This window comes from Pseudomonas putida, assembly GCA_041879295.1.
GTDB lineage: Bacteria > Pseudomonadota > Gammaproteobacteria > Pseudomonadales > Pseudomonadaceae > Aquipseudomonas > Aquipseudomonas putida_Y.
Genome location: CP047152.1, coordinates 1,890,311 through 2,120,996 on the forward strand (window position 1 = coordinate 1,890,311; position 230,686 = coordinate 2,120,996).

At 62.2% G+C, this 230,686-nt stretch carries 192 protein-coding genes, 3 tRNA genes and 5 pseudogenes (1 of these 200 only partly in view); 86 read left to right on the top strand and 114 right to left on the bottom strand.

Features of this window, described 5'->3' with window-relative positions:
- The 6 genes from GST84_08540 to GST84_08565 all read right to left on the bottom strand — a co-directional run.
- A protein-coding gene (locus GST84_08540; protein ID XGB12410.1) for a cyclic peptide export ABC transporter crosses the window boundary here: on the bottom strand, nt 1–243 show its start. It extends 1,407 nt beyond the left edge of the window; 243 of the gene's 1,650 nt are visible here — the first part of the coding sequence; it begins with the start codon at nt 241–243; the stop codon falls past the left edge of the window.
- A gap of 22 nt (nt 244–265) precedes the next feature.
- Nucleotides 266–1,285, bottom strand: a complete 1,020-nt coding sequence (locus tag GST84_08545; protein XGB12411.1) for a GNAT family N-acetyltransferase — start codon at nt 1,283–1,285, stop codon at nt 266–268.
- A 76-nt stretch (nt 1,286–1,361) separates the two neighbouring features.
- Nucleotides 1,362–2,801, bottom strand: coding sequence for an efflux transporter outer membrane subunit (locus GST84_08550; protein XGB12412.1), 1,440 nt, complete (start codon nt 2,799–2,801; stop codon nt 1,362–1,364).
- Entirely contained in the window at nt 2,798–4,768 is a 1,971-nt protein-coding gene (gene macB / locus GST84_08555; protein XGB12413.1) for a MacB family efflux pump subunit, read from the bottom strand. Before macB ends, GST84_08550 begins: the two co-directional genes overlap by 4 nt.
- Entirely contained in the window at nt 4,769–5,932 is a 1,164-nt protein-coding gene (locus GST84_08560) for an efflux RND transporter periplasmic adaptor subunit (GenBank protein ID XGB12414.1), read from the bottom strand.
- Between the two features lie 205 nt (nt 5,933–6,137).
- Nucleotides 6,138–6,449: a hypothetical protein gene (locus tag GST84_08565; GenBank protein XGB12415.1), complete on the bottom strand. Its 312-nt coding sequence runs from the start codon at nt 6,447–6,449 to the stop codon at nt 6,138–6,140.
- Nucleotides 6,450–6,603: 154 nt separating this feature from the next.
- Here GST84_08565 and GST84_08570 point away from each other — a divergent pair, with 154 nt between their 5' ends.
- From GST84_08570 to GST84_08585, 4 genes are all read left to right on the top strand, one after another.
- Complete coding sequence (locus GST84_08570; GenBank protein ID XGB12416.1) at nt 6,604–7,080, top strand: hotdog fold thioesterase; 477 nt, start codon at nt 6,604–6,606, stop codon at nt 7,078–7,080.
- A complete protein-coding gene (locus tag GST84_08575) occupies nt 7,077–7,559 on the top strand; it encodes a PaaI family thioesterase (protein ID XGB12417.1) in 483 nt (160 codons plus the stop codon). Before GST84_08570 ends, GST84_08575 begins: the two co-directional genes overlap by 4 nt.
- A 69-nt stretch (nt 7,560–7,628) precedes the next feature.
- On the top strand, nt 7,629–9,533 hold the full coding sequence (htpG, locus tag GST84_08580) for a molecular chaperone HtpG (protein XGB12418.1): 1,905 nt from the start codon (nt 7,629–7,631) through the stop codon (nt 9,531–9,533).
- Between the two features lie 78 nt (nt 9,534–9,611).
- The gene (locus GST84_08585) at nt 9,612–10,337 is read left to right on the top strand and encodes a dienelactone hydrolase family protein (protein ID XGB12419.1); all 726 of its coding nucleotides are present in this window, start codon (nt 9,612–9,614) and stop codon (nt 10,335–10,337) included.
- Between the two features lie 29 nt (nt 10,338–10,366).
- Here GST84_08585 and GST84_08590 read toward each other — a convergent pair whose 3' ends face one another.
- Nucleotides 10,367–11,230 (bottom strand): pirin family protein, encoded by an 864-nt coding sequence (locus GST84_08590; protein XGB12420.1) that lies wholly within the window; start codon nt 11,228–11,230, stop codon nt 10,367–10,369.
- Nucleotides 11,231–11,346: 116 nt separating this feature from the next.
- Here GST84_08590 and GST84_08595 point away from each other — a divergent pair, with 116 nt between their 5' ends.
- Nucleotides 11,347–12,354, top strand: coding sequence for an amidohydrolase family protein (locus tag GST84_08595; protein ID XGB12421.1), 1,008 nt, complete (start codon nt 11,347–11,349; stop codon nt 12,352–12,354).
- A gap of 81 nt (nt 12,355–12,435) precedes the next feature.
- Here the strand turns inward: GST84_08595 and fabB are convergent, their stop codons facing one another.
- The 5 genes from fabB to GST84_08620 all read right to left on the bottom strand — a co-directional run bounded on the left by fabB (nt 12,436) and on the right by GST84_08620 (nt 19,323).
- Entirely contained in the window at nt 12,436–13,656 is a 1,221-nt protein-coding gene (fabB, locus tag GST84_08600) for a beta-ketoacyl-ACP synthase I (protein XGB12422.1), read from the bottom strand.
- Nucleotides 13,657–13,667: 11 nt separating this feature from the next.
- The gene (fabA, locus tag GST84_08605; GenBank protein ID XGB12423.1) at nt 13,668–14,183 is read right to left on the bottom strand and encodes a 3-hydroxyacyl-[acyl-carrier-protein] dehydratase FabA; all 516 of its coding nucleotides are present in this window, start codon (nt 14,181–14,183) and stop codon (nt 13,668–13,670) included.
- A 207-nt stretch (nt 14,184–14,390) separates the two neighbouring features.
- A complete protein-coding gene (locus GST84_08610) occupies nt 14,391–16,322 on the bottom strand; it encodes a response regulator (GenBank protein ID XGB12424.1) in 1,932 nt (643 codons plus the stop codon).
- Entirely contained in the window at nt 16,319–17,209 is an 891-nt protein-coding gene (locus GST84_08615) for an ABC transporter substrate-binding protein (protein XGB12425.1), read from the bottom strand. Before GST84_08615 ends, GST84_08610 begins: the two co-directional genes overlap by 4 nt.
- Nucleotides 17,209–19,323, bottom strand: a complete 2,115-nt coding sequence (locus GST84_08620) for a TonB-dependent receptor (GenBank protein ID XGB12426.1) — start codon at nt 19,321–19,323, stop codon at nt 17,209–17,211. Before GST84_08620 ends, GST84_08615 begins: the two co-directional genes overlap by 1 nt.
- A 275-nt stretch (nt 19,324–19,598) precedes the next feature.
- On the opposite strand from GST84_08620, the gene GST84_08625 reads away from it, so the two are divergent.
- The 14 genes from GST84_08625 (at nt 19,599) to GST84_08690 (ending at nt 33,861) form a co-directional block, all read left to right on the top strand.
- Nucleotides 19,599–20,624 carry an NAD(P)H-dependent glycerol-3-phosphate dehydrogenase gene (locus GST84_08625; GenBank protein ID XGB12427.1) on the top strand — a complete coding sequence of 342 codons (1,026 nt, stop codon included), beginning with the start codon at nt 19,599–19,601 and terminating at the stop codon, nt 20,622–20,624.
- A 35-nt stretch (nt 20,625–20,659) separates the two neighbouring features.
- Nucleotides 20,660–21,007, top strand: a complete 348-nt coding sequence (locus GST84_08630) for a DUF4389 domain-containing protein (GenBank protein XGB12428.1) — start codon at nt 20,660–20,662, stop codon at nt 21,005–21,007.
- Complete coding sequence (sixA, locus tag GST84_08635; GenBank protein XGB12429.1) at nt 21,004–21,462, top strand: phosphohistidine phosphatase SixA; 459 nt, start codon at nt 21,004–21,006, stop codon at nt 21,460–21,462. Before GST84_08630 ends, sixA begins: the two co-directional genes overlap by 4 nt.
- 162 nt (nt 21,463–21,624) lie before the next feature.
- Nucleotides 21,625–21,999 (top strand): hypothetical protein, encoded by a 375-nt coding sequence (locus GST84_08640; GenBank protein XGB15732.1) that lies wholly within the window; start codon nt 21,625–21,627, stop codon nt 21,997–21,999.
- Nucleotides 22,000–22,091: 92 nt separating this feature from the next.
- Nucleotides 22,092–22,880 carry an alpha/beta fold hydrolase gene (locus tag GST84_08645; GenBank protein XGB15733.1) on the top strand — a complete coding sequence of 263 codons (789 nt, stop codon included), beginning with the start codon at nt 22,092–22,094 and terminating at the stop codon, nt 22,878–22,880.
- Nucleotides 22,877–23,731, top strand: a complete 855-nt coding sequence (locus GST84_08650; protein ID XGB12430.1) for an alpha/beta fold hydrolase — start codon at nt 22,877–22,879, stop codon at nt 23,729–23,731. The genes GST84_08645 and GST84_08650 overlap by 4 nt, the downstream gene beginning before the upstream one ends.
- Nucleotides 23,732–23,840: 109 nt before the next feature.
- Nucleotides 23,841–24,635 (top strand): DUF4892 domain-containing protein, encoded by a 795-nt coding sequence (locus GST84_08655; protein XGB12431.1) that lies wholly within the window; start codon nt 23,841–23,843, stop codon nt 24,633–24,635.
- Between the two features lie 12 nt (nt 24,636–24,647).
- Nucleotides 24,648–25,700: an AI-2E family transporter gene (locus GST84_08660; protein XGB12432.1), complete on the top strand. Its 1,053-nt coding sequence runs from the start codon at nt 24,648–24,650 to the stop codon at nt 25,698–25,700.
- A gap of 239 nt (nt 25,701–25,939) precedes the next feature.
- Nucleotides 25,940–26,029, top strand: coding sequence for a K(+)-transporting ATPase subunit F (gene kdpF, locus GST84_08665; protein ID XGB12433.1), 90 nt, complete (start codon nt 25,940–25,942; stop codon nt 26,027–26,029).
- A 9-nt stretch (nt 26,030–26,038) separates the two neighbouring features.
- Complete coding sequence (gene kdpA, locus GST84_08670) at nt 26,039–27,733, top strand: potassium-transporting ATPase subunit KdpA (GenBank protein ID XGB12434.1); 1,695 nt, start codon at nt 26,039–26,041, stop codon at nt 27,731–27,733.
- 9 nt (nt 27,734–27,742) lie between these two features.
- Nucleotides 27,743–29,797, top strand: coding sequence for a potassium-transporting ATPase subunit KdpB (kdpB, locus tag GST84_08675; protein XGB12435.1), 2,055 nt, complete (start codon nt 27,743–27,745; stop codon nt 29,795–29,797).
- 10 nt (nt 29,798–29,807) lie between these two features.
- Nucleotides 29,808–30,359 (top strand): potassium-transporting ATPase subunit KdpC, encoded by a 552-nt coding sequence (gene kdpC, locus GST84_08680; GenBank protein ID XGB12436.1) that lies wholly within the window; start codon nt 29,808–29,810, stop codon nt 30,357–30,359.
- A 155-nt stretch (nt 30,360–30,514) separates the two neighbouring features.
- Nucleotides 30,515–33,169, top strand: coding sequence for a DUF4118 domain-containing protein (locus tag GST84_08685; protein ID XGB12437.1), 2,655 nt, complete (start codon nt 30,515–30,517; stop codon nt 33,167–33,169).
- On the top strand, nt 33,166–33,861 hold the full coding sequence (locus GST84_08690; protein XGB12438.1) for a response regulator: 696 nt from the start codon (nt 33,166–33,168) through the stop codon (nt 33,859–33,861). Before GST84_08685 ends, GST84_08690 begins: the two co-directional genes overlap by 4 nt.
- 63 nt (nt 33,862–33,924) lie before the next feature.
- On the opposite strand, the gene GST84_08695 is transcribed toward GST84_08690, so the two are convergent.
- Both GST84_08695 and GST84_08700 read right to left on the bottom strand, forming a co-directional pair.
- A complete protein-coding gene (locus tag GST84_08695; protein ID XGB12439.1) occupies nt 33,925–34,830 on the bottom strand; it encodes a LysR family transcriptional regulator in 906 nt (301 codons plus the stop codon).
- 580 nt (nt 34,831–35,410) lie between these two features.
- Complete coding sequence (locus GST84_08700) at nt 35,411–38,341, bottom strand: aminotransferase (protein ID XGB12440.1); 2,931 nt, start codon at nt 38,339–38,341, stop codon at nt 35,411–35,413.
- Nucleotides 38,342–38,382: 41 nt separating this feature from the next.
- Here GST84_08700 and GST84_08705 point away from each other — a divergent pair, with 41 nt between their 5' ends.
- Nucleotides 38,383–38,667 carry a hypothetical protein gene (locus GST84_08705; protein ID XGB12441.1) on the top strand — a complete coding sequence of 95 codons (285 nt, stop codon included), beginning with the start codon at nt 38,383–38,385 and terminating at the stop codon, nt 38,665–38,667.
- Nucleotides 38,668–38,752: 85 nt separating this feature from the next.
- Here the strand turns inward: GST84_08705 and GST84_08710 are convergent, their stop codons facing one another.
- From GST84_08710 to gloB, 7 genes are all read right to left on the bottom strand, one after another.
- On the bottom strand, nt 38,753–40,360 hold the full coding sequence (locus GST84_08710; GenBank protein ID XGB12442.1) for a dipeptide ABC transporter ATP-binding protein: 1,608 nt from the start codon (nt 40,358–40,360) through the stop codon (nt 38,753–38,755).
- A gap of 1 nt (nt 40,361) precedes the next feature.
- Nucleotides 40,362–41,381, bottom strand: a complete 1,020-nt coding sequence (locus GST84_08715; GenBank protein ID XGB12443.1) for an ABC transporter permease subunit — start codon at nt 41,379–41,381, stop codon at nt 40,362–40,364.
- A gap of 1 nt (nt 41,382) precedes the next feature.
- Nucleotides 41,383–42,456, bottom strand: coding sequence for a microcin C ABC transporter permease YejB (gene yejB / locus GST84_08720; GenBank protein XGB12444.1), 1,074 nt, complete (start codon nt 42,454–42,456; stop codon nt 41,383–41,385).
- A gap of 1 nt (nt 42,457) precedes the next feature.
- Nucleotides 42,458–44,293, bottom strand: a complete 1,836-nt coding sequence (locus tag GST84_08725; GenBank protein ID XGB12445.1) for an ABC transporter substrate-binding protein — start codon at nt 44,291–44,293, stop codon at nt 42,458–42,460.
- The gene (locus GST84_08730) at nt 44,290–46,062 is read right to left on the bottom strand and encodes an ABC transporter substrate-binding protein (protein ID XGB15734.1); all 1,773 of its coding nucleotides are present in this window, start codon (nt 46,060–46,062) and stop codon (nt 44,290–44,292) included. The genes GST84_08725 and GST84_08730 overlap by 4 nt, the downstream gene beginning before the upstream one ends.
- A gap of 276 nt (nt 46,063–46,338) precedes the next feature.
- Complete coding sequence (locus GST84_08735) at nt 46,339–47,769, bottom strand: transglycosylase SLT domain-containing protein (protein XGB12446.1); 1,431 nt, start codon at nt 47,767–47,769, stop codon at nt 46,339–46,341.
- Nucleotides 47,770–47,869: 100 nt separating this feature from the next.
- Complete coding sequence (gene gloB / locus GST84_08740) at nt 47,870–48,649, bottom strand: hydroxyacylglutathione hydrolase (protein ID XGB12447.1); 780 nt, start codon at nt 48,647–48,649, stop codon at nt 47,870–47,872.
- A gap of 85 nt (nt 48,650–48,734) precedes the next feature.
- On the opposite strand from gloB, the gene GST84_08745 reads away from it, so the two are divergent.
- From GST84_08745 to GST84_08760, 4 genes are all read left to right on the top strand, one after another.
- Nucleotides 48,735–49,508 carry a methyltransferase domain-containing protein gene (locus GST84_08745; GenBank protein XGB12448.1) on the top strand — a complete coding sequence of 258 codons (774 nt, stop codon included), beginning with the start codon at nt 48,735–48,737 and terminating at the stop codon, nt 49,506–49,508.
- A gap of 15 nt (nt 49,509–49,523) precedes the next feature.
- Nucleotides 49,524–49,970, top strand: a complete 447-nt coding sequence (gene rnhA / locus GST84_08750; protein ID XGB12449.1) for a ribonuclease HI — start codon at nt 49,524–49,526, stop codon at nt 49,968–49,970.
- Nucleotides 49,971–50,020: 50 nt separating this feature from the next.
- Nucleotides 50,021–50,779, top strand: coding sequence for a DNA polymerase III subunit epsilon (dnaQ, locus tag GST84_08755; protein ID XGB12450.1), 759 nt, complete (start codon nt 50,021–50,023; stop codon nt 50,777–50,779).
- Nucleotides 50,780–51,425: 646 nt separating this feature from the next.
- Nucleotides 51,426–53,675 carry a lysine decarboxylase gene (locus GST84_08760; protein ID XGB15735.1) on the top strand — a complete coding sequence of 750 codons (2,250 nt, stop codon included), beginning with the start codon at nt 51,426–51,428 and terminating at the stop codon, nt 53,673–53,675.
- On the opposite strand, the gene GST84_08765 is transcribed toward GST84_08760, so the two are convergent.
- Nucleotides 53,659–53,877 carry a hypothetical protein gene (locus GST84_08765; GenBank protein ID XGB12451.1) on the bottom strand — a complete coding sequence of 73 codons (219 nt, stop codon included), beginning with the start codon at nt 53,875–53,877 and terminating at the stop codon, nt 53,659–53,661. The two genes, GST84_08760 and GST84_08765, sit on opposite strands and share 17 nt — an antisense overlap.
- A gap of 155 nt (nt 53,878–54,032) precedes the next feature.
- On the opposite strand from GST84_08765, the gene chrR reads away from it, so the two are divergent.
- Nucleotides 54,033–54,593 (top strand): class I chromate reductase ChrR, encoded by a 561-nt coding sequence (gene chrR / locus GST84_08770; protein ID XGB12452.1) that lies wholly within the window; start codon nt 54,033–54,035, stop codon nt 54,591–54,593.
- 103 nt (nt 54,594–54,696) lie between these two features.
- On the opposite strand, the gene GST84_08775 is transcribed toward chrR, so the two are convergent.
- Nucleotides 54,697–56,760, bottom strand: a complete 2,064-nt coding sequence (locus GST84_08775; GenBank protein XGB12453.1) for a TonB-dependent receptor — start codon at nt 56,758–56,760, stop codon at nt 54,697–54,699.
- 220 nt (nt 56,761–56,980) lie between these two features.
- Here GST84_08775 and GST84_08780 point away from each other — a divergent pair, with 220 nt between their 5' ends.
- Genes GST84_08780 through GST84_08790 form a run of 3 tightly spaced genes read left to right on the top strand, consistent with a single transcriptional unit; the run spans nt 56,981 to nt 57,943 of the window.
- Nucleotides 56,981–57,229 (top strand): helix-turn-helix transcriptional regulator, encoded by a 249-nt coding sequence (locus GST84_08780; protein ID XGB12454.1) that lies wholly within the window; start codon nt 56,981–56,983, stop codon nt 57,227–57,229.
- 11 nt (nt 57,230–57,240) lie between these two features.
- Nucleotides 57,241–57,588 carry a head completion/stabilization protein gene (locus GST84_08785; GenBank protein XGB12455.1) on the top strand — a complete coding sequence of 116 codons (348 nt, stop codon included), beginning with the start codon at nt 57,241–57,243 and terminating at the stop codon, nt 57,586–57,588.
- On the top strand, nt 57,581–57,943 hold the full coding sequence (locus GST84_08790) for a hypothetical protein (GenBank protein XGB12456.1): 363 nt from the start codon (nt 57,581–57,583) through the stop codon (nt 57,941–57,943). The genes GST84_08785 and GST84_08790 overlap by 8 nt, the downstream gene beginning before the upstream one ends.
- Here GST84_08790 and GST84_08795 read toward each other — a convergent pair.
- Nucleotides 57,940–58,320 carry a transcriptional regulator gene (locus GST84_08795; protein XGB12457.1) on the bottom strand — a complete coding sequence of 127 codons (381 nt, stop codon included), beginning with the start codon at nt 58,318–58,320 and terminating at the stop codon, nt 57,940–57,942. The two genes, GST84_08790 and GST84_08795, sit on opposite strands and share 4 nt — an antisense overlap.
- Before the next feature lie 179 nt (nt 58,321–58,499).
- On the opposite strand from GST84_08795, the gene GST84_08800 reads away from it, so the two are divergent.
- Nucleotides 58,500–58,763 (top strand): transcriptional regulator, encoded by a 264-nt coding sequence (locus GST84_08800; GenBank protein ID XGB12458.1) that lies wholly within the window; start codon nt 58,500–58,502, stop codon nt 58,761–58,763.
- A gap of 90 nt (nt 58,764–58,853) precedes the next feature.
- Here the strand turns inward: GST84_08800 and nuoN are convergent, their stop codons facing one another.
- From nuoN to GST84_08880, 16 genes are all read right to left on the bottom strand, one after another.
- Nucleotides 58,854–60,323: an NADH-quinone oxidoreductase subunit NuoN gene (gene nuoN, locus GST84_08805; protein XGB12459.1), complete on the bottom strand. Its 1,470-nt coding sequence runs from the start codon at nt 60,321–60,323 to the stop codon at nt 58,854–58,856.
- A gap of 7 nt (nt 60,324–60,330) precedes the next feature.
- A complete protein-coding gene (gene nuoM / locus GST84_08810; GenBank protein ID XGB12460.1) occupies nt 60,331–61,863 on the bottom strand; it encodes an NADH-quinone oxidoreductase subunit M in 1,533 nt (510 codons plus the stop codon).
- 40 nt (nt 61,864–61,903) lie between these two features.
- Nucleotides 61,904–63,757, bottom strand: a complete 1,854-nt coding sequence (nuoL, locus tag GST84_08815) for an NADH-quinone oxidoreductase subunit L (protein ID XGB12461.1) — start codon at nt 63,755–63,757, stop codon at nt 61,904–61,906.
- Complete coding sequence (gene nuoK, locus GST84_08820) at nt 63,754–64,062, bottom strand: NADH-quinone oxidoreductase subunit NuoK (protein XGB12462.1); 309 nt, start codon at nt 64,060–64,062, stop codon at nt 63,754–63,756. The genes nuoL and nuoK overlap by 4 nt, the downstream gene beginning before the upstream one ends.
- Nucleotides 64,063–64,065: 3 nt before the next feature.
- A complete protein-coding gene (gene nuoJ, locus GST84_08825) occupies nt 64,066–64,566 on the bottom strand; it encodes an NADH-quinone oxidoreductase subunit J (protein ID XGB12463.1) in 501 nt (166 codons plus the stop codon).
- Between the two features lie 10 nt (nt 64,567–64,576).
- The gene (nuoI, locus tag GST84_08830) at nt 64,577–65,125 is read right to left on the bottom strand and encodes an NADH-quinone oxidoreductase subunit NuoI (GenBank protein ID XGB12464.1); all 549 of its coding nucleotides are present in this window, start codon (nt 65,123–65,125) and stop codon (nt 64,577–64,579) included.
- Nucleotides 65,126–65,136: 11 nt separating this feature from the next.
- Nucleotides 65,137–66,144: an NADH-quinone oxidoreductase subunit NuoH gene (gene nuoH / locus GST84_08835; GenBank protein XGB12465.1), complete on the bottom strand. Its 1,008-nt coding sequence runs from the start codon at nt 66,142–66,144 to the stop codon at nt 65,137–65,139.
- Nucleotides 66,141–68,855, bottom strand: coding sequence for an NADH-quinone oxidoreductase subunit NuoG (nuoG, locus tag GST84_08840; protein ID XGB12466.1), 2,715 nt, complete (start codon nt 68,853–68,855; stop codon nt 66,141–66,143). Before nuoG ends, nuoH begins: the two co-directional genes overlap by 4 nt.
- A gap of 132 nt (nt 68,856–68,987) precedes the next feature.
- Nucleotides 68,988–70,349, bottom strand: a complete 1,362-nt coding sequence (gene nuoF / locus GST84_08845) for an NADH-quinone oxidoreductase subunit NuoF (GenBank protein ID XGB12467.1) — start codon at nt 70,347–70,349, stop codon at nt 68,988–68,990.
- Nucleotides 70,346–70,843, bottom strand: a complete 498-nt coding sequence (gene nuoE / locus GST84_08850; protein ID XGB12468.1) for an NADH-quinone oxidoreductase subunit NuoE — start codon at nt 70,841–70,843, stop codon at nt 70,346–70,348. The genes nuoF and nuoE overlap by 4 nt, the downstream gene beginning before the upstream one ends.
- A gap of 2 nt (nt 70,844–70,845) precedes the next feature.
- Nucleotides 70,846–72,627 carry an NADH-quinone oxidoreductase subunit C/D gene (nuoC, locus tag GST84_08855; protein XGB12469.1) on the bottom strand — a complete coding sequence of 594 codons (1,782 nt, stop codon included), beginning with the start codon at nt 72,625–72,627 and terminating at the stop codon, nt 70,846–70,848.
- 79 nt (nt 72,628–72,706) lie between these two features.
- Nucleotides 72,707–73,384 (bottom strand): NADH-quinone oxidoreductase subunit B, encoded by a 678-nt coding sequence (locus GST84_08860; protein ID XGB12470.1) that lies wholly within the window; start codon nt 73,382–73,384, stop codon nt 72,707–72,709.
- Nucleotides 73,385–73,393: 9 nt separating this feature from the next.
- Nucleotides 73,394–73,807 carry an NAD(P)H-quinone oxidoreductase subunit 3 gene (gene ndhC, locus GST84_08865; protein ID XGB12471.1) on the bottom strand — a complete coding sequence of 138 codons (414 nt, stop codon included), beginning with the start codon at nt 73,805–73,807 and terminating at the stop codon, nt 73,394–73,396.
- Between the two features lie 383 nt (nt 73,808–74,190).
- Nucleotides 74,191–74,886 (bottom strand): lysoplasmalogenase, encoded by a 696-nt coding sequence (locus tag GST84_08870; protein XGB12472.1) that lies wholly within the window; start codon nt 74,884–74,886, stop codon nt 74,191–74,193.
- 668 nt (nt 74,887–75,554) lie between these two features.
- On the bottom strand, nt 75,555–76,880 hold the full coding sequence (gene aceA / locus GST84_08875) for an isocitrate lyase (protein ID XGB12473.1): 1,326 nt from the start codon (nt 76,878–76,880) through the stop codon (nt 75,555–75,557).
- A 490-nt stretch (nt 76,881–77,370) separates the two neighbouring features.
- The gene (locus GST84_08880) at nt 77,371–78,105 is read right to left on the bottom strand and encodes a secretin (GenBank protein XGB12474.1); all 735 of its coding nucleotides are present in this window, start codon (nt 78,103–78,105) and stop codon (nt 77,371–77,373) included.
- A 155-nt stretch (nt 78,106–78,260) separates the two neighbouring features.
- On the opposite strand from GST84_08880, the gene GST84_08885 reads away from it, so the two are divergent.
- The 3 genes from GST84_08885 to GST84_08895 all read left to right on the top strand — a co-directional run bounded on the left by GST84_08885 (nt 78,261) and on the right by GST84_08895 (nt 82,724).
- Nucleotides 78,261–79,436: a hypothetical protein gene (locus GST84_08885; GenBank protein XGB12475.1), complete on the top strand. Its 1,176-nt coding sequence runs from the start codon at nt 78,261–78,263 to the stop codon at nt 79,434–79,436.
- 53 nt (nt 79,437–79,489) lie between these two features.
- Nucleotides 79,490–81,199 (top strand): S8 family serine peptidase, encoded by a 1,710-nt coding sequence (locus GST84_08890; protein ID XGB12476.1) that lies wholly within the window; start codon nt 79,490–79,492, stop codon nt 81,197–81,199.
- A gap of 82 nt (nt 81,200–81,281) precedes the next feature.
- The gene (locus GST84_08895; protein ID XGB12477.1) at nt 81,282–82,724 is read left to right on the top strand and encodes an STAS domain-containing protein; all 1,443 of its coding nucleotides are present in this window, start codon (nt 81,282–81,284) and stop codon (nt 82,722–82,724) included.
- A gap of 129 nt (nt 82,725–82,853) precedes the next feature.
- On the opposite strand, the gene fusA is transcribed toward GST84_08895, so the two are convergent.
- Nucleotides 82,854–84,965 (bottom strand): elongation factor G, encoded by a 2,112-nt coding sequence (gene fusA / locus GST84_08900; protein XGB12478.1) that lies wholly within the window; start codon nt 84,963–84,965, stop codon nt 82,854–82,856.
- 73 nt (nt 84,966–85,038) lie between these two features.
- The gene (locus GST84_08905; protein ID XGB12479.1) at nt 85,039–85,464 is read right to left on the bottom strand and encodes a hypothetical protein; all 426 of its coding nucleotides are present in this window, start codon (nt 85,462–85,464) and stop codon (nt 85,039–85,041) included.
- Nucleotides 85,465–85,675: 211 nt separating this feature from the next.
- On the opposite strand from GST84_08905, the gene GST84_08910 reads away from it, so the two are divergent.
- Nucleotides 85,676–85,978, top strand: coding sequence for a hypothetical protein (locus tag GST84_08910; protein XGB12480.1), 303 nt, complete (start codon nt 85,676–85,678; stop codon nt 85,976–85,978).
- 3 nt (nt 85,979–85,981) lie between these two features.
- Here the strand turns inward: GST84_08910 and GST84_08915 are convergent, their stop codons facing one another.
- Together GST84_08915 and gcvA are read right to left on the bottom strand one after the other, a co-directional pair.
- Entirely contained in the window at nt 85,982–87,232 is a 1,251-nt protein-coding gene (locus tag GST84_08915) for an aminotransferase class III-fold pyridoxal phosphate-dependent enzyme (GenBank protein ID XGB12481.1), read from the bottom strand.
- A 178-nt stretch (nt 87,233–87,410) separates the two neighbouring features.
- Nucleotides 87,411–88,307 (bottom strand): transcriptional regulator GcvA, encoded by an 897-nt coding sequence (gcvA, locus tag GST84_08920; GenBank protein XGB12482.1) that lies wholly within the window; start codon nt 88,305–88,307, stop codon nt 87,411–87,413.
- Between the two features lie 255 nt (nt 88,308–88,562).
- Between gcvA and GST84_08925 the strand changes: the two genes are divergently transcribed.
- The 3 genes from GST84_08925 to GST84_08935 all read left to right on the top strand — a co-directional run bounded on the left by GST84_08925 (nt 88,563) and on the right by GST84_08935 (nt 91,283).
- Nucleotides 88,563–89,945, top strand: a complete 1,383-nt coding sequence (locus GST84_08925; protein XGB12483.1) for an amino acid permease — start codon at nt 88,563–88,565, stop codon at nt 89,943–89,945.
- 57 nt (nt 89,946–90,002) lie between these two features.
- Entirely contained in the window at nt 90,003–90,500 is a 498-nt protein-coding gene (locus tag GST84_08930; GenBank protein ID XGB12484.1) for a PaaI family thioesterase, read from the top strand.
- An 87-nt stretch (nt 90,501–90,587) separates the two neighbouring features.
- On the top strand, nt 90,588–91,283 hold the full coding sequence (locus GST84_08935; protein ID XGB12485.1) for a glutathione S-transferase: 696 nt from the start codon (nt 90,588–90,590) through the stop codon (nt 91,281–91,283).
- Nucleotides 91,284–91,459: 176 nt separating this feature from the next.
- Here GST84_08935 and GST84_08940 read toward each other — a convergent pair whose 3' ends face one another.
- A complete protein-coding gene (locus GST84_08940; protein ID XGB12486.1) occupies nt 91,460–93,076 on the bottom strand; it encodes an inorganic phosphate transporter in 1,617 nt (538 codons plus the stop codon).
- A 128-nt stretch (nt 93,077–93,204) separates the two neighbouring features.
- On the opposite strand from GST84_08940, the gene GST84_08945 reads away from it, so the two are divergent.
- The 7 genes from GST84_08945 (at nt 93,205) to GST84_08975 (ending at nt 97,801) form a co-directional block, all read left to right on the top strand.
- Nucleotides 93,205–93,591 (top strand): DUF488 family protein, encoded by a 387-nt coding sequence (locus GST84_08945; GenBank protein ID XGB12487.1) that lies wholly within the window; start codon nt 93,205–93,207, stop codon nt 93,589–93,591.
- 5 nt (nt 93,592–93,596) lie between these two features.
- Complete coding sequence (locus GST84_08950; protein XGB12488.1) at nt 93,597–94,040, top strand: GNAT family N-acetyltransferase; 444 nt, start codon at nt 93,597–93,599, stop codon at nt 94,038–94,040.
- 106 nt (nt 94,041–94,146) lie between these two features.
- Nucleotides 94,147–94,536 carry a helix-turn-helix domain-containing protein gene (locus GST84_08955; protein XGB12489.1) on the top strand — a complete coding sequence of 130 codons (390 nt, stop codon included), beginning with the start codon at nt 94,147–94,149 and terminating at the stop codon, nt 94,534–94,536.
- Between the two features lie 63 nt (nt 94,537–94,599).
- The gene (gene uvrY / locus GST84_08960) at nt 94,600–95,238 is read left to right on the top strand and encodes a UvrY/SirA/GacA family response regulator transcription factor (protein XGB12490.1); all 639 of its coding nucleotides are present in this window, start codon (nt 94,600–94,602) and stop codon (nt 95,236–95,238) included.
- A gap of 6 nt (nt 95,239–95,244) precedes the next feature.
- Nucleotides 95,245–97,068 carry an excinuclease ABC subunit UvrC gene (uvrC, locus tag GST84_08965; GenBank protein ID XGB12491.1) on the top strand — a complete coding sequence of 608 codons (1,824 nt, stop codon included), beginning with the start codon at nt 95,245–95,247 and terminating at the stop codon, nt 97,066–97,068.
- 33 nt (nt 97,069–97,101) lie between these two features.
- Nucleotides 97,102–97,662, top strand: coding sequence for a CDP-diacylglycerol--glycerol-3-phosphate 3-phosphatidyltransferase (gene pgsA, locus GST84_08970; GenBank protein XGB12492.1), 561 nt, complete (start codon nt 97,102–97,104; stop codon nt 97,660–97,662).
- Between the two features lie 63 nt (nt 97,663–97,725).
- Nucleotides 97,726–97,801: transfer RNA gene (locus GST84_08975), tRNA-Gly, on the top strand.
- 189 nt (nt 97,802–97,990) lie between these two features.
- On the opposite strand, the pseudogene GST84_08980 reads toward GST84_08975, so the two are convergent.
- The 3 genes and pseudogenes from GST84_08980 to tssC all read right to left on the bottom strand — a co-directional run bounded on the left by GST84_08980 (nt 97,991) and on the right by tssC (nt 101,283).
- A pseudogene (locus tag GST84_08980) lies at nt 97,991–99,779 on the bottom strand (hypothetical protein).
- A 53-nt stretch (nt 99,780–99,832) separates the two neighbouring features.
- The gene (tssE, locus tag GST84_08985; protein ID XGB12493.1) at nt 99,833–100,561 is read right to left on the bottom strand and encodes a type VI secretion system baseplate subunit TssE; all 729 of its coding nucleotides are present in this window, start codon (nt 100,559–100,561) and stop codon (nt 99,833–99,835) included.
- A pseudogene (gene tssC, locus GST84_08990) lies at nt 100,558–101,283 on the bottom strand (type VI secretion system contractile sheath large subunit). Before tssC ends, tssE begins: the two are co-directional and overlap by 4 nt.
- Between tssC and tssA the strand changes: the two are divergent.
- Both tssA and tssM read left to right on the top strand, forming a co-directional pair.
- Nucleotides 101,271–102,227, top strand: a pseudogene (tssA, locus tag GST84_08995) (type VI secretion system protein TssA). The pseudogenes tssC and tssA sit on opposite strands and share 13 nt — an antisense overlap.
- Nucleotides 102,224–105,850, top strand: a complete 3,627-nt coding sequence (gene tssM / locus GST84_09000; GenBank protein ID XGB12494.1) for a type VI secretion system membrane subunit TssM — start codon at nt 102,224–102,226, stop codon at nt 105,848–105,850. The pseudogene tssA and the gene tssM overlap by 4 nt, the downstream one beginning before the upstream one ends.
- A gap of 133 nt (nt 105,851–105,983) precedes the next feature.
- Here tssM and GST84_09005 read toward each other — a convergent pair whose 3' ends face one another.
- Nucleotides 105,984–106,499 (bottom strand): DUF4880 domain-containing protein, encoded by a 516-nt coding sequence (locus GST84_09005; protein XGB12495.1) that lies wholly within the window; start codon nt 106,497–106,499, stop codon nt 105,984–105,986.
- Between GST84_09005 and GST84_09010 the strand changes: the two genes are divergently transcribed.
- Nucleotides 106,498–106,719 carry a hypothetical protein gene (locus GST84_09010; GenBank protein ID XGB12496.1) on the top strand — a complete coding sequence of 74 codons (222 nt, stop codon included), beginning with the start codon at nt 106,498–106,500 and terminating at the stop codon, nt 106,717–106,719. The two genes, GST84_09005 and GST84_09010, sit on opposite strands and share 2 nt — an antisense overlap.
- A gap of 227 nt (nt 106,720–106,946) precedes the next feature.
- Here the strand turns inward: GST84_09010 and GST84_09015 are convergent, their stop codons facing one another.
- On the bottom strand, nt 106,947–107,246 hold the full coding sequence (locus tag GST84_09015) for a hypothetical protein (GenBank protein XGB12497.1): 300 nt from the start codon (nt 107,244–107,246) through the stop codon (nt 106,947–106,949).
- Nucleotides 107,247–107,376: 130 nt separating this feature from the next.
- Between GST84_09015 and GST84_09020 the strand changes: the two genes are divergently transcribed.
- Nucleotides 107,377–108,030, top strand: coding sequence for a helix-turn-helix domain-containing protein (locus GST84_09020; protein XGB12498.1), 654 nt, complete (start codon nt 107,377–107,379; stop codon nt 108,028–108,030).
- Nucleotides 108,031–108,680: 650 nt separating this feature from the next.
- Here the strand turns inward: GST84_09020 and GST84_09025 are convergent.
- The 4 genes from GST84_09025 to GST84_09040 are packed head-to-tail and all read right to left on the bottom strand — an operon-like array spanning nt 108,681 to nt 114,239.
- Entirely contained in the window at nt 108,681–110,633 is a 1,953-nt protein-coding gene (locus GST84_09025) for an ATP-grasp domain-containing protein (protein ID XGB12499.1), read from the bottom strand.
- Nucleotides 110,630–111,445, bottom strand: coding sequence for a gamma-carboxygeranoyl-CoA hydratase (locus tag GST84_09030; GenBank protein ID XGB12500.1), 816 nt, complete (start codon nt 111,443–111,445; stop codon nt 110,630–110,632). Before GST84_09030 ends, GST84_09025 begins: the two co-directional genes overlap by 4 nt.
- Nucleotides 111,446–111,448: 3 nt before the next feature.
- The gene (locus GST84_09035) at nt 111,449–113,056 is read right to left on the bottom strand and encodes a methylcrotonoyl-CoA carboxylase (protein ID XGB12501.1); all 1,608 of its coding nucleotides are present in this window, start codon (nt 113,054–113,056) and stop codon (nt 111,449–111,451) included.
- 19 nt (nt 113,057–113,075) lie between these two features.
- Entirely contained in the window at nt 113,076–114,239 is a 1,164-nt protein-coding gene (locus tag GST84_09040) for an isovaleryl-CoA dehydrogenase (GenBank protein ID XGB12502.1), read from the bottom strand.
- Nucleotides 114,240–114,563: 324 nt separating this feature from the next.
- Here GST84_09040 and GST84_09045 point away from each other — a divergent pair, with 324 nt between their 5' ends.
- The 4 genes from GST84_09045 (at nt 114,564) to glgB (ending at nt 124,468) form a co-directional block, all read left to right on the top strand.
- Nucleotides 114,564–116,246: an AMP-binding protein gene (locus GST84_09045; GenBank protein ID XGB12503.1), complete on the top strand. Its 1,683-nt coding sequence runs from the start codon at nt 114,564–114,566 to the stop codon at nt 116,244–116,246.
- 518 nt (nt 116,247–116,764) lie between these two features.
- Nucleotides 116,765–118,783 (top strand): DUF3416 domain-containing protein, encoded by a 2,019-nt coding sequence (locus GST84_09050; protein ID XGB12504.1) that lies wholly within the window; start codon nt 116,765–116,767, stop codon nt 118,781–118,783.
- Between the two features lie 157 nt (nt 118,784–118,940).
- A complete protein-coding gene (gene treS / locus GST84_09055) occupies nt 118,941–122,261 on the top strand; it encodes a maltose alpha-D-glucosyltransferase (GenBank protein ID XGB12505.1) in 3,321 nt (1,106 codons plus the stop codon).
- Nucleotides 122,258–124,468, top strand: coding sequence for a 1,4-alpha-glucan branching protein GlgB (gene glgB / locus GST84_09060; protein ID XGB12506.1), 2,211 nt, complete (start codon nt 122,258–122,260; stop codon nt 124,466–124,468). Before treS ends, glgB begins: the two co-directional genes overlap by 4 nt.
- 214 nt (nt 124,469–124,682) lie before the next feature.
- Here the strand turns inward: glgB and GST84_09065 are convergent, their stop codons facing one another.
- The 8 genes from GST84_09065 to glgA all read right to left on the bottom strand — a co-directional run bounded on the left by GST84_09065 (nt 124,683) and on the right by glgA (nt 137,716).
- Nucleotides 124,683–125,759, bottom strand: a complete 1,077-nt coding sequence (locus GST84_09065) for an autotransporter domain-containing protein (GenBank protein XGB12507.1) — start codon at nt 125,757–125,759, stop codon at nt 124,683–124,685.
- A 316-nt stretch (nt 125,760–126,075) separates the two neighbouring features.
- A complete protein-coding gene (locus GST84_09070) occupies nt 126,076–126,870 on the bottom strand; it encodes an EEP domain-containing protein (protein ID XGB12508.1) in 795 nt (264 codons plus the stop codon).
- A gap of 121 nt (nt 126,871–126,991) precedes the next feature.
- Nucleotides 126,992–129,145, bottom strand: coding sequence for a glycogen debranching protein GlgX (glgX, locus tag GST84_09075; protein ID XGB12509.1), 2,154 nt, complete (start codon nt 129,143–129,145; stop codon nt 126,992–126,994).
- Nucleotides 129,146–129,281: 136 nt separating this feature from the next.
- Nucleotides 129,282–129,548 carry a DUF2934 domain-containing protein gene (locus GST84_09080; protein ID XGB12510.1) on the bottom strand — a complete coding sequence of 89 codons (267 nt, stop codon included), beginning with the start codon at nt 129,546–129,548 and terminating at the stop codon, nt 129,282–129,284.
- A 14-nt stretch (nt 129,549–129,562) separates the two neighbouring features.
- Entirely contained in the window at nt 129,563–132,337 is a 2,775-nt protein-coding gene (locus GST84_09085) for a malto-oligosyltrehalose synthase (protein ID XGB12511.1), read from the bottom strand.
- Nucleotides 132,334–134,403: a 4-alpha-glucanotransferase gene (malQ, locus tag GST84_09090; GenBank protein ID XGB12512.1), complete on the bottom strand. Its 2,070-nt coding sequence runs from the start codon at nt 134,401–134,403 to the stop codon at nt 132,334–132,336. The genes GST84_09085 and malQ overlap by 4 nt, the downstream gene beginning before the upstream one ends.
- Nucleotides 134,400–136,142, bottom strand: coding sequence for a malto-oligosyltrehalose trehalohydrolase (gene treZ / locus GST84_09095; GenBank protein XGB12513.1), 1,743 nt, complete (start codon nt 136,140–136,142; stop codon nt 134,400–134,402). The genes malQ and treZ overlap by 4 nt, the downstream gene beginning before the upstream one ends.
- A gap of 14 nt (nt 136,143–136,156) precedes the next feature.
- Complete coding sequence (gene glgA / locus GST84_09100; GenBank protein ID XGB12514.1) at nt 136,157–137,716, bottom strand: glycogen synthase GlgA; 1,560 nt, start codon at nt 137,714–137,716, stop codon at nt 136,157–136,159.
- 1,020 nt (nt 137,717–138,736) lie between these two features.
- Here glgA and gnd point away from each other — a divergent pair.
- The 5 genes from gnd (at nt 138,737) to GST84_09125 (ending at nt 144,128) form a co-directional block, all read left to right on the top strand.
- A complete protein-coding gene (gnd, locus tag GST84_09105; GenBank protein XGB12515.1) occupies nt 138,737–139,720 on the top strand; it encodes a decarboxylating 6-phosphogluconate dehydrogenase in 984 nt (327 codons plus the stop codon).
- Nucleotides 139,717–141,222, top strand: a complete 1,506-nt coding sequence (locus GST84_09110; protein ID XGB12516.1) for a glucose-6-phosphate dehydrogenase — start codon at nt 139,717–139,719, stop codon at nt 141,220–141,222. Before gnd ends, GST84_09110 begins: the two co-directional genes overlap by 4 nt.
- A 65-nt stretch (nt 141,223–141,287) precedes the next feature.
- Nucleotides 141,288–143,084 (top strand): glycoside hydrolase family 15 protein, encoded by a 1,797-nt coding sequence (locus tag GST84_09115; GenBank protein XGB12517.1) that lies wholly within the window; start codon nt 141,288–141,290, stop codon nt 143,082–143,084.
- Nucleotides 143,085–143,151: 67 nt separating this feature from the next.
- Nucleotides 143,152–143,508, top strand: a complete 357-nt coding sequence (locus tag GST84_09120) for a VOC family protein (GenBank protein XGB12518.1) — start codon at nt 143,152–143,154, stop codon at nt 143,506–143,508.
- The gene (locus tag GST84_09125) at nt 143,508–144,128 is read left to right on the top strand and encodes a TetR family transcriptional regulator (GenBank protein ID XGB15736.1); all 621 of its coding nucleotides are present in this window, start codon (nt 143,508–143,510) and stop codon (nt 144,126–144,128) included. Before GST84_09120 ends, GST84_09125 begins: the two co-directional genes overlap by 1 nt.
- A 133-nt stretch (nt 144,129–144,261) precedes the next feature.
- Here the strand turns inward: GST84_09125 and preA are convergent, their stop codons facing one another.
- The 3 genes from preA to hydA form a co-directional block, all read right to left on the bottom strand.
- A complete protein-coding gene (gene preA / locus GST84_09130; protein ID XGB12519.1) occupies nt 144,262–145,536 on the bottom strand; it encodes an NAD-dependent dihydropyrimidine dehydrogenase subunit PreA in 1,275 nt (424 codons plus the stop codon).
- Complete coding sequence (locus tag GST84_09135; GenBank protein ID XGB12520.1) at nt 145,537–146,904, bottom strand: FAD-dependent oxidoreductase; 1,368 nt, start codon at nt 146,902–146,904, stop codon at nt 145,537–145,539.
- Between the two features lie 162 nt (nt 146,905–147,066).
- Nucleotides 147,067–148,506, bottom strand: a complete 1,440-nt coding sequence (gene hydA, locus GST84_09140; GenBank protein XGB12521.1) for a dihydropyrimidinase — start codon at nt 148,504–148,506, stop codon at nt 147,067–147,069.
- A gap of 343 nt (nt 148,507–148,849) precedes the next feature.
- On the opposite strand from hydA, the gene GST84_09145 reads away from it, so the two are divergent.
- Both GST84_09145 and GST84_09150 read left to right on the top strand, forming a co-directional pair.
- Nucleotides 148,850–150,367 carry a nitrate reductase gene (locus GST84_09145; protein ID XGB12522.1) on the top strand — a complete coding sequence of 506 codons (1,518 nt, stop codon included), beginning with the start codon at nt 148,850–148,852 and terminating at the stop codon, nt 150,365–150,367.
- Between the two features lie 11 nt (nt 150,368–150,378).
- A complete protein-coding gene (locus tag GST84_09150; protein ID XGB12523.1) occupies nt 150,379–151,662 on the top strand; it encodes a hydantoinase/carbamoylase family amidase in 1,284 nt (427 codons plus the stop codon).
- Here the strand turns inward: GST84_09150 and GST84_09155 are convergent.
- The 3 genes from GST84_09155 to nhaB form a co-directional block, all read right to left on the bottom strand.
- Nucleotides 151,659–152,618, bottom strand: coding sequence for a ribonuclease Z (locus GST84_09155; protein ID XGB12524.1), 960 nt, complete (start codon nt 152,616–152,618; stop codon nt 151,659–151,661). The genes GST84_09150 and GST84_09155 overlap by 4 nt on opposite strands.
- A gap of 87 nt (nt 152,619–152,705) precedes the next feature.
- The gene (locus tag GST84_09160; protein XGB12525.1) at nt 152,706–153,251 is read right to left on the bottom strand and encodes a lipocalin; all 546 of its coding nucleotides are present in this window, start codon (nt 153,249–153,251) and stop codon (nt 152,706–152,708) included.
- 414 nt (nt 153,252–153,665) lie between these two features.
- A complete protein-coding gene (nhaB, locus tag GST84_09165; protein ID XGB12526.1) occupies nt 153,666–155,168 on the bottom strand; it encodes a sodium/proton antiporter NhaB in 1,503 nt (500 codons plus the stop codon).
- A 150-nt stretch (nt 155,169–155,318) separates the two neighbouring features.
- Here nhaB and GST84_09170 point away from each other — a divergent pair, with 150 nt between their 5' ends.
- Nucleotides 155,319–156,131, top strand: coding sequence for a crotonase/enoyl-CoA hydratase family protein (locus GST84_09170; protein ID XGB12527.1), 813 nt, complete (start codon nt 155,319–155,321; stop codon nt 156,129–156,131).
- 36 nt (nt 156,132–156,167) lie between these two features.
- Entirely contained in the window at nt 156,168–156,998 is an 831-nt protein-coding gene (nudC, locus tag GST84_09175; GenBank protein ID XGB12528.1) for an NAD(+) diphosphatase, read from the top strand.
- 68 nt (nt 156,999–157,066) lie between these two features.
- Here the strand turns inward: nudC and GST84_09180 are convergent, their stop codons facing one another.
- The 11 genes from GST84_09180 to GST84_09230 form a co-directional block, all read right to left on the bottom strand.
- Nucleotides 157,067–157,846 (bottom strand): TSUP family transporter, encoded by a 780-nt coding sequence (locus GST84_09180; GenBank protein ID XGB12529.1) that lies wholly within the window; start codon nt 157,844–157,846, stop codon nt 157,067–157,069.
- 168 nt (nt 157,847–158,014) lie between these two features.
- Nucleotides 158,015–158,845 carry an alpha/beta fold hydrolase gene (locus tag GST84_09185; GenBank protein XGB12530.1) on the bottom strand — a complete coding sequence of 277 codons (831 nt, stop codon included), beginning with the start codon at nt 158,843–158,845 and terminating at the stop codon, nt 158,015–158,017.
- Nucleotides 158,846–159,018: 173 nt separating this feature from the next.
- Nucleotides 159,019–160,308 carry an FAD-dependent oxidoreductase gene (locus tag GST84_09190; protein ID XGB12531.1) on the bottom strand — a complete coding sequence of 430 codons (1,290 nt, stop codon included), beginning with the start codon at nt 160,306–160,308 and terminating at the stop codon, nt 159,019–159,021.
- Between the two features lie 145 nt (nt 160,309–160,453).
- Nucleotides 160,454–162,415: a DNA topoisomerase III gene (topB, locus tag GST84_09195; protein XGB12532.1), complete on the bottom strand. Its 1,962-nt coding sequence runs from the start codon at nt 162,413–162,415 to the stop codon at nt 160,454–160,456.
- A gap of 207 nt (nt 162,416–162,622) precedes the next feature.
- Nucleotides 162,623–163,051 (bottom strand): GNAT family N-acetyltransferase, encoded by a 429-nt coding sequence (locus tag GST84_09200; GenBank protein ID XGB12533.1) that lies wholly within the window; start codon nt 163,049–163,051, stop codon nt 162,623–162,625.
- Nucleotides 163,044–164,210, bottom strand: coding sequence for a cupin domain-containing protein (locus GST84_09205; protein ID XGB12534.1), 1,167 nt, complete (start codon nt 164,208–164,210; stop codon nt 163,044–163,046). The genes GST84_09200 and GST84_09205 overlap by 8 nt, the downstream gene beginning before the upstream one ends.
- A gap of 81 nt (nt 164,211–164,291) precedes the next feature.
- Nucleotides 164,292–165,662 (bottom strand): adenylosuccinate lyase, encoded by a 1,371-nt coding sequence (purB, locus tag GST84_09210; protein XGB12535.1) that lies wholly within the window; start codon nt 165,660–165,662, stop codon nt 164,292–164,294.
- Between the two features lie 216 nt (nt 165,663–165,878).
- Nucleotides 165,879–166,505, bottom strand: coding sequence for a high frequency lysogenization protein HflD (hflD, locus tag GST84_09215; protein XGB12536.1), 627 nt, complete (start codon nt 166,503–166,505; stop codon nt 165,879–165,881).
- Entirely contained in the window at nt 166,502–167,626 is a 1,125-nt protein-coding gene (gene mnmA / locus GST84_09220; protein ID XGB12537.1) for a tRNA 2-thiouridine(34) synthase MnmA, read from the bottom strand. The genes hflD and mnmA overlap by 4 nt, the downstream gene beginning before the upstream one ends.
- 59 nt (nt 167,627–167,685) lie before the next feature.
- Complete coding sequence (locus GST84_09225) at nt 167,686–168,126, bottom strand: NUDIX domain-containing protein (GenBank protein XGB12538.1); 441 nt, start codon at nt 168,124–168,126, stop codon at nt 167,686–167,688.
- 205 nt (nt 168,127–168,331) lie between these two features.
- Nucleotides 168,332–170,557, bottom strand: a complete 2,226-nt coding sequence (locus tag GST84_09230; GenBank protein ID XGB12539.1) for an NADP-dependent isocitrate dehydrogenase — start codon at nt 170,555–170,557, stop codon at nt 168,332–168,334.
- A gap of 414 nt (nt 170,558–170,971) precedes the next feature.
- Here GST84_09230 and GST84_09235 point away from each other — a divergent pair, with 414 nt between their 5' ends.
- Nucleotides 170,972–172,228 carry an NADP-dependent isocitrate dehydrogenase gene (locus tag GST84_09235; protein ID XGB12540.1) on the top strand — a complete coding sequence of 419 codons (1,257 nt, stop codon included), beginning with the start codon at nt 170,972–170,974 and terminating at the stop codon, nt 172,226–172,228.
- Between the two features lie 71 nt (nt 172,229–172,299).
- Here the strand turns inward: GST84_09235 and cspD are convergent, their stop codons facing one another.
- Nucleotides 172,300–172,566 carry a cold shock domain-containing protein CspD gene (gene cspD / locus GST84_09240; GenBank protein ID XGB12541.1) on the bottom strand — a complete coding sequence of 89 codons (267 nt, stop codon included), beginning with the start codon at nt 172,564–172,566 and terminating at the stop codon, nt 172,300–172,302.
- 230 nt (nt 172,567–172,796) lie between these two features.
- Here cspD and clpS point away from each other — a divergent pair, with 230 nt between their 5' ends.
- Together clpS and clpA are read left to right on the top strand one after the other, a co-directional pair.
- Nucleotides 172,797–173,159, top strand: coding sequence for an ATP-dependent Clp protease adapter ClpS (gene clpS / locus GST84_09245; GenBank protein XGB12542.1), 363 nt, complete (start codon nt 172,797–172,799; stop codon nt 173,157–173,159).
- A gap of 30 nt (nt 173,160–173,189) precedes the next feature.
- Nucleotides 173,190–175,460: an ATP-dependent Clp protease ATP-binding subunit ClpA gene (gene clpA / locus GST84_09250; GenBank protein XGB12543.1), complete on the top strand. Its 2,271-nt coding sequence runs from the start codon at nt 173,190–173,192 to the stop codon at nt 175,458–175,460.
- Nucleotides 175,461–175,546: 86 nt separating this feature from the next.
- Here the strand turns inward: clpA and infA are convergent, their stop codons facing one another.
- The 3 genes from infA to GST84_09265 form a co-directional block, all read right to left on the bottom strand.
- Nucleotides 175,547–175,765, bottom strand: a complete 219-nt coding sequence (gene infA / locus GST84_09255) for a translation initiation factor IF-1 (GenBank protein XGB12544.1) — start codon at nt 175,763–175,765, stop codon at nt 175,547–175,549.
- A gap of 101 nt (nt 175,766–175,866) precedes the next feature.
- Complete coding sequence (locus tag GST84_09260; GenBank protein XGB12545.1) at nt 175,867–176,574, bottom strand: arginyltransferase; 708 nt, start codon at nt 176,572–176,574, stop codon at nt 175,867–175,869.
- 56 nt (nt 176,575–176,630) lie between these two features.
- A complete protein-coding gene (locus tag GST84_09265; protein ID XGB12546.1) occupies nt 176,631–177,311 on the bottom strand; it encodes a leucyl/phenylalanyl-tRNA--protein transferase in 681 nt (226 codons plus the stop codon).
- Nucleotides 177,312–177,742: 431 nt separating this feature from the next.
- Here GST84_09265 and GST84_09270 point away from each other — a divergent pair, with 431 nt between their 5' ends.
- From GST84_09270 to cobA, 6 genes are all read left to right on the top strand, one after another.
- Nucleotides 177,743–180,199: a cell division protein FtsK gene (locus GST84_09270; protein ID XGB15737.1), complete on the top strand. Its 2,457-nt coding sequence runs from the start codon at nt 177,743–177,745 to the stop codon at nt 180,197–180,199.
- A 62-nt stretch (nt 180,200–180,261) separates the two neighbouring features.
- Complete coding sequence (gene lolA, locus GST84_09275; GenBank protein XGB12547.1) at nt 180,262–180,885, top strand: outer membrane lipoprotein chaperone LolA; 624 nt, start codon at nt 180,262–180,264, stop codon at nt 180,883–180,885.
- 12 nt (nt 180,886–180,897) lie between these two features.
- A complete protein-coding gene (locus GST84_09280; GenBank protein XGB12548.1) occupies nt 180,898–182,223 on the top strand; it encodes an AAA family ATPase in 1,326 nt (441 codons plus the stop codon).
- A complete protein-coding gene (gene crcB / locus GST84_09285; GenBank protein ID XGB12549.1) occupies nt 182,220–182,594 on the top strand; it encodes a fluoride efflux transporter CrcB in 375 nt (124 codons plus the stop codon). The genes GST84_09280 and crcB overlap by 4 nt, the downstream gene beginning before the upstream one ends.
- Nucleotides 182,595–182,624: 30 nt before the next feature.
- Nucleotides 182,625–183,905 (top strand): serine--tRNA ligase, encoded by a 1,281-nt coding sequence (gene serS / locus GST84_09290; protein ID XGB12550.1) that lies wholly within the window; start codon nt 182,625–182,627, stop codon nt 183,903–183,905.
- A complete protein-coding gene (cobA, locus tag GST84_09295) occupies nt 183,906–185,297 on the top strand; it encodes a uroporphyrinogen-III C-methyltransferase (protein XGB12551.1) in 1,392 nt (463 codons plus the stop codon).
- A 33-nt stretch (nt 185,298–185,330) separates the two neighbouring features.
- On the opposite strand, the gene GST84_09300 is transcribed toward cobA, so the two are convergent.
- The 9 genes from GST84_09300 to GST84_09340 form a co-directional block, all read right to left on the bottom strand.
- Nucleotides 185,331–186,290 carry a glutathione S-transferase family protein gene (locus GST84_09300; protein ID XGB12552.1) on the bottom strand — a complete coding sequence of 320 codons (960 nt, stop codon included), beginning with the start codon at nt 186,288–186,290 and terminating at the stop codon, nt 185,331–185,333.
- Nucleotides 186,291–186,383: 93 nt separating this feature from the next.
- Nucleotides 186,384–187,385 carry a glycosyl transferase family protein gene (locus tag GST84_09305; GenBank protein ID XGB12553.1) on the bottom strand — a complete coding sequence of 334 codons (1,002 nt, stop codon included), beginning with the start codon at nt 187,383–187,385 and terminating at the stop codon, nt 186,384–186,386.
- Complete coding sequence (gene tusE / locus GST84_09310; GenBank protein XGB12554.1) at nt 187,382–187,717, bottom strand: TusE/DsrC/DsvC family sulfur relay protein; 336 nt, start codon at nt 187,715–187,717, stop codon at nt 187,382–187,384. Before tusE ends, GST84_09305 begins: the two co-directional genes overlap by 4 nt.
- On the bottom strand, nt 187,714–188,010 hold the full coding sequence (dsrH, locus tag GST84_09315) for a sulfurtransferase complex subunit TusB (GenBank protein XGB12555.1): 297 nt from the start codon (nt 188,008–188,010) through the stop codon (nt 187,714–187,716). Before dsrH ends, tusE begins: the two co-directional genes overlap by 4 nt.
- Nucleotides 188,010–188,369 carry a sulfurtransferase complex subunit TusC gene (gene tusC, locus GST84_09320; protein ID XGB12556.1) on the bottom strand — a complete coding sequence of 120 codons (360 nt, stop codon included), beginning with the start codon at nt 188,367–188,369 and terminating at the stop codon, nt 188,010–188,012. The genes dsrH and tusC overlap by 1 nt, the downstream gene beginning before the upstream one ends.
- Before the next feature lies 1 nt (nt 188,370).
- Nucleotides 188,371–188,763, bottom strand: coding sequence for a sulfurtransferase complex subunit TusD (gene tusD / locus GST84_09325; GenBank protein XGB12557.1), 393 nt, complete (start codon nt 188,761–188,763; stop codon nt 188,371–188,373).
- Between the two features lie 95 nt (nt 188,764–188,858).
- On the bottom strand, nt 188,859–190,238 hold the full coding sequence (locus GST84_09330) for a xanthine permease XanP (GenBank protein XGB12558.1): 1,380 nt from the start codon (nt 190,236–190,238) through the stop codon (nt 188,859–188,861).
- Nucleotides 190,239–190,542: 304 nt separating this feature from the next.
- On the bottom strand, nt 190,543–190,785 hold the full coding sequence (locus tag GST84_09335; protein XGB12559.1) for a hypothetical protein: 243 nt from the start codon (nt 190,783–190,785) through the stop codon (nt 190,543–190,545).
- Between the two features lie 289 nt (nt 190,786–191,074).
- The gene (locus GST84_09340) at nt 191,075–191,746 is read right to left on the bottom strand and encodes an FtsH protease modulator YccA (protein ID XGB12560.1); all 672 of its coding nucleotides are present in this window, start codon (nt 191,744–191,746) and stop codon (nt 191,075–191,077) included.
- A 133-nt stretch (nt 191,747–191,879) separates the two neighbouring features.
- On the opposite strand from GST84_09340, the gene GST84_09345 reads away from it, so the two are divergent.
- Nucleotides 191,880–191,967: transfer RNA gene (locus GST84_09345), tRNA-Ser, on the top strand.
- Between the two features lie 147 nt (nt 191,968–192,114).
- Here the strand turns inward: GST84_09345 and GST84_09350 are convergent.
- The gene (locus GST84_09350; protein XGB15738.1) at nt 192,115–193,386 is read right to left on the bottom strand and encodes a chloride channel protein; all 1,272 of its coding nucleotides are present in this window, start codon (nt 193,384–193,386) and stop codon (nt 192,115–192,117) included.
- A 228-nt stretch (nt 193,387–193,614) separates the two neighbouring features.
- A complete protein-coding gene (gene nhaA, locus GST84_09355) occupies nt 193,615–194,976 on the bottom strand; it encodes a Na+/H+ antiporter NhaA (protein ID XGB12561.1) in 1,362 nt (453 codons plus the stop codon).
- 303 nt (nt 194,977–195,279) lie between these two features.
- Between nhaA and GST84_09360 the strand changes: the two genes are divergently transcribed.
- Nucleotides 195,280–197,253 carry a BCCT family transporter gene (locus GST84_09360; GenBank protein XGB12562.1) on the top strand — a complete coding sequence of 658 codons (1,974 nt, stop codon included), beginning with the start codon at nt 195,280–195,282 and terminating at the stop codon, nt 197,251–197,253.
- Between the two features lie 27 nt (nt 197,254–197,280).
- Here the strand turns inward: GST84_09360 and GST84_09365 are convergent, their stop codons facing one another.
- The 7 genes from GST84_09365 to GST84_09395 form a co-directional block, all read right to left on the bottom strand.
- Nucleotides 197,281–197,697 (bottom strand): DUF1850 domain-containing protein, encoded by a 417-nt coding sequence (locus GST84_09365; GenBank protein XGB12563.1) that lies wholly within the window; start codon nt 197,695–197,697, stop codon nt 197,281–197,283.
- Nucleotides 197,694–199,721: a TRAP transporter fused permease subunit gene (locus tag GST84_09370; protein XGB12564.1), complete on the bottom strand. Its 2,028-nt coding sequence runs from the start codon at nt 199,719–199,721 to the stop codon at nt 197,694–197,696. Before GST84_09370 ends, GST84_09365 begins: the two co-directional genes overlap by 4 nt.
- Nucleotides 199,722–199,748: 27 nt before the next feature.
- Complete coding sequence (locus GST84_09375; protein ID XGB12565.1) at nt 199,749–200,699, bottom strand: TAXI family TRAP transporter solute-binding subunit; 951 nt, start codon at nt 200,697–200,699, stop codon at nt 199,749–199,751.
- A 104-nt stretch (nt 200,700–200,803) separates the two neighbouring features.
- Nucleotides 200,804–202,258, bottom strand: a complete 1,455-nt coding sequence (locus GST84_09380) for a potassium transporter TrkH (GenBank protein ID XGB12566.1) — start codon at nt 202,256–202,258, stop codon at nt 200,804–200,806.
- A gap of 428 nt (nt 202,259–202,686) precedes the next feature.
- Nucleotides 202,687–203,328, bottom strand: a complete 642-nt coding sequence (locus tag GST84_09385) for a 3-oxoacid CoA-transferase subunit B (protein XGB12567.1) — start codon at nt 203,326–203,328, stop codon at nt 202,687–202,689.
- A gap of 8 nt (nt 203,329–203,336) precedes the next feature.
- Complete coding sequence (locus GST84_09390; GenBank protein XGB12568.1) at nt 203,337–204,032, bottom strand: 3-oxoacid CoA-transferase subunit A; 696 nt, start codon at nt 204,030–204,032, stop codon at nt 203,337–203,339.
- A gap of 481 nt (nt 204,033–204,513) precedes the next feature.
- Nucleotides 204,514–204,699: a hypothetical protein gene (locus tag GST84_09395; protein XGB12569.1), complete on the bottom strand. Its 186-nt coding sequence runs from the start codon at nt 204,697–204,699 to the stop codon at nt 204,514–204,516.
- A 340-nt stretch (nt 204,700–205,039) separates the two neighbouring features.
- Here GST84_09395 and GST84_09400 point away from each other — a divergent pair.
- Nucleotides 205,040–205,233: pseudogene (locus GST84_09400) on the top strand (hypothetical protein).
- Nucleotides 205,234–205,547: 314 nt separating this feature from the next.
- Here the strand turns inward: GST84_09400 and GST84_09405 are convergent.
- A complete protein-coding gene (locus GST84_09405; protein XGB12570.1) occupies nt 205,548–206,453 on the bottom strand; it encodes a LysR family transcriptional regulator in 906 nt (301 codons plus the stop codon).
- 98 nt (nt 206,454–206,551) lie between these two features.
- Between GST84_09405 and GST84_09410 the strand changes: the two genes are divergently transcribed.
- Complete coding sequence (locus tag GST84_09410) at nt 206,552–207,313, top strand: TSUP family transporter (GenBank protein ID XGB12571.1); 762 nt, start codon at nt 206,552–206,554, stop codon at nt 207,311–207,313.
- A gap of 1 nt (nt 207,314) precedes the next feature.
- Here GST84_09410 and GST84_09415 read toward each other — a convergent pair whose 3' ends face one another.
- The 5 genes from GST84_09415 to GST84_09435 form a co-directional block, all read right to left on the bottom strand.
- The gene (locus tag GST84_09415; protein XGB12572.1) at nt 207,315–208,739 is read right to left on the bottom strand and encodes a diguanylate cyclase; all 1,425 of its coding nucleotides are present in this window, start codon (nt 208,737–208,739) and stop codon (nt 207,315–207,317) included.
- A 137-nt stretch (nt 208,740–208,876) separates the two neighbouring features.
- Complete coding sequence (locus GST84_09420; protein XGB12573.1) at nt 208,877–210,706, bottom strand: TRAP transporter large permease subunit; 1,830 nt, start codon at nt 210,704–210,706, stop codon at nt 208,877–208,879.
- 126 nt (nt 210,707–210,832) lie between these two features.
- On the bottom strand, nt 210,833–211,225 hold the full coding sequence (locus tag GST84_09425; GenBank protein ID XGB12574.1) for a bacteriocin: 393 nt from the start codon (nt 211,223–211,225) through the stop codon (nt 210,833–210,835).
- A 73-nt stretch (nt 211,226–211,298) separates the two neighbouring features.
- Nucleotides 211,299–211,484 (bottom strand): hypothetical protein, encoded by a 186-nt coding sequence (locus GST84_09430; protein ID XGB12575.1) that lies wholly within the window; start codon nt 211,482–211,484, stop codon nt 211,299–211,301.
- Nucleotides 211,485–211,727: 243 nt separating this feature from the next.
- Nucleotides 211,728–212,018 carry a hypothetical protein gene (locus tag GST84_09435; GenBank protein XGB12576.1) on the bottom strand — a complete coding sequence of 97 codons (291 nt, stop codon included), beginning with the start codon at nt 212,016–212,018 and terminating at the stop codon, nt 211,728–211,730.
- Nucleotides 212,019–212,135: 117 nt separating this feature from the next.
- On the opposite strand from GST84_09435, the gene GST84_09440 reads away from it, so the two are divergent.
- Both GST84_09440 and GST84_09445 read left to right on the top strand, forming a co-directional pair.
- Nucleotides 212,136–212,486, top strand: coding sequence for a hypothetical protein (locus GST84_09440; GenBank protein XGB12577.1), 351 nt, complete (start codon nt 212,136–212,138; stop codon nt 212,484–212,486).
- 182 nt (nt 212,487–212,668) lie between these two features.
- A complete protein-coding gene (locus GST84_09445; protein ID XGB12578.1) occupies nt 212,669–213,490 on the top strand; it encodes a methyltransferase domain-containing protein in 822 nt (273 codons plus the stop codon).
- Here the strand turns inward: GST84_09445 and GST84_09450 are convergent, their stop codons facing one another.
- The 4 genes from GST84_09450 to GST84_09465 form a co-directional block, all read right to left on the bottom strand.
- On the bottom strand, nt 213,491–214,258 hold the full coding sequence (locus GST84_09450) for an SDR family oxidoreductase (GenBank protein ID XGB12579.1): 768 nt from the start codon (nt 214,256–214,258) through the stop codon (nt 213,491–213,493).
- A gap of 36 nt (nt 214,259–214,294) precedes the next feature.
- Entirely contained in the window at nt 214,295–215,362 is a 1,068-nt protein-coding gene (locus tag GST84_09455) for a phosphotransferase (GenBank protein XGB12580.1), read from the bottom strand.
- Nucleotides 215,363–215,545: 183 nt separating this feature from the next.
- Complete coding sequence (locus GST84_09460) at nt 215,546–215,863, bottom strand: SCP-2 family sterol carrier protein (GenBank protein ID XGB12581.1); 318 nt, start codon at nt 215,861–215,863, stop codon at nt 215,546–215,548.
- A 56-nt stretch (nt 215,864–215,919) separates the two neighbouring features.
- Nucleotides 215,920–216,630 (bottom strand): histidine phosphatase family protein, encoded by a 711-nt coding sequence (locus tag GST84_09465; protein ID XGB12582.1) that lies wholly within the window; start codon nt 216,628–216,630, stop codon nt 215,920–215,922.
- Nucleotides 216,631–217,064: 434 nt separating this feature from the next.
- On the opposite strand from GST84_09465, the gene GST84_09470 reads away from it, so the two are divergent.
- The 8 genes from GST84_09470 (at nt 217,065) to GST84_09505 (ending at nt 224,549) form a co-directional block, all read left to right on the top strand.
- Nucleotides 217,065–218,345, top strand: a complete 1,281-nt coding sequence (locus GST84_09470) for a tyrosine-type recombinase/integrase (GenBank protein XGB12583.1) — start codon at nt 217,065–217,067, stop codon at nt 218,343–218,345.
- A gap of 205 nt (nt 218,346–218,550) precedes the next feature.
- Nucleotides 218,551–218,988 (top strand): hypothetical protein, encoded by a 438-nt coding sequence (locus GST84_09475; GenBank protein XGB12584.1) that lies wholly within the window; start codon nt 218,551–218,553, stop codon nt 218,986–218,988.
- Nucleotides 218,989–219,085: 97 nt separating this feature from the next.
- The gene (locus tag GST84_09480; protein XGB12585.1) at nt 219,086–219,721 is read left to right on the top strand and encodes a hypothetical protein; all 636 of its coding nucleotides are present in this window, start codon (nt 219,086–219,088) and stop codon (nt 219,719–219,721) included.
- Nucleotides 219,722–220,486: 765 nt separating this feature from the next.
- Nucleotides 220,487–220,888: a hypothetical protein gene (locus GST84_09485; GenBank protein ID XGB12586.1), complete on the top strand. Its 402-nt coding sequence runs from the start codon at nt 220,487–220,489 to the stop codon at nt 220,886–220,888.
- Between the two features lie 55 nt (nt 220,889–220,943).
- Nucleotides 220,944–221,945: a hypothetical protein gene (locus tag GST84_09490; protein ID XGB12587.1), complete on the top strand. Its 1,002-nt coding sequence runs from the start codon at nt 220,944–220,946 to the stop codon at nt 221,943–221,945.
- Nucleotides 221,946–222,182: 237 nt separating this feature from the next.
- Entirely contained in the window at nt 222,183–222,656 is a 474-nt protein-coding gene (locus tag GST84_09495) for a hypothetical protein (protein XGB12588.1), read from the top strand.
- A 645-nt stretch (nt 222,657–223,301) separates the two neighbouring features.
- Nucleotides 223,302–224,321 carry a protease SohB gene (gene sohB, locus GST84_09500; GenBank protein ID XGB12589.1) on the top strand — a complete coding sequence of 340 codons (1,020 nt, stop codon included), beginning with the start codon at nt 223,302–223,304 and terminating at the stop codon, nt 224,319–224,321.
- Between the two features lie 154 nt (nt 224,322–224,475).
- A tRNA-Cys gene (locus GST84_09505) sits at nt 224,476–224,549 on the top strand.
- A 516-nt stretch (nt 224,550–225,065) separates the two neighbouring features.
- Here GST84_09505 and GST84_09510 read toward each other — a convergent pair.
- On the bottom strand, nt 225,066–225,863 hold the full coding sequence (locus GST84_09510) for a LuxR family transcriptional regulator (protein ID XGB12590.1): 798 nt from the start codon (nt 225,861–225,863) through the stop codon (nt 225,066–225,068).
- 120 nt (nt 225,864–225,983) lie between these two features.
- Here GST84_09510 and GST84_09515 point away from each other — a divergent pair, with 120 nt between their 5' ends.
- The 3 genes from GST84_09515 to GST84_09525 all read left to right on the top strand — a co-directional run bounded on the left by GST84_09515 (nt 225,984) and on the right by GST84_09525 (nt 229,256).
- On the top strand, nt 225,984–226,799 hold the full coding sequence (locus GST84_09515) for a carbon-nitrogen hydrolase (GenBank protein XGB12591.1): 816 nt from the start codon (nt 225,984–225,986) through the stop codon (nt 226,797–226,799).
- A 140-nt stretch (nt 226,800–226,939) separates the two neighbouring features.
- On the top strand, nt 226,940–228,049 hold the full coding sequence (locus GST84_09520; GenBank protein ID XGB12592.1) for an extracellular solute-binding protein: 1,110 nt from the start codon (nt 226,940–226,942) through the stop codon (nt 228,047–228,049).
- A gap of 85 nt (nt 228,050–228,134) precedes the next feature.
- Nucleotides 228,135–229,256 carry a S58 family peptidase gene (locus GST84_09525; protein XGB15739.1) on the top strand — a complete coding sequence of 374 codons (1,122 nt, stop codon included), beginning with the start codon at nt 228,135–228,137 and terminating at the stop codon, nt 229,254–229,256.
- Nucleotides 229,257–229,963: 707 nt separating this feature from the next.
- On the opposite strand, the gene GST84_09530 is transcribed toward GST84_09525, so the two are convergent.
- Together GST84_09530 and GST84_09535 are read right to left on the bottom strand one after the other, a co-directional pair.
- Nucleotides 229,964–230,200, bottom strand: a complete 237-nt coding sequence (locus GST84_09530; GenBank protein ID XGB12593.1) for a hypothetical protein — start codon at nt 230,198–230,200, stop codon at nt 229,964–229,966.
- Between the two features lie 280 nt (nt 230,201–230,480).
- Nucleotides 230,481–230,684 (bottom strand): annotated as a pseudogene (locus GST84_09535) (hypothetical protein).
- Nucleotides 230,685–230,686 lie beyond the last annotated feature (2 nt).

Sequence of the window (230,686 nt, forward strand, 5' to 3'; positions counted from 1 at the left end):
ATTGGTGCCCATGTCGGAGAAGATGCTGCTGAGCAAGGTCAGCACGCAGAGGCCGGCAAACAACCACAGCACGGCATGGGTCAGCCCTGCTTCGCTGTTGAGGGCGCGGTTGATGGTGGCCAGCAGCGTGGTGACGCTGAAGCCGCCGAGGATGCCCAACAGTATGGACACCAGCACGATGGGCCAGAACGGCTTGAGCAATTGGGCAAGCTCGCGGGGCGCGCTGAGCGGTTTGCGAATCATGGGGAAGTCTTCTCCAGGCGGATCAAAGGACGTGGTCATCAAAGAAGGCTTCACGCTCCAGACGCAGCAGAGCGGCTTTCTTGTGGGCCAGTTGAATGTCCTTCAGGTGGCCGAACCCCTGGGACTTGAGGAAGTCGATCTGGCGCGTATGGTCGATGCGCGGCTCGCCGAGAATCCGCTGGGTGCGTGGGTCATCGAGGAACATGTAATGCATCAGCGAGCGGAACCAGCCGCGCAGTTTGCCGATGCCCTGGTGCTTGGGCTCGCCGATCACCACATGCCAGCCACGGTCGTAATCGGCGACGTCGTAGTAGGGGGCGATGCGGTCTTCCTTGCACCAGTACACCTCGAAGTAGGCGAAGGGTTCGTCATCGAAGCAGCCGATCAGCGGGTGTACGCGCGGGTCGTCGAGCATTTCGCGAATGTATTGCGCATGTTCTTCCGGAGTGCCGGTCTGCTCCCAGAAGAACGCGACTTGCTCCAGGTTCATCCAGCGGTTGAAGGCTGCAAGGTCCTTCACCGGGTCGATGGTGCGCAGTGAAAAGGTGGCGTTCAGCTTCGGCAGATGGCGTCGATAGACTTCGCCCGCCGGTTTGGGCGGGCGTTGTGGGTGGCGTTTCTCGCCTCTGAAGCAATAACGCGGGGCAGTGTGCACGCTGGCCGGCTCACGCAGCCATGGCAGGGGTTGCTGCCAGAAGGTCTGGCGGGTGCAGCGCAGGGCAAGCCTGCCTTGGTCGTCGACCTGCCAATGATCGAAAATGCCTTCACGTACGGCACGCACGGCAAATTCCCGGTCGCCAGGGACCTGCACATTCACCTCGTTGCATTGTTTGCGGTGGCAGAAACGGGTCGCCAGTACCGCCAGCATCGCGCTGGCCGGAAATGCTGGCGGAAGTTGCTCGAAGACGATGCGGTTGTCGACCTCCCGGTAGGGGATGGCGGCGCTGCTGTCGAGGCGCAGGCTGCCGCTCTCTGGCGTTTCATCCTGGGCACTGGCTTTGCGGCCATCGGCCAGGATCAGACTGAAAGAGGGTGCGTTCATAGGGCTTCCTGTGAGGGGGCGAGTGCGACTTGTCGGGTGCTGTCCATGGATAAAGACGAACCGCACCTGCCGATGTTTAAGCGCCGGGTATGGCACCTGCTTCAGCGCCATCGACCTGCCAGCCGCCGCCCAGGGCCTTGTACAGGGCGATGCTGCCCATGACCCGCTTGAGGCGCAGTTGCACACCCTCGTCCTGAGCCTGGTACAGGGTGCGCTGGGTTTGCAGGACGGTCAGCAGGTCCTCGGCCCCTGCCTGGTAGCGGCTTTCGGCGATGTCGAAGGCTTTGCGTGCCTGTTGCAGTTCGATGGCCTGCCAATGCAGTTGCCGGTCGATACCGTCCAGGGTATTGAGGGCCTTTTCCACATCGCCGAAACCAGCCAGGATGGCGCCGCGGTAGTTCTGCAGCAGTTCGTCCTGGGTTGCCACCGCCTTGTCGCGCTCAGCGCGCAGGCGGCCGTTGTCGAACACCGGCGTGATCAGGCCTGCGGCGAGGCTGGTGAAAGGGTTGCGCAAGACGTCCGGGAAATGATCGTTGCCGCTGCCGACGATCACCGTCAGGTTGAGTTTGGGCAGCATCGCCGCACGGGCAACGCGCACATTGGCCTGAGCCGCCGCCAGCTTGGCCTCGGCATTGGCGATGTCCGGCCGTCGGCTGATCAGTTCGCTGGGCAGGCCCGCATTGATCGAGGGCCACTTGAGCTGTTCAAAGCGCGTGTTGCCCAGTTGCAGGTTCTGCACCGGCTGCCCGACCAGGGTCGCCAGGGTAATCAGGGCCTCCCGGGCTTGTTGCTGGTAGAGAGGACGTTGCCGCTGCTGGGTGGCGACCAGGCTTTGTTGCTGGGCCAGTTCCAGTGCCGTCGCCGAGCCTGCATCGAAGCGGGTTTGTACCAGTTGCAGGACATGCTCCGCGTTGATCAGGTTGAGGTCAGCGATATGTCCTTGTTGCTGGAAGGCCAGCGCCTGCATGTAACTGTCGGCAACCTTGCCGAGCAAGGTCAGTTCAACAGTCGCGCGCTCGAACTCACTGGCTTGCAGGCCGTGCAGGGCGCTCTCGCGCGCTGCCGCGTTGCCGCCCCAGAAGTCCACCTCATAGCTGGCCTTCAGGGCCACATCCAGGTAATGAGTGGTGCGCTGGGTCGGGCTGGAATTCAGTTGGCTGTAGCCGTTGCCGTGCTGCAGGCGCTCGCGGTTGGCATTGGCGGCCCCGGTGACTTCGGGCAGCAAGGGGCCGCCGGCAATGACCGCATCGGCCTGTGCCTGGCGAACCCGGGCCATGGCCGCGCCGACTTCAAAACTGTCGGTGCGGGCTTGCTCCACCAGTTGGTTCAGTGCAGGGCTGCCGAACGACTGCCACCAGCCGGTCAAGTGGCGTGGTGGGGCCTCGGGCGTGGCCGCCTGCCAGCGGGCCGGGGCATGCACGCCGTGTTGTGGCGGCGTTGCCGGGGTGGCGCAGGCGCTCAGCAGCAGGCAGGCGCCGAGCAGGGGCAAGGGTTTTATCAACGTTGGGGTACTCATACGCTGGTGAGGGCGGCCACCGGATCGAGCCGGGCGGCCTTGCGGGCGGGCATGAAGCCGAATGCGATACCGGTGACCACGGCGCAGGCGAAGGCACCGATGGCGGCGGGCAGCGAGAAGGCGACGGCGACCTGGGCCAGGCTCAGGGCGCCGCCGATCAGCAATGCCAGGGCGATGCCGCTGACGCCGCCGACCATGGTCAGCATCACGGCTTCGGTGAGGAACTGGCGCAAGATGTCGCGCTGGCGCGCGCCGGTGGCCATGCGGATACCAATTTCCCGAGTGCGCTCGCGTACGGTCATCAGCATGATGTTCATCACCCCGATGCCGCCCACCAGCAGCGAAATGGCGGCAATGGCGCCCAGCATCAGCGACAGCGCGTTCTGCGTCCTGGCTTCGGCCTGGATCATGGCCGCATTGTTGGTCAGTTCGAAGTCGGGTACGCCGTTGTGCAGTTTCAGCAGCAACTGGTCGATGACCTGCTCGGTCTGCTTCACCTGGCGCGCATCTGCAGCGGCGATCACCACGTATTCCGGGGCCTGGTTGCCGAACAGGCGCACGCTGGCCGTGGTGTAGGGCACCATCACTCGGGCGTCGGCATCCTGGTCGCCAGAACTGGCGCCCTTGCCGGCCAGTACCCCGATGACCTGGAACGGTGCGTTCTCGATGAGTATGTACTGGCCCACCGGGTTGCGGTCGGCAAACAGTTTTTCCCGGGTCTTTTCGCCAATCACCGCCACTGCCGCGCCGGCGGCTTCGTCGGCCTCGGTGAAGAAACTGCCCTGTGCCACTGGCCAGTTGAATATCTGCGGGAAGTAGGTGTTGGAGCCTCCTACATAGAGCTTCAGGTCCTGGTTGCCATAGCGCACACCGGCTTTGCCGCCATTGACGGGCATGATCATGCGCACCTGGGGCAGGGTGGCGATGGCGCGGGTGTCGTCCAGGGTGATGATGCCTTCCGGCGCCCTGGGGGCGGGTGGCTTGCCATTGAGGTAGATGATGTTGGAGCCGAAAGCGCCCATCTGCGCCATGACCTGGCGCTTGCTGCCTTCACCCACGGCCAGCATGACCACCACCGACGCCACGCCGATGATGATGCCCAGCAACGTCAGTGCGGTGCGGAAGCGGTTGATCCACATCACCCTCCATGCCGCCTTGACGGCGTCCAGCAGTTCACCTTTCCAGGCGCCGTTGTGCTCGCTGCCGTCGTTCAGGCGCTGGCGCAGGTCGACGGCCTGCAGCACCTCGCTCTTGGGCGGCGAAGCGGGCAGTGGCTCAGGCTGGGCCTGGTCGCTGATGATCTGGCCATCGCGGATTTCGATGATGCGCTTGGCTCGTGCGGCGACTTCCCGGTCGTGGGTGATGAGGATCACCACATGGCCCTGGCTGGCCAGTTCGTCGAGCAGGGCCATGACTTCGGTACCGCTGCGGCTGTCGAGGGCGCCAGTGGGTTCGTCTGCCAGAATGATGTGGCCACCGTTCATCAGCGCGCGGGCTATAGATACGCGTTGCTGCTGGCCGCCGGACAACTGGTGCGGGCGATTACTGGTGCGTTCGGCCAGGCCCAGGCGGGTGAGCAGGGCATGGGCGCGCGCGTGGCGCTCGGCGGCGGGCATACCGGCATAGATTGCCGGCATTTCGACATTCTCCTGGGCGGTGCCGGAGGCAATCAGGTGATAGCCCTGGAACACGAAACCGAAGGCTTCACGCCGCAGCCAGGCGAGTGCGTCACTGTCCAGGCTGGCCACCTGTTCACCCGCGAACAGGTAGTCGCCACTGGAGGGGCGGTCCAGGCAGCCGAGGATGTTCATCAGCGTAGACTTGCCTGAGCCAGAGGTACCGACAATGGCGACGAATTCACCGGCGTGAATGCTCAGGTTGATGCCGCGCAACACCTCGATTCGCGGTGTATCGACGCCGCCATAGCATTTGCGGATATCGCGCAGCTCGATCAGTGGGACTGGCATTTACCCTCCCGCACTGAGCAAGGGGCTGATCAGCAGGTGGTCTCCTTCTTCCAGCCCTTCGAGAATCTGCACGCGCAGCCGGTCACTGATGCCGGTGCGTACTTCGCGATTCTCGATGGCGCCGTGTTTCGTCAGTACCTGTGCCAGCCTGCGATCAGGTTGCTTGCCTGGGTTCAGCGCAGAAATCGGGGCGGTCAGCACATTGTGCGCACGGTCAGCGACGAAGAATACCTGGGTGGTCATTTCCGCCATCAGGGCGCCGTCGGCGTTATCGACGTCCAGCAAGACCGTATACAACACCACGCGGCCATTGCTTTTGCTGGCCGGGCTGCCGCTGCCCTGGTTGGCGTGCTCCAGCGGCTTGGGCGGCACCGGCAGGATCTGCCGTACAGTGCTGTTCCAGCGCCGGGTGCCACCGCTGAGCGTGGTGAAATAGGCGTGCATGCCGGGTTTGACATGACCAATGTCCGCTTCCGACACTTCAGCCCAGACCGTCATCGGTGACAATTTGGCGATGCGCAGGATCAGCGGGGTCTGCTGCTGAGCGTTTAGCGTCTGCCCCTCGCGGGCATCCAGTGCGACCACGGTGCCACTCATGGGGGCATAGATGCGTGTGTAACCCAGTTCGGCCTGGTCGCTGCGCAGGCTGGCCTGGGCCTGGCGAATCTGCGCCTGGATCATGTCGATGCGCGCCTGGGTGGCCTTGAGTTCGGCGCGCGCCGTTTGCACATCCTCTTCGCGCGTGGCACCGCCCGCCGCCAGGCTCTGCTGGCGCCGGGCCTTCTGCCGGGCCAGCTCATGCTGGGCACGTTGTTCTTGCAGCTGTGCCTGCAGGTTCTCGATCGAGTAGCGCCCCGCGTCCAGCTTGGCCTGTTGCGTGGACGGGTCGATCTCGACCAGCAACTGGCCTTCTTGCACCGTGTCGCCGACCTCGACCTTGATGGCACGGATTTGCCCGGATGCCTGGGCGCCGACGTCTACATAGCGGCGTGGCTGCAAGGTGCCGATGGCGGTAACGCTGCTCTCGATATCACCCCGGCTGACAGTGACGGTATTCAGGCCGTTGTGGCTGGGCGGCATGAACTGCCAGGCACTCACGGCCAGCAGTGTTGCCAGACCAAATAAGGTGATCAGGGCCCGACGGGCCAAGAGGGGACGTTTCATGCAGGGTTCCGGCCAAAGTAAATTCCTCCGAGACACGTCGCGGGGTTGTACTTTGAACGAGAAGCAGCCCGCAAAATTTACTGCGCGGCACGGGACGGGGGGTGATAGTTGCCGAAGGCGAGTGAACTATCGGCTTAAACGGTTAAGCTCCAACTTGCGAACACAAAAAAACCCGACAGTTGTCGGGTTTTTTTGTTCGCTCAAGTTACTGCTTGGCAGGTTCTGCCGGAGTAGCTGGAGCTGCTTCTGGCGCCGGAGAAGTCGGAGCTGCTTCTGGTGCCGGAGTAGCCGGAGCGGCTTCTTCGGCAGCCTTCTGCTCGGCTTCGGCCTGATCTTTGGCAGCTTCAGCGTTTTCCTTGGCTGCTTCGTTCATCTTATCCTGAGCTTCACCCATTTTTTCCTGGGCTTGCTCGGCGTGTTGCTGTGCGTCTTGGGCTTTGTCTTCGCTCGCTTTATCGCAAGCAGCCAGGCCCATGGCAGCGGCCAGCATCAGAGCAAAAGCAAAAGGTTTACGCATGGGGATGTTTCTCCTTGGTGGAATAAGTGACTTGTTCCTTCGAGTGCCACTACGCGGAATAAGTTCAACGAAGAATACAGATATATAACGTCCGGTTCTATATAGACTTTTAAACGAATTCATGCCGCTGCCCTGCGGCCGGTGGAAACAGCCAATGAGCGATTCAACCTTGATGGCAATGGCCGAGCGCTTTCTCTCGGCGTTAAAACATTGTCATTTGTTGCAGATGCGCGTGGCGCAGGCCGATGGCGACGGCATGACCTTGGTCCTGCCATGGTCGCCGGCCATTGTCGGCAACCCGCAAACCGGTGCCGTGCACGGCGGTGCACTGACCACGCTGATGGACACCACTTGTGGGATGGCCACGTTGTGTGTGCTGCCGCGCTTCGAAGTGTGCCCGACGTTGGACCTGCGCATCGACTACATGCACCCGGCTGAGGCGGGCAAGGACATTTACGGCCACGCCCAGTGCTACCGTGTAACCCGCGACGTGATCTTCACCCGTGGCACCGCCTACCAGGACGACCCCGACCAGCCCATTTGCCAAGTGGTCGGCACGTTCATGCGCCTGGGCCAGGACATCAAGGGCGGCATCCGTTTCGGCGACAGCCTGAAGGAGGGCGACGCATGATTCCACACGCGGTGCGTCAGCAGCTCAACGCCGCCCATGCGGTAGGCGACTATCGACCATTGCTGGCGCTGATTCCCTATGCCGGGCTGATCGGCATCGAATGCGAGCGTCAGGGCGATGATGTGTTGTTCCGCTTGCCGGCCAGCCCGGACAATATCGGCAACCCGCTGCTACCGGCCATCCATGGCGGCGTGATCGCCGGCTTCATGGAGCTGTCGGCAGCGCTGTACCTGCTGATCTACAGCGAGAGCGCAAGCATTCCGAAGATCATCGACTTTTCCATCGACTACCTGCGCGCCGGGCATTTTCGCGATACCTACGCCCAGTGCCAGCTGTGGCGCCAGGGCCGGCGGGTGACCAACGTGGCCATCACTGCCTGGCAGGGCGACAGACAGTCGCCGATTGCCACGGCCCGTGCGCATTTCAAGATCGAACCGGAAAAGCCCTTGAAATCATCCGGGCAGCCCCCATCTGCATGACATCCGCCGTTAACGCTGGCCGAACCGGCCGCCAGGCGCCACCGCCATCAGATCGGAGTTTCGAAGACCATGACTGTGGAAACACAAAAGGAAACGTTGGGCTTCCAGACCGAGGTGAAGCAACTGCTGCACCTCATGATTCACTCGCTGTACTCGAACAAGGAAATCTTCCTGCGGGAGCTGATTTCCAACGCTTCCGATGCCGCCGACAAGCTGCGTTTCGAAGCCCTGGCCAAGCCAGAACTGTTCGAGGGCGATACTGACCTGAAGATTCGCCTAAGCTTCGACAAGGACGCCGGCACCGTGACCCTCGAGGACAACGGCATCGGCATGAGCCGCGAAGACGTCATTGCCCACCTGGGCACCATCGCCAAGTCCGGCACTGCCGACTTCATGAAGAACCTCACCGGTGACCAGAAGAAAGACTCGCACCTGATCGGTCAGTTCGGCGTGGGCTTCTACTCTGCGTTCATCGTTGCCGACAAGGTCGACGTGTACAGCCGCCGTGCTGGTCAGCCAGCGGCCGAAGGTGTGCACTGGTCGTCGAAAGGCGAGGGCGAATTCGAAGTCGCCACCATCGACAAACCACAGCGCGGTACCCGTATCGTCCTGCACCTGAAGAAGGACGAGCAGGAGTTCGCCGATGGCTGGCGCCTGCGCAACGTGGTCAAGAAGTACTCCGACCACATCGCCCTGCCGATTCAACTGCCGAAAGAGCAGGCCGCCGCCGAAGGTGAAGAACAGCCGGCCGAGGAGTGGGAGACCGTCAACCGCGCCAGCGCCCTGTGGACCCGTTCGCGCACCGAGGTGAAGGACGAGGAGTACCAGGAGTTCTACAAGCACATTGGCCATGACTTCGAAAACCCGCTGGCCTGGAGCCACAACAAGGTCGAAGGCAAGCTCGAATACAACTCGCTGCTGTACGTGCCGGCCCGTGCGCCGTTCGACCTGTACCAGCGCGAAGCACCGCGCGGCCTGAAGCTGTACGTGCAGCGTGTGTTCATCATGGACCAGGCCGAGTCGTTCCTGCCGTTGTACCTGCGCTTCATCAAGGGTGTGGTCGATTCCAACGACCTGTCGCTGAACGTGTCGCGTGAAATCCTGCAGAAAGACCCGATCATCGACTCGATGAAGACCGCGCTGACCAAGCGCGTGCTGGACATGCTGGAGAAGCTGGCGAAGAACGAACCCGAGCAGTACAAGGGCTTCTGGAAAAACTTCGGTCAGGTGCTGAAAGAGGGCCCGGCCGAAGACTTCGCCAACAAGGAGAAAATCGCCGGTCTGCTGCGCTTTGCGTCCACTCAGGACGACAGCGGCGAGCAGAACGTCGCCCTGGCCGACTACCTGGCCCGCGCCAAGGAAGGTCAGGACAAGATCTATTACCTCACCGGCGAGTCGTACGCGCAGGTCAAGAACAGCCCGCACCTGGAAGTCTTCCGCAAGAAAGGCATCGAAGTGCTGCTGCTGACTGACCGCATTGACGAGTGGCTGATGAGCTACCTCAATGAGTTCGACGGCAAAGCCTTTGTCGATATCGCCCGTGGCGACCTGGACCTGGGCAAGCTGGACTCGGAAGAAGACAAGAAAGCCCAGGAAGAAGTCGCCAAGGACAAGGAAGGTTTGGTCGAGCGACTGAAAGGAGCGCTGGGTGACAGCGTGGCCGAAGTGCGCGTATCGCACCGCCTGACCGACTCGCCGGCAATTCTGGCCATCGGTGAGCAGGACCTGGGTCTGCAGATGCGCCAGATTCTGGAAGCCAGCGGGCAGAAAGTGCCGGAGTCCAAGCCGATCTTCGAGTTCAACCCGACTCACCCGCTGATCGAGAAGCTGGACCACGAGCAGAGCGAAGACCGTTTCGCCGAGCTTTCGCACATCCTGTTCGATCAGGCGGCACTGGCGGCCGGTGACAGCCTGAAGGACCCGGCGGCGTACGTTCGTCGCCTGAACAAGCTACTGGTCGAGCTGTCTGCTTGAGTTGATGCATAGGAAAGCCCGCTTCGGCGGGCTTTTTTCATGGCAGCCTTTTTGTGAGAAGTGCCAAAGGAGTGCTAGATGAGCAAAGTTATCGTCGAATCGCTGGTTTATCACCTGTCTGGCAAGGCCTACGAAAGCCGTTTGGTCTATGAGCCAGGGGTGCTGGGCCGTCCGGGCCTGGTGATGGCGCCGAACTGGATGGGCATTGGCGAAGGTGCCGAGCGGATCGCCAAGGAAGTGGCCGAGAAGGGCTACGTGGTGCTGATTGCCGACCTCTACGGGCAATCGGTGCGTCCGTCCAATGCCGATGAGGCAGGCGTGGCGATGATGCCGCTGAAGAATGACCGTGGCGAACTGCGCAAGCGCATGCAGGAAGCCTTGGCGCAATTGCTGGGGCAGTCGAAGGCGCTGCTGGAGCCTGGCAAGGTGGCCACCTTCGGCTTCTGCTTCGGTGGCTGCTGCGCCCTGGAACTGGCCCGTAGCGGCGTCGATCTGCGCGCGGCAGTGTCGTTCCACGGGACCTTGGACACGCCGAACCCTGAAGATGCCAAGCACATCAAGGGCTCGGTGCTGGTGTTGCACGGTGCCTCCGACCCATTGGTGCCTAAAGAGCAACTGCCCGCATTCGAAGACGAGATGAACGCAGCCAAGGTGGACTGGCAGTTGCTCAGTTACGGCGGCGCGGTGCACTCGTTCACCGACCCGAGTGCCAATGTACCGGGCAAGATGCAGTATGACCGGCGGACCTCGGAGCGGGCGTTCCGCTCAATGCATAACCTGCTGACTGAAGTGTTCCAGCGCTGATAGTGCACGGGGCCGCAAAGCGGCCCCAATCACCGAGGCAACTCGATCCTCGAAGTTTCCCCTGGCACCGCAGGCCAATCCCCGGCAGCCCACCTGGCCCTTGCCTGCTCGATCAGTTCCGGGTCGCTGGCCACGAAATTCCAGTTCATCCGCCGCGGCCCATCCAGCGGTGCGCCACCTATCAGCACCAGCTGACACTCACCTTCAGCATACAATGTCACCGCTTCGCCCTCCGCAAGCACCACCAGGCTGCACGGCGCCACGTCCTCGTCATTCATCATCAGCTCACCGTCGAGCAGGTACAGCGCACGCTGCGCAGGCTCTTCTGGCACCAGCAGGGTAGTCGCCGGCTGCATCCGGACATGGGCATACAGGGTGGGGGACAGCACCGGTACCGGGGACGTCAGGCAAAACCCGCTGCCGGCAATCATGCAGATACGCACCCCCAGGCTGTCGCTGACCGGCAGGCTCGCCGCAGGGTGATGGCTGTAGCTCGCCGGCCCTTGTTCATGCTCACGCGGCGACGCCAGCCATACCTGCAGGCCGTGAAGACGTGAGCCATGGGCCAGGGCGTCCGCTGGCGTGCGCTCAACGTGGGCCACGCCGCTGCCAGCCGTCATCCAGCTGACATCGCCGGGCAGCACGTGTTGGTCCGAACCCAGGCTGTCCTTGTGCTGGATTGCCCCTTCGAACAGGTAGGTCAGGGTGGACAGGCCGATATGCGGGTGCTGGCGGATGTCCATGCCATGCCCCGGGGCGTAGTCGGTTTCGAGCATGTGGTCGAAAAACACGAACGGGCCAACGCTGCGGCACTGGGCCGATGGCAGCGGGCGCAGGATCGGCTGGCCCTCGACCGATTCGGCACGGGGGTGAATGACCAGGGGGCTGCTCATGGGACGGCTCCAGGCGAGGTGACAGTGCTTCAAGCATAACGGTTTGCCTGCTGTGGCTGAACCGTCGCGTTGGCCGGCCGGTCTATTGTTTTCATACTCGGAGAAGGAACCTGCCCATGATTGCCAGAGCGCTGGCCTGCGTGATGTTGTCTGCCTGTCTAAGCCAGGCGGCCCAGGCACGCGACTACCGCTACAGCGATGCCCATTTGCATTACGTGGACTTTTTCCAGGAAAGCGAAGGCATGCCGGCCCTGCTTGAGGCCATGGATGCTGCGGGTATCGAGCAGTCGATGATTTCCGGAATACCAGTGGCCAAGAAATGGCACGAAGACGAACCCAAACGCCCGCGCTACTACGCCGGTGATGACGCTGATGCCTACTGGTACAGCGCCACCGACACCTACGTGGCTGCGGCTCTGCAGCAGCTGCCGATCGAGCAGCGCAAACGTTTTCACCCGTTTTTGAGCGGTTTCAACCCGGTGGACAAGAACGCTGTCAGTCATATCGAGCGCATGCTCGATATGTACCCAGGGCTGTGGCAGGGCATCGGCGAGGTGTTCACCCGCCATGATGACCTGACAGCGCTGACCAGTGGCGACACGCCACGTGCCAACAATGAAGCCATGACGCGTATCTACTACCTGGCGGCCGAGCGCGACCTGCCCGTGCTCCTGCATTCCAACCTTACTTCCAAGCGCGAGCGCAACCCGCTGTACCTGGCGGAGATCGAAGAGCCGCTGCGCAATCACCCGCATACGCGATTCATCTGGGCGCACGCGGGCAGCAGCATGGAGATACACCGCCACCAGACGCAGATGGACTTTCTGCTGCCAGTGCTGACGCGATTGCTGGAGGACTATCCGAACCTGTATGTCGATTTGTCGTGGAGTGTGCTGCAGCCTTATCTGCTGAACGAGAAGGGCAAGCCGCGCGAGGAATGGCTGGCATTGGTCGAGCGCTTCCCGGAGCGGTTCATGCTGGGTTCGGATGTGGTAGGGCGGTTTGGCAGCCTGGGGGAGCAGATGCACGGGTTCAAACCGTTTCTGGATGCCTTGCCGGAGGCGGTAGCGCACAAGGTGGCCCGTGAGAACTTTCTGGCGGTGCTGCCCAAGGCGCGCCATTAGCCTGTGACGGCCTCTTCGCGGGCAACACAAACAAAAACGCCCCGAACCAGTCGGGGCGTTTTCATTTACAGCAGCAGCGTCTTACTTGCCTTCCCAGCGCTTGAGCACCAGGGTGGCGTTGGTGCCGCCAAAGCCGAAGCTGTTGCTCATGACCGTGTCGATCTTGGCGTTTTCTTCGGTTTTACGCAGGATTGGCAAGTCGGCGACTTCCGGATCCAGCTCGTCGATGTTGGCAGAGCCGGCGATGAAGTTGTTTTCCATCATCAGCAGGCAGTAGATCGCCTCGTGCACGCCGGCAGCGCCCAGCGAGTGACCCGACAGGCTCTTGGTAGAGCTGATCTTCGGAGCCTTGTCGCCGAACACGGCACGCACGCCCTTGATCTCGGCCACGTCACCGACCGGGGTCGAGGTACCGTGGGTGTTCAGGTAGTCGATCGGGGTGTCGACGGTGGACAGCGCCTGCTGCATGCAGCGGATGGCGCCTTCGCCGCTAGGAGCAACCATGTCATAGCCGTCGGAAGTTGCACCGTAGCCAACGATTTCGGCGTAGATCTTGGCGCCGCGGGCCAGGGCGTGTTCCAGTTCCTCGACCACGACCATGCCGCCACCGCCAGCGATGACGAAGCCATCGCGGTCAGCGTCGTAGGCGCGCGAGGCCAGTTCCGGGGTTTCGTTGCGCTTGGTCGACAGGGCGCCCATGGCATCGAACAGGAACGACTGGCTCCAGTGCTCTTCTTCACCACCGCCGGCGAAGACGATGTCCTGCTTGCCCCACTGGATCTGCTCCAGTGCGGTACCGATGCAGTGAGCCGAGGTGGCGCAGGCCGACGAGATCGAGTAGTTGATGCCCTTGATCTTGAACGGGGTGGCCAGGCATGCCGACACGGTGCTGCCCATGGTACGGGTTACCCGATATGGGCCGACGCGCTTGACGCCCTTCTCACGCAGGGTGTCCAGCGCTTCCATCTGGTTCAGGGTCGAGGCGCCGCCGGAGCCGGCCACCAGGCCGGTACGCGGGTTGGAAACCTGCTCTTCGGTCAGGCCGGAGTCCTTGATCGCGTCCTGCATGGCCAGGTAGGCGTAGGCAGCCGCGTGGCCGACGAAGCGGTAAACCTTGCGGTCGATCAGTTCTTCGAGGTTGAGGTCGATGGACCCGGAAACCTGGCTACGCAGCCCCATTTCCTTGTATTCCGGGTTGAAACGGATACCCGGACGGCTGTTGCGCAGGTTTTCGGTGACGGTAGCTTTGTCATTGCCCAGGCACGATACGATGCCCAGACCAGTGATAACGACGCGGCGCATGCGAATAACCCTTAGAAATTGTCAGTGGAGGTGAACACGCCGACCCGCAGGCCTTCGGCAGTGTAGATCTCGCGGCCGTCGACGCTGACCGAGCCATCGGCGATGGCCATGTTCAGCTTGCCTTTCAGGACGCGCTTGATGTGAATGTTGTACGTGACTTTCTTGGCTTCAGGCAGTACCTGGCCAAAGAATTTCACCTCGCCCGAACCCAGGGCGCGGCCACGGCCCGGCAGGCCCTGCCAGCCGAGGAAGAAGCCAACCAGCTGCCACATGGCGTCGAGGCCCAGGCAGCCCGGCATTACCGGATCGCCTTCGAAATGGCAGGCGAAGAACCACAGGTCCGGGTTGATATCCAGCTCGGCGACCAACTCACCTTTGCCGTACTTGCCGCCTTCTTCGCTGATATGGGTGATGCGATCGACCATCAGCATGTTCGGCGCGGGCAGTTGCGCATTACCTGGGCCGAACAGCTCACCGCGACTGCAGCGCAGCAGGTCTTCCCGAGTAAAGGCGTGTTGTTTGGTCATGCGAGCTCCTCAATAACCCCCTGCGGCAGGGGATGAATCTTCCCGGCCGGCTCGAAAACCAAGCGCTTCGAGGCGGCAGCCTACAGGTAGACTATTGCGTTGTGGTGAAAGTCACAGCGCACCTGGTGAAAGAAGTACAGGTGTGCACTGAAACGTCTATTTTCAGGTCCGATGAAGGTCCTGTCCAGTGTTTAAGACTGCCGCAATTTAGCATTTATCGCCAGTCGCGGTTGTCTGACCGGGTAACCAGTGCTGCAGCACCCGCTGCAATTCGGTGCGGCGCAAGGGTTTGCTGAGATAATCGTCCATACCGGCGGCCATGCAACGTTCACGGTCGCCCTGCAGGGCGTTGGCGGTCAGGGCGATGATCGGTAGCCCCTTGCCGTTGGGCAACTGGCGGATGCGTCGGGTGGCTTCATAGCCGTCCAGGTGCGGCAGGCGGCAATCCATCAGTACGGCAGCAAAGCGCTGGCGGCCGACCAGTTCGACGGCTTCGAGGCCATCCTCGGCCGTGCACACTGGCACCCCCAGACTGCGCAGCATGGCTTCTACGACACTCCGGTTGACCGGATTGTCCTCCACCAGCAGTACCTTATCATTGTCCGGTACCGTCGTTTGTGCAGTTGTTGGCGGCGTCCGCGGAATGGGGGCAGGGATGGCGAGGGCCAGCGGCATCTCCAGGGTGAAGGTCGAACCCAGGCCCTCACGGCTTTCACCGCGTAGCTTGCCGCCCATGCGCTCGGCCAAGGTACGAGCGATCGACAACCCCAGCCCGGTGCCGCCGTAACGACGGGAAATCGAGCTGTCGGCCTGCTGGAAGGCGACGAACATCATTTCCAGGCGATCGCTGTCGATGCCGATGCCGGTGTCGCGCACGCTGCAGGTCAGCCAGATCGGCTGCCGGTCGAGCACCTGCCAGCGTGCCTCGACTTGCACTTGGCCACGTTCGGTGAACTTCAGGGCGTTGCCCACCAGGTTAAGCAGGATCTGGCGGATGCGCGTGGGGTCGCCGTTCACCTGCAACTGCTCGATACCGGCCGGCAGTTGCAGGTGCAGGCCCAGGCCGCGTTGCTGGGCGCTGTGCTGGAACGACTGGACACTGCTGGTGATCAGCTCGCCGAGGTTGAAGTCGATGTGTTCCAGTTGCAATGCGGCGCGTTCGATGCGCGAAAAATCGAGGATGTCGTTGATCACCTTAAGCAAATGCCCGGTGGACTCACTGGCCACTGCCGTGTAATCGGCCTGTTCACTGCTCAGCGGTGTAGTTTCCAGCAGTTGCAGCATGCCCAGCACGCCATTCATCGGCGTGCGCAACTCATGGCTCATCATCGCCAGGAAATCTGATTTGGCGCGGTTGGCTTGTTCGGCCTCCTCGCGCGCCTGGATCAGTTCGGCAATGGCCTGCTTCTGTTCATCACTGGCCTGCTCCAGGGCGCTGGCCAGGTTGTTGATGTGGCGGGCCAAGTGGCCCAGCTCGCTGTCGTCGACTACCGGCAGGGGGGTGTTGTACTCGCCTTGCTGAATAGCCTTGACCGCGTGGCCCATGTCGCTGATCGGCTTGGCCAGGCTCAGGGCCAGGCGGCGTGCCAGCAAAAAGGTGAACAGCAGGGCGAACAGCGCCAGGATCCCGGCCTTGATCACGATTTCCTGCTGGCGCTGACTGAAGGCGTCATCGGACATGCCGACAATCACCCGGCCCAGGTAGTCGTCACCGATGGCCGGGAGGGTGGTTTTGCCCTGTTGCAGGAAGTCGTTGTCCAGGCGGATTTGTTGCAGGCGAATGGGCGCCTGGAACACCTCGACCTGTTGCGCGCGGTTGGCGCTTTCGTCGGACTGCTCGACGTACACCAGGATGTGGTTGCGGCTGTCCTGCACTTCCAGAAAGCGCACGTGCGGGATGCTGAGGGTGGCGCGCATCAGCCCTTCAAGCACTTCGTTGTTGCCCGAAATCACCCCGTACTCCGACGCCGGTGCCAACTGGTTGGCGATCAGTTGCCCGGTGTGGTTGAGTTCCTGGCGCAGGTCCTGGATGCGTACGAAGGTAAAGAAGCTGATCAAGAGCAAGGTCAGTAACAGGGCGGGGCCGAGGCTGATGATCTGCGTGCGGGTATGAATGTCCCAGCTCAAGCGTTTGCTCATGGGGTAGGTTCTCCCTCGGCCAGGGCCTTGGCGGCGGCGTTCTGATCGATCGGTTCCAGACCCAGGGCACGGGCCACCTGCTGGTTGCCACTGACGCCGTAGCGCATGGGGTACAGGCTGCGCGGCCAGCGCGTCGGCGGCTGATCGAGCAACTGGTCAAGCACCCACAACCAGTCGTCCTGGTCGCTGTAGGTACTGGCCAGGGCGCCGGCGCGAACGAAGCCGGCGTTCGGGCCGATCAGCGCCATCTGCCGGCCATAACTGCTCAACAGCAGATTCTTTGCAGTCTTGGAGTTGTACAAGTCAGGGTCGTCCAGGCCCAGTAGGACATCGCTGTTGCCCAGCAGATGCTGCAGGGGGCGGTTATCACGCGGATCGGACCAGTCCTGGGCAATGATCTCCAGGCCTAGCGGCCGTGCAGCATGGCGCAGTTCGTCCAGCAGGAAACTGCTGTGCTCGCCGTACAGCACGCCAATGCGCCTGGCCTGCGGCAACAAGTAGCGTATCAGGCGCAGTTGCCGTCCCAACGGTGCGTCGCTCCACAAAAGTGTGAGGAACGCGGGGCGCGACTTTCCCAGGCGCTGTTCAGCCTGTACCCGGCTGACCCGCATGACCAGTGCCGGCGGGCCGGCGGTTTCCCCCAGGCGCCATTCCAGTGCTGCGCTGTCGAGCAGGATCAGGCGTTGGTCGGCTTTGAGCTTGCCTGGGCGTGGCAGGTTGGCGGTGATCTGAAACTGCACGTGATCTTGCGGTCGGCGGCTTTCCAGTGCGGCGATGAAGCTGCGGATACCGGGCTGGTCCTCAGCCCCCACCAGCAGGATTTCGCTGGCGGACAAAGGCCCCAACGGCCACAGGCACAGCAACAACAAGCGCAGCAGCAGGGCCATCAGAACTCCAGCTCCGCGCTCACGCTCAGGCGGTGACGGCTGTCGTAGCGGTTCTGCACGGCAGTGGTCGGTTCATCGTCCAGGCGCTGCTGCCACAGTGCCGCCAGTTCCAGGTTACTGCCATACACCCGAAAGCGTTTTGCCAGGCGCAGGTCCAGACGCTCGTAGCGGTACTGGTTAAGGGCATCGTCGCCGTAGTAGAACAGCGCGCTCGACCAACCGGCACCCCATTCGCGCATCCACCCGGCCGAGCCGCTGTTGCGGGCGCTGAGGCGGCGGTCGTCGGGGTTGCTGGCCCAGGCATCGACGTAGGCATAGGTCAGGCGCAGGCGGTCGCGCAGGGTGGGACGCCAGTCCATCTGCGCCTCGCTGCCGCTGAAACGGGCCTTGTTGGCGTTGCTGGCGATGTACTGGTTGTTCCTCAGAGGCTCGCTGATCATGCCGGTGATCTCGTCGTAGAACAGCTTCACATCCAGGCTCAGGTCGATGTCGCTGAAGTAGCCGTTGTAGCCTAGCTCGCGCGAGCGCATGCGCTCCTGTTCAAGGTCGCCAGGGCCACGGGTCTTGACGAAGTACTCACCGTTTTGCAGCCCGAATGCATTAGGGGTCAGGTTCTTGACCGTGTAACTCCAGTTGACGTTGTTCTCGAACATGTCGGGCGAGCGCACCGCTTCGGAGTACACCGCACGCAGGCCGTGGCGCGGGGTGATCAGGTAGTTGACCGCGACGCGCGGGGTCAGCGAACTGCCAGACAGGCGCGAGTCTTCGAACATGGCCCCACCTTGCAGTATCCAGTGCTCGTCGGCCCGCCATTCCAGCTGGCCGAACAGACGCCAGGTCTGGTCGTCGATGCTGCCGTTGAAGTAGGTCTGCGAGTCGGCGCGGTCATAGCGGTAGTTCATGCCACTGAGCAGACGCAGACTGTCGGTCAGGCTCAGGGTGTCCTGGATTTCCAGGTCATAGCGGGTTTCACGGGTGCTCTGGTCCACATCGCCGCAGACCGGCTGGCTGCCACCGGCCTTCCATTGCGCCTGCACTTTGTCGGAGAGCGCACTCAGCACCGGGTCGCTGGTCGTGGGCAGGTTGCCCAAGGCAACCCCGCGCGCCACTTTTTCGGCAAAGTCGGGGTTCAACTGCCACAGCTGGGTCAGTTCGGGGCTGAACGACTGCAAGGCATCACAGGCGCGCCACACTTGCTGGCGATCGAAATGCTGGGCTGAGCCCTGGATATAAAGGCTGTGTTCGGCGCTGAAGTCTTTGGTCCAGCGCAACGAGCCCGCATAGTCCTTGGCGTTGACGTCGGCATTGTTCCCGGACTCGTACTTCTGGAACACTGGCTGGTAGGTGTAGGGCCGCTGATTGCTGCCTTCCTTGGCCGCCAGTTGCCACTCCAGGGTCTGGTCGACTGCCAGGTTGTGGTTGGCGCTGAGGTTGAGGCGGGTAAGGCGGCGGCTGTCGCGGTAGTCCTGGCCGAACTGGTTCTCATCGAAGCCGTCGTCCTGTTGGCCTGACAGCGACAGGCGCATGTCGCCGCCGTCCCAGCCGAAGCCGTGGCTGGCATAGAAGTCGTTGATGCCGTCCTGGCCGCGCGTCACTTTCAGCCGCGTACCATGGCTGTCAGCGGGGCGGCGGGTGAGGATGTTGACCACCGCCATCAATGCGTTGGCGCCATAGCTGACTGTGTTCGGCCCGCGGAATACCTCGATGCGCTCGATATCCTCCATGGCCAAAGGGATGTCGCTCCAGTCCACCGTGGCCAGGCCTGCGCGATACACCGAGCGGCCATCGATCAGTACCTGCATGCGCCGTGCGTCGTTGACGTTGCTGCCGTGGTAGTTGACCGTGGGTTGATTACCGGCACCGTAGCCGATCATCATGCCCGGTACCAGACGCAGCAGTTCGGGGATGTCACGGGCACCGCTGGCGCGAATCAGTTCGCTGTCGAGTACGGTCATGCTGCCCGGTACAGCGGCGGGGGATTGTTTCAGGCGTGTGGCGGTCAGAACCTGTGGCAGATCGGTATTGTCGATGAACAGGTCGTCGGCCATGGCCTGACTGCCGAGCAGGGCGGTCAATAACAGCAGGCGCGGGTAAGGGGGCGTGCCAGGGAACACGGGGCTGCCTTTGTTTCAGGATTGAAACAGGCATGGTAACTGACCTTGGCGTATTTTCCAGTGATCTGCAGCGGTTTTGCAGCGTGCCTGTCTTGACGCTTTCACGGGGGCGGAAATCGAACGCCGCCCCGCGCGGCGCATCGCGAGCAAGCTCGCTTCTGCATTTGTTGCAATGTGGCCATGACAGTGTCATCTGCGTTGCTAGCCTTGGCGCATGGCAGGCGAGCCGTATAATGGCGGGGTCGCCACTAACTTTTGGCTTTAATGGATTGGATATGACTGAACAGCAACCTGTTGCGGTTCTGGGCGGCGGCAGCTTCGGCACCGCCGTGGCGAACCTGCTGGCGGAAAACGGTGTGCCGGTGCGCCAATGGATGCGCGATCCGGCGCAGGCCGAGGCCATGCGTGTGAATCGCGAGAATCCGCGCTACCTCAAGGGCATCCGCTTGCACGATGGGGTTGAGCCGGTCAACGACCTGCTGGCCACCCTGCAGGCCAGTGAGCTGATCTTTGTTGCCCTGCCATCGAGTGCCTTGCGCAGCGTATTGGCACCCCATGCCGAACTGCTGCGCGGCAAAGGCCTGGTCAGCCTGACCAAGGGCATCGAAGCGCAAAGCTTCAAGCTGATGAGCCAGATCCTCGAAGAAATCGCCCCCGAGGCGCGCATCGGCGTTTTGTCGGGGCCTAACCTGGCGCGCGAAATCGCCGAACATGCACTGACTGCCACAGTGGTGGCCAGTGAGCACGAAAAACTGTGCCAGCAGGTACAGGCCGTGCTGCATGGGCGCACCTTCCGCGTCTACGCCAGTGCCGACCGTTTCGGCGTCGAACTGGGCGGGGCACTGAAGAACGTCTACGCGATCATCGCCGGCATGGCGGTGGCCTTGGGGATGGGCGAGAACACCAAGAGCATGTTGATTACCCGGGCCTTGGCCGAGATGACCCGCTTCGCCGTCAGCCAGGGCGCCAACCCCATGACCTTCCTCGGCCTGGCCGGTGTCGGTGACCTGATCGTCACCTGCTCCTCGCCCAAGAGCCGCAACTATCAGGTTGGCTACGCACTGGGTCAGGGCCAAAGCCTGGAAGAGGCGGTCAACCGCCTGGGCGAAGTGGCCGAGGGTGTCAACACGCTCAAGGTGCTCAAGACCAAAGCCCAGCAAGTGCAGGTGTACATGCCGCTGGTCGCTGGCCTGCATGCCATCCTGTTCGAAGGCCGCACGTTGAACCAGGTGATCGAGCACCTGATGCGCGCCGAGCCCAAGACCGATGTCGATTTCATTTCCATCAGCGGTTTCAACTGAGCCCTTGCGGCTCTGACACGAGCAAGGAGCAACACATGAACGATACGCCCGAACGCGCCCAGCGCGAGTCGATCATCCTGCGGGTGCTGTGGATGCTGGTGTTCCTGGTGGTATGGCAACTGGCCGAGGTGCTGCTGGGTGGCCTGGTGCTGGTACAGCTGATCTACCGACTGGTGTATGGGGCGCCCAACGCCAGTCTCATGAACTTCGGCGACAGCCTGAGCCAGTACCTGGCACAGATCGGCCGCTTCGGCAGTTTCCACAGCGACCAGAAGCCATGGCCGTTCGCTGACTGGCCTGCCCCGCGTGCGCCGGAAGGCGAAGCCGCGCACGCCGTGGCGCCGGCACCCCACCCGGTGCGTGACGAGGAACCCAAGCTGTGAAGCTGTGGGTACTGCGCCACGGTGAAGCTGAGCCGCGAGCCAATACAGACGCCGAGCGCCGGCTGACGGCCCATGGTCGCGAGCAGGTGCTGCACAGTGCTGCTCGCCTGATCGGGCAGCCATTGCAGGCGATTTTCGCCAGCCCTTACGTACGCGCCCAGCAGACAGCCACGCTGGTACATGACACCCTGGGCTTCGTCGAACCGGTGCGCACCGTGCCCTGGCTGACGCCAGAGGGTGATGTGCAGCAGGTCATCGGTGAAATCGAACGCCTGGGGCTTGAGCATGTACTACTGGTCAGCCATCAGCCGCTGGTGGGTACCCTGGTAGGTGCGCTGGAGCACGGTCACAAGCAACAGCCGGCGGCCATGAGCACTGCCAGCCTGGCGGAGCTGGAAGGTGACTGGCCGCTGGCCGGGCTGATGACGCTTCGGGCCATCCACTCACCCGCTTGAACTTGCGATGGCTTGTGCAGGCCGCTGTCTCGCCCGGGTCTAAATGCTGGCGTGGGTAATGATCGATAAGGCAACTGGCATTTTTGTCAGTTGTCGCGCTTCACCATCGCTTGCTAGCGTTGCCCCACGGCAAATATCAGGGAGCGGCGAATGAGGGGTGAAATGCTGGAGCTGTTGCGCTCCTTGGACCTGCAACCCACCCTGGAACAGGTTGACCAAGGTACTTCGCTGGATTTCGCCCAATACAGCCTGCTGCGCGAATCGGCCGATGCCAGGTTCTACCACCTGATGCGCAAGGTGAGCGACAACCCCAGGCTGGAGTCCACGGCGAGGCAACAATGCGAACAGGACTTGCGTACACTGCAGGACGCCTGCCTGCGGGTCTCGCACCTGCTGCAAACCAGTTGTCTGGCCTTGCGCCGCCTGCAACTGGATTACCAGGACCAGCGTCTGGCCCGCGAGGCGCTGGAGAGCCAAGTGGCCTACATGCAGGCTTGCCTGCGGCGGTCGTTGAGCAGTTTCGACCGTTCGGCATGACCTGATCCCCCTCGCCGATGACCTTTATGGACATTGCCGAACCGCTGCGCGATGCCGACAATGGGTCATCATTCCGCTCCGGACCAGGCGCCATGTCGCAGCAGATCTTCTTCGCTCATGCCAACGGTTTCCCATCGGCCACCTACGGCAAGCTGTTTGCAGCGCTGGCGCCGGACTATCAGGTGCAGCACCTGGCCCAGCATGCGCATGACCCGCGCTTTCCCGTGGACGAAAACTGGCAAAGCCTGGTCGATGAATTGTTGCATCACCTGGCGCAGCAGGACCAGCCAGTCTGGGGCGTTGGTCATTCGCTGGGTGGCGTGTTGCACCTGCACGCAGCATTGCGCTGCCCCGAGTACTACCGGGGGCTGGTAATGCTCGACTCTCCGGTGCTCACCCGCGCTGATCAATGGCTGCTGCGCACAGCCAAGCGCTTTGGTTTCATCGACCGCATCACACCGGCCGGGCGCACCCTGGGGCGTCGCGAAACCTTCAACGACCGCGACAGCGCCCGGGACTATTTCGCGGGCAAATCACTGTTCCGCCATTTCGATCCCGATTGCCTCGACGCTTATTTGGAACATGGCCTGCAGGCGGTGGAGCAGGGGCTACAGTTGCGCTTCGATCCTGCGACCGAAATCAGCATCTACCGCAGCATCCCGCATACCAGCCCCGCCCCCGCGCGCCAGTTGCAGGTGCCGCTGGCCATGGTGCGCGGCAACCGTAGCAACGTCATTCGTCGCCACCACACTTTGGCTGTGCGTGGCATGCCCAAAGGTGAATACCACAGTGTACCGGGTGGGCACATGTTCCCGCTGGAGCGCCCGACCGACACTGCCAGCCTGATCAAGGGCCTGTTCGACCGCTGGAGCCAGGCATGAGCGCGCACGTTGAGGAGATTCGCCTGAGCCTGGGCCATATCGAACTGGCTGCACACCTGTTCGGCCCCGAAGACGGGCTGCCGGTGATTGCCCTGCATGGCTGGCTGGACAACGCCAACAGCTTTGCCCGCCTGGCTCCGCAACTGAAAGGGCTGCGCATCGTCGCCCTGGACCTGGCCGGCCATGGCTATTCGGAGCACCGCCCGCTCGGCGCCGGTTATGCCCTGGCCGACTATGCCCATGACGTGCTGCGAGTGGCCGAGCAACTGGGCTGGCAGCGTTTCGCCCTGCTGGGGCATTCGTTGGGCGCGATCATTTCGGTGCAACTGGCCGGGGCATTGCCCGATCGGGTCAGTCACCTGGCGTTGATCGACGGCGTCATCCCGCCGACCGGCGCCGAGCAGGACGCCGGCGAGCGCTTAGGGATGGCACTGCAAGCCCAGTTGCGGCTGGATGGCAAACGCAAGTCGGTGTACGCGACATTGGAAGCCGGTGTGCAAGCCCGGATGAAAGGCATGGTCGCGGTCAGCCGTGAGGCGGCCGAGCTGCTGGCCCAGCGTGGCCTGATGCCGGTGCCCGGTGGCTACAGCTGGCGCAGCGACAGCCGCTTGACCCTGCCCTCGCCGGGGCGCCTGAGCGAGGCCCAGGCCATGGCCTATGTGCGGCGGGTGAGTTGCCCGGCGCTGTTGGTGGTGGCTGCCGACGGCATGCTGGTACGCCACACGGGGTTGCTGGAGCAGCTACCCTTTGAACAGGTGACGCTGCCCGGCGGCCATCACCTGCACCTGAACGATGCGCAGGGCGCAGTCCTTGTCGCAGACTGTATCAATCGCTTCTTTGGCTTTGCTTGACTTGCACCGGACAAGTGTCGAGGCTTGGCGGGTTGAACAGGGAGACAACCATGCAACTGCCAGACATCCTGGAGCTTCAATTCGGCGCTGAACGCCGCCTGGTTCGCCAATGAGCGCGCCTGTTTCCATTCGCACTGCCCTGGCAGCCTGCCTGGTGCTCGCCAGCCCCGTGCTTTGGGCCGGTAGCCTGCCGGTACCGCAGGACGCCAAGGTGGTCGATCAACGCCCGGCCGTCGAGCAGGAGCGGGTCTACCCGATGGGCCCGTTGCGCAAGATCAGTGGCCGCCTGCGGGTCGATGACAAGGTCGAGAGCCGCGGTCAGGTCAGCTCGGTGACCTACGAATTGCCCGTCGAGCGTACTGCCCGTGAGGCCTTTACCAGTGCCCGCGAAGCACTTGTACGCGACGGTGGCTACCCGTTGTTCTGGTGCCAGGGGCGTGATTGCGGTGAGGCCAGCCTGTGGGCCAATGATGTATTCGCCAATGCCCGCCTCAACGGTGGCGATGAGCAGCAGGCGTTCATTCTGCTACGCCGCTCGGCAGAAGAGGCCGACACCCTGGTCGCGCTGTACAGCGTTACCCGTGGCAACCGCCGTGCCTACCTGCATGTGGAAGAGTTTATCGCAGACAGCCCGCTGGGCGAGCTGCTGCCAACCGCTGCCACGGTGCTGCGCGAAATGCTCGACACCGGCAAGCTTGACTACCCTGACCTTGCCGCGCCGCAAGACACCTGGGTAAACCTGCTGGCCCGCAGCCTGAACCTCGACAGCAGCTTGCGCGTCAGCCTCAGTGGCGCCCAGGCTGAGGCCTGGCGCGAGGCGCTGGTCAAGGCCGGGGTGCGTAGCCGCCGCCTTGAAGTCGGCAGTGCGCCTGCAGACGGCCTGCACCTTGAACTGATCCGTTGAACGAGCACCATCATGATTAACAATGATCGCCTGCTGGTCCAGATTCTGCTGGTGGCGTTGCTCGGTGCTGGCCTGTGGGTGATGGCACCGTTCATATCGGCATTGCTGTGGGGGGCCATCCTGGCCTTTGCCAGCTGGCCGTTGATGCGCTTCCTCACGCGCCTGTTGGGGGGGCGTGAGACGCTGGCAGCGGGCCTGCTGACCACGGCCTGGATCCTGATTGTGGCACTGCCGCTGGTGTGGCTGGGGTTCAACCTGGCCGATCACATTCGCGATGCTACGGCGTTTGTGCGTGATGTGCAGGTCGACGGCCTGCCCGATGCGCCGGCCTGGCTGGGCGGCATACCCTTCGTTGGCGAGCGCCTGGTCAACGGTTGGCAATCGCTTGACCAGCAAGGTGCAGCCTTGCTTGCCTCGATCAAGCCTTACTTTGGGCAGGTGGGTAACTGGTTGCTGGCTCGCAGCGCACAGATTGGCAGCGGCGTGCTGGAACTGACCCTGAGCCTGGTGTTCGTGTTCTTCTTCTACCGCGACGGGCCACGCTTGGCGGCATTCGTGCTGCGCTTGCTGCACCGGCTGATGGGCGAGCGCGCCGAGTATTACCTCGAGCTGGTAGCCGCTACCGTGCAGCGGGTGGTCAACGGGGTGATCGGCACGGCGGCCGCGCAGGCCATCCTGGCGCTGATCGGCTTCCTGATCGCGGGGGTGCCCGGGGCGATCGTGCTGGGGTTGGTGACCTTCATGCTCAGCCTCATCCCCATGGGGCCGCCGCTGGCCTGGATCCCGGCCACCGCTTGGCTGGTGTGGAAGGGCGAATACGGCATGGCAGTGTTCCTGGGCGTCTGGGGCACCTTCGTAATCAGTGGCGTGGACAACGTGCTCAAGCCTTACCTGATCAGCCGTGGCGGCAACCTGCCGCTGGTGATCGTGCTGCTGGGCGTGTTCGGTGGCTTGCTTGCCTTTGGCTTCATTGGCCTGTTCATCGGGCCGACCTTGCTGGCGGTCGGCTACAGCCTGTTGCTGGACTGGAGCCGTAACGCGGCTCAGCAGCCGCCACAACAATAAGCCTGTAACGGCCCTTTCGCGGGCTTGCCCGCTCCCACAGGTACCACACAGGCCTTGAAGGCTGTGCAGTGCCTGTGGGAGAGCGGGCGTGCCCGCGAAGAGGCCGTTACAGGCAGACCACAACGCTGATTTTACGCATTCTTTATACCCACCCCCACACCCCGCTCTCGCCCCTTTACGCCCCTCCCTCGGACAATTTCCCTAAAGCGGCCCAAGCCGTAACACGGGGAGAACCACATATGAACATGCTCGACGGGCTGTCACTGCTGCTGGCAGTGGCATTGGCGTTTTATCTGCTGGTGGCGCTGCTGCGCGCCGATCGCAGCTAGGGAGCGGCCATGCACAGTTACGATTTCGCCTTGCTCCTGGCATTCTTCGCCATTGTGCTGCTACCGGCACCCTGGCTTGGGCGGTTCTTCTTCAAGGTCATGGAGGGCCAGCGTACCTGGCTGACGCCTGTGCTGGGCCCGGTCGAGCAGGGCTGTTACCGGTTGGCAGGTGTGAACGCCAACCAGGAGCAGGACTGGCGGCAATACGCTCTGGCCCTGCTGGCGTTCAACCTGGTCGGCTTCCTGCTGCTGTTCAGCGTGCTGCTGTTGCAGGGCTACCTGCCACTCAACCCACAGCACCTGCCTGGCCAGGAATGGTCACTGGCGTTCAACACCGCCGTCAGTTTCGTTACCAATACCAACTGGCAGGCCTATAGCGGTGAGGCGTCGGTCAGCTACCTGAGCCAGATGCTTGGCCTGACCGTGCAGAACTTTGTCAGCCCTGCCACCGGCCTGGCCGTGCTGGTTGCCCTGTGCCGCGGTATCGCCCGGCGCAGTGCGACGACGCTGGGCAACTTCTGGGTCGACATGACTCGTGCCACCCTCTATGGCCTGTTGCCGCTGTGCGTGCTGCTGGCGCTGCTGCTGGTCTGGCAGGGCGTACCGCAGACCTTTGCCGACTACGCCCACGCGCTGACCTTGCAAGGTGGCGATCAGACCATTCCGTTAGGGCCGGCCGCCAGCCAGATCGCCATCAAGCAGCTGGGTACCAATGGCGGCGGCTTCTTCGGCGTCAACTCGTCGCACCCGTTCGAAAACCCTACGGCCTGGAGCAACCTGTTCGAGGTGGCGTCGATCATCCTCATTCCGGTGGCTTTGGTGTTCACCTTCGGTCACTACGTGAAGGACCTGCGCCAGAGCCGCGCCATCCTCGCCTGCATGCTTGCCCTGTTCCTGATCGGAGGCAGCACGGCATTGTGGTCCGAGCACCAGCCGAACCCAGCGCTGGAAAGCGCCCAGGTGCAGCAGACCGCCCCCCTGGAGGGCAAGGAAAGCCGCTTCGGCACCACTGGTTCGGTGCTGTGGGCGGTCACCACCACCGCTGCCTCCAACGGTTCGGTCAACGCCATGCACGACAGCCTCAACCCGCTGACCGGCATGGTGGCGATGGTCAACATGATGGTCGGCGAGGTGATCTTCGGCGGCGTTGGCGCCGGGCTGTACGGCATGTTGCTGTTCGTGCTGATCGCGGTGTTCCTGGCCGGGCTGATGATTGGTCGCACGCCGGAATACCTGGGCAAGAAACTGCAGGCCCGTGAGGTGCAACTGCTGGTGGCAACGCTGCTGGTGATGCCGGTCGGTGTGCTGGTACTTGGCGCCATCGCCGCCAGCTTGCCCGGCCCGGCCGGGGCGGTCACCAACCCGGGGGCGCATGGTTTCAGCCAGTTGCTGTACGCCTACACCTCGGGCTCGGCCAACAACGGCTCGGCCTTTGCCGGCTTTGGTGCCAACACCGTGTATCACAACCTGATGATCGGCCTGGCCATGCTCATCGGCCGCTTCGGCTACATCCTGCCGATACTGGCGTTGGCCGGCAGCCTGGCGGCGAAAAAAAGCGCGCCGCTGGGGCAGAACAGCTTCCCCACCCACGGCCCGCTGTTCACCGGCTTGCTGCTGGTGACCATCCTGCTGGTCGGTGGCCTGACCTTCCTGCCGTCCCTGGCCCTTGGGCCAATCGCCGAACACCTTAGCCTGGGTTTTTGAGGACCGATCATGAACATGCCCATTCCTGAAGTGAATAGCCGGCACAGCGCCAAGGACCAGACCCGCTTCGCCGCGCTGTGGCGCCCGGCGCTGGTGCAGGCGTTCGTCAAGCTCGACCCGCGTCAGCTCAAGCGCTCACCGGTAATGCTGGTGGTGGCCCTGACCGCAGTACTGACCACCGTGCTGTGCTTTGCGCCCGGCGGCGGTGTGAGCACCGGCGTTGCGGTGCAGATCGCCCTATGGCTGTGGTTCACCGTGTTGTTTGCCAACTTCGCCGAGGCGTTGGCCGAGGGCCGGGGCAAGGCCCGCGCCGACAGCCTCAAGGCCGGCAGCCAGGGCCTGACCGCTCAGCGTCGCCAGCGTGATGGCAGCTACGAGACGGTGGCTGCCAGCGCACTGCGCAAGGATGATGTGGTACGCGTGGTCGCCGGCGAAATGATCCCCGGCGACGGCGAGGTACTTGAAGGCATTGCGGCCGTCAACGAGGCCGCCATTACCGGTGAGTCCGCGCCGGTAATACGCGAATCAGGTGGCGACCGCTCGGCGGTGACCGGCAACACGCGGCTGGTCTCCGACTGGCTGCTTATCCGCATCACCAGCAACCCGGGCGAGTCGACCCTGGACCGCATGATCGCCCTGGTCGAAGGTGCCAAGCGGCAAAAGACCCCGAACGAAATCGCCCTCGACATCCTGCTGATCGGCCTGACCCTGATTTTCCTGATCGTGGTGGTGACCTTGCAGCCGTTCGCCCACTTCGTGGGTGGCAGCCTGCCGCTGATCTTCCTGGCCGCGCTGCTGGTGACGCTGATTCCCACCACCATCGGCGGCCTGCTGTCGGCCATCGGCATCGCCGGCATGGACAGGCTGGTACGGCTGAATGTCATTGCCCGCTCGGGCCGCGCCGTCGAGGCGGCCGGGGACGTGCATACACTGATGCTCGACAAGACCGGCACCATCACCTTCGGCAACCGCCGCTGCAGCGCACTGCATGCGGCACCGGGCATTACCGCCAAGGAACTGGGGGAGGGCGCCTTGCTGGCCTCGCTGGCCGACGACACCGCCGAAGGCAAGTCGATTGTCGAGTACCTGCGCCAGTTGCACGACTTTGTCGAGCCGCCTGCCGGGCAGTTCGAAGCGGTGGCCTTCAGTGCCGAGACACGCCTGTCGGGCATCGACTTCCAGCAGCACCGCTACCGCAAGGGCGCCGTCGATGCGGTGCTGGCATTCGTCGGTATGCAACGCCTGGAAATGCCGGCGGCGCTGGCCCGCGAAGTCGAACGCATTGCGCAGAGTGGCGGCACACCGTTGCTGGTGTGCGTCGACAAGCGCTTGCTGGGCGTGATTCACCTCAAGGATGTGGTCAAGCCTGGCATCCGCGAGCGCTTCGCCGAGCTGCGCAAGCTGGGCATCCGCACGGTGATGGTGACCGGCGACAACCCGCTGACTGCAGCTGCCATCGCCGCCGAAGCGGGGGTAGATGACGTGCTGGCCGAAGCCACGCCCGAGAAGAAGCTGGCGCGTATTCGCCAGGAGCAGAATGACGGCCGCCTGGTTGCCATGTGCGGCGACGGTGCCAACGACGCCCCGGCGCTGGCCCAGGCTGACGTAGGCATGGCCATGAACGATGGCACTCAGGCTGCGCGGGAGGCCGCCAACATGGTCGACCTGGACAGCGACCCTACCAAGCTGCTGGACGTAGTACAGGTCGGCAAGGAGCTGCTGGTCACCCGTGGTGCGCTGACCACATTCTCCATTGCCAACGATGTGGCCAAATACTTCGCCATCCTGCCGGCGCTGTTCGCTGCCATCTACCCGCAACTGGGCGTACTCAACCTGATGCAACTGGCCAGCCCGCAGAGCGCGATCCTGTCGGCCATTGTGTTCAACGCGCTGATCATCATCGTGCTGATCCCGCTGGCGCTACGTGGCGTGCGCGTGCAGGCGGTGAGTGCGGCGCACCTGTTGCGGCGCAATCTGTTGATCTACGGGTTGGGTGGCATTGTGGTGCCGTTTGCCGGGATCAAGCTGATCGACCTGCTGCTCAATGCCCTGAACCTGGTCTGAGGAGGCCACCATGACTGCTTATCTACGCCCGGCATTGAGCCTGGCTTTGTTGATGACCCTGGTGACTGGCGCCCTGTATCCGCTGGCGGTGACCGGTATTGCTCAGGTCGCTTTCCCGAACCAGGCCAACGGTAGCCTGGTGCGCGATGCGCAAGGGCAGGTGCGGGGTTCGGCATTGATCGCCCAGGACTTCCAGGGCGATGGCTGGTTCCACTCGCGGCCCTCGGCAGGTGCCTACGCGACCGTGGCCAGCGGCGCCAGCAACCTGTCGCCGAGCAACCCGGCGCTGGCTGAGCGGGTAAGGAGCGATGCGGCCGCGTTGTATCAGGCACAGCAAGGGCCAGTGCCGCAGGCGCTGCTGACTACCTCGGGCAGCGGCCTGGACCCGCACTTGCCACCGGAGGCATTGGCCTATCAGATCCCGCGGGTGGCGGCGGCACGGCAGTTGCCGGTCGAGCGCTTGCAAGCCTTGCTGGAACAGGCCACCCTCCACCCATTGATCGGCCCGCCGGTGGTCAATGTGCTGGCGTTGAACCAGGCGCTTGAGCAACTGAGCCACTGATACTGGGACCGCTTTGCGGCCCTTCGCGGGCAAGCCCGCTCCCACAGGAACAGCGCTCCTTTCGAAGTGGGCGATTTCCTGCGGGAGCGGGCTTGCCCGCGAAGGCCTGGAAAGCTGGCCATCAGTCGACCGCCGTCCCTTCTGAAGGATGAAACATGAGTGACTCCACCCGCGCCGATGCGCTGTTGGCCAACCTCCCGCGAAATGGCCGGGGCCGGCTAAAGGTGTTCCTCGGCGCCGCCCCTGGCGTCGGCAAGACCTTCGCCATGCTTCAGGCCGCCCACGCCCAGCAACGCCAGGGCGTGAAGGTGCTGGCCGGCGTTGTCGAAACCCACGGCCGCGCTGAAACCGAGGTGCTGCTCGCGGGCCTTCAACAGCAACCTCTACTGCGCAGCCAGTATCGCGGTGTCACCCTCGAGGAGATGGACCTCGACGGCCTGCTGCGGGCCGCGCCGGCCTTGGCCCTGGTGGACGAACTGGCCCACACGAACGCCCCCGGCAGCCGCCACGCCAAGCGTTGGCAGGACGTACAGGAACTGTTGGCCGCTGGCATTGATGTATTCACGACGGTCAACGTCCAGCACCTGGAAAGCCTCAACGACAAGGTCCGCGACATTACCGGCGTGCAGGTGCGCGAGACCCTGCCGGACTGGGTACTGCAGGAAGCCTTCGAGCTGGTGCTGATCGACCTGCCACCGCGAGAGCTGCTCGAACGCCTGCGTGAAGGCAAGGTGTACGTGCCCGAGCAGGCTCGGGCGGCCATTGATGCGTTCTTTTCGCAAACCAACCTCACCGCCCTGCGCGAGCTGGCCATGCAGACCGCCGCTGCTCAGGTCGATGCCGACCTGGCCCACGGCTATCGTCAGCGCGGCCAGGAAGCGCCGGCCTTGCGCGGCCGGTTGCTGGTGGGCATAGACGGTGACGACCAGGCCGAACGCCTGGTGCGCCATGCCAGCCGCGTGGCCCAGCGTCGCCACCTGCCCTGGAGCCTGGTGCATGTGGACAACGGCCGGCTACGTGACGAAACCGCACGGCATCGTTTGCAGGCCGCTCAGCAACTGGCCGAGCGACTGGGCGGGGAAGTGGTGCTGCTGCGTGCTGGTGAAGTGGCCCGCACGCTGATTCAGCATGCTGCCGAGCGGCGGGCCAGCCTGGTGCTGGTCGGGCAGTCCCGTGACCGTCTGCGCAGGCGTTTGTTCGGCACCGGTGTGGCGGCGCGGCTGCTGCGCGAGAGTCATGGCCTGGAAATCAACGTGCTGGACCGTGATGTGCAGCCGCCAGCGCCGCGTTCGGCGGTGCGGCGGGTGTGGGTGTGGCGTCATTACCTGCTGGCGCTGCTGGCCACCGTGATGGCTGCGGGCCTGGCCTGGGCGGTGTCCAGTGTGCTCGCATTGCCCAATATCTCGCTGGTGTTCCTGGCGGCGGTGCTGCTGGTGGCGGTGCGCAGTAGCCTGGGACCTGCGCTGGCCTGCGCTGCGCTGTCGTTCCTGGTCTATGACTTCCTGTTCATACCGCCCAACTTCTCGTTCAGCATTCAGCGCGAAGAAGATGTGCTGACGCTGGTGTTCTTTCTGTTGATGGCTGCGCTCACCGGCAACCTGGCCGCGCGTCAGCGTCGGCAGTTGCAGGCGCTGCGCGAGACCCAGGCGCAGACCAGCCAGTTGCTCGACCTGTCTCGCCGGTTGACGGTAGCCACCGATCGCCAAGCCATATTCAAGGCTGCCGGCCAGCACCTGGGCGGCTGGCAGGACACCCAGGTGTGCTTGCTGGAGCGCAACGCCGAAGGCCAGTTGCAAGTGGCCAGTGGGGAAGCCCACACTTTCAGCGACACCGAACGGGCTGCTGCCGATTGGGCCTGGCAGCACGTGCAGGCCGCTGGCCACGGCAGCGATACCCTGCCCGATGGCCGCTGGTGGTGGTGGCCGTTGGCGGTGGACGAGCAGCCTCTGGCGTTGCTGGGCGTGCGCCCGCGCACCGGGCGGCCGCTCAGCGACCCTCGCAGGCGCCTGCTCACTGCTCTTGGCCAGCCCTTGGCCCAGGCCCTGGCCCGCGCACGCTTGGCTGAACAGTTGGAAGCCGCACGCCTGCACGGCGAAACCGAGCAACTGCGCAGTGCCCTGCTGGCCTCCGTATCCCATGACTTGCGCACGCCGTTGACCGCCATGCGTGGCAGCATCGACAGCCTGCTGGCGTTGGGCGACGCGATTCCGGCTGAAGACCGCCGCGAGTTGCTGGAAGGCACCCGCAACGAGGCCGAGCGTCTTGATCGCTACATCCAGAACCTGCTGGACATGACCCGCCTGGGCCATGGCGGCCTCAAGCTGGCCCGCGACTGGGTGGCCCCGGCGGATATCGTCGGCAGTGCGCTCAACCGCTTGCGGGTGGTGCTGGCGCCGCTGCGTGTGCACACGGACGTGCCGGCCGAGCTGCCATTGCTGTTCGTGCATGCGGCGTTGATCGAGCAGGCGCTGGTCAACGTGCTGGAAAACGCCGCACGCTTTTCGCCGGCCAATGGTCGGCTTGAGCTGCAGGTGGCCGTGCATGACGACCAGTTGCGCCTGACCGTCAGCGACCAGGGCCCCGGCATTCCCGTGGCCGACCGCGAGAAGATCTTCGACATGTTCTATACCGCCGCCCGTGGTGACCGCGGTGGGCAGGGTACCGGGCTGGGCCTGGCTATCTGCCAGGGCATGATCGGTGCCCATGGCGGGCGGATTCTGGTGGGCGAAGGCATTGATGGCCAAGGCACCAGCATCACTTTATGCTTGCCGCTGCCTCCTCAACCTGAAGCCGATAGCGAAACCCCATGAGCCAGTCCGCCACCCTGTTGGTCATCGACGATGAACCGCAGATCCGCAAGTTCCTGCGTATCAGCCTGGCCTCGCAAGGCTACAAGGTGCTGGAGGCAGCCACCGGTGCCGAAGGGTTGGCCCAGGCGGCACTGGGCAAGCCGGATCTGGTGGTGCTCGACCTGGGGCTGCCGGACATGGACGGCCAGCAGGTACTGCGTGAATTGCGTGAATGGAGTGCAGTGCCGGTGATGGTGTTGTCGGTGCGTGCCAGTGAAGTGCAGAAGGTCGATGCGCTGGATGGTGGCGCCAATGACTATGTGACCAAGCCGTTCGGTATCCAGGAGTTTCTCGCGCGCGTGCGGGCTTTGCTGCGCCAGGTGCCACAAGCTGGCGGCTCGGAAGTGGCGGCCTGCTTTGGGCCGCTGACGGTGGATTTTGCCTTCCGGCGGGTGACGCTCGATGGTGTGGAGGTGGCATTGACACGCAAGGAGTATGCGTTGCTGGCGCTGTTGGCCGGGCACCCCGGGCGGGTGATTACCCAGCAGCAACTGCTCAAGGATATCTGGGGGCCTACCCATGCGGAGGATACCCACTACCTGCGGATCGTGGTCGGGCATCTGCGACAGAAACTGGGCGATGACCCCACGGCGCCGCGGTTCATCATTACCGAGGCGGGGGTTGGGTACAGGTTGGTAGCGCCGACAGCATAATCCGCTCCCACAGCCCAAAGGGTTCGTCGGGCGCCTGCTGGGCAGGGTCTCGTACAAGGGATATCAGGCCCTGGGGGGTTCCTTCTCGAACAGCTGGCGCATGACTTCCAGGTAGCGCCGCGCGCCCAGGCCCAACGGGCGCGACTTGATCCAGATAATGTCTACCCACAAGCGCAGTCGGCTGGCCATATTGTCGAAGCGCACCTCGGCGAGTGCGCCCGAGGCAATCAGCGGTTCAACCAATGGCTGCGGCAGGTAGGCCCAGCCCAGCCCGGACTGCACCAGATCCAGCGTGGCCAGGTAGCTGTCGGTCAGCCAGATGCGCCGGGACAGGACCATGCGCGGGTCCGATCCGGTGGCCTTGCCCGAGGCCACGATGATCTGCCGTTGTTCGGCAAAGGCCTCCTCCGGCAGTGGCGTACCGCTGTTCTGCCCGGCCGGATGGCGCGGTGACGCTACGGCCACCAGCAGTTGGCTGCCGGCTTCGAGGAATGACTCGCGCTCGTCGATGCCGGGCCGTTCGAACACCAGGGCCAATTGCACACTGCCGTCATGCAGCAGGCGAATGGCCTCGGTCTGGGTGGCCGAACGTACCTCGACTTCCAGGCTGGGAAATGCCTGGGCGAGGATTTCCAGCGGTTGGTTCCAGGGGCCGGTCTGCAACTCGGGCGCCATGGCGATGGTCAGGCGTTTTTCCAGGCCTTGGTGCAGTTGCAGGGCCTGGGCGTCGAGCAGGTTGAGCTGGCAGATCACCTGCCTGGCCTGGGGTTCAAGGGCCAGGGCCGCGCTGGTGGGCAGGGCCTTGCGCGTGGCCCGGTCGAACAGCGGCAGGTCCAGCTCGGCCTCAAGCTGGGCGATCGCCATGCTCACGGCTGAAGGTACGCGGCCCAGCTTGCGGGCGGCGGCGGAGAACGAGCCGGCGTCCAGCACTGCGAGGAAAATTGCCAGGGAGTCGCTGGAGAAGGCCATGTTCGGTGAACCTGATGTTGGGGCGTTGTGAGCGAATAGTAATGGATGGGATTGCGAAGGGTAGGGTTTGAAGTATTAGGTGTTTGTGAGATCGAGCGCCGCCTGTATGGCGGTAGAGGTGCGTCGCCTGGGAGACCGAGCGCCGCCCGCGCGGCGCATCGCGAGCTGCGCTCGCTCCTACGTTTGTTTCGGGCCAATCATTCCTGTGGGATTTGTGCGCGAACGCCTTGGCGCATGGCTCGATATCGCGTCGTACAAACAAGGCGGTCGCGCGCGCCTGCCACAGGCGTTACTGGCCAGAAACAAACGTAGGAGCGAGCGCAGCTCGCGATGCGCCGCGCGGGCGGCGCTCGATTTCTGCCACCCCCTAAAACCCACGGCAAACACACCCGGCCATTACGCAACGTCATGCCGGGCGGTGTGGCCTTGAGGGTATGGTGGGAGAGGTGCGTCGCCTGGGAGACCGAGCGCCGCCTGTATGGCGGTAGAGGTGCGTCGCCTGGGAGATCGAGCGCCGCCCGCGCGGCGCTCGATCTAACAGGCGCTGAACCTCTAAAGCCCAACACCCCAACCCAAAACCCTACAGCCCTTCACCCAGCACCCGGTCAATACAATCAACAAAGTAATCCACGCTGGCCCGGCTGGTACACATCGGCGGTTTGATCTTGAGGATGTTCAGGTAGTCGCCAGTTGGCTGCATGAAGATACCCAGATCCCGCAACCGGTCGCACAGCAGCATGGTCTCTTCGGTGGCCGGCTCCAGGGTGTCGCGGTCGCGCACCAGCTCCAGCCCCAGATAGAAGCCCGAACCATGCGCCGCACCGGCCAGCGGATGCTTGTCGACCAGCGCCTGCAAGCGTGCCTTGAAGTAGCGCCCGGTGTCGCGGGCGTTGTCCCACAGGCCTTCTTCCTGCATGACATCCAGCACCGCCATGCCGATGCGGCAGCTGACCGGGCTGCCTCCGGCCGAGGAAAAGAAGTAGCCCTCGGCCTCCAGCGCCTCGGCGATTTCGCGACGGGTGATGACCACGCCCAGTGGCTGGCCGTTACCCATGCCCTTGGCCATGGTAATGATGTCCGGAACCACGCCCTGTTCCTCGAAGCCCCAGAAGTACTCGCCCAGGCGGCCATAACCCACCTGCACTTCGTCGGCGATGCACACCCCGCCGCGGGCGCGGACCTTGGCATAGACGTCGCGCAGGTAGCCTGCGGGCAGCGAGATACCGCCGGCATTGCCGTACACCGGCTCGCAGATGATGCCCGCCAGCTGACGGCCACGGGCGTCGAGGTCTGCCAGCTTGGCGTCGACGTCTTGCAGGTAGTCGGCGGCGCTGTCGGCCCCGCGGAAACGACCGCGGAAGGTGTTCGGTGCTTCGACCGGGTGTACCCAGTCCGGGCGGGTTTCCAGGGCTTGCGGGTTGTCGGCGATCGACGTGGAGATGGCATCGGTAGCCACTGACCAGCCGTGGTAGGCCTCCAGCACGCTGAGCAGGTCGCGCCCGCCGCTGTAGGCCCAGGCCAGGCGAATCGCCAGGTCGTTGGCCTCGGTGCCGCTGTTGACCATGAACACTCGGTCGAAACCTTCGGGGGCCAGGTCCAGCAGGCGTTCGGAGAACTCGGTGATCGCCGCGTAATGGAAGCGCGAGTTGGTGTTCAGCAGTGACCACTGCCGCGCCGACTCGGCAACCATGCGTGGGTGGCCATGGCCCAGCACCGCGACGTTGTTGAGCATGTCCAGGTAGGAACGGCCCTGCATGTCGATCAGGTAGTTGCGCCAGCCGCGCTCAATGTGCGGCGGTTGCGCGTAGTAGTGCTTCTGCGAGCGGGCGAAGCTGGCATCGCGGCGGGCCAGCAGGGCTTGCGGATCAGGTAGCGGCTCGGCATCGCAATCGAAACCCAATAATGTGGCTGGCGACGGGCACAGGGCCAGCCACGCAGCAGCCTGTGACGGCGTGGCGAAGAAGGGGGGCTGGATGCTGTTATCCAGGCACAGTTGTACGCTGAGGATACTGCCGCTGCTGCCCAGGGGCTGGCCTTTTTCCACGGCCTGGCCGTCTGCCGGTGCGTCTTCCAGGCCTTGCAGCCACAAAGCCCAGTGCACGGTGCGCAGACAGCCACGGCCGTCGCCATGACGCTGCCAGGTGCCGGCTGCTGGCGCTTGCACAGGGCTGCCGTTGGGCACATGCAGCTCGACGCCAAGGGCGCAGGTGGCTGGCTCTTCGGGGCGGTCGATATGGGTTTGCGACAGGCGATATTGCCCGTGCAGGCTGCAGGCCGGTGCGGCTTGCGAGGTCAGCAGTTGCTGGTCGTAACCGGGTTGTTCCCAGTTACCGGCCTCGAAGTGTTCGCTGAGTACCCCCAGGTCCACCCGTGTGACAGCCTGCCCGGCCAGCTCGGGGAGCAGGGGGGCGCAGCCGTTCAAGTCCGGCGCCGCGGGTTGCAGGCCCGCAGCCTGCAGAATGGCCGCCTCCATCAGGGCGAAAGGCACGGCGGTGGCCGTGTCGAAAATTTCCCATTCGTGGGCAATGTTGTCGCGGGTGTACTGGTTGCCCGGGTCGACGGCTAGCTGTTGTTCGCTGCTCAGCACCAGTACGGCAGCGCGGTTCAGTACCAGCGGCCACAGGGCGCGCAGTTCGGCCTCGGTCAGCGGGTTGAGCGCCTGGTAGGCCTGCACGGCTGGGAGGATGCGCAGCGGGTCGCCCTCGGCGTGGTGCAACAGCGCAGCGCAGGTCACCGACAGGTCGGCGATACGCCAGGTGCGCAGCAGGTCGCCAAAATCGATCACGCCTTGCAGTTGCCACTGACGCTGGGCATCACGGGCCCACACGGTGTTGTCGTCGGTGATGTCCAGGTGCACGGCCTGACTGGGCAGTTGATCGACCAGCGGCATCAAGCGCTCGTTGGCCTGTCGCGTGGCGTGTTCGATGCGGGCGCGTAGCCCGCTGTCCTGCAGCACCGGCAGCAGGTGATCGATCAGTGCCCCGGCATGCTGCGGGTCCCATTGCAAGGTGCGCGCAAGGCCTGGGTGGTCGAAATGGGCAAGCGCCTTGTCCAGCTTTGCACAGAGCCCGCCCAGCTCGGCCATCAGGCGTGGCTCCATGTGCTTGAGGCGGGTCAGCGGTTGGCCTTCGATGTAATCGAGCAGGCGCAGGCGCAGTGGTTGCGCGTCGATGTCCAGTTCCAGCAGCCCCATGCCGTTGTGGGCTGAGCGCACGGCGGGTACCGGCAAGCCTTGATCGCGCAGGAAGGCCAGGGCGGCGTGCTGGGCTTCAAGCTCCAGCTGGGCATAGCTGCCGTGGCAGGCCTTCAGCACATAGCCACCTTGCGGCGTGACCACGCGAAAGTTCAGGTCTTGCTGGCTGCCCAGTAGCGACAGGTTGCCGGCAAGGCCGTAGTGGGCCTGCAGCACAGCGTGTGCCTGGGCTTCGCTCAGCGTTGGGCTGGGCAGGCCGGAGCGCTGGATCAGGGTGGCCAGGGCGGGGGAAGCGGGCTGGGGTTGGGGGCTGGACATGGGCTCTACCGTTGGTACTGGGAGGTGACGGTGGAGAATTTATGCCCGATCCGGCTGATGATGGAAGACGATTATTGTCAGAAAAATTGATCACTGCTGCATTGCGTCAGGGCGGCAAGGCGCCTGCCTTGGTTTTTGTGGTGTTGCGTAGATCGAGCGCCGCCCGCGCGGCGCATCGCGAGCAAGCTCGCTCCTACATTTGTTTCGGGCCAATTATTCCTGGGGCAGACGCGCGCGTCCCCTTGGCGCTCAACTCGACATCGTGGGGAACAAACAAGGCGGTCGCGCGCGCAGGCACAGGCGATACTGGCCCGAAACAAATGTAGGAGCGAGCTTGCTCGCGATGCGCCGCGCGGGCGGCGCTCGATCTCCGCAACACCGCAAGAACCAAGGCGAACACCCACCCATTCCCTACGAACCCTCAACCTCCAAAAACGCCGCCTCCAGCAACTGCCGGGTATACGGATGCTGCGGCGCATGGAAGATCGCCTGCGCATCCCCTTGCTCCACCACCTGCCCATGCTTGATCACCATCAACTGGTGGCTCAGCGCCTTGACCACCGCCAGGTCATGGCTGATGAACAGGTACGTCAGGTTGTACTTTTGCTGCAGGTTACGCAGCAATTCCACTACCTGCCGCTGCACGGTGCGGTCAAGTGCCGACGTGGGTTCATCCAGCAGAATCAGCGCTGGCTTCAACACCAGCGCCCGGGCAATGGCAATGCGCTGGCGCTGCCCACCAGAGAACTCATGGGGGTAGCGATGCCGCGTGCGTGGGTCCAGGCCTACTTCCTCCAGGGCCGCGATAATCGCCGCTTCCTGTTCCTGCGCGGTGCCAATGCCGTGAATGCGCAACCCTTCACCCACAATGTCCGCCACGCACATGCGCGGGCTCAGGCTGCCAAACGGATCCTGGAACACTACCTGCATCTCGCGCCGCAGGGGGCGCACCGCTTTCTGGTTAAGCCCTTCGAGGTTCTGCCCATGAAAGCGAATGCCGCCTTGGCTGGAGATCAGCCGCAAGATGGCCAGGCCCAATGTGGACTTGCCCGACCCGGATTCGCCAACAATGCCCAGCGTCTGGCCCTGGGGCAAGCTGAAGTTGACCCCGTCCACCGCCTTCACATGATCGACCGTGCGCTGCAGAAAGCCCTTCTTGATCGGGAACCAGACCTTGAGCTCATCCACCTCCAGCAACGGCGCGCCCACCGGGTTGTGCGCCGGCAGCCCGCTGGGCTCGGCATTGATGAGCATCTGCGTGTAGTGGTGCTGCGGGGCGCTGAACAGCGTGGCGCATTCGGCCTGCTCCACGATCTGCCCGTGCTGCATCACACACACACGATGGGCGATGCGTCGCACCAGGTTCAGGTCATGGCTGATCAGCAACAGGGCCATGCCCAGCCGCGCCTGCAGTTCCTTGAGCAGTTCGAGAATCTTCAACTGCACGGTCACATCCAGCGCCGTGGTCGGCTCGTCGGCAATCAGCAGCTCGGGCTCGTTGGCCAGCGCCATGGCGATCATTACCCGCTGGCGCTGTCCGCCCGACAACTCGTGGGGCAGGGCCTTGAGGCGCTTGTGCGGCTCGGGAATGCCGACCATATCCAGCAGCTCCAGCGTGCGCGCAGTCGCTTCCTTGCCGGTCAGGCCCTTGTGCAGCAGGAGGATTTCGTTGATCTGCTTCTCGATGCAATGCAGCGGGTTGAGCGAGGTCATCGGCTCCTGGAAGATCATCGCAATGCGGTTACCGCGAATGCGTTGCAGGGTCTTCTCGTTCTGCTGCAGCAAGTCCTTGCCTTCGTAGTGGATGCTGCCGCTGGGGTGGCGGGCCAGGGGGTAGGGCAGCAGGCGCAAAATCGAGTGTGCGGTGACCGATTTACCCGAGCCACTTTCGCCCACCAGAGCCAGTGTCTCGCCTTTGCGGATATCGAAGCTGACGCCGCCCACCACCCGGTTGACCTGGTCCCCGGTCACGAATTCTACGGCCAGGTTCCGCACTTCGATCAGGTTCTGTTCACTCATGTCACTTCCTCGGGTCGAAGGCATCGCGGGCGGATTCGCCGATGAACACCAGCAGGCTCAGCATCAGCGCCAGCACGGCAAAGGCGCTGATACCCAGCCACGGGGCCTGCAGGTTGGACTTGCCCTGCGCCACCAGCTCGCCCAAGGAAGGCGAACCGGCAGGCAGGCCGAAGCCGAGGAAGTCCAGGGCTGTGAGGGTGCCGATGGCGCCGGTGAGAATGAACGGCATGAAGGTCATGGTCGAGATCATGGCATTAGGCAGAATGTGCCGGTACATGATCGCGCCGTTGCGCATGCCCAGCGCGCGGGCGGCGCGCACGTATTCCAGATTGCGTCCGCGCAGGAACTCGGCGCGTACCACGTCCACCAGGCTCATCCACGAGAACAGCAACATGATGCCCAGCAGCCACCAGAAGTTGGGCTGCACGAAGCTGGCCAGGATGATCAGCAGGTACAGCACAGGTAGGCCGGACCAGATTTCCAGAAAGCGTTGCCCGGTCAGGTCGACCCAGCCACCGTAGAACCCCTGCAGGGCGCCGGCGATGACGCCGATAATGGAGCTGGCCACGGTCAAGGTGAGGGCAAACAGAACCGAAATGCGGAAGCCGTAGATCACCCGTGCCAGCACGTCGCGGCCCTGGTCGTCGGTGCCCAGCCAGTTGTCCGCCGAAGGTGGGGCAGGGGCGGGGACACGCAGGTCATAGTTGATGCTCTGGTAGCTGAACGGGATGGGCGCCCACAGCACGAAACTGTCTTTCTTCGCCAGCAGCTCGCGGATGTAGGGGCTCTTGTAGTTGGCTTCCAGCGGGAATTCGCCGCCGAAGGTGGTTTCCGGGTAGCGCTTGAACGCCGGGAAGTACCATTCGCCGTCGTAACGTACGGCGATCGGTTTGTCGTTGGCGATCAGCTCGGCGCCCAGGCTCAGCCCGAACAGAATCAGGAACAGCCACAGTGACCACCAGCCACGGCGGTTGGCCTTGAAACGCTCGAAGCGCCGGCGGTTGAGGGGGGACAAGGCCATTTCAGTGCTCCCGGCTGGCAAAGTCGATGCGTGGATCGACCAGGGTGTAGGTCAGGTCGCCGATCAGTTTCACCACCAGCCCTAGCAGGGTGAAGATGAACAGGGTACCGAAGACCACCGGGTAGTCGCGGTTGATGGCCGCTTCAAAACTCATCAGGCCCAGGCCGTCGAGGCTGAAGATCACCTCGATCAGCAAGGAGCCGGTGAAGAAGATGCCGATGAACGCCGAAGGGAAGCCGGCGATCACCAGCAGCATGGCGTTGCGGAACACGTGGCCGTACAGCACCCGTGATCGGCTCAGGCCCTTGGCCTTGGCGGTGACCACGTACTGTTTGTTGATCTCGTCGAGGAAGCTGTTCTTGGTCAGCAGGGTCATGGTGGCGAAGTTACCGATGACCAGTGCGGTGATCGGCAGTACCAGGTGCCAGAAGTAGTCCAGCACCTTGCCGGTGGTGCTCAGTTCGTCGAAGTTGTTGGAGGTGAGGCCACGCAGCGGGAACCAGTCGAAGTAGCTGCCACCGGCGAACAGCACGATCAGCAGGATGGCGAACAGGAACGCCGGGATGGCGTAGCCGACGATGATCGCCGAGCTGGTCCACACGTCGAAGTGGCTGCCGTGGCGCACGGCCTTGGCGATCCCCAGCGGGATCGACACCAGGTACATGATCAGCGTGCTCCACAGCCCCAGCGAGATCGAAACCGGCATCTTCTCGGCGATCAGGTCGATCACCTTGGCATCGCGGAAGAAACTGTCGCCGAAGTCCAGCCGGGCGTAGTTCTTGATCATGATCCACAAGCGTTCGGGTGGCGACTTGTCGAAGCCGTACATGCGCTCGATTTCAGCGATCAGCGCCGGGTCCAGGCCCTGGGCGCCGCGGTAGTTGGAGCCGGCCACGGAAACCTCGGCGCCGCCACCTGCAATGCGGCTGGTGGCGCCTTCGAAGCCTTCGAGCTTGGCGATCATCTGCTCGACCGGGCCACCGGGGGCGGCCTGGACGATGATGAAGTTGATGATGAGGATGCCGAACAGGGTCGGAATGATCAGCAGCAGGCGGCGCAGGATGTAGGCCAGCATCTCAGTTGGCCTCGTCCACAGGGTCTTCGCTGACCGCCGGAGTTACCTCGGGCTTGATCCACCAGGTGTCGATGCCGATGTCGTACTTGGGCGACACGTTCGGGTGGCCGATGTGGTTCCAGTAGGCCACACGCCAGGTCTTGATGTGCCAGTTGGGGATCACGTAGTAGCCCCACAGCAACACGCGGTCGAGGGCGCGGCAGTGGTCGATCAGGCTCTGGCGCGAGTCGGCGTTGATCAGCTGTTCCACCAACTGGTCAATGGCCGGGTCGCGCAGGCCGATGAAGTTGCGGCTGCCGGGGTTGTCGGCGGCGGCACTGGACCAGAACTCGCGCTGTTCGTTGCCCGGCGAATTGGACTGCGGATAACCGCCGACGATCATGTCGTAGTCCCGAGAACGCAGGCGGGTGATGTATTGCGAAACGTCGACCCGGCGGATGTTCAACTCGATACCGAGGTCGGCAAGGTTGCGTTTGAAGGGCAGCAGGATGCGCTCGAACTCGGTCTGCGCCAGCAGGAATTCGATGCTTACCGGCTTGCCTTGGGCGTCGACCATCTTGTCGTCGACGATTTTCCAGCCCGCGTCTTGCAACAACTTGTAGGCCTGGCGCTGTTGCTCGCGGATCATGCCGCTGCCGTCACTGACCGGGTTGTGGAAGACCTCGGTAAACACTTGCTCGGGCACTTTGCCGCGCAGTGGTTCGAGGATTTTGAGCTCGTTGGGGCTGGGCAGTCCGTGGGCGGCCATTTCCGAGTTGTCGAAGTAGCTGCTGGTGCGGGTATAGGCGCCGTTGAACAGCTGTTTGTTGGTCCACTCGTAGTCCAGCAGCAGGCTCAGTGCCTGGCGCACGCGAACATCCTGGAACACCGGGCGGCGGATGTTGAAGATGAAACCCTGCATGCCGGTGGGGTTGCCGTTGGGCAGCTCCTCCTTGATCAGGCGACCCTCGCGCACGGCAGGCACGTCGTAGGCGGTGGCCCAGTTCTTTGCGCTGACTTCCAGGGCATAGTCGAACGCCCCGGCCTTGAGTGCTTGAAGGGCGACGGTGGTGTCGCGGTAGGAGTCGAAGGTCATGACATCGAAGTTGTAGAAGCCCCGGTTGATCGGCAGGTCCTTGGCCCAGTAGTCCTTGACCCGCTCGTAGCGCACCGAGCGCCCGGCCTTGACCTTGGCGACCTTGTACGGGCCGCTGCCCAGCGGGATCTCCAGGTTGCCGCGGTTGAATTCGCGGTTTTCGTACCAGTGCTTGGGCAATACCGGCAACTGGCCGAGAATCAGCGGCAGTTCGCGGTTGTTGGTGTGCTTGAACTTGAACAGCACCTTCAGCGGGTCTTCGGCGACCACTTCGGCAACGTCGGCGTAGTACTGGCGGTACAGCGGGGCGCCGTCCTTGATCAGGGCGTTGAACGTGAACACCACGTCGTCGGCGCGCATCGGATGGCCGTCATGGAAGCGCGCTTCGGGGCGCAGGTAGAAGCGCACCCAGCTGTTGTCCGGAGCCTTTTCGATCTTGCCGGCCACCAGGCCGTATTCGGTGAACGGTTCATCCTGGCTCTGGCGCATCAGGGTGTCGTAGATAATGCCGATGTTCTCGGCCGCCACGCCTTTGTTGATGAACGGGTTGAGGCTGTCGAAGCCGCCGAAGCTGGACTGGCGGAAGGTGCCCCCCTTGGGCGCATCCGGGTTGACGTAGTCGAAGTGCTTGAAGTCGGCGGGGTACTTGGGTGGCTCATCGTAAAGGGTGAGCGCGTGCTGCGGTGCGGCCAGCGCGGGAAGGCTCAGGCAGGCGAGCAACAGGCTGCCTGCCAGCCGGCGCAGACGGTGCGTTGGCGTCATTGGGCTTTCTCCGAAGTCTTGATCCACCAGCTGTTCAGCCCAAGGGTGTAGGGCGGCGTGGTGACGAAGGCGAACCGGTTGCGGTAGGCCAGGCGATGGTTGTCGAGGTACCAGTTGGGGATCATGTAGTAGTGCCATGAAAGCACGCGGTCCAGGGCGCGGGCAGCGGCGACCTGGTCATCGCGGGTACGGGCGGCGAGCAGGGTGTCGAGCAGGTGGTCGACTACCGGGTCCTTGACCCCAGCATAGTTCTTGCTGCCCTTTGTCGTGGCCTGGCTGGAATGGAAGTACAGCCACTGTTCGAGGCCGGGGCTCAGGGTCTGGTTCAGTGTCATCAGAATCATGTCGAAATCGAACTGGTCCAGGCGTTGTTTGTACTGGGCGCGGTCCACGGTACGCAAGCGCGCATCGATGCCGATGCTGGACAGGTTTTCGACATAAGGTTGCAGGATGCGTTCAAGGTTGGGGTTTACCAGCAGCAGTTCCATGCGTAATTGCTGGCCCTTGCTGTTGACCAGGCGCTGGCCGTGCAGTTTCCAGCCGGCCTCGGCGAGCAGGCCCAGGGCCTGGCGCAGGGTCTGGCGGCTGATACCCCGGCCATCGGTGTGGCTGACCTTGTAGGGTTCGCTGAACAGCTTGGCGGGCAACTGGTCACGGAACGGCGCCAGCAGCAGCCACTCCTTGCCGGTGGGCAGGCCGCTGGCGGCGAACTCGCTGTTGGGGTAGTAGCTGGTCGAGCGGCGGTAGGCGCTGCTGAACAGCGCGCGGTTGGTCCACTCGAAGTCCAGCATCAGCCCCAGTGCCTGGCGTACCCGCGGGTCGCTGAACGCGGCCCGGCGGCTGTTCATGAACAGGCCCTGTGTTTGCGTGGGGATACTGTGCGGGATTTGTGCCTTGATCACTTCACCCCGGCGCACGGCAGGGAAGTTGTAACCGTTGGCCCAGTTTTTTGCCTGGTGCTCGATATAGATGTCGAACTCGCCGGCCTTGAATGCTTCGAAGGCCACCGTGGCGTCGCGATAGAACTCGTATTCCACCCGATTGAAATTGTACTTGCCACGGTTGACCGCCAGGTCTTTGCCCCAGTAGTTCTTCACCCGTTCGAACACCAGTCGTCGCCCGGGTTGTACCTGGGTGATGCGGTAGGGGCCACTGCCCAACGGGGGCTCGAAGGTGGTGGCCTTGAAGTCGCGCTTCTGCCAGTAGTGTTTAGGCAGCACAGGCATTTCGCCCAGACGCAGAATCAGCAGCGGGTTGCCGGCGCGTTTGAACACGAAGCGGATGCGTAGCGGGCCGAGGATATCTACCCGCTGCACTTCCTGCAGGTTGGTGCGGTAGATCGGGTGGCCATCCTTGAGCAGCGTGCGGTAGGAGAAGGCCACGTCAGCCGAGGTGATCGGCTGGCCGTCATGCCAGCGGGCCTCCGGGCGCAGGTTGAACACCACCCAGCTGCGGTCCTCGCTGTATTCCACCGAGCGGGCGATCAGGCCGTAGCTGGAGGTCGGCTCGTCACCAGACGGGTCGTATTGGCCGGTGCCTACCATCAGTGGCTCGTTCAGCTCGCTGATGCCGTACTGCTGGAAGTTGGGCGTGGTAATCGGGCTCGACCCCTTGAAGGTGTAGGGGTTGAGTGTGTCGAAGGTGCCAAAAGCCATGGCCCGCAATGTGCCGCCCTTGGGCGCTTGCGGGTTGACCCAGTCGAAGTGGGTGAAGGTGGCTGGGTACTTGAGCGTGCCGAACTGCGCGTATCCGTGGCTTTCGCTCACCATCGCGGCTGCGGGAAAGCTCAAGGCCAGGCTGAGTGACAGCAGGAGGGGACGTATCAAGTCGGCATCCGATCCAGAGGCGTTGGGCTTTGATCGAGTACAGTAACAGCTTGGTGGGATTGGAAAAAGAGAGGGGCTGGGGTTTTCCAGTGGCTGGGTTTTCAGGCCCATTCGCGGGCACGCCCGCTCCCACAGGTACGGCACTGGCTTTCAAGGCTGTGAAAAACCTGTGGGAGCGGGCGTGCCCGCGAATGGCTGCAAAGCAGCCCCTGTAACGACTCAATGCCCGACGTAGACGGTCAGTGTCTGGCCTGGCTTGAGGGCGTGGCCGCTGCGTGGGTTCCAGCGCTTGAGGTGCTTCATTTCCACATTGAAGCGCTTGGCCACCAGGTACAGGGAGTCGCCCTTGCGCACCTTGTATTTGGTGGAGCGCTTTCCGGATGCTGCGACCCGGTTGCCGGCGGCGCTCGGAGCACTGCCACCACGCAGGGCCAGAACCTGGCCAGCGCGCAGACTGTTGCCGGACAAGCGGTTCCAGCGCTTGATGTCCTTGACCGATACGCGGTTGGCCCTGGCGATGACGCTCAGGTTATCGCCACGCTTGACCCGGTAGCTGCGTGCCGCCACCGGTGCCTTGGCTTCGGCCACAGCCCTGGCAAACGCTGCTTTCGGTGGTTGCAGGCTGACCAGCTGCTCGGGGTTGAGGTTGGACAGGCTGGCACTGAGCAACTGCGCCTTGGCGGTGGGCACCAGCAGCTGTTTCGGGCCATCGACAGTCATGCGCTTCTTGAATGCCGGGTTGAGCTGGATCAGCTCGTCCTCGTCGATGTTGGCGAAGGCCGCGACCCGGGTAAGGTCCAGGCGATCTTTGATCGCCACCGCTTCGAAGTACGGTTCGTTGGCGATCGGGGTGAGATTGATGCCATAGGCTTCTGGCGTGGACACCACCTGCGACAGCGCCAGCAACTTGGGCACGTAATCGCGGGTTTCCTGTGGCAGCGGCAGGTTCCAGTAGTCGGTCGGCAGGCCGAGCTTTTCGTTGCGCTCGATGGCTCGGCTGACGGTGCCTTCGCCGGCATTGTAGGCCGCCAGGGCCAACAGCCAGTCGCCGTTGAACATGTCGTGCAGGCGGGTCAGGTAATCCAGCGCGGCGTTGGTCGACGCGGTGACATCGCGGCGGCCGTCATAGAAATTGGTCTGGCGCAGGTTGAAGTGACGACCGGTAGCCGGCATGAACTGCCACATGCCGGCAGCGCTGGCGCGTGAGTAGGCCATGGGGTTGTAGGCGCTTTCGATGGCGGGCAGCAGTGCCAGCTCCAGCGGCATGTCGCGTTCTTCAAGGCGCTCGACAATGTAGTGCAGGTAGAGGCTGCCACGTTCCCCGGCGCTTTCTATGAAGGACGGGTTGCTGGCGAACCACAAACGCTGCTGCTCGATGCGTGGGTTGACATCGATGCTGTCCTGCAGGGCGAAGCCCTGGCGCATGCGCTCCCAGACATCCTGCGGTGCCTGCTGGGCCGGTTTGACCAGCAGCGGGGAAGGTTTGTGTTTGATCCGCGCCTGGTAGTTGTGCGCGCGAACGCTATCGGATTCGTCGAGCTGACGGGTGCTCTGGCAGCCCACCAGCGTGGCTGCCAAGGCCAGCGCACTGATTTGGGCCAGGCGCGTCAGGGCGACGGAATGAGAGGTTCTGCGGCTACGGGAAGACATCGGCTGACACAGGTATCCGGGCGAAAAATTTCGGCGATTCTAGAAACCGCTCCGGCCCCGGTCAACCTTTGACCCTCACTTGCGATATATCTTGCGGTTATCAGAAGCTGTCCTTCCAAGACCTCAAGGCAGCAAAAACAGCGACATGCGAGGTGTTTGAATGTCCCTTCCATTCGTCTGCTTTTTGTTTAACTAATGTTTCAGAGGTGCGCAGAAAGGGGTTGGTCAGGCGCTCCAGGCCAATCGTTGAGGGCAGGCTGATGCGATTTTCGGCGCGTAAACGGGTAACGTCCTCAAACCGTTGCTGAACGTGCGGATTGCTCGGCTCTACAGCTTTGGCGAAGCGCAGGTTGCTGAGGGTGTATTCGTGGGCGCAGTACACTTCTGTCTGCGCTGGCAGGGCCGCCAGGCGGGCGAGGGCGGGCTGCATCTGTTCGGGTGTACCCTCGAACATGCGTCCGCAACCGGCGGCGAACAGGGTGTCGCCACTGAACAGGACGGGCGTTGCTGGCTGGTCGCTGAAGAAGGCGATATGCCCCAGGGTGTGGCCGGGTACTGCCAGTACCTGGAATGTCACACCCAGCACGTCGACCCTGTCGCCTTCGTCCAGTGCCAGGTCGCGGCCGGGAATGCGCTCGTTGGCCGGGCCACAGACCCGTGCACCGGTCAATTGCCTGAGCCGTTCCACCCCGCCGACGTGGTCATTGTGGTGGTGGGTGACGAGGATGTCGCTCAGCACCCACTCGGGGTTGGCAGCCAGCCAGCGTTCCACCGGGCCGGCATCGCCCGGGTCGACCACCGCACAACGGCGTTTGGCAGTATCCTGTAACAACCAGATGTAGTTGTCGGAGAAAGCGGGGAGAGCATCGATCTGTATCATGGTGCGGATCCGATTCGCCTAGCGTGGCACATGAGGGCATCTTAGCCGCGATGGCGCGGTGGGAGAACCTTCGAGGGAGAGCGCAATGACCGACCAAGCCTTTGCTCAGGCCGACCCGGACTGGGTCGAGCTGATCAGCCTGGCCCGTGAGTGGTTCAATGGCCCACTCGGCCAACTGATGCTCATGGAGGAGGACAAACTGCTGGAAGAAGAGCTCGGGCGCTTCTTTGGCGGTTATCTCGTACATTACGGGCCTTGCGCCGAGCCACCGCCCAGAGCCCCCCAGGTGCAGCGTAACGTGCGCCTTGGTGCGCCGTTGCCGGGGGTGGAGATTGTCTGCGAAGAGCAGGCCTGGCCGTTGAGCGAGCACGCTGCCGATGTGGTGGTGCTGCAGCATGGGCTGGACTTCTGTCTGTCGCCCCATGGCCTGCTGCGCGAGGCCGCCAGTGCCGTGCGCCCGGGCGGGCACCTGCTGATCGTGGGGATCAACCCGTGGAGCAGCTGGGGCATGCGCCATTTCTTCAGTCACGATGCTCTGCGCAAGGCGCGCTGCATCTCGCCGTCACGGGTGGGCGACTGGCTCAACCTGCTGGGCTTCGCGCTGGAGAAACGCCGCTTCGGGTGCTATCGTCCGCCGCTTGCCTCACCGGCCTGGCAGCAACGCCTTGAAGGCTGGGAACGACTGGCCGGCGGCTGGCAGGGCTTCGGTGGCGGGGTGTACCTGCTGGTGGCGCGCAAGATGGTGGTGGGCCTGCGGCCATTGCGGCCGGAACGCCGCGAGCCAATGGGCAAGCTGCTGCCGCTGCCACTGGCGAAAGTCAACCGCACCGCAGCCAACCCCGAAACTGACAAGCACTGAATTCAAGAGTGGTACATGAGCGATAGCGTCGAGATGTTTACTGATGGTGCCTGCAAGGGCAACCCTGGCCCGGGTGGCTGGGGCGTGCTGATGATCTACAAGGGCGTCGAGAAGGAACTATGGGGCGGCGAGCGTGAGACCACCAACAACCGCATGGAGCTGATGGCCGCGATCCAGGGCCTGATGTCGCTCAAGCGTGAATGCGAGGTGGTACTGACCACCGACTCGCAGTACGTGATGAAGGGCATCAACGAGTGGATGGTCAACTGGAAGAAGCGCGGCTGGAAGACGGCGGCCAAAGAGCCGGTGAAGAATGCCGACCTGTGGCAGCAGCTCGATGAGCAGGTCAACCGCCACAAGGTGACCTGGAAGTGGGTGCGCGGCCATATCGGCCACCCCGGCAACGAACGCGCCGACCAGCTGGCCAACCGTGGGGTCGATGAGGTGCGCGCCCAGCGTTGAGCTGGGGTACAATCGCGGCCTTTGTAACGGATGCAAGTTGGAGCGCCCGCGTGGAGCAGCAGCAAGATAAACGGTTCGTCATTCTCGATACCGAAACCACGGGTATGCCGGTTGGCGAAGGCCACCGGATCATCGAGATCGGCTGTGTCGAGGTCATCGGCCGGCGCCTGACCGGGCGGCACTTCCACGTCTACCTGCAGCCCGACCGCGAGAGTGACGAGGGCGCGATCAACGTTCACGGCATCACGGATGCCTTCCTGGTTGGCAAGCCACGCTTTGGCGATGTTGCCGAAGAGTTCTTCGACTTCATCCAGGGCGCCACGCTGGTCATCCACAACGCGGCGTTCGACGTTGGCTTCATCAACAACGAATTCGCCTTGCTGGGCCAGCAGGACCGCGCTGACATTTCGCAGCACTGCACTATTCTGGATACCCTGCTGCTGGCACGTTCGCGCCACCCAGGGCAGCGCAACAGCCTGGATGCGCTGTGCAAACGCTACGACATCGATAACTCGGGCCGTGAGCTGCACGGCGCACTGCTCGACTCGGAACTGCTGGCAGACGTTTACCTGGCCATGACCGGTGGCCAGACCAGTTTGTCGCTGGCAGGCCATGGCGCAGATGCCGATGATGACGGGCAGGGGGCTGGCGGCAGCGAGATTCGCCGGATTGTCGGGCGTACCCCGGGGCGGGTGATCATGGCCAGCGCCGAGGAGCTGGAGGCGCATGCCGAGCGTCTGGCAGCGGTTGCCAAATCGGCAGGTGGGCCTTCGCTGTGGCAGGCCCTGACCGAGATACCTGCGGGTTGAGGCGCTGGGCTTGCCGTGGGTTGTGGGGTGTTGCTGAGATCGAGCGCCGCCCGCGCGGCGCATCGCGAGCTGCGCTCGCTCCTACGTTTGTTTCGGGCCAGTAACGCCTGTGACAGGCGCGCGCGACCGCCTTGCTCGTACGACGCGATATCGAGCCATGCACCAGGGCGTTCGCGCGAATATCCCATAGGAATAATTGGCCAGTAACGCCTGTGCAGGCGCGCGCGACCGCCTTGCTCGTACGACGCGATATCGAGCCATGCACCAGGGCGTTCGCGCGAATATCCCATAGGAATAATTGGCCAGTAACGCCTGTGACAGGCGCGCGCGACCGCCTTGCTCGTACGACGCGATATCGAGCCATGCACCAGGGCGTTCGCGCGAATATCCCATAGGAATAATTGGCCAGTAACGCCTGTGACAGGCGCGCGCGACCGCCTTGCTCGTACGACGCAATACAGAGTCATACACCAAAGCGTTCGCGCGCAAATCCCCCAGGAATAATTGGCCCGAAACAAACGTAGGAGCGAGCGCAGCTCGCGATGCGCCGCGCGGGCGGCGCTCGATCTCAGCAACACCCAACACTCAAGGCAGGCACGTCAACTACCCTGACATGGACGCCATGTCCTTCGGAGGTAGCCGCCTGATGTACAAGGACCTCAAGTTCCCGATCCTCATCGTCCACCGCGCCATCAAGGCCGACAATGTTGCCGGCGAGCGCGTGCGGGGCATCGCCGAGGAACTGCGCCAGGATGGCTTTGCCATTCTCGCCGCAGCTGACCACGCCGAAGCACGCCTGGTCGCCGCCACCCACCACGGCCTGGCCTGCATGCTGATTGCTGCCGAGGGCGTTGGCGAGAACACCCATTTGTTGCAGAACATGGCCGAGCTGATCCGCCTGGCCCGTCTGCGCGCCCCCAACCTGCCGATCTTTGCCCTGGGCGAGCAGGTGACCTTGGAAAATGCCCCCGCCGAAGCCATGAGCGAACTCAACCAGTTGCGTGGCATCCTTTACCTGTTCGAAGACACCGTGCCGTTTCTCGCCCGCCAGGTGGCGCGTGCTGCACACACCTACCTCGATGGCCTGCTACCGCCGTTCTTCAAGGCACTGGTGCAGCACACCGCGCAGTCCAACTATTCCTGGCACACCCCGGGCCATGGTGGCGGTGTGGCCTATCATAAAAGCCCGGTAGGCCAAGCCTTTCACCAGTTCTTCGGGGAAAACACCCTGCGCTCGGACCTGTCCGTTTCCGTACCGGAGCTGGGTTCGCTGCTCGACCACACAGGCCCACTGGCCGAAGCCGAGGCCAGGGCGGCGCGCAACTTCGGTGCCGACCATACCTTCTTCGTCATCAATGGCACCTCCACGGCCAACAAGATTGTCTGGCACGCCATGGTCGGCCGTGACGACCTGGTACTGGTGGATCGCAATTGTCACAAGTCGGTAGTGCACGCGATCATCATGACGGGGGCCATCCCGCTGTACCTGTGCCCGGAGCGCAACGAACTGGGCATCATCGGGCCGATCCCGCTCAGCGAGTTCAGCCCCGAGGCGATCGCTGCGAAGATCCAGGCCAACCCCCTTGCCCGTGATCGTGGGCAGCGCATCAAGCTGGCGGTCGTGACCAACTCCACCTACGACGGGCTGTGTTACCACGCCGGGCTGATCAAGCAGGCCCTGGGTACCAGTGTCGAGGTGCTGCACTTCGACGAGGCCTGGTTTGCCTATGCCGCATTCCACGACTTCTTCACCGGGCGCTACGCCATGGGCACCGCGTGCGCGGCAGACAGCCCGCTGGTGTTCAGCACCCATTCCACCCACAAGCTGCTGGCGGCGTTCAGCCAGGCCTCGATGATTCATGTGCAGGACGGCGCCAGGCGGCAGCTGGACCGGGACCGTTTCAACGAAGCGTTCATGATGCACATCTCTACCTCGCCGCAATACAGCATTCTCGCCTCGCTGGATGTGGCTTCGACCATGATGGAAGGGCCGGCCGGACGCTCGCTGCTGCAGGAGATGTTCGACGAAGCGTTGAGTTTTCGTCGTGCCCTGGCCAACCTGCGTGAGCACATTGCCGCAGAGGACTGGTGGTTCAGCATCTGGCAGCCGCCAAGCGCCGAGGGCATCCCCCGTCTGGCTGCGCAGGACTGGTTGCTGCAGCCCGGCGCGCAATGGCATGGGTTTGCTGAAGTGGCGGCCGATTATGTGCTGCTCGACCCGTTGAAAGTGACCTTGGTAATGCCGGGGCTGAGCGCAGACGGTGTGTTGGGCGCGCGCGGCATCCCGGCGGCGGTAGTCAGCAAGTTTCTCTGGGAACGCGGGCTGGTGGTGGAAAAAACGGGCCTGTACAGTTTCCTGGTACTGTTTTCCATGGGCATCACCAAGGGCAAGTGGAGCACCCTGCTCACCGAGCTGCTGGAGTTCAAGCGCCACTATGACGGCAACACCCCGCTCAGCAGTTGCCTGCCGAGCGTGGGGGCTGCCGACGCCTTACGCTACCAGGGCATGGGCCTGCGCGACCTGTGCGACCAGTTACATGACTGCTATCGCGCCAATGCCACGGCCAAACAGCTGAAGCGGCTGTTCACCCATTTGCCGGAAGTGGCGGTAAGCCCGGCCCAGGCCTATGACAAAATGGTGCGTGGGGAGGTAGAGGCGGTGCCGATCGAGGCACTGCTGGGGCGTGTGGCAGCGGTAATGCTGGTGCCGTACCCGCCTGGCATCCCGCTGATCATGCCGGGTGAGCGGTTCACCGAGGCGACCCGCTCGATCCTTGACTACCTGGCATTCGCCCGAGCATTCAACCAAGGCTTTCCCGGGTTTGTCGCCGATGTGCACGGCCTGCAGCACGAAGGGGGCCGCTACACCGTGGATTGCATCACGGAATGCGCGTGATCTCGACGCCGGAGCGTGCCAGTTCGAAACGGTTATCACCCAGGTGGTTGACCTTGTCGCCGATGGCCAGGCGATAGGTGGTGATGGGGGCGCCCAGCGTGCTGCCGTCGAGTTGCAGGGTGGATTCCTGGAACTCGTGCACGGGGTAGATGCGGCCTTCGGCGTCACGGGCGTGGAATTGGCCGACCATTACTGCTGCCATTTGGGTGGAAACCTCTGAATTACGTAGGAAATGTATGAAGGCATAGACCGTGAAACAGCCTCGGAAGTTTTCGCCCTGCGGAAAAAAACTTAGGCGCCGGAGAACGGTCATCTATAACTACAACGTCTCTTTACCCCGCAAAGGTTGGAATTGCCATGAGCCAAGTGTATTCGGTAGCAGTTGTCGTCGGTAGCTTGCGCAAGGAGTCCTACAACCGCAAGGTCGCCCGCGCACTTTCGGAGCTGGCGCCGTCCAGCCTTGCCCTGAGAATTGTCGAGATTGGCGACTTGCCGCTGTACAACGAAGATATCGAAGCCGAGGCGCCACCGGAGACCTGGAAGCGTTTTCGCGATGAGATCCGCCGCAGTGATGCGGTGCTGTTCGTCACCCCGGAATACAACCGCTCGGTGCCGGGCTGCCTGAAAAATGCCATTGATGTGGGCTCGCGTCCTTACGGGCAAAGTGCCTGGAGCGGCAAGCCGACGGCGGTGGTGAGTGTGTCGCCGGGGGCTATTGGGGGCTTTGGCGCCAACCATGCGGTGCGCCAGTCGTTGGTGTTTCTCGACATGCCCTGCATGCAGATGCCCGAGGCTTACATTGGCGGCGCGGCGAGCCTGTTCGAGGATTCGGGCAAGCTCAACGACAAGACGCGACCGTTCTTGCAGGCGTTTGTCGACAAGTTTGCTTCATGGGTGAAGTTGAACAGGGCGGTCTGAACCCCGAATCATGCTGTGCAGCGCCCCCCCGTAGGAGCGGTTTTACCCGCGAATGCGTCATTGAATTTGCCGACGCATTCGCGGGTAAACCCGCTCCTACCCGTCAGCGGAAGCTGTAGGCAACCCCGGCGTATACGCCAAACCCTTCGCCCGGTGTCGAACGGGCATTGTCCTTGCCTGCGTCGTTGTAGGCCGGCGTCACGGTCGCTGCATAGCGCTGGTTGGTCAGGTTGCGCAGATCCAGCCAGGTCTGCCAGTCCTGTTTCGGTGAGTCCCAGCCAACGCGCGCGCCGAGCAAGGCATATTCATCCGCGTGGTAGCTGTTGGCGTAGTCCACTTGCACCTTCGAGGTCATTTGCGTGTTGACCCCGGCATAGAAGCCGCTCGGCCAGTCATAGCGCAGCTCGGCCTGGTAGTAGTGCATGGGGATACCGGGCAGACGGTTGTCGCCAAACCTGTCGTCATCACGGTAGTGGAAGTCGCTGAAGGTGTAGGCCTGGCGCACGCTCAGCTTGCCAGTGCCCGCGCGCTCCCACAGGGTGCTATCGAGGCCGGCTTCCACGCCTTGGTGCACGGTAGCGCTGGCGTTGAATTCCTTGGCCGGGGCGCCTTGCACGATTTCCACCGCCAGCAATTCATGGCGAACCTGCGAGTAGTACCACGCTAGGTCCCAATGCCCCAATGCCGATTCGCCGCGTGTGCCCAATTCCAGTGTGGTGGCGGTCTGGTTTTGCATTTCGATCGGTTGGTTCGCTGTGGGCGCACTCCAGATCAGGGCCCAGGGATGGGGCGGCTCTACCGAGCGGCTCAGGTTGCCGTACACCTGCAAGTCCGGGCGAATGTCGTAGCGCAGGCCCAGGCGGGGTGCATAGTCCCAGTCATGCATGCTCACCTTGCCGCCTTCGGCGGGGTAGGTCACGTCACTTTCGCGGCGCGTGTAGATCATGGCCAGGCCGGTGCTCAGCCACAGGTTGGGGACCAGTTCCAGGTCGTTGCCGACATGCAGCACGGTGTCCGAGCCCTGGTAGGTGAAGTCACGGGTGCGCTCGCCGAACACATCGCCATTGCGGGTAAATTGCGAAGCGCCGCTGTTGGGCAGGTGCTTGGTGGTACGCCAGCCGACGGTGGTCTTGCTCTCACGGCCGAACAGGGTGTCGCGGCGGAAATAGTTCAGTGTGCCGCTGACATCGGTGTAGGCGACCTTAAGGCGCATGGGGCCCTCGCGCAGGTCCATCGGGTAGTCGTGATAGACCAGGCCGGCTTCCAGGCGCGCCTCGTCGTCGAGGTAGAAGGTGGTCTTGTTACCCACCCAGGTGCTGCCTGGCTGCGGGCGGCTGTCGTCGCGGGCCAGATAAGAGGGGTTGGCCGCGCGCGGGTGGTGCTTGATCTGGTCTTTGGTCAGGCGCCCGGGCAGTTCGTTTTCAGTTTCCCGGTAGCGCAGGTAGAAGCGGGTTTCCAGGTTGGGGTTGAAGCGGTAACCGACATTGGCGGCAATGCCCTTGGCGCTGCCACTGCTGTGCGCCTGGTAGCCGTCGTATTCCGAATCGGTCAGGGCCACGTAATAGTCGAGATCGCCCAGCACCTGGCCCGAACTGATGTGCCGGTGCTGGTAGCCGCGGCTGCCGACCTCGTAGCGCACTTGCAGTGCAGGCGCGTCGTAGCCGGTGTGGGTGACATAGTTGATCGCGCCGCCCAGGGCCAGGGCGCCTTGGTCAAAGCCATTGGCGCCACGCAGCACTTCGGCACGGCTCAGCCACAGCGGTTCGAACAACTCGTAAGGCGTGCCGCCCGGGCCGGTCAGCGGCAGGCCGTCGAACATCGTGTATACGCCAGAACCATGCGCCCCCGGTGCACGGTTGATGCCCGAGCCGCGTATCGACAGCTTGATGCCATCGTTGCCTGCCGATTGGGCGAACACCCCAGGCTGGTAGGCCAGCACGTCCTGGTTGCTGGCCACGCGACCTTGCCCCACGCGCTGCATGTCTACCAGGTTGCTGGCTCCCGGTACTTCACGCAGGCGCTCGCCGGCTGCCGTCAGCTCGTTCTGCTCCTCATCGGTGATCAGCACCCGGCCCAATTCGACCGCGGATGCCCCCAGCGCGGGCTGGGTGGCAGTCAGGGCCGCCAGCAGAGCGAGGCAGGATGAGAGGGGTAAATCGGAACGCATTGTACGACTCCAGGCGAAAGGCGAATGGACAACGGCGTTGAGACGAGCGAAATGCGGCTTGGAGCACGCAGAAAGTCGGCAAATCGTGCACATCCTTCGTCACGCGGTCTTGTATGAAAGTTCTTTACAAACCCCGGCGGTGGAGGCGGGTGGCCTGCGCTTCGTAAGGTGACTGCAGGTAGGCAGTGATGCCCCGCTCAATCACCCGTGGAGTTCAAACATGACTGACAACGCTCGACACTCGCAGCAACCCTTGGCGGACGCCCCGGTTCGTCTAACGCCACGTGAACAGCAAGTGCTGTTGTGGTGTGCTTATGGCAAGAGCTCTTGGGAGATCGGCCAGATCCTTGAATGCAAGGAGTCGACGGTGAATTTTCACGTGTCCAACATCCTGCGCAAATTTGAAGTGCCTACCCGGGTGGCCGCTGTGATCAAGGCCATTCGCTACGGCATGCTGGCCGAGCAGTAAGGGGGTAGCGCATGAGCAACGATCCTCGGCTACCGCGCTTTGCCGATTGCCATGACCCGTTCTGGCCGCGGGTGGATTTGTGCAGGTTGCGGGAGCACCTGCAACTGCCGCGGTCTGTCAGTGAAGCTGCTTTGGAAGTGGCCGCGCGCTGCGCTGCTATCGAGGCAGCACGCGAATTCGCCCGCTGGCGGTCAGTACTGCGAGAGCGGGGTTACAAGCGCCTCGATGATGTAGCCGGGCATGATCATGGGCGTGCCTTGCGGGTGTGCTACATCCGTTTTGTCGAAGCGGCGGTCATGTATAGCCTGGGTTCAACCACCTGCCTGCCTGTTCCGCGCGGAGGGCAGGCCCATGCCTGAGGTATCTGTTTTCGACAGCCTGGCCCCAGCATTGGTGGCGTTCCTGGGTGTGGATGGCGATGTGCTGTTCGCCGCGCTACTGGGAGCATTGTTGGTGAGCGCGGCACGCGATCGATTGATCACGAGTGAGGCCAGGCGCCTGACACTGGCCAAGAAACTGCTGCTGCTATTCGTGACCGTGGGCGTGGGCCATTTGTTCGAGCCACTGGTTTCGTCATTGGTGCCTTTGCTGAGCCGGGGCATGGCGGCATTCGTGGCCGCTGTGGTGGTGATCCCCATCAGCCTCAAGGTCATGGTCTGGCTGGATACACTCGACCCACGCGAACTTATCCAGCGCTGGCGCCGTCGAGGTTAGGCTCTGGCTGCGCCGCCGAGCTCACTCAGTTGCTGTTCCAACTGCTGGATGCGCTGCTTGTCCTTGATAAGCAGCAGGATGGCCTGACGATCGCTGGGCGAGAGCGTGCGTAGCCGTTCGAGCATGTCGCACTCCCAGCCCGCATCACTTGGGGCGGCGGCGTTGTGCTCGGCTTGGCCCAGCAATAGCCAGTCCAGTGAGCATGCATACTTTTTGGCAATGTCTATGCAAAGTGAGTAAGGAATGCTTTCGCGAACCTTCCAGCTGCTCAGCGTTTGCGGGCTGACCGACAGCGCACGTGACAACTCGGCATCAGTTTGTGCATCAGTGAGAAGCTTAAGGCGCGTGAGCACCGCAGCAAGTCCGTGAGTACTCATAACAAATATCCATGACTGGTTTAATGATATTCCATGGGCTTAAACTACTCGTTATGAATACAGCCCTGCGTTTTAAGGAGCACTTCTGCAGTGAGAACCACCAAATTGAAGAATACACCCACAGTTGCAGCCAATACTGACACACAGGCTAGCCTGGGCAATGCTAGCAGGTACTTGCCGTGAGTACTTACAAGCTGGTTTGCCCGCATTGCCACAGCCGGATGCGTATACGTACTAGCGAAGGGCGCCATATTTTCCTGCGAATCGCTTATTTGCAATGCACCACCGAGGCGTGTGGATGGTCAGTACGCGCTGAATTCGAAATGACCCATGAACTTTCTCCCAGCGGCATGCCCAACCCGGAAGTGTACCTGCCTTCGGCCAATGGTGATTTGCGCAAGGCCGCTTTGCCGGGTGCAGGCCAAGGCAGCCCGAGTGAGTGAGGCACCATTGGGAGCAGGTAACAAAAGGTGCAGATAAAAAAACACCCCGCCTAGGCGGGGTGTTTTCTGTTACTGGGGCTGCCGGGGTGATCAACCGATCAGTTGCAGGCCCGCTTGCTGAACCAGGTCCAGCAGGGGCTGCGGGTACACGCCAAGTACGAAAGCGAGAATGGCGATAGCCAGCAGCATGACGCCGCCGGTGCGTTGTTCCCACTTCAGCGGGGCGTCGTGACGGCGCAGGTTCGGCTCGACCAGGTACAGGGTAACCATGACGCGCAGGTAGTAGTAAACGCCGATGGCGCTACCGATCACCAGCGCACCGACCAGCCACCACAGGTGCGATTCGACGCCGGTAGCGATGATGTAGAACTTGCCGATGAAGCCGGCGGTCAGCGGGATACCTGCCAGCGACAGCATCATCACGGTCAGTACCGCAGTCAGGTACGGGCGGCGCCAGAACAGGCCACGGTACTCGTACAGTGCATCGGCGTCACGGCCACCGTATGGCGAGGACATCAGGGTGATGACGCCGAAGGCGCCCAGGCTGGTGATCACGTAGGTGACCAGGTACACGCCCATGGCTTCCAGGGCCAGGCCCTTGCTGGCGACCAACGCGATGACCAGGTAACCGAAGTGGGCGATGGACGAGTAACCCAGCAGACGCTTGAGGTTGCTCTGGGTCAGCGCCAGCAGGTTGCCAATCAGGATCGAGGCTACGGCAATCACCGCCAGTACGGTGCTGAGCACGCCGCTGCTGGCAGCAGGGGAGAGCATGAACAGGCGTACGACAACGGCGAATACTGCCACCTTGCTGGCGGTTGCCAGGAACGCGGCGACCGGCGCCGGAGCGCCTTCGTACACGTCCGGGGTCCACAGATGGAACGGTACCAGCGACAGCTTGAAGGCCAGGCCGACCAGCATCATGCCCAGGCCCAGCTGGGCCACCAGGCTTGGCATGCTGGTGGTAGCCAGGGCCTTGCCGATCTGGTCGAAGCTCAGGCTGCCGGCGTCGGCGTACAGCAGGGCCATGCCGAACAGCAGGAAAGCCGAGCCTGCGGCCGACAGCACCATGTACTTGATACCGGCTTCCAGCGATCGCTTGTTGAAGAAGGCATATGCCACCAGGCCGTAAACCGGTACCGACAGCAGCTCCAGGCCGATGAACAGGCCCGCCAGGTGGTTGGCGCTGACCAGCACCAGGCCACCGAGGGCCGACATCAGCAGCAACAGGTACAGTTCTTCACGGTTGCCCGGGAAACCCTTGGAGCCTTCGCCGAGGTAGGCGTGGGCGAGGGTGACGCAGGCCAGCGTCGCTATAAGGATGATCGCCATGTACAGGCAGGCGAACTTGTCGATGGTGATCAGCGAGGTGACTGCCAGCGGCGCGACCTTCAGCGCCGGCAAGATCGACAGCAGGGCCAGGTTCAGCCCCACGGTGGACAGCAGGAAGGTCTGCGAGTGGTTGCGCTTCCAGGCGATCGCCAGCATCACCACCACCGTGGTGATGGTGGTGATCAGCATCGGCGCCAATGCGATGAAGTGTTGAGTGGTGAATTCCATAGCGCTCTTACCGGGCCGAAGCGAGTTGAGTGAAAGCGGATCCGAGCCACTGCTGCACACCACTCATGGTGGCGGCAGAGGTGTCGAGGAACGGCTGCGGATACACGCCCAGTAGGATCAGCAATACCGCCAGACCCAGAACCATGATCAGTTCGCGACCGTCCATGCCGGCCAGCACGGTGTCGGCCTTGGCCGGGCCAAAGTAGGCGCGGTGGATCATGATCAGCGAGTACACCGAACCGAACACCAGGCCGGTGGTGGCAATCACGGTGATCCATGGTACGTGCACGAAGCTGCCGATCAGGATCAGGAACTCGCCGACGAAGTTGCCGGTGCCTGGCAGGCCCAGCGATGCCGCTGCGAAGAACAGGCTGATGGCCGGCAGGTAAGCGATGCGGTGCCACAGGCCACCCATCTGACGCATGTCACGGGTGTGCAGGCGCTCGTACAGCTGACCGGACAGGATGAACAGCGCCGCAGCCGAAAGGCCGTGGGCCAGCATCTGGATCACTGCACCTTGCAGGGCCTGCTGGCTGCCGGAGTAGATACCGATCAGCACGAAGCCCATGTGCGAGACGCTGGAGAAGGCGATCAGGCGCTTGATGTCGGTTTGTGCGAAGGCCAGGAAGGCACCGTAGAAGATACCGATCAGGCCCAGGGTCATGGCGATCGGCGCGAACTCGGCCGAGGCGTTCGGGAACAGCGGCAGGGCGAAGCGCAGCAGGCCGTAGGCTGCAGTCTTCAGCAAGATACCCGCCAGGTCCACCGAACCTGCGGTCGGTGCCTGGGCGTGAGCGTCAGGCAGCCAGGAGTGGAACGGCACCACCGGCAGCTTCACCGCGAAGGCGATGAAGAAGCCCAGCATCAGCAGGTACTCGATACCGGGTGGCAGCTCGGCCTTGAGCAGGTCGCTGTAGTTGAAGGTGAGCACGCCAGTGGTGTTGTAGTTGACCAGCACCAGGCCCAGGATCGCTACCAGCATGATCAGGCCGCTGGCCTGGGTGAAGATGAAGAACTTGGTCGCCGCGTAGATCCGGGTCTTCTTGCCGTCTGCCGAGCTGTGACCCCAGAGCGCGATGAGGAAGTACATCGGCACCAGCATCATTTCCCAGAAGAAGAAGAACAGGAACAGGTCCAGGGCCAGGAACACACCGACCACGCCGCCGAGGATCCACATCAGGTTGAGGTGGAAGAAGCCGACGTGGCGCTGGATCTCTTTCCAGGAACACAGTACCGACAGCACACCGAGCAGGCCGGTGAGCAGGATCATCAGCAGCGACAGGCCGTCAAGGGCCAGGTGGATGCTGATGCCGAAGCGCTGGATCCACTGGACTTTGTATTCCAGGGCCCAGGCCGGTTCGGCGCCCGGGGCGGGCGCAAGGGTGTAGTCGCCGGTACCCCACAGCCACAGGCCGATGCCAAGCAGCAGGGACATGGTCAGCAGCGCGATCCAGCGCGGCAGGGTGGCGCCGAAGCGCTCACCCAGCCAGCACAGGAAGCCGCCGATGAAGGGGATCAGGATCAGCCAAGGCAAAATCATGACGGGTTGGTTTCCTTTGGCAAAGTCGCAAGATTCATAGTCATACCGCAGCCACTACCACAGCACCGAGCACCAGCACGGCACCCACGGCGATAGAGGCGGTGTACCAGCGCAGTTGGCCAGTCTCGGTCTTGCTCATGGCAACGTGGCCGCCACGGGCCATCCGAGGAATCAGGCCGATGGTGCGGTCAACCGGGTCCTTGCGCAGGATGTGGCTGATCAGCAGGTACGGTTTGACGAAAAGCTTGTCGTAGATCCAGTCGAAGCCCCAGGCAGCGAACCACCAGGCCGACAGGACGCGACCGACGCCACTGTTGGCGACGGCGCTGACGAAGCGGCGCTTGCCCAGGAACAGCAGGGCGGCCAGCAGGATACCGGCGATGGCGATGGCACCCGAGGTGATCTCCAGTGCGTGCTTGGCTTCGCCACCGGCATGGCCGGCGCTTTCCGGCAGCACACCCGCCAGCGGTGGGGTGATCCAGGCGCCAACGAAGGTCGACAGCACGATCAGCACGCCCAGCGGCAGCCAGTGGCTGATGCCGTGGCCCGCGTGGGCTTCGGTCTTGGCTTCGCCGTGGAAGGCGATGAAGATCAGGCGGAAGGTGTACAGCGAGGTCATGAACGCGCCAACCAGGCCGGCATACAGCAGGCCGGTGTTGCCGCTGGCGAAGGCTTCCCAGAGGATCTCGTCCTTGGAGTAGAAGCCCACGGTCACGATCGGCAGGGCCGCCAGGGCAGCGCCACCGACCACGAAGCTGGCGTAGGCCAGCGGCAGTTTCTTCCACAGGCCGCCCATCTTGAAGATGTTCTGCTCGTGGTGGCAGGCAACGATCACCGCGCCGGAGGCAAGGAACAGCAGGGCCTTGAAGAAGGCGTGGGTCATCAGGTGGAAGATTGCCGCGTCCCAGGCACCCACGCCCAGGGCCAGGAACATGTAGCCGATCTGGCTCATGGTCGAGTAGGCGAGGATACGCTTGATGTCGGTCTGTACCAGCGCGGCGAAGCCGGCCAGTACCAGGGTCACGCCACCGACCACACCTACCAGGTGCAGGATGTCTGGCGCCAGCAGGAACAGGCCGTTGGTACGGGCGATCAGGTACACGCCCGCGGTTACCATGGTAGCGGCGTGGATCAGTGCCGAAACCGGGGTCGGGCCCGCCATCGCGTCGGCCAGCCAGGTCTGCAGTGGCAGCTGGGCCGATTTACCCACCGCGCCACCCAGCAGCATCAGTGTTGCCAGAACCATCCAGGTGTCGCCAGCCTGGAACTTCTGCGGTGCCAGCACCAGCAGTTCCTGCACGTTCAGCGTGCCCAGCTGGGCGAACAGGATGAACAGGCCGATGGCCATGAACACGTCGCCGATACGGGTGACGATGAATGCCTTGAGTGCCGCGTTACCGTTGTTGCGGTTGCTGTAGTAGAAACCGATCAACAGGTACGAGCACAGGCCCACGCCTTCCCAGCCGAAGTAGATGAACAGCAGGTTATCGCCGAGGATCAGGAACAGCATGCTGGCGATGAACAGGTTGGTGTACGAGAAGAAGCGCGAGTAGCCGGCTTCGCCACGCATGTACCAGGACGCGAACAGGTGGATCAGGAAACCGACACCGGTCACTACGCCGAGCATGGTGACCGACAGGCCGTCCAGGTACAGGGTGAAGTTCGGCGCGAAGCCATCCACCGACATCCACTGCCACAGCAGCTGGCTGTACGCGCCGCCCTCAGGCGGGGCGACGTTGAACTGCCAGATGACGTAAGCGGCCGTGGCGGCCGACAGGCCTACCGAGCCGACGCCGATCAGGGCGGACAGGTTCTCCGAGAACCGTCCGCGCGAGAACGACAGCAGCAGGAAGCCGATGAGGGGAAAGACGAAAGTCAGGAAGAGAAGGTTCATCCGCGCATCTCACTGGCAGCATCGATGTCGAGAGTGTGGAAGCGGCGATACAGCTGCAGCAGGATGGCCAGGCCAATGCTGGCCTCGGCGGCTGCCAGGCTGATCACCAGAATGAACATCACCTGGCCGTCGGGCTGGACCCAACGGGCACCGGCGACGACGAACGCCAGGGCAGAGGCGTTCATCATGACTTCCAGGCTCATGAGCACGAAGAGGATGTTGCGGCGGACCATCAGGCCAACCAGACCTAAGCAGAACAGGATGCCGGCGACCGCCAGACCATGCTCGAGAGGGATAGCACCCATGATTTACTCCTTCGCCTCGTTGCGGCCCAGGTGGAAGGCGGTGACGGCTGCAGCCAGCAGCAGCATCGACGCCAGTTCGACCACCAGCAGGTAAGGGCCGAACAGGCTGATGCCCACGGCTTTCGGGCCCACGGTGGTACCGCTGATGCCGGCGCCACTCGGGGTGACGAACAGCACGTACAGCAGCTCCGCCAGCAGCAGGGTGCCGAGGATTACCGGCCCGGCCCAGATACCGGGCTTGAGCCAGCCCCGTTCCTGGGCGACCGAAGCCGGCCCGAGGTTGAGCATCATCACCACGAACACGAACAGCACCATGATGGCGCCGGCGTAGGCGATCACTTCCAGGGCGCCGGCAAACGGCGCACCCAGGGCGAAGAAGATCATGGCCACGGAAATCAGCGAAATGATCAGGTAAAGCAAGGCGTGCACGGGGTTGGTGCCAGTAACCACCCGAAGGGTGGAGACCACGGCGATCCCGGCTGCGAAGTAGAAAGCGAATTCCATCTTTCTGTCCTTATGGGAGCAAGCTCTTCACGTTGATCGGCTCGGCTTCGTTCTGTGCAGAGCCCTTCGGCTTGCCAGCGATTGCCATACCCGCAACACGGTAGAAGTTGTAGTCAGGGTTCTTGCCGGGGCCGGAGATCAGCAGATCTTCTTTCTCGTACACCAGGTCCTGACGCTTGAACTCGGCCATTTCGAAATCCGGAGTCAGCTGGATCGCGGTGGTCGGGCACGCTTCTTCACACAGGCCGCAGAAAATGCAACGCGAGAAGTTGATGCGGAAGAACTCCGGGTACCAGCGGCCGTCCTCTGTCTCGGCCTTCTGCAGCGAAATGCAGCCGACCGGGCAGGCCACCGCGCAGAGGTTGCACGCTACGCAGCGCTCCTCGCCATCGGGGTCGCGGGTGAGGACGATGCGGCCGCGGTAACGCGGCGGCAGGTACACGGGTTCTTCGGGGTACTGCAGGGTGTCGCGCTTACGAAACCCGTGGGAGAACACCATTGCCAGGCTGCGCAGCTGGGTGCCGGTGCCCTTAACGATGTCGCCGATATACTTGAACATGGGTCAAATCCTCACTGGGCCGCGACGGCTGGCGTGTTGTAGAGCACGATCGCAGCGGTCACCAGCAAATTGATCAGGGTCAGCGGCAGGCAGAACTTCCAGCTGAAGTCCATCACCTGGTCATAGCGTGGGCGCGGGATCGAGGCGCGCAGCAGGATGAACAGCATGATGAAGAACGCGGTCTTCAGGGCGAACCACAGGAACGACAGTTGCGGCAGGATGCCGAACGGGCCGTGCCAGCCACCGAAGAACAGGGTTACCAGCAGCGCCGAGATGAGGATGATGCCGATGTACTCACCGACGAAGAACATGCCCCACTTCATGCCGGCATACTCGATGTGGTAGCCGTCGGCCAGTTCCTGTTCTGCTTCCGGCTGGTCGAACGGGTGACGGTGAGTCACGGCGACGCCAGCGATGAAGAAGGTGCAGAAGCCGAAGAACTGCGGAATGATGAACCACAGGTTCTGCGCCTGATACTCAACGATGTCGCGCATGTTGAACGAGCCCACCTGCACCACCACGCCCATCAGCGCCAGGCCCAGGAACACTTCGTACGACACGGTCTGTGCCGAAGCACGCAAGCTGCCCAGCAAGGCGTACTTGTTGTTCGACGACCAGCCGGCGAACAGCACCGCGTAGACCGACAGGCCGGCCATGGCGAAGAAGAACAGCAGGCCGATGTTCAGGTCGGCAACGCCCCAGGTCGGGGTGATCGGGATGACCACGAAGGCGATCAGCAGGGCGCTCATGGCCACTACCGGTGCCAGGGTGAAGATCACGCGGTCGACGAAGGGCGGGTTCCAGTCTTCCTTGAAGAACATCTTCAGCATGTCGGCAGCGATCTGGAACATGCCGAACGGGCCAACGCGGTTCGGACCGTAACGGTCCTGCCACCAGCCCAGCAGGCGCCGCTCGACGAAGCTGAGCAGCGCGCCGCAGACCACCACCGCCAGCAGGACCACGATGGCCCGCAGCACGGTGAGGATCACATCGATCACTTCGGGGGTGAACCAGCTCATTGTGCTGCCTCCTGCAGACCTTCGACGGATGCACCGAAGATGGCAGGCGGAATGCCAGCCAGGCCTTTCGGCAACGCGACCAGGCCTGCGCCCAGCTCTTCATTGATACGCAGCGGCAGGCGCAGGGCCACACCGGCGACGTTCAGGCTCAGCAGGGCACCCTCGTTGACGCCCAGGCGGTCGGCTTCGGACTTGGCCAGGGCCACGTAGGCAGCCGGGATGCGTTCTTGAACCGGAGCGGCGCGCGAGGAGCTTTCTTCGCTGCCGAACAGGTGGAAGAACGGCACGGCAGTCCAGGTGCCACGGGCCGGGTTGAAGGCACCCGGAATAGCGTTGAACCAGTTCAGGCGGTCGCCTTGCGATTCGATCAGGCGCACGCCCGGGTCACCGGCACGCAGGTGGCCACCGACCTCGTCCTGGAACTTGTTCCAGGCTTGCGGCGAGTTCCAGCCCGGCGACCAGGCGAACGGCACCTGCTGGCGCGGTTCGGCCGAACCCGAGTAGCCTTCCATGGAGAAGGCGAACGCGGTGTCCTTGTCTTGCGGGGTGCGTGGCTCGTGCACGCTGATGTTGGCGCGCATCGCGGTGCGGCCGGAGTAGCGCAGCGGCTCACGGGCCAGCTTCATGCCCTTGATGCGGAACGCAGCGCTTGGCGCGGCGTTGACGATGCCGGCCAGTTGCGGAGCGGCTTCGGCGCAGGCGCTGGTGACGTGGTCCAGCTGGGTCCAGTCGACCGGCTTGTTCAGCAGGGTGGCACGCAGGGCGTGCATCCAGCGCCAGCCTTCGTGGATCTGGATGCTGCTGTCCAGGTACTGCGGGTCGAACACCTGGAAGAAGCGCTGGGCACGGCCTTCCTGGCTGACCAGGGTACCGTCACCCTCGGCGAACGAGGCGGCCGGCAGCACCAGGTGGGCGCGGTCGACGGTGGCAGTTTTGGAGTGGTCGGCAACGATCACCACCTTGGCCGCAGCCAGGGCTGCATCGACCTTGGCGGCCGGTACGCGGGCGTACAGGTCGTTTTCCAGCACCACGATGGCATCGGCCTTGCCGCTGATGACCGCGTCCAGCGCGGCATCGACCGACTCGCCACCGAGCATGGCCAGGCCAAGGCTGTTGGCCTCAGGTACCACCAGGCTCAGCGAGCCGTTTTTCTCGCGCAGCTTCAGGGCCTTGGCGATGTTAGCGGCGGCTTCGATCAGAGCTGGGTCGGCCAGCGACGTACCGGCAACGACCAGTGGGCGCTTGGCGGCGACCAGGGCGTCGGCGATGCGCTGGGCCAGGGCCTTGGCTTCGTCGTCCAGGCCGGCGACGGCAGGGGCGCTCGGGTCGATGGCGTGGGCCACGGCGAAACCGATGCGGGCCAGGTCGGCCGGCGCAGCGTGGACGCATTCTTCGGCGACGTCGTCCAGCTTGGTTTCAGCCAGGGACGCGATGAACAGTGGGTACAGCGCGTGCTGGCCAATGTTCTTCACAGCAGCGTCGAGCCAAGGCTGCACTTTCATCGCTTCGGCCATGGCCTCGGCCTTGCCTTTGGTGGCCTGGCGTACGGCCAGGGCAACGCGGGCAGCGGTCTGGGTCAGGTCTTCACCGAGCACGAACACGGCGTCGTGGTCTTCGATGTCGCGCAGGGTCGGTACTGGCAGCGGACTGTTGTTCAGCACGTTCAGTGCCAGGCGTACGCGGGCCAGTTCGCCAGCTTCCATGCCCGAGTAGAAGTACTCGGCGCCGACCAGCTCACGCAGGCCGTAGTTGCTTTCGAGGCTGGCGCGTGGCGAGCCGATACCGACGATGGTACGGCCGCGCAGCAGGTCGGCGGCCTTGTCCAGGGCGGCGTCCAGGCCCAGCTTGGTGCCGTCGGCCAGTTGTGGCTGGCGCGGGCGGTCCTTGCGGTTGACGTAGCCGTAGCCGAAGCGGCCGCGGTCGCACAGGAAGTACTGGTTGACCGAACCGTTGAAGCGGTTTTCGATACGGCGCAGTTCGCCGTAGCGCTCACCCGGGCTGATGTTGCAGCCACTGGAGCAGCCATGGCAGATGCTTGGGGCGAACTGCATGTCCCACTTGCGGTTGTAGCGCTCGGAGTGGGTCTTGTCGGTGAATACGCCGGTCGGGCAGACCTCGGTCAGGTTGCCGGAGAACTCGCTTTCCAGCACGCCGTCTTCGACGCGGCCGAAGTACACGTTGTCGTGGGCGCCGTAGACGCCCAGGTCGGTACCACCGGCGTAGTCCTTGTAGTAGCGCACGCAGCGGTAGCAGGCGATGCAGCGGTTCATCTCATGGGCGATGAACGGGCCGAGGTCCTGGTTCTGGTGGGTACGCTTGGTGAAACGGTAGCGGCGCTCGTTGTGGCCGGTCATTACCGTCATGTCCTGCAGGTGGCAGTGACCGCCTTCCTCGCACACCGGGCAGTCGTGCGGGTGGTTGGTCATCAGCCATTCGACGACGCTGGCGCGGAACGCCTTCGACTCTTCATCGTCGATGGAGATCCAGGTGCCGTCGGAAGCAGGGGTCATGCAGGACATGACGATACGACCACGGGTGTCGTTCTCGTCGGTGTACTGCTTGACTGCGCACTGCCGGCAGGCACCAACGCTACCAAGCGCCGGGTGCCAGCAGAAATAAGGGATGTCGAGGCCGAGTGACAGACATGCCTGTAACAGGTTGTCTGCACCGTTGACTTCGAGCGCTTTGCCGTCTACGTGGATAGTGGCCATTGTTCAAAGTTCTTCGTTGGCCCGCGTGAGCGGGCGTGGCTAATGGAAATCGGTGAGCTTGCGACACGCCTCGATTGCTCGGGCCTGCCGGTAAGCTGGCGAGTGGCACGGACCACCCGCCTAATCATCTTGTTATGCGCCGACCACGATCGGCTTCGCCAGGTCCGGGCGCAGGGTTGCAGCGCTTTCTGGCGCCACACCGGCCTCGAACTCCGAGCGGAAGTATTTGATGGCACTGCCCAGCGGCTCGACGGCACCCGGTGCGTGAGCACAGAAGGTACGGCCTGGGCCGAGGAAGTTGACCAGCCCCAGCAGCGTCTCGATGTCTTCGGCGCGGCCCTGGCCTTTTTCCAGTGCGCGCAGCATCTTCACGCTCCACGGCAGGCCGTCACGGCATGGGGTACACCAGCCGCACGATTCGCGGGCGAAGAACTCTTCCATGTTGCGCAGCAGCGACACCATGTTGATGCTGTCGTCGACCGCCATGGCCAGGCCAGTACCCATACGGGTGCCGACCTTGGCGATGCCACCGGCGTACATTTGCGCGTCGAGGTGCTCGGGCAGCAGGAAGCCGGTACCGGCGCCGCCTGGCTGCCAGCACTTGAGCTTGAAGCCATCGCGCATTCCACCGGCGTAGTCTTCGAACAGTTCGCGCGCGGTAACGCCGAATGGCAGCTCCCACAGGCCTGGGTTCTTCACCTTGCCGGAGAAGCCCATCAGCTTGGTGCCATGGTCTTCGCTGCCTTCGCGGGCCAGCGACTTGTACCAGTCGTTGCCGTTGGCGACGATGGCCGGGACGTTGCACAGGGTTTCGACGTTGTTCACGCAGGTCGGCTTGCCCCACACGCCAACGGCGGCAGGGAAGGGCGGCTTGGAGCGCGGGTTGGCGCGGCGGCCTTCCAGCGAGTTGATCAGCGCGGTTTCTTCACCGCAGATGTAGCGGCCGGCACCGGTGTGCACGAACAGCTCGAAATCGAAACCGCTGCCCAGGATGTTCTTGCCCAGCAGGCCGGCGGCCTTGGCTTCATCGATGGCGCGGTTGAGGTTTTTCGCTGCGGTGGTGTATTCGCCACGCAGGAAGATGTAGCCACGATAGGCCTTCAGTGCGCGGGCGCTGATCAGCATGCCCTCGACCAGCAGATGGGGCTGTTGCTCCATCAGCATGCGGTCCTTCCAGGTGTTCGGCTCCATTTCGTCCGCGTTGCACAGCAGGTAGCGGATGTTCATGGATTCGTCTTTGGGCATCAGGCCCCACTTCACACCAGTGGGGAAGCCTGCACCGCCACGGCCCTTGAGGCCGGAGTCCTTGACGCTTTGCACGATATCGTCGGCGGACATCTGCGCCAGCGCCTTGCGGGCTGCAGCGTAGCCGTTCTTCGATTCGTACTCGGCCAGCCAGACCGGCTCGCCGTCGTCACGCAGGCGCCAGGTCAGCGGGTGGGTTTCGGCCGAGCGCGCGATGCGGTTGGCCGGGCCGAAGGAAGTAATGGTCATACGTAACCCTCCAGCAGTTTGGAAACGCCAGCCGGCTGCACATCGCCAAAGGTGTCATCGTCGATCATCAGGGCCGGTGCCTTGTCGCAGTTGCCCAGGCAGCACACGGGCAGCAGGGTGAAGCGACCGTCGGCGGTGGTCTGGCCGAGGCCGATGCCCAGCTCGCTCTGGATCTGGCTGACCACCGACTCATGGCCGCCGATGTAGCAGACCATGCTGTCGCACACGCGGATGATGTGGCGGCCGACCGGCTGGCGGAAAATCTGGCTGTAGAAGGTGGCGACACCCTCGACGTCGCTGGCCGGAATGCCCAGCACTTCGCCGATGGCGTGGATGGCGCCGTCCGGCACCCAGCCACGCTCCTTCTGGACGATCTTCAGGGCTTCGATGGACGCCGCGCGCGGGTCCTCGTAGTGATGCATTTCGTGCTCGATGGCCGAGCGCTCGGTTTCGCTCAGGGCGAAACGGTCTGTCTGGATAAGCGTGCTGTTCATGCTTAGCGGTCCACGTCAGCCATAACGAAGTCGATACTGCCCAGGTACGCAATGAGGTCGGCGACCATGCTGCCTTTGATCACCGATGGGATCTGCTGCAGGTGCGGGTAGCTCGGGGTACGGATCCGGGTGCGGTAGCTCATGGTGCCGCCATCGCTCGTCAGGTAGTAACTGTTGATGCCCTTGGTCGCCTCGATCATCTGGAACGACTCGTTGGCCGGCATGACCGGGCCCCACGAGACTTGCAGGAAGTGCGTGATCAGGGTTTCGATATGCTGCAGGGTGCGCTCTTTCGGAGGCGGCGTGGTCAGCGGGTGATCCGCCTTGTACGGGCCTTCCGGCATGTTGCGCAGGCACTGATCGATGATGCGGATACTCTGACGCATCTCCTCGACACGGACCATGCAGCGATCATAGGCATCGCCGTTGTGGGCCAGCGGTACTTCGAATTCGAAGTTTTCGTAGCCGGAGTAAGGGCGGGCTTTACGCAGGTCGAAGTTGCAACCGGTGGCGCGCAGGCCGGCACCGGTGGTGCCCCATTCCAGCGCTTCCTTGGTGTTGTACGCGGCAACGCCGATGGTACGGCCCTTGAGGATGCTGTTTTGCAGGGCGGCCTTGGTGTATTCGTCGAGGCGCTTGGGCAGCCACTCGACAAAGTCCTTGACCAGCTTGTCCCAGCCACGTGGCAGGTCGTGGGCGACGCCACCGATGCGGTACCAGGCCGGGTGCAGGCGGAAACCGGTGATCGCTTCGATCACGGTGTAGGCGCGCTGGCGGTCGGTGAAGGTGAAGAACACCGGAGTCATGGCGCCGACGTCCTGGATGTAGGTGCCCAGGAACAGCAGGTGGCTGGTGATGCGGAAGAACTCGGCCAGCATGATGCGAATCACGTCGACCTTCTGCGGCACCTGGATGCCGGCCAGCTTCTCGACCGCAAGCACGTACGGCAGGTTGTTCATCACCCCGCCGAGGTAATCGATACGGTCGGTATAGGGGATGAAGCTGTGCCAGGACTGGCGCTCGGCCATTTTCTCGGCGCCACGGTGGTGGTAGCCGATGTCCGGTACGCAGTCGACGATCTCTTCACCGTCCAGCTGCAGGACGATACGGAACGCACCGTGCGCCGAAGGGTGGTTGGGGCCGAGGTTGAGGAACATGTAGTCCTCGTTGGCGCCCTGACGCTTCATGCCCCAGGCTTCCGGGTTGAAACGTGCCGATTCCTCTTCAAGCTGCTGCTTGGCCAGGGTCAGGCTGTAGGGGTCGAACTCGGTCGCACGGGCAGGGTAGTCCTTGCGCAGCGGGTGACCTTCCCAGGTCGGCGGCATCATGATGCGGCTGAGGTGCGGGTGGCCGGCAAAGTCGATGCCGAACATGTCCCAGACTTCGCGCTCGTACCAGTTGGCGTTTGGCCAGATGCCCGTCACGGTCGGCAGGTTCAGGTCGCCTTCGCTGAGCGACACCTTGATCATCACATCGCTGTTACGCTCGATCGACAACAGGTGGTAGAACACGCTGAAATCGGCGGCTGGCAGGCCACGGCGCTGGGTGCGCAGGCGCTCGTCGACGCCATGCAGGTCGTACAGCATGCTGTAAGGCTTGGCGACGCCGCGCAGGAAACTGAGCACCTCTTTGAGCTGGGCGCGTTTTACCCACAGCACGGGCATGCCGGTGCGGGTCTCCTGGGCGACGAATGCTTCGGCGCCAAAACGGTTGTTCAGTTCGACGACCACATCCTGGTCGTCAGCCTTGTAGGGCGGAATAAAAATAGCGTTGTCCGCTGTCATGGTCTCGGTCGCTTTGGGTCAACGTTAAGAATGAAGCCAGGCCGCCGGCTCCTTCGGGAGCGGGCGGCAGGTCGCTGGATCAGACTTCGTCGGGGCTGCGCAGGTTGGTTACTGCAATGCGCTGCTCACGACGCAGGTCTTTCTGGGCTGGCATCTCGGCACGGTAAATACCTTGATCACCAACAACCCAGGAAAGCGGGCGTCGTTCTTGGCCGATCGACTCCTGCAGCAGCATCAAGCCTTGCAGGAAAGCCTCAGGGCGTGGCGGGCAGCCAGGCACATAGACGTCCACGGGGAGGAACTTGTCGACCCCCTGAACGACCGAGTAGATGTCGTACATACCACCGGAGTTGGCGCACGAACCCATGGAAATGACCCACTTCGGCTCGAGCATCTGCTCGTACAGGCGCTGGATGATCGGCGCCATCTTCACGAAGCAGGTACCGGCAATGACCATGAAGTCGGCCTGCCGCGGCGAGGCCCGGATGACTTCGGCGCCGAAGCGGGCGATGTCGTGGGGTGCCGTGAAGGCCGTGGTCATTTCCACGTAGCAGCAGGACAGGCCGAAGTTGTACGGCCAGAGGGAGTTTTTGCGACCCCAATTGACCGCACCACGCAGCACATCTTCAAGTTTACCCATGAAGATGTTCTTGTGGACCTGGTCTTCTAGCAGTTGATCGGTGACGGTTTCCCGTTCACCGACCGGGTACTGCTCGTTGGGCGCATCCGGATCGATTCTGGTGAGATTGTATTGCATGCCAAAGCCTCATTGTTTCAGCTTCGCTTGCCGCTTGCGGCGACCTTCGGGAGCCCAATCAAGTGCCCCGACGCGCCATAGGTAGACAAGACCTGCCAACAGAATTGCTATGAAAACGAGTGCTTCGACGAATCCGGTCCAGCCGCTTTCGCGGACGGACACAGACCATGCAAAGAGAAAGAGGGCTTCGATATCGAAGATCACGAACAGCATCGCGACCAGATAGAATTTGGCGGACAGGCGCAGGCGGGCGCTGCCGACGGGCAGCATGCCGGATTCGAAGGGTTCGTTCTTGGCGCGGCCCCAGGCCTTGCTACCGAGCAGGCTGGACAGGCCGAGCATGAAGGCGCACAGGCCGACGACACCCAGGAGGAAGATGGCAAAGCCCCAGTTGTGGGCGATGAGTCCTGTCGAATCGGACATGCTAGAGATCCTTATACAGAGACCCAGCTCTGCAGTCTGAAATAAGTGTAGAGCGGCGACTTGGCGTCGCACATGCAGTGACCAAATGTCGCAGCCGAATCAATCCCGCTGATTTTATGGGTAAACCTGGTGCAAGTAAAATTTCTGTCGCAAATTTATTCGTAGGATTAAGTACAAAAATCGTTCGTAACTGGCTGAGAGCCTTGAGATTCGGGCATTACGTGCGGTTTTGTTAATTATGTTTCTTGCGGCGGGTAACGAATTGCACGGCCAGTAATGATAATTAATATCATTTGAGCTGCTGCCTTCGAATTTGGCTGTTCTGCGCCTTGTAAAGTTCATCTGGCGATTCCCCCTACTTGCAATTGCAAAAAACCCTTGTTCTAGCAGCTTTCGCTACTGCGCGCACCGCTCTGGGTCAATACTTTATCGGTTGAGCGATGACCGACTGATGAAGCGATGGCCCATTGGCCGAGCCAGTAGGCGAGGATGATCAGGTACGGTGCGGCGGCGAACGGGCTGACGAAGCGGTCGATACCGATCAGGCTGTCGGAGAATACGAACAGGCCGGCACCCAGCGCGGCCGGGCCGCTGCAGGCCAGGGCGCGCCAGAGCATCGCACTGATGGCCAAGATGTACAGCGTGACCGGGATCAGCAGCGGGCCGAGGCCATGGCTGGTCAGCACGCCTAGCAGTGTGATGCCAGCGATGGCGCTGAATGCCAGCGCAGGCAAGGCAGGGCGCAGGGTAATGCCGCAATAGGCGCGCAGGTAGGCCAGGTGGGCGCAGAGGAAGGCGACCAGGCCAAACACGAACAGGTCCGCAGGGATGGCCAGCAGGATGTCGCCGAGTACCGAGAAGCCCAGGCCGATCGAGATCCACTTGCGATAAGGCGAGACCGGGGTGTTGTGCAGCCAGGCAATCAAGGCCAGCACCGGGATGGGTTTGGCCATGAGGGCGAGCAGGGTGTTGTCGCTGGCCAGTGCATATATATAGAGGGTAGCGGCGGCCAGGGCGAAAATCATCAGGTGGCTTGGGCGAGGCATGGGCGGTCCTTGCTGCTGGGCTGCCCCAAGCATAGACCTGATCTGGGGTTTTGCCGGTGATGCCTTGGGTTGTGTTAGGGCTGCTGTGGGCTTGGCGAAAGGAATGCAGAGGCTGTGAGATCGAGCGCCGCCCGCGCGGCGCATCGCGAGCTGCGCTCGCTCCTACGTTTGTTTCGGGCCAGTCACGCCTGTTGCAGGCGCGCGCGACCGCCTTGTTTGTACGACGTGATAATGCGCCATGCGCCAAGGCGTTCGCGCGCAAATGGCACAGGAATAATTGGCCCGAAACAAACGTAGGAGCGAGCGCAGCTCGCGATGCGCCGCGCGGGCGGCGCTCGATCTGCGCATCACCCCAAAATTCAAACCGATCATTGCGCCGCCCTGACGTAATCGCGCTTAAATCACCTGTCTTGCCTCGATGCATGAGCCGGAGGCGCTACGGACATGGCTTGATTCGGCATTGATTCCGGTGCGGATACTCGCTGAACCTCGGCCTTTGCACCAAGGCTTGAGCGATGCATCGCCTGGGTGGGCCTCTTCGCGGGTAAACCCGCTCCTACAAGCGACTGCGCAAGCTATTCAAAACCTGAGCAAGGCAGTTGCTCCTACAGGTTCTGTGCATTTTCGGTCGGGCCGGTGCAGACGAAAACAAAGGCCCAGGGCTTCACAGCCCCGGGCCTTTGTTCAACCGCAAGCCACTATCAGTGGAACTGCTCTTCCTCGGTCGAACCGGTCAGTGCAGTCACCGACGAAGCGCCACCCTGGATCACGGTGGTCATGTCGTCAAAGTAGCCGGTGCCCACTTCCTGCTGGTGCGCCACGAAGGTGTAGCCCTTGCTGGCGTCAGCGAATTCCTGCTCCTGCAGCTTCACGTAGGCGGTCATGTCGTTGCGGGCGTAGTCGTGCGCCAGGTTGAACATGCCGTGCCACATGTTGTGGATGCCGGCCAGGGTGATGAACTGATGCTTGTAGCCCATGGCCGACAGTTCGCGCTGGAACTTGGCGATGGTGGCGTCGTCCAGGTTTTTCTTCCAGTTGAAGGAAGGCGAGCAGTTGTAGGACAGGATCTGGTCCGGGTACTCCTTCTTGATCGCCTCGGCGAAGCGGCGGGCTTCGTCCAGGTCCGGCTTGGCGGTTTCACACCAGATCAGGTCGGCGTACGGGGCGTAGGCCAGGCCGCGGGCAATGGCCTGATCGAGGCCGGCGCGGACCTTGTAGAAGCCTTCACGGGTGCGCTCGCCAACCACGAACGGCTGGTCGTACGGGTCGCAGTCGCTGGTCAGCAGGTCGGCGGCGTTGGCATCGGTACGGGCCAGGATGATGGTCGGTACGCCCGACACGTCAGCGGCCAGGCGAGCAGCCACCAGCTTCTGTACGGCTTCCTGGGTGGGTACCAGTACCTTGCCACCCATGTGGCCGCATTTTTTTACCGAGGCCAGCTGGTCTTCGAAGTGCACGCCGGCGGCGCCTGCTTCGATCATGTTCTTCATCAGCTCGTAGGCGTTCAGCACGCCACCGAAACCGGCTTCGGCGTCAGCCACGATTGGCGCGAAGTAGTCGATGTAGCCTTCGTCGCCCGGGTTCTTGCCGGCTTTCCACTGGATCTGGTCGGCGCGGCGGAACGCGTTGTTGATGCGCTTGACCACGGTCGGTACCGAGTCGACCGGGTACAGCGACTGGTCAGGGTACATCGATTCGGCCGAGTTGTTGTCGGCGGCAACCTGCCAGCCGGACAGGTAGATGGCCTGGATGCCGGCCTTGACCTGTTGTACAGCCTGGCCGCCAGTCAGGGCGCCCATGCAGTTGACGAAATCTTTGTCGGGGCGGAAGGACGGGTGAGCACCTTCGGTAACCAGCTTCCACAGTTTTTCTGCACCCTGACGGGCAAAGGTGTGCTCAGGTTGCACGGAGCCACGCAGGCGAACGACATCAGCGGCGGTGTAGGTACGGGTCACGCCTTTCCAGCGCGGGTTCTCGGCCCAGTCTTTCTCGAGGGCTGCAATTTGCTGTTCGCGTGTCAGTGCCATGGAAATAAACCTCGTCGCATCGATCTTGGGTTAATTGTGCTGATGCTCTGGGCAGATCAGGTGCCTGGCGGCTGTCCTGTTCGCAGGTTGCGGCGGCGAACGCGAAGGCTCGAAGGGGAAGGTTGGGCAGGCCAGGCGAAGGTGTGCTCCGGGCAGGTCGGCTCGTGGTTGCCTTGCTGCGGTGCTACGCGATTGCCAGTACTGCGGTGATGCGCTTCCGTCCCTCGGGACAACTTCTTCGTTGCAGTCGCAATCCCGTCGAACCGCCTTGTGGGCCGTATAGACACGAGGCGCCTCCAAGGGTGGAAGGAGCGCGCCCCGAAGGCCCTTGCCAGGGCCCCTGATTAGCGGGAGCGAGGCCATCATGCCCTTGGGAAAAAGACCCTGTCAAATGTTTTGTAGTGCTTTTTTGTGGTTACTACATCTTTGGTCTAATGCGACTTGGCAGTCAGTTTGAAGGCCTTTGGTCGAAGCCTTGAATTGCCTGAGATCAGTCAACAAGGTCGACTTTGACACGCAATGTCATGTTTTCACCCCGTTGGGTGCTGTACGTATGGCTTGACGCGCTGCGGTCGGCTTGGCTCTGCTGATTGAACCCCGCCAGGGTGATCCACTCGCCGAGCTTGCCAGTGACTGTCGTGTCGGTACTTTGTACTTTCACTACATCTGCACGTTCCTGGCTGATGCGGTCATTATTGCTGCTTATTTGCAGACGAACCGTTTCGCCGCTCAGGCTGGGGGTCACGTAGAAGCCTTGGGTCACGTTGCGATATTCGGTGTTGCTTTGAATGCGCCCATAGCCGTCTGTGCTGGTGCTGGTAATGGGGATGCTCTGGCCCACCTGGATCAGTGCCGGTTGCCCTTCGCTGGCTTGTACCTGCTGCATGCCGCCGTCGCGGTTGCTGGTGCCGTAGTGAATGACGCGAGCGTTGCCGCGGTTGTCCTGGAAGTTGCTGTCATTGTTGTCGACGCTGATCAGCAGGCGTTTGGGCGCGGTATCCAGCTGTTGCAGCAGGGCGCGCAGGTCGTCGATGCGCTCGGGGCTGGCGTTGACGATCAGTTTGTTCTCGAAGGCGCTGACCGTGCCGTCCTTGCCGATGAATGCCTGCAGGGCGGGCAGCAATTCGGCGCTGCTACGATGCTGAAGTGGCACCACCTCGGTGGCAGCATGGGCACTGAGGCTGGCGGCCAGCAACAGGGAGGCGAAAAGGGGGCGTAGCGGCATGTCCATGATCTCCGCAGGTGAAACCAACATGATGGCAAACTTGCTGACTTTTTGCCGGATCTGGATCACGCCGGCACTGTTGCAGAGGGTCGTTTTATCCTGATTTATCTTGTAGGCTATAAATTATAGTAGGCAAGATAATTGAGGTTAATTGCATGTCTCCCGTCCGTCCGCTCCTGCGCCGTAATCAGTTGGCCAACGCACTGGCCCAAGACTTGGCCGGCGAGTCTTTGGTCGATTACAGCTCGGGCATGTTCTTGGCCGCGCCGCGGCGTACGGGCAAGAGCACCTTCCTCAACAACGACTTCATACCAGAATGCATACAGCGCGGCTGGCTACCGGTTTACGTCGACCTGTGGTCGGATCGCGACGCCGCCCCTGCGCAGCTCATCAGTGGCGCCATCGGTACAGCACTGGCCAGATTCGAAGGTGCGCTGGCCAGGACTGCGAAAAAGGCCGGTATCGACAAGATCAACCTGCTGCGCACCCTGAGCTGGGATTTCACCCGCCCGCAACTGCCTGCGGGTACTACCCTGGCCCAGGCGCTTGCCGTGTTGCACCAAGTGTCAGGGCAACTGGTAGTGCTGATCATCGACGAGGCTCAGCACGCCCTTAACAGCGAAGATGGCCTCAATGCAATGTTCGCGCTGAAAGCCGCGCGTGACCACCTTAATCGTGGCGACCGTCCGGACGGCTTGCGGCTGGTGTTCACGGGCTCTAGTCGCGACAAGCTGGCCAACCTGGTACTCAAGAGCAAGCAGCCATTCTTTGGTGCCAGCATCACGCCCTTTCCGTTGCTGGGGCGTGAATATGTCGAATTCATCACCGCCTTGTGGAACCGTCGCCTGGCCGACAGTAACCAGTTCAAGGTAGAGGACCTGGCATACGCGTTCGAATTGGTCGGCCGGCGCCCGGAAATGCTCAACAAACTGTTGGCCGAAGTTAGCGTCGGCCTGGGTGAGGCGGGCAACCTGGGTGAACTGCTGCGCAATGGGGCGCTGAATCATCAAGCCGGGGTGTGGAGTGACTACGAAAGCGCTTGGAACGAACTTACGCCGTTGCAGCAGGCAGTGCTGGAGGTCATGGCCGAGCGCACGCTCGGCCGGCAGCCGTTTTCCCCGTTTACCGAGCAAACCCTGGTTGAGGTCAGCCGCAAGCTGGAGCAGGCCCAGGCGGTAGCCAACGTCAACACGGCAAACGTACAGAAGGCCCTTGATGCCCTGCGCGACAAGGAGCTGGTATGGAAGGCCAATCGTGGCGAGTACGCGTTGGAGGATACTTCCATGGCCGAATGGCTCGCCCGCGACCAGGCAGTTGCCAGCCACAGGTGAACCTTTGAGGTGCCCCGTAAGTCGCACTCACAGGGAGCGCGTGGGGTGATTGCATGAAGGGTGTCCTGATCTTGCTGTTATGGCTTTGCAGTCTTGGTGCACAGGCTGCAGCAGACACGCTGCGCATCAAGCAGCTGCAGCGTTGCGGTGACTTGTTCAGCGATAGCCGGCAAAAATGGTGTCTGCGTGCCGAAGGGCTCCGGGCAAATCTGCCAACGGTATGGCTGGGCGGCACGCGGCTGTCAGAAGCCGATATCGAGCGACAAGGTGACCGGCTAACGCTGAAGCTGGCGAGGCCAGCCCAGCGCAGCGCCCCGCTCTGGCTGGTCGATGGCGGCCGCACGAGCAACCCGGTATGGCTGACCCGCCAACGCAGTCATGTGATCGCCGCAGGGCCCGATGAAGTGGCGAAGAACATGGACGGCCTGACCACCTACGTCGACCTGGTCAGCCTGTTGATCGAAGAAAAACACGACGGCCTCGGCGAGGCCCGGCGCATCGCCGGTAAATACGGCGCCCTGGTTGTCGGTGCCATACCGCCGCTGAATGTCTACCAGCTGCGCTTGCCGGTAGATGATCTGGTGCAGCGCGATGCGATGGTCCTGCGCATGGGCAGTGAAGTCAGCGTGGATGCCGTGATTGTCGAAGAGTCCGGCCCTGAGCGCGGGGAGGAGGGCAATGGGCGCGGCAACCGGGCCATCGACCAGGCGGATGAATGGGCCGCCAACCGCTTCATGGACGCGCTGTATTTCTACCGGCGCCGGATTGCCGCATCTGGCTTGCCGGTGAAGCCCGTGCGGGTCGGGGTAATCGAGCGCGAAGTGGACTTCGACGCCCCAGGGTTCAGCCATTATCAGGGGGGCTGCGAAAAAGGCCAGACATGCCTATACGCTCGCGACGGTGATCGCCCGGCAAGCCACGGCAGCCATGTTGCAGGCATTCTCGCTGCGCAGGGTGAGGGCTTTTTGCCGGGGCTGGGTAAGCACAGCCCTGGCTTCGAGGTGGTGGTAGAGCGCAACTCGGATGCCGGTATCACCGCCAACATCGCTGCATCGGTGAACCTGGTCGAAGATGGCGTGCGGGTGTTGAACTGGAGCTGGGGCATTCACCGGGTCGGGGCACGCAATGTGAAGGGTGATGAGGTCGATTCGCTGGTGCGCTCCGGGCTGGCGATGAGCGGCTACGAGGAGTTACTTGAGGAGTTCTTCCTCTGGCTGCGCAAGGAGCACCCTGACGTGGTGGTGGTAAATTCGGCGGGCAATGGTGCGTCCTGGTCGGGGACCGATGAATATCGCCTGCCTTCGTCGTTCATCACCGAACAATTGCTGGTGGTGGGCGGGCATCAGCGCAGTGACAAGGCTACGGCAGTTGAAGCCCACGATCATGTGCGCAAGCGTCACAGCTCCAATATCGACATGCGTGTGGACGTCAGTGCTGCTGCCTGCATACGCCCAGTGTCGGCCGAGGCTGCGCATTGCGGCACGTCGTACGCAACACCTTTGGTGACTGCCACTGTGGCGACGATGCTGTCGATCAACCCGGCACTTACCCCGGAACAGGTGCGCATGCTGTTGCGGCGCAGTGCCTTGACCCTGGGCGTCGAACAGGATTTTGAAGCGATGGATGCCGAAGACCTGACGGCGCCGATCCTGCCCTCAGAGCGTGGTGGCCGCCTGAACGACCCGGATCTTGGCCGTTCGGCGCGCCTGGACATGCAGCGTGCGCTGGACCTGGCCGTGCAGAGCCTGGAACGTGTGCGTTGAGCGGTGGCCGCTGTCCGACAATTTCCGTAACATCCCGCCCCTCGTTTTTAAATCGTCCTCCGGACTGAACCACAGGAAGCCCATGAAGCCCGCCCGACTACGCGCCGACCTGCTCGCCGGCCTCACCACCTCGTTCGCCTTGGTCCCCGAGTGCATCGCCTTTGCCCTGGTGGCCCACCTCAACCCGCTGATGGGCCTGTATGGCGCGTTCATCATTTGTACCCTGACGGCGCTGTTCGGCGGGCGGCCGGGGATGATCTCCGGCGCTGCTGGCTCGATGGCGGTGGTGATCGTCGCGCTGGTGGTGCAGCACGGTGCGCAGTACCTGCTGGCCACGGTGCTGCTGGGTGGCGTGGTAATGATCCTGTTTGGCGTGCTGCGCTTGGGCAAGCTGGTGCGCCTGGTGCCATACCCGGTCATGCTCGGCTTCGTAAACGGCCTGGCCATCGTCATCGCCATGGCCCAGCTGGAGCATTTCAAGGACGGCGAACACTGGCTCACCGGCACGCCGCTGTACCTGATGGTCGGCCTGGTGGCGCTGACCATGGCGGTGGTTTATGTGCTGCCGAAACTGACCCGCGCGGTGCCGCCGGCTCTGGTGGCGATCCTCGGTGTCGGCCTGTTGGTGTACTTGCTCGGGCTGCCGACCCGCACCCTGGGTGACATGGCGCACATCGCTGGTGGCCTGCCTGGGCTGGCCCTGCCGGATGTGCCCTGGAATCTGGAAACCCTGAAGATCATCGCCCCTTATGCGGTGCTGATGGCCATGGTCGGCCTGCTGGAAACCCTGCTCACCCTCAACCTGACCGATGAAATCACCGAGAGCCGTGGCTTCCCGGATCGCGAGTGTGTGGCACTGGGCGCTGCGAACATGGTGTCGGGCCTGTGCGGCGGCATGGGCGGCTGCGCGATGATCGGGCAGACGGTGATCAACCTCAGTTCCAATGGCCGGGGCCGGTTGTCGGGTGTAGTAGCCGGCGTGATGATTCTGCTGTTCGTGCTGTTCCTGTCGCCGCTGATCGAGCGTATTCCACTGGCGGCGCTGGTTGGTGTGATGTTCGTGGTGGCCCAGCAGACCTTTGCCTGGGCGTCGTTGCGGGTGTTGCACAAGGTGCCGGTGAATGATGTGCTGGCGATCATTGCGGTGACCGTGGTCACGGTGTTCACTGACCTGGCCATGGCGGTGCTGTTCGGTATCATCATCGCGGCGCTCAACTTTGCCTGGCAGCATGCACGCGAGCTGTATGCCGACACCCATGAGGACGCGGGGGGCGGCAAGCGTTATCAGTTACATGGCACGCTGTTCTTCGCCTCGACCACCTCGTTCCTCAACCAGTTCGACACGGCCGGGGACCCGGCCCAGGTCACGCTGGATTGCCAGCATTTGAGCTTTGTCGATTATTCGGCGGTTGCGGCGCTGAAAACCCTGCGTGAGCGCTATGCCAAGGCGGGCAAGCATTTGCGCGTGGTGCATTTGTCGGATCGGTGCAAGAAGCTGTTGAAGCGGGCTGGCGAGCAGCACTGAGCTTGATTGTGGCCTGTACCGGCTTCTTCGCGGGCACGCCCGCTCCCACAGAAAGGCCGCAGGCCCAAACATTGTGCGCCCCCGGTGGGAGCGGGCGTGCCCGCGAAGAGGCCGGTACCGGAGAACCGCTTACTCTCCGCGGCTCTTCTTGACGATGCCGTCGGCAATGCTCGCCGGGGCCTCGGCATAGCGGGTGAACTCCATCGAGAAGCTTGCCCGGCCCTGGGTCATCGAGCGCATCGAGGTGGCGTAGCCGAACATTTCGCCCAGCGGAACTTCGGCACGGATCACCTTGCCAGCCGGCGTTTCATCACCGTCCTGGATCATGCCGCGACGTCGGCTCAAGTCGCCGAGGATGTCGCCCTGATACTCCTCCGGCGTCACCACCTCAACCTTCATCACCGGCTCCAGCAACACTGCGCCACCTTTCTGCGACAACTGCTTGGTGGCCATTGATGCGGCGATCTTGTAGGCCATCTCGTTGGAGTCGACATCGTGGTACGAGCCGTCGAACACGGCGGCCTTGAGGTTGATCAGTGGGTAGCCGGCAAGCACGCCGTTCTTCATTTGCTCCTCGATACCCTTCTGGATGGCCGGGATGTACTCGCGCGGTACTACGCCGCCGACAATCTCGTTGATGAACTCCAGGCCTTCTTTGCCTTCATCGCCGGGAGCAAAACGGATCCAGCAATGGCCGTACTGGCCGCGGCCGCCGGATTGGCGAACGAAGCGGCCCTCGATCTCGCAGGTGTTGCGGATCTTCTCGCGGTAGGCCACCTGTGGCTTGCCGATGTTGGCCTCGACGTTGAACTCGCGGCGCATGCGGTCGACGATGATGTCCAGGTGCAGCTCGCCCATGCCCGAGATGATGGTCTGGCCGGTCTCTTCATCGGTACGCACGCGGAATGAGGGGTCTTCCTGGGCCAGCTTGCCCAGCGCGATCCCCATTTTTTCCTGGTCGGCCTTGGTTTTCGGCTCTACTGCTACGGAAATCACCGGGTCGGGGAAGTCCATGCGTTCGAGAATGATCGGCTTGTCCATGTCGCACAGGGTATCGCCGGTGGTCACGTCCTTCATGCCGATCAGTGCGGCGATATCGCCGGCGCACACGTCCTTGATTTCAGCGCGTTGGTTGGCGTGCATTTGCACCATGCGGCCAATGCGCTCTTTTTTGCCCTTGACGGAGTTGAGCACCGCGTTGCCGGAGCTGAGCACACCGGAATACACCCGGGCGAAGGTGAGGGTGCCGACGAACGGGTCGGTGGCGATCTTGAAGGCCAGTGCCGAGAACGGTTCATTGTCGTCGGCGTGGCGTTCCAGGTGCTTTTCTTCGTCGTCGGGGTCGGTGCCCTTGATTGCCGGAATTTCCGACGGGGCGGGCAGGTAGTCGATCACCGCGTCGAGCATCAGCGGCACGCCCTTGTTCTTGAACGATGAGCCGAGGATGGTGGGCACGATTTCGTTGGCAATGGTGCGCTGGCGCAACCCGGCCTTGATCTCTTCGATGCTCAGCTCCTCGCCATCGAGAAACTTCATGGTCAGCTCGTCATTGGCTTCGGCCGCAGCTTCGATCATGTGCGCGCGCCATTCGTCGGCAAGCTCCTGCAGATCGGCTGGAATATCTTCTTCGCGGTAACTGGTGCCCTGGTCGGCATCGTTCCAGTAGATGGCCTTCATCTTCACCAGGTCGATCTGGCCAATGAAGTTCTCTTCGCTGCCGATGGCCAGCTGGATGGGGACCGGGTGGTGCCCCAGGCGCTGATCGATCTGCTTGACCACGCGCAGGAAGTCGGCCCCCTGGCGGTCCATCTTGTTGATGTAGGCCAGGCGCGGCACGTGATACTTGTTGGCCTGGCGCCAGACGGTCTCGGACTGCGGCTCGACGCCGTCCGCGCCGCTGAATACCACGACCGCGCCATCGAGCACGCGCAATGAGCGCTCCACCTCGATGGTGAAATCGACGTGGCCTGGGGTGTCGATGATGTTGAAACGGTACTTGTGGGCGAACTGCTTGGTCGAACCTTGCCAGAACGCCGTGGTCGCCGCCGAGGTGATGGTGATGCCGCGTTCCTGCTCCTGGGCCATCCAGTCCATGGTCGCCGCGCCATCGTGCACTTCGCCCATCTTGTGGTTGACCCCGGTGTAGAACAGGATTCGCTCGGTGGTCGTGGTCTTGCCGGCATCCACGTGGGCGACGATGCCGATATTGCGGTACAGCTCGATGGGCGTTGTGCGGGCCATGGCGGACTACCTGTGGGTGGGCGGATTCCACCAAGTTAGCAGACCGGTGGAATCCTGCCCTGCCGCCGGGCTGTCAGTCGGTCTGGGCTAGCAGCATCCACTGGCCATCCACTTCGCGGGCCAGGCCGCTGGCCGGCAGCAAGGCCAGCAGGCGCGCGTGCAGGGCGGCCTCGGTAAAGGTCTTGAGGGTGGTCAGGTCCAGCGCACCGACCAGGTTGAGATCAGCCTTGGTGTACGACAGCCAGGCTTTTTTCAACACCTGGGCGACGTCGCTGCCGGCGGTGCTGGCGAACCGGCGGTGCCACTGGCGGCCTTCGAAGGTGAAGTTGTGCGCGTGGCTGTAGGTGCTTTGGTCGGCGCCTTCTACACAGCGGTGGCAGTGGCATGGGCCCTCGCCGAAGGCGTTGCGCAGGTAGCTGTTGAAGTCCACGACGGGCTTGAGGGACAGGCGTTTGTCGACTTCGAACAGGTCGGCGATCAGGGGTTCTTCGGCGCTCACTCGGGATCCTCGTGTGGTGTGGCGTGCATCGGCGGGCACCCTAACAGATCGGGGCATTCAGATCACCTGTTGCAGGTGCCCCGCATACCCCAAGCAACATGCGATCCCTGTGGGAGCGGGCGTGCCCGCGAAGAGGCCAGTAGAGACAACAGAGACTGCCTGCCGTACTCTACGCGCCCCTACGCCTATACACCCACCGAGGTAACCCCGTTTGAGCACCAAGTACCCGTACATCGCCACCGTGACCATCAGCGCTGAAGACCGTGGCGGAGATACCGAGGCTTCGGAAAACCCCAGCATGCGCGTGGGTCTGGAAGCGGTGACCGAAACCCTGAAGAAGGTGCATTTCGTCGGTACGCTCGCGGCCCCTGAGAAACCGGCCACGCATATTTGCGTGACCCTGGAGAATGGCCTGACCTATTACGGCCCGATCGTCAACGGCCATGCTGAACTGGAAGGCGGCTGGATCGCCTTCGAGTCCGACATGCTCACCCCGCAAGAGCTGGGCCTGTAAGCCTCAGCTCAGTTCTGCCAGGCACTGCTCGAGGATATCCAGCCCTTCCTCGAGCACCTCGGCCTCGATGGTCAGCGGTGCCAGCAGGCGAATGATGTGCCGCGCCTTGCCGCTGGGCATCAGCAGCAGGCCCTTGGCTCGGGCCGCTTCCATCACCTGGGCCAGTTGTACCGGTGCCGGGCTGCCATCGGCATTGACGAACTCGATCCCTCGCATGGCGCCCACGCCGGTCAGGCGGCCGATGTATGGGCTCAGGCCCGAGGCCTTCCAGCGCTCATGACGGCTGACGATGGCCTGCTCCTGCCGTTCACCCCAGGTTGCAACGTTTTCGTCGGTCATCTGCGCCAGGCTGGCCAAGGCCGCCGCGCAGGCAATCGGGTTGCCTGAATAGGTGCCACCCAGGCCGCCCTTGGGCAGCGCCGCCATCAATTCCTTGCGCCCGACCACTGCACCCAGCGGCATACCGCCAGCAATGCTCTTGGCCAGCAACAGCAGGTCGGGTTCGATGCCCAGGCGCGAGAACGCGAAGCGCTGGCCGGTACGGCCGAAGCCCGACTGGATCTCGTCGATGATGATCAGGATGCCGCGCTCGTCGCAGAAGCGGCGCAGGGCTTGGGCGAAGGCCGGGTCCAGGGCAAGGAAGCCGCCTTCGCCCTGTACTGGTTCGAAGATGAACGCCGCGACGTCCTCCACCGCCAGCTCGACGCTGAACAGGCGGTCCATGGCCTTGAGCGCCTGCTCGCAGGTAACCCCGGTATCCGCGCTGGGGTAGGGCAGGTGGTACACCGGCCCGGGCAGTTCACCGACCCGCTGCTTGTAGGGGGCGACCTTGCCATTGAGGTTCAGGGTGGCCAGGGTGCGGCCATGGAAGCCGCCGTCGAATGCGATGATGGCGCGTTTGCCGGTGGCGCCACGGGCCACTTTCAGGGCGTTTTCCGCCGCTTCCGCGCCGCTGTTGGTGAGCATGCCGGCCAGTGGGTAGTTGACCGGGACGAACTGGCTCAGTTGCTCCATCAGTGTCAGATACGGGCCGTGAGGGGCCGCGTTGAAGGCGTAGTGGGTCAGGCGGGTGGCCTGAGCCTGGATGGCCTCGACTACAGCGGGGTTGCAGTGGCCCAGGTTGAGCACGCCGATACCGCCGACAAAGTCGATGTAACGTTTGCCGTCAGTGTCCCAGACTTCGGCATTACGGCCATGGGAAAGTGTGATCGGGTGAACGATGGCAATGGATTGGCTGATACTTTCCTGGTTCATGGGGCACGCGGACCTTGTTCGAGTTTCTTATTATCCAAGCGTGTCGGCAGGTTATTCCGCAAACGAATTATTCGATTGCGGTCATTCCATGGATTCGTGATCTGGCTGGTTTTCTGGTTGGCTGTGCCGGCCTCTTCGCGGGCAAGCCCGCTTCTACCAGAGGCCGGGGCAGGTCAAATCAATCCCCCTCTGCCACCCGCTCCCGGATCCACTGCACAAAGGCCCTGATCTTGGGCACTTCGGCCGCATGCTCGGCATGCGCAATGAAGTGCCTACCGTTGCTTGCCACAGGGTGGTCCCAGGCCACCACCAGCTTGCCTTCGCTCAGCTCTTCGGCCACCAGATAGCGGGGAATCAGGGCTATGCCGCAGCCGGAGATGGCAGCGCGGATGCACAGGTAGAACGTGTCGAAGCGCGGCCCGTGGTAGCTGTTCTGGCTATGCAGCCCAAGCCCCAGGAACCACTCATGCCAGGCCTCCGGCCGCGAAACGCATTGCAACAGCCGGTGCTCAGTCAGCGCCTGGGCGCTGTCGAAACGGTGGCTGGCCAGCAGCTGCGGGCTGCACACGGGCACCACTTCTTCGCTGAACAACTCGATGCAGGTTGCCCCGGGCCAGGTGCCCTGGCCGAAGAAAAAGGCGACGTCAGCCTTGGCCTGAACCAGGTCGAATGGCTCCAGCTCGTTGCGCACATCCAGGTGAATGCGTGGGTAGCGGTCACCAAAACCCTTGAGCCTGGGCACCAGCCAGCGGGCGCCGAAGGTCGGCTGGGTGGCGATGCGCAGCACTTCGGTTTCGTCGCCGTAGCTGAGGATGTAGCGGCTGGATATGTCGATCTGGGTGAGGATCTTGTTCACTTCGGTGAGGTACAGCGCGCCGGCCGGGGTCAGGTGCAGGCGCCGGCGAATGCGCTGGAACAGCGAGTGCGAGAGCATGTCCTCAAGCTGCGCGACTTGCTTGCTGACGGCGCTCTGGGTCAGGTGCAGTTCCTGGGCCGCGCGGGTGAAGCTGAGGTGGCGGGCGGCCGCTTCGAAGCACTGAAGGGCGGTGGTCGAAGGCATCAGGCGTTTGGACATGACGGGCGAATACCGAGCAAAAAAGGAAGGAGTTCATTCCATAAAGGAATTATGTGGTTCGAAAAGGTCGTTTGTTGACCCCGGCCTATAGATTAATACTGACCTGGATCAACGATTACAACCGGTCATGCGAAGAGGAGGTCAATACCCGCTTCCGTCATCTGCAAAACAACAACAACACACATCAGAAATTTATAAGAATTCTGCTCAGACCTTCAGCCGCTTTGCTGCGGCCGACCCATTCGAGGGTTCTTCATGGCTTCGCAAGACAACAAGAAACAGCGCTCACTGCAGCACGGCCTGACTTCCCGTCAGGTTTCCATGATCTCCATTGCCGGCATCATCGGCGCCGGGTTGTTCATCGGGTCCTCCAACGCCATTGCCACCGCCGGCCCGGCCATCCTCATCTCCTACGCCATGACTGGCCTGCTGGTCTTGCTGGTGATGCGCATGCTGGGTGAAATGGCCATCGCAAACCCCAACAGCGGCTCATTTTCCACCTACGCCTCGGAAGCCATTGGCCCTTGGGCGGGCTTTACCATCGGCTGGTTGTACTGGTGGTTCTGGGTGTTGATCATTCCGGTGGAAGCCATTGCCGGTGCTGACATCCTGCATGCCTACTTCCCTGGCGTGCCTTCCTGGCTGTTCGCTTTCCTGATCATGCTGGTGCTGTCCTGCACCAACCTGGTCAGCGTGAAGAACTTCGGTGCCTTCGAGTACTGGTTCGCGCTGGTCAAAGTGGTCGCGATCATTGGCTTCATCGTGGTGTGCACCTTGGCGGTGTTCGGCTTCTGGCCGCTGGCGGAAGTGTCCGGGGTCAGCCGGCTGTGGGACAGCGGTGGTTTCATGCCCAATGGCTTCGGGACGGTACTTGGGGGCGTGCTGATCACCATCTTCTCGTTCTTCGGTGCCGAAATCGTCACCATCGCGGCTGACGAAACCGCCAACCCGAAAGACAAGATTCGCCGCGCCACCAACCTGGTGGTGTACCGCATCGCCATCTTCTACCTGGCGTCGATCTTCCTGGTGGTGTCGCTGGTGGCCTGGAACGACCCCGGCCTGAAAGCAGTAGGGTCGTTCCAGCGTGTACTGGAAGTGCTGAACGTGCCGGGCGCCAAGCTGCTGGTTGACCTGGTGGTGCTGGTGGCGGTGACAAGCTGCATGAACTCGGGGCTCTACACCGCGTCGCGCATGCTCTATTCGCTTGGCGCGCGTGGGCAGGCGCTTAGCGTGACCAAGCGCATTTCCGGTTCCGGCGTGCCGACCGTGGCGGTGATCCTCTCCACCCTGGCAGGTTTTGCAGGCTGCTTCGTCAACTACGTGTTCCCGGGCAAGGTGTTTGGCTTCCTGCTGTCGACCACCGGCGCCATCGCCTTGCTGGTGTACCTGGTCATTGCCGTGTCGCAGCTGCGCATGCGTGCCCGTGCCGAGCGTGAAGGGCGCCCGCTGGAGCTGAAGATGTGGCTGTTCCCATGGCTGACCTGGCTGGTGATCGGCACCATCGTCATGGTGCTGGGCTACATGCTGTTCAGCGATGCCTACCGCTACGAAACGCTGATGACCGCAGGTGTGACCGCGTTCATCCTGCTGGTTTCGCTGACCCAGCGGCGTGCCAGGATGGTTGCCCAGACGGCCTGATGTTTCTGCTTTAATGGGGGCGTTGCGCGCCCCCATTCCAACAAGCACAGGAAGCGTATGACTGATCACACACTTTCCCTTCAAGCCCTCGCGGCCCCTGAGGGTACCTGCTACGGCTGCGGCTGTTCCCACCCCAGCGGCCTGCACCTGCAAAGCCACTGGGACGCCGACGGTGTTCACCTGGTGTGCCGGCACTCGCCCGACAGCACCTTCATCGGCTGGCCTGGCCTGGTTTACGGTGGCCTGCTGGCGATGCTGGTCGACTGCCACTCCAACTGGACGGCGATGGCCTACCACTACCGTAACGAAGGCCGCGAGCCGGGCAGCTTGCCGCGTATCGACTGCGTTACCGGCACGCTCAACCTGACCTACCTGAAACCTACGCCGATGGGCGTCGAGCTGTTGCTCAAGGCGCGTGTCGAAGGCGAAGTGGGGCGCAAGAGCCGGGTCATCTGCGAAGTCTGGGCAGAGGATGTACTGACGGTGACCGCCGACTCCGTGTTTGTCCGCGTCGATACCGAAAAGCTCAAGCTCAAGGCCCACGGCCAGGCCTGAGCTGCCAATGCTGATGAGTGGTCGGTGATGGTCAGCGGCTGGGGATGTCTCTAGAGTGACAGGTTCATTCCCTTGGCAAGGTTGATCATGACCGAACTCAGTGCTTTCCCCATTACCCGCAAATGGCCCGCCAAACATCCCGAACGCCTGCAGTTGTACTCGTTGCCGACGCCCAATGGGGTGAAGGTGTCGATCATGCTCGAAGAGATTGGCTTGGCTTACGAGGCGCACAAGGTTAGCTTCGACAATGACGACCAATTGAGCCCCGAATTCATCTCGCTCAGCGCGAACAACAAGATCCCCGCCATCCTCGACCCGAACGGGCCGGGCGGTCAGCCGCTGGCGCTGTTTGAATCGGGGGCGATCTTGCAGTATCTGGCGGAGAAGAGCGGCCAGCTGCTCAGCCAGGACCCCGCTCACCGCTACCAGACCCTGCAGTGGCTGATGTTCCAGATGGGCGGCATCGGGCCGATGTTCGGCCAGGTCGGGTTCTTCCATTTCTTTGCTGGCAAGGAATATGAAGACAAGCGCCCGCGCGACCGCTATGTCAACGAGTCCAAGCGGCTGCTGGGCGTGCTGGATCGGCATTTGAAAGGTCGGCAGTGGATGGCTGAGGAATACAGCATCGCCGACATCGCCATCTTCCCTTGGGTGCGTAACCTGGTGGAGCGCTACAACGCCCGTGACCTGGTGGGCTTCGACCAATTCAAGGAAGTGCAGCGCGTGCTGGCGAATTTCCTGGAACGGCCAGCCGTGCAGCGTGGCCTGAAAATCCCGGGCTGATCAACCTGTGCAGGGACAGCCTTGCGCAAACTTCGAAACGCCTGCCGGTCGCCCGTAGGAGCGGGTTTACCCGCGAAAGGGCCGGGCCTGCAGGCCAATATCCACCCGCCGTTCACGGTTGCCGCCGCTACCGTATTCGCGGGTAAACCCGCTCCTACACCCGACGGCGTACGGGTTCAGAAGATGTGGTTCAGCAGCCAGTACAGGCTGCCAGCCAACAGCATTGCCGCTGGCAAGGTCAGCACCCAGGCCATCAGCAGATTGAACAACGTGCGCTTCTGAATCCCCGACCCATTGGCCACCATGGCCCCGGCCACCCCCGAACTCAGCACATGCGTGGTCGACACCGGCAGCCCGAACATATCTGCTGCGCCAATGGTGCACATCGCCACCACTTCGGCCGATGCGCCTTGGGCATAGCTGAGGTGGGTCTTGCCGATCTTCTCGCCAACGGTGACCACAATACGTCGCCAGCCAACCATGGTCCCCAGCCCCAGCGCAATGGCTACAGCTACCTTCACCCATAGCGGAATATAGCGGGTGGCGTCGTCCAACTGGGTCTTGAAGCGTTGCACATGGCTGTGGGTGTCGGCATCGAAAGTCACCAGGTGGTTTTTCTCCATGAGGCGGATGGCTTCACTGGTCAGGTACATGTCGTTACGCACGTTGGCCATGGCTTCAGCCGGTATGCGCTTGAGCGAGCCATAGCCTTTGACTTCTTCGCCGATCATACCGGTCAGCGCCGCCAGCGCTGGTACCAGGTGCGGGCTGGCCTTGGGTTCGGCAATGAACAGGGTCAGTACCTGGCGCGGGTCAGCCGGGGCCGCTTGCGGGGCGCTGCGTACCAGTGCCTGGCGGGTTACCTCAGCGACAGCGGAAAACTGCAGAGCCTGCTCGTTGGGCATGGTCTTGTTCAGCGCGTAAGCCATTGGCAGGGTGCCGACCAGAATCAGCATGATCAGCCCCATGCCTTTCTGGCCGTCGTTGGAGCCGTGGGCAAACGATACCCCGGTGCAGGTCAGAATCAGTAGGCTGCGGATCCACCACGGTGGCGGTGTCTGGCCTTCCGGTGCCTGGTACAGGGCCTTGCGTTTGACCAGCGCGCGCAGGGCCAGCAGCAACAGGGCTGCGCAAGCAAAACCGATCAGCGGTGAGAACAGCAGGGCATAACCCACCTTGCTGGCTTGGGCCCAATCCACGCCGCTGGTGCCGTCACGCCCATGCATCAGCGCATTGGCTACGCCCACGCCGATGATCGAGCCAATCAGGGTGTGCGAGGACGATGCCGGCAGGCCCAGCCACCAGGTGCCAAGGTTCCAGATGATCGCCGCCAGCAGCAGGGCGAAAACCATGGCAAAGCCGGCCGAAGAGCCGACCTGCAGAATCAGCTCTACCGGTAGCAGGGCGATGATGCCGAACGCCACCGCGCCACTGGAGAAAAGCACGCCCAGGAAGTTGCACAGCCCAGACCACACCACCGCGACCGGGGCCGGCAACGAATGGGTGTATATCACTGTGGCTACCGCGTTGGCGGTGTCGTGGAAGCCGTTGACGAACTCGAAGCCCAGGGCAATCAGCAGCGCCAGGCCCAGCAGAAGGAACGGTGTGGCCGTGGTAATGACCGTACCGCTTGCGGTCACATCCTGCTTGAGGCTCCAGGCGGTGTAGGCGATACCAGCCAGCAGCAGGCTGAAGAACAACGTTAAGGTGGCACGCCCAGGCTTGTGGGAGAGCTGCGGGCGGGCGTCGTGTTGGGCCAGTAGTGGGCTGCTGGCCACTGACGGGGTTGCCATGGGGGCTCCGGTTGGCGTTGGGCGAAAGTGCCGAAGGCCTTGAGCATAGAAACAATTCGTAACCCGGCCGTGACCTCGATCAATGAATTATCTAGGCTCAAGACGGACGGTAATGGCAGGAGACGCCCATGATTCGCTGCAAGCGTGTCTATGATGCGGTTGAGGATGAAGATGGCCAGCGTGTACTGGTCGACCGCCTGTGGCCGCGCAACAAACGCAAGGAAGACCTCCATGGGCAGTGGTTGCGCGAAGTGGCACCTTCGAATGAATTGCGTAAGGCGTTCCACCAGGGTGAAGTGGATTTCGCCGGTTTTACCCAGCGGTACCAGCAAGCGCTGGCAGCCCACCCCGAGCACTGGTATCCGCTGCTGGACATGGCCAGGAAGGGCACGCTGACGTTGCTTTATGCCGGCAAGGACAGCGAGCACAACAATGCCCGGGTGCTGGCCGATTGGTTGGAAACCGAACTGGACAGGTGTGGCCCTGGCAGTTCGCCGGTGTGTTATGCCCAATGAGTGCGATGCCCTTACAGTTGATTCCCGCCAAAGACATCCACTGCACCTTCGCCCGCGACCTCACGCGCCGCGCCATGTTGCCCTACTACCGCGAATACGACCTGCTGTGGATCGAAGAAGCCTTCGACGCAGCCTGGGGCTGGCGCGAGCAGTGGCTGGTGATCGAAGACGACACCCTGTTGGGTTTTTGCAGCCTCAGCCAGGACCGCCAGGCACTGTTCATCCGCGAGTTGCACCTGTTGCCTGAACACCGTGGGCGGGGCGTCGGTAGCTGGGTGCTGGAAGAACTGGCGCTATGGGCCAGTCAGCGGCGCCTTCCCTTGTTGCGGCTGATGGTGTTCCGCAGCAACCCGGCCCGCCTGCTGTACCAGCGTCACGGCTTCGTCGAGATGGGTGAAGACGATTGCTTTGTGCGGATGCAGCGGGATATCAACGTAGTAGCTAAATGATGGCTTGTCGCGACCGCAGCGCATGGGCATAGTGGATCCAAACGTTTACGGCTGCCTGCAGGCGGGTAGACCGTGTTGAGGATATTAGGGAAAAGGAGAAGCCTCTATGAACGGAATCGGTCCGCGGCTGCGGGAAGAGCGTGAGCGGCTAGGTATGACCCAGCGTGTATTTGGCGATATCGGTGGGGTCGAGCCCAACGCTCAGGGCAAGTACGAAAGCGGTGAACGCACACCGCGGGTCGATTACCTGGCGGCATTGGCGGCCAGGGGGGTGGATGCGCAGTACGTACTCAGCGGCCTGCGCACCCCGACAGCGCTCGAAGGTTTGAGCGCGGATGAGTCCGGTTTGCTGGGGGCTTTTCGGGAATTACCGTTGGACGATCAGGCGGCGCTCTTGCACCTTTTGGGGCGGTTGGCCAACGACGCCAAGCCCCGGCAAATCGTGAGGCCTCTCACCGTCGAACGTCAGTTGTTTCTGAAGGATGCAATGCGTTAGGCCCACCGTGAAAAATTTTGTTAAGGTGGCGGGATCCAATCGCCCTGCTGACGAGGTGTGTGCTTGATTAGGGTCTTAGTGGTCGATGATCACGATCTGGTACGAACCGGTATTACACGGATGTTGGCCGACATCGACGGCCTGCAGGTGGTGGGTGAGGGAGACTCGGGCGAGTCGGCACTGAAACTGGCCCGGGAGCTGAAGCCGGACGTTGTGCTGATGGATGTAAAAATGCCCGGCATCGGCGGCTTGGAGGCCACCCGAAAACTGCTGCGCAGCCACCCTGACATCAAGGTAGTGGCGGTGACTGTGTGCGAGGAAGACCCGTTCCCCACACGCTTGTTGCAGGCCGGCGCTGCCGGTTACCTGACCAAGGGTGCGGGCCTTGACGAAATGGTCCAAGCCATTCGTCTGGCCTTTGCCGGCCAGCGCTATATCAGCCCGCAGATCGCCCAGCAGCTGGCGCTGAAACCGTTCCAGCCGCAGGGCTCTCCGTTCGACGCGTTGTCCGAACGGGAAATCCAGATTGCCCTGATGATCGTCGGCTGCCAGAAGGTGCAGATCATCTCCGACAAGTTGTGCCTCTCGCCCAAGACCGTCAATACTTACCGTTATCGGATCTTTGAAAAACTCTCGGTCACCAGTGACGTCGAATTGACCTTGCTGGCCGTTCGCCACGGTATGGTTGACGCAAGCCTGTAAAACCTCATGTCCCAAGTCTTTGATGCCAGCGCATTCCTGGCGACCTGCAGCGGTCGCCCGGGCGTTTACCGGATGTTCGACGGCGAAGCCCGGCTGCTTTACGTGGGCAAGGCCAAGAACCTGAAGAAGCGCCTGGCCAGCTATTTCCGCAAGACTGGCCTTGCCCCCAAGACCGCCGCGCTGGTTGCGCGCATCGCCCAGGTTGAAACCACCATCACCGCCAACGAAACCGAGGCGTTGCTGCTGGAGCAGAACCTGATCAAGGAATGGCGGCCGCCGTACAACATCCTGCTGCGCGACGATAAGTCCTACCCCTACGTGTTTCTGTCCGATGGCGAGTTTCCGCGCCTGGGCATTCACCGGGGGGCAAAAAAGGCCAAGGGCCGTTATTTTGGCCCGTACCCCAGCGCCGGGGCCATTCGCGAAAGCCTCAGCCTGCTGCAAAAGGCTTTTTCAGTGCGTCAGTGCGAAGATAGCTACTACGCCAACCGCACCCGACCATGCCTGCAATACCAGATAAAACGTTGCAAAGGGCCCTGCACCGACCTGGTGACTGCCGAGGAATACGCAGAAGACGTGCGCCATTCGGTGATGTTTCTGGAAGGGCGTAGCCAGCAACTGGGCAATGAGTTGAACGCCGAGATGGAGAAGGCCGCCATGGCCCTCGATTTCGAAAAAGCCGCCGAGCTGCGCGACCAGATCGCCCTGTTGCGCCGCGTGCAGGACCAGCAGTACATCGAGGGCGGCAGCGGTGATGTCGACGTCATCGCCGCCTTCGTCAACCCGGGTGGCGCCTGTGTGCACCTGATCAGCGTGCGCGGCGGGCGAGTACTGGGCAGCAAGAACTTCTTCCCGCAAGTGGGCATCGAGGAGGAGGTGGCCGAGGTCATGGCCGCATTCCTGTCCCAGTACTACTTGGGCAACGCAGAGCGCGAGCTGCCCGGCGAGTTGATCGTCAATGTTGTGCACGAAGACTTCAATGCCATCACCGAAGCACTGCACACGCTGCGTGGCCGCGAACTGACCATTAGCCACCGGGTGCGTGGTACCCGCGCCCGCTGGCAACAACTGGCAGTGACCAATGCCGAGCAGGCGCTGAATGCCCGCCTGGCCAACCGCCAGCACATGGCTGCGCGCTTCGAGGCCCTGGCCGAAGTGCTGGGCCTGGATGAAGTGCCGCAACGCCTGGAATGCTACGACATCAGCCACTCCAGTGGTGAAGCTACCGTGGCCAGTTGCGTGGTGTTCGGCCCTGAAGGGCCGATCAAGTCCGACTACCGCCGCTTCAACATCGAAGGCGTCACCGCAGGTGACGATTACGCGGCCATGCATCAGGCCCTGACCCGCCGCTATGGGCGCATCAAGGACGGTGAGGGCAAGTTGCCCGACGTGCTGCTGGTGGACGGTGGCAAGGGCCAGCTGAACATGGCCCGCGATGTGATGCAGGAGCTGGGCTTCACCGACCTGACCCTGCTCGGTGTGGCCAAGGGCGTCACACGCAAGGCGGGTTTCGAAACCCTGTACCTGAACGATGTGCATCACGAATTCACCCTCAAGGGCGATTCATCGGCCTTGCACCTGATCCAGCAGATCCGCGACGAAGCCCACCGCTTCGCTATCACCGGCCACCGCGCCCGCCGTGGCAAGGCCCGTCGAGTCTCCAGCCTTGAAGATGTGGCCGGGGTAGGGCCCAAGCGCCGCCGCGACCTGCTGAAACATTTCGGCGGCCTGCAGGAGCTCAACCGCGCCAGTATCGATGAAATCGCCAAAGCCCCCGGCATCAGTAAAAAGCTTGCCGAATCAATTTATGCCAGCCTGCATAGCGAGTAGAATGCCGGGCTCAACTTGCGGCCAGTCGTACCGATGAATATTCCAAACCTGCTCACCGTTCTACGCGTCCTGCTCATTCCGTGCTTCATTCTGCTCTTCTATATGCCCTATGAGTGGAGCTACATGGCTGCCAGCAGCGTATTCGCGGTTGCCGCCGCCACCGATTGGCTGGACGGCTACCTGGCGCGTCGACTGCAGCAGAGCACGCCGTTCGGCGCCTTTCTCGACCCGGTGGCTGACAAGCTGATGGTGGCAGTGGCCCTGGTGCTGCTGGTGCAGACCCACGCCAACTTCTGGCTGACCCTGCCGGCGGCGGTCATCATCGGTCGCGAGATCGTGGTGTCTGCGCTGCGCGAATGGATGGCTGAGCTAGGGGCGCGAGCACATGTGGCGGTGTCCAACCTCGGTAAGTGGAAGACTGCGGCGCAGATGCTGGCGCTGGTGATCCTGCTGGGCAACCCGCCAGCGGTAACGTTCTGGGTGATCCTGGGCTACGGGCTGCTGCTGGTGGCAGCGGGGCTGACGCTGTGGTCGATGGTGCACTACCTGTTGGCCGCCTGGCCGCACCTGCGCGAAGGTTCGGAAAAAAAATAAAAGTTTTTTGAATCAAGGGGTTGACGCTGTTTTAGAAATCGCTAGAATGGCACCCATCACGACGCGGGAATAGCTCAGTTGGTAGAGCACGACCTTGCCAAGGTCGGGGTCGCGAGTTCGAGTCTCGTTTCCCGCTCCAAATTCGATCCTCAGTGCGTCGCTGGGATCAAAAAGAAGAGGCCTTTAAGGCCTCTTTTTTTATGCCTGAATTTTATATCTCGGCTATTGCCCCGGTTTCGACCAAACGGTCGCTGGGGGCGTAGCGAAATTGCAGGGTTTTCTGGGCAGGGTCGACGTAGCGCGTCAGTTGACCAGCGACATCAATTTCATAGCGGTCAATGCGACCGCCTGGACGTTCGCTTTCGACCAGATAACCACGTGCGTCGTAGCGGAAGTGGGTGTGTTTACCCCGGGCATTGATGCTTTTGAGGTCGTAGCCGTAACGGTTGTGTCCCGAATAAGTCTTGCCCGTGTGAGGTAGGTCATGAAAGCGGCCGATGATCTGTTCAAGATGCGCGTTTTCGTCATTGGCAGCGTTGGTCATCCCGCGGCGCTGGATCTGGGTCAGTACCTCGGCAATCAGGTTGTCGCTGGCATCGTAGCGATAGGCCTTGTCCAGCAGCGGCAGCACTTCAGCAGGGGCATCGCGGTAGTGAATAGCCTTGCCGGCCAGGCGACCGCTGGTGTCGTAGCGTGTGCGGGTGACCAGTTTGCCTTGGGTGGCCGTACTTGTCATAGAGGGCTTTCAGGCGCCCTTGTTCGTCGTACAGCAGGTCGAGGCAATTGAGATTGCGGTCGCCGAGCCTGATCAGGCGTGAGCGTTTGGGATTCAGTGGATCTGTATCGAAGACCTGATAGAGCCCGTCATGGATATCTTCGACAACGGTCTGGCCTTCCTCCAGCTGGAAGAAGGCCAAGCCGTCCACGGCACTGACGAAGGCATCACCGGCACTGAGGCGTCCCAGTTCCAGTCGGTTACCTTCCTCGTCAATGTAAATCCACAGTTCTCCCCCATGGGGGTGTGGCACACGCATGAGCTCAACCTCATACGGTACGCACCATCCCATGCCTAATAGGCCGTCGGGACGTCTATCATTGCTGTCGTAGCTTCGTGCCCATTCAATACCCACCAAGCCGGGAAGACTGAAGTCAACTTCCTCGGAGCCTACAAGGACCTTGCTACCTGCGGAAACGAGCACGGGGTTACCCTTATATGGGCAACCTTTGGATTTGGGTCTTGGTACCGGTGCGGTTGGGGGGCGTCTACGGGGCAGCCTGATTCTCCGTGAAACAAGCATCCCCGCAATAATCCCGGTAAACATCGCAATCTTGCTCTTGCCGTTGCGAATGTCCCGGACCGTCGCCGTACCGCCACCAATGCGCACATTGGGCGATACGTTTTCATTCACATCAATCGTGGCATCGCAGGTGGTCTTGTCACCTGAACGCGCTGCGGGTTGGCCATTGATGAATACCTTGTCCGAGCCTTGCGCAATGAAGGTGTCGGGCAGGGGCGGGTGGCGCGAACAGCTGATCTTGTCTCCTTTCGCAGGCTCCGAGCCTGGGTCGGCCGGTGTGGTCACGGGCGGGTTGAAGATGTCACGTATGGCCATCCCCAGCCCCACGAACGGGACGAGATAAGGCACCGCAGCCATGGCCATGGAACCAACGTTCTCCAGGATGGACGGTTCCTCTTGTTCAGTATCGGCTGCGCCGCCTCCAGGTGGGCCCGTGGTGCCGGCCGCGCGCGCAGCGGGCTCACTGTTAATGAGCACATTGGTTGACCCGCTCTCGATTTTTCCGTAGGGATCGGGCGAGACCACGCTGTTGCCAAGGCTGTCGCAAAAGCTGGAGATGGCATCGCCGACAGTCTGGTCTTCGCCGACGGAAAGGGTGCTCATTGCGCCGACTGCCACACCCGCGACGGCGGCGATGGCGACGCCAGCCGCACCGCCAGTGGCTACGGTGCCAACCACGGCCAAGCTGATGGCTGCGGCGACGGCCGCGGTGGCCGCTGCATAGATAACGGCCTCGGCAACTGCGCTGATCATTTCAGCGGCAAGCGATGGATGAAGAATTGCGTCGCCCATTCGGGCGGCGTGAACGGTCTGCGCCATTGGCGGTAAGCTCCTAGCAATCCGAAAGTCCTTGTCCTGGGGCGTGGAGAGGCTCAGGCAAATCGGAGCTCGTCTTTAAGCGCGCGCCAGTGGCTGATATCGTCGTCACTCAAAGGCCCAGGCTTGCTGTAGTTGAGCACCAGCATCCGTTGCTGCCCCGGTATCAGGCAGGCCGCCTGAAGCTGGTAGTGGGGCTTGTCGCCGACCATGAACTGGATGGCCATTTCCCGACTGTCGATGGGATGCTCATTGCTTCCAAGGCGGGTCACTTTCGCGGGCGTAATGGTCAGCGCCTTTGACTTCTTCCGTAATACGTTCAGTTGCTCCTCCAAGGCCTCATCCAGGGTCTTGGTGGTTGCAACAGGGCTGCGAGCGATCACCAACGTGGTTTGTCTGTGTCCGTTTACCAGCAGCTCCAGCTGCAACTGCTCTGCCTGGTTGTTGACCTGCACCTGGCAGTCGAGCCTGAAATGCAGTTCCAACGGGGCGTGACAATCCGGTACCGCTTTGAGCGCGCGCACGTGGATGCGCGGTTCAAAGCGCTGGAGGGTACGGCGGATATCGGCGCTCACTTGCTGCAGCAGGTCGCCGCTGCTGACGTCATGCCCGTTGAAGTCGCGCAGGCCCAGGTCGGGGCTGCTTTGGGAGCAACCCTGGCGAGCGTTCAGCAACGTTTCGAGGTGACGCTTGATGGCCGCGAACTTGTGCGAAGCGTTTTCCTGGCGAGACGGCTCCCGGATGGCGGACGGGTCCGCCATCAAGCGATCGAAGAAACCACTCATTGCGTGTCGAGCCGGCCTACCAGGGAAATTTCGAAGTTCGCGCCCATGTACTTGAAGTGCGGGCGCACGGCGAGCGAGACCTGGTACCAGCCCGGATCACCCGCCACGTCCGAGACCTCGACCCTGGCAGCACGCAGCGGCCGACGGCTGCGCACATCGGCCGAAGGGTTTTCCTGGTCGGCGACGTATTGCTTGATCCATTTGTTGAGTTCGGACTCAAGGTCGCGTCGCTCCTTCCAGCTGCCGATCTGCTCGCGCTGCAACACCTTGATGTAGTGAGCCAGGCGATTGACGATGAACAGGTACGGCAGTTGGGTGCCGAGCTTGTAGTTGGTCTGTGCCTGCAGGCCTTCGGGTGTCTTGGGGAAGTTTTTCGGCTTCTGCACCGAGTTGGCTGAGAAGAACGCGGCGTTGTCGCTGTCCTTGCGCATGGTCAGGGCGATAAAGCCCTCTTCGGCCAGCTCGAATTCCTTGCGGTCGGAAATCAGTACCTCGGTAGGGATCTTGGCCTGCAGCTGCCCCAGCGATTCGTACAGATGCACCGGCAGGTCTTCGACGGCACCACCCGATTGTGGGCCGATGATGTTGGGACACCAGCGGTAGCGGGCAAAGCTGTCGTTGATGCAGCTGGCCAACAGGAAGGCTGAGCTGCCCCACAGGTAATTGTCGTGCCGGCCGTTGATGTTCTCATCGTAATTGAAGCTGCTGATCGGCTGTTCTGGGTGAGCTGGAGCGCCTGTTGCACAAACACACGGCGCTTGCCAATGGTATTGGCGAGCGCGATGCGCCCAAGGCGCCGGTGGAGAGCCCGCAACCTGCGCCGCAGGCTGATGTCATCGCCACGCCAAAACCCCGCATGTCGATCGGTAACGAGCGCGAGACGCGCCGAGCCATGTTGAGCATGGCCGAGCTGATCAACCAGCAGGACCCGTACGACCCTACCGGCTATCAACTGCGCCGCTTCGGCCTGTGGGCCCACATTCAGGCCGCACCGCAAACCCGGCAGGGCAGCCGTACAGAGTTGATGGCAGTACCACGGGATATTGCCAGTGACTACGAGGATGCCATCGCCGGCACCGTAATCGACGCGGCGTTGCTCCAGCGAGTTGAAAAAAGTGTGACGGCTTCTCCCTTCTGGATTCGCGGCAGCTTTCTTGCCGCGACCGCCGCGTCGCGGCTGGCGATGGGCGAAGTGGCTGAGGCCATCCGTGCGGCGACCGCTCGTTTCGTGCTGCGCATGCCAGCGCTGCAGCAGCTGTGCTTCAGCGACGGTCAGGTGTTTGTCGACGACCAATGCCTGGCCTGGCTCAAAAGGGCAGACGGGCAGTCCGAGCAAGCGGCAGCCTCCCAAGAGTTCGCCAGCCTTCGCGAAGAACTGGTCAGCCAGCTGGAAAGCGGCGGCGTAGAACCGGTGTTGCTAAGGCTGCAGGGGATGCAGGCAGATTTTCGAGCCCCTCGCGAGCGCTGTCATACCACCGTCATCGCAGCTGATCTGTTGGCCGCACGAGGCGTGTCCTGGTTAGCCCAGGACCTGTGCGCCGGGGTCGCGCGAACGATGCAGCAAACCACCGCCAGCGACTGGGAGCCCGAGGTATTCCAGCGGCTTCAACAATACGCGTCCTCCCACGTGCTGGCCGATCGGAACAAGGAGCAGGAGCCTCGATGAATCAACTCTGGAAGTACCTCAAACGTTGGGGCTGGCCGCTCATGACCCGTATCGGTCTGGCAATGCCGCTGCTACTTGGGCTTGGTGCTGTGCTGATGCTGGTTGCCATCTGGTGGCTCGGCCCGCAATGGACGTGGCGCGATCAGCAGCCGTTGGCCAGTGTGGTGCATCGTAGTGTGGCCAGCCTGGTGCTCTTGTTGATGGTGCTGTTGTGCTGGTTGGTCGTGTTGAGAACGCGCTTTCGCCGCTTGCAAGCAGAGCGTCAGCAGGCAATGGACGCCGAGGCGGACCCGGCGCTACCGTTCGTTCACGCACAAGAGAAGGGGTTGAGCCAAGCGCTCGCACGCTATCTGGACAATGCCGGTGGGCGTCGCGCGCTGTACCGATTGCCGTGGTACCTCGTGCTGGGCGCCAGGCAGGCCGGCAAGAGCAGCTTTATTGACTGCACCGATCAAAGTTTCTCGTTGACCCGCATCGACAAGGCCCAGGCACGAGGCCGGCCTGCGCAGGCGCTCGCCTACCCCGTGGGATGGTGGATCAGCAATGATGCGGTGATCATCGACCCGCCCGGTGCCTTTATCAGCCAGAACGGTCCCGTAGATTCGCTGAGCAGTGGCTCCAGTGACGCTGAGTCCTCGGTACCGCCTGGAACCCAAGCCAACTTGTGGCAGCATCTGCTGGATTGGCTGCAGCGCAATCGAAGCCAGAGAGCCCTCAACGGCCTGGTGCTGGTTGTCGACCTGCCTGCGCTACTGCACGGTACCGTCGAGCAACGCACGGCCCTTGCCCACCTGCTGCGCACACGTCTTTACGAGGTGAGCAGCCAGTTGGGCTCGCGCTTGCCGCTTTATGTCGTGTTGAGCAAATTCGATCTGCTGGACGGCTTCGACCAATTCTACAGCAAGCTTTCGGCCGCCAAGCGCAACAGCCTGTTTGGATTCACGTTCAAGCTGGATGCGGTCGATACCTTCGACGCTTGGCTAGGCGAGTATGGCGAACATTACGATCGGTTGCTGGAGCAGCTGTTCGAGCAGGTGATCGATCAGCTGGACGTGCCGGGTAGCCCTGCGTTGCGTTCACGTCTCTACTCACTGCATAGGCAGTTGCTCGGGTTGCGCCCAGTACTGTTGGGCTTTCTGCGCGAGACCTTGGCAAGTGACCGTTTCACCACCCCGGCGCTGGTGCGCGGTGTGTATTGGTCGTCAGTCGTCCAGCACGGTGACGTGCGCAACGCCTTTGTCCGTGAGGCGGCGCAGCCTTACAAGACCAGCCTCCCCTTGGTTGAGGGCAAGACGCAGGGCAAGGCGTTGGCCTACTTCATTCAACAGGCCTTTGGACGGGTCATCTACAAAGAGGCCGGCCTTGCCGGCGATAACGTCAGGGTGGCTCGGCGCAAGCGCCAACTGCTGTGGGTGGGTTCTTCTGTAGGCGTTCTGGCCTTCTGCGTCGCCATCGCCAGCTGGCATCGTTACTTCGACATCAATGGCGTCAAGGCCGCCAGCGTGCTGGCCAAGAGCCGGGAGTACAGCCATCACGAAGTGGATCAGCGTCTGGACCCGACCGGGCGCAACTTGCTGGAGCCGCTGGACCAGATCCGCGATGCGGTAGCAGTGTTTGGCGACTACCGCGCTGCGTGGCCGGGTGTTGCTGATCTGGGGCTGTACCAGGGCCGTACCATCGGGCCGACCGTGGATGAGGCGTACCTCAGCTTGTTGTCCAGGCGCTTCTTGCCTGCGTTGGCCAGCGGCGTGATCGAGGCCATGGATGCGGCGCCCCCCGGCAGCGAGCAGCAAATGACCGCGCTCCGGGTTTACCGGATGCTTGAGGATCGCCGGAACCGTCGAGCGGAATGGGTCGAGGACTGGATGGCGCAACAATGGCAACAGGCCTTCCCCGGCCAGGGGCAGCTGCAACGAGACCTCATGCGGCACCTGAAGTATGCGCTGGCCTACGCGGATACCGACCTGCCGCAGTATCGCCAGCGTGTCAGCCAAGTGCAGCAGACATTGCGTAAGGTGCCGTTGCCACAACGCGTGTATGCGGGCCTGAAGCAGCAGGCCCAGGAGCAGTTGCATACCGGTCTGGACCTGCGTCATCAGGTGGGGCCTGCGTTCGATGTCGTTTACCAGCTGTCTTCCGGCTCGAGCCAGGGCGACAATGGCGTTTTGCTGGCGCCAATGCTCACCGCCAAAGGCTTCAAGGAGTACTTTGAACCGCGTAGTCAGCGCTTTACGGAAATGGCCATGATCGACCAGTGGGTACTGGGGGAACGTGCTCAACTGGATTACTCCGATGCCGACCAGGCTGCGCTGAACGAGCGCCTGCGCAACCTGTACAGCGCCGACTACATCGACAGCTGGCGCCGCGCCTTGAACGCATTCTCCGTGGCGGATTTTCGAGACCTGGATCATGGCGTCACGATCCTTGAACAGTTGGCCGGGCCAGCGGCGCCGTTGCACCGATTGCTGGAGACGGTTCGCGACAACAGTTCGCTGTTATCACCGGTTAATGTTGGCGTGGCGGATGAGGCCCCTTCGCCTGTTTCGGTCAACAGCAAGCCTGAGCAACAACAGGCGCTGGTCATCCAGCGGGCGTTTGCAGGCTTGAGCGCCATGTTGCACGCTGCAGGCGAAAAACCGAGCTACTACGATGAAACCCACGCAGCCATAGTCGCCGTCCACGACTATGCCAAGGCGGTACAGGGTAGCCCAGACCGAGGCAAGGCTGCGCTGCACGCAGTGCATCAACGCTTTTCAATGACCGGGCACGACCCCATCGGCACCTTGCAACGCGTTGCCACTGGCTTGCCGGAGCCAATCAATCATCACGTTAGAAAGGTGGCAGATCAAACGGCGCAGGTGCTGAACGTTGAAGCGCTGCGCGAGTTGGAGCGGCGATGGGATGCTGAAGTCTACAGCTTCTTCCAGCAGCGCCTGGCAGAGCGCTACCCTTTCGTAGTCAGGGCACCCGACGCTTCGCTGGAAGACTTTGAGGCGTTCTTCGGGCCGAAGGGGCGACTGCAGCAGTTCCAGGATCAATACCTGAAGCTTTTCCTCAAGGACAATCTGGAAGCCTTGCAGGATGGTTTGCAGGGGCGCTCCCTGATCCGTACCGATGTGATCGAGCAGCTGGAACGGGCCGATCGCATCCGCGAAACGTTCTTTGATCAGCGCGGTAACCTCAGCGTGCAGTTCAGTATCGAGCCGTTGGGGCTTAGTGCAAATCAACGCACCAGCCTGTTGGATCTGGATGGCCAGCTGATTTCCTACACCCACGGCCCAAGCCAGATCACCGGTATTGTCTGGCCCAATACCTTGGGGCAACACGTGCGCAGCAACCTGACCCTGCTCAGGCAGAACGGCAATAGCAGCAGCCTGGAGTATCGAGGGCCTTGGTCGATGTTTCGCCTGCTGAGCCGCGGTGCGCTCAATGGGCGTACGGCAACCAGCGTGGACCTGAGCTTCAAAACAGGTGATGGTGTGATGCGCTACAGGCTGAACGCGGAAAAGGCCTTCAACCCAATTACTCAACAACCGTTCAAAGGTTTTCGGTTGCCCCGAGGGTTGTTGCAACAGCCAGTCAGGGTGGCGTTGGCCGAACAGGCGGATGTGCCTGTCATGTAGGCAGGAGGCGGTGCAAAACGAAGAGCGAGCCCAGGCACGGCATGTCTGTACCCAGGCTATCGAGCAACTGAAGTCGGGCATGCGCACGGTGCATGCTCAGGGGCAGGGACGTACAGGCATGCTGAAGCGCTGATCACGCCCAGAACCCAACCAGCACCAACGCCGCCACGCCCAGCCCGACCGCAACCGAGCAGCCGCCCAGCGACAGCGCCGCCCGGCCTTGCCGATACCAGCCGTCATGGCCCAATTGCCGTGCCGGCGCCAGCAGGCTGCGCCACCGCAGTTCCGTATCGTGAAACGCCTGCAAGTTCGCCGTATCGGCATCCAGCCAGCGGCGGAAGTCGATACGCTCGCACGCCGTCACTTGCGGACTCTGCAAGCGCACATACCATTGCCCGGCCACGCTCGTCAGCACATCCCGGCGCGAGCGGCCAGCCTGCAGCGCCTGGCCCATGTTGCGCTCGATACTCGCCAGTGGCAGGTCAAGGCGCACAGCGATGCTGGCGAAGTCCAGCCGATCGAGGCGGTTGAGCAGGAATACTTGCTGTACGCGCCGTGGTAGCCGCTTCAGTGCATGCAGCAGGGCGTCGTCGGCATCATGCTCGGCAGCAGGAGTGGGGTGTTCAAGGGGCAGCAGCAGACGGGTCATGGACAGCTCCTTGCTCTATAAAGGGGAGGAGGGGGCATCTTCCGTGATGCGTGATCAGCGTAGATTAAACGAGATTGATTCTCAAGTGCTGATTCCGCAAAGTTTTGTAACGAGCGTTCACGCCCTGAAACACCTTTGTTATCATGCGCGCCATCATGATCTTCATGAGCCTGAAGAGCCAAAAAAAAGACCCGGCAAAAAGCCGGGTCAAAAACCGTGATTAGCCTGATGAGGAGATAATCTGAGAGCGACCTAAGCTTTCAGGTTATCCAGCAGATCTCGCGATCAGCTGAGTGCAATAATAATCGTTATCATTTACCAGTCAAATGAATTTTCGCTAATCCGGTAAAAAAGTTTTACCGGCGCGCTTCCTTGTCCCGGCAATCGGGGCCTTTGCCGTTACCTGGCTATCACGTTTTCTCCCTTCTCTCTTGTCTGTAAACCCGGTCACTCGGTGCGTTTGTGCTCCAGCAGTGCGCGAGCCATGTCCATCATGTGCATCAACGCGAAGGTCAATTCGCGCTGGCTGCCGTGCTGGTGTGTAGCGGTTTCCTGGGCGGTGGCCGCAGCGCAGCGCAGCAGGGCGATGGCGTGTTCCTGGGCCTGGTCGCCGGTTACGCCCTCGTGCAGGGTCCAGATCCTGTTGTCCAGGGTAGGCCGCGGCGGGTTGGGGTTGAGGTAGTAGTCGAGCGCGCGGCGTGCGGCTTCGCTGTCGAGATCTGTTTCGTCGTTTTTCGATGGTTTCATGGCAATACCTGCTGATTTCCCTTCAAGCACACTGGAATCACAGAATAGGTCAAGCTGTACTATGTAGTGCCAAATAAATAATTCAGATTGTGTATTGCAGCGGTTAATACAGTCCGTATTGTTGCCGCTCATGGAAAACTGGAACGCATTTCTCAAGCGCTACAAGCGCGAACATAACCTCAGTCAGCTCCAACTGGCCGAGCGCCTGGGCATGACGCAGGGGGGCGTGGGGCATTGGCTGCGTGGCACGCGTCGGCCGACGCTGGAAACCATCAATGAAAAGCTGGAGAAGCTTGGGCTGGTGTTTCTGGAAGCCCAGGTCATGGTGGTCGAGCGCGACATCGTGCGTGAGGCGCAAGGGCTCTATACGGCCGAGCAGCCGGTTTCAGCCGAGGCGCTGCTCTATGCCAGCTTCCGCTTCCCGGTGCTGAGTTGGGCTGACCTGCAGGGGCCATTGCCTGAAACGAGCACGTCCCATGAGCAGACGGACTATATGCCCGCTGGCAATGCGTTCTGGCTGGTGGTTGAAAACGACTCGATGAATGCGGCCAGTGGTAAGAGCGTGCCCGAGGGCATGCGCGTGCTGGTGGATACCGGGCTGGAGGCACAGCCCGGCAGGTTGGTCATTGCACGGCAGCCGGGGCGCCCGGCGGTATTGCGGCAGTTGGTCGAAGAGGGTGGAGACAAGATGCTCAGGCCACTGAATACGCGCTATCCGACGGTTTTGTGTGAAGAAGGCTGCGCGTTTCTGGGAGTGGTGGTGCGGGTACATGGGGCCTTTTGAAAGGGTTTGAGTTGTTGGTGGGGCTGGTGGGGGCAAGTCTTGGTTTTTAGGGCACCCGCGCGATCGAGCGCCGCCCGCGCGGCGCATCGCGAGCTGCGCTCGCTCCTACGTTTGTTTTTGGCCAGTAACGCCTGTTGCAGGCGCGCGCGACCGCTTTGTTTGTACGACGCGATATCGAGCCATGCGCCAAGGCGTACGCGCGCAGATCCCACAGGAATGACTGGCCCGAAACAAACGTAGGAGCGAGCGCAGCTCGCGATGCGCCGCGCGGGCGGCGCTCGGTCTCCCAGGCGACGCACCTCTACCGCCATACCCTCAAGGCCACACCGCCTGGCATGACGTTGCGCAATGGCCGGGTGTGTTTGCCGTGGGTTTTAGGGGGTGGCAGAAATCGAGCGCCGCCCGCGCGGCGCATCGCGAGCTGCGCTCGCTCCTACGTTTGTTTCGGGCCAGTAACGCCTGTGGCAGACGCGCGCGACCGTTTTGTTTGTACGACGCGATATCAAGCCATGCGCCAAGGCGTACGCGCGCAAATCCCACAGGAATGACTGGCCCGAAACAAACGTAGGAGCGAGCGCAGCTCGCGATGCGCCGCGCGGGCGGCGCTCGATCTCGAAGGCACCCCAGAACTCAAGCCAAGCGCCCCCGCCTCACTCACCCAGCTCGACCAGCACAGTCCCTTCGCTGACCATGTCCCCCTCCAGGCAGAACAGCGCCTTCACCGTGCCGGCATGCGGCGCACGAATGCTGTGCTCCATCTTCATGGCCTCCAGTACCACCAGCGCAGTACCGGCTTCCACCACCTGCCCAGGTTCGACCAGCACCCGCACGATACTGCCGTTCATGGGCGCACCCAGCCCACCCTGATGGCTGTGGCTGGCTTCGGCCTCGGCAATCGGGTCGAAGGCTTCGATGGCATGCATTTCGCCATCCCAGTGCAGGTACAGCGTGCCACCCCGACGGGTTGCCAGATGCTGGCGACGCACGCCGTTCTGGTCATGCACCAACTGCTCACCTTGCAGCTGCCAGGTAGAAGCAGCGCTACGTTCCAAGGCCACTGCCTGATCTTGTCCGGCGCTTACCAGATGCAAGCTACTGCGTGCCGGCAGGCCCAAGCGCAGGCCGTTACGCCCGCTCCAAGGCGAATGGCAATCGTCATCGCGCTGATGCCCCGCCTGGCCCTGCAGCCAGGCTTCGGCTGCCGCCTCCCAAAAGCCAGCAGGCAGCGCACGTGGCGCCGGTAGCAGCACATCCTGGTGGCGGGGAATGAAGCCGGTGTCCAGCTCTGCCGCCGCGAACGCAGGGTGCGCGAGAATGCGGCGCAGGAAGGCGATGTTGGTCTTCAGCCCGCCAATGGCAAACTCGTCGAGCATGGCCAGCAAGCGCAGGCGTGCCTGTTCGCGGTTTTCACCCCAGGCAATCAGCTTGCCCAGCATCGGGTCGTAGAACGGCGACACCACATCGCCTTCGCTGACCCCGCTGTCCACCCGGCGGCCTTCGCCAGGCGCCGATTCACGGTACAGCGCCAATTTACCGGTCGCGGGTAAAAAATCGTTGGCCGGGTCTTCGGCATACAGGCGCACTTCGATGGCATGGCCGATCAGCGGCACCTGTTCCTGTGTGATCGGCAGGGCTTCGCCGCAGGCCACGCGAATTTGCCAGGCAACAAGGTCCAGGCCGGTGATGGCCTCGGTGACCGGGTGTTCCACCTGCAGGCGGGTGTTCATCTCCATGAAGAAGAACTCGCCACGTGCATCAAGCAGAAACTCCACGGTGCCAGCACCCACGTAACCGATAGCCTGGGCGGCACGCACCGCCGCTTCGCCCATGGCCTGGCGCAGTTCGGGCGACAGGCCGGGCGCAGGGGCCTCTTCCACCACCTTCTGATGGCGGCGCTGAATGGAACAGTCGCGTTCGTTAAGGTACAGGCAGTTGCCGTGCTGGTCGGCAAACACCTGGATTTCGACATGACGTGGCTTGAGCACGTACTTTTCCACCAGCATGCGCGCATCGCCGAACGACGACTGTGCCTCACGCTGGGCCGACGCCAGGGCGTCGGCCAGTTGGCTTTCTTCCTCGACCACTTTCATGCCCTTGCCACCGCCGCCAGCGCTGGCCTTGAGCAGCACCGGGTAGCCGATGCGTTCGGCCGCGGCGCGGAAGGTGTCCAGGTCTTGGGCCTCGCCATGGTAGCCCGGTACCAACGGCACGCCGGCGGCCTCCATCAGCGCCTTGGCTGCCGATTTGCTGCCCATGGCGTCGATGGCGCTGGCCGGTGGGCCGAGGAATATCAGCCCGGCCTGCTCGATGGCGCGGGCGAAACCTGCGTTCTCGGACAGAAAGCCATAGCCGGGGTGGATAGCCTGGGCGCCGCTGGCCTTGGCTGCGGCCAGCAGCTTGTCGACCAGCAGGTAGCTTTCGGCAGCCTTGGTGCCGCCCAGGTCGACGCGGATGTCGGCTTCGCGGCTGTGACGGGCGTCACGGTCGGTGGCGCTGTGCACGGCGACAGTGGTCAGGCCCATGGCCTTGGCGGTGCGCATCACCCGGCAAGCGATTTCGCCGCGGTTGGCGACCAGCAGGGTGGTCAAAGCGGGGCGGCTCATGGGCGCGGCTCCTTCTTGTCAACGGTTTGCCAGGCAGGGCGGCGTTTTTCCAGGAAAGCGCGCAGGCCCTCCTGGCCTTCGGCGCTGACGCGGATGCGGGCGATGGTGTTTTCGCAGTAACGGCGCAGGGCCGGGCTGAGTTCGCCGTCGTCCACTTCGCGCAGCAAGTCCTTGGTGGCGCGCAATGCTTGTGGGCTGTTCTGCAGCAGGTTGCCTACCCAGGCTTCGACGTGGTCGTCCAGTTCGCTGGCCGGGTATACCTCGGCCAGCAGGCCCAGTTCGCGGGCCCGTACGCCGCTGAAGCGCTCGGCGGTGAGGGCGTAGCGGCGCGCGGCGCGTTCGCCAATGGCCTTGACCACGAACGGGCTGATGACCGCCGGGGCCAGACCGATGCGTACTTCCGACAGGCACAGCTGGGCGTCTTCGGCGCCGATAGCCATGTCGCAGCAGCTGATCAGGCCCAGCGCGCCACCGAAGGCGGCGCCTTGCACCACGGCCAGGGTCGGGGCCTTGAGGCGGTGCAGGGCGTACATCAGCTCGCCCAGCTCGTGGGCATCATCCAGGTTGGTGTTGAAGTCCAGTTGTGCCGACTGCTGCATCCAGGCCAGGTCGGCACCGGCGCTGAAGTGCCGGCCACGGCCGCGCAGCAGCACAAAGCGCAGGCTGGTGTCTTCGGCCAACTGGTCGATGGCCACGATCAGCTCGCGGATCATCTGCGCGTTGAAGGCGTTGTTCTTGTCCTCGCGGCTTAGCCACAGGGTGGCAAAGCCGCGCGGGTCGCGGATCACTTCAAGGGTGCTGAAATCGCTCATGGGTCACATCCGGAAAATGCCGAAGCGGCTCTGTTCGATCGGCGCGTTCAGCGCGGCAGACAACGCCAGGCCGAGGACGTCGCGGGTCTGTGCCGGGTCGATGACGCCGTCGTCCCACAGGCGGGCGCTGGAATAATAGGGGTGGCCCTGACGCTCGTACTGGTCGAGGATCGGCTGCTTGAGCCTGGCTTCGTCTTCGGCACTGAATGGCTGGCCGCTGCGTTCGCTTTGCTCACGCTTGACCTGGGCCAGCACACCGGCGGCCTGTTCGGCGCCCATTACGCCAATCCGCGCGTTAGGCCACATCCACAGGAAGCGCGGGTCGTAGGCGCGGCCGCACATGCCGTAGTTGCCGGCACCAAAGCTGCCGCCGATGATCACCGTGAACTTCGGCACCTGGGCGCAGGCCACAGCGGTGACCAGCTTGGCGCCGTGCTTGGCGATGCCGCCTTCTTCGTACTTCTTGCCCACCATGAACCCGGTGATGTTCTGCAGGAACAGCAGCGGGATGCCGCGCTGGCAGGCCAGTTCGATGAAGTGCGCACCTTTTTGCGCGGCTTCGGCAAAGAGGATGCCGTTGTTGGCCAGGATGGCCACCGGGTAGCCGTGCAGATGGGCGAAGCCGCACACCAGGGTGGTGCCGAACAGCGCCTTGAATTCATCGAACACCGAGCCATCGACCAGGCGGGCGATCACCTCGCGCACGTCGAACGGTTGTTTGGCATCGGCCGGCACCACGCCGTACAGCTCATCGGCCGCATACAGCGGTGCCACCGGTGCCAGGCGTTGTAGCTTGCCCAGCTTGTGCCAGTTGAGGTTGGCCACGCTGCGTCGCGCGATGGCCAGGGCGTGTTCGTCGTTGTCGGCATAATGGTCGGCGACGCCACTGGTGCGGCAGTGCACATCGGCGCCCCCCAAGTCTTCGGCACTGACCACTTCACCGGTGGCGGCTTTTACCAGCGGCGGTCCCGCGAGGAAGATGGTCGCCTGCTGCCGCACCATGATCGCTTCGTCGGCCATGGCCGGCACGTAAGCGCCGCCAGCGGTGCACGAGCCCATCACCACGGCGATCTGCGGGATGCCTTGTGCGCTCATGTTGGCCTGGTTGAAGAAGATGCGCCCGAAGTGCTCACGGTCGGGGAACACTTCGTCCTGGCGTGGCAGGTTGGCGCCGCCGGAGTCCACCAGGTAGATGCATGGCAGACGGTTCTGCAGGGCGATGGTTTGTGCACGCAGGTGTTTCTTTACGGTCAGCGGGTAGTACGAGCCGCCTTTTACCGTGGCGTCGTTGGCCACGATCATGCATTCGACGCCCTCGATACGGCCGATGCCGGCAATCACGCCCGCAGCCGGCACGTCCTCGCCGTATACCTCATGGGCGGCCAACTGGCCGATCTCGAGGAACGGCGAGCCCGGGTCCAGCAGGCGGTCGATACGCTCGCGCGGCAGCAGCTTGCCACGTGAGGTATGACGTTCCTGAGCCTTGGGCCCGCCGCCCTGGGCAACCTGGGCGAGCAGGCCGCGCAGGGCCTGGACCTGCTCGAGCATGGCCGCGCTGTTGATGGCGAATTCTGCCGAACGCGGGTTGATCTGGGTGTGCAAGGTAGCCATGTGCGCCCGTCCCTTATGTTCAGCGGGTTTCGTTGAACAGTTCGCGGCCAATCAGCATCCGGCGGATTTCGCTGGTGCCGGCACCGATTTCGTACAGCTTGGCGTCGCGCAACAGGCGGCCAGCCGGGAATTCGTTGATATAGCCGTTGCCGCCAAGAATCTGGATCGCCTCCAGGGCCATTTGCGTGGCACGCTCGGCGGTGTACAGGATCACGCCGGCAGCGTCCTTGCGGGTGGTCTCGCCACGGTCGCAGGCCTGGGCCACGGCATACAGGTAGGCGCGGCTGGCGTTCAGCTGGGTGTACATGTCGGCAATCTTGCCCTGGATCAGCTGGAACTCGCCGATGCTCTGGCCGAATTGCTTGCGGTCGTGGATATACGGCACCACCAGGTCCATGCAGCTTTGCATGATGCCGGTCGGGCCGCCGGACAGCACCACACGTTCGTAGTCCAGGCCGCTCATCAGGACGCGCACGCCGCCGTTGAGCTGGCCCAGAATGTTCTCTGCCGGTACTTCCACGCCATCGAAGAACAGCTCGCAGGTGTTGGACCCGCGCATTCCCAGCTTGTCGAACTTGTTGCTGCGGCTGAAGCCCTTCCAGTCACGCTCGACGATGAACGCGGTGATGCCGTGCGCACCCTTGTCCAGGTCGGTCTTGGCGTAAATCACGTAGGTGTTGGCGTCGGGACCGTTGGTGATCCAGGTCTTGCTGCCGTTGAGCACGTAGTGATCGCCGCGTTTTTCTGCGCGCAGTTTCATCGACACCACGTCGGAGCCGGCATTGGGCTCGCTCATGGCCAAGGCGCCGATGTGCTCGCCGCTGATCAGCTTGGGCAGGTACTTGAGCTTCTGCTCATGGGTGCCGTTGCGGTTGATCTGGTTGACGCACAGGTTGGAATGGGCGCCGTAGGACAGCGCCACCGAGGCGGAGCCACGGCTGATTTCTTCCATCGACACCACATGGGCCAGGTAGCCCAGGCCAGCGCCGCCGTACTCTTCCGGTACGGTGATGCCCAGCAGGCCCATGTCACCGAACTTGCGCCACATGTCGGCGGGGAACAGGTTGTCGTGGTCGATCTGCGCGGCGCGCGGGGCCAGTTCGGCGGCGACGAAGGTGCGCACCTGGTCGCGGAGCATGTCGATGGTTTCGCCCAGGGCGAAGTTCAGGGAGGGGTAATGCATGCTGGGGCACCTTCTTGTTCTTGGAAATTGGGTAACACCGTAGCTCAAAGCCTAATCGCTGACCCCTGTAGGAGCGGGCTTGCCCGCGAATGCGTCAGCAGGACCACCGTCATTGCCTGGGTGATCGCATTCGCGGGCAAGCCCGCTCCTGCAAGGGTCGGCGTCATGCCGGAGGTTCCGGTATCGTTCATCACCTTTACGTTAACGTAAACCTGCGGGGAGGCACTGTCAATCCACTCGTCACCTTTACGTAAACGTAAATCTGCGCCAGAGTATTCCCGCTTGCTTCAGCCGTGCCCAAAACAACCACAAGAAGGGACACCCATGAGTCAACCGAGCTATACCCGCGGTCGCCAGGACCGACCCTTGCTGACCCAGACCATCGGCCAGGCCTTCGATGCCACCGTAGCCCGCTGTTCCGACAGCGAGGCCTTGGTGTCCCGCCACCAGGGCCTGCGTTACAGCTGGCGGCAGCTGGCCGAACAGGTCGAAATACACGCCCGCGCGCTGATCGCACTGGGCGTGAACACCGGCGACCGTGTTGGCATCTGGTCGCCCAACTGCGCCCAGTGGTGCATCTTGCAGCTGGCCAGTGCCAAGGTCGGCGCCATCCTGGTCAACATCAACCCGGCCTACCGTGTGGGTGAGCTGGAGTACGTGTTGCGCCAGTCTGGCTGCCGCTGGCTGGTCTGCGCTGAAGCCTTCAAGACGTCTGATTACCACGCCATGCTGCAGGAGCTGGTGCCTGAACTGGCCAGCGCCCGGCCTGGTGAGCTGGCCAGTGAATGCCTGCCCGAGTTGCGTGGTGTCATCAGCCTGGCCGCCAACCCGCCTGCCGGCTTCCTGCCCTGGCACGCCTTGGCCGAGTGGGCAGGGCAGACGTCTGTCGAGGCTTGCACTGCCCGTCAGCAAAGCCTGCAATTCGACCAGCCGGTAAACATCCAGTACACCTCCGGCACCACCGGTGCACCCAAAGGTGCCACGCTCAGTCACTACAACATCCTCAACAACGGTTTCATGGTGGGTGAAAGCCTTGGCCTGACAGCCCGCGACCGTATGGTGATTCCGGTGCCGCTGTACCATTGCTTCGGCATGGTCATGGCCAACCTCGGCTGCATCACCCACGGCAGCACCATGATCTACCCTAACGATGCTTTCGACGCCGAACTTACCTTGCGCGCCGTGGCCGAAGAGCGCGCCAGCATCCTCTATGGCGTGCCGACCATGTTCATCGCCATGCTCGATCACCCATCGCGCGCCCACATGGACCTGTCGACCCTGCGCAGCGGCATCATGGCCGGTGCCACCTGCCCGATCGAGGTGATGCGCCGGGTCATCGACCAGATGCACATGGCAGAAGTGCAGATCGCCTACGGCATGACCGAAACCAGCCCGGTGTCACTGCAGACCGGCCCGGACGATGATCTGGAGCTGCGCGTGACCACCGTCGGCCGCACCCAGCCGCAGCTGGAAAACAAACTGGTGGACGCCGATGGCTGCATCGTCGCGCGCGGCGAGATTGGCGAACTGTGCACCCGCGGCTACAGCGTGATGCTTGGCTACTGGGACAACCCCCAGGCCACGGCGGATGCCATCGACCCGGCCGGCTGGATGCATTCGGGTGACCTGGCGGTGATGGACGAGCAGGGCTATGTGCGCATCGTCGGGCGCAACAAGGACATGATCATTCGCGGCGGCGAGAACATTTATCCGCGTGAGCTGGAAGAGTTTTTCTACACCCACCCGGCGGTGGCCGATGCGCAGGTGATCGGCATTCCGTGCAGCCGCTATGGCGAAGAGATCGTCGCCTGGATCAAGCTGCACCCTGGGCACAGCGCCACGGTCGAGGAACTGCAGGGCTGGTGCAAGACGCGCATCGCCCACTTCAAGGTGCCGCGATATATCCGCTTTGTCGACGAGTACCCGATGACCGTGACCGGCAAGGTGCAGAAGTTCCGCATGCGCGAGATCAGTGTGGCGGAGATTGCGGCTGCATCTGCGGGTTGATGTGCGAGTGCGGCCGGCCTCTTCGCGGGTAAACCCGCTCCTACAGGGACAGCGCCGCATTCAAGGCCGGCACGGTCGCTGCAGGAGCGGGTTTACCCGCGAAGAGGCCGGTCCGTTCAAGGCAAGACCTTCGCCTTGCCAAGCGTTTGATCATCCTCAACCATAACCTGCGACCAAACACGTTACTGGCAGAATTACCCGGTGCCGTGGTCTACCCTTAAGCCTTCACCGGTGGCTCCTGGCTCGGCGGGTCGCCCACTGTCGGCGGCACGGTCGGCTTGATCGGCAGCTCGTCCGGCTCTTCTTCCGGTACGGGTGGCGGCAAGCTCGGGTCGTCGATGTTGGGATCGGGTGTCTCCGGTGGAATGGGAATGTTCATGGCCTGACCTCGCGTGGGTGGGTGAAGAGGTGCTGTAGGCTCTGACCGCTGGCAGCTGCCGTTCGCTCAATTATTTTGAACCCCCCGCCTGTGCCCGGCTCTGAACCCTTACCGCCACCAGCCTGAGGGAGCAAGGTCGATGTCACGAAACGAGCCCTTTGAAAGCGTGCCCATGGCGAACGATCACCCGGACCAGGCCATCAGCCTGTCCCAGGCGCTGCTGGCGCCGCGTATCGTGATCGAAGACACCCAACCTGTGCTCGACGCCGGCAGCTTCGCCGCCAAGGCCGTCAGTGGCCAGCCAGTGGCAGTCAGCACCAAGGCCTACAGCGACGGCCACGACCGCCTGGCGGTGATGCTCAACTGGCGCCAGGCGCACAGCCGGCGCTGGCATTGCGTGCCGATGCAGTCGGCGGGCAACGACCTGTGGCAGGCCGAGTTCACCCCCACCGAACTGGGTCCGCACCGGTTCAGTATCGAGGCCTGGATCGACCCGTTTGCCACCTATTGCCACGATCTGGAGAAGAAGTACCACGCCGGCGTCGAGGTAAAACTGGAATTGGAAGAAGGCCGTTTGATGCTCGGCACAGGCATCGAACTGTGCAGCGGCGCCCTGCGCGAGGCGCTAGAGGCCTTGCAGCAGCGCCTGCCCACGCTCAGTATCGATGACCAGGTGGCTTTGTTTCTCGACCCGACCACCGCCCGCCTGATGGGCGAAGCCGAACACCGCAGCTACCTGACCCGCAGCCCTGATTTCCCCCTTGATGTCGACCGCCCGGCCGCACTGTTCGCCAGCTGGTACGAGCTGTTCCCGCGCTCCATTACCGACGACCCGCAGCGCCACGGCACCTTCAACGACGTGCACGAACGGCTGCCGATGATCCGCGACATGGGCTTCGACGTACTGTACTTCCCGCCCATCCACCCCATCGGCATGCAGCATCGCAAGGGCCGCAACAACGCCCTCAAGGCCGAGCCGGGCGACCCGGGCAGCCCTTATGCCATCGGCAGCCCGGAGGGCGGCCACGAGGCGATTCACCCGCAACTGGGCAGCCGCGATGACTTCCGTCGACTGGTGGCTGCGGCGGCGGAACACGGCCTGGAAATCGCCCTCGATTTCGCCATCCAGTGCTCCCAGGACCACCCTTGGCTCAAGGAGCACCCGGGCTGGTTCAGCTGGCGCCCGGACGGCACCATCCGCTACGCCGAAAACCCGCCGAAAAAGTACCAGGACATCGTCAACGTCGATTTCTATGCGCCAGAGGCCGTGCCTTCGCTGTGGCTCGCCCTGCGCGATGTGGTGGTCGGCTGGGTCGAGGAGGGCGTGAAGACCTTCCGCGTCGACAACCCGCACACCAAGCCGTTGCCGTTCTGGCAATGGCTGATCGGCAATGTGCGCAGCCAGCACCCCGACGTCATCTTCCTCGCCGAAGCCTTTACCAAGCCGGCGATGATGGCGCGCCTGGGCAAGGTCGGCTACGCACAGAGCTATACCTATTTCACCTGGCGCAACCACAAGCAGGAGCTGCGCGAATATTTCGAGCAGCTCAACCAGCCGCCGTGGAGCCAGTGCTACCGGCCCAACTTCTTCGTCAATACACCGGACATCAACCCATTTTTCCTGCACACCTCAGGCCGCGCAGGGTTTCTTATCCGTGCGGCGCTGGCGACCATGGGCTCAGGCTTGTGGGGCATGTATTCGGGCTTCGAGCTGTGCGAGGGCACGCCGTTGCCGGGCAAGGAGGAATACCTGGATTCGGAGAAGTACGAAATCCGCCCACGTGATTTCACCCAGCCCGGCAACATCATTGCCGAGATCGCCCAGCTCAACCGCATCCGCCGGCAGAACCGTGCCTTGCAAACCCACCTAGGTGTGGCCTTCTTCAATTGCTGGAACGACAACATCCTGTACTTCGCCAAGCGTACGCCTGAGCGTGACAACTACATCCTGGTGGCCATCAGCCTCGACCCGCACAACGCCCAGGAGGCGCATTTCGAGTTGCCACTGTGGGAGCTGGGGCTGGACGACAACGCCGAAACCCAAGGTGAAGACCTGATGAACGGCCACCGCTGGTCGTGGTACGGCAAGACCCAATGGATGCGCATAGAGCCCTGGCACCTGCCGTTCGGCATCTGGCGCATCGAGAAAGCCGGGTAAAACCGGCCTGCAGCCTTTTCCCCCCCTGTGGGAGCGGGCATGCCCGCGAACACCGGCAGAGCCGGTGCCAAGCACCGCGGTGGCTGATTCGCGGGCACGCCCGCTCCCACAGCGATGGTGCAAGAAGGGGCAAACATGCAATTGAAAGGAGTCGCACATGGCCAAGCGTTCCCGCCCGGCAGCCTTCATCGACGACCCGCTGTGGTACAAGGACGCCGTCATCTACCAGCTGCACATCAAGTCGTTCTTCGACTCGAACAACGACGGCATCGGCGACTTCGCCGGCCTGATCAGCAAGCTCGACTACATTGCCGAGCTGGGCGTCAACACCCTGTGGCTGCTGCCGTTCTACCCATCGCCACGCCGTGACGACGGCTACGACATCGCCGAATACAAGGCCGTGCACCCGGATTACGGCAGCATGGCCGACGCCCGCCGTTTCATCGCCGAGGCCCACAAGCGCGGCTTGCGGGTGATCACCGAGCTGGTCATCAACCACACCAGCGACCAGCACCCGTGGTTCCAGCGTGCCCGCCACGCCAAGCGCGGCAGCAAGGCGCGCGAGTTCTACGTGTGGTCGGACGACGACCAGAAGTACGACGGTACGCGCATCATCTTCCTCGATACCGAAAAGTCCAACTGGACCTGGGACCCGGTCGCCGGCCAGTACTTCTGGCACCGGTTCTACTCGCACCAGCCGGACCTCAACTTCGATAACCCGCAGGTACTCAAGGCGGTGATCGGCGTCATGCGCTTCTGGCTCGACCTGGGTGTAGATGGCCTGCGCCTGGACGCGATCCCTTACCTGATCGAGCGCGACGGCACCAACAACGAGAACCTCGCCGAAACCCACGAGGTGCTCAAGGCGATCCGCGCCGAGATCGACGCCAACTACCCCGATCGCATGCTGCTGGCCGAAGCCAACCAGTGGCCGGAAGACACGCGCCCGTACTTCGGCGAAGGCGATGGCGACGAATGCCATATGGCTTTCCACTTTCCGTTGATGCCGCGCATGTACATGGCCCTGGCCATGGAAGACCGCTTCCCGATCACCGACATCCTGCGCCAGACCCCGGAAATTCCGGCCAACTGCCAGTGGGCGATCTTTTTGCGCAACCATGATGAACTGACGCTGGAAATGGTCACCGACCGCGAGCGCGACTACCTGTGGAACTACTATGCCGAAGACCGCCGCGCGCGCATCAACCTGGGCATTCGCCGGCGCCTGGCGCCCCTGCTGCAGCGTGACCGGCGGCGCATAGAGCTGCTGACCAGCCTGCTATTGTCGATGCCCGGCACGCCAACCCTGTATTACGGCGACGAACTGGGCATGGGCGACAATATCTATCTGGGTGACCGCGATGGCGTTCGCACTCCCATGCAGTGGTCGCCAGACCGCAACGGCGGTTTTTCCCGCGCCGACCCCCAGCGCCTGGTGCTGCCGCCGATCATGGACCCGCTCTACGGTTACCAGACGGTCAACGTGGAGGCGCAAAGCCACGACCCGCATTCGCTGCTGAACTGGACCCGGCGCATGCTGGCGGTACGCAAGCAGCAGAAGGCCTTTGGCCGCGGCAGCCTGCGCACCCTCACGCCCAGCAACCGGCGCATCCTTGCCTATATCCGCGAGTACACCGATGCCGACGGCAATACCGAGGTCATCCTCTGCGTGGCCAACGTGTCCCGTGCCGCCCAGGCTGCCGAACTCGAATTGTCACAATACGCCGACAAAGTACCGGTGGAGATGCTTGGCGGCAGCGCGTTCCCGCCAATCGGCCAACTGCCGTTTCTGCTGACATTGCCACCTTATGCCTTCTACTGGTTCCTGCTGGCCAGCCGCGATCGCATGCCCAGCTGGCACATTCAGGCCACCGAGGGGTTACCCGAATTGACCACATTGGTACTGCGCAAGCGCATGGAAGAACTGCTGCAAGCCCCCGCAAGCGATACACTGCAAAGCACCATCCTGCCGCAGTACCTGCCCAAACGCCGCTGGTTCGCCGGCAAGGAAGGGCCGATCGACGCCGTGCGCCTGTGTTACGGCGTGCGTTTCGGCACCGCCACCACGCCGGTGCTGCTCAGCGAAATCGAAGTACTCAGCGACGGCACGGCCACCCGCTACCAGCTACCGTTCGGCCTGCTGCGTGAGGAACAGATCCATACCGCGCTGCCGCAGCAGCTGGCGTTGTCGCGGGTGCGCCGTACCCACCAGGTTGGCTTGATCACCGACGCCTTCGTCCTGGAGCCGTTCATTCACGCCGTGATGCAAGCCTGCCAGGATGGGCTGCGCTTGCCGTGTGGCGACGCTGAGGGTGAATTGCGCTTTGAATGCACAGAGCAGCTGGCCGGCCTGGCGCTCGACGAGGAGAGCGAAGTGCGCTACCTCAGCGCCGAGCAGTCCAACAGTTCGGTGGTCATCGGCGATCGCGTGGTGCTCAAACTGATCCGCCGGGTCAACCCGGGTATCCATCCAGAGCTGGAAATGAGCGCCTACCTGACCGCCGCCGGCTTTGCCAATATCTCGCCGCTGCTGGCCTGGGTCAGCCGGGTGGACGAGCAACACGCGCCGCACCTGCTGATGATTGCCCAGGGTTACCTGAGTAACCAGGGCGATGCCTGGGGCTGGACCCAGAACACCCTTGAACGGGCCATCCGCGACCAGATGGAGCCCACCCGCAATGACGGCGAAGCGCACACTGACGCATTGGCCGAACTCAGCGGCTTTGCGGCCTTGCTTGGCCAGCGCCTGGGCGAGATGCACCTGCTGCTGGCCTCACCCACCGAAGACCCGGCCTTCCAGCCGCGCCCCAGCGATGCCCGGGACAGCGAGCGCTGGCGTGCACAGATCAGTACCGAACTGATCCACGCCCTCGACCTGCTGGCCCAGCACCGTGACACGCTGGACAGCGACAGCCAGGCCTTGGTCGACGACCTGCAGCAACAGCGCGAGGGCCTGGCCCAGCATATCGACAAGCTGACCGCGCAGGCCCAGGGTGGCCTGCTGATGCGTGTGCACGGCGACCTGCACCTGGGCCAGGTGCTGGTGGTGCAGGGTGATGCCTACCTCATCGATTTTGAAGGCGAGCCTGCCCGGCCACTTGAAGAGCGCCGGGCAAAACACAGCCCCTACAAGGATGTCAGCGGCGTGCTGCGATCCTTCGACTATGCTGCTGCGATGATCTTGCGCAGCGCGTCTGCGGTGGACCTTTCCGAGCCGGCGCGGCAAGCCCGGCAGCGGGTTGCCCGGCAGTACCTGCACCAGTCCCGGCATGCCTTTGTCGAAGCCTATGGCCTGGCCACCGCCGCCATGCCCCACGCCTGGCAGCACGCCGAGGGCGAGCGCGCGGCACTGGAGCTGTTCTGCCTGGAAAAAGCCGCCTACGAGATTACATACGAAGCCGAAAACCGTCCGAGCTGGCTGGCCGTGCCTTTGCATGGTCTGCATGGACTGATCAGTACCTGGGGAGAGTCAGAATGAACGTTACAACGCGTGAAAACGGTGGCCTTCGGCAACGGGACCTCGACGCCCTGGCCCGCGCCGAACACGCCGATCCTTTTGCGGTACTCGGCCCCCACGGCGACGGCGCGGGCGGGCAGGTGGTCCGCGCCTTTCTGCCCAATGCCCTGAAAGTGCGCGTCCAGGCCCGGGATGACGGGCGGGTACTTGCCGAAATGGAGCAGGGCAGCCTGCCCGGGTTGTTCAGCGCGCACCTCAATGAGGCACAGCCCTACCAGCTTCATATCGTCTGGGCCGGTGGCGAACAGGTTACCGAAGACCCCTACAGCTTCGGCCCGCAACTGGGTGACATGGACCTTCACCTGTTCGCTGAAGGCAATCACCGCGATTTGTCCGGGCGCTTCGGTGCCCAGCCGACTCAGGTCGATGGCATCGACGGCGTGTGTTTCTCGGTCTGGGCGCCGAATGCCCGACGGGTGTCGGTGGTGGGTGATTTCAACAACTGGGATGGCCGCCGCCACCCCATGCGCCTGCGCCACAGTGCCGGGGTATGGGAGCTGTTCATTCCGCGTCTGGGCGTGGGCGAAACCTACAAGTTCGAAGTGCTCGGCAAGGACGGCATACTGCCGCTGAAGGCCGACCCGCTGGCCCGTGCCACCGAGCTGCCGCCGAGCACGGCGTCCAAGGTAGCCGGTGAACTCAGCCACGCCTGGCAGGACCATGACTGGATGGCGCAACGCGCCCAGCGCCACGCCTACAACGCGCCATTGTCGATCTACGAACTGCACCCCGGGTCATGGCGCTGCGAGCTGGACGAAGCGGGGGAAATCGGGCGTTTCTTCAATTGGCGCGAACTGGCCGAGCGGCTGGTGCCCTATGTGCAGGAACTGGGCTTTACCCACATCGAGCTGCTGCCGATCATGGAACACCCGTTCGGCGGCTCCTGGGGCTATCAACCACTGTCGATGTTCGCGCCCACCTCGCGCTACGGCAGTGCTGAGGATTTCGCCGCGTTCATCGACGCCTGCCACCAGGGAGGCATTGGTGTGCTGCTGGACTGGGTGCCGGCGCATTTCCCCACCGATGAACACGGTCTGGCTCGCTTTGACGGCACTGCCCTTTACGAATACGACAACCCCCTGGAGGGCTACCACCAGGACTGGAACACGCTGATCTACAACCTCGGGCGCAATGAAGTGCGCGGCTTCATGATGGCTTCGGCGCTTCACTGGTTGAAGCATTTCCACATCGACGGCCTGCGCGTCGATGCGGTGGCCTCGATGCTGTACCGCGACTACTCGCGCAAGGCTGGCGAATGGGTACCCAACCGTCACGGCGGGCGCGAGAACCTGGAAGCCATCGACTTCATCCGCCACCTTAACGGCGTCGCTGCCCACGAGGCCCCGGGTGCGCTGATCATCGCCGAAGAGTCCACCGCCTGGCCTGGGGTCAGCCAGCCTACCCAACAGGGCGGCCTGGGTTTTGCCTACAAGTGGAACATGGGCTGGATGCACGACACCCTGCACTACATCCAGAACGACCCGGTGCACCGCACCTACCACCACAACGAGATGAGTTTCGGGCTGATCTATGCCTATTCCGAGCACTTCATCCTGCCCATTTCCCATGATGAGGTGGTGCACGGCAAGCATTCGCTGATCGACAAGATGCCCGGCGACCGCTGGCAGAAATTCGCCAACCTGCGCGCCTACCTCACCTTCATGTGGGCACACCCGGGCAAGAAGCTGCTGTTCATGGGCTGCGAGTTCGGCCAGTGGCGTGAGTGGAACCACGACAGCGAACTGGACTGGTACCTGCTGCAGTACCCCGAGCACCAGGGTGTGCAGCGGTTGGTGGGCGACCTCAACCGCCTGTACCGCGAAGAACCGGCGTTGCACGAGCAGGATTGCCAGCCGCAGGGCTTCCAGTGGCTGATCGGTGACGACGCGCAGAACAGCGTGTACGCCTGGCTGCGCTGGAGCAGCAGCGGCGAGCCGGTGCTGGTGGTGGCCAACTTCACCCCGGTACCCCGTGAGGGCTATCGCATTGGCGTGCCGTTCGGCGAGCGTTGGCAGGAGCTGCTGAACAGTGATGCCGAGCTGTATGCCGGGTCGAACGTGGGTAATCTGGGGGCGGTGGCCAGTGAAGCAGTGGCCAGCCACGGGCAGCCATTATCGCTGGCCCTGAACCTGCCGCCGCTGGGGGTGTTGATCATGAAGCCCGCCTGATCGGTTGACCGCACTGGCCTTTTCGCCTGTAGGAGCGGGTTTACCCGCGAATCCGGTAGCGGCGGCAACCGTGAATGGCCTTTGGAAATTGGCCGGCAGGCCCGGCCCTTTCGCGGGTGAACCCGCTCCTACAACGGCCTGTGCCGAGCCACCGATGCGTGTGGCCCCGATCAGTGTGTAGGCGCGGGTTTACCCGCGAAGAGGCCGGGCCTGCCTACCACCGCATCCGTACCCCAAGGCTGCCAATCAACCCGTTCAGGTCATTCTCATCCACATCACTGCTGTAATCGGCGCTGACGAACATGGCCACCGAAGGTGTCACCCGCGCCACCAGGCCCAACCCCAACTCCACCGTGGTCGAGTAGCGCGAGCTGGAAATCTTGTCGACCTGGTCCAGCTTCACCTCATCGGCATTGCTGAAGTCATACCACACGTTGGTCCGCACATAGGGCTCGATCGGCATGCCGCGCACCTCGTAGCGTCCGGACAGCTTGGCGCCAACCCGGCCGCTCCAGCTCGGCTGGCTGTCGAAGGCCCGCAAGGTCTCCTCCTGTACCTGGTTGCCAGGGAAGAATTGCTGGTTGATCAACTGTGCCTGGGGCTCGATCACCCAGTTGCCACTCAGGCGGATCGGGTACCCGCCCTCTACCGAGAAGGTCATTGCGTGGCCACTGTCGTCCAGGCGCTGGCCGTTTTCGCCACGGCCCATTACGTCGATCCGCGAACCCATGGCCACGGCATTCAGGTGCCAGCCCTGTTCATGGGTCATGCTCCAGTACACCCCCAGGCTTTCCCCGCTCAAGTTCACCGCTTTGCGCTGCTTGTCGCCCAGCAGTGAGCGCGTGCCCTTGAAGCTGCTTTGCAGGTTGTTGTGCCCCACGAATATCCCCGCGCGGTGCACATTGCCCGCCGCCGTTTCACGCACGAACAGGTCCGGGCCGATCATCAGTTGCTGGCTGGGCGCCTCCAGCTGTGCTGGGGGCAGCGCTCGGCTGCGCGCACTGGTGGGGAAGAATTGCGCCCACTGACTGGCAATCAGGTCGGGTGCCGCCTGCCGGTGCCGTTCGCTCATCTGCTGCGAAAACGTATTGAGGGTGCCGAGGCTCAACCCATTGGCACTGACCGGGTCGAGCGACAGTGGCGTCGTTACGGGTTGCTGCAGAAAGCCGGGGGAGATGGGGTCACCCTGCAGTTCGTACGCGATCGTTTCCACCGGGGTTGCCAGAAGCAGCGACGTGGAAACCGCGTAGAAAATGCTGTCGAAGCGCAAGGGGTTCGAGGTGCTTTTCATGGCGGATCTCCTTTGTTTTTGTGGTGCAGCCCGAGAACCTGGCCTGTTGTCACGAGCTGTACGGCAAAAACAGTGGGCGACCCAAACCAGCGCGCCAGTTATCGCAAACGCGCACGAAGGCGCGAGCTAGAGGCCCGGCGCAAGATTTTTACAGCTTGGTATTGTTCAGCTAAGGAGAGGTCACCGCTTGCGTCAAGAAAACGTGAACGAAGTGTTCAAGGCGCGTCTTAACGATTAACTCATTGTTTTTTCGAACTAACATGCAGGGTATAGCGGGGTTCGCTATTTGCCGTGCCGTGGCTATGAAGAATGATTGCTAAAGCCGCACTTCAACGGCCAGTGGCAGGTGGTCTGACAAGTGCGACCAAGGTTTGTGCCCCAGAATCCTCGGCCCATGGCTTTCGGCGTTACGCAGGTAGATGCGGTCCAGGCGCAACAGTGGCAGGCGGGCAGGGTAGGTGCGGGCGAGATGGCCGTGGTGGCGCTCGAAGGCTTCGTGCAAGTCGCGTTGCAGGCCAAGGGTGCGGTTGCCGTGACTTTTCCAGTCGTTGAAGTCGCCGGCGATGATCACCGGCGCGTTGGCCGGCAGAGAGTCCAGCAACTTACGCAGCAACTGCAGCTGCTTTTGCCGGTGGTTTTCCAGCAGCGACAGGTGCACGCAGACCGCATGCACCTGGCCTTGCCCAGGCACCTCCAGCACACAGTGCAACAGGCCGCGGCGTTCGGGGCCGGTGATCGACACGTCCAGGTTGCGGTGCTCGATGATCGGGTACTTGGACAGCAGCGCATTGCCGTGGTGGCCGTCGGGATAGACCGCGTTGCGGCCATAGGCGAAGTCGCTCCACATGCTGTCGGCGAGGAATTCGTACTGCGAGGTCTGTGGCCAGCCGGGGTAGCGCGCAGCGTGGCGGTCGTGGCTACCCAGCACTTCCTGAAGGAAGACAATGTCGGCCTGTGTGCTGCGCACAGCCTCGCGCAGCTCTGGCAAGATAAAGCGCCGGTTGAAGGCGGTGAAGCCCTTGTGGGTGTTCACCGTCAGTACCCGCAGGCGTTTCACGGCTGGGGCCTGGCTGACACTGGCGAAACCATTACTGCCGGCTTCGAGGCTCACAATTCCTCCTGAAGTTAACCCTGCCTCATTGCCGCCGCTAAAACCTGTGGGAGCGGGCATGCACGCTCCCACAGGTATGCCGTGGCAATTACAACGTATGACCTGCGTTGCCTGTCACTGTTCACTCCTCGTCGTACTGCAATACCATTAGTAGCATCGACCGCCCCTTGACCTCGAATGTACTGTCAAACTGCAAATGCTGCCCCTTGCGCAACTCCGGCCGGTCGGTATCGATCAGGCAGCTCCAGTAATCGCCTTCAGGCACGGCCGGCAGCTTGAATGGCACGATGTCATGGTGGGCATTGACGATCAGCAGCACGGTGGCCTCGGCACCTGGCCGGGCGATACCACTGACCTGCGCTCGGCCATCTATCAGCATGCCCAGGCAGCGCCCGTGCGGGTTTTCCCATTGTTCAACGCTCATCTCGCTGCCATCGGGTGCCAGCCAGGTCACGTCCTTGACCCCAATTGCCTCATTGTAGTCCCCCACCAGAAAGCGTGAGCGGCGCAGCACCGGGTAGGCCAGGCGCAGACGCGTCAGACGCTTGACGAAGGCCAGCAGCTCTTCGCCTTCCTGGTCCAGGTCCCAGTTCACCCAACCGATCTCGCTGTCCTGGCAGTAGGCGTTGTTGTTGCCGTGCTGGGTGCGGCTGAACTCGTCGCCGGCAACGATCATTGGCGTGCCCTGGGCCAGCAGCAGGGTGGCGAAGTAGTTGCGCATCTGGCGCATGCGCAGGGCATTGATCGCCGGGTCGTCGGTCGGCCCTTCGACGCCGCAGTTCCACGACAGGTTGTTGTCGGTGCCGTCCTGGTTGTTTTCGTCGTTGTCTTCGTTGTGCTTGTGGTTGTAGGACACCAGGTCGCGCAGGGTGAAACCATCGTGGGCGGTGATGAAGTTGACCGAGGAATAGGGCCGGCGCCCGCGGTTGTTGAACATGTCGCCCGAGGCGGTCAAGCGCGCGGCGAAATCGGCCAACTGGCCTTCGTCGCCTTTCCAGAAGGCGCGTGCGGTATCGCGGAAGCGGTCGTTCCATTCCGCCCAGCCCGGGGCGAAGTTGCCCACCTGGTAGCCGCCGGGGCCGCAGTCCCACGGTTCGGCAATCAGCTTGACCTGGCTCAGCATCGGGTCCTGACGGCAGGCGACGAGGAAGCCATGACGCTCGCTGTAGCCATCGTGGTAACGGCCAAGGATGGTCGCCAGGTCGAAGCGAAAACCATCCACGTGCATTTCGCCGGCCCAGTAGCGAAGCGAATCGGTGACCAACTGCAGCACGCAGGGGTGGCTCAGGTCCAGGGTGTTGCCGGTGCCCGAGTCGTTGATGTAGTAGCGCTTGTCGTCCGGCATCAGGCGGTAGTACGAGGCATTGTCGATACCGCGCATCGACAGGGTCGGGCCGCGCTCGTTGCCTTCTGCGGTGTGGTTGTAGACCACGTCCAGGATCACCTCCAGCCCGGCGTCGTGCAGGTGCGCGACCATCTCCTTGAACTCGGCGATCTTGCCGCTGGCGAGGTAGCGCGGGTGCGGGGCGAAAAAGGCGATGCTGTTGTAGCCCCAGTAGTTGTTCAGGCCCTTGTCCAGCAGGTGCTGGTCGTTGACAAAGGCGTGGATCGGCAGCAGCTCGATGCTCGACACGCCAAGGTCCTTGATGTGCTTGAGCAGCTCGTCGTTGGCCAGGCCGGCGAAGGTGCCACGCAGTTCTTCAGGCACACCCGGGTGGCGCATGCTGATGCCGCGGGCATGCGCTTCATAGATGATCGTGCGCTCCCACGGGATCTGCACACGCTGGTCGCGGCCCCAGGTGAACGCAGGGTCGATGACCTTGCATTTGGGTACGAAAGGCGCGCTGTCGCGCTCGTCGAATGACAGGTCACCGTCGGGATGGCCGATGGTGTAGCCGAACAGGGCCTCGGACCATTTCAGGCTGCCGACCAGTTGCTTGGCATACGGGTCGATCAGCAGTTTGTTGGGGTTGAAGCGGTGGCCGTTTTCCGGCTCGTAGGGGCCGTACACCCGGTAGCCATAGACCAGGCCGGGGTGAGCGTCGGGGAGGTAGCCGTGGTAGATCTCATCGGTGTATTCGGGCAGCTCTATGCGCTCGATTTCCTGCTCGCCAGTGGAGTCGAACAGGCACAGCTCGACCTTGGTGGCGTTGGCCGAGAACAGGGCGAAGTTGACCCCTAGGCCATCCCAGGTGGCGCCGAGGGGGAAGGGTAGGCCTTCGCGGATGCGTGATGGTGCGACCGAGCGGGTTTTCTTCGGGGTGCGGGGGCTCATGACGATCCTCAAGTGGCCGTGACGGAAGGGAAGTTGTGCTGTCCTGCATTGGCCTCTTCGCGGGTAAACCCGCTCCTACATGCGCCTGTGATGAACCTGTAGGAGCGGGCTTGCACGCAAAGAGGCCGGGACAGGCTCAACCGGCAGTAGGCTTTTTCGCCGCCCGGGGCTTTTTCGCCGCAGCAGGTTTGACCCCCGGCAGGGCCGCCGCCTTGGGTTCTGCAGGCGCCTTCGGCTTGGCCGCTGCTTTCTTGCGCGGGGCTGCCTTGGGCGCCAGCGCTTCGGCCTCGGCCAGCTTGCGGGCCATTTCCCAGTGGCGTTCTTCCTCTCCTACAGGCTTACCTTCGGATTCCCAGATCTGGTAGGCAAATTCGCGAATACGCTTTTCATCGACACTCATCATGACGCTCCTGATGCTCAAGATTGTTGTATCAACACGTTGACCGGAAACTCCGCCAGCACGGCGCTCAACAGCAACTCCTTTGAAGAGCTGACCGCCGCACAGGAGAAAAGTCCCGTCGAGTTGGCAGGTGACAAGGCAAACGGCAGTACCAGCCGGGTGTCGTCCCAGTTCTTTGCCGGGATCAACGGTGTAGTGGCACCTCCGAGCAGGCTGCTGGCCAGGCGCGGAGCGACGACGATGGCGTGCTCGCCTTCCCCCAGGCGAGCAAAGGCTATGACCTTGTCAGCGTGCCGGCCCTGTACGGTCAGTGGCAGGTAGGCACCACGGCGGAACAGCTCGGCGTGGGCCTGGCGGCAGTCCAGCACCCGCGCGATCAAGGCCTGTTTGACGCGGCCGTCGCGCCAGTGGGCCAACAGCTCGGCGACCGGCGTGGCGTCGTCCAGCGTGCGACGCCTCGAAGCGTAGTCCACGGCGCGGCGGTTGTCCGGGTCGACCAGGCTGAAGTCCCAGTATTCGTTACCCTGGTACAGGTCGGGCACACCGGGTGTGGTCATGCGCAACAGGGCCTGGACCAAGCCATTGAGAGCGCCGGGGCAGGCCAGCAGCTGCGCCGCGTCGGCCAGCGACTTGCGCAGTTGCTGGTTCTCGCTGTCCAGCAGCAGGCCGTCGAGGTAATGAGCGCAGGCGCCTTCGTAGGCCTCGTTCGGCGCGCTCCAGCTACTGCGTAGCTTGGCCTCGCGCAGGGCCTTCTGCTGCCACTGGCGAACACGCTCGGCGTATTGACGCAGGGCATTGTCGTCGTTCAAGTCGAGGTCCAAGGGCCAACTGCCGAGCAGGGTTTGTAGCAGCATCAACTCGTCGCCGGGGCTGGGTGCCAGCCCGTCGTCCAGCTGCGCGCGCAGGGGGGCGGCCAGCTCACGCCAGTGCTCCACCCGGCTGGCCAGCCACGTGCCGCGCTCGCTGAGTACGGCCAGGCGTGCACGCGTGTCTTCGCCGCGCTTGTGGTCGTGGGTGGCGGTGGTCAGCAGGTTGTCGGGGAAATCGCGCAGGCGCCGCTGGGCCTCGTTGTGGAAATGCATGGGGGGTGCGCTGAAGCGCTCGGCCTCGAAACCCACGTCGTTACGCGACAGCAGCCGGGCGCTGCGGTAGAAGGCGGTGTCTTCCACGGCTTTGGCGGCGCTGGGCGCAGTCAGTTGCTGGAAGCGCACGCAGGCGTGGCGCAGTTGCTTGCGGGCGCGCCCCGGTGGCAGATGCCGCCAGGCTTGCCCACCCAGCCACCGTTCAAGTTGGTCCAGTAGCGGCCAGTCAGCTTCGGCAAGGTCTTGCCGGGCGTTGGTCAGGGCCTGCTGGAAGAATGTTTCGTCCTGCGCCGGGCGCCCGCAGGCATTGAAGTAGGTGCGGTAAACCGGGTAATGCGCCACCAATGCCTGCAAGGCCCGACGAATCGCGCCCAGGGTCAGGTCACGGGTCATCAGGTCGTTGCGCGCCACCTGCAACAGTGCCTGGGCCACCGATTCGCAGTCACCGGCCAGGCTGGCGTTGAGCACCAGGTGACGGGCCTGGCGCACTTCTTCGGTGAACGCCGGGCGCTCGCTGACGTTGCTCCACAGTTCGCTCAGCGGCGCTTCGCCGGCCGGATCATGCTGCAGCAGCGACACCTGGTTCATGAACTCGTAGCCGGTGGTGCCGTCGGTAAGCCAGTCGCGGTGCAGGTGCTCGTCGGCACCCAGGATCTTTTCCACGTACAGGGGGAAGTGCTCCAGCCCTGCATTCAGCGGCCGCCGCGCCAGCAGGCTATCAACCCGCCGGCGCAGTTTGCGGCAGTAGCCACGCGGGTCGGCAAGGCCGTCGATATGGTCGATGCGCAGGCCGTCCACCAGGCCGCGTTCGATGAGCTCGAACAGCTTGGCATGGGTGGCTTCGAACACCACGGCGCGCTCCACCCGCAGGCCGCCCAGCTCGTTGATGTCGAAGAAGCGCCGCCAGTTGATGTCGTCGGCGGCGGTGCGCCAGCTGGCCAGGCGGTAGGTCTGGCGCTCCAGCAACAGGTGCAGGCGCTTGAAGCCGGCCTCGCTGCGGCTGTCGAAGGCCACAAGGGCCGATTCGAGGTCGGCGCCATCGCGCACCAGACGTGCCAGTTCGGCTTGTAGCGGCAGGCTATCGGCCAGCGGGGTGGCCGAGTCGCCCAATGCCGTGAAGCGTTCGGCCAGAACCTTCAGCACAGGCTCCGGGCTGAGCGCGAGAATCCAACCGTAATCGACCGGGCAGATCGGGAAACGATGCGCGTAATGGGCCACTTGCAGCAGTCCCTGCTGTTTGTCGAACTGCAGCGGTATCTCGCCATTTTTGAGCGCCACGCCGTAGTCGCTGCCGAGGAACGGCAACAGCAGTTGCCCGGCCAGCAGTGGGTCGCTGGAGTGCCACTGAATGTCGAAGAACTCTGCATACGGGCTGCGCCGCCCCCAGGCCAGCAGGCTTTGCCACCACGGGTTGTCGGCACCGCCCACGGCCATGTGGTTGGACACCGTGTCGAGGATCAGCCCCATGCCATGCTGGCGCAGGGCGGCGACCAGGCGCTCCAGCGCGGCCTCGCCACCCAGTTCCGGGTTGACGCAGGTAGGATCGACCACGTCGTAGCCATGGCGCGAGCCTGCGCGGGCCTTGAGTATGGGCGAGGCATACAGGTGGCTGATGCCCAATTGGGCGAAATACGGCACCAGCGGCACGGCGTGATCGAGGGTGAAGTCGCTGTGAAATTGCAGGCGCAGGGTCGCGGTCAGTGGCTTCATCGGTCACGCTCCCACGCCTGTTCGCGGGCCTGGGCCAGCAGCTCCAGGCGCCGTGCGGCGTCCTCGTCGTCGAGCAGTTCGCGAACCGGACGGGCAAACCGCCGCCGCCAGTTGGGATGGCCGTTGGTGGTGCCCGGCAAATTGGGTTGCTCGTCGCAGCCCAGCAGGTCTTCCAACGGCACCAGCACCAGCGGCGCACGGGTATGGCCAACGAAGCGGATGGCCGCATCGATCAGCGCGTCATTGTCCTTCAGTTCGCCGTAGTTGGCTTCCAGGATGCGGCGCAGGCCGTCGCGTTCTTTCTGACGCTCGTGTCGCCAGTGCAACTCGGTAGCGGCGTCGATCAGTTGCAAGCGGTGTCTCCAGTCGATGTCGCGGTTTGCCAGCCAGCCGGCCAGTGGCGCCAGATCGTGGGTGCCGGTTGTGGCCAGGGCATTGTCCGGCCAGTCGAGAATCGGCTTGAACTGGCCCGGCTGGGTTTGCTCGAACGGCAGCACGCGCATGCCCAGCACGGCCTTTTCGGCCAGCTTTTCGCGCAGGCTGTCGGGCACGGTGCCCAGGTCTTCGCCAAGGATGATCGCCTGGTGACGCACCGACTCCAGCGCCAGCAGGCGCAGCAGGTCGTCTAGCGGGTAGTCGAGGTAGGCGCCTTCGCTGGGTTTGGCCCCTTGCGGGATCAGCCATAGCCGGCGCAGGCCCATCACATGGTCGATGCGCAGGCCGCCAGCGTGGGCGAGGTTGGCCCGCAGCATTTCGATGAAGGCGCGATAGCCATTTCGCTTGAGGCCCTCGGGCGAGAAGGCGCAAATGCCCCAATCCTGGCCGATGTGGTTGAGGATGTCGGGCGGCGCACCCACGCTCAGGCCGGCCAGCAGTTCGTCCTGGCGGCTCCAGGCCTGGCTGCCGGCACCGTCAGCGCCCACCGCCAGGTCGGCGATCAGGCCTACGGCCATGCCATTGCTGCGGGCCGCTTCCTGGGCACGTTGCAGGCCACGCTCGGTCAGCCACTGGCAGAAGGCGTGGAACTCGACCTTGGCCGGGTAGGCGTTGGCCAAAGCCTCCACTTCCGGGTGGTAGGGGTCGTGCCAGGCTTTGGGCCACTTGCGCCAGTCGGCACCGAGGCCGTGCTCCACCGCCTGGGCCTGCAGCACCTCGAAGCGGCAGTGGTGCTCCAGCGTCTGGCCGCCGGCTTCGCGGAAGCTGTCAAAATCCGGGCGTAGCGGGTGGTCGCCTTGGCTGAAACCTTGGTAAAGCGCTTCAAGCAAACGCAGCCTGGCGCTGGCGGCGCGTGGCCAGTCGACCAGAGGGCGTTGCTCCAGCTCTTCGAGTTGTTGCTCCAGCCCGCACGCTTCGATGGCCATGCGCACCTCCCGTTCACCCAGCAGGGCCGCAGGGCTGGTGTACAGGGTGTTGAGCAGCAGGCGACTGGAAGGTGAGTAGGGGCTGTAGTGTTCCTGGTCGATGGCCGACAGGGCGTGAATCGGGCTGATAGCCAAGGCATCGGCGCCGCGCTCGGCGGCCGAACGGGCCAACTGCTCCAGCGCCAGGCAGTCGCCGAAGCCACCGTCGCCGGGGCGGCGCAGGCTGTACAGCTGCACTGCCAGGCCCCAGCAGCGTGGTGGCGGCTGTTGCACCTTGTCTTCCAGGCTGTGGCAGCGTGTTGGCGCCACCGCTACGGTGAAGCGGCGGCTGTCGATTTCCACCTGGTGATAGCCGATGGGCAGCTCGCCGGGCAGGCGCGCCTGGTCATCGAGGCTGAGGGTGACCGAGGTGTGATCTTCCAGGGTACAGTGGGCCACGCTGGCGGCACTGAAGTAGCGCGACAGCGCTAGCGGCTGGCCTAGGTCGGCGGTCAGCAAGGGCGGCAGGTGTTCGCTGTCTTCGGCGGTTTCCACCGCACGCAGGCTGTCGGCAACGGCCGCGTCGTCGCCGGCCGGGTGACCAAGGCCTTCGAGGATGTTGCGCAGCACTTCGTCGCTGACACGCTGGGGCCTGGCATTGGCGTCAATCCAGTCGCGGCTCAGCCCGACGCTGGTTGCCAGACGGTGCAGGGCGGTTTCGCTCATGGGCGCTCCTGGGCAGGGGGAAGCAGGCTGACCACGCAGCTGTACGCAGCCAGGTGGGTATCCGGGTGGCGGGTGTCGCTGCTGTCGAACAGCCGTGTGGATGGCGCGGGCAGTTCGACGGCCTGCGGGGTGTCGGCCAGGTTCAGGTCGATGCGCAGCGTGTTGCCATTGCCCAGCCGCCAGCGCGCGGTCAGCGCTTTGTCAGCGTGCACCTCGGCGCCGAGGGCACGGCTGCCGGGCAAGTGCGGGATGACATGGCGGCGGCGCAGGTCGAGCAGTTGCTGGTAAAGGCCATGCCAGCCGGCGATCACCGCCTTGTTCTGCGGACGTGAAGAGGCGAACGTCTGTTCGGCGTTGGGGTCGGGAATGTGCTCACGCTGCTTGGGGTCGGCGAACGCGGTGAAGTGGGCGAATTCGCCACGACGGCCTTCGCGTACCGCGTCGGCCAGCGCGTCATGGAAGTCGGTAAAAAACAGGAACGGCTGGCAACTGCCGGCTTCGTCGCCCATGAACAGCAGCGGGATCATGGGTGCCAGCAGCAACAGGCCGGTGGCTGCCCGCAAGGCTGGCGCGGGGCACAGGCGGGTCAGGCGCTCACCCAGGGCGCGGTTGCCGATCTGGTCGTGGTTCTGCAGGAACAACACGAAGGCGCTGGGCGGCAAATGCCCGCTGGGTTCGCCGCGTGGTTTGCCATGCCGGTTGGCCTGGCCCTGGAACACGAAACCTTCGCCAAGGCACCGTGCCAGCTGGTCGATGGGGCGATGCTGGTAGTCGGCATAGTAACCTTCGGTTTCACCGGTCAGCAGCACGTGCAGGGCATTGTGGCCGTCGTCGTTCCACTGGGCGTCGTAACCCTGTTCCAGCAGGCCCGCCTGGTTGTGCTCGTTCTCCAGCACCAGCCACACGTGCCGGCCTGGTTCTATGGCGGCGCGCACCCGTTGGGCCAGCTCGATCAAAAAATCGGGCTGGTCGATGGCATGCACGGCATCCAGGCGCAGGCCGTCGCAGCGGTAGTCGCACAGCCACATCAGGGCATTCTGGATAAAGTACTCGCGCACCTGCGGGCGGCGAAAGTCGATGGCCGCGCCCCAGGGGGTCTGCCGGTCTTCACGGAAGAACGGGCTGGCGTACTGGTGCAGGTAATTGCCGTCGGGCCCGAAGTGGTTGTACACCACATCGACCAGCACCATCAGCCCGTGGCCGTGGGCCTGGTCGACCAGTGCGCACAGTTGCTCGGGGCTGCCGTAGGTGTTCTGTGGGGCGTATGGCAGTACGCCGTCGTAACCCCAGTTGCGTTCGCCAGGGAACTGCCCCAGCGGCATCAATTCGATCGCGCTGATGCCCAGTTCGGCCAGGCGCGGCAATTGCCGGGCAACCCCGGCGTAACCCCCGAGCAGGCCAACATGCACCTCCTGGATCACGGCCTCATGCCAAGGTCGGCCTTGCCACGGGTGTTGCCAGGCGTATCCGGCCACATCCACGACCTGGCTCGGCCCGTGTACGCCGTCGGGTTGGTAGCGCGAGGCCGGGTCGGCCACCTGCAGCTCACCGTCGATACGGTAGTGGTAACGGTCACCGGCCTGGCATGGCGCCACGCCGCTGTACCAGCCCTCATCATCCGGCAGCAGTTCGATGGCCGGCTGCCGCTCCAGTTCCACGCTCACGCTGCGCGCATCCGGCGCCCAGAGGGCGAAGCGCGCCGACGTGGCGTCCAGCAAGTGTGCGCCATGTCTGTGCATCTTCTGACCCCCGCTCAGTAGTGGCTCAGCTGTGCCTGCTTGACCAGGTCCTCGTACAGGCGGGCGTAGGGTTCAACCGCCTGGCACCAGTTGAACGGCTGGGTCATCGACAGGCAGCGCATGGCGTTCAGCAGGTCCTTCTTACCATATACATAAAAGGCGCGGCTGAGTGCCTGGCGATAGCTCTCAACGGTAGACTCGTTGAACAGGAAGCCTGTCACGCCGCACTCGATGGTGTCGGCCAGGCCGCCGGTATTGCGTGCCACCGGCAGCGAGCCGAAGCGTTGCGCGTACATCTGGCTGAGGCCGCACGGCTCGTAGCGCGACGGCATCAGCAGGAAATCGCTGCCGGCGAACATGCGCCGGGCGTCGGTTTCATTGAAGCCGATACGCACACCGATGCGGCCCGGGTGACGCAGCGCCAGCTCGCGCATGGCCTGTTCCTCTTCCGGTTCGCCGCGGCCGATGATCGCAATCTGCCCGCCCTGCTCGACGATGTAGTCGGCCACGCCCAGGGTCAGGTCCAGGCCCTTTTGATAGACCAGCCGCGACACCACGGCGAATAACGGGCCTTCGGAATCTTCCAGGCCGAACAGCTCACGTACCTCCTGGGTGTTACGCGCTTTGCCCTCCCAGTCGTTGATGCTGAAGTTGTGCTGCAGGTGCTTGTCGGTGGCTGAGTCCCAGCTTTCGTCGATGCCGTTGGGGATGCCACCGAGCAGGCCTTGCTGGGCCTTGCTGGCGAGGAAGCCGTCCAGGCCGCAACCGAATTCCGGGGTGGTGATTTCCCGGGCATAGGTGGCGCTGACTGTGGTGATGTGGCTGGAGTAGGCCAGCCCGGCCTTGAGGAACGACAGCTTGCCGTAGAACTCCATGCCTTCCTGCTGCATGGCATGTTCGGGTATCGCCAGCTCCGGGCTGCAGCCGCGGCTGTACACACCTTGGTACGCCAGGTTGTGGATGGTGAACAACGTGGGCGTATTCAGGCCGCGCCAGTGCATGTAGGCCGGGGCCAGGCCGGCGGGCCAGTCATGCGCGTGCACCACTTCCGGCGTCCAGTGGATCTTGCCTTCGCCAGCAGCGATTTCGGCAGCAGCCAGGCCCAGGCGGGCAAAGCGGATGTGGTTGTCGGGCCAGTCGCGGCCATTGTTGGCACCATAGGGTGTTCCGTCGCGCTGGTACAGTTCGGGGCAGATCAATACATAGATGACCAGGCCGTCGGCCATGTCCATGCGCCCGATCTTGCATGGCGGCAGGGCCGCATGGCCGCCCAGCTCACCCACGATATGTATCGGGTTGTCGCTTTCCATTACCTGGCGGTAGCCGGGGATAAGTACCCGCACATCGTGCAGGTGCGCCAGGGCACGGGGCAGGGCAGCGGACACGTCACCCAGGCCGCCGGTTTTCACCAGGTCGGCGATTTCCGAAGTCACGAACAGAATCTTGCGCATGTTCGGGTTGTACTGGCGCTGGGCGCCGGGTGCCTTGCCTGTCGTTGCGAAGTCCGGGGTGAGCGGCTCGCGGTTATCCGGTTTGAAAGCGTCTACGTGAGGCTCGACAGCGGCACTGATCATACTTCTCTCCGTCCCTATGCTTGGTCGGGTGCTGGCACCCATGGCGATGTTTCGTGCTGGTTCTCTCTAGTTTGAATCTGCTTAGTGCGTTCCATGCCCCAGGGTCGTGCGCGCAGGCACTACGCGATCAGCATTCCGGCCGAAGGCGCTTGGACTGGTTGGGGTGTGTGGGCCGAGGATCGGGAATAGCCCGATGCGTCTGGCCTACTTATGTTGATGACCTGCCGGGTTTCCTGAAAGTTCGACTTTTTTGGGGTCACTCTTCCATTGAGCAAATGGCGGGCCGAAAACTGAGTGTAGGAGAGAAAGTGCTAAAAAGGTGACCCACTGGTCACTATTGTTATGTGCGCAATAGACGCAAACGTTGGCGTTTGTGACGGGTTGCGAAAAGGGGTGGGCGAGTGTGGGGCAGAGGGATTTCGAGCTGCGCCAAATTGTGGCTCGTTACGCGCAATGCACCTTTTGGGTGCGCAGGCGTAAGCGTGGCTTTAGGTTGCGAAGAGGTGGGTATGGGCGGAGGATTCTGCTTTCAGTGCTGGCCCTTTTTGGGCACAAGGCCGCTTCGGTTGCCCGATAGGGTTCAAAGACGGTGACTGGCTTCAGGATCGGGTGGGAGCTATGCAGCTCCCACAGGCGGCATGGGAATCGATCAGAGGCTGACAGCTTTATCGTCAGTGCGCTGTTGCGCCAACAGCAGGTTCAGTTGGGCAACCTGCTGACGCAGCTGGTCACGTTCGTCCTTCAGTTTACGCAGCTCATCACGGCGCACGGAGACATAGAGGGTCTGGGGTGGGGTTGCTGGCATCAATGTACCCATGAGCACACCTCGCGGTTTTGGCTGGTGACAAGTCAAAGCGTAGACGCTTCACGCGGGGCGCATTCTGAATTCTTTCACCGGGCTTGGGAACTTTTTTGTTTATCGTGGTCTTGCCGTTCGTCGCTGAACCCTCGGGCGGCATGCTGGACTAATCTGAAAAGCTGGACCGTGTCGTCATCCATTTCGAAAGGGAGCATTGGCTCATGCAACTGGGAATCATCGGGCTGGGCCGTATGGGCGGCAATATCGCAAGGCGCCTGATGCGCGCCGGCCACCGCACCGTAGTGCACGACCGCAACCGTGAAGCCATCACCGGCCTGGAGGGCGAAGGCGCCCAGGGCGCGCACGACCTCGGTGCACTGGTGCAAAAGCTGAAAGCGCCGCGCGCGGTATGGGTGATGCTGCCGGCTGGCGACCCCACCGAGCAGACCATCGCCCAGCTGGCCGAATTGCTGGAGCCGGGCGATGCGATCATCGACGGCGGCAACACCTTCTACAAGGACGACATGCGCCGCGCTGCAGAGCTGGCCAAGCGCGGCCTGCATTATCTGGACGTTGGGACTTCCGGCGGCGTGTGGGGCCTTGACCGCGGCTACTGCATGATGATCGGTGGCGAAAAGGACGTTTTCGAGCGCCTGGAACCGCTGTTCAAGGCGCTGGCGCCGGGCGTGGGCGACATCCCGCGTACCCATGGCCGCAACGGCGAGCACCAGCGTGCCGAGCACGGCTACATCCACGCCGGCCCACCCGGCGCCGGGCACTACGTGAAAATGGTGCATAACGGCATCGAGTACGGCCTGATGCAGGCCTATGCCGAAGGCTTCGACCTGCTGCGCAGCAAAGGCGGCAACGAGCTGCCCGAAGACCAGCGCTTCGACCTGAACGTGGCCGAAATTGCCGAAGTGTGGCGACGCGGCAGCGTGGTGACCTCGTGGCTGCTCGACCTCACCGCCGATGCGCTGGTGGCTGACCCGCAGCTGTCGCAATTCAGTGGCTCGGTGTCCGACAGTGGCGAAGGCCGTTGGACCATCGACGCCGCCGTCGAGCAGGCGGTGCCGGTGCCAGTGTTGTCCAGCGCCCTGTTCGCGCGCTTCCGTTCGCGCCAGCAACAGGGCACCTATGGTGACAAGATCCTCTCGGCCATGCGCCTGGGCTTCGGTGGCCACATCGAGAAGAAAGGCGAATGACTAAACAGACCATTGCGGCCGCCCCCCCTTGTACCCTGTTCCTGTTCGGCGCCAATGGCGACCTGGTCAAGCGCCTGCTGATGCCAGCGCTGTACAACCTCAGCCGCGACGGTTTACTGGACCGTAACCTGCGCATCGTCGGCGTCGACCATAACCCGGCCAGCGCCGAAACGTTCGCCGCGCGCCTGCACGCGTTCATGGTCGAGCGTGACAAAGGCGGCGAGGGCAGCGCCAAGTGCCTGGACGAGAAGCTATGGGCCCGTCTGGCCAAGCGCCTGGATTACCAGACGGGAGACTTTCTCGATCCGGCCACCTACCAGGCCCTGGCCAGGCGCATCGACAAGACCAGTCACGGCAATGCTATTTTCTACCTGGCCACGTCGCCGCGCTTTTTTCCCGAGGTGGCGCAGCGCCTGGGGCAGGCAGGCCTGTTGGACGAGTCGGCCGGCGGCTTTCGTCGGGTGGTGGTTGAAAAACCGTTCGGCACCGACCTGGCTAGCGCCGAGGCACTCAACGCCTGCCTGCTGAAGGTGATGGGCGAGCGGCAGATCTATCGCATCGACCATTACCTGGGCAAGGAAACGGTGCAGAACATTCTGGTCAGCCGCTTTTCCAACGGCCTGTTCGAATCGTTCTGGAACAATCACTACATCGATCACGTGCAGATCACCGCAGCGGAAACTGTCGGTGTCGAGACTCGGGGTGCGTTCTATGACAGCACCGGCGCTCTGCGCGACATGGTGCCCAACCACCTGTTCCAGTTGCTGGCGATGGTGGCCATGGAGCCGCCGGCCGCGTTCGGCGCCGATGCGGTGCGCGGTGAAAAGGCCAAGGTGGTCGGCGCTATCCGCCCATGGTCGGCAAAAATGGCCCTGAAAAACTCCGTGCGAGGCCAGTACAGCGCCGGCAAGCAGGGGCGCAAGTCGTTGCCAGGCTACCGCCAGGAGCCCAACGTCGCGCCGGACAGCCAGACCGAGACTTACGTGGCGCTGAAGGTGATGATCGACAACTGGCGCTGGGCCGGCGTGCCGTTCTACCTGCGCACCGGCAAGCGCATGAGCGTGCGTGACACCGAGATTGCCATCTGCTTCAAGCCCGCACCGTATGCGCAGTTTCGCGAGTCGGAGCTGGAACGGCCCAAACCCAACTACCTGAAAATCCAGATCCAGCCCAATGAAGGCATGTGGTTCGACCTGCAAGCCAAACGGCCCGGGCCGGAACTGGTGATGGAGAATGTCGAGTTGGGCTTTGCCTACAAGGACTTCTTCAAGATGACCCCGGCCACTGGCTACGAGACGCTGATCTATGACTGCCTGACCGGTGACCAGACCCTGTTCCAGCGGGCAGACAACATCGAGAACGGCTGGCGGGCGGTGCAGCCGTTTCTCGATGCCTGGGCCCAGGGCGGCGAGGTGCATGAGTATTCGGCTGGCGAGGACGGACCTGAGGCCGGCAATGAATTGCTGTCCCGCGACAAGCGGGAGTGGCACCGTTTGGGGTGAGAGGTTTGCAAGCCTGTGCCGGCCCTGTCGCGGGCCAGCACAGGCAACCACACAAAGGAGACCCAATGCCTGCCCACATCGAAGACTATGCCCTGCTGGGCAACTGCCGCAGTGCGGCGCTGGTCAGCCGCGATGGCTCGCTGGACTGGCTGTGCCTGCCACGCTTCGACGCCCCCGCCGTGTTCGCGGCCCTGCTGGGCAACGAAGAAAACGGCCGCTGGCGCCTGGCCCCTTGCGACCCGGTAGTGCACAGCAGCCGCCAATACCTGGGCGACACCCTGGTTTTGGAAACCACCTGGGTGACCGCAAGCGGTCGTGCCCGGGTGCTCGACTTCATGCCCTTGGGCGAGGTCAACTCGGTGGTGCGCATTGTCGAAGGCTTGTCTGGCGAAACCCATTTCGAAATGGACCTGGTCATGCGCTTCGACTACGGCCGCAGCGTGCCCTGGGTGGAACGACTCGACCCACTGACCCTCAGCGCCGTCGCCGGCCCTGATCGGCTGATCCTGTGCAGCACCGTGCCTCCGCAAGCCCGCGACCACCATACCGGCTGCCGCTTTCGCGTCAGCACGGGCCAGCGCCAGGTCTTCAGCCTGCGTCACCAGCCCTCGCACTTGCCGATGCAGCCCGACTGTGAAATCGACGAAGCCCTGGCCAACACCCGCGAGCAATGGCAGGCCTTCGCCGACCGCTGCCCGCAGGTCGGGCCATATTCCGCCCTGGTGCGCCGCTCGCTTCTCACCCTCAAGGCCATGACCTACGCCCCCACCGGCGGTATGGTCGCTGCCGTCACCACTTCGCTGCCCGAGCGTGTGGGTGGCGAGCGCAACTGGGACTACCGCTTCTGTTGGTTGCGCGACGCGACCATGACCCTGCTGGCCTTCATGAACCTTGGCTACTTCGACGAGGCCCAGGCCTGGCGCGAGTGGCTGCTGCGCTCGGTGGCCGGCAACCCCGAGCAGATGCAGATCATGTATGGCCTGGCTGGCGAGCGGGACCTGCAGGAGTTCACCTTGCCGTGGCTGGCCGGTTATGAGCATTCACAGCCGGTGCGGGTGGGCAACGCGGCCTCTGCGCAGACACAGCTGGACATCTATGGCGAACTGGCCGATGCGATGACCCAGGCGATCAAGGGCGGGTTGCCCCGCCACCCGCGCAGCGCCGCCATTTCGCGCTTGATCTTGCCTTATGTCGAGGGTATCTGGCGCGAGCCGGACGAAGGCATCTGGGAAGTGCGTGGCGGCCGGCAGCAGTTCGTGCACTCCAAGGTGATGGCCTGGGTCGCCTTCGACCGCGCCGCAGGGCTGGCCGACACCACGGAAGAAGGCCGCGAGCGCGGGCAGCATTATCGCCAGGTGGCTGACGAGATTCACCGCGACGTGTGCGAGCACGGCCTGGACGCCAGCGGCCGGTTCTTTGTCCAGGCCTATGGTTCGACCGAAATGGACGCCAGCCTGTTGCAGATCGCTCTGACCGGCTTCCTGCCGGCAGATGACCCACGCTTCATGCGTACTCTGGAGCAGATCGAACAGCGCCTGATGAAGAACGGCCTGTTGCTGCGCTATGACAGTGACAGTTGCAGCGACGGCTTGACGCCGGGGGAGGGCACTTTCCTGGTGTGTTCGTTCTGGCTGGCTGACGTTTATGTATTGCTGGGGCGCCAGGCCAAAGCCGAAGCGCTGTACCAACACCTGACCAGCCTGTGCAACGACCTCGGCCTGCTGGCCGAACAGTACGACCCGGCCGGCCGCCGCATGCTCGGCAACTTCCCCCAGGCCTTCAGCCACATAGGCATCATCAACACCGCGCTCAATCTGCACCGCGCACAGTGCCCGGCGCGCGACCGGGCGCGTTGTGGGTAGCGAATGAGTGGGGCGACTGCCTTGACCGGAGTAGACTAGGCCAAACACCCTTCGGCACGGAGCACACATGGGCATTCGCGGTACTGACCGGCAGATCGACAACATCGAGTTCAATGTCAGCGACATTTCACGGAGCAAGGCCTTCTATGGCAGCGTGTTTGGTTGGGCGTTCACCGACTACGGGCCTACCTATACCGAGTTCAGTGATGGCCGGTTGACGGGTGGCTTCACCACGGGTGAGCCGGTGCGTCCGGGTGGGCCCCTGGTTATCTTGTACACCGACGACCTGGCGGCCACGCAGCAGCGGATCGAAGCCGCCGGGGCGAAAATCAGCCGGGCGACCTTTGCCTTTCCCGGCGGGCGGCGCTTTCATTTCATTGACCCGGACGGTTATGAGCTGGCGGTGTGGACGGCCCAAGCCTGATGGCCAATCACAAGATCGAAATCCGCCGACGCAATATCGAAAAAATCCTGCAAGCGGCGGAGAAGGTGTTTGCTGAAAAGGGCTATGGCGCCACCTCCATGGGGGATATCGCCGAGCAGGCTGAGCTGCCACGCTCCAACCTGCATTATTACTTCAGCACCAAGGATGAGCTGTTCCGCGCAGTGCTGCAGGACCTGCTGGATGTGTGGAAGCAGGACGCCCTGTGCTTCGAGAACTTCGACGACCCGCGTGTGGTGCTGACCAGCTACATCCGGGCGAAGATGGGCCATTCGCGCTCGCGGCCGCTGGGCTCGAAAATCTGGGCCGAAGAGATGCTGCATGGGGCGCCGGTGCTGGGGGTTAACCTCGACGAAAGCTTGGTGCCCTGGGCGAAGATGAAAGAAGCCAAGATCCGCTGCTGGGTGGAAGAGGGGCGCATCTTGCCGGTGGAGCCGTCGGCGCTGCTGTACATGATCTGGGCCTCGACCCAGCATTACGCCGACTTCGGTTACCAGGTGCAGTTGCTGAACGGCGGCGAGATGCTGTCGGACATGGCGTTCGAGAGTGCCGTGCAAACGGTGACCAGCGTGATCTTGCGGGGGATCGGGCTGGAGCCGTGAACCGGCGATGGAGGCCGCTGCGCGGCCTTCAAGGGCTTGCCCGCTCCCACAGGTTCTGCGCTGTCCTCAGAAACGGCGCAGTCCTGTGGGAGCGGGCAAGCCCGCGAAGGGCTGCATGGCAGCCCCTATTGCTTCAACTGGCCTCACGGTAGGGGTTACGCGGATCCTGCGTCCAGTTCAGGTACGGCTTGCCGGTATCCTGTGCCTCCATTTCGATGCAGTCTTCCACCGGGCAGGTGATCTGGCACAGGTTGCAGCCTACGCATTCCTCCTCGATCACACTGTAGGCATGCGTGCCGTCAGCCTTCAGCGTGCTGGCAATCGCCTGGTGCGAGGTGTCCTCACACGCAATGTGGCAGCGCCCGCAGCCGATGCACGCCTCCTGGTCAATGTGCGCCACCGACTTGTAGTTGATGTCCAGGTATTTCCAGTCGGTGGTATGCCCCACCGCCTGCCCGCGGAACGCCTCGATGTTGCGGTGCCCATGCTGATCCATCCAGCGCGCCAGGCCGTCCTGCATGTCCTCGACGATACGGAAGCCATGCAGCATCGCCGCCGTGCACACCTGCACGGCACCACTGCCCAGGGCCATGAACTCGGCTGCGTCACGCCAGTTGCCGATGCCGCCAATGCCACAAATCGGCAAGCCACGCGTTTCCGGGTCGCGGGCGATTTCCGCCACCATGTTCAAGGCAATCGGCTTCACTGCCGAACCGCAGTAACCGCCATGGGTGCTCTGGTCTCCGACAATCGGGTGGGCCACCATGCGGTCCAGGTCGACGCTGGTGATCGAGTTGATGGTGTTGATCAACGACACGGCATCGGCCCCGCCCCGGTGCGCGGCGCGGGCCGACTGGCGGATATCGGTGATGTTCGGCGTAAGCTTCACGATCACCGGCAGCGCGCAGTACGTCTTGCACCAGCGGGTGACCATTTCCACATATTCCGGCACCTGGCCGACGGCCGCCCCCATGCCGCGTTCCGGCATACCGTGCGGGCAACCGAAGTTCAGCTCGATGCCATCGGCCCCGGTGGCTTCCACCAGCGGCAGGATGAACTTCCACGATTCCTCTATGCACGGCACCATCAGCGACACGATCAATGCGCGGTCGGGCCAGTCCTTCTTAACCTGGGTGATTTCACGCAGGTTGATGTCCAGTGAGCGGTCGGTGATCAACTCGATATTGTTGATCCCCTGTACCTGACGGTTGGGGCCATAGTGCGCCGAGTAGCGCGACGACACGTTGACCGCTGCAGGGTCTTCGCCCAGGGTCTTCCAGACCACGCCGCCCCAGCCGGCCTCGAAGGCACGGACCACGTTGTAGGCCTTGTCGGTTGGCGGTGCGGAGGCCAGCCAGAAGGGGTTGGGTGCCTTGATGCCGGCAAATACGATAGACAAGTCGGCCATTTACGCTGCCTCCACGTTGAGCATGAGTTGGGCATGGATGGCTTCGGCGGCCAGCTTGCCGTGTTGCACGGCCTGCACGGTAAGGTCCTGGCCCAGCGCGGTGCAGTCGCCGCCTGCGTACACGCCCGGCAGGCTGGTCTGCAGGTTTTCGTCAACGCGGATGCGCTCACCCTCGCGGGCCAGTTGCGCAGCCACCGGGTCATGGAGGCTGGCGTCGTCGAAGCGCTGGCCAATGGCCTTGAAGATCGCGTCCGCAGCCAGCTCAAAGGTTTCGCCGGTATCGCGCAGGCGGCCTTCCGCCAGTTCGGTGCGGGCAAAACGCATGCCGCGGACCTTACCGGCGTCATCCAGCAGCACGGCATCAGGGCGGGCCCAAGTGTGCAGGCGCACCTGGTTGGCTTTGGCAATGTCCTGCTCGTGGCCGGTAGCGCCCATGTCGTCGTGGCCACGGCGGTAAACCAGGTTGACGTCGCGGGCACCCAGACGGCTCATCTGCACGGCCATGTCGATGGCCGTGTTGCCAGCACCGATCACCAGGCAGCGGTCGGCCAACGGTAGCTGGCTCAGGTCATCGGCCTGGCGTAGCTCGCGGATGTATTCGGTGGCGGCGACCACACCGGGGGCTTCCTCGTCGGGCAGCCCTAGCTGGCGCACGGCATTCAGGCCGAGGCCCAGGAACACCGCGTCGTACTGATCGCGCAGTTCGCCCAGGCTGAGGTTGCCACCCAGGCGCTGGCCATGGCGGACTTCGATACCGCCAATGCCCAACAAGAAATCCACTTCACGCTGGGCATAGTCGTCTACCAGCTTGTAGCGGGCGATGCCGTACTCGTTGAGGCCGCCGGCTTTGTCGCAGGCCTCGAACACCACCACGTCATGCCCGTGCATGGCCAGGCGGTGGGCGCAGGACAGCCCTGCCGGGCCGGCGCCGACCACGGCGATACGCTTGCCGGTGGCTGCCGAGCGCTTGAACGGGTGTGCGCTGAACTGGGCGTTGTCCAGGGCGTAACGCTGCAGCTGGCCGATCAGCACCGGTGCGCATTCCTGGGCGTTATTGCGCACGCAGGCTTGCTGGCAGAGGATTTCGGTGGGGCACACGCGGGCGCAACTACCGCCAAGAATGTTGGCCGAAAGAATGCGCTCGGCAGCACCTTGCAGGTTCTCGTCACTGATGCGGTGTATGAACGAGGGGATGTCAATCTCGCTAGGGCAAGCGTTGACGCAAGGGGCGTCGTAGCAGTACAGGCAGCGTGCACTTTCCAGGGCGGCCTGGCGCGCGGTGAGGGGTGGGGCCAGATCGCTGAAGCGCTCGGCCAACTGGTCGGCGCCGGCCCGGGGGCGCGGCAAATGGTTCAGGGCGTCGATCACGGTTGTAGCCTCTCTATTTTTATGGTGCAGGCGACAGGTATTGCGGTGGATTCTGGGGGTGCTGCGCGGCCCATCTCGACGCGAGGCCGCTCTCACAGGCGATCGCGGTCCTTGTGGGAGCGGCCTTGTGTCGCGATGGACTGCACAGCAGCCCCAATGGCTTCAGCGCTGAACTGGCATCGGCCGCTGATGCTCGGCCCGGCGCCCCAGCACCTCATACACTGACGGGTACGCCGGCCGTTCCACATAGCGCCCCGCGCCCGGTTCGGCACGCAGGTCGCCATCGGCCCAGAGCACCTTGCCCTGGCTGATGGTGTGGCTTGGGATGCCGCGCACGGTGCGGCCTTCGAAAATGTTGAAGTCCACCTGCTGGTGGTGGGTTTGGGCGGAGATGGTGCGGGTGCCCTGCGGGTCCCACAGCACCAGGTCGGCATCGGCACCCACGCGGATAGCGCCCTTGCGCGGGAACAGGTTGAAGATTTTCGCCGTATTGGTAGAGGTCAGCGCGACGAATTCGTGCATCGACAGGCGCCCACTGTTGACCCCAGCATCCCACAGTACCGCCATGCGGTCCTCGATGCCGGCGGTGCCGTTGGGGATGCGGCTGAAGTCGTCGCGGCCCATGGCTTTCTGTTCGGCGCAGAAGCAGCAGTGGTCGGTGGCGGTGGTGTGCAGGTTGCCCGACTGCAAGCCGCGCCACAGCGCCTCCTGGTGTTCGCGTGGGCGGAACGGCGGGCTCATCACATAACCGGCGGCGGTGGCCCAGTCCGGGTCACGGTAGACACTGTCGTCCAGCAGCAGATGGCCGGGCAGCACCTCGCCATACACCGGCTGGCCCTTGCCTCGGGCATAGGCGATTTCATCCAGTGCCTCGCGGCTGGAAATGTGCACCAGGTACAACGGCGTGCCGAGGGTTTCAGCAATGCGGATGGCGCGGCTGGCCGCTTCGCCTTCAACCTGCGAGGGGCGCGACAGCGGGTGGGCTTCCGGCCCGGTCATGCCCTGGGCGAGCAGTTTTTTCTGCAGGTGGTACACCAGCTCGCCGTTCTCGGCATGCACGGTGGGCACCGCGCCCAGTTGCAGGCAACGCTCGAAGCTGGCCACCAAGGTATCGTCGGCGGCCATGATCGCATTCTTGTAGGCCATGAAATGCTTGAAGCTGTTCACCCCGTGCTTGGCCACCAGCTCGCCCATCTCTTCGGCCACCTGCTCGCTCCACCAGGTGATGGCGACGTGGAAGCCATAGTCGCTGGCGCTTTTCTGCGCCCAGCCACGCCAGGTGTGGAAGGCCTCCAGCAACGACTGCTGCGGGTTGGGTATGACGAAGTCGATGATCGAAGTGGTGCCGCCTGCCAGGCCCGCAGCGGTGCCGCTGAAGAAGTCCTCGCTGGCTACAGTGCCCATGAACGGCAACTGCATGTGGGTGTGCGGGTCGATGCCGCCGGGCATCAGGTACTGGCCGCTGCCGTCGAGGATCTCACAGTCGGTGGGTGGTTCGAGGTTTTGCCCGATGGCACGGATCAGGCCATCGGCACACAGGACATCGGCGGGGTAACTCTCTTCGTGGGTAACCACGGTGGCGCCACGGATCAACAGGGACATGCCGTTTTCCTCGCAGGCTGACCGGTTTTGGCCGGTTCTTTGCATTGTCATGGATGCCAGGGAGGGCAGGGCGGTCAATCCTGTCAGTCCTGACAAGATTCGAGGCTAGATGCTGATTCTGGATTCAGCAAGAAAATTTTCCCATTAATTTTGTGGTTTTTAACTAATTGATATTAAAGGGATTAATTAAGTGTGCATGCGGAGGCAGGGGCTTTAAGGGTAATTGACTGGCTTGACAAGATGAAAATCTGGTCGAGATTTCTATGCACATTCCGCGTGCGAACTCCGGTCATCGAATCAGCCTGATGAGCGAAAAATAGAAGAAAAAACTGGAGAAGGGCCTATGCAACAGAGCAGATCGGAAGTGGTCGAGCAAGATGGCCTGTTCGAGCTGTCCGAGGGCAGCGATGTCCTCGACAGCCCGCGCTACAACCCCGACATAGCACCGACCAAGGTGCACCAGCGCACTTGGAACAAATGGCACATCACCGCCCTGTGGGTGGGCATGTCCATCTGCGTACCCACCTACACCCTCGGCGGCGTGCTCACCGCCTACTTCGGCCTCAGCGTTGGCGAAGCGCTGCTGGCGATTCTGCTGGCCAACGTTATCGTGCTGATACCGCTTACCCTCAATGCCTTTCCCGGTACCAAGTACGGCATCCCGTTTCCGGTGCTGCTGCGTTCGTCGTTCGGCATTCTCGGCTCCAACGTACCGTGCCTGATCCGCGCGGTGGTGGCCTGTGGTTGGTTCGGTATTCAGACCATGTTCGGCGGGCTGGCCATTCACCTGTTCCTGGGTTCGGTGTTCGACGGCTGGAAGGCGCTGGGCGGGACGGGCGAGGTGATTGGCTTCATGATCTTCTGGTGCCTGAACCTGTGGGTGGTACTGCGCGGCGCCGAGTCGATCAAGTGGCTGGAAACGCTGTCGGCACCGCTGCTGGTGGCGGTGGGCATCGGTCTGCTGTTCTGGGCCTTGCCACACATGTCGATGACCGAACTGCTGGCCCAGCCGCCCAAGCGCCCGGAAGGGGCGAGCATGGTCAGTTACTTCTGCGCAGGGCTCACGGCCATGGTCGGCTTCTGGGCCACATTGTCACTGAACATTCCCGACTTCAGCCGCTACGCCCGCAGCCAGAAGGACCAGATTCTCGGGCAGATCTTCGGCCTGCCGCTGACCATGTTCCTGTTCGCTGCGCTGGGTGTGGTACTGACCGCCGCGTCGGCATCACTGGTGGGTGAGACGGTGTCCGACCCGGTCAGCTTGATCGGCAAGATTCAAAGCCCCTTCTGGGTGGCCCTGGCCATGGCGCTGATCGTGATCGCCACGCTGTCGACCAACACTGCGGCGAACATCGTGTCGCCGACCAATGACTTCCAGAACATTGCCCCACGCCTGATCGGGCGAAGCCGCGCGATATGGCTGACCGGCTTTATCGGCCTGGCGCTGATGGGGCATGAGCTGCTGAAGAAGCTAGGCCTGATTGTCTCCGACCTTAGCCTGGAGAGCGTGTACTCCAACTGGCTGCTGGGCTATTCCAGCTTGTTGGGGCCCATTGCCGGGATCATGGCGGTGGACTACTTCCTGATCCGCCGGCAGAAGCTGGACCTGGCCGGGCTATACCGCGACGACGTGTATCCCGCGTGGAACTGGGCCGGTTTTGCCGCCTTCGCCTTGCCAGTAGGGCTGACGGTAATGGCGATTGGCAACAGCAGTTTCAGCTGGTTCTACGACTACGGCTGGTTCACCGGCTCGTTGCTGGGCGGTGCACTGTACTACGTGCTTGGCGGTATGGCGGTACGCAGTCCTGTGGTAGCGGGCGTGCCCGCCAAGCGCCCTGAACAGACAACAAAAAAAGCCTGAAGGAGAAACCCGTGACCCCCGTCAAAGAGATCCTGAAGACCAACGCCCATCACGTCGACAGTACCCGCCTGTGGCAATCGCTGATGGACCTGGCCCGGCTCGGCGCCACCGCCAAGGGCGGTGTCTGCCGCCTGGCCTTGACCGACCTCGACCGCCAGGCCCGCGATCTGTTCGTGCAGTGGTGCGAGGCGGCCGGTTGCTCGGTCAGCATCGACGCCGTCGGCAACATATTCGCCCGCCGCCCGGGCCGTAACCCCAAGCTGCCGCCGGTGATGACCGGTAGCCATATCGACACCCAGCCCACCGGCGGCAAGTTTGATGGCTGCTTCGGGGTGATGGCCGGGTTGGAGGTGATCCGCACCCTCAACGACCTGGGCGTGGAAACCGAAGCGCCGCTCGAAGTGGTGGTGTGGACCAACGAAGAAGGTTCGCGTTTTGCGCCGTGCATGATGGGTTCAGGGGTGTTCGCCGGCAAGTTCACTCTGGAAGAAACCCTGGCCAAGCGCGATGCCCAGGGAGTCAGCGTTGGCGAAGCGTTGAACACCATTGGCTACGCCGGTTCGCGTGCGGTGTCGGGGCACCCGGTGGGGGCGTATTTCGAAGCGCATATCGAGCAGGGGCCTATCCTTGAGGACCAGGCCAAGACCATCGGCGTGGTCCTCGGCGCCCTGGGCCAGAAGTGGTTCGACCTGACCCTGCGCGGTGTTGAAGCCCATGCCGGCCCTACGCCCATGCACCTGCGCAAGGACGCCCTGGTGGGCGCAGCCGCTGTGGTGGAGGCGGTCAACCGCACGGCGCTTGCCCACCAGCCCCACGCCTGCGGCACGGTGGGTTGCCTTCAGGCGTACCCGGGCTCGCGTAACGTGATCCCGGGCGAAGTGCGCATGACCCTGGACTTCCGCCACCTCGAGGGCGAGCAGTTGAATGCGATGATTGCCGATGTGCGCGAGGTGATCGAGGCGACCTGTACCAAGCATGGCCTGAGCCATGAGCTGGTGCCCACGGCCGACTTCCCGGCGCTTTACTTCGACAAAGGCTGTGTCGACGCCGTGCGCGAATCGGCCAAGGCGTTGGGCCTGCCGCACATGGACATCGTCAGTGGAGCGGGGCATGACGCCATCTTCCTGGCCGAGCTGGGGCCGGCGGGGATGATTTTCGTGCCGTGCGAAAACGGCATCAGCCATAACGAAATCGAGAACGCCACGCCTGATGACCTGGCGGCAGGCTGTGCGGTGCTGTTACGGGCGATGCTGGCGGCGTCGGAGGCAATTGCCAGCGGGCGGCTGGCGGCCTAACCACTGGCCTCAAGACAGCCGTTACGGCCAAGGTAATAGCGCTGCAGGTCCTGCGCCAGGGTCAACTGCCCGCTGTAATGGGCGAGGGCCTCGTCGCGCACGTTGTCGATGTGCGGGCTGCGCCGTGGATCGTTCTGGTAGCGGGCGCTGAAATGCGTCAGTACCAGGTTGCGCACGCCAGCGGCCTCGGCAAGGCGTGCCACCTCCGCGGCGGTGCTGTGGCCGAACGTGCCCCCGGTGCGTTCGGCTACCGCCTGGGTGAAGGTGGCTTCGTGCACCAGTACATCCGCACCCTTGGCAACGGCTGCCAGCAGTTCTGGTTTGTCGTTGTCCCCGCACACGATCACCCGCCGTGGCGGGCGCGAAGGCCGCAGGTAGTCATTGCCGTTCAGCAGCTGCCCGTTGCACGTCACGGTCAACCCCTTGGCCAGCTCACCCCACAGCGGACCACGCGGTATGCCCTCGGCTTCCAGGCGCTGGATGTCCAGGCGGGGCTCCGGGTTGGTTTCGGTGAATACGAAACCCACGCTGGGCACCCGGTGCGACAGTTGCACGGTGGTCACCTGCAGGGTCTCGCTGCGCCATGCGCTCAACGTTTCCACGGGCAACAGGCGCAGCTCGAACGGCAGGAAGGTGTCGCTGGCAAGCAGGCCCTGGCGTACCCAGTCGTGCAGTGCGGCGGGCAGGATCACTTCCAGCGGCTGGGTGCGCCCGCTCATGCCCGCGCTGGCCAACAGGCCGGGCAGGCCGAAGCAATGGTCACCATGCACGTGGGTGATGAAGATCGCGCGCAGGTCACGGACCGAAAGCGGGGTGTGTAGCAGCCGGTGCTGGGTGCCTTCGCCACAATCGACCAGATACCAGTGGCTGCCACTGGCTTCGATCACGGCTGTGGCGCTGACATTGCGTGCCTTGGTGGGCACCCCGGCGGAGGTGCCGAGGAACAGCAGGTCCATGCTCAGGGTCCTGTTTCAGGCCAGAAGTGGCCAAGGTGATACGGGGCGCACACCTTAGCCGGATTGCCGCCCGCCGTCGACGGTCTGCTAGTTGGCCTGTCGCCAGATGAGCTTGCTGGTGTCATAACCTTGCTCCCGGGCGATTGTCAGCAGTTGCTCGCGCTGCTGGTCGGTGACTGCTGGCGTGCGCGAAAGCAGCCACAGGTACTCGCGGTTGGGGTGGCCGACCAGTGCCACGCGGTAGTCCTTGTCGTGGTACAGCACCCAGTACTCGCCCTTGGTCAGGCCCGGTGCCAGGCGGCTGAACCAGTTGTCGAAGCGCACCCACAGCTTGTCGGTGCTGCCTGGCTGCTGGAGCTCGGCAATACCCTTGGCTTCATTCCACTGGCCGTCCTTTTCCTGGCAGCGGTTGGTGACGTCGATACGGCCGTCCTCGCGCAAGCCGTAGCGCGCCTCGGACTTCACGCAGTTGCGTTGGAAGAACATCGGCAGCCGCGCCAGTTCGTACCAGGTACCCTGATAGCGCTGCAGGTCCACCTGCTGGGTGCGCGGCGGTGCCGGGTGATCGTTGCCGGCGCAGCCGAGCAGGGCCAGGGTCATGCAGGAAAGCAGCAGTGTCGTGCGCAGCGCCATGGGTGACCTCCTTGGAGTGGATGGGGCTTACTTGGGGTTTGATGCGTTCGCGGGGCAAAAGTTGTGTGGGAGTGGGGCATGTCATTAAATTGCATTGTGGCTGCGGGGGCATGTCTCAAGAGTCATTTCGACCGTGAGATCGAGCGCCGCCCGCGCGGCGCATCGCGAGCTGCGCTCGCTCCTACGTTCGTTTCGGGCCAATTATTCCTGGGGCAGAGGCGCGCGCCCGCCTCGATATTGTGTGGAACAAACAAGGCGGTCGCGCGCGCTGGTGCAGGCAATACTGGCCCGAAACAAACGTAGGAGCGAGCGCAGCTCGCGATGCGCCGCGCGGGCGGCGCTCGATCTCCCAAACAACATCCTCCTAAAGGCATGCACCTCCAAACTGATGCACCTCGCGCCAAACAGAGCACCTCACAGCCAGTACGTCACCGCCCACCACCCCAACCCGCCCATCACCACGGTATAGGGCAGCGCCATCCACACCATCCGCCCGTACGACAGCCGAATCAGCGGCGCAATGGCCGAGGTCAGCAGGAACAGGAACGCCGCCTGGCCGTTCGGCGTCGCCACGCTTGGCAGGTTGGTGCCGGTGTTGATCGCCACTGCCAGTGTTTCGAAATGCTCGCGGCTCATGCTGCCATCGAGAAATGCCTGCTTCACTTCGGTGATGTAGATGGTGGCAACGAACACATTGTCGCTGATCGCCGACAGCAAGCCGTTGGCCAGATACAGCATGCCCGGTTGCTGTTCGGTCGGCAGCGTCAGTACCCAGCTGATCAATGGGCTGAACAGCTGCTGCTGATGAATCACCGCGACCACGGCGAAGAACACCACCAACAGCGACGTGAACGGCATGGCGTCCTGGAAGGCACGGCCCAGGCGGTGCTCGTCGGTGATGCCGGTGAAGGCCGTGATCAGCACGATCACCATCAGGCCGATCAGGCCGACCTCGGCCACATGCAGGCCCAGGCAGATGATCAGGACCAGCGCGGCGAGCCCTTGTACCCACAGCGCGATGCGCTGGGCCTGGGTACGCGCGGCATCGTCTTCGGCCGCATAGGCGGTCAGCACCTGGCGCACCGGTTCGGGCATCAGCGTGCCGTAGCCGAACAGGCGCACTTTTTCCAGCAGCACGCAAGTCACCAGACCTGCACCCAGCACTGGTAGCGATACGGGCGCCACCTTGAAGAAGAAGTCGACGAAGTGCCAACTCATCTCGTGGCCGATCAGCAGGTTCTGCGGCTCGCCCACCAACGTGCAGACGCCGCCCAGGGCGGTACCCACAGCGCCATGCATCAGCAGGCTGCGCAGGAAGGCGCGGAACTGGTCGAGGTCTTCACGGTGCAGTTGCGCAACGTGGTGGTCGCTGTCCAGTGCGCTCTCCTCGCGCGGGTTGGCCCCGGACGCGACGCGGTGGTACACCGCGTAGAAGCCGACTGCGGCGCTGATGATCACCGCAGTGACTGTCAGCGCATCAAGAAACGCGGAAAGAAACGCCGACAGCACGCAAAACAGCAATGACAGAATGGCCTTTGAGCGCACCCCAAGCAAAATGCGTGAGAACAGGAACAGCAGCAGTTCTTTCATGAAGTGGATGCCGGCGACCATGAACATCAGCAGCAGGAGTACCGGGAAGTTGTGCTGCAGTTCCTCGTACAGCGCCTGCGGCGTGGTCATTTGCAGCAGCATGGCTTCGATCAGCAACAAGCCACCGGGCATCAACGGGTAGCATTTCAGGGCCATGGCCAAGGTGAAGATGAACTCAAGCACCAGTGCCCAGCCGGTCGCAACCGGGCCAATGGTTACCAACAACAGCGGGTTGAGCACCAGAAACAGGCAGATGACCACCTTGTACCAAAACGGCGACTTGCCCAGGAAACCGTGGGCGAGAGCGCCGGTCAGGGGGCGTGACATAAATATGTATCCTTATAATTCAGCGATGGCGCACGGTGCCGGATCTGCGCGTCTTAGGCAAGGTGTGCAGTCCCGTTTTTGGCACAAGTACGGCCATTGGGCTGGGTTACCATCGGTGGCATGAACCTTTTACCCACAGGAGTGCCGCCCGTGACCGAGTACAGTGCATTCAAGGTCGAACTGACCGATAGCATCGCCCACGTTCAAATCAACCGCCCGGAGAAGGTCAACGCGATGAACGCGGCTTTCTGGGAAGAGATCCTCGACATCTTCCAGTGGATCGATGACACCGATGCCGTGCGTGCTGTGGTGATCAGCGGTGCCGGCAAGCATTTCTCCGCCGGTATCGACCTGATGATGCTGGCTTCGCTGGCCGGGCAGATGGGCAAGGACGTGGGCCGCAATGCACGCTTCCTGCGCAAGACCATCCAGCGGCTGCAGGCCTCGTTCACCGCCGTGGACACGTGCCGCAAGCCGGTGCTGGCGGCGGTTCAGGGCTATTGCATTGGCGGGGCCATTGACCTGATCGCCGCCTGCGACATGCGCTACTGCAGTGTTGATGCGCAATTCTCGATCAAGGAAATCGACATGGGCATGGCTGCCGATGTTGGCACATTGCAACGTTTGCCACGCATCATCGGCGACGGCATCATGCGTGAGCTGGCGTTTACCGGGCGCAATGTCGAGGCTGACGAGGCGTTGCGTATCGGCCTGGTCAACCGAGTCTATGATGATCAGGCCGCTCTGATGGACGGCGTCTTTGCCATCGCCCGCGAGATTGCCGCAAAATCGCCGATCGCTGTGGCCGGCACCAAGGAAATGCTCAGCTACATGCGTGACCATCGCATCGACGATGGCCTGGACTACATTGCCACCTGGAACGCCGCAATGCTGCAGTCCGAAGACCTGCGCGTGGCTGTGGCGGCGCACATGAGCAAACAGAAACCGACGTTCGCCGACTGATCGGGCCGGGGGACGCGCAGTAAAGGAACCCCCGACATGTCAGCACGCTGGACTACCGCAGTACTCGACCCACAGATGACCGGGGGGCTGGCCGTGGCCCGCAGCCCTGAAGGGTTTCTGGTGGACGCCAACGGCGCGCTGTTCCCCCGCGACTGGCTCAAGCGCCAGGACCTCGACGTGCTGTGCGAACACGGCATCGGCCACTTTGACGGCCAGCCGGTATTTTTGCTGGAACTGCGCAGCGCCACCGATGTGCCCGGCTACAGCTGGCGCGGCCTGCGTGCGTTCATGCTCGAAGGCGACTCCGACACCTACAAGGTGCTGGGCTATGCCGCACAAATCGGCACCTGGGCCCGCGAGCACCGCTTCTGCGGCAGTTGCGGCCAGGCGATGACGCAAATTCGCTGGGAGCGGGCGATGTACTGCCAGCCCTGCGACCTGCGCAGCTATCCGCGTATTTCACCCAGCATGATCGTGCTGGTGACCCGCGGCGATGAAATCCTGCTGGCGCGTTCGCCACGCTTCGTCACCGGGGTGTACAGCACCTTGGCAGGTTTTGCCGAGCCGGGTGAGTCGGCCGAAGACTGTCTGGTGCGCGAAGTGCGTGAAGAAGTAGCGGTGGAGGTGCAGAACATCCAGTACGTCGGCAGCCAGTGCTGGCCGTTTCCGCATTCGATGATGCTCGGTTTCCATGCCGAGTACGCCGGTGGCGAGATTGTCATGCAACCGGACGAGATCGAGGACGCCAAGTGGTTCAGCGTTCACGACCTGCCGCCGCTGCCGGCGGGGCGGTCCATTGCCCGGTACTTGATCGATCTGTATGTTGCGCGGCGGCTGGGCTGTGATATCCCTGCTTTCCCGTCCTAGCTGCAGTGAACAATGTGCTCCGACTAGGCGCCGGGCGCAGGCAATGGTCATTCCATTGCCAAAGCCGCTCAGGCCTGCCCGAACCAGTGTTGCCACGCTAAGCGCACGGTCAACGCCAGCACCACGGTGATGAACACCGGGCGGATGAACTTGCTGCCACCGCTGATTGCCGTGCGTGCGCCGAAAAAGGCGCCGACCATCACCGACAGGCCCATGCACAGGCCAACGATGTAGTCCACCTGCCCGGAAATGATGAATACCGTCAGCGCCGCGATGTTGCTGACGAAGTTCATGCTGCGCGCCACGCCGCTGGCGCGTACCAGGTCGATGGGGTACAGCAGCAGGGTACTGACGGTCCAGAACGCCCCGGTACCCGGTCCGGCCACGCCGTCGTAGAAGCCCAGGGTGAAGCCTTGCGGCACTTGCCACTTTTTCCTGATCGGTGCATCGGCATCCAGCGGTGCCTTGGGCGTGCCGCCGAACAACAGGTAGATGCCACAGGCGAAGACGATCACCGGCAGCATCTTGTTCAGCCATTCGGCTGGCATGTAGTGGGCGATGACGGCGCCGAGCAACGCCCCGGTCAGGGTGGCGAACAATGCCGGGCGCCACTGCGCCGGATGGAACAGTTTGCGTTTGTAGTAAGTGAAACTTGCGGTGGCCGAGCCGAAGGTGGAACTGAGCTTGTTGGTGCCCAGCACCAGGTGCGGCGGCATGCCGGCAGTGAGCAGGGCCGGGGTGGTGAGCAAACCGCCGCCACCGGCGATGGCATCGATGAAACCGGCGACGAAGGCGACCAGGGCCAGGATCAGCAGGGTGAGGGGTTCTACGGTAAGTTCGAAGGGCATGGAGTTTTGGCAGGCAGGGAGGCAAGGAGGCGGCAAAGTGCCGCACTAGAAGGGAAGCATGGTAATCCTGGGGAAGGTGTGTTGCCAGTACCGGCCCTTTCGCGGGTAAACCCGCATAATCCCGTAGGAGCAGGTTCACCCGCGAAAGGGCTGGTACTGGCGAAAACATCAATTACGAATAAACGCCAGCAAATCCGCATTGATCACATCGGCATGGGTGGTCGGCATGCCATGCGGGTAGCCTTTGTAGGTTTTCAGCGTGCCATTGGGCAGCAGCTTGGCCGACAGCACCCCGGAATTCTCATACGGCACGATCTGGTCGTCGTCGCCGTGCATCACCAGCACGGGCTGCTTGATGCCCTTGAGGTCCTCGGTGAAATCGGTCTGGGAAAACGCCACGATGCCATCGTAATGGGCCTTTGCACTGCCGATCATGCCTTGGCGCCACCAGTTGCCAATGATGCCTTCGCTGGCTTCGGCCCCAGGGCGGTTGTAGCCGTAGAACGGCCCTGCTGGCACGTCCCGGTAGAATTGCGCCCGGTTGCTGGCAACCTGGGCCTGGAAACCGTCGAATACCGACTTGGGCAGGCCACCGGGGTTGCCGGGGGTTTGCACCATCAAAGGGGGTACGGCCGCGATCAGCACGGCCTTGGCCACCTTGTCTTCAGGGTGCCGAGCCATGTAGCGCACCACTTCGCCGCCGCCGGTCGAGTGGCCGACATGCACGGCGCCCTGGGTGCCCAGGTGGGCAACCACTGCGGCTACGTCGTCGGCATAGTGGTCCATGTCGTGGCCGTCCCATACCTGGCTGGAGCGGCCATGGCCCCGCCGGTCGTGGGCGACCACGCGGTAACCCTGGGCGAGGAAGAACAGCATCTGCGCGTCCCAGTCATCGGCACTGAGCGGCCAGCCGTGGTGGAAGTGGATCACCGGCGCATCGCGCGGGCCCCAGTCCTTGTAGAAGATCTGTACACCGTCCTTCGTGGTTACATAGCTCATGGTCGTGTCTCCTGGGTGCAGGAAGCGAAGGGAGCTATTGAGAATAGGAGGAATTTTGGCAGGTATCAGGAAGTTGTATTGCCTGTGCGGGCCTCTTCGCGGGTGAACCCGCTCCTACACTGTGAGGTCCCTTTCACCCGCGAAGAGGCCCGCACAGGCAATCCTGATGCCCTTCAGACACGGTCGCGCATGCGGTACCAGGCTTTTGCCGCAGCTTCCAAAGGCGCAGCCAGCAGGTCGCCGCCGGGGAAGCGGCCGTTGTCGATGCCTTGGTACAGCGCCAACAGGTCTTCATCGCCGAGAATGGCATCGCTGACCGCACGCGCCGCCGCCAGGGTCGGCAGTACGCCATGACCGGAGAAGCCCTGCAGCCAGTAGCGCTGGCCCTCGCGACCGACGTCCGGGGTGCGCTTGATGCTGCAATCGATGTGGCCGCCCCAGGCATAGTCGATTGCCACCCCGGCCAGTTGCGGGAACACCCGCTCCAGGTACGGGCGGGTGGCACTGGCGACGTCCTTGGGAATGCCGCCCAGGTAGGTGCAGCCACCGCCGAACAGCAGGCGGTGGTCCGGAGTGAGGCGGAAGTAGTCGGGTACGAACTGGTTGTCGATCACGCAACTGTTGCGAGGTAATAGCGAATGGGCAAAGTCGGCATCCAGAGGCGCAGTGGCTACCTGGTAGGAACCGACGGGCAACAGGCGGCGCGACAGGCCCCGGTCAAGGCGGTCGATGTAGGCGTTGCAGGCCAGCACCAACACCTGGCAGCGAACTTCGCCACGGTCGGTGCGGGCGACATAGCCGTCGCGAGCCTGCTGGTAGCTGAGCACCTGGCTCTGTTCGTAGATTCGCCCGCCAGCAGCCTCGATGGTACTGGCCAGGCCCTGCGCCAGTTTCAGCGGGTTGAGGTGGGCACCTTTGGCGTCGTACAGCGCGGCCTGGTAGCGCGGGCTGTCGATCCATTGCGGCAACTCGTCACGGCCGATCAGGCGCAGGGCGTCGTAACCCCATTTATGCTCGGCATCATGCAGGGCCTCTTCGAGCATTTTCACCCGGCGCGGCAATACCGCAGTCCACAGGCTGCCCTGCCGGTAGTCGATGTCGAAGCCGTGGCGTTGGGGCAGTTCGCGCATCTCGTCGGCGGCCCAGCACATGCTGGCCCATAGCCGTTGGGTACGTTCGAGGCCAAGGGCCTGCTCCAGCGGCGGCATGTCGCACGACCAGCCCAACAGCGCCTGGCCACCGTTGCGACCGGAGGCCGCCCAGGCAACCCGGCTGGCTTCCAGCAGCGTTACGCGTTTGCCGGCCAGGGTCAGGCGCAGGGCAGTGTGCAGGCCGCTGAAACCGGCGCCGATGATCAGCACGTCGGTGTCCTGGGGGCCTTGCAGGGTAGGGCGTAATGGGATGTTGGCGGGGTAGGTCTGGGCGTAGTAACTGGCGACGTGCTGGGCGGATTGTTTGAACATGCCGGGTTTCCGTGAAAATTATTGTGTTTATTTTCATGAAAAGTTAGCAGTTAAATTTCACGCTGCCAATGTGTTGGTCGGGTTTTGTGGTTTGCCTGTTGTTAATGTGTTGCCTGGGCTGGCCTCTTCGCGGGTGAACCCGCTCCTACAGGGGGGCTCGCTTTTTTCGCGCCTGGCGTGGCTTGCTTGGGGTCGCCTTGCTTCCAGTCGCTTTGCTCTTCCCGCCACCGCGACGTTTCTTTTTCCAGGGCGGGGCCGCCCCGGCCGCTGGCCCGCTGATGGTCATGCGCATGCCGCTGCAACGCTCGACCAGCTTGCCCATCCACGCCGACTGCCGGGCAACGAACTCTTCCAGGGGCATCTCGCCGCTTTGCACCATGTCCAGCGCCTGCTCCCAGATTGCCGTGGTGCCGGGGTCGGCAATGGCCCGGGGAACGGCGTCGATCAGGCTGAAGGCCGCAGGTGTGGCCGACAGCGCCTTGCCGTTCTTTACCAGGTAACCGCGGTCGAGCAGACCCTGGATAATGCTGGCGCGGGTGGCTTCGGTGCCGATGCCGGTGGTTTCCTTGAGCTTCTGCTTCAGCCGAGGGTCATCCACCAGCTTGGCCACGTTTTTCATCGCTTTGATCAGGTCGCCCTCGGTAAACGGCTTGGGCGGCTGGGTCCACAGGTCTTTCAGTTGCAGGCCGTGTACGCTGCAGTCCTGGCCTTCGCGCAGCGCTGGCAGCACCTGGGCCGGTGGTGCCTCGCGGCCTTTGGCCGGGGTCAGCGCCTCGGGCAAGGCGCGGCGCCAGCCCGGCTCGACAATCTGTTTGCCCACAGCACGCAGCGCATGACCGGCGCAGTCGAAGTCGGCCTGGGTGCGGTCGTACTCATGGTTGGGCAGGAACTGCGCCAGATAGCGGGCGCGGATCAGGGTATACACGGCCTTGTGCTTGGCCGGCAGGCGCGAAGGGTCGCTGGCGGCGGCGGTGGGGATGATGCCATGGTGAGCGCTGACTTTGGCGTCGTTCCACGCCCGCGAGCGGCGTTGCGGCTCCAGGTAGGGCTGCAGCGGCGCCAGGCTGGCATCGGCCCGTTGCAGGGCAGCGAGGATGGCAGGTGCCTCGGCGTGCTGGCTTTGTGGCAAATAGCCGCAATCGCTGCGCGGGTAGGTGATCAGCTTGTGGGTTTCGTACAGTGCCTGGGCAATGTCGAGGGTTTCCTGGGCGCCGAGGCCGAACTTTTTCGAGCACAGCTCCTGCAGGGTGCCAAGGTCGAAGGGCAGTGGTGCAACTTCGCGCACACGCTCGGTCGCTACCTTTACCGCTCGGGCAGTGCCGGCATGGCTTATATCGGTGGCGGCCTGCTGTGCCAGGCCTTGCTTCAGGCAGCGGCCTTGGTCATCGCAGGCGTCTTCGGGGGCGCGCCATTGGGCATTGAAGCGTTGGCCGGCGTGTTCCAGTTGTACATCGATGGCCCAGAACGGCACCGGCACGAAGTCGGCGATGCTGCGGTCGCGGTCGACCACCAGGCGCAAGGTGGGCGTTTGCACGCGGCCTACCGGCAGCACACCCTGGTAGCCGGATTGGCGGCCCAGCAGGGTGAACAGCCGGCTCATGTTCATGCCGATCAGCCAGTCGGCGCGGGAGCGGCCCAGCGCCGAGTGGTACAGGTTGAACGTCTCGTGGCCTGGCAGCAGGCGTGCCAGGGCTTTGCGGATGGAGGCGTCGTCCAGCGCCGACAGCCACAGGCGCTGCACCGGACCTCGGTAGCGGCAATGCTCGACCAGCTCGCGGGCAATCATTTCGCCTTCGCGGTCGGCGTCGGTGGCAATCACCAGCTCCCGCGCTTCACCGAGCAGGCGCTTGACCGCCTTGAACTGGCTGGCGGTCTTGGGCTTTACCAGCATCTTCCATTTGTCTGGAATGATCGGCAGGTCAGCCAGGTTCCAGCGCTTGTAACGTTCGTCGTAGCTGTCGGGCGGGGCGGTTTCCAGCAGGTGGCCAATGCACCAGGTGACGCAGATATCGGTGCCTTGCCAGCAGCCGTCGCCTTTGCGGTTGGCGCCGAGCACTTTGGCGATGTCTTTTGCCTGGGAGGGTTTTTCACAGAGGAACAGGCGCATGGCCGGGACGCTTTATCGGGGTGGTGGGCCATAGGATGCGCAAGCGGGGGCGCGGAGGCAAGTTTTATCTGGATGGATGTACAGGTTTTTGTCAGGAGAAGTGTCTTTACCTGTGCCGGCCTCTTCGCGGGCAAGCCCGCTCCCACATGAATCGTATTCCCATGCAGGAGCGGGCTTGTCCGCGAAGCGGCCAGTGCAGGTTACGGATCAGGCGCGTGAGTCGCGCACCATGTCCACATGCGGGATGCCAGCTTCGAGGAATTCCTCGCTGACTACGCGAAAGCCCAGCCGCTCATAGAACGGCGTGGCGTGTACCTGGGCGCTGAGCATCTGTTGTTTCAGGTCGCGGTTCTGCGCTTCGACGATGACCGCATTGACCAACGCATCGCCAACCTTCAGGCCACGCCAGTCCTTGAGCACCGAGATGCGCCCGATGGTACCGTCGGCCAGCAGGCGCGCAGTACCGATTGGATAGTCGCCTTCCAGGGCCAGGAAGTGCAGGGCGTCCTGATCTTCCGAATCGAACTCCAGCTCTGGCGGAATGTGCTGCTCGGCGACGAACACGGCTTCACGGATACGGCGGATGTCGGCGTTGTCTTTGTGCCAATCGGCGAGGCGAACGCTGATCTTATTCATTGGCGAATCCCAAGCTCCCTTGTTTGACCAGCTGCTGTACCAGCATAAGGCCATCTTCGTCCTGCAGCCACTCGGCCAGGTTGTCGATGTGCAAGGCGTCGGCCGCGCATACCAGTTTCAGCAGCTCTCGCAGTTTGCCGGGCAGTGGGCAACTACGGCCGCTGGCGAACAGCAGCAGGTCATTTTCGAATTCGGACCAGGCCAGGCGTGCGCTGGGGTTGCGAATCAGGATGGCGCCCTGCTCAAGAGCGTCGATCAGTTCTTCCTCGCTCAGCTCTTCGCCAACGATCTGCTCGGGGTAGCGCGGCTCGGTCATGAACTGGCCGAACCAGGTCAGCAGCAGGTCCTTGTCGCCCATGTGCTTGTCGAGCAGCGCCTTGAGGCGGTCGAGGGCATCGTGCTGGATCTGGTGCGGGTCGCTGACCGGCTGGGCGTCGGCGTCGCTGTAGCGCTCTTCGTCGGGCAGGAACTGGCCGAGGAAGTCTGTGAAGTGGGTCAGCACTTCGGCAGCGCTCGGTGCGCGGAAGCCGACCGAGTAGGTCAGGCAGTCATCCACGGCTACGCCGTAGTGGGCCAGGCGCGGTGGCAGGTAGAGCATGTCGCCGGGCTCCAGGGTCCACTCTTCACTCTGCTCGAACTCGGCCAGGATACGCAGGTCGGCGTGCTCCAGCAGCGGGCTGTCACTGCTGCACATCTGGCCGATCTTCCAGTTGCGCTGGCCGTGGCCTTGCAGCAGGAACACATCGTAGTTGTCGAAGTGCGGGCCGACGCTGCCACCCGGGGTGGCGAAGCTGATCATCACGTCATCGATACGCCAGCTGGGCAGGAAGCGGAAGTTTTCCAGCAGTTCGGCCACTTCCGGAACGAACTGGTCAACGGCCTGTACCAGCAGTGTCCAGTCTTTTTCCGGCAGTTCGGCGAAGGTGTCTTCGCTGAACGGGCCGCGGCGCAGCTCCCACGGGTGCGCGCCGTGTTCCAGCACGATACGTGACTCGACTTCGTCTTCCAGGGCCAGGCCGGCGAGTTCATCGGGGTCGATCGGGCTGATGAAGTCCGGGAAGGCCTGGCGCACCAGCAGCGGCTTCTTCTGCCAGTAGTCGCGCATGAATTCGCGGGCCGAGATGCCGCCGAGCAGCTGCAGTGGAGTATCAGGATTCATGTTCAACCTATTGAAAAAACGTAATTTTCGTACGGGAATAAAAACGCCCGGCCAGGCCGGGCGTTGTACGCGACGCTCAGCTTAGATGCGTTTGGCCTGGGCTGCCGCGTTACCGATGTAGGTAGCGGGGGTCAGCTGCTTGAGCTCGGCCTTGGCTTCGGCTGGCATGTCCAGGCCGTCGATGAAGGTCAGCAGCGCTTCTGGGGTAATGCCCTTGCCACGGGTCAGCTCTTTGAGCTTCTCGTAGGGGTTTTCGATGTTGAAGCGGCGCATCACGGTCTGGATCGGCTCGGCCAGCACTTCCCAGCAGGCGTCCAGGTCGGCGGCGATGCGAGCTTCGTTGACTTCCAGCTTGCCGATGCCTTTCAGGCTGGCCTCGAAGGCGATCACGCTGTGGGCAAAGCCCACGCCCAGGTTGCGCAGCACGGTGGAGTCGGTCAGGTCACGCTGCCAGCGCGAGATCGGCAGCTTGCTGGCCAGGTGCTGGAACAGCGCGTTGGCGATACCCAGGTTGCCTTCGGAGTTTTCGAAGTCGATCGGGTTGACCTTGTGCGGCATGGTCGACGAGCCGATTTCGCCGGCGACGGTCTTCTGCTTGAAGTAACCCAGCGAAATGTAGCCCCACACATCACGGTCGAAGTCGATCAGGATGGTGTTGAAGCGGGCGATGGCGTCGAACAGCTCGGCGATGTAGTCGTGCGGCTCGATCTGGGTGGTGTACGGGTTGAACTGCAGGCCCAGTTCGTCTTCGATGAAGGCGCGGGCGTTTTCTTCCCAGTCGATCTGCGAGTAGGCCGACAGGTGGGCGTTGTAGTTGCCCACGGCGCCGTTGATCTTGCCCAGCAGCGGTACGGCGGCAACCTGGGCGATCTGGCGCTCCAGGCGATACACGACGTTGGCCAGTTCTTTACCCAGGGTGGTCGGCGAAGCTGGCTGGCCGTGGGTGCGCGACAGCATTGGCACTTCGGCGTGGGCGTGGGCCAGGGCGCGGATGGCGTCGGCGACCTGGCGCATCAGCGGCAGCAGCACTTCGTCGCGGCCGGCGCGCAGCATCAGGGCGTGGGACAGGTTGTTGATGTCCTCGCTGGTGCAGGCGAAGTGGATGAACTCGCTGACCTTGGCCAGCTCAGGCAGCTTGGCGGCCTGCTCCTTGAGGAGGTATTCAATGGCCTTGACGTCGTGGTTGGTGGTGCGCTCGATTTCCTTGACGCGCTCGGCGTGCTCCAGCTTGAAATCGTTGGCCAGGCTGTCCAGCAGGGCGTTGGCTTCGGCGGAGAACGCCGGCACTTCGCCGATTTGCGGGTGGGCGGCCAGGCGCTGCAGCCAGCGCACTTCGACCAGGGCGCGGAAACGGATCAGGCCGAATTCGCTGAAAATGGGGCGCAAGGCCTGGGTTTTGCCGGCATAACGGCCGTCTACAGGGGAAACCGCAGTGAGCGAAGAAAGCTGCATGGGGTGTTCTCGGACAGTCAGGCTTTTGGAAGGGCGCATATCATACATGAAAAATGCGCCCAGGTCGGGTGGCTGACCAAAGGTCGGCCCAAATTTGGATCGGGTGGCAGACCCTGTGGGAGCGGACATGCCCGCGAACACCGGCGTAGCCGGTGCCATACACCGCGTCGCCTGCTTCGCGGGCAAGCCCGCTCCCACAAAGGGCAGTGCAGCCCGTCAGCTGGGGCTGCGCATCATGTCGTACAGTTCGTTCAGCAACTTGCGCCGGCTGAACACCAGCTGCCAGCGGTGCCCGCCCAGCTGCCGCCACAGTCGCGCGGCGCGGATGCCGGCCAGGAGCAGGGCGCGGATCTTCGAGGCGTTGTTGGGCTGCTGCAGGAAGCGCATGTCGCCGTGCACCTGGATGCGCTGGCGCAAGGTGCTCAGGGTGTCCTGGTACAAAGCTCCACTGGAAGCGATGACGTTTTCGTGAACCAGGCCGAAATGCTCGGCCTGCGACTGGATTTGCGGCAGGCGGTTGCCGATGGTGTCCAGCAGGTCGCCACGCTTGTTCAGCTGGCGCTCCAGGCCCAGCATCGACAGGGCGTAGCGCAGCGGCTCACGTTGCAGGCTGTTGGGGTCGCGCTCAAGGGCGCCGATCAGCGCTCGGTAGCCGTCGCGCAGGTTCAGGTCGTCACCGCCGAACACCTCCAGGGTGTCCTTGGGGTCGCGCACCAGCAGGCTGCCCAGCATGCAGCCGATATTGGCTTCACTGGCCTGGCCGGTGCGGGCGATGCGGTCGACCAGCACGGCGGCCTGGAACACACCACCCAACGCAATCAGCTGTTCCTGCAGGTTGCTCATGCGCGCGGGCTCCACGGCTCGGCAGCCTCGATCACGCCGCCGCCCAGGCACACTTCACCATCGTAAAACACCACGGACTGGCCAGGGGTAACGGCGCGCTGAGGCTCGTCGAACACGGCGCGGTAGCCGCTGGCGGTGCGCTCCAGGGTGCATCGCTGGTCGCTCTGGCGGTAGCGCACCTTGGCAGTCAGCTGACGTGGGTTGCCGAGGTCGACCGGGTTGACCCAGAAAATCTCCGAGGCCAGCAGGGCACGGGAGAACAGCCATGGGTGCTCGTTGCCCTGGCCGACCACCAGCACGTTGCGAGCCAGGTCCTTGTGCAGCACGTACCACGGTTCGTCACTGGCATCCTTCAGGCCGCCAATGCCCAGGCCCTGACGCTGGCCGATGGTGTGGTACATGAGGCCATGGTGGCGGCCGATCACTTCACCTTCGGTGGTTTCAATATCGCCCGGCTGGGCCGGCAGGTACTGCTTGAGGAAGTCGCTGAAGCGGCGCTCGCCAATGAAGCAGATGCCGGTGGAATCTTTCTTCTTGGCCGTGGCCAGGCCGTGTTTTTCGGCAATGGCACGCACTTCGGGCTTTTCCAGTTCGCCGACCGGGAACAGGGTGCGGGCAATTTCCTGGCCGCCGACGGCGTGCAGGAAGTAGCTCTGGTCCTTGTTCGGGTCCAGCCCCTTGAGCAGTTCGGTGAGTGCGCCAGTATCGCGGCGGCGCACGTAGTGGCCGGTGGCGATCAGGTCGGCACCCAGCGACAGGGCGTAGTCGAGGAACGCCTTGAACTTGATTTCGCGGTTGCAGAGGATGTCGGGGTTGGGGGTGCGGCCAGCCTTGTATTCCTCAAGGAAGTGCTCGAACACGTTGTCCCAGTATTCGGCAGCAAAGTTGGCGGTGTGCAGCTTGATGCCGATACGGTCGCACACGGCCTGGGCGTCGGCCAGGTCTTCACGGGCGGTGCAGTATTCGGTGCCGTCGTCCTCTTCCCAGTTCTTCATGAACAGCCCTTCCACCTGGTAGCCCTGCTCGATGAGCAGAAGGGCTGAGACGGAAGAGTCCACGCCGCCGGACATGCCGACGATGACGCGGGTCTTGGCGGGGTCTTTAAGTGCTGGGCTGGTCATGGGTACCGGTGTGTATCAAGGGGGAAAAACGCCGATTCTATCAAACCCGTGGCGCCGCGTCAGTCGCGTAGCAGGTCGAGGCTGTGCAGCGGGCCGTTGAGATAGTCATCCAGGCAGCGTGGCACCAGCTCGCTGCGCCAGCGGGTTGGGTCGGCCAGCAGTTCGTCGCGGGTCAGCCACACGGCGCGGACGATGTCGCTGTCCAGTGCCAGGTCGGCATGATGGCACACGGGGCGGGCGGCGAAGCAGACGCGCTGGTAGGTCACGCCGTTGCTGGGGGCGGTGTACAGGTAGATGCCGACCACACCGGTCAGCTCGACTTCCCAGGCGGTTTCTTCCAGGGTTTCGCGCAGGGCGGCCTGGGGCAGGGTCTCGTTGGGCTCGAGGTGGCCGGCAGGCTGGTTGAAGACGTGCTGGTTGGCTTTGAACTCCTCGACGAAGAGGAACTTGCCTTCGTGCTCGACGATGGTCGCTACGGTGATGTGGGGTTGCCAGGTCATTTGCCATGTCCTTTCAGGTTGCCGGGACCGCCTTGCGGTCCTTCGCGGGCTCACCCGCTCCCACAAGGTGCAGCGCAGGTCTCACAAACTGCACCTCTCCTGTGGGAGCGGGCTTGCCCGCGAAGGGCCGCAGAGCGGCCCCATTTCCCAGAAAGCACAAACCCCGGTGCGTGGCCGGGGTTTGTGCTGTTACTTCAAGCGAACCTTACAGGGCAGCAATTGCGCTGTTCAGGGTCTGGCTTGGGCGCATCACCTTGGCGGTCAGCTCGGCATCCGGGGCGTAGTAGCCGCCGATGTCGGCTGGCTTGCCCTGAACGGCGTTGAGCTCGGCGACGATGGTCGCTTCGTTCTCTGCCAGGGTTTTGGCCAGCGGTGCGAAGCGTGCCTGCAGGGCAGCGTCGTCCGACTGAGCAGCCAAGGCCTCGGCCCAGTACAGGGTCAGGTAGAAGTGGCTGCCGCGGTTGTCGATGCCACCGACTTTGCGCGACGGCGACTTGTTGGTGTCGAGGAACTTGCCGGTAGCCTGGTCCAGGGTGTTGGCCAGAACCTTGGCGCGCGGATTGTCGTAGGTGTTGCCCAGGTGCTCCAGGGAAGCGGCCAGGGCCAGGAATTCACCCAGCGAGTCCCAACGCAGGAAGTTTTCTTCAACCAGCTGCTGTACGTGCTTCGGAGCCGAACCGCCGGCGCCGGTTTCGAACAGGCCGCCGCCGCTCATCAGCGGCACGATCGACAGCATCTTGGCGCTGGTGCCCAGTTCCATGATCGGGAACAGGTCGGTCAGGTAGTCGCGCAGCACGTTGCCGGTCACCGAGATGGTGTCCTTGCCTTCGCGGATGCGGGCCAGGGAGAACTTGATGGCATCGACCGGTGCCAGGATGCGGATGTCCAGGCCGGTGGTGTCGTGATCTTTCAGGTACTTCTGCACCTTCTCGATCATGACGCCGTCGTGGGCGCGGGCCGGGTCCAGCCAGAACACCGCCGGGGTGTTGCTCAGGCGGGCACGGTTGACGGCCAGCTTGACCCAGTCCTGGATCGGTGCGTCCTTGGTCTGGCACATGCGGAAGATGTCACCGGCTTCAACGTTTTGCTCCAGTACCACGTTGCCCTTGCCATCGACCACGCGCACGACGCCATCGGTGTTGATCTGGAAGGTTTTGTCGTGGGAGCCGTACTCTTCGGCCTTTTGCGCCATCAGGCCAACGTTCGGCACGCTACCCATGGTGGTCGGGTCGAAGGCACCGTTGGCCTTGCAGTCTTCGATGGTGGCCTGGTAAATGCCGGCGTAGCAGCGGTCCGGGATCACGGCCTTGGCGTCTTGCAGTTCGCCTGCGGTGTTCCACATCTTGCCCGAGTCACGGATCATGGCCGGCATCGAGGCGTCGACGATCACGTCGCTCGGCACGTGCAGGTTGGTGATGCCTTTGTCGGAGTTGACCATGGCCAGGGCCGGGCGCTCGGCGTAAAGGGCCTGGATGTCGGCTTCGATCTCGGCCTGCTTGTCGGCTGGCAGGTCCTTGATACGGGCGTACAGGTCGCCGATACCGTTGTTGGCGTTGAAGCCTACTTCGGCCAGGGCAGCGGCGTGCTTGGTCAGCACGTCGTTGTAGAATTCTTCGACGATGACGCCGAACATGATCGGGTCGGAGACCTTCATCATGGTGGCTTTCAGGTGCACGGACAGCAGCACGCCGGCGGCCTTGGCATCGGCGATCTGCTCGGCGATGAAGGCTTTCAGGGCCTTGCGGCTCATGGTGGCGCAGTCGATGACTTCGGCGGCTTTGACGGCGGTCTTTTCTTTCAGCACGGTGGTGCTGCCGTCTTTGCCGACCAGCTCGATGCGCAGGCTGTCGTCAGCTTCGATCAGTGCGGCTTTTTCGCTGCCGTAGAAGTCGCCCTGGGTCATGTGGGCAACGTGCGACTTGGAGTCAGCGGCCCAGGCGCCCATCTTGTGCGGGTGCTTGCGGGCGTAGTTCTTGACCGACAGCGGCGCGCGGCGGTCGGAGTTGCCTTCGCGCAGCACTGGGTTCACGGCGGAGCCCTTGATGCGGTCGTAGCGGGCACGGGATTCTTTTTCTTCCGCGGTGGCCGGCTCGTCGGCGTAGTCAGGGATGTTGAAGCCCTTGCCTTGCAGTTCCTTGATCGCGGCTTTGAGCTGCGGTACCGAGGCGCTGATGTTCGGCAGCTTGATGATGTTGGCTTCAGGGGTGGTAGCCAGCTGGCCCAGTTCCGCCAGGTGATCGCCTACTTGCTTCTCTGCGCCCAGTTGCTCCGGGAAGGCGGCAAGGATACGGCCAGCCAGGGAAATGTCGCGAGTTTCGACAGCGATGTCAGCCGAAGCGGTGAACGCTTCGATGATCGGCAGCAGCGAGTAAGTGGCGAGGGCGGGGGCTTCGTCGGTGAAGGTATAGATGATCTTGGAACGGGTGGGCATGCGGGTTAACTCTCTGTGTGCTGAGCGTGCTCGAGTCTCGTGGTGCGCAGGGTAGGCGCATCGCCCTGGCAGCGCCATGAGCGGAAAGTCGAGAGGCTGCGAGCGGTGATGGTGGATGCATCAGTCGAGCGTCAAGTGCTGGGGTGCGGTAACAACCCAGGCTTAGTGGCCATTCATGGCCTAGGGCGGTCCGCATTTTCCTGGGATTCGCCCCGATGACCCTTCGGTCGCGGCGGAGTATACCAAACCATTTGGGCTAATCAGCAAGGCCAAGTGATATCGGCCCATTTATAAGACCAAAGACTAAGCGGCAATGTGGCGGGTTGTCGCATGCCTTGCAGGTCGGCAGATGTGGTTTAGGCTCAGTGGATCGCACGATGTCCAAACCACACCCGACAGCGGAGTAGTGCAAGCATGGGATACCAGAAAATCAAGGTTCCGACCGACGGCGCCAAGATCACCGTCAATGCAGATCATTCGCTTAATGTGCCTGATCATCCGATCATTCCTTACATCGAGGGCGACGGAATCGGCGTCGATGTCTCGCCGGTGATGATCAAGGTGGTCGATGCCGCCGTGGAGAAGGCCTACGGCGGCAAGCGCAAGATTGCCTGGATGGAGGTGTACGCTGGCGAGAAAGCCACCCAGGTGTATGACCAGGATACCTGGCTGCCACAGGAAACCCTCGATGCCGTGCGGGATTATGTGGTATCGATCAAGGGGCCGCTGACCACCCCGGTCGGTGGTGGCATCCGCTCGCTCAACGTGGCCCTGCGCCAGCAACTGGACCTGTATGTGTGCCTGCGGCCGGTGCTGTGGTTCCAGGGTGTGCCGAGCCCGGTGAAAAAGCCTGGCGATGTTGACATGGTGATCTTCCGCGAGAACTCCGAAGACATCTATGCCGGCATCGAGTGGAAAGCCGGATCGCCCGAGGCGGACAAGGTGATCAAGTTTCTTAAAGAGGAAATGGGTGTCACCAAGATCCGCTTTGACCAGGACTGCGGCATTGGTGTCAAACCGGTGTCGAAGGAGGGTACCAAGCGACTGGTGCGCAAGGCCCTGCAATACGTTGTGGATAACGACCGCGAATCGCTGACCCTGGTGCACAAGGGCAACATCATGAAGTTCACCGAGGGTGCCTTCAAGGACTGGGGGTACGAGGTGGCGCGTGACGAGTTCGGCGCTGAACTGCTCGATGGCGGCCCGTGGATGAAGTTCAAGAACCCCAAGACCGGCCGCGAGGTCATCGTCAAGGACGCCATTGCCGATGCCATGCTGCAGCAGATCCTGCTACGCCCGGCCGAGTACGACGTGATCGCCACCCTCAACCTCAACGGTGACTACCTGTCCGATGCCCTGGCGGCGGAAGTGGGCGGTATCGGCATTGCACCGGGCGCCAACCTGTCCGACACCGTGGCCATGTTCGAGGCCACTCACGGCACTGCACCCAAGTATGCCGGGCAGGACAAGGTCAACCCGGGCTCGGTGATCCTCTCGGCAGAGATGATGCTGCGCCACATGGGGTGGACCGAGGCTGCGGACCTGATCATCAAGGGCACCAATGGCGCCATTGCGGCCAAGACCGTGACCTACGATTTCGAGCGCCTGATGGACGGCGCCAAGCTGGTAAGCAGCTCAGGCTTTGGCGACGAAATGATCAAGCACATGTGAAACAACAGAAAACCGGCCGCCTTCTGTAAAGAAGCGGCCGGTTGTTTCGTATACCGGCACAGTGCAGGCAGTCAGGCTTTTGCGGTTTCGCTTTGCGGCTCGCCGATGGATCTGGCAGTCTCTGCCGCGGCGGCCGCAGCATCCTTGATTTCGATGGCGTGCAAGCCTTTCGGGCCCTGGACGATGTCGAATACCACGGCCTGGCCTGCCTTCAGGGTTTTGTATCCGTCCATTCGGATGGCGGAATAATGGGCGAACAGGTCATCGGATTTACCTTCCTCATTGATGAATCCATAGCCCTTGGCATTGTTGAACCACTTGACTTTACCGCTTGCCATCCCTATGTCCCTCTGCAAAGGACTCCATCACTGGAGTATCATCCACTTCATCCGCATACGAACCTTGCGAAAAATCTGGTTGACTGCGCGGATCTTTATCGCCCACGGTGGGTTCTTATTGGTTGTAACACCGTTTTGCCGATAGTCAAGGTCACGCGGCGCCTGCGCTGGCGGTGGCCTGTGCAGTCAACCCGCAACCTTAACCTGACGCTCATGATGAAATTCTTTCCATGCATGCACCTAGTGAGATTCGACTAACATTCAATCAGGATCGCCCGCAATCGAATGAGGACGACGGCTCAGGTCTTGCAGTCCAGGAAGCCAAGCCGATCCTGCAGGCGCCACCGATGTACAAGGTGGTTTTGTTCAACGATGACTACACGCCAATGGATTTCGTCGTCGAAGTGCTCGAGACGTTCTTCAGTCTGAACCGCGAGCTGGCGACCAAGATCATGCTGACCGTCCATACCGAAGGGCGGGCAGTGTGCGGATTGTTTACCCGTGACATCGCCGAAACAAAGGCTATGCAGGTCAACCAATACGCCAGGGAAAGCCAGCATCCGCTACTCTGTGAAATCGAGAAGGACGGTTAATCGCCGACCACTTGGGTATGAGGTGAAGCTATGTTAAACCGCGAGCTCGAAGTCACCCTCAATCTTGCCTTCAAGGAGGCCCGTTCGAAGCGTCATGAGTTCATGACCGTCGAACATCTGCTGCTGGCACTCCTTGACAATGAGGCTGCCGCGACCGTTCTGCGCGCCTGTGGCGCCAATCTCGACAAGCTCAAGCACGACCTGCAAGAGTTCATCGATTCCACCACGCCGTTGATCCCTGTGAACGACGAAGACCGTGAAACCCAGCCGACCCTGGGCTTCCAGCGCGTGCTGCAGCGTGCCGTGTTCCACGTGCAAAGCTCTGGCAAGCGCGAAGTGACCGGCGCCAACGTGCTGGTGGCGATCTTCAGCGAACAGGAAAGCCAGGCCGTGTTCCTGCTCAAGCAGCAGAGCGTGGCCCGTATCGACGTGGTCAACTACATCGCCCATGGCATCTCCAAGGTGCCAGGGCATGGTGCGCAATCTGAAAGCGACCAGGACATGCAGGACGAAGAGGGCGGTGAAACCTCCTCTTCGAGCAACCCGCTGGACGCCTACGCCAGCAACCTGAACGAGCTGGCCCGTGCCGGCCGCATCGACCCGCTGGTCGGTCGCGAGCAGGAAGTGGAGCGTGTGGCGCAAATCCTGGCCCGCCGGCGCAAGAACAACCCGCTGCTGGTGGGTGAGGCAGGCGTGGGCAAGACGGCCATCGCCGAAGGCCTGGCCAAGCGCATCGTCGATGGTCAGGTGCCCGACCTGCTGGCGCAGAGCGTGGTGTACTCCCTCGATCTGGGCGCCTTGCTGGCCGGTACCAAATACCGTGGTGACTTCGAGAAGCGCTTCAAGGCGCTGCTCGGTGAGCTGCGCAAGCGTCCGCAGGCCATCCTGTTCATCGACGAAATTCACACCATCATCGGTGCCGGTGCGGCGTCGGGCGGGGTGATGGACGCCTCCAATCTGCTCAAGCCGCTGCTGTCGTCGGGTGAAATCCGCTGCATCGGTTCGACCACGTTCCAGGAGTTTCGCGGCATCTTCGAGAAGGATCGCGCCCTGGCGCGTCGCTTCCAGAAGGTGGATGTCAGCGAACCATCGGTCGAAGACACCGTGGGCATTCTGCGCGGCCTGAAAGGGCGTTTCGAAAGCCACCACAACATCGAGTACAGCGACGAAGCCCTGCGCGCCGCCGCCGAACTGGCCTCGCGCTACATCAATGACCGGCACATGCCTGACAAGGCCATCGATGTGATCGACGAGGCTGGCGCTTACCAGCGCCTGCAGCCGGAGGCCAATCGCGTCAAGCGCATCGATGTGCCGCAAGTGGAGGACATCGTCGCCAAGATTGCGCGTATTCCGCCGAAGCATGTCACCAGTTCCGACAAGGAATTGCTGCGTAACCTTGAGCGCGACCTGAAACTGACCGTGTTTGGCCAGGACCAGGCAATCGACTCGCTGGCCACCGCGATCAAGCTGTCCCGTGCCGGCCTCAAGTCGCCAGACAAGCCGGTGGGTTCGTTCCTGTTCGCCGGCCCTACCGGCGTCGGCAAGACCGAAGCGGCACGGCAGCTGGCCAAGGCGCTGGGTGTGGAGTTGGTGCGTTTCGACATGTCTGAGTACATGGAGCGTCACACCGTGTCGCGTTTGATTGGTGCGCCGCCGGGTTATGTCGGTTTTGACCAGGGTGGCTTGTTGACGGAGGCGATCACCAAACAGCCGCACTGCGTATTGTTGCTCGACGAAATCGAGAAGGCCCACCCGGAAGTCTTCAATCTGCTGCTGCAGGTGATGGACCACGGGACCCTGACCGACAACAACGGGCGCAAGGCCGACTTCCGTAACGTGATCCTGATCATGACCACCAACGCCGGTGCAGAAACCGCGGCGCGGGCGTCGATCGGCTTCACCCATCAGGACCATGCGTCCGATGCCATGGAAGTGATCCGCAAAAGCTTCACGCCAGAGTTCCGCAACCGTCTGGACACCATCATCCAGTTTGGCCGCCTGAGCACGGAGACGATCAAAAGCATCGTCGACAAGTTCCTTATCGAACTGCAGGCGCAGTTGGAAGACAAGCGTGTGCTGCTGGAAGTCAGCGATGAAGCGCGCGGTTGGCTGGCGGTGTCGGGCTATGACGTGCAGATGGGTGCGCGGCCAATGGCGCGGCTGATCCAGGACAAGATCAAGCGGCCTTTGGCCGAGGAGATCCTGTTTGGCGAGCTGGCCGAGCACGGTGGCGTGGTGCACGTCGACCTGCGCGATGGCGAACTTGTGTTCGACTTCGAGACCACGGCTGAGGTCGCGTGATGTGCAGGGGCTGCTTGGCGGCCCCTTGCAATTTCATAAGGCACAAAAAAGCCCGGCACCTGGCCGGGCTTTTTCATGGCTTGAGCTTAGCGCGCACGGTAGGTGATGCGGCCCTTGCTCAGGTCGTACGGCGTCAGCTCGACGCGGACCTTGTCGCCAGTGAGAATACGGATGTAGTTCTTGCGCATCTTTCCGGAGATGTGCGCGGTTACGACGTGCCCGTTTTCCAACTCCACGCGGAACATGGTGTTGGGCAGGGTGTCGACGACAGTACCTTCCATTTCGAAGCTGTCTTCTTTCGACATGCAGTTGAGCCCTCGGATCCAGTGTTAGCCCGACGCATATCCGCACCGGGCAAAAAAGTGGCGTGGATTATGCCGGAAAACTGCGTGTCAAGCCAATGCTTTCAGTTGAGGGTGACCCAGCGCTGGTTTATCAGCAGCTCGATAGGCCGGTACTGCGTCTTGTAGTTCATCTTCTTGCAGTTCTTGATCCAGTAGCCCAGGTAAACCGCGTCCAGGTTCTGGCGCAGCGCTTCGGTGATCTGCCAGAGAATGGCGAAACGGCCAAGGCTGCGGCGCTCCTCGTCCGGCTCGTAGAAGGTGTATACCGCCGACAGGCCATTGGGCAGCAGGTCGCACACTGCCACCGCCATCAACCGGCCTTCCAGGCGAAACTCGTAAAACCAGCAGAACGGCAGGTCGCGCACCAGGAAGGTGGAAAACTGATCGCGGCTGGGCGGGTACATGTCGCCGTCGGCGTGGCGCGTTTCGATATAGCGCCGGTACAGCTCGAAATACTCTTCCCTGAACGCCGGGCGTGCTGCGGTTACGGTCAGGTCGGCGTTACGCTTGAGAATGCGCCGCTGCTGGCGGTTGGGGATGAAGCGCGCCGCCGGGATGCGCGCCGGCACACAGGCGTTGCAGTTCTGGCAGTGCGGGCGGTACAGGTGGTCGCCACTGCGACGAAAGCCCATTTCCGACAAATCGGCGTACACATGTACGTCCATCGGCTGGCTGGGGTCGAGGAACAGTGTGGTCGCCTGCTCTTCCGGCAGATAGCTGCAGGAGTGGGGCTGAGTGGCATAGAACTTCAACCGCGCCAACTCTGTCATGATCAACCCCTTCGGTGAGACTTTGTTTTAAGTGTAAGCCAGCTACGGGAACTCGCCTAGGCAACCCATGAAGCGCTGTTGGGCTGGTCAAGGTGGCGTGCCAGGTAGTTGGCGAACTCGGCACGGCTGATGGCGTGGGCGCCCAGGCTGTGCAGGTGGTTGGTGGGCATCTGGCAGTCGATAAGCACGAAGCCGGCGTCTCGCAGGTGGTTGACCAAGGTCACGAAACCGACCTTGGAGGCGTTGTCGGCGCGGCTGAACATCGATTCGCCAAAGAACAGCTGGCCCATGGCCAGGCCATAAAGGCCTCCGACCAGTTCGCCGTCCTGGCGAACTTCAACCGAATGAGCGATTCCGCGGCGGTGCAGCTCGCAGTAGGCGTTGCGCATGGTGTCGGTGATCCAGGTGCCGTCAGCGTAATCGCGTGGTGCGGCGCAGGCGGCGATCACGCCCGGGAAGTCGGTGTCGAAGCTGACCTGGTAGCGGCCTTGGCGCATCAGCTTGGCCAGCGAGCGCGACACATGCAGCTGGTCAGGCAACAACACCGTGCGCGGGTCAGGTGACCACCACAGGATCGGTTGGCCGTCCTGGTACCACGGGAAGCAGCCGTGGCGATACGCCTGCACCAGGCGCTCGGGGCTCAGGTCACCGCCGGCGGCCAGTAGGCCGTTGGGGTCGTGCAGCGCCTTTTCCAGGGGTGGGAAGGTCAGCGAATCGCGGGTCAGCCAGGTGAGCATGGTCTATCGTGCGGTGGGGGAGGGGAGAGGGCAGCATGGCTTGGGTCAAAAGCGGGGTCAATCTCTTTGGGTGCCTCAACGCCGGCGCGGTACCCTGCACAAGGCTACCCCTACAGAGGGGCACGGCAATTTAGGCAATTTCCTACACATTCATCAAACCGCAGGCACCATCCGCTACATTTGCTGTCACACCTGTGCAAAAACACAGCATAAGCCTTTGTCACAAAAGAAAATGCGTGCTCAAATTGCAGCTATACGAATTCGCCTCCGGCCAAACCCCCATACGGCGTGCCGCCATGGCGGCTGGCGGGCAGTAATGTTAAAAGTAGTGGTTCGTTGGTCGCGCAGCGGCCGATCACTATTGGACGCGCACCACGCGCAGGAATAGACGCGTTTTGAAGAAATCCACCGCAACTCCAGCTCCATTGCCTGTGCCACTGTGGCGGCAGCAGCTGCATTATCGCCTCAAGGAAGGTGCGTTGATCGCTGTCGGCGCCCTGTGCCTGTACCTGTGGATGGCGCTGCTGACCTACGACACCTCGGACCCGGGCTTCAGCCACACCAGCAACGTCGACCAGGTGCAGAATGCTGCCGGGCGTGCCGGTGCCTACTTTGCCGACATCCTGTTCATGGTGCTGGGTTACTTCGCCTATATTTTCCCGCTGCTGCTGGCGGTCAAGACCTGGCAGATTTTCCGCGAACGCCACCAGCCGTGGGACTGGAGCGGCTGGCTGTTCTCCTGGCGGCTGATTGGCCTGGTGTTCCTGGTGCTGTCGGGGGCGGCGCTGGCACATATCCACTTCCATCCGTCAGCCGGCCTGCCGTTCTCCGCCGGTGGTGCGTTGGGCGAAAGCCTGGGTGATCTGGCGCGCAACCTGCTGAACGTGCAGGGCAGCACGCTGATGTTCATTGCCCTGTTCCTGTTCGGCCTGACCGTCTTCACCGACCTGTCGTGGTTCAAGGTGATGGACCTGACAGGCAAGATCACCCTCGACCTGCTCGAACTGGTGCAGGGCGCGGCCACCCGCTGGTGGGATGCGCGCAACGAGCGCAAGCGCCTTGAGGCACAGCTGCGCGAGGACGAGCCGGTGTTCAAGGCTGCGCCAATGGCTGCCGAGACGCGCGAGCCGGCCAAGCCGTCGCTGCGCGAGCGCATCCTCAAGCGTGAAGAAAAACCCGCCCAGCCGGTTGAGCCGACCCTTGCACGCGAACCGATTGTACCGCCGCGTGAAACGGCGCCTGAGGCATTGACGCCGCGTGAAACCGTGGTGCCCCGCCAGCAGCACCCGGCGCCCACCATTGTGCCGCCGTCAGCCGCCAGGGCGCCGGAGCCGAGCAAGCGGGCGATGAAGGAAAAGCAGGCGCCGCTGTTTGTCGACAGCGCCGTGGAGGGCACCTTGCCTTCGATTTCCATTCTCGACCCGGCCGAGCAGAAGAAGATCGAGTATTCGCCAGAATCCCTGGCCGGCGTCGGTCAGTTGCTGGAAATCAAGCTCAAGGAGTTCGGTGTTGAAGTGACGGTGGATTCGATCCACCCCGGCCCGGTGATTACCCGTTACGAAATTCAGCCGGCCGCCGGCGTGAAGGTCAGCCGCATCGCCAACCTGGCCAAGGACCTGGCGCGCTCGCTGGCCGTGACCAGTGTGCGAGTGGTCGAGGTCATCCCTGGCAAGACCACGGTGGGTATCGAGATACCCAACGAAAACCGCCAGATGGTGCGCTTCTCCGAAGTGCTGGCCACGTCGCAGTACGACGAGCAGAAATCGCCCGTCACGCTGGCGCTGGGCCACGACATTGGCGGCAAGCCGGTGATCACCGATCTGGCCAAGATGCCCCACCTGTTGGTAGCCGGTACGACCGGCTCCGGTAAGTCGGTGGGTGTGAACGCGATGATTTTGTCGATCCTGTTCAAGTCCAGCCCGGAAGACGCGCGGCTGATCATGATCGACCCGAAAATGCTTGAACTGTCGATCTACGAAGGCATCCCGCACCTGTTGTGCCCGGTGGTCACCGACATGAAGGACGCCGCCAACGCCCTGCGCTGGAGCGTGGCGGAGATGGAGCGGCGCTACAAACTGATGGCGGCCATGGGCGTGCGTAACCTGGCCGGTTTCAACCGCAAGATCAAGGACGCCCAGGAAGCAGGCGAAATCATCCACGACCCGCTGTATCGCCGTGAGAGCATGGATGATGAGCCGCCTGCATTGAAAACCCTGCCGACCATCGTGGTGGTGGTGGACGAATTCGCCGACATGATGATGATCGTCGGCAAGAAGGTCGAAGAGCTGATCGCCCGTATCGCGCAGAAGGCGCGAGCGGCGGGTATCCACCTGATCCTCGCCACCCAGCGCCCGTCGGTGGACGTGATCACCGGCCTGATCAAGGCCAACATCCCGACCCGTATGGCGTTCCAGGTGTCGAGCAAGATCGACTCGCGTACCATCATCGATCAGGGCGGTGCCGAACAGCTGCTGGGCCATGGCGACATGCTGTACATGCCGCCGGGCACCAGCCTGCCGATCCGGGTACACGGCGCGTTCGTGTCCGACGACGAAGTGCACCGCACGGTCGAGGCGTGGAAGCTGCGTGGTGCCCCGGACTACAACGACGACATTCTCAACGGCGTTGAAGAAGCCGGTAGCGGCTTTGATGGCGGCGGCGGTGGTGGCGACGGTGACGATGCCGAAACCGACGCGCTGTATGATGAAGCGGTGCAATTCGTGCTCGAGAGCCGTCGTGCCTCCATTTCTGCCGTGCAACGCAAGCTGAAGATCGGCTACAACCGTGCCGCGCGCATGATCGAGTCGATGGAGATGGCCGGCGTTGTCACCCCGATGAACAGCAACGGCTCGCGGGAAGTGATAGCCCCGGGCGGCCCGCGCGACTGATGAACACCCTGCCGGGCGCCAACGGTGGCGCCCGGCCTTTTCAACGCTCAATGAGGATTCCCATGCGCGCGATTCGCATGCTGTTGGTTTCTGCCCTTACCCTGGGCTCGGTTACTGCTTATGCCGGTGAGCAAGACGTACAACGCCTGACCCAGTTGCTGGAAAAGTCGCAGACCATCGAGGCCAACTTCTCCCAACTGACCCTGGGCGCCGATGGCGTCAGCCTGCAGGAAACCTCGGGCAAGATGACGGTCAAGCGCCCAGGCCTGTTCTACTGGCATACCGATGCGCCGCAGGAGCAAGTGGTGGTGTCGGATGGCAAGAACGTCACCCTGTGGGACCCGGACCTGGAGCAGGCCACCATCAAGAAGCTCGACGTGCGCCTGAACCAGACCCCAGCCCTGCTGTTGTCCGGTGACGTGTCGAAGATCAGCCAGAGCTTTGATATCGCGTCCAAGGAGCAGGGCGAAGTGATGGACTTCACCCTCAAGCCAAAGACAAAGGACACCCTGTTCGACTCGCTGCGCGTGTCGTTCCGCAAAGGCCTGATCAATGACATGCAACTGATCGACAGCGTCGGCCAGCGCACCAACATCCTGTTCAATGGCGTCAAGGCCAACCAGGCGGTACCGGACAGCAAGTTCAAGTTCGACATCCCCAAGGGCGCGGACGTGATCAAGGAGTAACCAGAGCTCGCCATGGACCTGTTTCGAAGCGAACCCGTCGCCCAGCCTCTGGCCGCCCGCCTGCGCCCGTCCAGCCTGGATGAGTACGTCGGCCAGGAGCACCTGCTGGCGCGCGGCAAACCGCTGCGCGAGGCCCTGGAACAAGGCGCGCTGCACTCGATGATCTTCTGGGGGCCGCCCGGGGTCGGCAAGACTACGCTGGCGCGGTTGCTGGCGCAGTTCTGTGATGCGCACTTCGAAACGGTGTCGGCGGTGCTGGCCGGGGTGAAAGAGATCCGCCAGGCGGTGGAGGTGGCCAAACAGCAGGCTGGCCAGTATGGCCGTCGCACCATCCTGTTCGTTGACGAGGTGCACCGCTTCAACAAGTCGCAGCAGGACGCCTTTTTGCCCTATGTCGAGGACGGCACCCTGCTGTTCATCGGTGCCACCACCGAAAACCCCTCGTTCGAGCTGAACAACGCGCTGCTGTCACGGGCGCGGGTGTATGTGCTCAAGAGCCTGGACGAAGCGGCTCTGCGCAAGCTGGTCAACCGTGCGCTGACAGAAGAGCGTGGCCTGGGCAAGCGTAACCTGCGGGTGGGCGACGACGCCTTCAAGATGCTGATGGCCGCCGCCGACGGCGATGGCCGGCGCATGCTCAACTTCCTCGAGAATGCCTCGGACCTGGCTGAAGACGGCAGCGAGATCGACGTCGAGATGCTGCAGAGCCTGCTGGGTGACAGTCGCCGCCGTTTCGACAAGGGTGGCGAGGCGTTCTACGACCAGATATCCGCGCTGCACAAGTCGGTGCGCGGCTCCAACCCCGATGGCGCCCTGTACTGGTTTGCCCGCATGCTCGACGGCGGCTGTGATCCGCTGTACATCGCCCGCCGCGTGGTGCGCATGGCCAGCGAGGACATCGGCAATGCCGACCCGCGTGCGCTTAGCCTGTGCCTGGCAGCCTGGGATGTGCAGGAGCGCCTTGGCAGCCCTGAGGGCGAGTTGGCGGTGGCCCAGGCCATCACCTACCTGGCCTGTGCGCCCAAGAGCAACGCGGTGTACGTGGGCTTCAAGACTGCCCTGCGCGAAGCGGCCGAGCACGGTTCGCTGGAGGTGCCGTTGCACCTGCGCAATGCCCCGACCAAACTGATGAAGCAGTTGGGCTATGGCGACGAGTACCGCTATGCCCACGATGAACCCGACGCCTACGCCGCCGGTGAGGATTACTTCCCCGACGAGCTGGAGCCGCGCCAGTACTATCAGCCGGTGCCCCGTGGCCTGGAACTGAAAATTGGCGAGAAACTGCGCCACCTGGCCGACCTTGACCGCAACAGCCCTCGCCAGCGGAGAAAACCGTGATTGCACTCATCGCCGCGGTCAGCGCGGGAGGTATCGCCGGCACCTTGTTGCGCTTTGCTACCACCAACTGGGTAGCGGCCCACTGGCCACGGCACTTCTATGTCGGTACGCTGGCGGTCAACCTGGTTGGCTGCCTGTTGATCGGCTTGCTCTATGGCTTGTTCTTGCACAAGCCGCTGGCGCCGGTCGAATTGCGCGCCGGCCTGATTGTCGGCTTTCTCGGTGGCCTGACGACCTTTTCCTCCTTCTCGCTCGATACCGTGCGCCTGATGGAAAGCGGGCAAGTGCCCCTTGCCTTGGGCTATACCAGTATCAGCGTGGTGGGCGGGCTGCTCGCAACCTGGGCTGGCCTGTCCCTGACCCGATTCTGAACCAACACCTACATATAACGAGAGAACGATATGCTCGATTCCAAACTGTTACGCGGCCAACTTCAGGAAGTGGCGGACCGCCTGGCCTCCCGTGGCTTCAGCCTGGATGTCGCGCGCATCGAATCACTGGAAGAGCGCCGCAAGGCGGTGCAGACCCGCACCGAACAACTGCAGGCTGAGCGTAACGCCCGTTCCAAGTCTATCGGCCAGGCCAAGGCCAAGGGCGAAGACATCGCCCCGCTGATGGCTGATGTCGAGCGCATGGCCAACGAACTGACTGCCGGCAAGGCCGAGCTGGACGCCATTCAGGCCGAGCTGGATGGCATCCTGTTGACCATTCCCAACCTGCCGGACGCCAGCGTACCGGTCGGTGCCAGCGAGGACGACAACGTCGAAGTGCGCCGTTGGGGCACGCCGAAGGCGTTCGACTTCGAAATCAAGGACCATGTGGCCCTTGGTGAAATCAGCGGTGGCCTGGACTTCGAAGCGGCTGCCAAACTGTCCGGCGCTCGTTTTGCTGTACTGCGTGGTCCGGTTGCCCGTCTGCACCGCGCCCTAGCGCAGTTCATGATCAACCTGCACACCGGCGAACATGGCTACGAGGAACATTACACCCCGTATATGGTGCAGGCCCCGGCGCTGCAGGGCACTGGCCAGTTGCCGAAGTTCGAGGAAGACCTGTTCAAGATCACCCGCGATGGCGAGGCTGACTTCTACCTGATCCCGACCGCCGAAGTGTCGCTGACCAACCTGGTGGCAGGTGAAATCCTCGACGCCAAGCAGCTGCCGCTGAAACTGGTTGCCCATACCCCTTGCTTCCGCAGCGAAGCCGGCGCTTCCGGCCGTGACACCCGCGGCATGATCCGCCAGCACCAGTTCGATAAAGTCGAGATGGTGCAGGTGGTAGAGCCGTCCAAGTCGATGGAAGCCCTGGAAGGCCTGACCGCCAATGCCGAGCGCGTGCTGCAGCTGCTGGAACTGCCATACCGCGTGCTGGCCCTGTGCACTGGCGACATGGGTTTTGGTGCGGTGAAGACCTACGACCTGGAAGTGTGGGTGCCAAGCCAGGACAAGTACCGCGAAATCAGCTCGTGCTCCAACTGCGGCGACTTCCAGGCGCGCCGCATGCAGGCTCGCTGGCGCAACCCGGAAACCGGCAAGCCGGAGCTGGTACATACGCTCAACGGCTCCGGCCTGGCCGTAGGCCGTACCCTGGTTGCTGTGCTGGAAAACTACCAGCAGGCCGACGGTTCGATCCTGGTGCCGGAAGTGCTGAAACCGTACATGGGCGGCGTCGAGGTCATCCGCTAAATGGATTACCTGCCGCTGTTCCACAAGCTGCAGGGCGGCCGCGTGCTGGTCGTCGGTGGCGGTGAGATCGCCTTGCGCAAGGCGCGCCTGCTGGCCGATGCCGGCGGCGTGCTGCGCGTGGTGGCGCCGGACGTCGACGGCCAGTTGGCCGCGTTGGCCCGGGAAGGTGGCGGTGAGGTGCTGGTGCGTGGCTATCAGGCAGCCGACCTGGTCGGCTGCCGACTGGTGATCGCGGCCACCGACGACCCAGGGCTGAATGCCCAGGTGTCGTCTGATGCGCAGGCACTTAGCCTGCCGGTCAATGTGGTGGATGCGCCGGCCCTGTGTACGGTGATCTTCCCGGCGATCGTAGACCGCTCGCCGCTGGTTATTGCTGTTTCCAGCGGCGGTGACGCCCCGGTACTGGCGCGCCTGATTCGAGCCAAGCTCGAGGCGTGGATCCCTTCGGCCTATGGTGAGTTGGCCGGGCTGGCGGCACGCTTTCGGCACAAGGTCAAATCCCTGTACCCGGATGTCAACCAGCGTCGAGGCTTCTGGGAGACCGTATTCCAGGGGCCGATCGCCGAGCGTCAGCTGGCCGGGCAGGGTGCTGAAGCCGAACGTCTGTTGCAGGCGATGGTAGACGGCGCACCGGTGCAGCAGGGCGGTGAGGTGTATTTGGTTGGTGCAGGCCCGGGTGATCCGGACTTGCTGACCTTCCGTGCCTTGCGCCTGATGCAGCAGGCCGACGTGGTGCTGTACGACCGCCTGGTTGCGCCCGCCATCATCGATATGTGTCGTCGTGATGCCGAGCGCATCTATGTAGGCAAGCGCCGCGCTGACCATTCAGTGCCGCAGGACCAGATCAACCGCCTGTTGGTCGACCTGGCCCGGCAGGGCAAGCGGGTGCTGCGCCTGAAGGGTGGCGACCCGTTCATCTTCGGCCGGGGCGGCGAAGAGATCGAAGAGCTGGCCGGGCATGGCATTCCGTTCCAGGTGGTGCCGGGCATTACGGCGGCCAGCGGCTGCTCCGCGTATGGCGGCATTCCGCTGACTCACCGCGACTATGCCCAGTCGGTGCGCTTTGTCACCGGGCACCTCAAGGATGGCACCAGCAACCTGCCGTGGAATGACCTGGTGGCGCCGGCGCAGACCTTGGTGTTCTACATGGGGTTGGTGGGCTTGCCGACCATCTGTGCCGAGCTGATTCGCCATGGGCGTGCCGCGAGTACCCCGGCGGCGTTGGTGCAGCAGGGGACCACGCGTAATCAGCGAGTATTCACCGGTACCTTGGCGGACTTGCCAGACCTGGTGGCCCAGCATGAGGTGCATGCGCCGACCCTGGTGATTGTGGGGGAAGTGGTGCAGTTGCGTGACAAGCTGGCCTGGTTCGAAGGTTCGCAGAACAGCTGAAATCGTTGGGGCTGCAAAGCAGCCCCGGCTTTCTCAAGCCTGCCAAATCCCTTTGCCCACCAACCGCTCTCGATCATGCGGCAAGCCAAAGTCCTGCAATGGCCCTTTAGGCACAATCCCGTTCGGGTTGATGGTCTTGTGGCTCATGTAATAGTGCTTCTGGATATGCTCCATGTTCACTGTACCTGCCACCCCAGGCCATTGGTACAGCTCACGCAGCCAGTTCGACAGGTTGTGGTAGTCGCTCAGGCGGCGCAGGTTGCACTTGAAGTGCCCGTGGTACACGGCGTCGAAGCGCACCAGTGTAGTGAACAGGCGTACATCAGCCTCGGTCAGGTACTCACCCGCCAGGTAGCGATTGCGGCCTAGCAAGGCTTCCAGGTAATCCAACTCGTTGAACACATCGTCAAAGGCAGCCTCGTAGGCGTCTTGCGTGGTGGCAAAGCCTGCGCGGTACACACCATTGTTCACTGCCGGGTAGATGCGCTCGTTCAATGCTTCGATGCTCGGGCGCAGCGATGCGGGGTAAAGGTCCAGGGTATTGCCAGTCAGCTCGTTGAATGCGCTGTTGAATATGCGGATGATTTCCGCCGACTCATTGTTGACGATGCGCTTCTCTTTTTTGTCCCACAGCACAGGTACCGTCACGCGCCCCGTGTAGTGCGGGTCATCCTGGGTGTAGCGCTGATGCAGATACTGCAGGGCGTCGAGGTGGTCCCCGCTGGAGCCTTGCTGCTGGTCGAAGGTCCAGCCATGGTCCTGCATCAGCCAGCTGACCACCGACACGTCGATCAATGGCTCCAGGCCTTTCAGCGCGCGAAAGATCAGGGTGCGGTGGGCCCATGGGCAGGCCAGCGACACGTACAGGTGGTAGCGGCCTGCCTCGGGCGCGGGCAACTGATTGCGGCGCTGGGCGTTCTCTCGCTTGAACGTGCCGTCTTTGCCGTTTTCATACCACTGGTCGTGCCAGCGGCCATCGATCAATAGGCCCATGGTGAGCTCCTGAAACAAGTTGTTTGTCGTTGGAGCCCAGTCTAGGGAAAATCGTTCGAAGAAATAGCGCAAAGATCGGGGTTCTATTATCGGCTAAATCGATCTATCTCGAGTGTCCCAGTAGCCTTGCGCTGTTACGAACGCCTGCTCACGGTGCTGTCCCAAACCACGCAGGGCCAGGGCCATGGTCGCGATCAGGGCCTTTTCGCCATAACTGTCTTCTACTTCGCCACGCCAGAACGCCAGCAAGTGTTGGGCCTGCAAGCTGGGCGGCTTGACATGGCGGCGTTCGCTCAGCGCTGGCCACTCTTCATCCCACGCTTCACCTGCCGTGGTGCCGTAGAGATGGCTGATGACATCGGGGTTGACCTCGATTTCGCCGCCATCTCCCTTGATCACCACGGCATGGTCGCCCAGCAGGCGGCTGGCCTCGCGGTGTACTGCCTGGTAACCAGGGTGAAAGATACTCTGCAATCCACAGCGAGCGCCCAGCGGGTTAAGCACTCGCGCCAGCGAATGTATGGGCGAGCGCAGGCCCAGTGTGTTGCGAAGGTCGATCATGCGTTGCAACTGCGGCGCCCAGTCGTGCAGCGGAAAGAATGCCAGTTGATGCTGGTCCAGAGCGTTGCCGACGGCGGCCCAGTCGCGGCACAGCGGAATCTGCAGCAGGCCGAGCAGTTGCTCTGTGTACATACGCCCGGCAGTGTGTGCGCCGCCGCCGTGCATCAGGATGCGCACGCCATTGTTGGCCAGGCACTTGGCCGCCAGCAGGTACCAGGGCAGGTGACGCTTCTTGCCGGCGTAAGTGGGCCAGTCCAGGTCAACGGCGATGCGCGGCGCCTGCAGGTGGGCGCGCAGGGCCTCGGTGAAGCCGGCCAGCTCTTCGGCGCTTTCTTCCTTGTGCCGCAGCAGCATGAGGAAGGCACCGAGCTGGGTGTCTTCGACCTTGCCTTCCAGCAGCAGGGTCATGGCTGCGCGGGCCTCTTCGCGTGTCAGGCCGCGCGCGCCGCGCTTGCCTTTGCCGAGAATGCGCACGAATTCGGCGAACGGGTGTTCGGCAGGGGGTTCCAGAGTGAGGGGACGAGGTTCGGTCATATGCAGTTGGTCGGCTTGGGCAGGCCCGCCAGCTTGGCGGCAAGTTTGGCGGGGGTGCCGTTGAACAGGCGGTTCAGGTGCGGGCTGTTGCCCTTTTCAGGGCCCAGCTTGAGGGCCGTGTACTTGATGAGCGGGCGCGTGGCCGGAGACAGCTGGTATTCCTGGTAGAACTGGCGGAGCAGTTCGAGGATTTCCCAGTGGTCTGCCGTCAACGGGATACCTTCGCGCATGGCTAAAGCCTCGGCGGCGTCCCGGGACCAGTCATGCAGGTCGACCAGGAAGCCATCCTTGTCCAGGGCGATCGCCTGATCGCCAACGGTGAGCGTATTCATAGCCAGCTGTTGACCTTGTCGTATTGCAGCGACAGTTCGACGAACCCGGCGTAGTCCACGGTCTTTGCCAGGTCGTTGCCGACCGCGCGGGCCTGTACATCCTCGTCCAGGGCGAACAGGCGCTGGGCCAGGCCGGCGGCTTGCAGAGTGCCATACGGCTCGCTGCCGCTGCGCAGGGCATACACGGCATCACCGCACAGCAGCAGGGCATCTTCGGCTCCGAGCAGGCGTAGGCAGCTGGCCAGGCGCTCGTCGCCAAACGGGGAATGGGCAATTACATGCAGGGTCTTCATCAGAGCGTTACCACCTGGTCAAAGCGAGCTATCAGCGCGGCCAACGCTGCGTCATCGAGCACTTGCACCGGCAGCGCCAGGGTTTCGGCTGCCAGGCCCCGGCGGGCCAGGCTGTGGTTGCAGGCGAACAGTTCTTCGACGCCGAACATCGGCAGCGCCTGCAGGTTGGCGGCCAGGTTCTTCTGTTGCACGGCGGCGGGTTGCTGGTCCGGCGCGAGCTGGAACACACCATCGTCGAGGAACAGCATGCCCAACGGCAGGTCGAACGCGCCGCCGGCCAGGGCGATGTCCAGCGCCTCGCGGGCAGATGGGCCATTCCACGGTGCCTGACGGCTGATGATCAACAGGGACTTGGCCATATCAGTCGCCTCCGAAGCAGACAAGGCGATCGGCCACTTGCGCGGCCTCGTGCAGTTGGCCTAGCCCCGACAGTTCCCAGGGTTTGGGCAGGTTCACGGCCGGGCGCTGGTAGCGGTTGGCCTCGGCTTCGTCGAGCACGCCACGGCGCAGGGCGGCGGCGATACACACCACGGCGTCCAGCTGGTGGGCCTGTATGAACGTGCGCCACTGGCCAGCCACGTCCAGTTCGTCCTGGGGGGCGACCACGTTGGCCGAGGCACTGTGCACCCCGTCCTGATAGAAGAACAGCCGGGCAATCTCATGCCCGCCGGCCAGCACCGCCTCGGCGAAACGCAGGGCGCGCCGCGAAGAGGGCGCGTGGGCCGGGGAGAACACCGCGATAGCGAATTTCATGGCTAACTCATGCAAAGGAATGGTGCCATGATAAAGCAAAAAAGCCCGCGCCCGCTTGTGCAAGCGGGCGCGGGCCAGTCATTCACGCTCAAGGTTCAAGCCTGCTCCTTGCCCTCCGGCAAGAACCAGTTCAGCACCAGCGCACAAATCCCCCCGGTAGCCACACCCGACTCCAGCACATTGCGAATCGCCGCCGGCATGTGCGCCAGGAACTCTGGCACCTGCGCAACACCCAGGCCAAGTGCCAACGACACCGCAATAATCAGCAGCGCCCGACGGTCCAGCCGGGTGCTGGCCAGAATATTGATCCCCGACGCCGCAACCGCGCCAAACATGACCATCGCCGCGCCACCCAGCACCGGCTCCGGCACAGCCTGAATCACCCCGGCAACGCTCGGGAACAACCCCAGCAGCACCAGCATTACGGCAATCCACATACCGATATGACGGCTGGCGATACCGGTCAGCTGAATCACCCCATTGTTCTGGGCAAAAATCGAGCTAGGGAAGGTGTTGAACAGACCGGCCAGCAGCGAGTTGGCGCCGTTGACCAGCACGCCCCCCTTGATCCGCTGCATCCACACCGGCCCTTCGACCGGCTGGCGCGACACCTTGCTGGTGGCGGTAACGTCACCGATGGCTTCCAGCGAAGTGACCAGGTAGATCACCAGCATCGGAATGAACAGCGCCCACGAGAAGCCCAGGCCAAAGTGCAGCGGTGTCGGCACCTGGAATAGCGCGGCCTCGTGCATGCCGGTAAAGTCCAGACGGCCCAGGAAGCCGGCCAGCGCATAGCCGACCGCGAGGGCGATGACGATGGCGCAGCTGCGCATCCACACCACCGGGATACGGTTGAGAACGACGATGATCGCCAGTACCACGCCCGACATCAGCAGGTTCTCGCCATTGGCAAAGGTGCCATTGGCCATGGCCCCAAAGCCACCGCCCATGCTGATCAGGCCGACCTTGATCAGCGTCAGGCCGATCATCAACACCACGATGCCAGTCACTAGCGGGGTGATCAGGCGTTTGACGAAGGGCAGGATGCGCGACACGCCCATCTCGACGAACGAGCCTGCGATTACTACGCCAAAAATGGCTGCCATTACGCCCTCGACCGGCGTGCCTTGCTTGACCATCAGCGCACCGCCGGCAATCAGCGGGCCGACGAAGTTGAAGCTGGTGCCCTGAACGATCAGCAGCCCTGCGCCAAATGGGCCGAAGCGTTTGCACTGGACGAAGGTGGCGATACCCGAGATCACCAGCGACATCGAAACGATCAAATTGGTATCACGTGCAGATACACCCAACGCCTGGCAGATCAGTAGGCCAGGGGTGACGATAGGTACGATGATCGCCAGCAGGTGCTGCAGGGCTGCCAACAGGCCGATCAACAGCCGTGGCTTGTCCTCCAGACCAAGCACCAGTTCATTGGCAGGCGCCGCTGCGCCTGGGCTGTGTTCGTGTGAGCTCATTGCTGAAAGCTGCCCCGGAAGAAAAAAGGAGCGCATTCTACGGGGTGATGATGGATAGCGGTAGAGAAAAGCAGGATGTCAGCATGATCGGCGACCATTTGCCTGATTATCTGACTTTTTGGTCAGTTATTGCGGTTAGAGGCATAATTGGTTTGAAACTGATGTAGGTCCTCTGTTGGCGGTCAAGCTTTTCTGAGGTGTTCTACGCTCGTTTGTGTCAGGGCGGTAAGGCGCCTGCCTTGGTTTTTGTGGTGTTGCGTAGATCGAGCGCCGCCCGCGCGGCGCATCGCGAGCAAGCTCGCTCCTACATTTGTTTCGGGCCAATTATTCCTGGGGCAGACGCGCACGCCCCCTTGGCGCTCACCTCGAAATCGTGGGGAACAAACAGGGCGGTCGCGCGCAGGCACAGCATCGCGAGCAAGCTCGCTCCTACATTTGTTTCGGGCCAATTATTTCTGGGGCAGACGCGCACGCCCCCCTTGGCGCTCACCTCGAAATCGTGGGGAACAGACAGGGCGGTCGCGCGCAGGTACAGCATCGCGAGCAAGCTCGCTCCTACATTTGTTTCGGGCCAATTATTTCTGGGGCAGACGCGCACGCCCCCCTTGGCGCTCACCTCGAAATCGTGGGGAACAAACAGGGCGGTCGCGCGCGCAGGCACAGGCGATTCTGGCCCGAAACAAATGTAGGAGCGAGCTTGCTCGCGATGCGCCGCGCGGGCGGCGCTCGATCTACCAGGCGCTGAACCTCTTCCGACGAACATCCCGCAACTCAACCCATTTCCAACGCCTACAAAAAAGCCCGCCGAAGCGGGCTTCTTGCGGCACGGCAATCAATCAGTCATCACGACCCATGATGCCAAACAACTGCAGCAGGCTGACAAACAGGTTGTAGATCGACACATACAGGCTGATGGTCGCCATGATGTAGTTGCGCTCGCCACCATGAATGATCGCGCTGGTCTGGAACAGGATGCAGACCGACGAGAACAGCACGAAGCCAGCGCTGATTGCCAGTTGCAGGCCGCTGATCTGGAAGAAGAAGCTGGCAACGACAGCACCCAGCAGGACGAAGAAGCCAGCAGTGATGAAGCCGCTCAGGAAGCTCATGTCCTTGCGGGTGATCAACACGTAGGCCGACAGACCACCAAATACCAGCGCGGTCATGGCAAAGGCGGAGCTGACCACCTCGGCGCCACCGGCCATGCCGAGGTAACGGTTGAGGATCGGGCCAAGGATGAAGCCCATGAAACCGGTAAGCGCGAAGGTGGACACCAGGCCCCAGGCCGAATCACGCAGTTTGTTGGTAAGGAAGAACAGCCCGTAGAAGCCGATCAGCACCACGAACACGTTCGGGTAGCCGACGCGCATCTGCTGGGCAACGAAAGCCATGACACCGCTGAAGGCGAGGGTAAGCGCCAGTAGGCTATACGTGTTGCGCAGGACCTTGCTGATCTCCTGCTGCTCGACCTGCTGGCCGTGGTGGACGGCGTAATCCTGTTCGCGCATGGCGACACTCCTTGGTAAACCTGTGGTTTCGGACGTTCAGATGCTAGGAGTCTACCATTGCTCCTGCAACCCGCGACACAGAGAGTTTGACAGCGTGTTTCATTAAGGTATTATGGCGGCCGCAAAACGAGCTGGAAGCGTGGCCGAGTGGTTTAAGGCAACGGTCTTGAAAACCGTCGATGGGCAACTATCCTAGAGTTCGAATCTCTACGCTTCCGCCATATTCAAAGCCCTGATTATTCAGGGCTTTTTGCGTTTTTGGGGTATAGAAAAGCCGACCATGGGAACGCCATCGGGAGCCCCATCTCCCCCGGACAGTTCCGCTACCTGACTACCGTTAACCTCTGGCAGGGCAGGCTTGGTGCCGCTCAAGGTTTTTCAGTAGCGCTCGCTTGGCTAGCGGCGGGTTCTGTGGAAGAAGACGCGGCAGCATGAAGCTTGTCGGTAATCTGCTTGGCCAAGGCATGGTAAAGCGAGACCGGAGACACCCATCCAGAGATGGCCGCCGCCATCAGTGTCGCTGCCAACATGGGAATGGCCAGGTCCGGGCTGTGTGTCAGTTCAAGCACGATGACCGAGGCGGTCAGTGGCGAGCGTGTCACACCGGCCAGGTATGCGCCCATACCAAGTAGAGCGCCTGCCTGGGGATCAACATCGGGCAGCAAGCTCAACAGGGGCGCAAAGGCGGCGCCGATGCTCAGCGAAGGCGAAAAGAGCCCGCCAGGAATCCCGGAAAGATAGGACGCGACGTTGGCCAGAAACTTCCACAGGAGAAAGCTTGTGTCCGTGATTGGCTGCCCCTCCAGCAACGCACGCGTTTCTTCGTACCCGGTGCCGAATACATGATTGCCAGAGACGAGCCCCAACGTGGCCAGCAGCAAGCCACAGATGGCAGCAAAGCGCACCGGATAGCGTCCGCGTAACGTACAGACCCGGCCGAGTAGGCCCTTGTCGGTGGGCAGCACAAGCTTGGCGTAAAAACCACCCAGCAGCCCGCCCAGCACAGCACAGGCAGGCACGACGCTCCAGCCCCAGCCCACCGGCATTCGACCGCTGATTTCTCCAAAATAGGCGTAATGGCCCATCAGCCCCAGCGTGACGACCCCACCGATCAGCACCGCAGTGAGCACCAAGCCGCTGAAACGTTGCTCGAACGTGCGGCTCAATTCCTCAATGGCAAAGACTACCCCCGCTAACGGTGTATTGAAGGCTGCCGCAATACCCGCGGCGCCTCCGGCGAGCACCAGGCCAGCGATGGTGCGCCGGCCGTGCAGGCCTAAACGTCGGCCAAAGGAATAGAGCACAGCGGCGCCGATGTGGACGGTCGGGCCTTCCCGGCCAACCGAACCGCCGACCAGCAGGGCGCCCAACGTCAGGCTCATGCGGGCGGCAGCCACAGGGAGCGAGAGTAATCGGGCGCGCAGGCGGCGAGAGGGCATTTCCAGGGCGGCTATGACTTGGGGAATGCCGCTACCCTTGGCGTTTTCAAACCACCGTTGCGTCAGATAAGCCAGGAGCGCGAAACCAAGCGGAGTGATGAGAAGAGGTGACCAGGGTGCCCATTCCAGCAAGCGCTTGAACGAAGCGAACGCCGCGTCGGCAAGCCAGGCGAATGCCAGCGCAACCAGCCCCACCAGCAATGCCCCGATCCAGAACGCCAGTCGCTGACGCCATTCTCGCCAGCTTGAACGGCGGGAGAGTGAAGGTGCAGGACGGGTAGGTTCGGGCATGGTCCACACATGGCTGACTTGGAAAGCCGTGAGTATGGCGTGTTTTCCCTGGCAGGCCTACCCGACACAGGTTGTAGTCGTGCCAGGCGTGGCGATCCGTTTGCCCACATGCAACGGACCGCCAGTGCCAGAATGTGGCTAGGTGGCCGAACTTGCTTTGGTAGCAGGCGCTGCCTTGCGCATGCTCCACATCCCCCAGGCCAAACCCAGCACGGCCGCGATCAATGATGCGGATAGCACGCCGAGTTTCGCTGCCCCGAGTGAGCCAGGGTCGACGAAAGCGAGGTTGGCGATGAAGATCGACATGGTGAAACCGATGCCGGCCAGCAGCCCGACCAGCATGATGCTACGCCAGTTGACCTCGGAGGGAAGCTCGCACCAGCCCAGGCGGACCATCAGCCAGCTGACGCTGACGATGCCCAAGGGCTTTCCTGCGACCAGGGCGACAGCGACGGCGATCATGACCCACTGGGGGCCTTCAGCGGACAGGTCGACACCCGAAAGGCTTACCCCGGCATTGGCCAAGGCAAACACGGGCATGATGCCGTAGGCTACCCAAGGGTGCAGGGTGCCTTGCATGCGCACTACCGGCGGCAGCAGTTCGCGCTGGGCCAGGCGCAGCCGTTTCAAAGGATCAATGAGGTCGCTGGCATCTTGCTCAGGCGCCTTGGCGCGCCCCAGCAATTCGCCGGTGAAGCGGGTAATGGCATCCAGCGGGCGCTCACGCATGGGCATTGCGGTGACAGGTGTCATCAGGCCTAGCACAACACCTGCGAGAGTCGGGTGGGCGCCGGTCAACAAGATGCCCAGCCAGACGATCGCGCCAGGAATGACATAGGCGAAGGCTGAACCCACACCGATCTTCTGAAGCCCGATCACCATGAGCAGGCCGATCAGTGCAACGCCGAAACCGGTGTAATCAAGGCCGCCTGAATAGAAAAACGCGATGATCAGGACTGCGATGATGTCATCGATGATTGCCAGGGCGAGGAGAAACACACGTACGTTGGACGGGATCGACTTGCCGAGCAGTGCCAGTACGCCCACCGCAAAGGCGATATCCGTCGCCGTTGGCACTGCCCAACCTTGTTGGTCTGCTGGCGCGTGACCAAAACTCAGGTAGAGGAGTGCAGGCACGGCTACGCCGCCGACAGCGGCTGCCATGGGGAGCGTGGCTTGGCGCAGGCTGGACAGCGCGCCCTCGTGGATCTCGCGGCGGATCTCCATGCCCACGACCAGGAAAAAGATGGTCATCAAGCCATCATTGATCCAGAAGTGCAGGGACTGCGAATAGACATGCGAGCCCACGCCGAACGTCAACGGCGTATGCCAAAGGGCTTCATAACTGTCGGCAGCCGGGGAATTCGCCCAGATCAATGCAGCGACTGCGGCAATCAACAGAACGATGCCGCTGACCGCTTCAATGTGCAAAAAGCGTTCAAGGTTGGCGAAGGCTCGCTCGGCCAGGTCTTGGGCGCGAGGTAATTCTTTTTTATGCATAGGCGCAGGTGCTCCCGCATGGCGGCCCGACCTGCGCTGTTCTTTAACCTGCCTCACTGCACCGTGCAGCTGGCACCCGTCCGCTAGTCTACCGAATAACCACTCTCAGATGAACAAAAAGCGCCAAACCATTCACTCCAAAGGCGTGTCGGTTTGAGATTTTTTCCTGCAGACGTTAGGGTTTGTGGTTATTTCCGAGCATACGAGGCTTGGCAAACGGGAATTTATCCAACTGCTAGCCTTGGTAAATATCGTCGTGCTCAGGCACGCTGTGCTCATCGCCTTGCAAGGAGAACTGCCGCTATGACTGCAGCCCCCAAACCCAGGAGCACCCTTAACCCACCCGTTTTCTACACCAGTGCGATACTTATCTTTCTGCTGGTCTTGTACGCCACGGCATTTCAGGAGCACGCCCAGACACTGTTCGAGCAAGTCCAGCGATGGATCATCACCAATGCCAGCTGGTTCTACATTCTTGTTGTAGCGCTGGTGTTGATCAGTGTGGTGTTTCTGGCCGTCAGCCGCTATGGCGACATCAAGCTAGGCCCTGACCACAGTGAGCCGGATTACCGCAAGAGCAGTTGGTTTGCCATGCTGTTCTCGGCAGGTATGGGGATTGGCCTCATGTTCTTCGGCGTGGCCGAACCGGTCATGCATTTCTCCACACCGCCCGTGGGCGATCCTGGCACCGTCGCCGCGGCGCGCGAAGCCATGAAAATCACCTTTTTCCACTGGGGTCTGCATGCCTGGGCGATCTATGCCATCGTCGCGCTGATCCTGGCCTACTTCAGTTTCCGCAACGGCCTGCCGTTGACCTTGCGTTCGGCACTCTATCCGCTGATTGGTGAGCGAATCTATGGCCCTATAGGGCATGCCGTGGATGTCTTTGCCATCCTCGGTACGGTGTTTGGTGTGGCGACCTCGCTGGGTTATGGGGTATTGCAGATCAACAGCGGGTTTCATCATGTGTTCGGTTTGCCGGTAAACACCACCGTGCAAGTCATCCTCATCACCGCCACCTGTGCATTGGCGACGCTTTCAGTGGCCAGCGGCCTGGACAAAGGTATTCGCATCCTGTCCGAGCTCAACCTGAGCCTGGCGGTGATTCTGATGCTGTTCGTGCTGCTGCTTGGGCCTACGGTGTTCCTGCTGCAGACCTATGTACAGAATACCGGCGCCTACCTTTCGGACATCGTCAATAAAACCTTCAATCTCTACGCTTACGAGCCCACCGACTGGATCGGTGGCTGGACCTTGCTGTACTGGGGCTGGTGGTTGTCCTGGTCGCCCTTCGTGGGTTTGTTCATCGCACGTATTTCGCGAGGGCGGACCATCCGGGAATTCGTCTGCGGCGTACTGTTCGTACCGGCGGGTTTCACCTTGCTGTGGATGACGGTGTTCGGCGACTCGGCAATCCATATGATCCTCAACGATGGTGTAAAGGATCTGGCTACTGTGGTCAGTGAAGACAGTTCCCTCGCCTTGTTTGCTTTCCTGGAGCATTTCCCGTTCTCCAGCATCATTTCGTTGGTCGCGGTGCTTATGGTGGTCGTGTTCTTTGTGACCTCGGCGGACTCTGGTGCGCTGGTCGTGGATATGCTCGCCTCCTCCGGAAAAGGTCATTCACCCCTGTGGCAACGTATCTTCTGGTCAATCTGCATCGGCGCAGTGGCGATCGCGTTGCTGCTGGCGAACGGCCTCAAGGCGCTGCAGACCGCGACCATTGCGAGCGCTCTGCCGTTCGCGGTCATCTTGCTGGTTGCGATTTGGGGCTTGTTCAAGGCGCTGAGTCTTGATGCGACCCGCCGCGGGTTGCGCAATCAAGCGTTGCCAGGCCCACGCCATACCCGTCACCCACACGGCGGCTGGCAGCGGAGACTGCGTAACATCGCATTGATGCCGCGCCGGGTTCATGTCACCCGCTTTATCGCCGAGGTGGTGCGGCCAGCCTGTGAAGAGGTCGCCCAGGAGCTGCGTAAGCAAGGCTACGAGGTGAGCGTGAATGAGCGCGATGATGGACGGGTATCCCTGGAGCTCTCCCATGCCGGTGAAGGGCGTTTCCTCTACGAGGTGCGGCCACGGGCCTTCAATACGCCAAGCTTCGTCATGCAGGACACCGAAGACGGTGGCGATGCGCGCAAGTATTTCCGTGCGGAAGTGCATCTGCGAGAAGGGGGCCAGGACTACGACATCATGGGGTGGAGCCGCGACGATGTGATTGGTGACATCCTGGATCAGTACGAACGCCACCTGCAATACTTGCACGTGGTGGGCTGAACTGGATTCGGCCCTGCCCTGGCGTAGTCAGGGCAGGGCGGTTCGCCTGCTGTCCAAAGGCGGATTTTCACAGGCCCAGAAGTCTACTGCAGCAATGCGTTCGCTCGGCGGTCCTAACCAATGGGACAGCGGCTGGCACCCGGTTGTCGTGCAGACCTGATAGTCGCCAGCCTCGGGCGTTCGCCCGGCATGCAAGGGCTGCAGCGGTGGCAGATGACGACGATAGTGCCAAGTGCCGTCGCGCAGTTGAGCGTCGTCCGGAATCTCCATGCCGGCCCCGCTGCCTTTGACCCGTGCCTCTACCAGTACCAGGCCAGCCGGGGTCACTTGATAATCCTCTTCCCAGCGGACCTTTTCGATACTGTGCTGCCACGCGAGGGTAAATTCGTGCAGTGGCAGGCTGACCCACACCACACCGGCCAGCCCAACGCAAAGGCTGATCATGCGGGGTGTCCAGAGGCCGGTCGGCTTCGCCAGTAGTGCCAACCCAGCACTGCCGCACCCAAAACAAAACCGACCTCATCGCTGATGGGCAGGGCAAGTATCAATGACACGCCAGCAGTGAACGCCAGCAGGCGCTCCCACCAGGGCATGGGGGCACGCAAATGCCCGATCGACGCACATCCCCAAAGGGCAACCGCGAACGCCGCCTTGATCACCATGTACAGCGTGCTGCCCATGCCTTCACCTTGCATCATCAACGCCGGGTCATAGACCGCCATGAAGGGCACAACGAAACCGGCCAAGGCAATGCGCACCGCCCAGAAACTGATCAACAGGCCTTTTTCCTTGGCAATCGGGGCAGCTGCAAAGCACGCCAATGCCACGGGCGGCGTCAGGTCGGCCAGGATGCCGAAATAGAACACGAACATGTGCGAGACGATCAGCGGAACCCCGAGCTCCAGCAGGGCCGGGGCGGCAATGGAGCTGGTGATGATGTAGTTGGGTATGGTCGGGATGCCCATACCCAGTACCAGGCAGGTGAGCATGGTCAACACCAGCGAGAGGAACAGGTTGTCCCGTCCCAGGTCAAGAATGTATCCGGCAAAGGTGGTGGCCAGGCCGGTCAGCGAGATGACGCCGATAATGACGCCGACCAGCGCGCAGGCAATACCCACCGGCACTGCATGACGGGCACCCTCCGCGAGGGCCATGACGCATGCGTGCAGGGTGGCGCGACCGCCCTGGACGAAGCAGCACGCAATGGCCAGGCCGGCAATGACCATCAGGATCACCCCGATCCCCATGCGGAAAAAACCTGAACACAGTATCCCGAGTGCAACCCAGAAAGCCGCGCGTAGCCAGGTTTTTTGAGCGCGCAGGATGATGGCCGAGCCAAGGATGACGATGGCGGTCAGGGCCAGGCCGACCATTCCCGAGTACAAAGGCGTTCGCCCGGAAAACAACAGCGCGACCAAGACCATCAGGGGTACGAGCAGGAACCAACGTTGTCGCAACGCATCCCAGGCACTCGGGCACTGTTCGCGAGGCAAGCCATGCAGATGGCTGCGCCGAGCCTCCAGGTGGACCATCCAGTAGACCGAGCCGAAGTACAGCAACGCTGGGATGAGCGCGGCTTTCGCCACCTCGGCGTAGGGCACGTTGATCGTCTCGGCCATGATGAACGCCACGGCGCCCATCACTGGCGGCATCAACTGGCTGCCCATGCTGGAGGTCGCCTCTACGCCACCGGCAAATGCAGGTTTGTAGCCGAAGCGCTTCATCAGCGGAATGGTGAACTGTCCGGTGGTGACGACGTTGGCCACCCCCGAGCCGGTAATGGTACCCATCAGTGCCGAGGAGAACACTGACACTTTGGCCGGCCCCCCGCTGCGATGGCCGAACAGCCCCATGGCGAAATCGGTGAACAGACGAATCATGCCCGCCTGCTCAAGAAATGCGCCGAACAGGATGAACAGGTAGATGTAGGTGGCTGAGACATAGGTCGGTGTGCCATACAGCCCTTCGGTGCCGAATGCCAACTGATTGACGATCTGATCGAGGCCGTAGCCTCGATGCGCGAGTTCGCCTGGCAAGTATTGGCCAAGCAATCCATAGACCAGAAACAGCGCGCATATGATGGGCAACGCTATGCCCATCACGCGCCGTGCGGCTTCAAAGACCAAACCAATAAGCAACAGCCCCACGATCAGGTCGCTGGTGGTCAGCTCGCCGGAGCGTTGAATCAGGTCCCCTTCGAAGTACCACTGGTATGCAGCCGTCGCCATTCCCGCAAGGCCCAGCAGCCAGGCAAGGGGTTGCCACGGTCGACGGTGGCCAACGAATGAATAGCTCAGGTACACCACCAGCAACAGGAACCCCACGTGTACTGCACGCAGTACTTGGGTGGAAATCAGGGGAAATGCCGCTGTGGCGATCTGGAAAACCGAAAAGACCAATGCCACGGCAAAAAGCGCCGCAGGCCAGCGATCGGTGCTGGCGTGAAGACCTTGCGCGGTATCACTCATACGCTGCTCCATTACTTGGGGATATCATCAGGGGAGCAGGTTTTTCTCCTTGAAATACCTCTCTGCTCCTGGATGCAGCGGAATGGGCAGGTTCTTGGCGGCATTTTCCGGCTGGATATCCTTCGCTGCAGCGTGGGCCGTGACCAGGCGTGGAAGGTTCTCGAATATCAGCTTGGTCATCTGATAGGCCAGGTCATCGCCGATGTCGGCGCGGGTGACGAGGATGTTGTTGATGGCCGCCGTTGATACGTCCGCATTCTGACCATCATAGGTGTTGGCAGGAATGGTGGCGGGTTGGTAGGCGTTGTTGCCAATGCGGGTCACCACGTCGGCAGGGATAGGCACGAACACCACCGGCAAGGTCGCGGCCAGGTCTCGGATAGCCGCTTGACCGAGCCCTGAGGATTGCAGCGTGGCGTCAAGCTGACGGTTCTTGATCAGTTCGACGGACTCCGCATAGGGCAGGTATTCAACTTTTCCCATGTCCTGGTAGGTAAGCCCTGCGGCCTTGAAGATGGCGCGGGCATTCAGTTCGGTGCCGGACTTGGGTGCCCCAACCGAGATACGCTTGCCTTTGAGGTCTGACAGGGAGGTGATCCCTGACTCCTTGCTGGCGACGATCTGGATGTAGTTCGGGTAGGTGCCGGCGATGGCGCGGAGTTTCTTCAAGGGCGTTTTGAATCCAGCCTCTGCATCGCCCTTCCAGGCATCTGCCACCGAATCCCCCAACGCGAATGCCAACTCCCCTCGACCGGCTTGCAACAGGTTGAGGTTCTCTACCGAGGCCTTGGTGGCTTGCACCGTGGTCTTGCTGCCCTCGATGCCGTGGCTGTAGATCTGTGAAATGCCTACGCCTACCGGGTAATAGACACCACTGGTACCGCCTGTGAGGATGTTGATGAAGGTCGGTGCAGCCTGGGCAGCCGCACAGACAGTAAACAAGGTGCTGGCCAATGCCAGGCGAAGGGCTCGGTTCATGGCGTCGTTCTCCGCTTGTTGTTGTTATTCCTGCGCCAGTAAACCTAGAACGAATATGCCGTCCCTGCCCAATTTTATGGCTGATTGGCTGGATGACCTCCGCCTTAGAATCGCCAGAAGGCTGGCGAGACCAGTACCAGAACGGTGAGGATTTCGAGCCGTCCCAGCAGCATGCCGATCGTCAATAACCATTTCGCTGCGTCCGGCAAGGAGGCGAAATTCCCTGCAGGGCCGATAAGCGTGCCCAGGCCTGGACCGACGTTGCACACGGCAGTGGCAGCCCCACTCAGTGCCGTCATCCAGTCGAGCCCTATCAGGGAGAGGCCAAGGGCGATGATTGCGATGGTGACGGAGAAGAAGAACGAGAACGTCAGCAGTGAGCGAACGATCTCTTCATCGATGGGGTGCCCATTGTATTTCTTCGAGATCGTTGCCCGTGGATGGATCAACTGTTTCAGGCTGCTGACAAGCAAGGCAGCGGCCACCTGGAAACGGAATATTTTCAAACCGCCAGCGGTAGAGCCCGAGCACCCGCCGACAAACGTCAGGTAAAAGAACAGCATGATGGCGAAGCTGCCCCAGAGCGTGTAATCACCCACGGCAACGCCTGTTGTGGTTACTACCGAGGTCACATTCACCGCAACGATACGAAACGCATCCCACCAGGCCAGATCGCTGTGCAGGCAGAGCCAGGTTCCGACGGTGAGCCAGACGAAGACGAGAAAACCAATGAAACCGCGAACTTGATGGTCCTTGAGCAGGATGCCTCGATGGCCACGCAGCGTGGCGACATACAGCGTGAAGGGCAGGCTGCCGAGTATCATGATGACCACCGCTACCCAATGCACCGCTGGCTGCTCCCAATGGCCCAGCGAGGCATCCGAGGTAGAGAAACCACCGGTTGAAACCAGCGACATCGAATGATTGATGGCTTCGAACGGGGTCATGCCGGCAGCCCACAATGCCCCTGTCCCCAATGCAGTCAGGCCCAGGTAGACCAGCAGGATCATCTTGGCTGCCACATGCGAGCGCGGCGTCACTTTGTCAGACCAATCCGAAGACTCGGTCTGGAACAGTCGCATGCCACCCACGCGCAGCAGTGGCAGGATCCCCACGGCCATGCCGATAAATCCAATGCCTCCCAGCCAGTGCAGCAGGGAACGCCATATCAGCAGCCCCGGTGATGCACTGTCCAGGCCAGTCAGCACGGTCGAGCCGGTGGTGGTGATTCCCGACATGGTCTCGAAGAACGCGTCCGTGTAACTGATGTGTCGAATGAACACCATCGGCAGCGCCGCAAACGCGCACACGATGACCCAGCTTGCCGTCGTGAGCAGATACATATCCCTGGTCCGCAGTTGCGGTGTGTCGGGGACGCCGCGGGCTACCATGAGCAGGCCGGCGCATAGAACGATCAGGCTCGACCAGACGAATGCACCGAGGTCGTCGCTGCGGTCGTACACCAGCAGCGTCAGCATCGGAATCACCATGCTGACGGCCAACGTGATCAGGAATACACCAATAATGAAGGCGATGAAACGCAATGCAGGAAGCGGCATTGAGGGAGCTCGTTGGGACAGTGCCGGCAGTATTGCCTGCTTTACGGTAATGTCGAGTAAAAAAGGCGTAAAGTCGTGGGAGGGATTTTTTACGCCGCTATCTGGCCCCTGCTCGATAGCTCATTGGGTTGACCTCTCCGAGCGTTCTCGTCTATCGGCTCCGAAGCGGCTGGAAGGGCGGCCTCAAGCACCGCTTGCTCTCTGCTCGCGGCGCTTGTGCGGCACTATCGATAGTGCCGCAGAGGGCATGGAAAGCCCTAGGCTCTGTACGAAATGCCTTGATACTGGTTCATGCTGCGTTGAAAACAGCCTCGGAATGCTCATGTACTCCAGTACAGTCGGGCGCGACCCCGGCCGTTCCTCGGCTGTTTTCGCCTTGCCTGACCTGCGTCTCAAGACTTTTCGTAAAGAGCCTAAGGCTGCCCGGATCACATGATCAGAGGCACGCCACTGAGTTTCTGCAGCTCGTCAAAATCGATGTCCGCGCAGATCTCGATCACTTTCAGCCCTTCAGGTGTCACTTCCAGCACCGCCAGGTCGGTGTAGATGCGGCTGACGCAAGCAATGCCGGTCAGCGGGTAGGTGCACTCGGGCACCAGCTTGCTTTCGCCGGTCTTGGTCAGGTGGTCCATCATCACGAACACCTGGCGGGCGCCGGTGGCCAGGTCCATTGCGCCGCCTACGGCCGGGATCGAACCTTCGGCGCCGGTGTGCCAGTTGGCCAGGTCGCCCTTGACCGACACCTGGAAGGCGCCCAGTACAGCGATGTCCAGGTGGCCGCCACGCATCATCGAGAACGAGTCGGCATGGTGGAAGAAGGCCCCACCGGTCAGCAGGGTGACGTGCTGCTTGCCGGCGTTGATCAGGTCATCGTCTTCCTCGCCCGGCGCAGGGCTTGGGCCCATGCCCAGCAGGCCGTTCTCGCTGTGCAGGAACACTTCCTTGTCGCCCAGATAGTTGGCCACCAGGGTCGGTGCGCCAATGCCCAGGTTTACATACGCGCCTTCCTGGATGTCTGCGGCCACGCGTTGGGCCATCTCGGTGCGGGAGAGCTTTTTGGTGATGGTCATGGCAGGCCTCAGACAGCTTTGGCAATCGAAGAAGCGGCAGCACCGGTGACGGCGACCACACGCTGGACGAAGATACCCGGGGTGATGATGTGTTCCGGGTCCAGTTCACCAAGTTCGACGACTTGGTCGACCTGGGCAATGGCGGTCTTGGCAGCCATGGCCATGATCGGGCCGAAGTTGCGGGCGGCCTTGCGGTAGGTCAGGTTGCCCCAACGGTCACCCTTGTGCGCCTTGATCAGTGCGAAGTCGGCGTGCAGCGGCATTTCCAGCACGTACATGCGGCCGTCGATCTCACGGGTTTCCTTGCCCTCGGCCAGCAGGGTGCCGTAGCCGGTCGGTGAGAAGAACGCACCGATGCCGGAGCCTGCGGCGCGGATACGCTCGGCCAGGTTGCCCTGCGGGACCACTTCCAGCTCGATCTTGCCGGCGCGGTACAGCTCGTCGAACACGTAGGAGTCGGACTGGCGCGGGAACGAGCAGACCACCTTGCGCACGCTGCCTGCCATGAGCAGGGCGGCCAGGCCGATCTCGCCGTTGCCGGCGTTGTTGCTGATGATGGTCAGGTCGCGGGCACCGGTGGCAATGAGGCCATCGATCAGCTCGGACGGCATGCCAGCCGTGCCGAAGCCACCGACCATGATGGTCGAACCGTCGGTGATCCCTTCCACCGCGCTGGCGATGGACTCGTACGTTTTATTGATCAAGGCGAGCTCCTGGTTGTTCCTGGAGTTGTGGTTGTCGGGCTGGCCGGAGCGCGTGAAGCGATGGGGCCTGTCAGCACGTGATATGGCTTGCTGACTTTCGCTATAGCGTGCCGCAAGATAGGGCAACAGTAGAGAGGGTTTGGCTGAATTTGTGCGATTATCGAACTGTTGTGCGATCTGCGAGCAGTTCTGGAGGCTATGTGCACCCGAGTGGTGGGAGCATCTGGCCGAGCAGATGGCGCGTTCCAACTGCCGGGCAGATATAGATGAGGACCGCTTGATCATGGGTTACACGATCAAGTTGTTCTGGCGGGGGTAGATGACCCGGCGCCAGCCCGGTTCAAGAAGCTATCTTGCGCTGCGAAGAAGCGATAACTGCCTAATACAGTCGATTGCCTTACTGGCCTCTTCGCTGCGCAAGACTGCTCCTGCGAGGTGATGGGCAAGCCAGCCCGTGGAGCAGGACAGTTGCGTGCTCAGGTCACTGCAAGGTGTCGGGCTTCAGGCTATCCGGCAATTGCCGAATAGCCGCCTCAAGCCGCGCGATCGGCCCAGCGAGTTGATCCGCTTCCTTGTCCTTGCCTTCACCTCTTAAGCGCTCACGCTCAACGCGCAGGTTAAGCAGATTTTTCTGCAACTTCAGTGCAGAGGTTTTGAACGAGTCCATGCTTTTCTCACGCTGTAGGCTTCCGTGCCGTTGTAGGAAAAATGGACCGTAGCAGCTCGAATTTGCCTGAGAAACTGATGTTTCATACAGGCAAGACTCATTGCCACGCCATTTCCTACAGATTGCGGTAAACAATCCTACAAACCGTGTTTCAGATCGTGTCCTCCCAGGCAAGTTCAGCCTACCGTATTGGCTGGGTTCAAGAGCTTTCGAGGGGCAGCGTACCCGGCGCAGGTACTGCGCAAGCCTGGAGGCGTGTTTAGACACTTCGTGTATCAATTGCCGGCCCGCGGCGAGACGTGCTCAGTGTCAACCACTGCGGCTGAATCAGCCCGGCGGCATCCGCGCATCGCATCTGATCCGCTTTTTTTCCATAAACCTGAATCTGTAACCGTATCAGCCCAAGCTCGACAATATGCCCATTCCCGCATCACAACTGTAGAGGTTCCAATGGGCAAGCTGGCGCTGTTCCTGGGTGGTTTTCTGCTGCTGACCATTCTGATTGGTATTCTTGGCACCATTCCGCCAAGCTGAGTTCAACTGCGTTTTCCCCTGCGCGGCCCGTCCACTTCAAGCGACGGGCCCAATCTATTGGCAAATGGCCGGTAATCCATTGTCATTGCACTGCTGAATCAGCGGTAGGTGCACGTCATTCTCAAGGCAGGAGCGGATCGAGCGGCTCAAGTTGGCCGATTCGGCATTTCTGCTTGTGCGATAAGTCGTTCTTTACGCTGGGAATTCTGTCCACAAAAAACGTGGGTAGGTCTGTGGATAAAGTGCTGCAAGCCAGACCCGCGGCGGGCTCTGTTAAATTGAGCAGAAATTGAACAGTCGTTTCATGGCCTGTTTCAGCTAGGCGAGCCAGCTCGTCGCAGGGCTGCCAGCAAGTCACGTACCCGCGCCGGCAACTCGCCGGCAGGGTATACCGCGTGCATCTGTGGGTCCTGGCCGCTGCTGGATGTCAGGCGGTACTGTGGACACACCCGCACCAGGCGGCCGGCCTTGACCTGTGTTTCGCCGACCCAGGCTGCAAGGCGGGCGATGCCGGCGCCGGCCAGTGTGCTGTGGTATACCGCGCCTCCTGAGCCCAGGCGAAGCCTGGGCCTGGGGCGCAGGCTGGTGATCTGGCCATCGTGGCAGAAGTGCCAGGCCTTGAGGATGCGTGGCGCGGTATGCAGGATCAAGGTGTGTCCATCCAGGTCTTCCGGGTGTTGCGGTGTGCCAGCCAGGGCCAGATAGGCCGGGCTTGCATACAGGTGGCGCTGGTAGGGCCAAAGCGGGTAGCCAATCAGCTCGCTCGATTGCGGGAAGGCACCGCGCACCACGAAATCGAATTTACCTTGCAGCGGGTCGAGGGCTTCGTCGCTGTACTGGACGTCCAGGGTCACTTGGGGGTGGCAGCGGGAAAACTCGGCAAGCACCTGTGGTAGCACAAGCTCTCCCAGCAGTTGCGGCGCGGCAAAGCGAATCCAGCCTTGGGCGCTGCCACTGAGCGCGGCCAGTTCATCGGCAGCATCGCGTTGCACATCCAGCAAGCGTTCGGCATGCGGTAGCAAGCGCTCGCCGGCCTCGGTCAGGGTTACGGCGTTGGCGTTGCGGTTGAGCAATTTGCTTCCCGCATTGTCTTCCAGGGTTTGTACCGCGCGTGTAACTGCACTGGGTGAACGCCCCAGCGCGCGGGCGGCAGCAACGAAGCTGCGCTTGTGTGCGACGCTGACGAACGCCTGGATTTCCCGCAGCATGTCCAATGCCATTGCCTGCTCCTTGTTGCAGTTATCGCAATATGGCATTTCAACACAAGTGCGCCACTTTGATTAGCCTTGCAGGCGTCTTCACTGCCTGGAACCGCGTCATGATGGATATTGCTGTGCTTTCTGTGTTCGCCTTCGCCGCTGGGTTGATCGACGCCGCGGTGGGTGGCGGCGGGCTGATCCAGATCCCGGCCTTGTTCAACGTGTTGCCCACCGCGCAACCGGCGGCATTGCTCGGCAGCAACAAGCTGGCGTCCGTGTTCGGCACGGCTTTCGCGGCCCGCTCGTTTATCCGTAAAGTGACGCTGGATTGGGGGTTGATCGTGCCGGCGGCACTCAGTGCCTTTGTCATGTCGTTCGCCGGGGCCGCAACGGTGTCGCTGGTACCGCCCAGCGTGATGCGCCCGGCAGTGCTGGTGCTGATCGTGCTGATGGCTATCTACACCTTCTGCAAGAAGGACTTCGGCACCTTGCACAAACCTGCGCAGATCGGCCGCAAGGAGCAATGCCTGGCAGTGCTGATCGGCGGCGCTATCGGCTTCTACGATGGCCTGTTCGGCCCCGGCACCGGTAGCTTTCTGATCTTCCTGTTCATCCGCTTCTTTGCCCTGGACTTCCTGCACGCGTCGGCTTCGGCCAAGGTGGTGAACATTGCCACCAACCTGGCGGCGCTGGTGTTCTTCGTGCCGACCGGCAACGTGCTGTACGCCATCGCCTTGCCCATGGCGGTGTGTAACATTCTTGGCGCGCTGACCGGTACCTGGCTGGCGGTACGCAAGGGGGCCGGTTTTGTCCGCGGGCTGTTCCTGGTGCTGTTGTGTGTGCTGATCGCCAAGCTGTCGTGGGACTTGCTGGCTGGCTAGTTCAAATCACCAGGCGTTGTGCTTCGGCCTGTTCGACGCGGTTGCGGCCATGGGCCTTTGCCCGGTACAGAGCCTGGTCGGCACTCGCCAGCAGTTCCTCCAGGCCGGGGGCCGGCATGTTCGCGTTGCAGCCTGCCACACCGATACTCACGGTAATCTGCAGGCGCTGGTCGGCCTGCACCACGTGCAGGTCCTGTATGGCGCGGCGCAGGCGCTCGGCGGTGAATGCGGCCCGCTCTGGCGCAAGTCCCGGCAGCATGACAACGAATTCTTCGCCACCCAGGCGTGCTAACAGCTCGTCGTTGTGCAGCTGGTCCTGCAGGGTGCTGGCGAATTGGCGCAGCACCTGGTCACCGACTGCATGTCCGTGGGCATCGTTGATCGACTTGAAGTGGTCGATGTCCAGCATCATCAGGGTCAGAGGCAGCGCCTGGGCGTGCTGTTGACGGCTCTCCAGCAGCGCATTGGCGCGCTGCGTGAAGGCGCTGCGGGTGAGCGCACCGGTGAGGTGATCGACGGTGGCCTGGTGCGCCAGACGGGCCATGAGGCTACGGTTGGCCTGGCTGACGCAAGCCACCACCAGCGGCCCGAGCACCAGCATGGCGATGCCCAGGCGCGCCGACATCAGCGTGGTAACCCCTGGCTCGCTCTGCGGCACGCTGAAGTGCATGAGGTTTTGCGCCACGGCCACGATCAGCGTGCTGCCGGCCGTGAGCGTCAGCAATGAAACCAGGAACGGTGAGTAGGTCCAGGCACACCACAGCAACGCGGCAATCGGGAAGGCAATGGCCCCAGGGCCACCAAATGCGATGCTGAATGCCAGCGAGGCCAGCAGCACCAGCAACGGCGCCAGGCGGATGGGCTGCGCGCCGCCGCGCATCAAGGCCCGCACCGAGGGCGCTGTAAGCAGCACCGGCAGCACCAGCACGCCGGTCGAGAACTGTTCGCTGAACCAGGCTAGCCAGGTGGCGCGCAACGACTGTTGGAACCACGGTGCGGCCATTGCCGCTGCCATGCTGGCCGCTACCGCGGCAGCGGCGGCGCAGGCGGCGAACACGCGGAGTACGCCATATGGGCTGCGCATGCGCCGGTGCATGCGTGGCAAGCGCGACAGCAGCTGCCAGAGGGTGACCACCACGGCAAGATTGCACAGGTTGAGCCACAGCGCCGGCACCCAAGCGCTGCCGCACAGCAGGTCGGCCCCAACCATGGCCAGCCACACCAGGCTGAAGCCCGTAAACGTGGCTTGACGGGGGTAGCGCAGCAGTACGCCGGCCAGTACCGCATTGACTGGCCAGAACAGCGACAGCGATTCGATCGGGCGTGCCAAAATACCGCCCAGGGTAAGGGCGAAGGTCACGCCAAGTACAACGACATAAGGCAACACGCGCGATTGGGCTGGAAAAACCATGAACTCGACCGGCAAGCGGAAACGAAATCCAGGACAACGCGATACAGCACCTGGGGCAATTACCCGCAGTGTGTTGGGTCAGGGTGGTTGATGTCAATCTGCCGCGATTGGTTGCGATAATGTCAAATTGCCTCTATTTCTGGTTACTTTCATCACAGTCCAAAGAACCACGGCACCATCACGACGGTAACCAGCATCACCAGGACGGTGAACGGTACGCCAACCTTGACGAAGTCAGCGAAGCGGTATTGCCCCGGCCCAAGCACCAGCGTGTTGACCGGTGATGACACCGGCGTCATGAACGCCGCCGACGCGGCCAGCGCTACGGTCATGGCGAACGGGTAGGGCGACATGCCCAGCTGCGCCGCAGTGCTGACAGCCACCGGAGCCATCAATACTGCGGTGGCGGTGTTGGAAATGAACAGCCCGATCACTGCAGTGACGGCGAACAGGCAGGCAAGAATGGCGCTGGGGCCGGCACCACCCAGCACGTTTACCAGCGCACCTACCGCCAGGTCGATGCCGCCGGTTTTCTGCAGCGCCTGGGCGAAGGGCAGCATGCCGACGATCAGCACCAGGCTTTGCCAGTGGATGGCGCGGTAGGCACTGTTCATGTCGATGCAGCGGCCTGCGCCCATCAGCAGGCAGCCGATCAGCGCAGCAATGACATTGGGTACGGCGCCGCTAACCATTAGCCCGACCATCACTGCCAGGCTGAGTACTGCTTGCGGCGCGCGGGTGCGGGCTGGTGCGACCAGGTCGATCTCGGCGGGCAGGCTCAATACCAGGAAGTCTTTGGGCTTGCTTTGCAACTGGCGTACCGCCTTCCACGGGCCGACTACCAGCAGGGTGTCGCCCAGGCGCAGCTTTTCTTCCAGCAGTTGCTCTTCGATAGCGGCCTGATCGCGGCGCAGGCCGACCACGTTGAGGCCATAGCGGGTGCGAAACGCCAGCTCAAGGATGCTCTTGCCGATCAACTGTGAGCCGGGCGGCAGCGAGACCTCAGCCATTCCCAAATCCTGGGACTGGTCGATGAAGTAGGCGGCCTTGAAGTGCAACGGCTCCAGTTGCATGGTTTGGCACAGGCTGCGCAGGTCGTCATGCTTGGCGAACAGGTCGAGCAGCAGCACGTCGCCCTGATGCAACACGGTGCCCGAGTCGGCAGCGATCACGCGCGTGGTGAACTTGTGCTGGCGCTCGATGCCGATCACGTTGGCGCCGTGTCTGGTGCGCAGTTCCAGTTCGCCGAGGTTGTGGCCGATCAGCGGCGAGTGAGGGCGGATGCGCAGGCGCCGTTCACGGCCATTGAGCTTGTAGTCCAGTACCAGGTCCAGCAAGGTGCGGCGGCTTTCCACCCGGCCATCCTTGCGCACTTCACCGTTGAGCCAGTGCCGGGTCAGCAGCATGTAGCCAATGCCCAGCACCAGCACCACCAGGCCGAACGGGGTAAAGCTGAAGAAGCTGAACCCCGCTTCGCCATGGCGGACCAGCTCGCTGTGCACCACCACGTTGGGCGGTGTGGCGACCAGGCTGAGCATGCCACTGATGAGGCCGGCAAAAGCCAGTGGCATCATCAGGCGGCTGGGTGAAAGCTGCAGGCGTGCAGCGATGCTCAGTACCACCGGGATAAAAATGGCCACCACACCGGTGGAGCTCATGATCGATCCCAGCCCGGCCACCGCCACCATCAGCAGTACCAGCAGGCGTGCCTCGCTATTGCCGGCCCGCTCGCTCATCCATTCGCCGATGCGATAGGCAATGCCGGTGCGCACCAAGCCTTCGCCAATCACGAACAGGGCGGCGATCAGCACCACGTTGGGGTCGCTGAACCCGGCCAGGGCCTGTTCCACGGTAAGGATGCCGAGTAGTGGCAGGGCGAGAATCACCAGCAGCGCGACCACGTCCATGCGTGGGCGGTTGATGACGAACAGGGTAATCACGATGGCCAGCAGGCCGAGGACCCAGAGCAACTCATGGTTCATGGGGAGGGGGTGTTCCTTCACACGGGGACACGATAGACAGTAGCAGTCAGTGTGCCTGCTTGTAGTGAAGGGGGTGTTGATGTGCTGCAACAAAAAGGGCCGCTATGCGGCCCTCTGGTCACGGGGTCAGTGACGGTGGCGGCGGTGCTTCTTGCTGCCGCGGTTGTCGTCGCCCAGATGGTTGCCGAGGGCACCACCGGCTGCGCCGCCCAGGCCGGCACCCACGGTCGAACCGGTCCTGCCGCCTACTGCGCCGCCCAGCAGCGAGCCGCCGGCCGAGCCCAGGCCACCGCCGATGGCGGCTTCGGTGCGGTTGCCCTTGCGCGCACCGACAGCGCTACCGGCTGCGCCGCCAACGCCGGCACCGATGGCCGCGCCGGTCTTGCCGCCGAGCTGTTGACCAACAACGTTGCCCAGGACACCCCCCAGGCCGCCGCCAATGGCGGCAGTACCGTCACCGGCGAAAGCGCCCTGGCACAGCAGCAGGCCGAGGGCAAGGGAAGGCAGAGTCAGACGCATGATACGAACCTCAAAGGAATCATCAGGATAAGTCGCCGCGCAACGGGCGGCAGGTCAGGGCTGAAAGGACGCTTCAGCGGTAGTAGCGGTCACCGCGGTATTGCCGATCGTCATCGTCGTCGCGGTCATGGCGATGGTGGTGGCGATGGTCACGGTCGCGGTCACGCCAGCCGTCGTCATCATGGTAGCGATGGCTATGGCAACCTGCGGTCAGCAGGACAACAGCAACCAGAGAAAGGCTTGCAAGACGCGTGAGCACGATATAGGTCCTTGATCCGCATAGGTTTACGGGGCACCTTTTAAGACTGGGACCGATCGATTTGGTTTCCCGGGCGGGCAAAAAAATTGTGCTTCAAGTGATCAGCGCCAAGGCGTCCGCCTGAAAGAACGGGCTGTGGCGCTGACCGGCATTGATCGTTCCAAGCGTATCAATACGTTCTGGCCATGCTTGGCCGGCGGCGAGGTGCTCTGCAATGGGTCGCCTTGGCCAGGGCGTGTTGAATCAGGATGCCGGTTGAATCGCCAGCACCACGCCATTGGTGATCTGCACCAGCACATAATGCTTACCCATGCGCACCCAGTGGCTTTCCTTTTCCGGTTCTGGCAGGCCTTTGGCTTTCCAATCCTGGATGGCCTGGTCATCGCGTTTGTACTGGTCCGGGGCCTTGTCGCCGACGCTTAGTTCACGGTTGTGGGTTTCGGGGGCGGTGATGCTTTCTTCGCTCGAGGGGGCGGCGCTGACGCTCAGGGGCAGGCAAGGCAGGGCGGCGAGTAGCAGATAGTGCAGTTTCATGATGCGTTCCTCGTGATGGCATGTTTTATCTGCGACAGCGGCAAGTGCGCGGCAATTCACTCGGAATGCCTGCCAGTGCTAGAGTCGCCTTCTTTTTTGCGACTCCGAGGATGAAACATGCGTGCGATTCTGCCGTTGGCTGCGGTGCTGATGCTGGCCGGTTGTGCTTCTGCGACCATGGAAACCGCGCGTGGCGGCAAGCCGACTGCGCAGCTCGACTCGCACAAGGCACCAGCGCTGGTTGCCCAGTGCATCCAGTTCAGTTGGCAGGAAGAGAAGGTGTTCGGTGATGACGCCAGCGGCTACCTGGAACAGCGCAAGCAGGGCGGGTTCACCGTGTATACCCGTGAGGCCGAAGCGTTCGTGGACGTTTACCCGCAGTCGGGCGGAACGCGTGTGGATTACTACGCGAAGCAGAACGACGGCGTGGCCCTGCAACGCCGGGCTGCTGCTGCAACCTGCCTGTAACGGCTGGCGCCTGTGCTGGCTTTATCACCACTCCTGCAAGGGCCCGCCTATTCAGGGTAATGAGCAAGGCAGTTGTTGCCACAGCAGAGGGCGCGCAGGCTTTACACTTTTTATCAAGACAGCTGTGTTGCAGGGTGTGCGGTGACAGCTAGCATAAGGCGCTTCCACACAAGGACGATTCCATGGACCGCTCACTGCAACTCAACCGCATCAGCTGGGATGAGCGTGCCCCGTTGCACGCCGCTTCGAAGGACTATGAAGTCGAACGCCTGGTCCAGCAACACGGGCACTTGTCCGAAACCGTACGCTTCGACCTGCCACTGCTCGGCGACATCGACGGGCTTGAGACGGTCCATTTGCAGTGCCACATCGGCACCGACACCCTCTCGCTGGCGCGCCTTGGCGCCAAGGTTTGCGGCCTGGATTATTCCAAGGCTTCGCTGGCCGAGGCACGGGCTTTGGCCGAGCGTTGCGCGCTGCCCATCCAGTATGTCGAGTCTGACGTCTATGCCGCCGACAAGGTGCTGCCGGCGGGTAATTTCGACCTGGTCTACACCGGTATTGGCGCGCTCTGCTGGCTGCCTCGCATCGAGCCGTGGGCGCGCACCGTCGCGGCACTGCTGAAACCAGGCGGGCGCCTGTTCCTTCGCGACGGGCACCCGATGCTGATGGCCGTCAACGAAGATCATCAGGACCGCCTGCAGCTCGAATATCCGTACTTTGAGCACGAATCGCCAACGGTGTGGCACACCGACCAGACCTACGTCGAAACCGATCAACGCCTGGCCCACACCGAAACCCACGAATGGAACCACGGCCTGGGTGAAGTGATCACCGCCTTGCTGGCCCACGGCCTGCAACTGACAGCGCTGGTCGAGCACCAGAGCATCCCTTGGGAGGCGCTGCCGGGGCAGATGGTCAGGGGCGAAGACGGTGAATATCGCCTGCGCGAGCAGCCTGCACGCCTGCCCCTGAGCTACACCTTGGTCGCCGTCAAAGCCTGATCAGGACAGGAAGCCACCGTCGACATTGAGCGTGGTGCCGGTGGTGTAACTGGAGGCATCGCTGGCCAGGTACAGCACCGCGCCCGCCATTTCCTTGGGGTCGGCAACGCGCTTGAGCGGGATCTGCTGCAAGGCGGCGTTGAGGATGGCTTCGTTCTTCACCAGTGCCGAAGCGAACTTGGTGTCGGTCAGCCCCGGCAGTAGCGCGTTGCAGCGAATACCGAACGGCGCACACTCCTTGGCGAACACCTTGGTCATGTTGATGACTGCCGCCTTGGTCACCGAATAGATGCCTTGGAACAGCCCGGGCGAAACACCGTTGATCGACGCCACGTTGATGATGCTACCGCCGCCGTTCTCACGCATCAGCTTGCCAGCCTCCACCGACATGAAGAAGTAGCCACGGATGTTCACGTCCACGGTCTTCTGGAACGCCCCTGGGTCAGTGTCCAGCACATTACAGAATTGCGGGTTGGTGGCAGCGTTGTTGACCAGCACATCCAGTCGCCCGAACTGTTCGCGAATGCCAGCGAACACCTGCTGAATCTGTTCCAGCTCACCAATGTGGCAGGCCACAGCCGTAGCCTTGCCGCCGGCCGCAATGATGGCATCGGCCACCTGCTGGCACCCTTCAAGCTTGCGGCTGGAAACGATCACATGGGCCCCTTGTTGCGCGAGCAAGTGGGCGATGGCCTCGCCGATGCCTCGGCTGGCGCCGGAAACAAAGGCAATCTTGCCGTCGAGGTCGAACAGGTGGGTCTTGGACATGCTGTTTTCCTTGTTATCCGTCGTCGTGGGCTGTGCTCAGAAGCTGGATTTGGCGATGACCTGCAAGGTCATTTGTTCCAGCAAACGGTTCATGTGAATGAACTGGGCGAAACGCTTGTCCTGAGTCTGGCCGTGGTAGTAGCGGTAGTAGATTTGCTGAACGATCCCTGCCAGGCGGAACAGGCCATAGCAATAGTAGTAATCGAAGTTGTCCAGACGGATGCCGGCGCGCTCGGCGTAGTAATCGACGAACTGGCGGCGGCTGAGCATGCCCGGCGCGTTGCTTGGCTGGCGGCGCATCAGTTGCACTGGCGCCGGGTCGCCGGCTTCGATCCAGTAGGCCAGGCAGTTGCCCAGGTCCATGAGTGGGTCGCCCAGGGTGGCCATCTCCCAGTCCAGCACACCGATGATGCGCATGGGGTTGTCAGCATCCAGGATCACGTTGTCGAAACGGTAGTCGTTGTGCACGATGCCTGGGCGCGGGTGGTCGGCGGGCATTTTTTCGTGCAGCCAGGCGGTTACCTTTTCCCAGCGTGGCGCATCCGGTGTCAGGGCTTTTTCATAACGGCTGACCCAGCCCTCGATCTGGCGCTGCACGTAGCCCTCTGGCTTGCCCAGGTCGGCCAGGCCGCAGGCGTTGTAGTCCACCTGGTGCAGCTCGACCAGGCGGTCGATGAAGCTTTTGCACAGGGCTTCGGTCCGGCTGGCGTCCAGGTTCAGTTCGGCCGGGATGTCCGAGCGCAGGATGATGCCCTTGACCCTTTCCATCACATAGAATTCGCCGCCGATCAGGCGGGTGTCAGTGCAGTGTGCGTAGGCCTTGGGGCAATAGGGGAAGCCGCTGTTGAGCTGGTTGAGGATGCGGAACTCGCGCCCCATGTCATGGGCCGACTTGGCCTTTTGACCGAAGGGGGGGCGGCGCAGTACGAAGTCGCGGTCCGGGTAGCTGACCAGATAAGTGAGGTTGGAAGCGCCGCCAGGGAACTGGCTGATGCTCGGCAGGCCGTGCAGGCCGGGGATATTGGCTTTGAAGTAAGGGTCGATGACGGCCGCGTCGAGTTCTTCGCCGGGGCGTACCTGGGTGGACTGGTCGGTGAGCGTCATGCGTCTTCCTTATTCTCGATAGCAAGTACTATTGGGTAATCTAATGGTCCGCCAGGGTTGGAACAATCGTCCCATGTGCCAAATAGGTGAGGGTGTTGCTGGTGGATCACTGCACCGAATGCAGGGCAAAAAAAACCGAAGCCGTCAGGCTTCGGTTTTTCGATCATCCGGTATTCCCAGCCCTCAGGACGGGAACAGCTCGCTGAGTTTCATCGACAGCATCATGTCGCCCTCAACCCGCAGCTTGCCACCCATGAAGGCCTGCATGCCGTCGGTTTCGCCGCTGACGATACCCTTCAGCGTTTCGGCGTCCATCACCAGGGTGCAGTTGGCATCCGGGTTTTCGCCTTCCTGCAGGTCGCAGGTGCCGTCCTTGACGATCAGCGCGTAGTGCTTGTCTTCGTCGGTGATGTTGAAGCCGAACACCAGGTCCAGGCCGGCGGCAGCGGATGGGTTGAATTTCTCTTGCATCTTTTTGACGGCATCAGCTACGGAGGTCATGGCGCATTCCTTATAGAGTGATTTACACGTCCCCGCAGGGACACAACAAGCCGGGCTTATCGGTAGGTGACAAGCTCCGGCGCCCTCAACAGCTGCACATGGGCCTGGCTGTTGAAGGAAGCCAGTGCCACGTCGCGGCCGCGAAACTTCAACTGGCTGAGCGACGTGTTGATGATCTGCCAGTTCAGCGCGAACGCCTGGCTGGGGGTAATACCGGTAACCAGGTGGAGCAGGGCGGCAATGGTGCCACCCGAGGTGAAGATAGCAACATGATCGCCGCTGCCGGCGGTGTCCAGCACGCGTTGCAGGCCCCCTTGTACGCGTGACGTAAACGAATGCCAGGTTTCCAGGCCATTATCGGCATGCTCGCCATCGTGCCAGCGCTGCACCATCAACGCGAACAGACGCTGAAACTCGCTGCGGTGCTGTGCGGCATTGCGCAGCACATGCAGGGCATCGGGCTCTTCCGGCAGCAGGTCGGGCAACAGGGCACGGATCACACCGTCGGCATCGAACTCATTGAATGCCGCGTCGGTCTCAACCGCCGGCACCGGGCAGCCATTGGCGTGCAGCGCCTGCAGCGCCAGCCGCGCGGTATCCTGCTGGCGGCGCAGGTCGCCAGCCACGCAGCGGTCCAGCCGCACGCCCAACTGGGCCAGGTGTTCACCCAGAGCCTGGCTCTGGCGCACGCCCACGGGCGAGAGGACGTCGTAGTCATCGGCACCGAAGGAGGCTTGGCCATGTCGAATCAGGTAGAGATTGCCCACGAAAGGTTCCGGCCTGTTGGAGGTTGCTGCGAGGTTAGGATGCGGCTCACGGGCTGTCAACGAAAAAACATACAAGCGTTTGAAAAGGTTGTTTGAAAGGTGTTGCCAGCGTTTACACCCGCTGGCAGCACCACAGACGCAACGGTATGCTTGCAACAGTGACGCGCCGTAGTGGCGCAGGTATTTAAGGAGTCAACGTGGAGTTTCTTGCCAACTGTCCTTGATCTCGGGTAAAGCCAAGCAGCACGGGGCTTCCACCCAAAATGTCCATCCTTACCGCTGAATCCAGTGTCACAAATCGTCCCAACGTGTCACAAATCGCAGTGCCCTACGTCTACCGTAGAGCCTCTGGGCGCTATCACCTTCGAGTTCGCCTCAAGGGCTGCCACACCTCCTGCACGATCTCGCTCAAGACCACCAATCGACCTGCTGCCATGACAACTGCCAAGCACCTGCTTCAGACCCTCAAAGCGTTCCACCTCGACAACCCAGAGGCATCTTGGGGGGAACTACGGGATAACCTTCGGGACATCGCTGAGGAAGCCTTGGGCAACCCACAAGGCGAAGCCTATGGGCTGGTCCTGTCTGAGGTCTCCGAGAACCTCGCTCAGATAGCCGAGACGATGCCCATGAGGTTAGCCCAAGCGCAGGCCGTTCTGATGGCTCAGAGGGTTCTGGAGGCTGCTCAAGGGCGGCACAGCGGAGACCTGAGAGAGCTGGTCGAGCTGCTCAATGGGGACCTGAAGGGACCTATAGGCAGTGTTAATCAAGTAGGAGATGTCGATAGTCGTGAGCCTGTGCCTGTCCCTGTCCCTATCTGTAAGTCGCTCTCCACGGACAGCTCTACGACCACATTCCAGTCCCTCTACGAAGCCTTCAAGGCTGAGCGTGGCGGGGACAAGTCGGCCAATACCTTGAAGAACTGGAAGAGCAGCACCAGCACCATCGTTGCGCACCTCAGGGACACCGATATGTCCAAGCACACAAGGGCAACCTTTGTGGGCCTTCGTGATGCTCTCTTGGCTGATGGTCGTAAGCCATCCTCTGTTAACAAGGTCATGACCCATGCCTCCACTGTCATTGGCTGGGCTGTGGCTACGGGTCTCATTGAGCGTGACTACTCCAAGAAGCTGACTATCACCAAAGGGGCGGATAGCGACCGCACAGCCTTCACTGGGGACCACCTAAAGGCTCTCCATGACTGGGCAATGGGCAACCTTGGGAACGACTGGAAAGCATCTGTCATTGCCCTTGGGGTTGCCACCGGGGCACGCATTGGAGAGATTCACCAGCTCACCGGCAGTGACATCTATGAGGATGGCGGTCACTGGGTCATGGACATCAACGACAAGGACGGGAAGACCCTCAAGAACTCATTCAGTCGTCGCACAGTGCCACTGCTGGGAATCCCAGAGGACCACCTTGAGAAACTCTCGCAGACCCAAGGGCGGTTGTTCACTCAGTCCAAGAGTGGCTTCGATCAACTCACCAATCAGATGATCCGAGACCTGCTGGGCACTAAGACCGGGGGAGGGCTGTCGTTCCACTCGTTGAGGCACTCTATGGCGTCCGATCTGAAGGCCGCTGGCGTGTCTGTGGGGATCGTCCAGGCCATCTTGGGGCACAGCTCTGGGTCACTTGCATTCGATGTCTACGGGGGCAATGCGGCTGCTTCGAGGGGCCTTATGGTCGAGGCGCTGGGGATGATTCGATAACGGGGCGCGTCTCAGGGAGCACCACAAAGACCTAAATGCCGGATTACAGAGGGCTCCTAAGCGGCTCTCCTTGAAGTGCTTGTGGAGGCGTTCCGTTTAGATATCCGTTAAAATCAAATTGCCATCAAGCCAGACTAATAGGTAAGCTGCTTGTACAGGGAAGTGAAAGCGCCTCAAAAGGTTTTTCTTAAGATGCTTCGCGCCCATGTTGAAAGAAAACTTAAGAATTGTAGGTCGATCAATGAATGCAAGGGAAATAGTTTGTGCGGCAATCCTGGTGCTCCCTGTGGTGGCGTTGGGGGGGCAGGTTGAAGATGAGTTGTATGGGCTAACTAAAAAGACAAGCTCTAACTTCTGCTTTATCACTATACAGAACGACTCTGCGAAAAGTGATGCATTAAATCATTTGAGGATTAGCCCGTCTTCAGTATGTGAGTGCACGTCAATTGAAACAGCTAACGCGATGCAAGCTAATCCGCATTATCATGCCTACCTCAGGAATCTAATTAGAAACGCCAACATTCAGCAAGGTCAGCCACCATCGTTTGAGTACAGTCCAGATCAAGATGTTGCAGTGGCGGAGTATACCAAGGTGTTTAATAATTCTTGGGTTAATTGTGTGACTCGCTTAAAAAAGAGCTGAAGCGCAAGGCTTGAGCTTAAAGCTGTTTCGTAAGTAGGTGTCGTAAAAACCCTCACTATGGCTGCACGTTCGCAGCGGCCATATGAGGACCACTATCATGACCCTGCTCACCCAACCCGGACCATTACACCGCCACGTCGATCACGAAACCGGCACCATCCTTCACATTGACCCAATCACTGGCGAGGTCATCCGCCGCAAGGACATGGTACGACCCGCAAACCTCGAAGCCCAGTATCAGGCATGGGCCGCTGAGCGTCGTGCCGATGAGTCCCTCTCTGAGGACCAACAGAAAGCCGCCAAGGGCCTGACCAACGGCACCCAAGGGCAACCCCAAGAGACCCCAAGCGATGAACCCAAGCGAGGCCGTGGACGCCCAAAGGCCACCTTCGCTAACCCTGTCGCAGCCTACATGCACCTCCTTGCGATTCCCGATCCGCTGCCATGGGTAGACGACATCATTACCGGGTCAATCATCACCAGTGCCGGAGTCACCAACGGAAAGATCAACGTCAAGGCACGAGCGGTCATCGGTGCGTTGTTCCTTTCGGAGATCACAGCGGACGCCTGTAAGACCAATGAGTATTCCTTGAGGACCGCCCAGCGAATCGCCAAGGCTGCTCGACACGCTGCCCATGGGATCGCTTCGTATGTCGAGAGACACCCAGACATCAAGGCTGAGATTGTGGCTGAGGTAGGCGCAGAGGCTCTATTCCGGGGCTTAGCGACTTAACGCCGGATAATATAAAGAAAATCTCAACGACCATCTTCAGGTCAAAGCATCGACCAGACCCAGAGGGAGAGGGGTTGTTAATTACAACTCCCCTCATCTCAAAGGGCATCTTTAAGAACACCTCAAAGGAGACCTTCCAACATGACCAGCATTGTCTGCCCAGCTAACTCACGCCTCACCGAACAAGATATGTCAGTCTTGTCTACTGTATTCCCTCGACCAGCTCGAACCCAGCTCATCGAGTTGCGTCGTGCCCTTAGTGACCATCGCTCCAACTTCAGGACCTACAAGGCTGGACAGGTCACCTTCGATATGGACGGTGTGGCCCAACGGGTCCTCGCTAAGTGCCCCCAAAAGACTCTCGACCGTTTGAATCAACTACTTGAACAAGGGTTGTGTCTTCAAGCCATCGCCTCGACTCACTTGAGGATTCCATTGAGTGGCTCTGAGGGAATCTCACTCACAACTTAAAGATGTCCGTCAAGACTGTCGTTAAAAACCCTCACTATGGGTAAGACAGGAAGACCAACAACAAAATAATTTCTCTCTGCCATTGCTGCACAGCCGTTGCCACGGTTGAACCCTTCGCAATACCGATGCCCTTCAGGCCCGCCATGTCCTGATCCGTCATCAACACCACTCAAATCAAGAACTCATTCGTCAGCCTTGGAAGGTGCCCACGCGGCTCACTCCTTGCCGTCTTGTCGTGCGCGTCTATGGCACCAAGGCTGAGCGAATGGGTCACCTCACAGGAGAACCCAAACCATGAAAATCACTATCACGAAAGTCCTGAAGAACGAAGTCACCGTGTCGGGCCAGACCCTGAACCGTGAGTACGTCGAGAACATCATGCTGCCCATGCTGGTCGCCCAATGCGGGACCGTTAAGGGCCAGCAATTCGAGATCGTTAAGGCGTTCGATGAGGCCGGTCTGTCGCTCCAAGCGATTCCTGTAGTTGCCCGAGAGTACCGCCAGCATCAGTACGAGGACGCCCAAGAGAAGGCCCGTAAACAGGCTGAGGCCAATGCCCATGCTGAGCGGTGCCGTGAGCATACGCCCCGAGAGATCGCCCAAGCGAAGGCTGATCGGGAAGCCCGAAACGCTGCCATTCGTGAGCATGGTCAGAAAATTCTGGCTGCTCGTCGTAGCAATAGCGGTGGCTGGTAACAGCACTTCCCTCGACACACAACCACTTCATTCATCTATTCAGGAGACAACAACCATGACTAAGCCATTCCAGTACACCAAACCCTCGACCTACTCCACTGCCATTGTCGATGAGCACACAGGGTCGATTCGATTCAACACTGCCGATGTCCGTCCAGAGACCCAAGCGGCCACCGATGTGTCCGTCTATGTGGAAGCCCTTGTGGAAGCCGCTGAGGACTATTTGAACGGCGATGAGTGGCGAGAGGCTGCCATGGAGGCAACCCCTTGCGAGTTCCGTCCGGCTGGCTCTGAGGCCACTGGGCAACAAATCATCACCATGGCCGACCGCTCTGTCACCTTCGACCCTCGTAAGAACTGGGATAACCAGACCGTCGAGAAGGGCGAGGTCCTGGCCGGTTCTGTGATCTTCACCGAGGCGACCGACAAGGCATTGGTCATCAGCCACCGAGCTACGATCTTTGACCACAACCTGATGGCAGGCTTCACCGTCCAGTCTATGGAGCAAACCGCTGACAAGATGCTTCGTGACATTGAGCACAGCGCAGCCGGTAAGGTCGCTGCCATCTTGGCGACTGCCCCAAGCACTGAGAGCGTCTCTGAGGCCAAACCAACGGGTAAGCCTGCTGAGATCGCTGAGGACCTCATCGACATCCTCACGACCCACGTTAACCAGACTGTAGGGACCTCGCTGAGCGACTTCGTGATCCTGCTGCCCGTGTCACTGGTGGCTGTTCTTGAGCGTGCTGCTCAACGTGCTGGTCAGGACTCTATCGAGGACCTCATTGGCGCAGGCGTACAGCCGTATACAGGCACTGACCACGGCGTCTTCATGTTGCCCAAGCTTTTCACCTCGCTGAGCTACCGTGAGCGCCAAGACGGTAGCATCTGGAAGATTGAAGCGACTCGCAACCCAAACGCCCAAGGCTGGGACCTTGAGATCGTGGCTGTGGTGGACATCATCGCCAATGGCATGGTCAAGGTAGCTCTGACCGAGGATCGTCTTCAGACCGTTCAAGTGCCGTTCCCGCTGGTCACTCGCATTGCCCTGAGCTGATCTAAGGGAAACCCTGAGCTGATCTAAGGGAAACCCTGATAGCCCCGTAAGGCCGGACCTAAAGAGGGACCGGCAGGGGCACAGCTTCACCTATCCGCATCATCGCCCGTCGCTGGGCATCTATCTAACCGAAAGTCTTTCTGTTTGTTCCTTCATGCCACCGGCAGAAACCTTGGTCGGGTCTTTCGGCTGCCGGTGGGAGCGAACTTGAGGGAGCAAACAAGAGGAAAACAGACTATGACCATGACCACCAATACAGCGACCATCTTCGAGAACATCTCCAAGGCCGGAGCGGTATCCTCAACGACTCTCAACGGCTTACCCGGTATGTCGTCCTTGGAGATCGCTGAGATCACCGGTAAGCGCCATGACCATGTACTCAGAGACATCCGAAAGATGCTCAACGAGCTGGAAAGGGAGACCCCAAATCTGGGGGCACCTCAATGGGTCGAGGCCAGCTACCAGTCCAGTCAAAGCAAGTTATTACCGCTGACCATTCTCGACAAAGAGCTGACCTTTACGCTGCTCTCCCGGTATTCCTTCAAGCTGTCCAACATGATCGTCAAGCGCTGGCTTGAACTGGAAGGCTCAGGGTTTGAACGTGTGTCGATACAGGCTGCTGTGGTTCACCTGCTCGAACGAGAGAAGGACAACTATCGAATCGCAATGAGGGACATCAAGGCCGCTGCAAGGCGTCTCAAGGCCCGCTGAGGTCGTTGATTGATACTTCCTCAAACGAAGCGTGACGGGCTATGCTCAATAGCTAAGTTGCCCACAAAAAGGTCCCGCGATGAGTGTCACACTGTGCTACACCTACAAGGGCAAACGGGTAGTCACTAAGGTGCCTGTCGAGTCTCTGACACCACATGCGGCGCTATGCTATGCCTTGCTTCAATCAGGCGCTTCTAATGACCAATCTCAAGGGAGGTGGCCGCATACCTATGAGCGCCTCCTTGAGGTAGCCCTGCAACACGAACTCACAGACGTTCGCTTTCACAAGTCACTCTAACCCTTCAAGGAGAACCCCATGGACCACCTACAGGCCCTCTACTGGGTCTGTCTGGCCGTTCAACTGGGGTTCTGGTTGTGGTCGCATAGGCCCCCTTGAGAATCCGACAGAAAAATCTGAAAGGTCACCTATTCAATCATTCCCGCGCAGGTTCCCCCGTAGGCCCTCGCATGGGTGCCCGTAGGCGCGATAGGGACCCCTCACGGGCAGGTGATAAGGACCCAGAAGAAAGCCCGAAAGGTGCGCCGCTGAGCCTGCCTCAAGTGCTTCGGAATGTCACAAGACCGTACCAAAGTGTCACAAGCCATGGTAGCGTAGCCCTTTAATTCCGGGCATTGAGGACTACTGTGGAGTTTCTTGCCGAATACGCAAGCTTTCTCGCCAAAACCGCCACCCTGGTCATCGCCATACTGGTGGTGCTGTCGGCCATCGCCGGGCTGCGTGGCAAAGGTCGGCGCAAATCAGGCGGGCAATTACAGGTCACCCGGCTGAACGATTTTTACAAGGACCTGCGTGAGCGTCTGGAGTCCGGCCTGCTCGACAAGGCCCAGCTCAAGGCCCTGCGCAAGCAGCAGGCGAAGGCAGAAAAGCAGCAGAAGAAGGGCAAGGCCGAGGACACGAGCCGGGTATTCGTGCTGGACTTCGATGGCGACATCAAAGCCTCGGCCACCGAAAGCCTGCGCAACGAAATCACCGCACTGCTGACGCTCGCCACCGCGCGTGACGAAGTGGTACTGCGCCTGGAAAGCGGCGGTGGCCTTGTGCACAGTTACGGCTTGGCTGCATCGCAACTGGCGCGTATTCGTCAGGCGGGCATCCCGTTGACCGTGTGCATCGACAAGGTGGCTGCCAGCGGTGGGTACATGATGGCCTGCATCGGCGAGAAGATCGTCAGTGCCCCATTCGCCGTACTGGGGTCTATTGGCGTGGTGGCGCAGTTGCCCAACGTCAACCGCCTGCTGAAAAAGCACGACATCGACTTCGAAGTACTGACTGCTGGCGAGTACAAGCGCACCCTGACCGTCTTTGGCGAAAACACCGAGAAGGGCCGGGAGAAGTTTCAGGAAGACCTGGACATCACTCACCAGTTGTTCAAGGATTTCGTCTCCCGCTATCGTCCGCAGTTGCACATCGACGAAGTGGCCACTGGCGAAGTCTGGCTGGGCGTGGCCGCCTTGAATCGCAAGCTGGTTGACGAGTTGCAGACCAGTGACGAGTACCTGAGCGAACGCGCACGCAACGCCAACCTGTTCCACTTGCACTATGCCGAACGCAAGAGCCTGCAGGAGCGTATTGGCATGGCCGCCAGCGGTACTGTGGAGAACGCGGTGGTAGGCTTGTGGAGTAAACTCAGCCGCCTGCGCTAACACCTTGAACCCGTTGAAATTTTTTTTCGTTCAGGGGGTTGCAAGGTTAAAGGAATGAAGACATAATGGCGCCCATCGAAACGCAGCAAGCTTTGAAAAAGGTTCAGCGTTTCAAGGAGATAGCAAAGCGCAAGCAGCTAGATCCGACCTTTGAGGCCGAGTAGCAAAGTGGTTATGCTCCGGATTGCAAATCCGTCTACGCCGGTTCGATTCCGACCTCGGCCTCCACCATTCGAAAGCCCCGCAGATTAACGTCTGCGGGGTTTTTCTTTGTGGGACGAAAAAAACCACGAGTTCCGAAACTTTCGGGGTGGAGTTCTGAAACTTCAGCCTTTCGAGGGCTTTGCGATCTCCCTCTTTCGAGTGGCCCGGCAGTACGCTTGCCTCGCTAAGGTCGTTGATCTCTGATGCGGCCTTCGGTCGGATATCGCGGAACTGGATGAAGAACGGCGAAAGGTGCTGGCTGGTGTGTCGCGTAACCTTATCGAGCAGCAGGCTTAGGTTGTTCCTCACTCCGTTCATTTCCAGGACCATCCTCAGTCGCTTACCGGTCTTACCCCGAGGTTTCGATTAGTGATTGGGTGATTGCTGAGCGTGGTGAGGCGGCAGAAACCCTGTCGTTCTCCTACGTCAGCGGCCCTTACCAGGCTCGGCGCCTGGCCAACATTGAGTTGCGCCGCCGGGCCTGTGGAACGCAACGAGGCCGATTGTCTTAGAACTTGAAGCCATCATGAGAAAACGAGTTCAGTTCTGTGCGTTCAAAAATAATGAGAACAGCTCGGACTGAGATTTAATGCCGAGTTTGCTGTACATGTGCTTGCGATGGACCTTCACAGTCTCTGCGGAAATCGCCAGCTTGCGCGCGATCTCCTTGTTCGAGCAGCCGCTAAGCATAAGCCGGCCAACTTCCAGTTCACGGGCGGAAAGCGGCGTATCCAACTGCTGGTCAGTAGAGTCCAGCCAGCTCTGCCAGCTGGGTGCCGGCGACGTGTTCTGCTCCAGCGCTTCCCGCTCGAATGCCATGCGCTGACGCATCAGGGCGGCAACCCAGGACTGGATGAGAGTGAGTAGGGCGGTCTGCTCTGCACTGAAGAGACACTCACTTCCCAGCGAGAGGCTGAGGGTGCGCTCCGTGTCGAGCTGGACGTTGATATGTGCTTCGTCGGCAACGACATTGAGGCGGAAGTAGCGTTGGTAATAGTCGGTTTGCTCGAAGCACTCCGGCGCCACGTCGGCTAGCCAAAACAAACCGCTCTGCGGTGCTTCCCGGTTGGCGAGATAAAAGGGGTCGAGCAGATACAGGCCTTTGAGGTAGTCCTGAAAAAGCGGATCTGGCCCGCCATCCTTGCCTGGGCATTCTGCGAGCACCTGCGGGCGACCATTGCTGAATATCAGCACGACCCAACTGTCCACCGGAATGTATCTATCCAGTTGACGCACCAGAGCCAGCCAGAAATTAGGGCGGTCAAGTGCCTCGATTAGTCTGCCGATGGCCTGGTGCCAAGCCATGTCCTGCAGTGTAATGCTCCCGTTTCTACCCATACGGGGTTACCCCATCGAAGTAATTACTTTCCGTTTTATGGCTCTCCATACTTCGTTTCAGCCCTGGCGGGTGCTGTTCAGTGTGGCGATTGAGCCAACATACACGTGAAAGGATCACCGATGAAGATTGAACTTGTACAACTCTCCGGTCGCGATGGCGATACCGCTTATAACCTGGAACGTACATTGCAGGCCATCGCTACCTGCGCCGTGGATACCGATCTGCTGATTTTTCCAGAGACCCAGCTGATGGGATTTGCCAGCGCCCAACAGCTCGCCGAAATCGCCGAGCCCGTTAACGGGCCGAGTGTGCAGGCCGTGCAACGCGCCGTACACGAACGAAACGTCTCAGCGGTGATTGGTCTGGCTGAGAACGACTCCGGCACCGTTTACAACACCTCCTTGCTGGTCACCCCGCAAGGGATCGCATTGAGTTATCGCAAAACTCACCTTTGGCCGTCAGAGCGCGGATTGTTCCAACAAGGAGACCGCTATGTCACCGCACTGTGGAAGGGCATCCGTGTCGGTATCCTGATTTGCTACGACATTGAGTTTCCGGAAAGTGCTCGGGCGCTCGGCCAACTCGGCGCCGAGCTCATATTGGTCACTAACGGTAACATGGATCCTTACGGCCCTGTCCACCGCACTGCAATCATGGCTCGCGCTCAGGAAAACCAGGCATTCGCGGTGATGGTCAATCGGGTGGGCGACGGCGACGAAGGGCTCGTTTTTGCCGGCGGCAGCGCCGCTATCGATCCCTTCGGGCGCACGCTGTTCGAAGCGGGCCGCGCAGAGTGTCGGCAGGTGGTGGAATTAGATCTCGACCTGCTGCGCACCGCCCGCCACGAATATGAGTACCTCAGTGACCGCCGCCTGTTCCTGACCGGCGAGCAGAGTGAGCATGATGATAGTCGACGTGAACTCCTGATCCCCTGAATCAGTTGTGGGGCGCAACTGCAACACAACGATTGTTCCGTCTTAACGCCTGTTTCGACCCTGCCACAACAGTAATTCACAAACTAGCAGGAGCAGTGCTCGTGTCTCTGGACTCAGCGCTAACGCTCCGGAGCATCCCAATGAAACGGATTCGTTACATGCAATTCGCGCTGGTCTCTCTGTTCAGTTTTGGCCTGGTTTGCGCCGAGGCCGGTGACGCTCGAAAGCCAAGTGTCCATATCTACAACTGGTATGACTACATTGCCCCGAACACGGTGAAAGACTTCCAGAAAGAAGCAGGCGTCAGCGCGGTGTACGACGTGTTCGACAACAGTGAGGTCATGCAAAGCAAACTGATGGCTGGCCGCAGTGGTTATGACGTTGTGGTTGCCAGTGCCGACCTGCTACCGAACCTGATCAAAGCCGGCGTGCTGAAAAGACTGGATCGCTCCAAGTTACCCAACTGGTCCCATCTCGATCCCGACGTCCTCGCCAAGTTGCAGAGCAATGATCCCGGAAACAGCTACGCTGCCCCTTATTTGTGGGGGACCACTGGCATCGGCTATGACGCGGACAAGGTTAAGTCACTACTCGGCCCCGATGCGCCAGTCAATTCCTGGGACTTGATTTTCAAGGAAGAAAATCTAGCCAAACTCCGTCAATGCGGTGTGGCCATGCTGGACGCGCCTGGCGAGGTTATTCCTATCGCACTGCACTACCTTGGACTGCCATACAACAGCCATAACCCGGACGATTACAAAAAAGCTCAGGAACTGCTGTTGAAGCTGCGCCCCCATATTGCCTACTTCGATTCTTCCAAGTTCATCTCTGATCTCGCCAATGGCAACGTCTGCGTTGTGCTGGGCTGGGCGGGCGGTGTCTCCGACGCGCAGAAAGCCTCCGAGCTGGCTGGCAACCATCGAAACCTTGTCTACAGCATTCCACGCGAAGGTGCCCCGGTGTGGGTGGAAAGTATGGTGCAGCTCAACGATGCGCCGAACCCGGAGCAAGGGTTGGCCTTCATCAACTACATGTTGCGCCCCGAAGTCATTGCTGAGTCATCCAACTACCTGAGCTATCCGAACGCGAACAAGGATGCCACTGCGCTTGTAGAGAAGAAGATCCGCGACAATCCTGGGGTGTATCCGTCCAAGGATGTGCTGTCCACGCTTTTTCCCCTGGAGCCACTGCCGCTGAAGCTGGAGCGCATTCGGACCCGTGCGTGGAACACAGTCAAGACCGGCAATTAATTGGCAGACCCGGTTCTGCTGATGATTGACCAAACCCCAGTCATGAAACAAACCAAAACAAGAGCGAGAGATCATGAAAGACACGATGAAGCCACGTGCCCGCGACCTGAAAATTCAGTTCGGCCAACTGCAACCCGGTCCCCTCAATGCCATCACCGATGTGCCGGGCGTTCGGGTCGGTCACAGCAATGTGCGAGGACGCACCGCCAACGGCCGCGACATCCTGACTGGGGTAACAATCATCGAGCCGCGTGTCGGTTCCACCAGCCAGCAACCGTGCTTTGCCGGCGTCCATGTGTTGAACGGCAACGGCGACGCAACCGGGCTGGAGTGGATTCGCGAAGCGGGTCTTTTGACCAGTCCCATCGCCTTCACCAACACCCACAGCCTGGGTGTGGTGCGCGATGCACTGATTGTGCTGGACCGTGAACAACAACCGGATGACGGCCGTATCTACTGGAACATGCCGGTGGTGCTGGAGACCTATGACGGGCTGCTCAACGACATCAACGGTTTTCATGTGAAGCACGAGCATGTGGCCGAAGCCCTGAGTAATGCTGTAATTGGGCCCGTTATCGAGGGCGCGGTCGGTGGTGGCAGCGGCATGATCTGCCACGAGTTCAAGGGCGGTATCGGCACTGCATCGCGGCGCCTGAGTAGCACTCAGGGCAGTTGGACTGTTGGCGCCATTGTCCAGGCGAACCACGGCATCCGTAACGAACTGCGCGTCGACGGCTATCCGGTGGGACGCTACATGGAACAGGCTGACTCCCCGTTCCTCAAGGCTTCGCTACCGCACCCGGGCATGGGTTCGATAGTCGTTTGCCTGGCCACCGATGCGCCGTTGCTGCCACACCAATGTACGCGCCTGGCACAACGCGCCAGCATCGGTCTCGCCCGCACCGGTGGAGGTAACGAAGACCACAGCGGTGACATTTTCGTCGCCTTCTCCACCGGTAATCATGTGCCGCCAGCAGCTTACGAAAGTAAGCGCGCGCCGACCACCGACAACCTTAGCATGGTCAACAACGACCATATCAGCGAGTTGTTTCTTGCCGCCACCGAAGCGGTGGAAGAAGCCATCATCAACGCCTTACTAGCCGCTGACACCGCCGAAGGCAACGGCCATGCAGTACCGGGACTGGATTGTGAGACGCTGCTCAAAGCCTTGCATCAGGCCGGCTGGCCGGGAGCGGCGAATGGTTAACTGATCTCTTCGCATGGCCGCCGGAGCTTCACGACAAGCGCTGAGTCTCTGGCGGGGCTGCTGAATAGCCGATTGTCCGATTCAGCTCACAGATGAGTCAGACGAATTTGCGTAAAACTGCACGTTCGCTATGGTGGCAATAAACCACCTGACTACAACTAAAGTCGTAGGAGCGCCTCATGAGAATACGCGGTGATGTTTTCTGGGCCTGGGCTGACCCGACGCTTCATCACCGAACTCACGACGAGACACTCGACGATGGGACATACATTGATGTCCAGACGCGACTGTCGCGGACAGGCAGAACGCAGATGTTCATCGGGGTGTACGCCCCTGGTGGCATGGCTATCCTTGAGGAGGCCTTCGATTCTCGCCCTGGCGAGTCGATGACCAGGGCGCTGGCGTGGGGCGTTGGCCGGGCCCGACGTGTCGCCGCTGAAGGTGTGCCTGCCGCAGGCTTTCTGGCTGCCTCGAAATAGCGGCCAGGCGCGCAGCGCCGGAGGGCAGGCGGCGACTTCCAACTGTCATCAGCGAAAACGCTGTGTCTTAAATCGCTGCGTCGCCACACTTCCAGCGATCCGGCAGAGTAGGCATCATCGGTCTGGCCCGTCATCCTCGCTGATCAGCGCCTCCTTTTCTGGATTTTTCATCAAGTAGCCGTCGATATAGTGCGCCGTGTTTTTCAAGGCCTGCGTCATGTTCGAGCATCAGCCTTCAGGTAAGGTGACACCGCAGATAAACTCATGCGTCCCCAGGCGGTGCGAGCCGAATTCCACCACGTAGCCATCTCCTCTGCGCTGCGCCTCTGCCATGGCCGTTTTCTGGTCGGCATAAACGTCGACGAAATGCCATGGATGTCGGTCTCTCAGGACCCCCCATCCGATGACCCAGCCTTCCCGTGAAGGGTCCGGCGGCAGGTTCTTCGCCAAGCTTCGAATGGACATACCTAGCTCCTCAATATGCACAGGCTCGCCGTTACAGGTTGAGCACTTTTCTTGAACCACAGCTTGCAGGCGTTGGTCTTCAGCATGAAGGATGGGTGAAATTTCCAGGTTTACTCATCAAATATTGAAATGTTCGCGGTCTATGGTTGAACGCAAGCCAATTCCAGCAGCAAGGGAGTCAGGAAATGGATTATTCCAGCATGGTTGAATCGTTGGACAAGATGTTGAAAGCCACGGCTGCAGCCAAAGGCTGTCTCCAGCCTTCAGATACAGAGTGTCCCCCATACCTGCGTAGCCACTCATCCGCGACGTCACCCATGGTTGATGGGGTGCCACTTTTGATCCAAAGCATGAATCCTCGGTCGAACTTAAATGCTGCCCCGCACTCGCTGAGTAGAAACTGACGAACCTTCTGCGTGTTGCGGTAATGCTTGTCCAGTGGAGTCGTTCGGGTAATCGGCCCGGCGTGCCAGTCGACGGTCATGG

Bases quoted from the DNA above. Each gene is read 5' to 3' on its own strand.
- GST84_08545 (XGB12411.1), bottom strand. From the start codon at position 1,285: ATGAACGCACCCTCTTTCAGTCTGATCCTGGCCGATGGCCGCAAAGCC.
- GST84_08550 (XGB12412.1), bottom strand. From the start codon at position 2,801: ATGAGTACCCCAACGTTGATAAAACCCTTGCCCCTGCTCGGCGCCTGC.
- macB (XGB12413.1), bottom strand. From the start codon at position 4,768: ATGCCAGTCCCACTGATCGAGCTGCGCGATATCCGCAAATGCTATGGC.
- GST84_08560 (XGB12414.1), bottom strand. From the start codon at position 5,932: ATGAAACGTCCCCTCTTGGCCCGTCGGGCCCTGATCACCTTATTTGGT.
- GST84_08565 (XGB12415.1), bottom strand. From the start codon at position 6,449: ATGCGTAAACCTTTTGCTTTTGCTCTGATGCTGGCCGCTGCCATGGGC.
- GST84_08570 (XGB12416.1), top strand. From the start codon at position 6,604: ATGAGCGATTCAACCTTGATGGCAATGGCCGAGCGCTTTCTCTCGGCG.
- GST84_08575 (XGB12417.1), top strand. From the start codon at position 7,077: ATGATTCCACACGCGGTGCGTCAGCAGCTCAACGCCGCCCATGCGGTA.
- htpG (XGB12418.1), top strand. From the start codon at position 7,629: ATGACTGTGGAAACACAAAAGGAAACGTTGGGCTTCCAGACCGAGGTG.
- GST84_08585 (XGB12419.1), top strand. From the start codon at position 9,612: ATGAGCAAAGTTATCGTCGAATCGCTGGTTTATCACCTGTCTGGCAAG.
- GST84_08590 (XGB12420.1), bottom strand. From the start codon at position 11,230: ATGAGCAGCCCCCTGGTCATTCACCCCCGTGCCGAATCGGTCGAGGGC.
- GST84_08595 (XGB12421.1), top strand. From the start codon at position 11,347: ATGATTGCCAGAGCGCTGGCCTGCGTGATGTTGTCTGCCTGTCTAAGC.
- fabB (XGB12422.1), bottom strand. From the start codon at position 13,656: ATGCGCCGCGTCGTTATCACTGGTCTGGGCATCGTATCGTGCCTGGGC.
- fabA (XGB12423.1), bottom strand. From the start codon at position 14,183: ATGACCAAACAACACGCCTTTACTCGGGAAGACCTGCTGCGCTGCAGT.
- GST84_08610 (XGB12424.1), bottom strand. From the start codon at position 16,322: ATGAGCAAACGCTTGAGCTGGGACATTCATACCCGCACGCAGATCATC.
- GST84_08615 (XGB12425.1), bottom strand. From the start codon at position 17,209: ATGGCCCTGCTGCTGCGCTTGTTGTTGCTGTGCCTGTGGCCGTTGGGG.
- GST84_08625 (XGB12427.1), top strand. From the start codon at position 19,599: ATGACTGAACAGCAACCTGTTGCGGTTCTGGGCGGCGGCAGCTTCGGC.
- GST84_08630 (XGB12428.1), top strand. From the start codon at position 20,660: ATGAACGATACGCCCGAACGCGCCCAGCGCGAGTCGATCATCCTGCGG.
- GST84_08640 (XGB15732.1), top strand. From the start codon at position 21,625: ATGCTGGAGCTGTTGCGCTCCTTGGACCTGCAACCCACCCTGGAACAG.
- GST84_08645 (XGB15733.1), top strand. From the start codon at position 22,092: ATGTCGCAGCAGATCTTCTTCGCTCATGCCAACGGTTTCCCATCGGCC.
- GST84_08650 (XGB12430.1), top strand. From the start codon at position 22,877: ATGAGCGCGCACGTTGAGGAGATTCGCCTGAGCCTGGGCCATATCGAA.
- GST84_08655 (XGB12431.1), top strand. From the start codon at position 23,841: ATGAGCGCGCCTGTTTCCATTCGCACTGCCCTGGCAGCCTGCCTGGTG.
- GST84_08660 (XGB12432.1), top strand. From the start codon at position 24,648: ATGATTAACAATGATCGCCTGCTGGTCCAGATTCTGCTGGTGGCGTTG.
- kdpF (XGB12433.1), top strand. From the start codon at position 25,940: ATGAACATGCTCGACGGGCTGTCACTGCTGCTGGCAGTGGCATTGGCG.
- kdpA (XGB12434.1), top strand. From the start codon at position 26,039: ATGCACAGTTACGATTTCGCCTTGCTCCTGGCATTCTTCGCCATTGTG.
- kdpB (XGB12435.1), top strand. From the start codon at position 27,743: ATGAACATGCCCATTCCTGAAGTGAATAGCCGGCACAGCGCCAAGGAC.
- kdpC (XGB12436.1), top strand. From the start codon at position 29,808: ATGACTGCTTATCTACGCCCGGCATTGAGCCTGGCTTTGTTGATGACC.
- GST84_08685 (XGB12437.1), top strand. From the start codon at position 30,515: ATGAGTGACTCCACCCGCGCCGATGCGCTGTTGGCCAACCTCCCGCGA.
- GST84_08690 (XGB12438.1), top strand. From the start codon at position 33,166: ATGAGCCAGTCCGCCACCCTGTTGGTCATCGACGATGAACCGCAGATC.
- GST84_08695 (XGB12439.1), bottom strand. From the start codon at position 34,830: ATGGCCTTCTCCAGCGACTCCCTGGCAATTTTCCTCGCAGTGCTGGAC.
- GST84_08700 (XGB12440.1), bottom strand. From the start codon at position 38,341: ATGTCCAGCCCCCAACCCCAGCCCGCTTCCCCCGCCCTGGCCACCCTG.
- GST84_08705 (XGB12441.1), top strand. From the start codon at position 38,383: ATGCCCGATCCGGCTGATGATGGAAGACGATTATTGTCAGAAAAATTG.
- GST84_08710 (XGB12442.1), bottom strand. From the start codon at position 40,360: ATGAGTGAACAGAACCTGATCGAAGTGCGGAACCTGGCCGTAGAATTC.
- GST84_08715 (XGB12443.1), bottom strand. From the start codon at position 41,381: ATGGCCTTGTCCCCCCTCAACCGCCGGCGCTTCGAGCGTTTCAAGGCC.
- yejB (XGB12444.1), bottom strand. From the start codon at position 42,456: ATGCTGGCCTACATCCTGCGCCGCCTGCTGCTGATCATTCCGACCCTG.
- GST84_08725 (XGB12445.1), bottom strand. From the start codon at position 44,293: ATGACGCCAACGCACCGTCTGCGCCGGCTGGCAGGCAGCCTGTTGCTC.
- GST84_08730 (XGB15734.1), bottom strand. From the start codon at position 46,062: ATGGTGAGCGAAAGCCACGGATACGCGCAGTTCGGCACGCTCAAGTAC.
- GST84_08735 (XGB12446.1), bottom strand. From the start codon at position 47,769: ATGTCTTCCCGTAGCCGCAGAACCTCTCATTCCGTCGCCCTGACGCGC.
- gloB (XGB12447.1), bottom strand. From the start codon at position 48,649: ATGATACAGATCGATGCTCTCCCCGCTTTCTCCGACAACTACATCTGG.
- GST84_08745 (XGB12448.1), top strand. From the start codon at position 48,735: ATGACCGACCAAGCCTTTGCTCAGGCCGACCCGGACTGGGTCGAGCTG.
- rnhA (XGB12449.1), top strand. From the start codon at position 49,524: ATGAGCGATAGCGTCGAGATGTTTACTGATGGTGCCTGCAAGGGCAAC.
- GST84_08760 (XGB15735.1), top strand. From the start codon at position 51,426: ATGTACAAGGACCTCAAGTTCCCGATCCTCATCGTCCACCGCGCCATC.
- GST84_08765 (XGB12451.1), bottom strand. From the start codon at position 53,877: ATGGCAGCAGTAATGGTCGGCCAATTCCACGCCCGTGACGCCGAAGGC.
- chrR (XGB12452.1), top strand. From the start codon at position 54,033: ATGAGCCAAGTGTATTCGGTAGCAGTTGTCGTCGGTAGCTTGCGCAAG.
- GST84_08775 (XGB12453.1), bottom strand. From the start codon at position 56,760: ATGCGTTCCGATTTACCCCTCTCATCCTGCCTCGCTCTGCTGGCGGCC.
- GST84_08780 (XGB12454.1), top strand. From the start codon at position 56,981: ATGACTGACAACGCTCGACACTCGCAGCAACCCTTGGCGGACGCCCCG.
- GST84_08785 (XGB12455.1), top strand. From the start codon at position 57,241: ATGAGCAACGATCCTCGGCTACCGCGCTTTGCCGATTGCCATGACCCG.
- GST84_08790 (XGB12456.1), top strand. From the start codon at position 57,581: ATGCCTGAGGTATCTGTTTTCGACAGCCTGGCCCCAGCATTGGTGGCG.
- GST84_08795 (XGB12457.1), bottom strand. From the start codon at position 58,320: ATGAGTACTCACGGACTTGCTGCGGTGCTCACGCGCCTTAAGCTTCTC.
- nuoN (XGB12459.1), bottom strand. From the start codon at position 60,323: ATGGAATTCACCACTCAACACTTCATCGCATTGGCGCCGATGCTGATC.
- nuoM (XGB12460.1), bottom strand. From the start codon at position 61,863: ATGATTTTGCCTTGGCTGATCCTGATCCCCTTCATCGGCGGCTTCCTG.
- nuoL (XGB12461.1), bottom strand. From the start codon at position 63,757: ATGAACCTTCTCTTCCTGACTTTCGTCTTTCCCCTCATCGGCTTCCTG.
- nuoK (XGB12462.1), bottom strand. From the start codon at position 64,062: ATGGGTGCTATCCCTCTCGAGCATGGTCTGGCGGTCGCCGGCATCCTG.
- nuoJ (XGB12463.1), bottom strand. From the start codon at position 64,566: ATGGAATTCGCTTTCTACTTCGCAGCCGGGATCGCCGTGGTCTCCACC.
- nuoI (XGB12464.1), bottom strand. From the start codon at position 65,125: ATGTTCAAGTATATCGGCGACATCGTTAAGGGCACCGGCACCCAGCTG.
- nuoH (XGB12465.1), bottom strand. From the start codon at position 66,144: ATGAGCTGGTTCACCCCCGAAGTGATCGATGTGATCCTCACCGTGCTG.
- nuoG (XGB12466.1), bottom strand. From the start codon at position 68,855: ATGGCCACTATCCACGTAGACGGCAAAGCGCTCGAAGTCAACGGTGCA.
- nuoF (XGB12467.1), bottom strand. From the start codon at position 70,349: ATGACCATTACTTCCTTCGGCCCGGCCAACCGCATCGCGCGCTCGGCC.
- nuoE (XGB12468.1), bottom strand. From the start codon at position 70,843: ATGAACAGCACGCTTATCCAGACAGACCGTTTCGCCCTGAGCGAAACC.
- nuoC (XGB12469.1), bottom strand. From the start codon at position 72,627: ATGACAGCGGACAACGCTATTTTTATTCCGCCCTACAAGGCTGACGAC.
- GST84_08860 (XGB12470.1), bottom strand. From the start codon at position 73,384: ATGCAATACAATCTCACCAGAATCGATCCGGATGCGCCCAACGAGCAG.
- ndhC (XGB12471.1), bottom strand. From the start codon at position 73,807: ATGTCCGATTCGACAGGACTCATCGCCCACAACTGGGGCTTTGCCATC.
- GST84_08870 (XGB12472.1), bottom strand. From the start codon at position 74,886: ATGCTTGGGGCAGCCCAGCAGCAAGGACCGCCCATGCCTCGCCCAAGC.
- aceA (XGB12473.1), bottom strand. From the start codon at position 76,880: ATGGCACTGACACGCGAACAGCAAATTGCAGCCCTCGAGAAAGACTGG.
- GST84_08880 (XGB12474.1), bottom strand. From the start codon at position 78,105: ATGCCGCTACGCCCCCTTTTCGCCTCCCTGTTGCTGGCCGCCAGCCTC.
- GST84_08885 (XGB12475.1), top strand. From the start codon at position 78,261: ATGTCTCCCGTCCGTCCGCTCCTGCGCCGTAATCAGTTGGCCAACGCA.
- GST84_08890 (XGB12476.1), top strand. From the start codon at position 79,490: ATGAAGGGTGTCCTGATCTTGCTGTTATGGCTTTGCAGTCTTGGTGCA.
- GST84_08895 (XGB12477.1), top strand. From the start codon at position 81,282: ATGAAGCCCGCCCGACTACGCGCCGACCTGCTCGCCGGCCTCACCACC.
- fusA (XGB12478.1), bottom strand. From the start codon at position 84,965: ATGGCCCGCACAACGCCCATCGAGCTGTACCGCAATATCGGCATCGTC.
- GST84_08915 (XGB12481.1), bottom strand. From the start codon at position 87,232: ATGAACCAGGAAAGTATCAGCCAATCCATTGCCATCGTTCACCCGATC.
- gcvA (XGB12482.1), bottom strand. From the start codon at position 88,307: ATGTCCAAACGCCTGATGCCTTCGACCACCGCCCTTCAGTGCTTCGAA.
- GST84_08925 (XGB12483.1), top strand. From the start codon at position 88,563: ATGGCTTCGCAAGACAACAAGAAACAGCGCTCACTGCAGCACGGCCTG.
- GST84_08930 (XGB12484.1), top strand. From the start codon at position 90,003: ATGACTGATCACACACTTTCCCTTCAAGCCCTCGCGGCCCCTGAGGGT.
- GST84_08935 (XGB12485.1), top strand. From the start codon at position 90,588: ATGACCGAACTCAGTGCTTTCCCCATTACCCGCAAATGGCCCGCCAAA.
- GST84_08940 (XGB12486.1), bottom strand. From the start codon at position 93,076: ATGGCAACCCCGTCAGTGGCCAGCAGCCCACTACTGGCCCAACACGAC.
- GST84_08945 (XGB12487.1), top strand. From the start codon at position 93,205: ATGATTCGCTGCAAGCGTGTCTATGATGCGGTTGAGGATGAAGATGGC.
- GST84_08950 (XGB12488.1), top strand. From the start codon at position 93,597: ATGCCCTTACAGTTGATTCCCGCCAAAGACATCCACTGCACCTTCGCC.
- GST84_08955 (XGB12489.1), top strand. From the start codon at position 94,147: ATGAACGGAATCGGTCCGCGGCTGCGGGAAGAGCGTGAGCGGCTAGGT.
- uvrC (XGB12491.1), top strand. From the start codon at position 95,245: ATGTCCCAAGTCTTTGATGCCAGCGCATTCCTGGCGACCTGCAGCGGT.
- pgsA (XGB12492.1), top strand. From the start codon at position 97,102: ATGAATATTCCAAACCTGCTCACCGTTCTACGCGTCCTGCTCATTCCG.
- tssE (XGB12493.1), bottom strand. From the start codon at position 100,561: ATGAGTGGTTTCTTCGATCGCTTGATGGCGGACCCGTCCGCCATCCGG.
- tssM (XGB12494.1), top strand. From the start codon at position 102,224: ATGAATCAACTCTGGAAGTACCTCAAACGTTGGGGCTGGCCGCTCATG.
- GST84_09010 (XGB12496.1), top strand. From the start codon at position 106,498: ATGGACAGCTCCTTGCTCTATAAAGGGGAGGAGGGGGCATCTTCCGTG.
- GST84_09005 (XGB12495.1), bottom strand. From the start codon at position 106,499: ATGACCCGTCTGCTGCTGCCCCTTGAACACCCCACTCCTGCTGCCGAG.
- GST84_09015 (XGB12497.1), bottom strand. From the start codon at position 107,246: ATGAAACCATCGAAAAACGACGAAACAGATCTCGACAGCGAAGCCGCA.
- GST84_09020 (XGB12498.1), top strand. From the start codon at position 107,377: ATGGAAAACTGGAACGCATTTCTCAAGCGCTACAAGCGCGAACATAAC.
- GST84_09025 (XGB12499.1), bottom strand. From the start codon at position 110,633: ATGAGCCGCCCCGCTTTGACCACCCTGCTGGTCGCCAACCGCGGCGAA.
- GST84_09030 (XGB12500.1), bottom strand. From the start codon at position 111,445: ATGAGCGATTTCAGCACCCTTGAAGTGATCCGCGACCCGCGCGGCTTT.
- GST84_09035 (XGB12501.1), bottom strand. From the start codon at position 113,056: ATGGCTACCTTGCACACCCAGATCAACCCGCGTTCGGCAGAATTCGCC.
- GST84_09040 (XGB12502.1), bottom strand. From the start codon at position 114,239: ATGCATTACCCCTCCCTGAACTTCGCCCTGGGCGAAACCATCGACATG.
- GST84_09045 (XGB12503.1), top strand. From the start codon at position 114,564: ATGAGTCAACCGAGCTATACCCGCGGTCGCCAGGACCGACCCTTGCTG.
- GST84_09050 (XGB12504.1), top strand. From the start codon at position 116,765: ATGTCACGAAACGAGCCCTTTGAAAGCGTGCCCATGGCGAACGATCAC.
- treS (XGB12505.1), top strand. From the start codon at position 118,941: ATGGCCAAGCGTTCCCGCCCGGCAGCCTTCATCGACGACCCGCTGTGG.
- glgB (XGB12506.1), top strand. From the start codon at position 122,258: ATGAACGTTACAACGCGTGAAAACGGTGGCCTTCGGCAACGGGACCTC.
- GST84_09065 (XGB12507.1), bottom strand. From the start codon at position 125,759: ATGAAAAGCACCTCGAACCCCTTGCGCTTCGACAGCATTTTCTACGCG.
- glgX (XGB12509.1), bottom strand. From the start codon at position 129,145: ATGAGCCCCCGCACCCCGAAGAAAACCCGCTCGGTCGCACCATCACGC.
- GST84_09080 (XGB12510.1), bottom strand. From the start codon at position 129,548: ATGATGAGTGTCGATGAAAAGCGTATTCGCGAATTTGCCTACCAGATC.
- GST84_09085 (XGB12511.1), bottom strand. From the start codon at position 132,337: ATGAAGCCACTGACCGCGACCCTGCGCCTGCAATTTCACAGCGACTTC.
- malQ (XGB12512.1), bottom strand. From the start codon at position 134,403: ATGAGCGAAACCGCCCTGCACCGTCTGGCAACCAGCGTCGGGCTGAGC.
- treZ (XGB12513.1), bottom strand. From the start codon at position 136,142: ATGCACAGACATGGCGCACACTTGCTGGACGCCACGTCGGCGCGCTTC.
- glgA (XGB12514.1), bottom strand. From the start codon at position 137,716: ATGATCAGTGCCGCTGTCGAGCCTCACGTAGACGCTTTCAAACCGGAT.
- gnd (XGB12515.1), top strand. From the start codon at position 138,737: ATGCAACTGGGAATCATCGGGCTGGGCCGTATGGGCGGCAATATCGCA.
- GST84_09110 (XGB12516.1), top strand. From the start codon at position 139,717: ATGACTAAACAGACCATTGCGGCCGCCCCCCCTTGTACCCTGTTCCTG.
- GST84_09115 (XGB12517.1), top strand. From the start codon at position 141,288: ATGCCTGCCCACATCGAAGACTATGCCCTGCTGGGCAACTGCCGCAGT.
- GST84_09120 (XGB12518.1), top strand. From the start codon at position 143,152: ATGGGCATTCGCGGTACTGACCGGCAGATCGACAACATCGAGTTCAAT.
- GST84_09125 (XGB15736.1), top strand. From the start codon at position 143,508: ATGGCCAATCACAAGATCGAAATCCGCCGACGCAATATCGAAAAAATC.
- preA (XGB12519.1), bottom strand. From the start codon at position 145,536: ATGGCCGACTTGTCTATCGTATTTGCCGGCATCAAGGCACCCAACCCC.
- hydA (XGB12521.1), bottom strand. From the start codon at position 148,506: ATGTCCCTGTTGATCCGTGGCGCCACCGTGGTTACCCACGAAGAGAGT.
- GST84_09145 (XGB12522.1), top strand. From the start codon at position 148,850: ATGCAACAGAGCAGATCGGAAGTGGTCGAGCAAGATGGCCTGTTCGAG.
- GST84_09155 (XGB12524.1), bottom strand. From the start codon at position 152,618: ATGGACCTGCTGTTCCTCGGCACCTCCGCCGGGGTGCCCACCAAGGCA.
- GST84_09160 (XGB12525.1), bottom strand. From the start codon at position 153,251: ATGGCGCTGCGCACGACACTGCTGCTTTCCTGCATGACCCTGGCCCTG.
- nhaB (XGB12526.1), bottom strand. From the start codon at position 155,168: ATGTCACGCCCCCTGACCGGCGCTCTCGCCCACGGTTTCCTGGGCAAG.
- nudC (XGB12528.1), top strand. From the start codon at position 156,168: ATGTCAGCACGCTGGACTACCGCAGTACTCGACCCACAGATGACCGGG.
- GST84_09180 (XGB12529.1), bottom strand. From the start codon at position 157,846: ATGCCCTTCGAACTTACCGTAGAACCCCTCACCCTGCTGATCCTGGCC.
- GST84_09185 (XGB12530.1), bottom strand. From the start codon at position 158,845: ATGAGCTATGTAACCACGAAGGACGGTGTACAGATCTTCTACAAGGAC.
- GST84_09190 (XGB12531.1), bottom strand. From the start codon at position 160,308: ATGTTCAAACAATCCGCCCAGCACGTCGCCAGTTACTACGCCCAGACC.
- topB (XGB12532.1), bottom strand. From the start codon at position 162,415: ATGCGCCTGTTCCTCTGTGAAAAACCCTCCCAGGCAAAAGACATCGCC.
- GST84_09200 (XGB12533.1), bottom strand. From the start codon at position 163,051: ATGAATAAGATCAGCGTTCGCCTCGCCGATTGGCACAAAGACAACGCC.
- GST84_09205 (XGB12534.1), bottom strand. From the start codon at position 164,210: ATGAATCCTGATACTCCACTGCAGCTGCTCGGCGGCATCTCGGCCCGC.
- purB (XGB12535.1), bottom strand. From the start codon at position 165,662: ATGCAGCTTTCTTCGCTCACTGCGGTTTCCCCTGTAGACGGCCGTTAT.
- hflD (XGB12536.1), bottom strand. From the start codon at position 166,505: ATGAGCAACCTGCAGGAACAGCTGATTGCGTTGGGTGGTGTGTTCCAG.
- mnmA (XGB12537.1), bottom strand. From the start codon at position 167,626: ATGACCAGCCCAGCACTTAAAGACCCCGCCAAGACCCGCGTCATCGTC.
- GST84_09225 (XGB12538.1), bottom strand. From the start codon at position 168,126: ATGACCTGGCAACCCCACATCACCGTAGCGACCATCGTCGAGCACGAA.
- GST84_09230 (XGB12539.1), bottom strand. From the start codon at position 170,557: ATGCCCACCCGTTCCAAGATCATCTATACCTTCACCGACGAAGCCCCC.
- GST84_09235 (XGB12540.1), top strand. From the start codon at position 170,972: ATGGGATACCAGAAAATCAAGGTTCCGACCGACGGCGCCAAGATCACC.
- cspD (XGB12541.1), bottom strand. From the start codon at position 172,566: ATGGCAAGCGGTAAAGTCAAGTGGTTCAACAATGCCAAGGGCTATGGA.
- clpS (XGB12542.1), top strand. From the start codon at position 172,797: ATGCATGCACCTAGTGAGATTCGACTAACATTCAATCAGGATCGCCCG.
- clpA (XGB12543.1), top strand. From the start codon at position 173,190: ATGTTAAACCGCGAGCTCGAAGTCACCCTCAATCTTGCCTTCAAGGAG.
- infA (XGB12544.1), bottom strand. From the start codon at position 175,765: ATGTCGAAAGAAGACAGCTTCGAAATGGAAGGTACTGTCGTCGACACC.
- GST84_09260 (XGB12545.1), bottom strand. From the start codon at position 176,574: ATGACAGAGTTGGCGCGGTTGAAGTTCTATGCCACTCAGCCCCACTCC.
- GST84_09265 (XGB12546.1), bottom strand. From the start codon at position 177,311: ATGCTCACCTGGCTGACCCGCGATTCGCTGACCTTCCCACCCCTGGAA.
- lolA (XGB12547.1), top strand. From the start codon at position 180,262: ATGCGCGCGATTCGCATGCTGTTGGTTTCTGCCCTTACCCTGGGCTCG.
- GST84_09280 (XGB12548.1), top strand. From the start codon at position 180,898: ATGGACCTGTTTCGAAGCGAACCCGTCGCCCAGCCTCTGGCCGCCCGC.
- serS (XGB12550.1), top strand. From the start codon at position 182,625: ATGCTCGATTCCAAACTGTTACGCGGCCAACTTCAGGAAGTGGCGGAC.
- cobA (XGB12551.1), top strand. From the start codon at position 183,906: ATGGATTACCTGCCGCTGTTCCACAAGCTGCAGGGCGGCCGCGTGCTG.
- GST84_09300 (XGB12552.1), bottom strand. From the start codon at position 186,290: ATGGGCCTATTGATCGATGGCCGCTGGCACGACCAGTGGTATGAAAAC.
- GST84_09305 (XGB12553.1), bottom strand. From the start codon at position 187,385: ATGACCGAACCTCGTCCCCTCACTCTGGAACCCCCTGCCGAACACCCG.
- tusE (XGB12554.1), bottom strand. From the start codon at position 187,717: ATGAATACGCTCACCGTTGGCGATCAGGCGATCGCCCTGGACAAGGAT.
- dsrH (XGB12555.1), bottom strand. From the start codon at position 188,010: ATGAAGACCCTGCATGTAATTGCCCATTCCCCGTTTGGCGACGAGCGC.
- tusC (XGB12556.1), bottom strand. From the start codon at position 188,369: ATGGCCAAGTCCCTGTTGATCATCAGCCGTCAGGCACCGTGGAATGGC.
- tusD (XGB12557.1), bottom strand. From the start codon at position 188,763: ATGAAATTCGCTATCGCGGTGTTCTCCCCGGCCCACGCGCCCTCTTCG.
- GST84_09330 (XGB12558.1), bottom strand. From the start codon at position 190,238: ATGAGCTCACACGAACACAGCCCAGGCGCAGCGGCGCCTGCCAATGAA.
- GST84_09340 (XGB12560.1), bottom strand. From the start codon at position 191,746: ATGCGCGAACAGGATTACGCCGTCCACCACGGCCAGCAGGTCGAGCAG.
- nhaA (XGB12561.1), bottom strand. From the start codon at position 194,976: ATGCATAAAAAAGAATTACCTCGCGCCCAAGACCTGGCCGAGCGAGCC.
- GST84_09360 (XGB12562.1), top strand. From the start codon at position 195,280: ATGACTGCAGCCCCCAAACCCAGGAGCACCCTTAACCCACCCGTTTTC.
- GST84_09365 (XGB12563.1), bottom strand. From the start codon at position 197,697: ATGATCAGCCTTTGCGTTGGGCTGGCCGGTGTGGTGTGGGTCAGCCTG.
- GST84_09370 (XGB12564.1), bottom strand. From the start codon at position 199,721: ATGAGTGATACCGCGCAAGGTCTTCACGCCAGCACCGATCGCTGGCCT.
- GST84_09375 (XGB12565.1), bottom strand. From the start codon at position 200,699: ATGAACCGAGCCCTTCGCCTGGCATTGGCCAGCACCTTGTTTACTGTC.
- GST84_09380 (XGB12566.1), bottom strand. From the start codon at position 202,258: ATGCCGCTTCCTGCATTGCGTTTCATCGCCTTCATTATTGGTGTATTC.
- GST84_09385 (XGB12567.1), bottom strand. From the start codon at position 203,328: ATGACCATCACCAAAAAGCTCTCCCGCACCGAGATGGCCCAACGCGTG.
- GST84_09395 (XGB12569.1), bottom strand. From the start codon at position 204,699: ATGGACTCGTTCAAAACCTCTGCACTGAAGTTGCAGAAAAATCTGCTT.
- GST84_09405 (XGB12570.1), bottom strand. From the start codon at position 206,453: ATGGCATTGGACATGCTGCGGGAAATCCAGGCGTTCGTCAGCGTCGCA.
- GST84_09410 (XGB12571.1), top strand. From the start codon at position 206,552: ATGATGGATATTGCTGTGCTTTCTGTGTTCGCCTTCGCCGCTGGGTTG.
- GST84_09420 (XGB12573.1), bottom strand. From the start codon at position 210,706: ATGAACCATGAGTTGCTCTGGGTCCTCGGCCTGCTGGCCATCGTGATT.
- GST84_09425 (XGB12574.1), bottom strand. From the start codon at position 211,225: ATGCGTCTGACTCTGCCTTCCCTTGCCCTCGGCCTGCTGCTGTGCCAG.
- GST84_09435 (XGB12576.1), bottom strand. From the start codon at position 212,018: ATGAAACTGCACTATCTGCTACTCGCCGCCCTGCCTTGCCTGCCCCTG.
- GST84_09440 (XGB12577.1), top strand. From the start codon at position 212,136: ATGCGTGCGATTCTGCCGTTGGCTGCGGTGCTGATGCTGGCCGGTTGT.
- GST84_09445 (XGB12578.1), top strand. From the start codon at position 212,669: ATGGACCGCTCACTGCAACTCAACCGCATCAGCTGGGATGAGCGTGCC.
- GST84_09450 (XGB12579.1), bottom strand. From the start codon at position 214,258: ATGTCCAAGACCCACCTGTTCGACCTCGACGGCAAGATTGCCTTTGTT.
- GST84_09455 (XGB12580.1), bottom strand. From the start codon at position 215,362: ATGACGCTCACCGACCAGTCCACCCAGGTACGCCCCGGCGAAGAACTC.
- GST84_09460 (XGB12581.1), bottom strand. From the start codon at position 215,863: ATGACCTCCGTAGCTGATGCCGTCAAAAAGATGCAAGAGAAATTCAAC.
- GST84_09470 (XGB12583.1), top strand. From the start codon at position 217,065: ATGACAACTGCCAAGCACCTGCTTCAGACCCTCAAAGCGTTCCACCTC.
- GST84_09475 (XGB12584.1), top strand. From the start codon at position 218,551: ATGTTGAAAGAAAACTTAAGAATTGTAGGTCGATCAATGAATGCAAGG.
- GST84_09480 (XGB12585.1), top strand. From the start codon at position 219,086: ATGACCCTGCTCACCCAACCCGGACCATTACACCGCCACGTCGATCAC.
- GST84_09485 (XGB12586.1), top strand. From the start codon at position 220,487: ATGAAAATCACTATCACGAAAGTCCTGAAGAACGAAGTCACCGTGTCG.
- GST84_09490 (XGB12587.1), top strand. From the start codon at position 220,944: ATGACTAAGCCATTCCAGTACACCAAACCCTCGACCTACTCCACTGCC.
- GST84_09495 (XGB12588.1), top strand. From the start codon at position 222,183: ATGACCATGACCACCAATACAGCGACCATCTTCGAGAACATCTCCAAG.
- GST84_09510 (XGB12590.1), bottom strand. From the start codon at position 225,863: ATGGGTAGAAACGGGAGCATTACACTGCAGGACATGGCTTGGCACCAG.
- GST84_09515 (XGB12591.1), top strand. From the start codon at position 225,984: ATGAAGATTGAACTTGTACAACTCTCCGGTCGCGATGGCGATACCGCT.
- GST84_09520 (XGB12592.1), top strand. From the start codon at position 226,940: ATGAAACGGATTCGTTACATGCAATTCGCGCTGGTCTCTCTGTTCAGT.
- GST84_09525 (XGB15739.1), top strand. From the start codon at position 228,135: ATGAAGCCACGTGCCCGCGACCTGAAAATTCAGTTCGGCCAACTGCAA.
- GST84_09530 (XGB12593.1), bottom strand. From the start codon at position 230,200: ATGTCCATTCGAAGCTTGGCGAAGAACCTGCCGCCGGACCCTTCACGG.